The 185711-nt window shown below is 56.3% G+C and carries 158 protein-coding genes and 2 tRNA genes; 58 read left to right on the forward strand and 102 right to left on the reverse strand.

Annotation, left to right across the window (positions count from 1 at the left end):
• The 4 genes from G7Y43_RS00910 to G7Y43_RS00925 form a co-directional block, all read left to right on the forward strand.
• Positions 1 to 173: transposase (locus G7Y43_RS00910; protein WP_165043106.1), on the forward strand; the 173-nt coding region annotated here is incomplete at its 5' end.
• Positions 174 to 362: 189 nt separating this feature from the next.
• Complete coding sequence (locus G7Y43_RS00915) at positions 363 to 599, forward strand: type II toxin-antitoxin system HipA family toxin (protein WP_165043108.1); 237 nt, start codon at positions 363 to 365, stop codon at positions 597 to 599.
• Between the two features lie 126 nt (positions 600 to 725).
• A tRNA-Val gene (locus tag G7Y43_RS00920) sits at positions 726 to 800 on the forward strand.
• A gap of 425 nt (positions 801 to 1225) precedes the next feature.
• Positions 1226 to 1894, forward strand: coding sequence for a vancomycin high temperature exclusion protein (locus tag G7Y43_RS00925; protein WP_165043111.1), 669 nt, complete (start codon positions 1226 to 1228; stop codon positions 1892 to 1894).
• A 153-nt stretch (positions 1895 to 2047) separates the two neighbouring features.
• On the opposite strand, the gene G7Y43_RS00930 is transcribed toward G7Y43_RS00925, so the two are convergent.
• The 4 genes from G7Y43_RS00930 to G7Y43_RS00945 all read right to left on the reverse strand — a co-directional run bounded on the left by G7Y43_RS00930 (position 2048) and on the right by G7Y43_RS00945 (position 4581).
• Positions 2048 to 3298, reverse strand: coding sequence for an MFS transporter (locus G7Y43_RS00930; RefSeq protein WP_165043113.1), 1251 nt, complete (start codon positions 3296 to 3298; stop codon positions 2048 to 2050).
• Between the two features lie 178 nt (positions 3299 to 3476).
• A complete protein-coding gene (locus G7Y43_RS00935; protein ID WP_165043116.1) occupies positions 3477 to 3842 on the reverse strand; it encodes a hypothetical protein in 366 nt (121 codons plus the stop codon).
• A gap of 87 nt (positions 3843 to 3929) precedes the next feature.
• Positions 3930 to 4373: a MarR family transcriptional regulator gene (locus G7Y43_RS00940; RefSeq protein WP_165043118.1), complete on the reverse strand. Its 444-nt coding sequence runs from the start codon at positions 4371 to 4373 to the stop codon at positions 3930 to 3932.
• Between the two features lie 31 nt (positions 4374 to 4404).
• A complete protein-coding gene (locus G7Y43_RS00945; protein ID WP_165043121.1) occupies positions 4405 to 4581 on the reverse strand; it encodes a type II toxin-antitoxin system HicA family toxin in 177 nt (58 codons plus the stop codon).
• Positions 4582 to 4934: 353 nt separating this feature from the next.
• Here G7Y43_RS00945 and cimA point away from each other — a divergent pair, with 353 nt between their 5' ends.
• The 3 genes from cimA (at position 4935) to G7Y43_RS00960 (ending at position 8190) form a co-directional block, all read left to right on the forward strand.
• Positions 4935 to 6284 carry a citramalate synthase gene (gene cimA / locus G7Y43_RS00950; protein ID WP_165043123.1) on the forward strand — a complete coding sequence of 450 codons (1350 nt, stop codon included), beginning with the start codon at positions 4935 to 4937 and terminating at the stop codon, positions 6282 to 6284.
• Positions 6285 to 6376: 92 nt separating this feature from the next.
• The gene (locus G7Y43_RS00955; protein WP_165043126.1) at positions 6377 to 7150 is read left to right on the forward strand and encodes an N-6 DNA methylase; all 774 of its coding nucleotides are present in this window, start codon (positions 6377 to 6379) and stop codon (positions 7148 to 7150) included.
• Complete coding sequence (locus tag G7Y43_RS00960; RefSeq protein WP_165043128.1) at positions 7147 to 8190, forward strand: hypothetical protein; 1044 nt, start codon at positions 7147 to 7149, stop codon at positions 8188 to 8190. The genes G7Y43_RS00955 and G7Y43_RS00960 overlap by 4 nt, the downstream gene beginning before the upstream one ends.
• On the opposite strand, the gene G7Y43_RS00965 is transcribed toward G7Y43_RS00960, so the two are convergent.
• The gene (locus G7Y43_RS00965) at positions 8187 to 10898 is read right to left on the reverse strand and encodes a LuxR C-terminal-related transcriptional regulator (protein ID WP_165043131.1); all 2712 of its coding nucleotides are present in this window, start codon (positions 10896 to 10898) and stop codon (positions 8187 to 8189) included. The two genes, G7Y43_RS00960 and G7Y43_RS00965, sit on opposite strands and share 4 nt — an antisense overlap.
• 183 nt (positions 10899 to 11081) lie before the next feature.
• Between G7Y43_RS00965 and G7Y43_RS00970 the strand changes: the two genes are divergently transcribed.
• Both G7Y43_RS00970 and G7Y43_RS00975 read left to right on the forward strand, forming a co-directional pair.
• Entirely contained in the window at positions 11082 to 12911 is a 1830-nt protein-coding gene (locus G7Y43_RS00970; RefSeq protein ID WP_165043133.1) for an FAD-binding protein, read from the forward strand.
• A gap of 6 nt (positions 12912 to 12917) precedes the next feature.
• Positions 12918 to 13445 carry a hypothetical protein gene (locus tag G7Y43_RS00975; RefSeq protein WP_165043135.1) on the forward strand — a complete coding sequence of 176 codons (528 nt, stop codon included), beginning with the start codon at positions 12918 to 12920 and terminating at the stop codon, positions 13443 to 13445.
• 94 nt (positions 13446 to 13539) lie between these two features.
• Here G7Y43_RS00975 and G7Y43_RS00980 read toward each other — a convergent pair whose 3' ends face one another.
• Positions 13540 to 14085 (reverse strand): CapA family protein, encoded by a 546-nt coding sequence (locus tag G7Y43_RS00980; RefSeq protein WP_165043137.1) that lies wholly within the window; start codon positions 14083 to 14085, stop codon positions 13540 to 13542.
• A gap of 191 nt (positions 14086 to 14276) precedes the next feature.
• On the opposite strand from G7Y43_RS00980, the gene G7Y43_RS00985 reads away from it, so the two are divergent.
• On the forward strand, positions 14277 to 15266 hold the full coding sequence (locus G7Y43_RS00985; RefSeq protein ID WP_165043140.1) for a zinc dependent phospholipase C family protein: 990 nt from the start codon (positions 14277 to 14279) through the stop codon (positions 15264 to 15266).
• Positions 15254 to 16222: a trimeric intracellular cation channel family protein gene (locus G7Y43_RS00990; protein ID WP_165043142.1), complete on the forward strand. Its 969-nt coding sequence runs from the start codon at positions 15254 to 15256 to the stop codon at positions 16220 to 16222. The genes G7Y43_RS00985 and G7Y43_RS00990 overlap by 13 nt, the downstream gene beginning before the upstream one ends.
• Before the next feature lie 134 nt (positions 16223 to 16356).
• Here the strand turns inward: G7Y43_RS00990 and G7Y43_RS00995 are convergent, their stop codons facing one another.
• The 4 genes from G7Y43_RS00995 to recJ form a co-directional block, all read right to left on the reverse strand.
• Positions 16357 to 16986 (reverse strand): DUF47 domain-containing protein, encoded by a 630-nt coding sequence (locus tag G7Y43_RS00995; RefSeq protein WP_165043144.1) that lies wholly within the window; start codon positions 16984 to 16986, stop codon positions 16357 to 16359.
• A 100-nt stretch (positions 16987 to 17086) separates the two neighbouring features.
• A complete protein-coding gene (locus G7Y43_RS01000; RefSeq protein WP_165043147.1) occupies positions 17087 to 17755 on the reverse strand; it encodes an MBL fold metallo-hydrolase in 669 nt (222 codons plus the stop codon).
• Positions 17756 to 17805: 50 nt separating this feature from the next.
• Entirely contained in the window at positions 17806 to 20214 is a 2409-nt protein-coding gene (locus G7Y43_RS01005; RefSeq protein WP_165043149.1) for a bifunctional (p)ppGpp synthetase/guanosine-3',5'-bis(diphosphate) 3'-pyrophosphohydrolase, read from the reverse strand.
• 23 nt (positions 20215 to 20237) lie between these two features.
• Positions 20238 to 23627 (reverse strand): single-stranded-DNA-specific exonuclease RecJ, encoded by a 3390-nt coding sequence (gene recJ / locus G7Y43_RS01010; RefSeq protein WP_165043151.1) that lies wholly within the window; start codon positions 23625 to 23627, stop codon positions 20238 to 20240.
• 169 nt (positions 23628 to 23796) lie between these two features.
• On the opposite strand from recJ, the gene G7Y43_RS01015 reads away from it, so the two are divergent.
• Positions 23797 to 25014 (forward strand): diphosphate--fructose-6-phosphate 1-phosphotransferase, encoded by a 1218-nt coding sequence (locus G7Y43_RS01015; RefSeq protein WP_165043153.1) that lies wholly within the window; start codon positions 23797 to 23799, stop codon positions 25012 to 25014.
• A 163-nt stretch (positions 25015 to 25177) separates the two neighbouring features.
• Here the strand turns inward: G7Y43_RS01015 and leuS are convergent, their stop codons facing one another.
• The 7 genes from leuS to G7Y43_RS01050 all read right to left on the reverse strand — a co-directional run bounded on the left by leuS (position 25178) and on the right by G7Y43_RS01050 (position 33671).
• Positions 25178 to 27928, reverse strand: coding sequence for a leucine--tRNA ligase (leuS, locus tag G7Y43_RS01020; protein ID WP_241158089.1), 2751 nt, complete (start codon positions 27926 to 27928; stop codon positions 25178 to 25180).
• A gap of 89 nt (positions 27929 to 28017) precedes the next feature.
• Entirely contained in the window at positions 28018 to 28956 is a 939-nt protein-coding gene (locus tag G7Y43_RS01025) for a thiamine pyrophosphate-dependent enzyme (RefSeq protein ID WP_165043155.1), read from the reverse strand.
• Positions 28956 to 30299, reverse strand: coding sequence for a pyruvate ferredoxin oxidoreductase (gene porA / locus G7Y43_RS01030; RefSeq protein WP_241158090.1), 1344 nt, complete (start codon positions 30297 to 30299; stop codon positions 28956 to 28958). The genes G7Y43_RS01025 and porA overlap by 1 nt, the downstream gene beginning before the upstream one ends.
• Positions 30300 to 30869 carry a 4Fe-4S binding protein gene (locus G7Y43_RS01035; RefSeq protein ID WP_165043158.1) on the reverse strand — a complete coding sequence of 190 codons (570 nt, stop codon included), beginning with the start codon at positions 30867 to 30869 and terminating at the stop codon, positions 30300 to 30302.
• The gene (locus G7Y43_RS01040; RefSeq protein ID WP_165043160.1) at positions 30866 to 31450 is read right to left on the reverse strand and encodes a 2-oxoacid:acceptor oxidoreductase family protein; all 585 of its coding nucleotides are present in this window, start codon (positions 31448 to 31450) and stop codon (positions 30866 to 30868) included. The genes G7Y43_RS01035 and G7Y43_RS01040 overlap by 4 nt, the downstream gene beginning before the upstream one ends.
• Before the next feature lie 230 nt (positions 31451 to 31680).
• Positions 31681 to 32334, reverse strand: coding sequence for a LysR substrate-binding domain-containing protein (locus G7Y43_RS01045; RefSeq protein WP_165043163.1), 654 nt, complete (start codon positions 32332 to 32334; stop codon positions 31681 to 31683).
• Positions 32334 to 33671, reverse strand: a complete 1338-nt coding sequence (locus G7Y43_RS01050; RefSeq protein ID WP_165043165.1) for a phenylacetate--CoA ligase family protein — start codon at positions 33669 to 33671, stop codon at positions 32334 to 32336. Before G7Y43_RS01050 ends, G7Y43_RS01045 begins: the two co-directional genes overlap by 1 nt.
• Before the next feature lie 389 nt (positions 33672 to 34060).
• On the opposite strand from G7Y43_RS01050, the gene G7Y43_RS01055 reads away from it, so the two are divergent.
• Positions 34061 to 34987, forward strand: coding sequence for a LysR family transcriptional regulator (locus G7Y43_RS01055; RefSeq protein ID WP_165043168.1), 927 nt, complete (start codon positions 34061 to 34063; stop codon positions 34985 to 34987).
• 132 nt (positions 34988 to 35119) lie between these two features.
• On the opposite strand, the gene G7Y43_RS01060 is transcribed toward G7Y43_RS01055, so the two are convergent.
• The 3 genes from G7Y43_RS01060 to G7Y43_RS01070 form a co-directional block, all read right to left on the reverse strand.
• Positions 35120 to 36640: an IMP dehydrogenase gene (locus G7Y43_RS01060; protein ID WP_165043170.1), complete on the reverse strand. Its 1521-nt coding sequence runs from the start codon at positions 36638 to 36640 to the stop codon at positions 35120 to 35122.
• A gap of 164 nt (positions 36641 to 36804) precedes the next feature.
• On the reverse strand, positions 36805 to 37416 hold the full coding sequence (locus tag G7Y43_RS01065; RefSeq protein ID WP_241158091.1) for a rubrerythrin family protein: 612 nt from the start codon (positions 37414 to 37416) through the stop codon (positions 36805 to 36807).
• Positions 37417 to 37564: 148 nt separating this feature from the next.
• Positions 37565 to 39340, reverse strand: coding sequence for an AAA family ATPase (locus G7Y43_RS01070; RefSeq protein WP_165043172.1), 1776 nt, complete (start codon positions 39338 to 39340; stop codon positions 37565 to 37567).
• Between the two features lie 345 nt (positions 39341 to 39685).
• On the opposite strand from G7Y43_RS01070, the gene G7Y43_RS01075 reads away from it, so the two are divergent.
• Together G7Y43_RS01075 and G7Y43_RS01080 are read left to right on the forward strand one after the other, a co-directional pair.
• On the forward strand, positions 39686 to 41176 hold the full coding sequence (locus G7Y43_RS01075; RefSeq protein ID WP_165043174.1) for an aminopeptidase: 1491 nt from the start codon (positions 39686 to 39688) through the stop codon (positions 41174 to 41176).
• 409 nt (positions 41177 to 41585) lie between these two features.
• A complete protein-coding gene (locus tag G7Y43_RS01080; RefSeq protein WP_165043403.1) occupies positions 41586 to 42038 on the forward strand; it encodes an Hsp20/alpha crystallin family protein in 453 nt (150 codons plus the stop codon).
• A 238-nt stretch (positions 42039 to 42276) separates the two neighbouring features.
• On the opposite strand, the gene G7Y43_RS01085 is transcribed toward G7Y43_RS01080, so the two are convergent.
• Positions 42277 to 43245 carry a helix-turn-helix transcriptional regulator gene (locus G7Y43_RS01085; RefSeq protein WP_165043177.1) on the reverse strand — a complete coding sequence of 323 codons (969 nt, stop codon included), beginning with the start codon at positions 43243 to 43245 and terminating at the stop codon, positions 42277 to 42279.
• A gap of 569 nt (positions 43246 to 43814) precedes the next feature.
• Here G7Y43_RS01085 and G7Y43_RS01090 point away from each other — a divergent pair.
• A complete protein-coding gene (locus tag G7Y43_RS01090; RefSeq protein WP_165043179.1) occupies positions 43815 to 45410 on the forward strand; it encodes a YfcC family protein in 1596 nt (531 codons plus the stop codon).
• Positions 45411 to 45602: 192 nt separating this feature from the next.
• Here G7Y43_RS01090 and G7Y43_RS01095 read toward each other — a convergent pair whose 3' ends face one another.
• The 7 genes from G7Y43_RS01095 to G7Y43_RS01125 all read right to left on the reverse strand — a co-directional run bounded on the left by G7Y43_RS01095 (position 45603) and on the right by G7Y43_RS01125 (position 51649).
• On the reverse strand, positions 45603 to 45893 hold the full coding sequence (locus G7Y43_RS01095; RefSeq protein ID WP_165043181.1) for a YerC/YecD family TrpR-related protein: 291 nt from the start codon (positions 45891 to 45893) through the stop codon (positions 45603 to 45605).
• Positions 45894 to 45906: 13 nt separating this feature from the next.
• Positions 45907 to 47997: a glutamine synthetase III gene (locus tag G7Y43_RS01100; protein WP_165043184.1), complete on the reverse strand. Its 2091-nt coding sequence runs from the start codon at positions 47995 to 47997 to the stop codon at positions 45907 to 45909.
• Between the two features lie 332 nt (positions 47998 to 48329).
• Entirely contained in the window at positions 48330 to 48722 is a 393-nt protein-coding gene (gene rpsI, locus G7Y43_RS01105) for a 30S ribosomal protein S9 (protein ID WP_165043186.1), read from the reverse strand.
• Positions 48723 to 48725: 3 nt separating this feature from the next.
• A complete protein-coding gene (gene rplM, locus G7Y43_RS01110; RefSeq protein WP_165043188.1) occupies positions 48726 to 49160 on the reverse strand; it encodes a 50S ribosomal protein L13 in 435 nt (144 codons plus the stop codon).
• Between the two features lie 389 nt (positions 49161 to 49549).
• Complete coding sequence (locus G7Y43_RS01115; protein WP_165043191.1) at positions 49550 to 50077, reverse strand: zinc ribbon domain-containing protein; 528 nt, start codon at positions 50075 to 50077, stop codon at positions 49550 to 49552.
• Positions 50078 to 50231: 154 nt separating this feature from the next.
• Positions 50232 to 50714: a universal stress protein gene (locus G7Y43_RS01120; protein WP_165043193.1), complete on the reverse strand. Its 483-nt coding sequence runs from the start codon at positions 50712 to 50714 to the stop codon at positions 50232 to 50234.
• A gap of 209 nt (positions 50715 to 50923) precedes the next feature.
• A complete protein-coding gene (locus G7Y43_RS01125; protein ID WP_165043195.1) occupies positions 50924 to 51649 on the reverse strand; it encodes a sulfite exporter TauE/SafE family protein in 726 nt (241 codons plus the stop codon).
• A 215-nt stretch (positions 51650 to 51864) separates the two neighbouring features.
• On the opposite strand from G7Y43_RS01125, the gene pxpB reads away from it, so the two are divergent.
• The 6 genes from pxpB (at position 51865) to G7Y43_RS01155 (ending at position 58047) form a co-directional block, all read left to right on the forward strand.
• Entirely contained in the window at positions 51865 to 52593 is a 729-nt protein-coding gene (gene pxpB / locus G7Y43_RS01130) for a 5-oxoprolinase subunit PxpB (protein WP_165043198.1), read from the forward strand.
• A 4-nt stretch (positions 52594 to 52597) separates the two neighbouring features.
• Positions 52598 to 53713, forward strand: coding sequence for a biotin-dependent carboxyltransferase family protein (locus G7Y43_RS01135; RefSeq protein WP_165043201.1), 1116 nt, complete (start codon positions 52598 to 52600; stop codon positions 53711 to 53713).
• Positions 53714 to 53799: 86 nt separating this feature from the next.
• Positions 53800 to 54285 (forward strand): acetyl-CoA carboxylase biotin carboxyl carrier protein, encoded by a 486-nt coding sequence (accB, locus tag G7Y43_RS01140; RefSeq protein ID WP_165043203.1) that lies wholly within the window; start codon positions 53800 to 53802, stop codon positions 54283 to 54285.
• Between the two features lie 25 nt (positions 54286 to 54310).
• A complete protein-coding gene (gene accC / locus G7Y43_RS01145; RefSeq protein WP_165043206.1) occupies positions 54311 to 55660 on the forward strand; it encodes an acetyl-CoA carboxylase biotin carboxylase subunit in 1350 nt (449 codons plus the stop codon).
• Positions 55661 to 55740: 80 nt separating this feature from the next.
• A complete protein-coding gene (locus tag G7Y43_RS01150) occupies positions 55741 to 56580 on the forward strand; it encodes a putative hydro-lyase (RefSeq protein ID WP_165043208.1) in 840 nt (279 codons plus the stop codon).
• Between the two features lie 225 nt (positions 56581 to 56805).
• The gene (locus G7Y43_RS01155) at positions 56806 to 58047 is read left to right on the forward strand and encodes an Nramp family divalent metal transporter (RefSeq protein ID WP_241158093.1); all 1242 of its coding nucleotides are present in this window, start codon (positions 56806 to 56808) and stop codon (positions 58045 to 58047) included.
• A gap of 61 nt (positions 58048 to 58108) precedes the next feature.
• On the opposite strand, the gene G7Y43_RS01160 is transcribed toward G7Y43_RS01155, so the two are convergent.
• The 12 genes from G7Y43_RS01160 to G7Y43_RS01215 form a co-directional block, all read right to left on the reverse strand.
• Positions 58109 to 58873: a LamB/YcsF family protein gene (locus tag G7Y43_RS01160; RefSeq protein WP_165043210.1), complete on the reverse strand. Its 765-nt coding sequence runs from the start codon at positions 58871 to 58873 to the stop codon at positions 58109 to 58111.
• Positions 58874 to 58968: 95 nt separating this feature from the next.
• On the reverse strand, positions 58969 to 60243 hold the full coding sequence (locus tag G7Y43_RS01165; RefSeq protein WP_165043213.1) for an SLC13 family permease: 1275 nt from the start codon (positions 60241 to 60243) through the stop codon (positions 58969 to 58971).
• Between the two features lie 194 nt (positions 60244 to 60437).
• The gene (locus tag G7Y43_RS01170; RefSeq protein ID WP_206215067.1) at positions 60438 to 61847 is read right to left on the reverse strand and encodes a hypothetical protein; all 1410 of its coding nucleotides are present in this window, start codon (positions 61845 to 61847) and stop codon (positions 60438 to 60440) included.
• A 333-nt stretch (positions 61848 to 62180) separates the two neighbouring features.
• Positions 62181 to 62774: a TetR/AcrR family transcriptional regulator gene (locus tag G7Y43_RS01175; protein WP_165043215.1), complete on the reverse strand. Its 594-nt coding sequence runs from the start codon at positions 62772 to 62774 to the stop codon at positions 62181 to 62183.
• 321 nt (positions 62775 to 63095) lie between these two features.
• The gene (locus G7Y43_RS01180) at positions 63096 to 64424 is read right to left on the reverse strand and encodes an MFS transporter (protein WP_165043218.1); all 1329 of its coding nucleotides are present in this window, start codon (positions 64422 to 64424) and stop codon (positions 63096 to 63098) included.
• Between the two features lie 233 nt (positions 64425 to 64657).
• Complete coding sequence (locus G7Y43_RS01185) at positions 64658 to 65806, reverse strand: serine/threonine protein kinase (RefSeq protein ID WP_165043407.1); 1149 nt, start codon at positions 65804 to 65806, stop codon at positions 64658 to 64660.
• Between the two features lie 574 nt (positions 65807 to 66380).
• Entirely contained in the window at positions 66381 to 67598 is a 1218-nt protein-coding gene (locus tag G7Y43_RS01190; RefSeq protein ID WP_165043220.1) for a PLP-dependent aspartate aminotransferase family protein, read from the reverse strand.
• A 66-nt stretch (positions 67599 to 67664) separates the two neighbouring features.
• Positions 67665 to 68762, reverse strand: a complete 1098-nt coding sequence (locus G7Y43_RS01195; RefSeq protein WP_165043223.1) for an iron-containing alcohol dehydrogenase family protein — start codon at positions 68760 to 68762, stop codon at positions 67665 to 67667.
• Positions 68763 to 68771: 9 nt separating this feature from the next.
• Positions 68772 to 69533 carry an ABC transporter permease gene (locus G7Y43_RS01200; RefSeq protein WP_165043225.1) on the reverse strand — a complete coding sequence of 254 codons (762 nt, stop codon included), beginning with the start codon at positions 69531 to 69533 and terminating at the stop codon, positions 68772 to 68774.
• A 124-nt stretch (positions 69534 to 69657) separates the two neighbouring features.
• Entirely contained in the window at positions 69658 to 70773 is a 1116-nt protein-coding gene (locus G7Y43_RS01205) for an ABC transporter substrate-binding protein (protein ID WP_165043409.1), read from the reverse strand.
• 53 nt (positions 70774 to 70826) lie between these two features.
• On the reverse strand, positions 70827 to 71615 hold the full coding sequence (locus tag G7Y43_RS01210; protein ID WP_165043227.1) for an ABC transporter ATP-binding protein: 789 nt from the start codon (positions 71613 to 71615) through the stop codon (positions 70827 to 70829).
• Positions 71608 to 73227: a pyridoxal phosphate-dependent aminotransferase gene (locus tag G7Y43_RS01215; protein ID WP_165043229.1), complete on the reverse strand. Its 1620-nt coding sequence runs from the start codon at positions 73225 to 73227 to the stop codon at positions 71608 to 71610. Before G7Y43_RS01215 ends, G7Y43_RS01210 begins: the two co-directional genes overlap by 8 nt.
• Before the next feature lie 196 nt (positions 73228 to 73423).
• On the opposite strand from G7Y43_RS01215, the gene G7Y43_RS01220 reads away from it, so the two are divergent.
• Complete coding sequence (locus G7Y43_RS01220; RefSeq protein WP_165043231.1) at positions 73424 to 74446, forward strand: leucine-rich repeat domain-containing protein; 1023 nt, start codon at positions 73424 to 73426, stop codon at positions 74444 to 74446.
• Positions 74447 to 74508: 62 nt separating this feature from the next.
• Here the strand turns inward: G7Y43_RS01220 and G7Y43_RS01225 are convergent.
• Positions 74509 to 74605: transfer RNA gene (locus G7Y43_RS01225), tRNA-Sec, on the reverse strand.
• 215 nt (positions 74606 to 74820) lie between these two features.
• Between G7Y43_RS01225 and selD the strand changes: the two genes are divergently transcribed.
• Positions 74821 to 75909 (forward strand): selenide, water dikinase SelD, encoded by a 1089-nt coding sequence (selD, locus tag G7Y43_RS01230; RefSeq protein ID WP_165043233.1) that lies wholly within the window; start codon positions 74821 to 74823, stop codon positions 75907 to 75909.
• Here selD and G7Y43_RS01235 read toward each other — a convergent pair.
• The 3 genes from G7Y43_RS01235 to yedE all read right to left on the reverse strand — a co-directional run bounded on the left by G7Y43_RS01235 (position 75906) and on the right by yedE (position 77526).
• Positions 75906 to 76142, reverse strand: coding sequence for a DUF3343 domain-containing protein (locus G7Y43_RS01235; protein WP_165043236.1), 237 nt, complete (start codon positions 76140 to 76142; stop codon positions 75906 to 75908). The genes selD and G7Y43_RS01235 overlap by 4 nt on opposite strands.
• Before the next feature lie 104 nt (positions 76143 to 76246).
• Positions 76247 to 76453: a sulfurtransferase TusA family protein gene (locus tag G7Y43_RS01240; RefSeq protein ID WP_165043238.1), complete on the reverse strand. Its 207-nt coding sequence runs from the start codon at positions 76451 to 76453 to the stop codon at positions 76247 to 76249.
• Positions 76454 to 76464: 11 nt separating this feature from the next.
• On the reverse strand, positions 76465 to 77526 hold the full coding sequence (gene yedE, locus G7Y43_RS01245; protein ID WP_165043241.1) for a YedE family putative selenium transporter: 1062 nt from the start codon (positions 77524 to 77526) through the stop codon (positions 76465 to 76467).
• Positions 77527 to 78068: 542 nt separating this feature from the next.
• Here yedE and G7Y43_RS01250 point away from each other — a divergent pair.
• Positions 78069 to 78581 (forward strand): hypothetical protein, encoded by a 513-nt coding sequence (locus G7Y43_RS01250; protein ID WP_165043243.1) that lies wholly within the window; start codon positions 78069 to 78071, stop codon positions 78579 to 78581.
• A 126-nt stretch (positions 78582 to 78707) separates the two neighbouring features.
• On the opposite strand, the gene G7Y43_RS01255 is transcribed toward G7Y43_RS01250, so the two are convergent.
• The 5 genes from G7Y43_RS01255 to G7Y43_RS01275 form a co-directional block, all read right to left on the reverse strand.
• A complete protein-coding gene (locus G7Y43_RS01255; protein WP_165043246.1) occupies positions 78708 to 79256 on the reverse strand; it encodes a rhodanese-like domain-containing protein in 549 nt (182 codons plus the stop codon).
• A 381-nt stretch (positions 79257 to 79637) separates the two neighbouring features.
• The gene (locus G7Y43_RS01260; RefSeq protein ID WP_241158094.1) at positions 79638 to 80351 is read right to left on the reverse strand and encodes a molecular chaperone; all 714 of its coding nucleotides are present in this window, start codon (positions 80349 to 80351) and stop codon (positions 79638 to 79640) included.
• Positions 80352 to 80423: 72 nt separating this feature from the next.
• Positions 80424 to 81377, reverse strand: a complete 954-nt coding sequence (gene nrfD / locus G7Y43_RS01265; RefSeq protein WP_165043248.1) for an NrfD/PsrC family molybdoenzyme membrane anchor subunit — start codon at positions 81375 to 81377, stop codon at positions 80424 to 80426.
• Positions 81378 to 81392: 15 nt separating this feature from the next.
• Complete coding sequence (locus G7Y43_RS01270) at positions 81393 to 82019, reverse strand: 4Fe-4S dicluster domain-containing protein (RefSeq protein WP_165043251.1); 627 nt, start codon at positions 82017 to 82019, stop codon at positions 81393 to 81395.
• Positions 82020 to 82021: 2 nt separating this feature from the next.
• On the reverse strand, positions 82022 to 84424 hold the full coding sequence (locus tag G7Y43_RS01275) for a molybdopterin-dependent oxidoreductase (RefSeq protein WP_165043253.1): 2403 nt from the start codon (positions 84422 to 84424) through the stop codon (positions 82022 to 82024).
• Positions 84425 to 85472: 1048 nt separating this feature from the next.
• On the opposite strand from G7Y43_RS01275, the gene nrfD (G7Y43_RS01280) reads away from it, so the two are divergent.
• The 6 genes from nrfD (G7Y43_RS01280) to G7Y43_RS01305 all read left to right on the forward strand — a co-directional run bounded on the left by nrfD (G7Y43_RS01280) (position 85473) and on the right by G7Y43_RS01305 (position 92024).
• Complete coding sequence (gene nrfD, locus G7Y43_RS01280) at positions 85473 to 86405, forward strand: NrfD/PsrC family molybdoenzyme membrane anchor subunit (protein WP_165043255.1); 933 nt, start codon at positions 85473 to 85475, stop codon at positions 86403 to 86405.
• Positions 86406 to 86433: 28 nt separating this feature from the next.
• On the forward strand, positions 86434 to 86847 hold the full coding sequence (locus G7Y43_RS01285; RefSeq protein WP_165043258.1) for a GntR family transcriptional regulator: 414 nt from the start codon (positions 86434 to 86436) through the stop codon (positions 86845 to 86847).
• Positions 86844 to 87776, forward strand: coding sequence for a slipin family protein (locus tag G7Y43_RS01290; protein ID WP_165043260.1), 933 nt, complete (start codon positions 86844 to 86846; stop codon positions 87774 to 87776). The genes G7Y43_RS01285 and G7Y43_RS01290 overlap by 4 nt, the downstream gene beginning before the upstream one ends.
• Positions 87777 to 88048: 272 nt before the next feature.
• The gene (locus tag G7Y43_RS01295) at positions 88049 to 90496 is read left to right on the forward strand and encodes a molybdopterin-dependent oxidoreductase (protein ID WP_165043263.1); all 2448 of its coding nucleotides are present in this window, start codon (positions 88049 to 88051) and stop codon (positions 90494 to 90496) included.
• Between the two features lie 10 nt (positions 90497 to 90506).
• Positions 90507 to 91124 (forward strand): 4Fe-4S dicluster domain-containing protein, encoded by a 618-nt coding sequence (locus G7Y43_RS01300; protein ID WP_165043265.1) that lies wholly within the window; start codon positions 90507 to 90509, stop codon positions 91122 to 91124.
• A gap of 165 nt (positions 91125 to 91289) precedes the next feature.
• Complete coding sequence (locus G7Y43_RS01305; protein WP_165043267.1) at positions 91290 to 92024, forward strand: molecular chaperone; 735 nt, start codon at positions 91290 to 91292, stop codon at positions 92022 to 92024.
• Positions 92025 to 92155: 131 nt separating this feature from the next.
• Here G7Y43_RS01305 and G7Y43_RS01310 read toward each other — a convergent pair whose 3' ends face one another.
• Both G7Y43_RS01310 and G7Y43_RS01315 read right to left on the reverse strand, forming a co-directional pair.
• The gene (locus G7Y43_RS01310; protein ID WP_165043269.1) at positions 92156 to 92431 is read right to left on the reverse strand and encodes a hypothetical protein; all 276 of its coding nucleotides are present in this window, start codon (positions 92429 to 92431) and stop codon (positions 92156 to 92158) included.
• Positions 92432 to 92699: 268 nt separating this feature from the next.
• The gene (locus G7Y43_RS01315; protein ID WP_165043271.1) at positions 92700 to 93587 is read right to left on the reverse strand and encodes a selenium metabolism-associated LysR family transcriptional regulator; all 888 of its coding nucleotides are present in this window, start codon (positions 93585 to 93587) and stop codon (positions 92700 to 92702) included.
• 303 nt (positions 93588 to 93890) lie between these two features.
• Between G7Y43_RS01315 and G7Y43_RS01320 the strand changes: the two genes are divergently transcribed.
• The 11 genes from G7Y43_RS01320 to G7Y43_RS01370 all read left to right on the forward strand — a co-directional run bounded on the left by G7Y43_RS01320 (position 93891) and on the right by G7Y43_RS01370 (position 105219).
• Entirely contained in the window at positions 93891 to 94640 is a 750-nt protein-coding gene (locus G7Y43_RS01320; RefSeq protein ID WP_165043273.1) for a YdjY domain-containing protein, read from the forward strand.
• 40 nt (positions 94641 to 94680) lie between these two features.
• Positions 94681 to 95856 carry a TVP38/TMEM64 family protein gene (locus G7Y43_RS01325; RefSeq protein WP_206215068.1) on the forward strand — a complete coding sequence of 392 codons (1176 nt, stop codon included), beginning with the start codon at positions 94681 to 94683 and terminating at the stop codon, positions 95854 to 95856.
• 86 nt (positions 95857 to 95942) lie between these two features.
• Complete coding sequence (locus G7Y43_RS01330) at positions 95943 to 96611, forward strand: TVP38/TMEM64 family protein (RefSeq protein WP_165043276.1); 669 nt, start codon at positions 95943 to 95945, stop codon at positions 96609 to 96611.
• Entirely contained in the window at positions 96608 to 97387 is a 780-nt protein-coding gene (locus G7Y43_RS01335) for a heterodisulfide reductase-related iron-sulfur binding cluster (protein WP_165043278.1), read from the forward strand. The genes G7Y43_RS01330 and G7Y43_RS01335 overlap by 4 nt, the downstream gene beginning before the upstream one ends.
• Before the next feature lie 5 nt (positions 97388 to 97392).
• On the forward strand, positions 97393 to 99066 hold the full coding sequence (locus G7Y43_RS01340) for a TIGR04283 family arsenosugar biosynthesis glycosyltransferase (protein ID WP_165043281.1): 1674 nt from the start codon (positions 97393 to 97395) through the stop codon (positions 99064 to 99066).
• A complete protein-coding gene (locus G7Y43_RS01345) occupies positions 99027 to 100340 on the forward strand; it encodes an ABC transporter substrate-binding protein (protein WP_165043415.1) in 1314 nt (437 codons plus the stop codon). The genes G7Y43_RS01340 and G7Y43_RS01345 overlap by 40 nt, the downstream gene beginning before the upstream one ends.
• The gene (locus G7Y43_RS01350) at positions 100333 to 101277 is read left to right on the forward strand and encodes an ABC transporter permease (RefSeq protein ID WP_165043283.1); all 945 of its coding nucleotides are present in this window, start codon (positions 100333 to 100335) and stop codon (positions 101275 to 101277) included. Before G7Y43_RS01345 ends, G7Y43_RS01350 begins: the two co-directional genes overlap by 8 nt.
• The gene (locus tag G7Y43_RS01355) at positions 101274 to 102107 is read left to right on the forward strand and encodes an ABC transporter permease (RefSeq protein ID WP_165043285.1); all 834 of its coding nucleotides are present in this window, start codon (positions 101274 to 101276) and stop codon (positions 102105 to 102107) included. Before G7Y43_RS01350 ends, G7Y43_RS01355 begins: the two co-directional genes overlap by 4 nt.
• Positions 102108 to 102137: 30 nt before the next feature.
• Positions 102138 to 103061 carry an ABC transporter ATP-binding protein gene (locus G7Y43_RS01360; protein ID WP_165043287.1) on the forward strand — a complete coding sequence of 308 codons (924 nt, stop codon included), beginning with the start codon at positions 102138 to 102140 and terminating at the stop codon, positions 103059 to 103061.
• 4 nt (positions 103062 to 103065) lie between these two features.
• Positions 103066 to 104121 carry a phosphotransferase family protein gene (locus tag G7Y43_RS01365; RefSeq protein WP_165043289.1) on the forward strand — a complete coding sequence of 352 codons (1056 nt, stop codon included), beginning with the start codon at positions 103066 to 103068 and terminating at the stop codon, positions 104119 to 104121.
• 45 nt (positions 104122 to 104166) lie between these two features.
• Positions 104167 to 105219 carry a nucleoside hydrolase gene (locus G7Y43_RS01370; RefSeq protein ID WP_165043291.1) on the forward strand — a complete coding sequence of 351 codons (1053 nt, stop codon included), beginning with the start codon at positions 104167 to 104169 and terminating at the stop codon, positions 105217 to 105219.
• Positions 105220 to 105486: 267 nt separating this feature from the next.
• On the opposite strand, the gene fdhD is transcribed toward G7Y43_RS01370, so the two are convergent.
• A complete protein-coding gene (fdhD, locus tag G7Y43_RS01375; protein WP_241158095.1) occupies positions 105487 to 106404 on the reverse strand; it encodes a formate dehydrogenase accessory sulfurtransferase FdhD in 918 nt (305 codons plus the stop codon).
• Between the two features lie 215 nt (positions 106405 to 106619).
• Between fdhD and selA the strand changes: the two genes are divergently transcribed.
• Positions 106620 to 108113, forward strand: a complete 1494-nt coding sequence (gene selA / locus G7Y43_RS01380) for an L-seryl-tRNA(Sec) selenium transferase (RefSeq protein WP_165043294.1) — start codon at positions 106620 to 106622, stop codon at positions 108111 to 108113.
• Positions 108114 to 108147: 34 nt separating this feature from the next.
• On the opposite strand, the gene G7Y43_RS01385 is transcribed toward selA, so the two are convergent.
• The 5 genes from G7Y43_RS01385 to G7Y43_RS01405 all read right to left on the reverse strand — a co-directional run bounded on the left by G7Y43_RS01385 (position 108148) and on the right by G7Y43_RS01405 (position 113949).
• Positions 108148 to 109566, reverse strand: a complete 1419-nt coding sequence (locus G7Y43_RS01385) for an ATP-binding protein (RefSeq protein WP_165043295.1) — start codon at positions 109564 to 109566, stop codon at positions 108148 to 108150.
• Between the two features lie 176 nt (positions 109567 to 109742).
• Entirely contained in the window at positions 109743 to 110621 is an 879-nt protein-coding gene (locus tag G7Y43_RS01390; RefSeq protein ID WP_165043297.1) for a DUF4097 family beta strand repeat-containing protein, read from the reverse strand.
• A 12-nt stretch (positions 110622 to 110633) separates the two neighbouring features.
• Positions 110634 to 111314 (reverse strand): helix-turn-helix domain-containing protein, encoded by a 681-nt coding sequence (locus G7Y43_RS01395; protein WP_241158096.1) that lies wholly within the window; start codon positions 111312 to 111314, stop codon positions 110634 to 110636.
• 296 nt (positions 111315 to 111610) lie between these two features.
• Positions 111611 to 112816 (reverse strand): acetate/propionate family kinase, encoded by a 1206-nt coding sequence (locus G7Y43_RS01400; protein ID WP_165043421.1) that lies wholly within the window; start codon positions 112814 to 112816, stop codon positions 111611 to 111613.
• A gap of 215 nt (positions 112817 to 113031) precedes the next feature.
• Complete coding sequence (locus G7Y43_RS01405; protein ID WP_206215069.1) at positions 113032 to 113949, reverse strand: nitroreductase family protein; 918 nt, start codon at positions 113947 to 113949, stop codon at positions 113032 to 113034.
• Positions 113950 to 114132: 183 nt separating this feature from the next.
• On the opposite strand from G7Y43_RS01405, the gene G7Y43_RS01410 reads away from it, so the two are divergent.
• Positions 114133 to 114516 carry a RidA family protein gene (locus tag G7Y43_RS01410; RefSeq protein WP_165043299.1) on the forward strand — a complete coding sequence of 128 codons (384 nt, stop codon included), beginning with the start codon at positions 114133 to 114135 and terminating at the stop codon, positions 114514 to 114516.
• Between the two features lie 129 nt (positions 114517 to 114645).
• Here the strand turns inward: G7Y43_RS01410 and G7Y43_RS01415 are convergent, their stop codons facing one another.
• The 4 genes from G7Y43_RS01415 to G7Y43_RS01430 form a co-directional block, all read right to left on the reverse strand.
• Positions 114646 to 115944 carry a glycine/betaine/sarcosine/D-proline family reductase selenoprotein B gene (locus G7Y43_RS01415; RefSeq protein WP_165043301.1) on the reverse strand — a complete coding sequence of 433 codons (1299 nt, stop codon included), beginning with the start codon at positions 115942 to 115944 and terminating at the stop codon, positions 114646 to 114648.
• Positions 115945 to 115954: 10 nt separating this feature from the next.
• On the reverse strand, positions 115955 to 117238 hold the full coding sequence (locus G7Y43_RS01420) for a glycine/sarcosine/betaine reductase component B subunit (protein ID WP_165043303.1): 1284 nt from the start codon (positions 117236 to 117238) through the stop codon (positions 115955 to 115957).
• Positions 117239 to 117268: 30 nt separating this feature from the next.
• The gene (locus tag G7Y43_RS01425) at positions 117269 to 117619 is read right to left on the reverse strand and encodes a GrdX family protein (protein ID WP_165043305.1); all 351 of its coding nucleotides are present in this window, start codon (positions 117617 to 117619) and stop codon (positions 117269 to 117271) included.
• A 630-nt stretch (positions 117620 to 118249) separates the two neighbouring features.
• Positions 118250 to 119068, reverse strand: a complete 819-nt coding sequence (locus tag G7Y43_RS01430; RefSeq protein WP_165043307.1) for a DUF3841 domain-containing protein — start codon at positions 119066 to 119068, stop codon at positions 118250 to 118252.
• A 45-nt stretch (positions 119069 to 119113) separates the two neighbouring features.
• Between G7Y43_RS01430 and selB the strand changes: the two genes are divergently transcribed.
• The 3 genes from selB (at position 119114) to G7Y43_RS01445 (ending at position 122858) form a co-directional block, all read left to right on the forward strand.
• Positions 119114 to 121036 (forward strand): selenocysteine-specific translation elongation factor, encoded by a 1923-nt coding sequence (gene selB, locus G7Y43_RS01435; protein ID WP_165043309.1) that lies wholly within the window; start codon positions 119114 to 119116, stop codon positions 121034 to 121036.
• 121 nt (positions 121037 to 121157) lie between these two features.
• Positions 121158 to 122012, forward strand: a complete 855-nt coding sequence (locus G7Y43_RS01440) for a radical SAM protein (RefSeq protein ID WP_165043311.1) — start codon at positions 121158 to 121160, stop codon at positions 122010 to 122012.
• 165 nt (positions 122013 to 122177) lie between these two features.
• Positions 122178 to 122858 (forward strand): TetR/AcrR family transcriptional regulator, encoded by a 681-nt coding sequence (locus G7Y43_RS01445; protein WP_165043313.1) that lies wholly within the window; start codon positions 122178 to 122180, stop codon positions 122856 to 122858.
• Positions 122859 to 122981: 123 nt separating this feature from the next.
• Here G7Y43_RS01445 and grdD read toward each other — a convergent pair whose 3' ends face one another.
• From grdD to mazG, 6 genes are all read right to left on the reverse strand, one after another.
• Complete coding sequence (gene grdD / locus G7Y43_RS01450) at positions 122982 to 124127, reverse strand: glycine/sarcosine/betaine reductase complex component C subunit alpha (protein WP_165043315.1); 1146 nt, start codon at positions 124125 to 124127, stop codon at positions 122982 to 122984.
• A gap of 12 nt (positions 124128 to 124139) precedes the next feature.
• Positions 124140 to 125678 (reverse strand): glycine/sarcosine/betaine reductase complex component C subunit beta, encoded by a 1539-nt coding sequence (gene grdC / locus G7Y43_RS01455; protein ID WP_165043317.1) that lies wholly within the window; start codon positions 125676 to 125678, stop codon positions 124140 to 124142.
• Positions 125679 to 125832: 154 nt separating this feature from the next.
• Positions 125833 to 126303 (reverse strand): glycine/sarcosine/betaine reductase complex selenoprotein A, encoded by a 471-nt coding sequence (grdA, locus tag G7Y43_RS01460; RefSeq protein ID WP_165043319.1) that lies wholly within the window; start codon positions 126301 to 126303, stop codon positions 125833 to 125835.
• Between the two features lie 120 nt (positions 126304 to 126423).
• Positions 126424 to 126741: a co-chaperone YbbN gene (locus G7Y43_RS01465; RefSeq protein WP_165043320.1), complete on the reverse strand. Its 318-nt coding sequence runs from the start codon at positions 126739 to 126741 to the stop codon at positions 126424 to 126426.
• 60 nt (positions 126742 to 126801) lie between these two features.
• Positions 126802 to 127749: a thioredoxin-disulfide reductase gene (gene trxB / locus G7Y43_RS01470; RefSeq protein WP_165043322.1), complete on the reverse strand. Its 948-nt coding sequence runs from the start codon at positions 127747 to 127749 to the stop codon at positions 126802 to 126804.
• A gap of 278 nt (positions 127750 to 128027) precedes the next feature.
• Complete coding sequence (gene mazG, locus G7Y43_RS01475; RefSeq protein ID WP_370514624.1) at positions 128028 to 129005, reverse strand: nucleoside triphosphate pyrophosphohydrolase; 978 nt, start codon at positions 129003 to 129005, stop codon at positions 128028 to 128030.
• 128 nt (positions 129006 to 129133) lie between these two features.
• Between mazG and G7Y43_RS10625 the strand changes: the two genes are divergently transcribed.
• Positions 129134 to 130126 carry an RNA methyltransferase gene (locus G7Y43_RS10625; RefSeq protein ID WP_241158097.1) on the forward strand — a complete coding sequence of 331 codons (993 nt, stop codon included), beginning with the start codon at positions 129134 to 129136 and terminating at the stop codon, positions 130124 to 130126.
• Between the two features lie 152 nt (positions 130127 to 130278).
• On the opposite strand, the gene htpG is transcribed toward G7Y43_RS10625, so the two are convergent.
• The 7 genes from htpG to G7Y43_RS01515 all read right to left on the reverse strand — a co-directional run bounded on the left by htpG (position 130279) and on the right by G7Y43_RS01515 (position 141303).
• Positions 130279 to 132225: a molecular chaperone HtpG gene (htpG, locus tag G7Y43_RS01485; RefSeq protein WP_165043324.1), complete on the reverse strand. Its 1947-nt coding sequence runs from the start codon at positions 132223 to 132225 to the stop codon at positions 130279 to 130281.
• A gap of 217 nt (positions 132226 to 132442) precedes the next feature.
• Positions 132443 to 133957, reverse strand: a complete 1515-nt coding sequence (locus G7Y43_RS01490) for a zinc-ribbon domain-containing protein (RefSeq protein ID WP_165043325.1) — start codon at positions 133955 to 133957, stop codon at positions 132443 to 132445.
• Between the two features lie 685 nt (positions 133958 to 134642).
• Entirely contained in the window at positions 134643 to 136391 is a 1749-nt protein-coding gene (locus G7Y43_RS01495) for an FAD-binding protein (RefSeq protein ID WP_165043327.1), read from the reverse strand.
• 230 nt (positions 136392 to 136621) lie between these two features.
• Positions 136622 to 138076 carry a helix-turn-helix transcriptional regulator gene (locus G7Y43_RS01500; protein ID WP_165043329.1) on the reverse strand — a complete coding sequence of 485 codons (1455 nt, stop codon included), beginning with the start codon at positions 138074 to 138076 and terminating at the stop codon, positions 136622 to 136624.
• Between the two features lie 546 nt (positions 138077 to 138622).
• Positions 138623 to 139069, reverse strand: coding sequence for a hypothetical protein (locus G7Y43_RS01505; RefSeq protein WP_165043331.1), 447 nt, complete (start codon positions 139067 to 139069; stop codon positions 138623 to 138625).
• A gap of 249 nt (positions 139070 to 139318) precedes the next feature.
• On the reverse strand, positions 139319 to 139969 hold the full coding sequence (locus G7Y43_RS01510; RefSeq protein ID WP_165043333.1) for a hypothetical protein: 651 nt from the start codon (positions 139967 to 139969) through the stop codon (positions 139319 to 139321).
• Positions 139969 to 141303 (reverse strand): AAA family ATPase, encoded by a 1335-nt coding sequence (locus G7Y43_RS01515; protein ID WP_165043335.1) that lies wholly within the window; start codon positions 141301 to 141303, stop codon positions 139969 to 139971. Before G7Y43_RS01515 ends, G7Y43_RS01510 begins: the two co-directional genes overlap by 1 nt.
• A 446-nt stretch (positions 141304 to 141749) precedes the next feature.
• Between G7Y43_RS01515 and lysA the strand changes: the two genes are divergently transcribed.
• The 5 genes from lysA (at position 141750) to feoB (ending at position 149528) form a co-directional block, all read left to right on the forward strand.
• Positions 141750 to 143105, forward strand: a complete 1356-nt coding sequence (gene lysA / locus G7Y43_RS01520; RefSeq protein ID WP_165043337.1) for a diaminopimelate decarboxylase — start codon at positions 141750 to 141752, stop codon at positions 143103 to 143105.
• 280 nt (positions 143106 to 143385) lie between these two features.
• Positions 143386 to 144705, forward strand: coding sequence for a homoserine dehydrogenase (locus tag G7Y43_RS01525; RefSeq protein ID WP_165043339.1), 1320 nt, complete (start codon positions 143386 to 143388; stop codon positions 144703 to 144705).
• Between the two features lie 34 nt (positions 144706 to 144739).
• Positions 144740 to 145420, forward strand: a complete 681-nt coding sequence (gene pyrE, locus G7Y43_RS01530; protein WP_165043341.1) for an orotate phosphoribosyltransferase — start codon at positions 144740 to 144742, stop codon at positions 145418 to 145420.
• 146 nt (positions 145421 to 145566) lie between these two features.
• Positions 145567 to 146235 (forward strand): HAD family phosphatase, encoded by a 669-nt coding sequence (locus G7Y43_RS01535; RefSeq protein WP_165043343.1) that lies wholly within the window; start codon positions 145567 to 145569, stop codon positions 146233 to 146235.
• An 881-nt stretch (positions 146236 to 147116) separates the two neighbouring features.
• Complete coding sequence (gene feoB, locus G7Y43_RS01540; protein ID WP_241158098.1) at positions 147117 to 149528, forward strand: ferrous iron transport protein B; 2412 nt, start codon at positions 147117 to 147119, stop codon at positions 149526 to 149528.
• Positions 149529 to 149782: 254 nt separating this feature from the next.
• On the opposite strand, the gene G7Y43_RS01545 is transcribed toward feoB, so the two are convergent.
• The 6 genes from G7Y43_RS01545 to G7Y43_RS01570 form a co-directional block, all read right to left on the reverse strand.
• Positions 149783 to 153535 (reverse strand): phosphoribosylformylglycinamidine synthase, encoded by a 3753-nt coding sequence (locus tag G7Y43_RS01545; RefSeq protein WP_165043345.1) that lies wholly within the window; start codon positions 153533 to 153535, stop codon positions 149783 to 149785.
• A gap of 42 nt (positions 153536 to 153577) precedes the next feature.
• Positions 153578 to 154375, reverse strand: a complete 798-nt coding sequence (locus G7Y43_RS01550) for a hypothetical protein (RefSeq protein WP_165043347.1) — start codon at positions 154373 to 154375, stop codon at positions 153578 to 153580.
• Positions 154376 to 154405: 30 nt separating this feature from the next.
• Positions 154406 to 155284 (reverse strand): phosphoribosylaminoimidazolesuccinocarboxamide synthase, encoded by an 879-nt coding sequence (locus tag G7Y43_RS01555; RefSeq protein ID WP_165043349.1) that lies wholly within the window; start codon positions 155282 to 155284, stop codon positions 154406 to 154408.
• An 81-nt stretch (positions 155285 to 155365) separates the two neighbouring features.
• Positions 155366 to 157066, reverse strand: coding sequence for a HAMP domain-containing sensor histidine kinase (locus tag G7Y43_RS01560; protein WP_241158099.1), 1701 nt, complete (start codon positions 157064 to 157066; stop codon positions 155366 to 155368).
• Positions 157067 to 157069: 3 nt separating this feature from the next.
• Entirely contained in the window at positions 157070 to 157780 is a 711-nt protein-coding gene (locus G7Y43_RS01565) for a response regulator transcription factor (protein WP_165043351.1), read from the reverse strand.
• Between the two features lie 35 nt (positions 157781 to 157815).
• The gene (locus tag G7Y43_RS01570) at positions 157816 to 158226 is read right to left on the reverse strand and encodes a hypothetical protein (RefSeq protein WP_165043353.1); all 411 of its coding nucleotides are present in this window, start codon (positions 158224 to 158226) and stop codon (positions 157816 to 157818) included.
• A gap of 94 nt (positions 158227 to 158320) precedes the next feature.
• Here G7Y43_RS01570 and G7Y43_RS01575 point away from each other — a divergent pair, with 94 nt between their 5' ends.
• On the forward strand, positions 158321 to 159613 hold the full coding sequence (locus tag G7Y43_RS01575) for a Tat pathway signal protein (protein WP_165043355.1): 1293 nt from the start codon (positions 158321 to 158323) through the stop codon (positions 159611 to 159613).
• 95 nt (positions 159614 to 159708) lie between these two features.
• Here G7Y43_RS01575 and G7Y43_RS01580 read toward each other — a convergent pair whose 3' ends face one another.
• The gene (locus G7Y43_RS01580; protein ID WP_165043357.1) at positions 159709 to 160017 is read right to left on the reverse strand and encodes a hypothetical protein; all 309 of its coding nucleotides are present in this window, start codon (positions 160015 to 160017) and stop codon (positions 159709 to 159711) included.
• A gap of 326 nt (positions 160018 to 160343) precedes the next feature.
• On the opposite strand from G7Y43_RS01580, the gene bilQ reads away from it, so the two are divergent.
• Positions 160344 to 160820 (forward strand): bilirubin utilization transcriptional regulator BilQ, encoded by a 477-nt coding sequence (gene bilQ / locus G7Y43_RS01585; RefSeq protein ID WP_206214380.1) that lies wholly within the window; start codon positions 160344 to 160346, stop codon positions 160818 to 160820.
• The gene (locus G7Y43_RS01590; protein ID WP_165043359.1) at positions 160780 to 161331 is read left to right on the forward strand and encodes a hypothetical protein; all 552 of its coding nucleotides are present in this window, start codon (positions 160780 to 160782) and stop codon (positions 161329 to 161331) included. The genes bilQ and G7Y43_RS01590 overlap by 41 nt, the downstream gene beginning before the upstream one ends.
• A gap of 273 nt (positions 161332 to 161604) precedes the next feature.
• On the opposite strand, the gene G7Y43_RS01595 is transcribed toward G7Y43_RS01590, so the two are convergent.
• The 3 genes from G7Y43_RS01595 to G7Y43_RS01605 all read right to left on the reverse strand — a co-directional run bounded on the left by G7Y43_RS01595 (position 161605) and on the right by G7Y43_RS01605 (position 164416).
• A complete protein-coding gene (locus G7Y43_RS01595) occupies positions 161605 to 162066 on the reverse strand; it encodes a GNAT family N-acetyltransferase (RefSeq protein ID WP_165043361.1) in 462 nt (153 codons plus the stop codon).
• A 66-nt stretch (positions 162067 to 162132) separates the two neighbouring features.
• A complete protein-coding gene (locus G7Y43_RS01600) occupies positions 162133 to 162456 on the reverse strand; it encodes a hypothetical protein (RefSeq protein WP_165043363.1) in 324 nt (107 codons plus the stop codon).
• Between the two features lie 181 nt (positions 162457 to 162637).
• Entirely contained in the window at positions 162638 to 164416 is a 1779-nt protein-coding gene (locus tag G7Y43_RS01605; RefSeq protein ID WP_165043365.1) for an AAA family ATPase, read from the reverse strand.
• 288 nt (positions 164417 to 164704) lie between these two features.
• On the opposite strand from G7Y43_RS01605, the gene G7Y43_RS01610 reads away from it, so the two are divergent.
• Positions 164705 to 164992, forward strand: a complete 288-nt coding sequence (locus G7Y43_RS01610; protein WP_165043367.1) for a hypothetical protein — start codon at positions 164705 to 164707, stop codon at positions 164990 to 164992.
• Between the two features lie 247 nt (positions 164993 to 165239).
• On the opposite strand, the gene G7Y43_RS01615 is transcribed toward G7Y43_RS01610, so the two are convergent.
• Entirely contained in the window at positions 165240 to 165500 is a 261-nt protein-coding gene (locus tag G7Y43_RS01615; RefSeq protein ID WP_165043369.1) for a helix-turn-helix domain-containing protein, read from the reverse strand.
• 453 nt (positions 165501 to 165953) lie between these two features.
• On the opposite strand from G7Y43_RS01615, the gene G7Y43_RS01620 reads away from it, so the two are divergent.
• Positions 165954 to 167282, forward strand: coding sequence for a Fic family protein (locus G7Y43_RS01620; protein ID WP_165043371.1), 1329 nt, complete (start codon positions 165954 to 165956; stop codon positions 167280 to 167282).
• Between the two features lie 154 nt (positions 167283 to 167436).
• Here the strand turns inward: G7Y43_RS01620 and G7Y43_RS01625 are convergent, their stop codons facing one another.
• The 17 genes from G7Y43_RS01625 to infA all read right to left on the reverse strand — a co-directional run bounded on the left by G7Y43_RS01625 (position 167437) and on the right by infA (position 185270).
• Positions 167437 to 168204 carry a molecular chaperone gene (locus G7Y43_RS01625; protein WP_165043373.1) on the reverse strand — a complete coding sequence of 256 codons (768 nt, stop codon included), beginning with the start codon at positions 168202 to 168204 and terminating at the stop codon, positions 167437 to 167439.
• Between the two features lie 95 nt (positions 168205 to 168299).
• The gene (locus G7Y43_RS01630) at positions 168300 to 168881 is read right to left on the reverse strand and encodes a 4Fe-4S dicluster domain-containing protein (protein ID WP_165043375.1); all 582 of its coding nucleotides are present in this window, start codon (positions 168879 to 168881) and stop codon (positions 168300 to 168302) included.
• Positions 168882 to 168893: 12 nt separating this feature from the next.
• Complete coding sequence (locus G7Y43_RS01635) at positions 168894 to 171482, reverse strand: molybdopterin-dependent oxidoreductase (protein WP_241158100.1); 2589 nt, start codon at positions 171480 to 171482, stop codon at positions 168894 to 168896.
• Positions 171483 to 171868: 386 nt separating this feature from the next.
• A complete protein-coding gene (locus G7Y43_RS01640; protein WP_165043377.1) occupies positions 171869 to 173827 on the reverse strand; it encodes a fructose-1,6-bisphosphatase in 1959 nt (652 codons plus the stop codon).
• 241 nt (positions 173828 to 174068) lie between these two features.
• The gene (locus G7Y43_RS01645; RefSeq protein WP_165043379.1) at positions 174069 to 175490 is read right to left on the reverse strand and encodes a folylpolyglutamate synthase/dihydrofolate synthase family protein; all 1422 of its coding nucleotides are present in this window, start codon (positions 175488 to 175490) and stop codon (positions 174069 to 174071) included.
• Positions 175491 to 175493: 3 nt separating this feature from the next.
• Positions 175494 to 176261: a uracil-DNA glycosylase gene (locus G7Y43_RS01650; RefSeq protein ID WP_241158101.1), complete on the reverse strand. Its 768-nt coding sequence runs from the start codon at positions 176259 to 176261 to the stop codon at positions 175494 to 175496.
• Between the two features lie 17 nt (positions 176262 to 176278).
• Complete coding sequence (gene alr / locus G7Y43_RS01655) at positions 176279 to 177670, reverse strand: alanine racemase (RefSeq protein WP_165043381.1); 1392 nt, start codon at positions 177668 to 177670, stop codon at positions 176279 to 176281.
• Between the two features lie 66 nt (positions 177671 to 177736).
• Positions 177737 to 178975, reverse strand: a complete 1239-nt coding sequence (locus G7Y43_RS01660) for a 4Fe-4S binding protein (protein ID WP_165043383.1) — start codon at positions 178973 to 178975, stop codon at positions 177737 to 177739.
• A gap of 245 nt (positions 178976 to 179220) precedes the next feature.
• A complete protein-coding gene (eno, locus tag G7Y43_RS01665) occupies positions 179221 to 180513 on the reverse strand; it encodes a phosphopyruvate hydratase (protein ID WP_165043385.1) in 1293 nt (430 codons plus the stop codon).
• A gap of 254 nt (positions 180514 to 180767) precedes the next feature.
• Positions 180768 to 181658 (reverse strand): energy-coupling factor transporter transmembrane protein EcfT, encoded by an 891-nt coding sequence (locus G7Y43_RS01670; RefSeq protein WP_241158102.1) that lies wholly within the window; start codon positions 181656 to 181658, stop codon positions 180768 to 180770.
• Positions 181659 to 181751: 93 nt separating this feature from the next.
• Complete coding sequence (gene rplQ / locus G7Y43_RS01675; RefSeq protein ID WP_165043387.1) at positions 181752 to 182354, reverse strand: 50S ribosomal protein L17; 603 nt, start codon at positions 182352 to 182354, stop codon at positions 181752 to 181754.
• A gap of 13 nt (positions 182355 to 182367) precedes the next feature.
• Entirely contained in the window at positions 182368 to 183318 is a 951-nt protein-coding gene (locus G7Y43_RS01680) for a DNA-directed RNA polymerase subunit alpha (RefSeq protein WP_165043389.1), read from the reverse strand.
• A gap of 29 nt (positions 183319 to 183347) precedes the next feature.
• On the reverse strand, positions 183348 to 183944 hold the full coding sequence (gene rpsD / locus G7Y43_RS01685; RefSeq protein ID WP_165043391.1) for a 30S ribosomal protein S4: 597 nt from the start codon (positions 183942 to 183944) through the stop codon (positions 183348 to 183350).
• A gap of 16 nt (positions 183945 to 183960) precedes the next feature.
• A complete protein-coding gene (gene rpsK / locus G7Y43_RS01690) occupies positions 183961 to 184359 on the reverse strand; it encodes a 30S ribosomal protein S11 (protein ID WP_165043393.1) in 399 nt (132 codons plus the stop codon).
• A gap of 10 nt (positions 184360 to 184369) precedes the next feature.
• Complete coding sequence (gene rpsM, locus G7Y43_RS01695) at positions 184370 to 184738, reverse strand: 30S ribosomal protein S13 (protein WP_165043395.1); 369 nt, start codon at positions 184736 to 184738, stop codon at positions 184370 to 184372.
• Positions 184739 to 184758: 20 nt separating this feature from the next.
• A complete protein-coding gene (gene rpmJ / locus G7Y43_RS01700) occupies positions 184759 to 184872 on the reverse strand; it encodes a 50S ribosomal protein L36 (protein ID WP_006363204.1) in 114 nt (37 codons plus the stop codon).
• 179 nt (positions 184873 to 185051) lie between these two features.
• The gene (gene infA / locus G7Y43_RS01705; protein WP_165043397.1) at positions 185052 to 185270 is read right to left on the reverse strand and encodes a translation initiation factor IF-1; all 219 of its coding nucleotides are present in this window, start codon (positions 185268 to 185270) and stop codon (positions 185052 to 185054) included.
• Positions 185271 to 185711 lie beyond the last annotated feature (441 nt).

Here is a 185711-nt window from a genome sequence, read left to right on the forward strand (position 1 = left end):
ACTACTTCGACCACAGGCTAACCAATGCCGTGTTAGAGGGTATGAACTCAATCATCCAATCGGCCAAAAGACAGGCCCGCGGGTTCAGCAACCTGGAGTACTTCAAGACCATCATCTACCTGAACCTGGGAAAACTACACTTCCCACAGCTGGCACCCTGTGCTACCCACTAAAAACCGCGAAGGGCCAAAAACTTTAACCGAGAATCCCTATGTCACCTTTTATTTCTACGGTTTATTCACCCACACAAACTCCCGAAGAGCCCCTTGTTGAGAGATTCGACGTGGCGGGAGCTGCGTCTTGCGCCTGCATATGATCTTATTTGCACGTCGCGCTATAGCGGTTTGTCTAGACGGATGGCTATGTCTATTGATGGAACCTATGCGCTTGAAGATGTTACTGCAGGGTCATTCGAGAATATGGCAAAGTCGATGAAACTTCCCTGTGGTCGTGCTATGACGAGGCTCGAAGAACTTGCGGGATCTGTTGAAGGTGCAATAGAGCAATCGCTTACCCAATTGGAGGACGGCGGAGTGAACTGCGCTGAGCTTGGTGAAATGATTCTTGATGAAGTGCGCAACAATATCGCCAGGCTGTAAAAGTTAGCATCGAGTTTTGGAAGTCACACAACAAGCAGTTTGCACAAGATTACCAATTTGCACTGTTGCGCGATGCGGCTCGATGTGGCACAATGTGCAACTGTTGCTTCGGCAATGAACGAAACCGGTCGCTTGGCGCAGCGGGAGCGCAACTGCCTTACAAGCAGTGGGTCGCAGGTTCAAATCCTGCAGCGACCACCATGAACAATGTGCGGCCCCTTGGATGTTCACCCAACGGGCCGCTTGCGTTCGTCCTTTAAAAGAAATACGCTGCCTTTGTCCTGTCCCAAAATACGAACGTTCTCCTACAGCCGAAGTAAAAATCAGACCTGTAATCAACCGTAGTCCCCTCGCCGCAAACGAAAGCAATGCTGAAGTTCTCGCTTCCGTTACAGACGTCCAAAAATGTAGAAGCTTTGTTGCCGAATGAGTTTTCTGTCTTCGATTGAAGACTCGTGCTACTATCCGTATCGAAGCACGGCGGAGGCTCTCCCTCCCTCCCCATTCGCCTCCGTATCGTGCAATAAGGCCAAGCGATTCATCCCCGCTTGGCCTTATTTTTCTCACCAGATAAAGCAGAAACAATACGCAGCGCGCTCGACAATAACCACGGAAAGGACCAGCCCATGAAACGACTGTCCCATATCGCCCTGGCATGCGTCATCGCCTGCGCCATCGTCGTTGGCGGATCGAACGCCTGGGTTATCGGATCCACGAAATCGAGTATCCTCACCCACGAGGAGGCTATTGCCCGCGTACAATCGGAAAACGCCGCCGACGCCATCGTGGTGCTTGGCGCAGGACTGCGCGCCGACGCAACGCCTTCGAGTATCTTGCGCGACCGCCTTGACGACGGTATCGCACTGTATTTTGCCGGCCTTGCGCCGAAGCTTATCATGAGTGGTGACAACGCAACCGTCTCGCACAACGAAGTTGCCGCAATGAAAGCATACGCTATCGAGAAAGGCGTGCCATCCGAGGACATATTCTGCGACCACGCAGGCTTTTCCACCTACGACAGCATGTATCGCGCACAAAACATCTTCGGCGCGAGCAGCATCGTAGTTGCCACACAGTCATACCACCTACCCCGCGCGCTCGCCGTGGCACAAACCCTCGGAATGGAAGCTGTGGGTGTACCAAGCGACTACGAAAACTACGGTGCGCAACTCTGGTATGACGTGCGCGAAATTCCAGCACGAACGAAAGACCTGTTCAAAGCCATTATGAGGACACCTTCGACCGTAGGCGGCGAAATGATCAGTCTAAATCAGTCGGGCAATGTTACCAACTAACTGAAACACAGGGGGCAAACACTGAGTAATTGCAGCTTCGTTAGCACAGCGACCTTCCGGTGAAGCGCACCGAAGTGGCGGGAAGCACTAATTAACTCCGGCCTCGCCAGCACAGAACAAGACCTCCAACAGTCAGTGCTTCGCTCGTTGCTGTTAGTTGCCGCCCGCAACATCACCGTTTTCTGAAGTGTCCGGCATCCGCCAGAGCAGCACGAAGCCCAAGATGAACAGGATCACCAACGACAGCACGCCTGCGCTCGAATTGCCCGTGATCTGCGTAAACACGCTTACTAAGAACGTCCCCATAACAGCTGCATACTTGCCGAAAATATCGAAGAAGCCGTAGTACTCATTGGCGTGCTCCTTCGGAATAAGCTTGCCGAATTCGCTGCGGGAAAGCGCCTGGACGCCGCCTTGGAACATGCCCACACAAAACGCCAGCACCCAAAACTCGACGGCAGTACGCAGGAAGAACGCCGCGAATAGTGTGATACCCGCATACGCCGCAACCGCCACCATCAGCATGCGACGACACCCGAAACGCTTCGACAAGCGCCCGTATGCGATAGCCGAGGGAAACGCGACGAATTGCGTCATCAGCAGCGCCAGCACCAGCTGCGTCGAATCGATGCCCAAATCGGTACCGTAGCTCGTAGACATCTTAATGATGGTGTGCACGCCGTCGATGTAGAAGAAAAACGCGAGCATGAACAGGCGCAACTTTCGGTCGCGCGCAATGTTTCGACACGTACGCAACAGACCAGAGAACGTGTCGCGCACCAGGTTTGGCGTGCGCTCTTTGTAGTGGGTCTGATGCACGTTGCGGCACAGCGGAATACTAAACGCAACCCACCACGCAGCCGTCAGTACAAAAGCAATCTTCATGCCCAACGCGGTGTCGATACCAATCGCGCCACCACCGAGCACAATAGCCAAGCTAGCGATGAACGGAATGCACGAACCAATGTAGCCCCACGCATAGCCATGCGATGACACCTCGTCGAAGCGATCTTCGGTGGTAGCGTCAACCAGAAACGCATCGTAGAACACCATTGATCCATTCAGCATAACCGATGACACTACGTACACGATCAGAAACGGCAACGCCGCCTGCGGCAACCCCAACGCCGCACAGGCAACTGCACCCGTTCCGATGGTTCCCACTAAAAACTTCTTCTTGTTGCCGCGCAGGTCGGCCAAACTTCCCAGAATCGGCATGAGGAGCGCCAAAATAAGCGAGGCCACCGTTTCGGCATAGCCCCACGCCACCACCACCGACGAGCCCTCTTCTGCAAGCGATGCAAAGTAGATGGGAATGAGCGCCGTCGACAACATAACAAACGCCGAATTTCCCACGTCATAGAGGATCCAGCTTTTCTCCTGTTTGGTTAGCTTTCCCTTCACGGAACGTCCTTCCAGACAATCATGTGAAACGTACGTAGCAAAATTATGTGCTCTGGTTTCGCATTGTATAGTATGCGGAACAGTGCGACAGGTTAATTGTTAGTTAACTTCACGTAATATCATCACTATTCTGACCAGGTGTTTTATAGTTCATGAATGTAAAATATCCTAACTTATCCTAAGTTGCTTGAACTTTGCGAGGGAAGCCTGATTTTGCGTACGCCTTCGCGAGGGCTTCGGCGAGCTTTTCTGGCGATGGTTTTAAGTAGTGTGTGCCGGTTACTCCGGGAAGCTTATGACCCATTAAAAGCTCCAAAGTGTCGTAGTCGATACCCCAATCGTATTGCGCGAAAGTTCGCCATGATTTGCGTAGGTTGGCGAAGGGAATGTCGGATGCTAAGGTGCAAGATTCCCACAAGCGATTAAGCGCATGCGTGTTCAGCGGGAGCCCGTCGCCACGGTCGGCAAGCCACTCGCGCCCGTCGGATATAAGGGCGCACGCTATCTCATGAAGCCGTGTGCTTACGGGTCGTTTCACCGCCATACCCGCTTTCGTGGGCAGGGGTGTTTGCTGTTCCTCGCACAGGGTTGCCGCCCATATGCGCGGGGACTCTTTGTATCTGAACCATCTTTAAGCAAGTATCGCTTTCTTGGGGCGTCCCGCCTTAGGGGATTCGGCCTTGCGGGCTTCCACGCTGTGGCGAGTTATCCAGGTGCGGCCTTCATAGTCGAAGGTTTCCAACAATCCTGCCTTCACCATCTGAGATACACGCCCAGGCGTTATACCAAGCTCTCGTGCCGCCGCAGCAGATGTCATGCGTGGTACTGTGTCCTTGCCAGCATTAACGGCTACTACCAGGTTTTGACCGCCGTGTTCCGGCTTGTTTCCGAATGTTGGTTCGGGGAATACTTGGTCATGCATTGCCCGGTGCTCCATTTCTGCTTGGAGCCAGTCGGCAGTCGTCTCACACACTTCGCGAAAGTTTGCACCCTGGGTGCCACCATCCATGTCATAAGGGAAGGCAAGAAACAACCCATCATCTTCAAAGACTTCAAACTCGTATACGTAAAGCATCTCTATGCTCCTTTCATATCGCTGTGAGGGGCTATTTGAGACCTGCTTGCTTCTTCATTTCATCGAAGAGATTATTGCTGATTTCCTTGTGTCTTCCGAGCGTTGTCCATCTTCCATCTGGGTGAACCAGCTTGTCGTGGTTGGTGCCGCCCTCATTGATGAACCCATGCTCTTTAAAGAACAGCTCATCCTGCCTTCTTTTGACCACCTGTTTTCCTCTCATTATATACGTTAATCCTAAACATTTATTTATAATTTATCAAGCTCGCACTAAGCTAATAATTAGCAGTATCGCTTTCTTGGGGCGTCAGAATGTCACTGCTCCAAAACAATAAAGCAATGCGGACACGTCCTCGCTGTGTTTGAGTACCAGTCAGAATGTCACTGCTCCAAAACGCCTGAGCGTAGTTTCCATCAGTCGCCATTGTTTGAGTACCAGTCAGAATGTCACTGCTCCAAAACGCCTGTCCGGTAGATACTGGCAGATTGCGCAGTTTGATTACCAGTCAGAATGTCACTGCTCCAAAACTGTCCAATGACTGTAGTGCTATACGAGGTCTCATGGCTACACGGCGTATCACTACCTTCGATACCACCTTGCGCGATGGCGAGCAGTGTGAGGGGGTCAATTTGTCGCTCGGGGACAAGCTGGCTATTGTGCGACGGCTCGATGAATTCGGCATCGACATTATCGAAGGTGGCTTTCCTGCCTCGAACCCCAAGGATGTGGCGTTCTTTCAGGAAGTGGCTGCTATGGGGCTTACCCATGCGCGTATTGCTGCTTTTGGCTCCACCTGTAAAAAGGGAGTGGCAGCCACTGACGATCTTGAATTGGCCGATTTGCTGGTTTGCGAGGCACCGGTGGTAACTATCGTCGGGAAAACGTGGGATGCTCAGGTGGAGCGCGCTTTGCAGACCACGCTCGATGAGAATCTGCGTATGATTGCCGATTCGGTGGCGTTTCTTGCAGCCGCCGGGCGACAGGTGGTGTTCGATGCTGAACACTTCTTCGACGGTTATCGGGCGAACCCTTCCTATGCCTTGGCTTGCATTGGCGCGGCTGTAAACGCTGGTGCTGCTTCTATCGATCTGCGTGAAACCAACGGCGGGCGCCTTCCTTTTGAGGTTGAGGAAATTACTGCAGCAGTCGTAGCGGCATTTCCCCAGGCCAGCTTTGGTATCCATTGTCATAACGATTCGGGTTGTGCGGTAGCCAACACGCTAGCGGCCGTGCGCGCCGGAGCCACCCAGGTGCAGGGCACAGTGAACGGTATCGGCGAGCGCGTGGGCAACACCGATCTGCTCACGGTTATCGCCGACTTGGAGCTGAAGATGGGCGCGGAATGCGTGGGCGCGCACAACCTCGCGCAGCTCACCAGTGTGGCCCACTACGTGGCGGAGCTCTGCAACCTGTCGATGCCGGCGCATCACCCCTACACGGGCGCGAGCGCCTTCGCCCACAAGGGCGGCTTGCACGCCAGCGCCATCGCGCGGTTCCCCGAGGCTTACGAGCACGTGAGCCCGGCGGCCGTGGGCAACGGCACCCGTATGCTGGTGAGCGAACTGGCCGGCAAGGCATCGCTTCTGCAGAAGGCCGCCAGCCTCGGATTCGACCTGGAGGAGACCGGAGCCGATGTGCAGGCGGTGCTCGACGACATCAAGGCCCGGGAGGCGGCGGGCTTCACCTACGAGGTGCGCCTCCTGGATGAGAGTCAGGGCACCGACGCCATCACTCGCGTCACCATCACCACCACCGACGGCACCCACACTTGGGGTAGCGTCGGCGTTTCCGAAAACGTTATCGAAGCTTCGTGGAACGCGCTCGTGGACGCGCTGGAGTACGGGCTGTATCTGGCTGCGAGGTGGCTTGAGTCCGTCTACCGGCCGTTCAAGCGCGAACAGCGCCTATAAAGTGCCAATTCTGCAACTAAAGTATGAGAAGTTCTCGTGTCAGGCGGGGAAAATGAGCGCGTACCTGCATTGTTCGGGCGAAAGGCGCGCATATGAGCGAGAGCGAGAATGAAAACGGAATAATCATCCCCCCTGCGGTCTCGGGCCTCATCGAGAGCCTGGCGAAGTACCTGGATGGCCGCTCGCACGACGGCGCTACGGTGGTGGGCATTTCCCGCGAGGTGCTGGCCCCGGCCCAGCCCCAGACGGGCACGGCCGGGCGCCCCGAGCCGTTCTCCCTCGTCAAGGGTGCTCTTGAGCGAATGGGTGACGACAGCTTTGCCGTACTGGCCCTTCCTACTTATGCGCTGGTGAGCAGCCACGTCGAGGAGTTCCCCATTCGGCGAGATCTCATCCAGGAAGGTCGGGTGTATGCGGTTATGGCGCTGCCCGGGCGCCTGTTCGACAACACCTCGGCAGTGGCGCATCTTCTTGTCATTGGGCCAGCTAGGCCCAATGACCGCGCGAAGGCGACGTTGTTCGTCGATGCCCAGGAGCTGGGATGCGACGTGAACGGTTCGTTGAAGCGTACGCTCCCAGCGGAGGTGGCGAACCGTATATTTGCCGCATTCAAGCAGTTCATGGAACAAGGGCGCGAGCGCCAGATGCGCTTCAGCCTTACCGCTAACGTCGATGGCATAGAGGACAGGAAGTTCGACCTTCTGCCGTCGCGGTTCGTCTTCGCTCCCGAGAAACTGCGCGAGGCCGATGGCGAGCCTTTGAAGAGGGGAGTCGCCGAGCTGCTCGACGAGCTGCAGCGCCAGACGAAGGCCATCAATGACCACGAGAAGGCGTTGGTGAGCCGCATTCGGGAGGTGCTATCATGAGCACCTCTCAGAGAAAGCTCCTCGATGTCGTGGAGGTGCGTAACGACCGCCGCTATGACCTTCCCCGGGATCGCGCGCAGCTCGGCGCGGGCCGTTACACCTATATCGATCGCGTGCGCGGGGCGGTGCCAGTCGACGACTACAGTTTCTGCGGCGACGCCATCCTTCTCGGCACATCCTATGATGTGAAGAACGACCATGGCGGGTTCAACGCGCGAGCCATATCGGGAAAGATCCTGGTCAGTGAGGATTACTTCCTGATCGTTCCCCGCGATCTTTCGAACTTGTCCTATATCACCTGGGCGCTCAGGTTCCTTGAGGCGGAGGGCTATCTGCTGTTCAACCCCGTTATCGACCTTATCGACGAATCCACGCTGGAGGAAATCGAGCTCCCTTGGCCCTCCGAGACAGTGCGGACGGCATTTTGCGAGGCCTCCGTTGGCCTGGAGCGTCTGACCGAGCTTATCGAGGGGAAAATCGCGCTCCTTTTCGAATTGGGCGATGCGCTGTTCTCTGAAATGACGAGCGGTGGCGTGCTGACGACAACGACCTTGGGCGAGGCGGCGTCCCTTCGCTATGGCGAGCCGATTGGAGTCGTCGAGTCGAATATCGTTGCAGGCTACCCGTTCTTCACAGCCTCGGATGCCGTGGGAAAGGTGGACGGGTACTGCGTTGAGGGACCGGCTCTCATAGTGCGGAAAAAGGGGAGGAACCTGGAGTTCGGCTGGACGAATGCGCCGTCATGGTTGCTTCCTCAACTGGCGGCGGTACTGCCGGGCGGCTCTCTGGGACCCGCTACGCTCTTCTTCGCTTTGCGGCACGGCTCCGTGGGCGCGCGCAGGGATTGGTTCGTTCTCGAAGAAGGCTGCCCGACGCGGCTGCTGGAGGAGGCCGCCGTGACGGTGCCCGATTTTGCGACTGCCAAGGCCTTTGAGAGGATCGGCCAAGATGTGCTCGCAGAGGTGTCGCTGCTCAAGCGTCACCGCGATCGGCTGGCGCTGCTCTACGCTCCGCTGCTCAAAATTGTCGCGGCCGACTAGGGAATGAGCCCCATCTGACGGGCGACGAACACCGCATCGGTGCGGTTCTTCGCCTCCAGTTTCTGGAAGGCGTTGTATAGATGAGACTTGATGGTCAGCTGCGAGAGCCCCAACTCATCGGCGATCTGCTGGTTTGAAAGTCCCGTGGCCACCAGTTTCAGCAACTCGGTTTCCCGCTTCGTGAGGATGCGGAACTTCGGGTCGGAGCGTTTGGCCTGAACGGGCTTGCCGAAGGGGCCGCTCGCGCGGAACGACCGGACGGCGTTTGCGAATTCCTTCGGCGCGCCCGACTCGTCGATGGCCTCCTTGAGGTCAAGCCCCATCGCAACGGGGCTCACCGGTGAGAAGAGGTCGAGACGCCCCACTTTCGATGCCCATTCGACGACGAGGGCGCGATAGGTCGCGGCATCGTCTGAACCTTGGGCCGAGGCGCCCCAGGCGAGCAACAGGGCATAGTCGATGCTCTGGTCGACGAGCCCGCGCGCCCGGCTCGTTTCCAGGGCGCGTTCGAAATAACGGCGCGCCTGCTCGGCGTTATGCGCGTTGAGCGAGTTGAGCCGTCGTGCGGCGCGCATCATCTCGATGAGCTGGGCGGTTGAGGAGGCCAAACTCAAATTGCTCGGCTGGGCCACATCCCAGCAAGGGTCGAAGGCGAGCTCGATATCGGGTGCATCTGCCGGCTCGGCCTCGCCGATGGCATCGGAAAACGCGAGCACTTCCCGAGCAAGATCGCCGAAGGGCGAAATACGACCGAGGGTGCGCACTTCCTCGCGCGCGGCCTCCCTGTCGTCTAGGAGGAAGTACACGCGCAACCGCTCCATGACGGCCAGAAGGCGCCCGTAGGTGCGCGGCCGGATGGTGTCCAGTTGCCCTAAGATATCCCTCGCCTCGGTAAGACGGCCCTCGCGTAGGGCGATGCGCGCTTTCAGCAAGGAGATGACATCGTAGCTCTCATCGCGGATGCCCGCTTCAGCCGATGCCGAATCTCCCAGCACCGTGGCGTCCGCGTAACGTCCCGACTTGATGAGCAAGGTCATTTTCGCTGCGGCGATGGAGTTGTCGATGGTCTTCGACTCGTAGGGCCGCGCCGCCACAGCCGCCGCCTCCAGATATCCGAAGGCTCCGCTCAAATCGTCGTCGCAAAGTCGCAGGTAGGAGAACATTTGAAACAGGCGGCACCGGTAGGGGGTGCCCGCCGGCACGGCCTCGGCGCATTCTCGCAGAAACAGCTTGTCGTCGGCGAGCTTTTTCGCGTGTCCGGTGGCAATATCGTAGGCGAGGGTGATAAGCGCATCGCCCAAGACAAGGCTACCTTCTCGTCCTCTTGATTCCCCGTCTTCGGTGCGCCAAAAGCGCCTGAGCAGCGAATCGACATCATCTCGACGGGAGGGGAGGTCTTCGAGCATGAGGTGGAGGGCATAGCTCTGGTAGATGGAGGGTCGCTTAGCCATGAACGATTCGGGAATGCTGGCGAACCAGCGATCGATATCGAAAGTCTTCTCGTAGGGCAGTCTCGGTGAAAGCGCGATGCACGTTTCCTCAAGGCATTCGGCGGCGAAGGCGTTGTCGCCGGTGAGCAGCGCGTGCTCGATGGCGTGGTGCCAATAGCCGTTGTCGCGCAGCCAGTCCGCCGCCCGCCTCTGCGCCTCGGTGAGCGCCGCTGGAGTAAGATAGCTGCCCTGCATGCGAATGATTTCCTCACGGAACAAGGCATGGAGCCGGTACCAGCGCTCCCCGTCGCCCATGGCGATGGGGCTGATGAACGCATTGGTCTCGACAAGGCGGGCGAGCGCTTCTTCCGTAACACCCAAGGTGAGGTCTTCCGGCGGCGCCGCCGTTGCCACGAGCGAGGCGCAGAACGTCTCGAACAGCGAGGCGTATATCAGAAAGCGCATCGTCCTCTCGTCGAGCGAGGCCAGGTAGGTCTTGAGCAGGTGCCCGATACCGGCGTTGGTCGACGAGCTGCGGACGCCGAGGCGGGCCTCGCCGTCGACCTGCGCGCCGGAAAGCAGCTCGAGGCGGACGGCGATGGGCCAGCCCTCGGTGCGTTGTACCAGGTCGGTAACGCTGTCGCCCGGCGCTTGAAGCGGCTGGCGGGCGAGCATCTCCTCTATCTCGCCATCGCTGAGGCGCAAATCTATTTGATCGACGAGCGCGACGGTCCCGTTGCTTTGAAGTCCGATGTCGAAGATAGGCGGCAGCGTGCGCCCGATGAGCACCAAATGGAAGTTCTCCGGGGCGTTTCGCATGAGAATATCGAGAAGCTCCCAAATACGCGGGTTGTCGATGTGCTGGAAGTCATCGAGGCAGAGGGCGACGGGGCACCCGTAGCGGCGCAGGGCGTCGATGAGCGTGGCCGAGAGGATGCGCGGATCGTCGGGGTCGTAGAGTGCGACGAGATCGACGCCTTTGAGAATACGCTGATCGGCCTGATCGATGGAAGCCTGGAGGTAGGCGAGGAAGGAGCCCGCGTTGTTGTCGTAGGCGTCCAACGACAACCACGGCGTGAGGAAGCGCTTCGAAAGCTTCGACTGAGCCCATTCCGCTACGGCACTGGTCTTGCCGTAGCCAGGGGGCGCCGAGATGACGATTGCGGTTCCGGGATGCATGAGAAATCCGTTGATGCGCGTGATGACCCGCGTGCGGGAAATGAGTCCTGCGATTGCCGTCGGTGGCCTGAGCTTCGAGGCCAAAAGGCCGTTTGCCATTACGATTCTTCCTCCTCCTGATCAACTTTGCCCAGCTTAGCACGAATTGCTACCACCTTTCTGCTACTTAAGTTGCAACCTTCTCCAACTTCTCCTCCGTAGAATCTCCATAGTACGGGTAAAGGCAGAGGAAAACCAGGAGATGATCGCGATGAGCGAGACAAGGAACCAGAAGGAGGAAAGATGAAGTCCAATCATGAAAGCAGCGGGATTTCCCGTCGCACCTTTCTCGGAAGCGCTCTGACGCTTTCCGCCACGGCCGGACTGCTCGGCGCCAATGCGGCGACGGCATTCGCGGCGGACGGAGAAGCCGGAGCCGAAGAAGCCGCGGCTGCCGAGGATACCCGCCGCGCACTGGTGAGCGACCCGCAGTACTCGTTCGAGTACATTCCGGATCCCATCGACGAGAGCCTGATTACCAACACAATCGATTGCGATGTGGTGGTCGTGGGCGCCGGCGTGTCGGGCATGGCAGGTATCATGTACGCCGCCGACCAGGGTCTGAACGTCCAGGTGGTCGAGAAGGGCCCCCATCACGGCGTGAAGCGCATGTGCATTGCCGGCATCAATGCCTCCCAGGCGGCCGAGGACGGCTGCCCGGTGATCGATCCGAAGCAGTTTTCCCGCGAGTTCTTCATGTATGCGGGCGGCTTCCAGAGCAAGCTTCCGCTCGTGTCGCGCTATGCGAAGGACTCGGGCAAGTGGGTCGATTGGGTGCGCGAGAAGATCAAGCCCTACGGCTACACCTTCGTGACCCCCGGCAACGCCCGCTTCGATGACGGCGGCATCTGGCCCCGCTACGACACGGCCTACTACTTTCAGGGCCCCGATGGCAACAGCTACTTCACTGGCGACGCTCCCGACTGGATGGAGCTCTTCTACGAGATTGCCTCTGACGACGGCGCCCAGTTCCACTTCAACGAGCCGGCCGTGCGCCTCGAGCGCGAGGGCGATATGGAAGGCGCCTGCACCTCGGTCATCACCGAGAACCTGGTGACGGGCGAGTACACCCGCTACCGCGCCTCCAAGGGCATCCTGCTGTGCGCCGGCGACTTCTTCAACGACAAGGAGCTTCTGCACAAGTACGCCCGCTATCTGGAGCGCTGCACCTATTCCATCTGCGAGCCGAACAATACGGGCGACATGTGTAAGGCGGCCATGTGGATCGGCGCCGCCATGGACGATGTGAGCGCCGGCGATATCTTCGTGTTCGCGTCCACCGAGTACAAGTACCATGAGGCCCGTCCTGCTCCCGGCGATACCGAGTTCTCCCCGCTGCACAGCAGCACCGCCCGCGCCGGCCATTGGTGCCCGGCCGTGGCCTGCTGGCCCGTGCTGTGGGTCGATGATTCCGGCCAGCGCTTCACTGACGAGTCCATTCGCAACTTCCAGATGTGCGGCGGTCCGACCATCCTCACGACGCCCACCGGCAAGGTCTGGTCCATTTGGGACAGCGCTTGGGAGTCGAAGTTCCCCGAGGGCTGGCAGGATACGCCCGGCCTGAAGTTCCTGTCCGCCGGCAGTCTTTCCACGCCTGCCCAGGTGGAGAAGGAGGTCGAGCTCGGCATCATCAAGAAGTTCGATACCATCGAAGAGCTCGCTGCCGGCTGTGGCTTCGACCCGGAAATAGCGAAAGCCACCATCGAGCGCTACAACCACTTGGCCGAGATGGGCGAGGATCTCGACTGCTTCAAGGATGCCTCGTGGCTGTTCGCCATCGACACGCCGCCGTACTACGCGGCCCAGTGGGGTGCCTCCATCACGTCGACGCGCTGCGGTCTGAAGACCGACGAGCATTCCCGCGTGTACGACACGAACGGCAAGATCATCCCGAACCTGTACGCGGCGGGCAACCAGGGCGGCAACTTCTACGGTCCGTCCTACCCCGGAACGTTCGGCGGCACGGGTATCGGCCACGGCGGTTTCTACTCCTGGACGGCTATCCGCGACATGCTGGGCGAGGACATCATTTACCGCTGGGACGAAGACGCCCGCAACCTTATTGGTCAGTAATAGGAGGTGCAGATAATGATTCGCAACAAGATTCTGACAGCCTGCATTGTCGTTTCGGCATGCGTGACTATGATGGGCCTGGGTGCGTGCAGCACCCCTATGGCCACGACGGGCGAGGGATCCGACGAGGGCGGCGCTGTGGAGCAGGTGGAGTACACCGACGACTCCCTGATAGCGAAGCACATGGCCTTCAATCAAGACCTCACCGCCCTGGTGGAGAAGCCTTCTCCCACGTCCTGCACGCAGGACACCATGTGCCATGGCGGCAGCTGGGACAAGGTGGTCGAGGATACCGAGAACTACTACAACGGCGAGAATTTCAGCGTGGTGGCCAACCCCCATGCGGCCCACGCGACCAACGGCTTCGAATGCGAGGATTGCCACTCGCTGACCGGCACGTCGGTGGCCCGCTGCAATTCCTGTCATGAGTTCAAGGTGCCCGATGGCTGGATCGTGCCCGACTTCGTGACGTCGCTGTGGCTCGATGACGAGCCGCCCTACACGGGCGACGGCGTGCAGCCGCGTGCCGAGTAGAGCCTTACCGCGCGGCCGTCGATCGCATGTCGCCGACGGCCGCGCCCCTTCTTTTTCCCTCCCTCGGATGCCCCGGTTTGCCGGGGCATCTTTGTTACTCGATAGGCAGGTTCGCACCGCGGCTGTTGATGACTTCCTCGGTGTGCTGCCGCATCCATTCAAGGGGGTTTTTCTCTTGGCTGAGGAACGTGTGGCGGGCGGCCAGTTCTTCGGTGTAGTCGTGCAGCGGGTACACCGCATGGGCGCCCTCTTCAATGTGGTTTACGAGGGGAATCCAGCGAACGTTCTCGATGCTCACCGCCGCTTCGGGCGTCTGGCGAACGAAATCGCAGGCGAGCATGCCGGCGAGCTCGCTTTCCAGATGGGGCGTCTCGTGGTTGCTCTTCACGTCGCCTAAGCCGTAGGCCACGAGCGTGCGATGACCATCGACGCCTTCCGCCCATTCGACGGGCTGGATGACGTGCGGGTGCGAACCGAGCACGATGTCGGCGCCCAAATCGGCCAGCAGCTGAGCGTAGGCCAGCTGCTCCTCGTTTGGTTCGTCCACCTTCTCGGTGCCCCAGTGCATGGCGACCACCACGACATCGGCCAGCTCGCGGGCGCGGGGGATATCGGCGCGCAAGCGCTCCTCGCTTTTCATATCCTAACTATATCCTAAGTTAACGCTATTAGCGTGTTTTTCGTAACTCTCGAATATGTAGAGCCAGTTCACGGGCTTGTAAAAAGCATATGGGGCAGTTAGAGTTCACTGTTAGTCAAGAACGAGCGGGGTGGCGAAATTAATCAGCGGTTCCCTCGCTGTTGGAACAAAAACGACAAGGAGGGCATAACATGCCAGCGATCATAACCCACGACTTCTTTGGCCGAGATGTATACGACGACCTGTTCCAACTCATTGGCGGCTCGAAGGACGAAGCGGATGCGTTCCTGCTCGGAAACCAAGGGCCCGACCCACTGTTCTACAGTGTCATCACACCTACAGTCGCGCGCTTCCACACACTGGGCACACGCATGCACCTAGATGCGCCTTCCGAACTCATACATGCCTTGAAGGCGTCCATTTTCGAGCTTGACGAGCACGACCGCGCAATCGGTCGAGCCTACGCCTTAGGGTTTATCTGCCATTACTCACTCGACAGCACGATGCACCCATTCGTTTACGCAAGCCAGTTCGCCCTATGCGATGCCGGCGTACACGGACTTTCGCGCGAAGACGGCTCTGAAGTACATGCCATTATCGAAAGCGAGTTCGACGAAATGGTGCTGTTCACCAAACGAGGGCTTACCATTGCGTCTTTTAATCCCTCACGCGAAATCCTGCAGGCAAGCGAACGCGTACTGCGCATCATAAGTGCCATGTATGCCTTCGTTGCGAGCACCACCTATGGCGTGCGCGTGCCTAAGCACTTGTTCTCTATCGCCGTACACGATTTCCGCATCGCGCAGCGTGCGTTCCGCTCGCCTTCCGGCATCAAGCGCAGCATTGTGGGAGCCGCCGAAGAAATTGTTCGCCCGTACTCGTTCTTCCGCGCCATGAGCCATCGCAACGTTGCGCTTTCGCACAGCGCATTCGACAATCACGACCATGCGCCTTGGACGTGCCCATTCACGGGAAGCACCAGCACCGATGGATTTTGGGAATTGTACGATCAGGCCCTTCATGTGGCGAAGCGCAACATTGTCGCATTCGAAAGCCCCTCTTTCAGCGAAGCCGAAGCCCGTGCGCTCACCGGCGAGTTGAACTTCTCGGGTGAACCCGCAGCCGCCTACATCACCAGCGTCGAACCTATCTCCGCGAAGGAGGATGCATGCTCGAGGTAGTGCTTGCCATCCCCTACTGGCTAGAACTCACCGCAACGGTGTTTTGCGCCATCAGCGGTGCCATGGCGGCGGTACGCGCACATTACGACATTTTCGGCGTCGTGTGTCTCGCTATTGTCACGGGGCTTGCCGGCGGCATGATCCGCGACGTGTTCTTACAAAACTACGGCATTTACGCGTTCCAGCAACCCACACTCATCCTCGCCTGTGTGATTATGGGCTTGGTAGTGTTCTACCTGGGCAGGTTGGTCACGTATTTCAATCCTATCACCGACTTCGTCGAGTGCCTGTCAACTGCCCTGTTCGTGGTACTGGGCACAGGAAAAGCGCTGTCGGCCGGGCAAGAGGTGGTGCCTGCCATCATCCTGGGCATGATAACCGCAATCGGCGGCGGTGTTGTGCGTGACATCTGCATGACACGCCCCCCGTCGACGTTTCAAGCAGGCCCACTGTACTCCGTGGCAGCGCTCGTGGGAGCCACGGTGTTTGCGCTCATGAAGCAGAATCACCTGCTCGAACAATACGCCGCCACCTCATGCGTGATTCTGGTCATTGTGCTGCGCTACGCCGCGCTGTATTTCAATTGGAGCACGCAAACCGCCCGCGACCATTCGGGCATCGTAGTACGTGCCATCACGAAGCCGGTAGTTATCGCCGCGCAGAAGGCACGCCCGCCGAAAGGAAAACTCGCCCGCGAAAAGTCGCTAAGCACCTACGGCAAAATCGCGGCGCGCCTGCAGCAGTGGGTCACGCAGTTCGAGGTAGACGAGGTAACCGTTATCCCTAAGAACGCCGAGGGTGACAGTGCGTCAAACAGCAAGAGCCGCTCGATGTCCTGCCCCGATGAAGAAGAATGTATCGAAAGCGACCTGATAAGCGTCGACCGCGGCGAGCTGCGTAGCTTCCTCGAAGAGCTCTACGAGAAGCATCACCAGGTAAACGCCTCAAAACGCTAGGAAACATTGAGCAAGATGGCCTTGATCAGTGTTTCCTAGCGACCTTGCGCCGCACAGTAAAAGGCGGGCGCTTCCATTTGTGAAGCACCCGCCCTCATGGTAACTATCAAAGAGCTTATGTGAGCCTTGAGAGTTTACACGTTGCGCAACATGACGTCTTCCATGATGTTTGACACGTCTTCGCACGCATCGCAGCAACGCTCCATGCGCTCGAAGATCTGCGACCACACATGCACGCGCATTGGCTCATCACGATCCTCAGTGTGCAAGCTGCGGATGACATCGATATAGAGCTGGTCGCCCTCTTCCTCACAGTCGTTCACCTTGATAATAAGCTTCTTGAAGTGCTTCGACTTCTTGAAGTTGCGGAAGTCACCCATAGCCTCTTCAACCGCTTGGCAGCTCTTCTTGATAAGCTTCGCAAAGTCAATCGCATGTTCGTGCATGAAATGAATGTCGTACATGTAGAAGCGCAGGATAACGTCTTCAATAAGGTCAATAACACCGTCGAGGTTGTGAGCAAGCGCGAGAAGATCTTCGCGATCGAACGGCGTGATGAAGTCATTTGCCACACTTCTGCTAACCGCATGATTAATCTCGTCGCCCTGATGCTCGATTTCATGCGCCTTATCTATCACCGATTGCAACTTGTCGGCAGTGGTGAAGTTCTCGATGGCTTCGAGAAGCACCTCGGCCTCTTGAACTGCGAGCTTCGCCTGATGCTCAAATGCGTCGAAGTAGTCAAACCTGTCTTTCTTAGCCATAGCAGCGCCTTTCTCCTTAAAGCCCGCGTTCAAATAACGCGCAACTCAAGTGTAGCGCACTTTGAAACGTAAGAACCGCGTAAGGTGACAATTTGACACACTACTGGGCAAATGCCGCGAACACGCGCTTTCTTTCCACGCCAATGGTGGTGTAGTAGTTATGCCCAGGAAGCACGATGGTATCATCAGGCAGCGCCGCCAACCGCTTCAGCGATACTCGCATGTCATCCATACTGCTATCGTCGAAATCGGTGCGACCGATGGTTCCGTAAAACAGCGTGTCACCCGACAACAGTACCGGCTTCCCTTGCTTGTGTACTCCGAACTGCGGATCGAGATACAAGCAAATACCGCCTTTCGTGTGACCAGGCGTGGCAATAACCTTCCAGGCCATATTACCAATTTGCACAATGTCGCCATGCTCAACCACATGGTCAACCGGGCACGGCTCGGCCTTCACATGGCCCTCAGGAAGGGCAACGTCCCCTGAAATACGCGGCGCATCAACCGCCGAAGCGATGGTTATAGCCCCGGTCTTCTCGCGAAGTTCGCGCGCGGCACCCACGTGATCAGCGTGCCAGTGAGTGAGCACGATAGCGTCGATGGGCACACCACCCGCTGCTTCAATAATAGCGTCGGCCTGACCACCCGGATCGACCACCATAAGCCCTGCCCCATCGCTTATCTGGTACGTATTTACTTCCAAATAACCCGTGCGCTGATATGCGACGTCAACGCAGGTATTCTCAATCGCGTACTTCCTCGGCATTGCAATCCTTTCCGTTACAAACACTTGGGCGCATCCCGCGCATCGGCGCCTTACTTTGCCTTCTTCGACACACCGGGAACCATGCGGCGTGCGTCAAACACGCCCTCAATCCGGCGCAACTTGTCAAGCACTATCTCGATGCTGTTAATATCCGACACTTGGAACAAAAAGCGCATCTCAACCATGCTGTCGCGATGCGACGTGGTCGAACTCGACAAGACGTTCGCCCCCATGTCGCTGAGTACAACCACCACGTCGCGTAACAGATTCGTGCGATCAAGGCATTCCAAAAACACCTCGACCTTGTACGAGGTATTGCGCGGCAAATCGTTTTCCCACGACACCTCGATGATACGTTCCGGCGAGCGCTTGAGATCAACCGCGTTCGGACAGTCGGCTCGATGCACCGAAACACCGCGACCACGCGTCACGAACCCGAGTATCTCGTCGCCCGGAACAGGATTACAGCACCGACTCAAGCGCACCAGTACGTCATCAACACCACGCACCACAATGCCGTTGTCGGCATGTGTTTCGTGTCGCTTGGGCCGCTTCACGCTAGTGAGCATGGGTGGCATCTTGCCCGTCGACATGGCAGAGTTGGCAATACGTACCTCTTCACCCGACTCTGACCCGCGATCAACCAGAATCTTCAGCAGGCGATTCGCCACAGCCTGAGGGTTCTCACGACCGGTGCCGATGGCTACCAGCATGTCTTCATCGTCTTTGTAGCCCAGCGTATCGGCGACACCTTTAACGGCGCGTGTTGCCTGAGCGTTCGAAATACCCAACCCATGCTTGCGCATTTCACGGACCAGACGGTCGTGTCCTTCCTGCAAATCGTCCGATCGACTCGCTTTACTGAAGAAGGCACGAATCTTATGGCGCGCCGAGGTAGTTTTCACCATATTCAACCAGTTGCGCGATGGAGTGGCGCTTTTCTGCGTGAGAATTTCCACACGATCGCCCAGCTGCAGCTCGTACGACAGCGGCACAATTGAGCCGTTCACCTTCGCACCAACGCAGTGATTTCCCACCTCGGTGTGGATAGCATAGGCGAAATCGATCGGGGTTGACCCCGCGCGCAAGTTCATGACCTCGCCCTTCGGCGTGAACACGAACACTTCGCTCGGTGCCAAGTCGACTTTTAAGTCTTTCAGGAACTCGCGCGAGTCCTGTGTGTCGTCTTGCCAGTCAATCATCTGGCGCAACCACGCAAGCTGCTGATCCATCGCAGCGTCGCGAGAGGCACCCTTTTCCTTGTAGCGCCAGTGAGCCGCCACGCCATACTCGCTGGCGTGATGCATGTCCTCGGTTCTGATCTGCACCTCAAGCGGACGGCCCGCAGGTCCGATAACAGTGGTGTGCAGGCTTTGGTACATATTGAACTTGGGCATAGCAATGTAATCTTTGAAGCGTCCAGGCATGGGATGCCACAGGGTGTGTACCGCGCCGAGCGCCGAATAGCAGTCCTTCACCGTTTTCACGATGATACGCACGGCTATGAGGTCATAGATTTCCGAGAATCCCTTGCCCTTGCGCGTCATCTTCTGGTAGATAGACCACAGATGCTTCGGACGCCCCATAATCTGGGCGTCGATGCTCACCTTGTCCATTTCGCCGCGCAGTACGCCAATAACAAGCGCTAGGTATTCTTCACGCTCGGCACGGCTTTCGGTAACCATGCGCGATATCTGCTTGAACTTGTTGGGCTCAAGGTAGAAAAACGCCAGGTCCTCAAGCTCCCATTTAATGGAGTTGATGCCAAGCCGGTGTGCAATAGGCGCGTAGATTTCCAGCGTCTCGCGGCTCTTGAAGATGCGTCGGTCTTCGCGCAGCGCACCGAGCGTGCGCATGTTGTGCAGACGGTCTGCAAGCTTGATGACGATGACGCGGATGTCTTTGCTCATGGCCACAAACATCTTACGGATGGTCGCCGCCTGCTTATCGGATAGGCTTTCCACCTCAATGCGCGTAATTTTTGTCACGCCGTCAACAAGCTGGGATATCTGGGGGCTGAAGCGCTTCGCTACCAGCTCGCTTGTCACGTCGGTATCTTCAACCGTGTCATGCAGCAGTGCCGCGCACAGCGTTTCGACATCCATGCGCAAATCGGACAAAATGATGGCAACTTCCACCGGATGTGCAATGAAGGGCTCGCCGCTCTTGCGGCATTGACCCTCGTGTGCCTCGGAGGCGAAGCGAAATGCCCGCTCGAGCAGCGCCTCGTCGGCCTCGGACAGATAGATTCTTGTTAAGCGCTGCAATTCGGCGAAACGTTCTTCGGGCGAGCCGTTCGAGGCCAGCCTGGTTTTGACGTCGGTAGCAAACGCCTTTTGCGCAACATGTGCGCGCCCGATCATGTCGTCGTGATGCTCTGCTACGATGCCAGGTGTTGGCTTCACAGCTTGCTTCGCGGCTTCGCCAAGCAGCTCTTCGCGGTCGTTCGATGCGTCCATGCGCGCTCCTTCCTTCGCAGCGCCTATCGTAGCGCACCGGGGGTTTTGCATCCACCCGAATTCTCGTCATCATCGAAGCTGCGTGCATCGTTAGGCATGATCGGTCTCGATATGCGCCCGTGCACGGCATCCCGATCGCTTCTCATAACCCAGTCGCGAAACACATGGAACACTTCGCGCTCATCGAGGCCCTCACGGTAGCGGATGCTGTCAGTGAGCTCGACTTTGTTCTTCGTGTCAATCACGCGGATAGCATGTGCAACGCCGTCAGCGACATGCGTCGTATGGGTTTCAATAAGTCCTAGCTCGCGGAATACCGCAACTCCACACGCCGCCGCAGCCGCACTTACCGGAAATGCGTCGGTACTCGCCGCTGCGGCAAGATCGGCGTTACCCACCGCAAAGGACCCCGCCCCGCACTCGCGCTGCATCGCGCGCAGACGGCGGTACACCTGCGCCATGCAATCGTGATCGGGCGTCATGTCATGTAAGATGCGCTCATTTATGGAGCAGTCCTGCCGGCTAAATAGAAGATGCACGAATGCTGGTTTACCATCGCGACCAGCACGGCCGCTCATCTGATTGAACTCGATCTCGTTGAACGGTAAGTGGTACAGTGCCACGTGCCGAATGTCAGCGATATTCACACCTTCACCAAACGCGCTCGTAGCCACCAGTACCGACAGCGACCCGGTGCGGAACAAATCCTCAATACGCTTGCGCTCAAGGCGCGAGAGCCCCGCGTTGTAGAAACCAATCATCGGTGCCAACTGGGGCACGCGGCGACGAAGAGCGCGCGCCACAGCGACTGAGCGCTCGCGGGAATTTACGAAAATGAGCGTCTTTTGCCCCTGCGCAATGAGGTTCGCTAGGTAGTCGTCGCGGTTTCGGCAGTTGCGCTTGTCGACAACTCGCAGATTCGGGCGATCGGAGAAATCGAACACACGCTCCTTAATGGGAAGCTCACGCATGATAGCGGCCTCTGCCGCATCGTCAGCCGTTGCAGTGAGCGCCAAAACCACGACGTCGCCAAGCTTAGCCACCGACGACCCCAAGTTCGCATACGCACTGCGCTGTCCGGCGCGAGCAAGGGCGATGTGGTGAGCTTCGTCCACTACCACGAAGCGGATGCGACGCGCGGCAGCGAACTCGTCGGCGTGCCAGGCAAGAAACTCCGGTGTAGTCAGCACGACATCGATCGAGCCATCCGCCAGTCCAGCAAAGGAGCGGCGCCGTTCCTCGGGTGTGCTTTCCCCCGTGAGCGTGGCCACGCCAACACCAAACGATTCAAGCGAAGCGCGCAAATGAAATGCCTGATCAGCGATAAGTGCGCGTAGCGGATACACGAACAAACTTGCCTCGCCATCGCGCAATGCACGCGTGGCGGCATGCACCTGGAAGGTGAGCGACTTGCCGCGGCCTGTCGCCATAACAGCAAGCGTAGAGGCATTTTGCCCCAAATGGTCGAGGATGCGCCTTTGTGCGGGATGCAACTTCGCGTCGCCAATAATGGCGTGCACCACGGCGCGCTCCAAACCCTGCGGGTCGGCATCAGCAGTACGCCGCCAAATAGCTCGGCGACGTTCCTGCGCTGATTCGTACGCTTCCACCTCTTCAGGAGTGTGCTGATGATCGGTACACAAGTCGACATCGCTCATGGCGTACAAATCGGCCACGAAATTCAGGTTATCGGGGTCAAGACACGCTTCAAGCGCCACACATGCGCGGGCGGGGGAAAGCGACTGTAGCATGGCCTTCACACTGCGCCGACCACGCCATTCGTCAATTTGCACCTCAAATGCGGCATTCACCACGCTGTCAGTGTGCATAAGCGTGTCGATGTTCGAGCAATGGAACATGATGCCGGAAACCGTTCCTCGACCATCTGACAGCGTACAGGAGAAATGGTTCTTTTCTGCGCCCACGGCCCGACAGTTCGACAGCGTCACGTTACTCGCCAAAAACACCGGCGACTTGCGCTCCTGCCCAAACGGAGCCAGCATGTTCAGCTGCTGTGCACCTTCGAGCGTGAGCTCATCAAGCTCCACGCGAGCATCAATTTCGACAAGTGGGTGGAAATCGTCAGCAGGAAGCGCATCCATGTACGCACACAAGCGCCGCTCAAATTCAGGCAACACGTCGGCTGGCAACGTCACACCCACTGCCGCCTCGTGCCCACCAAAGCGAATACACAGATCAGATACGCTTTCCACTGCCTTGAACAGGTTTACCGTACCCACACTGCGACCGCTGCCACGAGCCTCGCCATCCTCGATCGTAAACAGCAAACACGGCACGCCGTACGCTTTCGACAGGCGACTTGCAACAATGCCCTTAACGCCCTCATGCCAGCCTTCGCCCGCCACCACCAGTGCCCGCTGCCCATGGTAGGTCTTTTCGGCTTCAGCCTTGGCAATTTCCGATAGCTCGGCTTCGATGGCACGGCGCTGATCGTTCACTGCTTCGAGCCGCTCGGCTAAGCGGTGAGCTTCTTCGAAATCATCGGTCATCAGCAGGTCGAGCGCCAATTGCGCGTCGCCCATACGTCCTGCCGCATTCAGGCGCGGCACCACGGAAAAGCTCATGTTGGTTGAGGTTACCTGCTTACCGGCCGCACCGCTCGTTTCCAAAAGCGCCGCGATACATGGGCGCGGATGCGCGTTCATACGAGCCAGACCGTCAGCAACGAGCGCACGGTTCTCGTCACGCATGGGCATGAGATCGGCCACTGTGCCTAACGTGGCGAAGTCGGTAAACTCGCGCCACAGGTGTGGCTGCCCAAAGCGCGCGCCTAACACCTGCACGAGCTTGAGTGCCACGCCAACGCCTGCCAGAATGGCACTGGGGCAATCGTCTCCGATCTTTGGATCGGCAACCGGCACACCAACGGGTACCGACTCGGAGGGTTCGTGGTGGTCGGTAACAGCAAATTTCAAGCCAGCATCCACGATCATGGCGGCTTCCTCCTTGCAGGAGATGCCGCAGTCAACCGTTACAATAAAGTCGGGTCCGAAACTGCACGCGCGCATGATAGACGCTTGCGACAGACCGTAACCCTCTTCGAAACGCCGCGGAATGAACGGCACAGCATCGGCCCCTAAGCAGCGCAGTCCACGCGTAAGTACCGTGGTAGCCGAAATACCGTCAAGGTCGAAATCGCCGAACACCAAAATGCGTTCGCCAGCACGCATGGCGCTCTCAAGCGCGTCGGCAACAGCGGCAAGACCGGGAATACTATACGGATCGAGCCAATCGCGACCGAGCGACGGCGTGAGAAAGCGCTTGGCATCTTCGACGGTGCGAATGCCGCGCGAAGCCATCACACGCGCCACAAACCGGGGAATGCCCAACTCGCGATGAATCAACTGAACGACGGCCGAATCGGCCGACTTAATGCTAAACTGAACCGACATGGTAATCGCGCCTCACATGCTGTAAACGTCATTTGGCCTTATTGTCCCACAACCCTCCCCGCATTTCATCGCGAATTACTCGCCGATTAGGGTACCCTGTAAGCGAACGCGTTTCGCCTTCGCTTTACACCCGCAAAGCAAAGCGAACCTTACGAACAGGAGAATGCCTATGGGAAACTGTCTCGTCGCGCAATCGGGCGGACCAACCGCCGTCATCAATGCCACTTTGGCGGGCGTCATCCGAGCAAACCAGCTCAACCCCATCTACGACCGCGTGTTTGGCGGCATCGGTGGTATCGAAGGCGTGCTGAACGGCGCGCTGTATGACCTGACAAATCTGACCAGCCATGAGCTCGACCTACTCAAACAAACACCCTCATCCACACTGGGAACGTGCCGGTACAAGATGAGACGCGACAACCCTGCCGATTTCGAGCGACTGCTCAATGTCTTAGATGACGCCAACATCGACGCGATGTTCTACATCGGCGGCAACGACTCGATGGACACCGTGGCTGCAATGGCGGAATACTCCATCACCCACGGCTCGGGCAAGCGCTTTATAGGAATACCTAAAACGGTCGACAATGACCTCATGAACGTTGACCACTGCCCCGGATTTGCCAGCGCGGCAAAAGTGGCGAATCAGATCGTGCATGCAACCGCTCTCGATTACGCCGCATATACACGACCTGAAGTGTTCGTACTAGAAACCATGGGACGCGACGCCGGCTGGCTAGCGGCGAGTTGTTGCGTCACTGGCGACGTTGACCTGGTAGTGCTGCCCGAAGTTGATTTCGACCGCGACTCGTTCCTTGACCAGGTAAAAGCATGTATGGAAGCAAAAGGCGAATGCTACATCGTGGTGTCTGAAGGAGCGCATTACGCAGATGGAACGTATGTTTCTGCAGGCAAAAGCGAAGATGACGGCTTCTCGCATGCGGTGCTCGGGGGCGCTGGAGCCGTTATCAAGCAGATGATTATCGACGCGCACATCGCGCCACGCGGCTTGGTTCAGGATCTGTCACGCGCCGCGCGGTCGAGCAACTTCGCACAAAGTTTGGTTGATGTTACCGAAGCGTATGAGCTGGGGCTCAGTGCCCACATGCGCAGTGCACACCCCGACTTCACCGCACAAGTGGTGGGCGTGGCCCCACGCTCAGCCGAAGAGATTGCAGCTGGCGAATACAACGCTCGCTTCTTTGCCAGACCCGCACGCGAGCTCGCCAACTACGTGCGTCACTTCCCTACCGAGTGGATTCTTCCCGACTACCGCGGCGTAACAGACGAGGCACTGTCGTACTTTCGTCCGCTGATCGAAGGAGAACCGAAGCTCATCATGGAAGGCGGCATACCTGCAACGCTGCCGCCATTCAGCCGGAGATAACGCACTCACGACGCATGCCGATCAAAAGAAAATGTGTCAGCGTGTGACAGTGGGTGTCTCTGACACGCTCTGGCACAACGATAGGAACCCGCGCCATTACAGCCGGGTTCCTATCGTTGATATCGTAGAACAGCGCGAACGAGCAGCAGCGTGAACGAGCCGCTTACTTCGCCACGATGTTCACCAGACGACCTGCAATAACGATCACCTTCACGACGTTTTTGCCCTCAAGCGCCCGCGAAACGGCCTCTTGCGCGGCGTCCTTCACCGTATCCTCGGCGGCGTCGGCGGCAACGGTGATCTTGGCCTTCACCTTGCCGTTCACCTGCACAGCAAGCTCCACCTCGTCGGCCTTGGCCTGATCGGGGTCAAACTCGGGCCACGCCTGGGTGTGTACGGAAATCCCTGCGTGCCCCAGCGCTGTCTGCCACAGCTCTTCAGCCCAGTGCGGCGCAATCGGCGCCATAAGCTTCACCAACACCTCGGCCACCTCGCGGCTGAAAGAACCTGCTTTCTCACACCCCAACCGACGCTCGGGCGAAGCTGCACGCAGAAATGCTCCAGCAGCATTCACGAGTTCCATGATCGCCGCGATGGCGGTGTTGAAGTTGTTGCGCTCGAAATCTTCGATAACCTTACCCACCACGCGGTGGCGCTCGCGGCGCAACTCGTCCATGGCCGCATGTGTGGCGTCCTTGTCGGCTTCAGTGCCGCTGAACAGGGTATCGTCGCCTGCCTCGCCCACCAGGTCGCACACCGTGCGCCAGGCGCGGTTCAGGAACTTATACATGCCCGCCAGGCCGTCTTCGTTCCACAGCTTCTCCTTGTCGGGCGGACCCATGAACAGCATGGTAGCACGTACCGCATCGGCACCGTAATTCGCGATCATTTCCTCAGGCGACACCACGTTGCCCTTCGATTTGCTCATAACCTCGCCGTTCGAATCAAGCACCATGCCTTGGCACAGCAGGTTGGTGAACGGTTCATCAAAGGAGAGCATTCCCATATCGCGCAGCACCTTCGTGAAGAAGCGGCTGTACAACAGGTGCAAAATGGCGTGCTCGATACCACCGATATACTGGTCAACCGGCATCCATGCGTTGGTCTTTTCCGGATCGAACGGTGCCTGCGCATTGTGTGGATCGGTGTAACGCATGTAGTACCAGCTTGAACACGTAAACGTATCCATGGTGTCGGTTTCGCGCCGTGCGGCCCCTCCGCAGACAGGGCACGTGCAGGACGCGAAACCCTCGTGTGTAGCAAGCGTTTCGCCAGCGGCCAGATCGATGTCTTCAGGCAGACGCACCGGCAGGTCTTCTTCGGGAACGGGTACCACACCGCACGTGGGGCAATGGATGGCAGGAATAGGGTTGCCCCAATAGCGCTGACGGGAAATAAGCCAGTCGCGCAGACGGAACTCCACCTTGCGACGGCCCGTGCCACTCCGCTCAAGTTCGGCGACTACGGCTTCCTCGGCCGGCGAGTGCTTGCCGCCCACAAGCCCCGTGTAAGGGCCGGACTGCACAAGAATACCCTCGGCTGCATAGGCGCACTCCCAATCAACCGTGGTAACTGCACGGTTTTGCTCGTCTTTGAGCTGGGGATACAGCGGGTCATCCTCACCTAAGATAATCGGAATAATAGGCAAGTCGTACTTGCGAGCGAACTCGAAGTCGCGTTGGTCACCACAGGGAACGGCCATGACTGCACCGGTACCGTAGTCGGCCACCACGTAGTCGGCAACCCACACAGGCACCTTCTCACCGTTGATGGGATTCACCACGTAGCGGCCCGTAAACACGCCGTGCTTCTCGTGGTCGCCCTGAGCGCGCTCCACGGCGCTTACCTTTGCCGCAGCCTCCACGAGCTCCATGACAGGCTTTTCATATTCGGTACCCGCTACCAAGTCGCGCAAGCCTTTGTATTCGGGAGCCAACACGAAAAAGCTGCAGCCGAACAGCGTATCAGCACGCGTGGTGAACACGGTGATGGTTTCCCAGGAGGATTGGTCGTTCTGATCGTTTGGATTGTTTTGGTCGCCCTGGTCGTTCGTAGCATCAGCGAGGCTTTCTGTGGTGCCCGAGATTGACGGGCTGGCGGAGGCGAAGCCTACTTCGGTAGGCGAGCCTTCGTCAGCATGGCAAGATTGGGTGCCACAGAAAGCCGCAGCGTCGGCCTGCTCCGCTTGTCCCGTCAGAGCAAGCGGAACTAATCTGAAATCGACTTCGGCGCCTTCCGAGCGACCGATCCAGTTCGCCTGCTGCTGCTTCACGCGCTCCGGCCAGCCTTCCAGCTGATCGAGATCGTCGAGCAGCTCCTGCGCGTAGTCGGTAATCTTAAAATACCACTGAGTGAGATCGCGCTTCTCAACCTCGGAGTTGCAGCGCCAGCAGCGGCCTTCGGTAACCTGCTCGTTTGCGAGCACCGTAGCGCAGCTTGGGCACCAGTTCACCGGCGAGTTGCGACGCTCAACCAGCCCACGCTTCCAGAACTGCAGGAAGATCCACTGGCCCCAGCGGTAGTACTCGGGGTCGCACGCCACCACGGTGCGGTCCCAGTCATAAGAAAACCCCATGCGCTTAAAGCTTGCCTTTTGCGTGTCGATGTTCGCATATGTCCACTTCGCGGGATGACTCTTGTGCTTGATGGCGGCGTTTTCCGCTGGCAGGCCAAACGCATCCCAACCCATAGGATGCAGCACATTGTACCCGCGCATCCGGGAATACCGCGCAACCACGTCACCATAGGTGTAGTTGCTCACATGTCCCATATGAATGTCGCCCGAGGGATACGGGAACATCTCGAGCACGTACTTTTTCGGCTTCGAAGGATCTTCCGTCACCTTATACAGGTCGGCGTCGGCCCAGACCTGCTGCCAGCGAGGTTCGATCTCGTGCGGATTATAAGCTTTCATGATCGCTCTTCCTTGCGTTGTAACGGGGTAAAATCGCAGGTGCCATTGTAGCAGTCTTGGCAAGGTTGCGTGCTTGATTCCACGTTGTCCTATACCCAATCGCGGCGCATTGCTTCCCATTTCGCATCGCGGCCGGCCACTACACTGGCAACTTCGTCGTCGGTGAGCGCGCGGAAGCGTCCTTGCCGACGCAGGTAATGCTCGACGCTGCCAAACGCCGCTGGATCGGCCTCGAAGCGCTTTGGGTTGCGGCTCAACTTGAAACTGCCACCCGGCACGCCCGACACGTCCGCACCCTCATACTCAGCCAAATACCACAGCCCGCAGTCGACCATTTCCTTCGCGATATCAATGGTGTCGTCCACCGCACAGCCCCAACCCGTCGGACACGGCGCAATCACATGGATGTACTTCGTGCCGCGAATGGAGGCTGCACGCTGCACCTTGCGCATGAAATCGGGCAAATACCCGACAGACGCCGTGGCAGCATACGGAATACCATGCGCGGCCACGATTTCGAACATATTCTTCTTCTGCGTCAGGCACCCGTGCGCGTTTTTCCCCGCAGGCGTCGTCGTGGTCTTCGCGCCGAACGGCGTCAGCGACGACTTCTGGATGCCCGTGTTCATGTACGCCTCGTTGTCGTAGCAGATGTACAGGATGTCGTCGTTGCGGTCGATAGCACCCGACAGCGCCTGGATGCCGATATCAGCCGTGCCTCCGTCGCCAGCAAAGCCCACTACCGTACAATCCTCGAGCTTCTTACCCTGCACGCGCAGCCCTGCCTCGATACCCGACAGCACAGCGGCGGTGGCAGCAAACGGCGTGATGATGGCATTGGTGGAAAAGCACAGCTGTGGAAAGTTGAAACCCACGGCACTCATGCAGCCCGCTGGCAGCGCCACAACGGCATGTGGCCCAAGCACCTTGAGCGCCGCACGTACCGCAAGCGATCCGCCGCAACCCGCGCATGCTTTGTGGCCGAAAAACAGCTCGTCATCGGTGATGTTGCGCGCATTGATGGCCATTACCGCACCTCCGTTTCGCGTACCGAGAAAACCTGCGCTTTGCTGGAGTCGCCGTCGCCATCGCAGCTCGGCGCGGCGCACCCGGCGCCGTTGTCGCGAAGCTCGCCACCAAGCACTCGACCGCAGCCAGGTTCAGGGTCAAGAGAATCGACACCCAAAAACGTTACACGCGGTAGCTCGGTTGCCGCAGCACATCCCTGCTCGCGCACCTGAGCAGCCACGCACTGCAACGCACGGAATATACTCACAACGTGATCTTCCGAAATATTGTCGCCACCCAAGCCACCAATGAAGTTGTACGTAGGAGCGGTTATCCCCGCCTGTTGCAACGCCGAGTTGACATTTGTGAACACCGTGCCCTCCGCACCGAAGGAGATATCTTTTTCCAGCACGGCCACCGCTTCTGCACCGTACAGCGCACGCGCGATCTGACGCGCCGGAAACGGACGCATGTAGCGAATCTTCAGCAAGCCGGCACGCACGCCGCTTGCACGCAAGTGGCTCACAACACCACGGGCGAGCCCGGCAACCGACCCGAGCGTAACTAACACCACTTCGGCGTCATCGCAATCAATCGCCTCTATCATGCCTGGGTACCGCCGTCCGGTAACCTCTTCGAAACGGCGCTCCACAACGGATACCACCTGCGGCACCGCTTCGGCCATATCGCGATGTGCCCAATACTTGTAGTAACGATTGAACTCCGGACCCGCAGAATACCCCATGTTCACCGGATGGTCGAAATCAAAGCAGTTGCCCGCCGCATCGTACGGAGACAGAATCGCGTCAGCTTCGCTGGGTTCGGGAATGTCCACGTTCTCGTACGTATGTGTGAGCGCAAATCCATCAAGGTTTACCATGAACGGTGTACGAACACGCATGTCTTCCGCAACAGCGTAGGCCATGAGCGCCAAATCGAGTGCTTCTTGGTTGTTTTCGGCGTACGCTTGAATCCACCCGTGATCGAGCAGCGCCAATGAATCGCGCTGGTCGCCGTAGATGTTCCAGGGCAGTGCCGTTGCTCGGTTGGCGTTCATCATAACAATGGGAAACCGCCCGCCTGCCGCGTAGGTTAGCACCTCGGCCATGTACAACAGCCCTTGGCTGCTCGTTGCTGTAAACGTTCGGGCACCGGTGGCGGCAGCGCCCATGGCAGCAGACAGAGCCGAATGCTCGGATTCCACATGAATGTACTCGGCGGCAAGCTGGCCCGATTCCACCATTTCGGACAATCGCTCGACCACCACCGTCTGCGGCGTGATGGGATAGGCGGAAATTACCTGCGGGCGAGCCAGACGCACGCCTTCAGCAAACGCCTCATCACCAGAAAGAAAGCGCTTCATCTACTCATTCGCCTCGCTTTCGGGAATCATGCGAAGGGCCCCAAAGCGACACATCCGCACGCAAATGCCGCAGCCCTTACAGAAGTCGTAATCAACAGCAACGCCATCAGCTCCTACCCGCCAGCCCACATCTCCCTGGTCCACATCAGTCAGCGAGGGCGCACAGGGTACGTCAGATTGCGGTGAGAGCCCGAGGAAGCGGCCTTCGGGCCGCGACGAGGAATCGGAGCCGCAAGATGGCGTGGCCTGTGCGGCCGCAGCGTCGGCGAGTTCCGTCGGTCGGCAGACCGACGGAACTCTATAAATAGCGCCATCCGGGCAGTATAAGTAGCACTGCAGGCAGTTTGTACACTTCTCGGCGTCAATGACGGGGCGCATGTTGCGCCACCCGGCGTTTTTTGCCACCAAGTGGCCCGCCGGATAACACGTAGTACGCGCATACACGGCATGATCTAAGCTCGGTGGGCAGGCAAGATGCGAACGCAGCACGGGAATGTGTTCGCAGATGCGCACCACATCGCCAACTGGCACATTCGCCGCCGTACCAATGCGAGAAACGTCGTTGTTCATCGGAGTGTTCCTTCCTCGCCATCGACACTACCCTCTCGCATTACACGGCGCGCCTCGTCAACGATACGCTCGTTCTTCTCGTGCAGTTTCGCTGGCATGTACTGACGAATGGCTTGCTTCACCTCGTCAGCAGAAAGCGTGCTGCCAAGCGCCGAAATGGCTCCTAAGAATACCGTATTGGGAATGGGTCTGCCAAGCAACGCTTCGGATATACCGTTCGCGTCGATGGCGATAATGTGGGCGTCCACCGAGTCTCCGAAGGCGGCAGTCAGATCGGCTGCCGAGCGAGCGCTGTTTACCAGCACGCAACCGCCTGGCTTCACCTCGGCCTGCCATCCACTCGAAAGCAGCGTTTCGTCCAGATATACCACATAATCGGCGCGCGTAACGGCGCTGCGGTCACCAATGGGTGCATCGGACACCTTCGTAAACGCACGCATGGGCGCACCACGCCGCTCCGGTCCAAACGACGGGAACGCTAGCGCATAACGCCCTTCACGCAGCGATGACGCTGCGCCCAACAGGCGCGCCGCCGTGAACGCGCCTTGTCCGCCGCGTCCATGCCACAGTATTTCGATCATGCACGTCCCTCTCTGACGAATAATTCTCATCCAGTTACAGAGAATGCAAGTATACCGCTCCCGCGCTGCTTCAGAAAAAGTCGTCGACGGATGGCTCGCCCTCGCACACCGCCACCCGCAACCGTCCGAACTGCCCGCACTTCTAACAACAACAGCGGCCCGCCCCCTGCGGGGAGACGGGCCGCCACATATCACGCGAGCGCGGTACGCACGAACCTCGAACCTACCGCTTACTCCCGAGCGTAACGCTCCAGGCTCTTCTTCAGGCCACTCACGAAGCGCTCACCGAGTGGGCTTAAGCACGCGCCCTGCTTCGTAACAATACCTAGGTGCAGCTTCACATCGGTGTCAAGCTCAACCGTGGTCAAGCTCGTACCGTCGGCAATGCCCACCAAAATGCCGCTGGTAACCGTGTAGCCGTTCAGCGCCGTGGCCAGCTCACTTAAGGTAGCGCGGTCGGTGCAGATGATCGTCTTGTCGCGCGCCACGTCCGACAGCGCTTCCTCAAAGAACTCCTCTGGCACATCAGCACCCTGATCGAAGCGGATGTAAGGCCAATCCTCCAGATCGTCTAAGGAAAGACGTGACGCATTCGACAGCGGATGGCTTACCGGCAGCGCCACACGCGGCGCGCTTTTCGCCAGTTCGGTGAATTCCAAACCAGCCTCGGCGATAGCCGCGTCGAGCACCGCTTCCGACGTGGTAGTACGCATGATCAGGCCCACTTCGCTCACACCCGAGGAAACATCGTCGAACACGCCTTGCGTAGTGGTGTCGCGTAGCAGATAGCGGTAAGAATCGCCGCCCGCAGCCAAAACGGTATGGGCGAACGTTTGGACACCGAACAGGTAGTGCTGTTGGGAAACGGAGAACGCGATAGACATTAGTTGCCCCTTTCGTCGATGAAGCGGGATGCCTTGTGCTCGGAAGACGTTCCCAGCTTGCCAGCATCGTACACCAAAACCTTGGCCGGACGCACGCCACAATGGGCCTTCAGCGCCGCCTCTACACGGCGAGCCACCTCGTCGAAGGGCTCAGCGCTGCCCTGCGCGCGCTCAACCGACACCTCGTACTTCGTGGTGTAGTTCTGATCGTATACGCGAATTAAGTACTCGCCAGTCAGCCCCTTCTCGGCGCGAACCACGTACTCGACGTCGCTGGGGAATACGTTCACAGCACCCACAATGAACATCTCGTCTTTGCGGCCGGTAATGTGAATGCGCGCCAGCGTGCGACCACATTCGCACTTCTCGGTTGACACGTACCCGATATCACCCGTGCGGAAACGAATCATCGGACGAGCCTTCTTCATGAGCGTGGTGTACACGAGCTCACCGGTCTTGCCGGGTTCAAGTACCTCGCCAGTTGCCGGGTCAACTGTTTCGACCAGAATTTGGTCTTCCACGATATGCAGACCATCGTGTGCTTCACACGCCGCGGCGCACGCGCCGTAGATGTCGGACAGACCGAAGAAGTCAACCACCTTCGCGCCCCACAAATTCTCGATAGCCTCGCGCGTGCTCTTGATGGAACCGCCCGGCTCACCAGCAACGATGATAGTGTGAATGTTGAAGTCGGTGCGCGGGTCGTAGCCCTTTTCCTTGGCCTTTTCGCCCAAAGTCCACGCATAGCTAGGGCTTGTCCAAATGACCGTAGGCTGGTACTGCTTCAGCACGAACAACAACCGGTCGGACGGCACGGCACCCACCCAAATGGCGAGCGCACCCAAACGTTGCGCGCCGATGACGTCGGGGCCGCCCACGTACAGAGCGAAGTTCAGGCCGTGCACGTAGCGGTCATTCGGACGCATGCCCGCCTGCCAGAACAGGCGCGCTTCGGTGTCTTGCCACAGGTCGAAGTCCTCCTGCGTGAACGGCGACACCGTGGGCACGCCGGTTGAGCCCGACGAAGTTGCCATAAAGATGACGTCTTCCTCGGGAACCGTACACAGCTCACCGAAGAAACTGCCCACATGCTGTGTTTCACGCTCGGTCTTCTTATCGATGAAGGGGAACTTTGCGATGTCGGCAAGACACGTAATGTCTTGCGGCGACACACCCGCCTCGTCAAACGAGCGCTTGTAGTACGGCGCATTCTCGTAGGCATAGCTCACCATGGCTTGCAGGCGCTCAAGTTGCAGCGCCTCAAGCTCTTCGCGCGGCATGCACTCGATTTCCGGGTCGTAGTACTTCTGATCGTACGGAATGTCCTTCTTTGCCATGTCGGTCGCTTTCTCTCGTATCCTCTTGAAAACAGCACCGCTTATGAAACCATGGCGACACGTATCGATCAACCCTTGGTGTCATTCGATGTTTTGATGCTTTGTTATCTGTATAATAGATTGCCAGGTGAAATAAAAGACTGAGATGATGTCGCTTCAACTTCTGCCGAAATCCGCCCTTGCAAGAACGGGTCCTCATTTCGCCTTGCGTTCACCCTTTCTTCGACCCCCTCCCCTTTCACATACCGATAACCTATTATCGCTATAATGTATTGCTACGTTTTCGTTATTACCGTTAAGCTATGGAAACACCTCGCGCGTCGCACGCTGCGCAGCGCATTGCCACCGAATCCGATTGTTTACGCCCACCGCTTCAACGGAGGTCCCTCATGACCCTCACCCAGCTTCGATACCTCATTGCCATCGCCGAGTACGGCTCCATTAACGCCGCCGCCCAAAACCTGTACGCATCGCAGTCGAACCTGTCGACTGCGATCAAGGAGCTCGAACGCGAGCTGGGCATTAGCATTTTCACGCGCAGTAACCGCGGCGTCACCCTCACCAACGACGGCACCGAGCTTTTGGGTTACGCCCGCCAGGTCATCGAACAGGCCGACATGTTGGAGGCGCGCTACGCCGGTCAGGACAGCTCGCACGTACGCCTCGCTGTTTCCACACAGCACTATGCGTTCTCGGTGCAGGCGTTTGTGAACGTCATCGAGTCGTGCGAGGGAGAAGACTACGAATTCATCATGCGCGAATGCGCAACGAGCGAGATCATCGATGACGTACGGTCGTTTCGCAGCGAAGTGGGTATCTTATATATGGACAGCTTCAACAAACGCGTCATTCAAAAAGCGCTTGACGATGCCGACGTGGCGTTCTTTCCCCTGTTCGACGCGAAGGTACACGTATTCGTGGGCGAGCGACACCCACTGGCAAACCACACATCGCTAACTCCCGAAGACTTAGAGCCGTACCCGCGCTACTCATTCGAGCAGGGTTCCATGAATTCGTTTTACTACGCAGAAGAGCCACTGTCATACCTGCCGCATTCCCGCAACATCCGCATCTCCGACCGCGGCACCCTTTCACAGCTGCTTTCGAGTCACAACGGATACACGCTGTCAACCGGCGTGCTTTCAGGAGAAATGACATCGGGAATCAGCCGTATTCCGCTTACCTGCGACGAAGTGATGCAGGTCGGCTACATCATGCACAACGAGCGCAAGCCACATGCCCTGCTTCGCAGCTACTTGTCGGAACTACACCGCATCATTGAAGCGAACCCCACTGTCACGCACTATTTGGGGTAAGTTGAAACGCAGCGGCACTCCACAGTTATGGGAAAGCGTTAAAGCGAAGAATAAACCGCCGCATTCTATAGGCTGAAACACAGCGGCACCCCGCAGTTAAGGGGTGCCGCTATACATCGTTATTGTGCGATATTATCGCGCGTTACTCACGTACGGCGCTTTGTCCTTCAGCAGCACGTCATGCGCGCCGCCCTCAACGATAGACGTTGATGACACCAGTGTCAGCTTCGCCTTCTGTTGGAATTCGGGGATAGTAAGCGCACCACAGTTGCACATGGTCGACTTCAGCTTCAACAGTGTGACGTCCATGTTGTCTTTCAGGCTGCCAGCGTAGGGTACGTACGAGTCAACACCCTCTTCGAACGACAGCGCCTTCTTCTTGCCGCCCAAATCGTAACGTCCCCAGTTGCGTGCACGCGCAGAGCCTTCGCCCCAGTATTCCTTCATGTAGGTGCCGTTGACCATCACCTTAGCGGACGGGCTTTCGTCAAAGCGGGCGAAGTAGCGGCCGAGCATCACGAAATCGGCACCCATGGCAAGCGCCAGCGAGATGTGATGGTCATACACGATGCCACCATCGGAGCAGATAGGCACGTACACACCCGTCTCCTTGAAATACGCATCGCGAGCCTTTGCAACCTCAATGGTGGCAGTGGCCTGACCGCGACCGATGCCTTTCGTCTCGCGGGTAATGCAGATGGAACCGCCGCCGATGCCAATCTTCACGAAGTCGGCACCTGCGTCGGCCAAGAAGCGGAAGCCTTCGTCGTCAACGACGTTACCAGCGCCAATCTTCACGGTGTCGCCGTAATTCTCGCGTACCCACTCGATAGTCATCTTCTGCCAGTCGGAATAACCCTCGGAACTGTCGATGCAGATCACGTCGACGCCGGCCTCCACCAGCGCCGGAACTCGCTCGGCATAGTCACGCGAGTTGATACCCGCACCCACCATGTAGCGCTTCTGTGAGTCGAGCATCTCGTTGGGGTTCGACTTGTGTGAATCGTAGTCCTTACGGAACACCATATACTTCAGGCAGTCGTTCTCATCAACCACGGGAAGCGAGTTCAGCTTGTGATCCCAAATGATATCGTTGGCAGCCTTCAGCGTGGTATCGGCCGGTGCCACGATCAGCTTTTCGCGCGGGGTCATGAAGTTGGCAACCTTCTCGTCTAAGCTCATGCGAGAAAGACGATAGTCGCGCTCGGTTACAACACCTAACAGCTTGCCGTTGGGCTTGGCACCCTCGGTTACGGGCATGGTGGAGTGTCCCAGCCTCTCTTTGAGCGCCACAACATCAGCTAAGGTCATGTCGGACGACAGGTTTGCATCGCTTTCCACGAAGCCGGCTTTGTGATCTTTGACGCGCTTCACCATGGCAGCCTCATCCTCAATAGACTGGTTGCCATAGATGAACGACAAGCCGCCTTCGGTCGCCAACGCCACCGCCATGTGATCGTCCGACACGGCAGCCATGATGGCGCTCACCATGGGTGTATTCAGCGACAGCGGGCATTCCTCTTCGGCGGGGCGATACTTCACCAGCGGCGTTTTCAAGCTGACTGCAGTCGGAACGCACGTGGAAGGAGTGTGCCCCGGAACGAGCAGATACTCATTAAATGTACGGGACGGCTCTTCGAAATAGTAGGCCATGAGATCTCCTTCTTCACTCGGCACGATGGATGAACGAATATCGCGCTATTGTACTACGCAAAGCACGGGAATACCTGGCGCAGTCCCGCACACGGCAAAAAAGAACGGGCCCGAATGGACCCGTTCGTCACACGCGATGGTGCTGTTCTGCGATTCCGCACAGCTTAGAAGCGCTGGAACTTGTCGGCGGCGCAACCGCAGATGGGGCACTTCTCGAAGTTGTCACCCTTCTCGATGTAGCCGCAGATGGGGCACAGGAAGTAGTCGTCGTTATCGACGGCATCCAGGTTGTTGTACGCCTCCATATACTTCTCTGCATGCACCGATTCAGCCAGCTTAGCGCGGGTAAACACGCGAACAGCCTTGGCGTTGCCCTCTTCGATAGCCTTGTTGATGAAGGTAGGATACATGTCAGCAGTCTCGTAGATTTCGCCCTGCGCAGCACCAATGAGGTTCAGGTCAGTTGCCTCAACAACAACCTCATCAGCGGTGGGGCGCTCATAGCCTTCCTCCAGCTCGGCAATAAGAGCTGCTTCCATGCCAATGTGAATCTGCTCGGCAGCGGAAGCGGCGCGGAACAGCTTGGCAGCCTGCGCGAATCCTTCCTCGTCAGCCTTAACGGCGCACGCAGCGTACTTGGCGGAAGCTCCTGTTTCGCCGCAAACGGCTGCCTTCAGGTTGTCCAGCGTGGTGCCAGCCGTGGTGGCGGACTCAGTTACCGCATGGAAGTTGGAAGAATTCTCAGGGGTGGGAATAACGTCGCGAACGATCATCATGATCTCCTTTTCGTCTTCGGGATAGTGCTTCAGGATTCCTCTGCAATCCGCCGAAACGTTGGCAGCGCATTTCCTCCCTCAAGCTAGCGCAAGTGTATCTTATTGATACAAAATATCAATAAGCTTCGCAAGGTTTACAAGTTGATACCTAAGCGCATGCAACGACTACGTTTTTCCCACTCGCAGCCACGCCGAAGTACTGTACTCCGGCAGCGCCGTGCGCACTCGCCGCTCCATAAGCACGATCGATTGCTTGTGTAAGCGCAGCAGTGGCAAGAGCGGCCAAGTCGGCTGCGCCAGGTGTATCAGGTGCAGCGTACTTTAACTCGATGACAATAGCAGGATCGCGGTCAGGCTCACAAGGAGTGAGAAGGATATCAAAACGTCCGCGCCCTGCTTCACGATTCGACACCGGATCTGCATAGCCGCGCAAGCCAAACAAGAGACCCAGCATAAGCATGTGGTAGCTGTTTTCGCGCGTTAAATCGAAGAAACTAGCCGAGCTCAGCATAATACGTGTGAGCTCTTCTTGCACAGCCTGCGCCTCACCACAAATCAACGCCCGATGCAAAGCACTCAACCGATCTCGCCCACCAGCTGCTTCGGAAAACCGTTGGAGGATTTCGCTGCGGAATAGTTTCGCCACCTCCAAATTAGGAATACGCAGAAGGCGCATTACATCGGTGTCATTCGGGAATTCCGTGTCGTCGGTCGTCAGATAACCGGCCAGATACAGCATGCTCCATACTGCTTCCTCCCGTACACCCAGATCGGGAAAAACAACGCGCAAATCAAGCGGGGAAGCAATCGTGCCGCCTTGCTCTAACAGGGAAAACAACTCAGCCAGCACATCCTCGCTTGCATTACGCACCACTTCACCGATTACCGAGTTGCTGGAGGTGTTGCCCCAATATACGTCGGTCTGATATCCCTGGCTGAAACAACTCACCACACTCCAAGGGTTGTACACGTCCACTTTGCCAAACCGATAGCCATCGTACCAAGCTTGCACGTCATCCATGCATGATGTCGTTCCGCAGTACTCCGCAAGCGCATCCACCTCATCCTTGGTGAATCCGTAACGCTCATCTGAATCGACATTCAATGATGTGTTTACCACAAGATTATTGAGATCGGAAAAAATTGACTCTCTCGAAATACGCTGCACACCTGTGAGCACAGCGAATGCAAGCGCCTCGTTATCCTTAAGAGCGCCCGTGAGCCAAGCTTTTAAAAAAGCAACAACCTCGTCATAGTAGCCGTAGGAATGCCCGGCCATTACCGGTGCATCGTATTCATCGATCAACACCACAGAACGGCGACCATAATGCCTGGCCAGAAGCGTCGACAGTAGCAACAACGATTGCACGAGAGAGCCTTGGTCTGTCTCGCCTGTGGCAATACGAGCAAAAAGCCCTTGGTCGATATCACTCAAACGATCACTTTCCGCAAGATAACCATGCCGACGGTACTCTGCAGCAATTGAAGCGGCAATGCCACTCAGAAAACCCTCCCAGTCCAGGCTTTTCAAGTTGTTGAACGAAAAACGGATAACGGGATATGCTTGATAGTACTCACGGTAGCGCCCACCCTCTGCATCCCAGATAGCAAGTCCACAAAACAGAGGTTTTGTATCCGCACCAACAAAGTCGTTCGGAGAAGGAATTTCGAAAAACCGCTGCAGCATACTCAAATTGAGCGATTTGCCAAAACGGCGCGGGCGACAGAACAGCATGGCGACCGACCCACTATCGAGTACGTCAGCTATAAGCATGGATTTATCGACAAACACTGCGTTCTCAACAACAGAGGTGAAACTGCTGTTACCAACAGGCAACACCTTGCGGCACGCCAGATCGGATATGCGCACGTTGCCCTTACGAAAGATCCCGTTCTCGTAGATGCCGTGAGTTCCTTTGTCCATGAATGCCGCTTTCTTGCTCGATGTCTCATCTGCGCGGTGAAGTGCGCGCCGCGCGAGCTTTCGGGTAATTATACGCTATATCCAAAGAAGCCGACTCCCGCCCACCTCAGTCAGCCACACTGCCCACCGCCCACAGGCGCAACCCAAAAACGAACAAAAGGCCCTTTCAAATATCAATAAGCTTCGCAAGGTTTCCAAGTTGTCGCTTAGGCGCAGGCCGCATTCGCGGTAGAATCGGTGCGTTCAACAAGTGTCGTCCGCGAACAAGGGGCCACACGGAAGTGCGAGCCCAAGCCAGAGGGCAAAATCCCACGCGGACGGCCCAACGCGAAAGGCAGGTGTGCTATGGAACGCGAAAACGCATGGAAGAACTACGACGAGGAAGCCTTAGCCGAGCTTGAGAAGCTTAGCAAGGGCTACATCGATTTCATATCAGAGAACAAAACCGAGCGCGAAGTGACGGCCGCATCGATCCGCATGGCCGAACAAGCAGGCTACATGCCGCTCGAGCGCGCCGTGAGCGAAGGACGTACGCTTCACACAGGTGACAAGGTGTGGGCGCATATGCAGGGCAAGGCGCTCATGCTCGTGCAGCTAGGAAGCGCCCCACTGCAACAGGGAATAAACATCTTAGGGGCACATGTGGACAGCCCACGTTTAGACATCAAGCAGAACCCGCTGTACGAATCGGGCGACTTCGCGCTGCTGGACACGCATTATTACGGTGGAATTAAGAAGTACCAATGGGTAACGCTTCCTTTGGCACTTCACGGGGTAGTTGCCAAAACCGACGGCACCGTGATCGATATCTGCATCGGCGAAGACGAGGCCGACCCGGTGTTCTGCGTAACCGACATCCTGCCGCACCTGGGTGCGCAACAGATGGAGAAGCCCGCAGCGAAGATCGTCGAAGGCGAAGACCTCGACGTGCTGGTAGGCAGCCGTCCAGCCATGCAGGCTCGTACCGAAGACGCAAAGCATACCGACGCTGCCGCCAACGATCCCACAACGCCCACCGTGGCCACCGATAAAGAGGGGAGCACAAAAGACCCGGTAAAGGCATACGTGCTTTCTCTCTTGCAGCAGAAATACGACATCAGCGAAGAGGACTTCCTGTCCGCCGAGCTTGAGGTGGTGCCCGCCGGACGGGCGCGCGAACTCGGGTTTGACCGCAGCATGGTAATCGGCTACGGACAAGACGACAGCGTATGCGCGTACACCTCGCTGGTAGCGCAGTTAGATGCGCCAGCCGAGCTGAACAAAACGGCGGTGTGTCTCCTAGTCGACAAGGAAGAGATCGGAAGCGTCGGTGCCAGCGGCATGACATCGCACTTCTTTGAGAACACCATGGCCGAAATCTTAGCGTTAGCCGACGAGCAGCTTGCCGGACGGCGCGCCGAAGTTGGCGGCGGCCTTGCACTGCGCCGCTGTTTGGCAGCATCAAGCATGCTGTCATCTGACGTATCGGCCGGATTCGACCCATTGTACGCCGGCGTGTTCGAAACGAAGAACACCGCATATTTAGGCCGTGGCCTGGTATTCAACAAGTACACGGGGGCGCGCGGCAAAAGCGGTAGCAACGACGCTCGTGCCGAATTCGTGGCACGTGTGCGCCGGGTGATGGACGATGCGCACGTAAGCTTCCAAACCGCCGAGTTAGGGCGCGTCGATGCGGGCGGCGGCGGCACTATCGCCTACATTCCCGCTGAATATGGCATGGACGTCATTGACTCGGGTGTGCCGGTGCTGTCAATGCATTCGCCGTGGGAGGTAACCAGCAAGGCCGACATCTTCGAAGCCTACAAAGGCTACGCAGCATTTTTAACGAACGCGTAAGTTAGAAAACAAACCATCCGGCTATCTGCGCATAATCTCACTGGATCAAGCCCTCCATGCGCAGATTGCCACCGTTCACTCACCCCTCCTTATACCCAACCTCCGATATGCAACGTTCATTCACAACGCTTGAGCACCCATTATTACGGAAGCGTAACGACGATGTGACGATTTAGCACTCTCGCTTCACGAGTGCTAATAATCGTGCCATACTCTTTGCGAACCAAAAAACGGTCCGGTTCGAGACCCCCGATGCGAGGATGTAAAGCGCAAGCGATACGGAAGGCATGTAACAGCACCACCCGTACAGGGTACACACATCACCCGCCTGCGCTCATGCATCCACTAACTCGGCGCATCGAAGCCAAACCGGCCACGACGCACAAAGGAGTTGACACTCATGACGAAGATGATGGTAACCACACCGCGCAATGCCCACCGCAGCCTACTCAACGAGCTGATGAGCGATCCGTTCGATGCCTTCTTTAACATGCCGGCCATGCCCGCGCAGAAGATGGCACCCACACTCATGCGCACCGACATCAAGGAAACCCCGACCGCCTTCGAGCTGACTATCGATCTGCCTGGCTTCAAGAAAGAGGACGTAAAGATCGAGCTGAAGGAAGGTAACCTGCACGTATCTGCTGAAACTCGCAGCGAGTCAAGCGACACAGATGAGGCTGGCACCTACGTTCGCAAGGAACGCTTCAGCGGAAAGTGCAGCCGCACCTTCTATGCCGGCGAAGACATCGAAGAGGACGAAATCCGCGCCCGCTTCGAGAACGGTGTCCTCAGCATTACGGTACCGAAGAAGCAGGAGCAGCCCAAGCTGGAAGAGTCGAGAAGCATCGCCATCGACTAAGCTGCCCGGCAAGCGGTAGCCGACAACTGTACCATGCAGCTCACCGGCTACCGAACCAGCCCCCCTTGGGTGAAGCAACCCCTTACCCCATTTCGCTTCACCCCTTCTTTCTCCTTCAGGAAAGCGGCCCACGTGGTCGCTTTCCTGCGTTTGGAAGCAAGCACGCAGCAAATCGCGCTGCAAGCCTTGCCGCATCCGACAGCCGCGCCACCTGCGTCTATCCTGCCACTGCGTTTTCTTACATGCGCTTCCAGAAATCCTGCGAAAGCTCCTTGCGGTTGGCACAACCCGTCTTCTTAAAAATGTTGTGCATGTGCACCTTCACTGTGTTGAGCGCGATGCCCATGCCCGACGCTATGTTTTGATTGTCCTTGCCCGACAGCGCCTGCCCCAACACCTCGCGCTCACGCGCCGACAGCCCATAACGACGCGCATAGGCAAGCAAGTTCTCACGCATCTTCTCGTCATCAGGGCCATCCTTAATGGCAGTTGGCTCGTGAAAACGCATAAGCAGCATGCGTGCTGCGTCACGACAGGCAAAAAAGGCGCAGGCGAGCAGCAGTACATTTTCGGCGTAGTTTCGCTCTGAGCTTATAAGAACTGGTCCAATTTGGAAGTACGGCGTATCGCAAATCAAAAACCCGTAGACATCCTCAATGACAATACAGGCACCCAACACGACCAATGTGGCCGCAATCCAGCGCTTCCGCCACAGACGCGCCCGTTCGAACTCGTCTTTCGTGCGGAGGAAGCGCATAGTTGCCGCGCAGAGCATCCACAGCAAAAACACGCTACGCAACGTATAGAATGCAAAGCGCTGAAACCCGCTATCAGGAAAGCCCACCAGCACGAACTCGCTCAAACCAATGAACACCAGGCCGGGCACGATGCGCATCGCTTCACGTGTGTCTCCCACGTACTCGCAAATGATCAGCCAAAGCGAAACAAGAAAACCCGCACCGGTGAAGATCACCAAAAACGACCGAACGAGCAAGTACGTGCCGTCGTGCACAAATGTCGCATCAATGTGCTCCATGAACACGTCTTGAAACACCAGTACCACGTCGAAAAAGTACGACAGGAAACCCGTGAAGGAATAGAGCATCATTTTACTGCGGCCTACCAAAAACGCCGACAAGCACGCCGCAGCCGCCAAACACGATGCGAGCAGCGTGAGGATCATCTCGTAGAACAGCAGTAGTTCCATGACGCTCGACCTTTCGCTCACATCCACGGGGGATGGCGTCTACATGAATAGTCTTCAGGTGATAATCGGACGCTTGCCAACACCCAAAGCAAAACTCGAAGATTACTTCACTTGAAACTCAAAAGCCGAACTCAAACCATTTGCGCCGCGCGGTGGAATCGGGTGCTTTTTGCTTTCATAAACACGCGCGTTTCGTTCAACAGGATTATCTCAAAAAGGAAGCGCTGCGTAAACGAAAAGACGCGTTTCTGATTTTCGCACATATACTTTCATCAGGCGTTTATTGAGGGATTAGCAAGTTTTACAAACACGTTAATCACAAGATACACCAAGCCGTGCATCCCCGTTAATCCTTCACGGCACGCCAAAACCATGCAATGGTGGCTATGTAGTAACACGGGAGAGGGACACCCAAACAAGACAGAGGCGCAACACCTTCGATTCGCACCCTTGCAGCACGATCGCTGCGCTTTGACGTCCGCCAAAGCTCTGCAGCGTGAAGCATAGATGTACCGTTCGCATCCATTGGGAAGGACCCTTGGAAAACGACCAGAAAAGGAGGGGCTATCATGTCTGACACTGCCAAGAAAAGCAGAAAGAAGCGCTCGATATCTTCATTCACCATTCTTTTGATCATGTTGGTGGTTCTGGCCATTCTTACGCTCATCATGGCGTTTACCGGAACCGAAGGCATTGAGGGGGCAACGCTGTCAGGCGTGCTCACTGCTCCGGTGAAGGGCTTTACGGACGCTTTACCCATCTGTTTGTTTGTTATCATCCTCGGTGGCTTTTTAGGTGTTGTCACCGAAACCGGTGCGCTTGATGCCGGCATCGCGGCGCTGGTGAAAAAGATGCACGGCAACGAGCTTATCCTCATTCCTATCCTCATGTTCATCTTCTCCATTGGCGGCACCACCTACGGCATGCTCGAGGAAACCGTGCCATTCTACCTGCTGCTCGCGGCGACCATGGTGGCCGCCGGCTTCGACAGCATGGTTGGCGCATCCGTGGTGCTGCTGGGCGCTGGCTGCGGTGTGCTGGGTTCCACGGTAAACCCGTTCGCCATCGGCGCTGCGGTCGACTCGCTGTCAGGCACCGGTCTTGAGGTAAACCAAGGCATTATCATCGGCTTGGGTGCTGCACTGTGGCTGATCTCGTTGGCTATTTCAATCGTGTTTGTCATGCGCTACGCAAAGAAGGTTAAAGCTGACAAGGGTTCCACTATTCTGTCGCTGCAAGAACAAGAAGTCATGAATAAGGAATTTGGCGAGGAAGCCAAAGCTGCACAGGAAGCCAAAGCAGACCCAAACGCAAAGCTACTCAGCGGCCGCCAGAAGGCAACGCTTATCGTGTTCGGCCTGACGTTTTTGGTCATGGTTATCAGCTTCATTCCGTGGGAAGACCTTGGCGTAGATATGTTTAACGCCGGCGCTGCTTATGAAGAGGTTGCCACCGATGTGAACGGCGACGAAATTACCGCCGTATACGACGAGGCCACCGACTCTGCCCTAACGCTTAATGGCGAAGCTTCCGGTGTTGCTGTTACCGAAGAGCAAGTGTCGAGCAGTTGGTCATCGTTCTTGACGGGCCTCCCGCTTGGTCAGTGGTACTTTGACGAAGCATCTACGTGGTTCTTGCTGATGGCAATCATCATCGGCCTGATCGGCGGCATTTCCGAAAGCCGCTTCGTGAAGGCGTTCGTTAACGGCTGCGCCAGTATGATGTCGGTCGTGCTCATCATCGCACTCGCCCGCTCCATCACCGTACTCATGGCTGAAACAGGCCTATCGGTTTGGATTCTCGAGAACGCCGCCAACGCACTGGCTGGCATGTCGGCAGTTATCTTCGCCCCACTGTCATACCTGCTCTACATCGTACTGTCGTTCCTGATTCCGTCTTCGTCGGGTATGGCAACGGTGTCCATGCCCATCATGGGCCCCTTGGCAAGCCATCTCGGCTTCTCTGTTGAGACAATGGTGGTCATCTTCAGCGCCGGCAATGGCCTGGTGAACCTGTTCACCCCCACCTGCGGTGCTATCATGGGCGGCTTGGCAATTGCCAAAATCGAGTACTCAACCTGGTTGAAGTTCGGCGCGAAACTATTCATCATCTTGGGTGTGGTCAGCATGCTGGTTCTCACCGCAGCGATGGTTATCTTGCAGTAGCGCATTGCTGGCCTGCAAAGCCGCACAGCCGCGCAAACCGCACGGCTTGCGAAAAGCGAACTTTGCTGCACTACAAACGGGAGACGTCCACTTCGGTGGGCGTCTCCCGTTTTACCATGCATAAATGAGTTCCCTGCTCAGCGGCCGAGGCCTACCGCGCCTATCGCACCTACCACTTGGGCGCTTCACCGTCTAAGATGCCCCGTCTAAGATACCCAGCGCAATCTCGTAGCCACCCGCACCGTAGCTTAAGCACTTCGACACGCGCGCGATGGTAGTGGCCGACGCGCCCGTTTCCTCTTCGATAGCCGCATACGACTTCCCCGCCGACAATAGGCGCGCCACAGTCAGGCGTTGTGAGGTGTCCTTGATCTCGCGGATAGTGAACAGGTCCTCCAGCAACGCGAAGATGGTGTCTTCGTCGTTAAGCTCGGCAAGCACGCGCAGCAGATCATCGACTTCCTTCGTTCTGATTTCGGCCATAGCTGTGCCTTTCTTACGAATAGAACAAGATCTCGTTGTAGGTGGGCACGGGCCACAGCGCGTCGTCAACCAGAATTTCCATGCGATCGACCGCCGCGCGCAGCGCATCCATAATGGGAATGATCTCGTGGGCGTACGTATTGGCTTTCTCCTGCCCGTTCTCAACCTCAAGTACCGCATAGTGCGCCGTGTGCAGCGCCTCCAGATGCTCGTTGATCTCGTCGACACCGCCGAGCAGTTTGTTCAGCAATGTTTCTTGCTGGCGCACCGGCGCGTTCGGAGCAACAGCCTTGATGGCGGCGATGTTGCTGGCGATGCGGCCCGCATATTCGTTGATAGCGGGAAGGAACATGCGGCGCACCATGCGCTTCATCGTGCGCACCTCGATGTTCATAAGCTTGTTGTACTTCTCCAGCTTCACCTCGTAGCGGCTGCGCGCTTCGGTTTCCGACAAGATGCCGAACATCTCGAACAAATCGATACTGCGCTGCTCGATAAAGCACGGCAGCGCTTCGGCTGTGGTCTTGTTATTCGCCAGACCGCGACGTGCGGCTTCTTGTTCCCATTCGGTAGAATAGCCATTGCCGTTGAAGATGATGCGACGATGAACACGCAACGTGTCCTTGATGTAGTTAATGGCAGCCGCCTCGAATTCCTCGCCGCGCTTGCCCTCCATAGCATCGGCAAAATCCTTCAGGCTCTTGGCCATAGCTGCATTCAAAATGGTGTTGCAGTCAGCCAGGTTCACCGCACTGCCCGGCATGCGGAACTCGAATTTGTTGCCTGTAAACGCAAAGGGGCTGGTACGGTTGCGGTCGGTGTTGTCCTTCAGGAAGTTCGGAAGCACATCGACGCCCAAGTCCATGGATACCTTGTGAGCGCTTTCGTACTCGCGGTCACTCACCAACGCTTCCACAATGGCTTCTAGCTCGTCACCCAAGAAGATCGACACGATGGCGGGCGGTGCCTCGTCGGCACCCAAGCGATGATCGTTGCCGCACGACGCCACCGACATGCGCAACAGCTCCTGATAGTCATCGACGGCTTGGATGACGCCTGTCAAAAACACCAGGAATCGCAGGTTCTCCATGGGGTTCTCGCCTGGGTCAAGCAGATTCTTCTTGCCTGCCGAGATAGACCAGTTGTTGTGCTTGCCACTACCGTTTACTCCAGCGAACGGCTTCTCATGCTGCAAACACACCAAGCCATGATGCGAAGCTAAGAGCTTCATCTTCTCCATGGTGAGCAGGTTCTCGTCGATACCACGATTCGTGGTGGTGAAAATAGGTGCCAGTTCGTGCTGGGCGGGTGCCACTTCGTTGTGTTTGGTCTTCGCAGCAATGCCAAGCGCCCACAGCTCGTTGTCGAGCTCTTTCATGAACTCGTTCACCGTGGGGCGAATAGCACCGAAGTAGTGCTCTTCAAGTTCTTGGCCCTTGCACGGGCAGTAGCCAAACATCGTGCGGCCGGTGAGCACCAAATCGAGCCGTTGCTCGTACATTTTCTCAGAAATGAGGAAATACTCCTGCTCAGCGCCGAGTGTGGTGGTCACGCGCTGCTGCCGCTCGCCAAACAGTGCCAGCACGCGGTTAGCCTGCACATCAATTGCTTTCATCGATCGCAGCAGCGGGGTTTTCTTGTCGAGCGCCTCGCCGGTATAGCTGCAAAATGCCGTGGGAATGCACAGTACTTCGTCTTTGATAAAGGCATAGCTGGTGGGGTCCCACGTGGTATACCCGCGCGCTTCGAAGGTGGCACGCAGACCGCCCGACGGGAAGCTCGACGCATCAGGTTCGCCTTGAATAAGCTCCTTACCCGAAAATGTCATGATGGCGCGGCCGTCGGGTTTCGGATCGATGAAGCTGTCATGCTTTTCGGACGTAATACCCGAAAGCGGCTGAAACCAGTGAGTGTAATGTGTGGCGCCCAGTTCGATGGCCCATTCCTTCATGGCATGAGCCACCACGTTGGCAACTTCGGGGTTCAGCGGATCGCCATCCTGTACCGTCTTCATAAGCTGCTTGAACGTTGCGGAAGGCAGGCGCTCCTGCATCGTATGAACATCAAACACCATAGAACCGTAAATTTCGGAAATGTTCGTCATGTGACCCCGTACTCCTTACACCATGTCAGCCGAGAAGGTAACTCTCATACAATAGCACGCCTGCGCAAACAAGCGCAGCGACATTGCACCCTTACCAAAGTAACGTCGCAATGTTTCGCGCCGATTGCCGCAGGTTGCTGCAGGTGAAAAAGCCTCTTGAAGCACCCAGAAACCCATAATACGCGCACACAAGAAATCTCCGATAATCCAAGCAGATCCCTTCGCCCACCACCAAACGCGAACGAACTGTTTTTCATCGACGCTTCTCGCCCAAAAATAAGTTTCGCCGACTTGAAAAGCCGGCGAAACGAAAACTTGCTGCGTGTTTGAGTTTAGCGCTTGCTGAACTGCGGGCGCTTGCGGGCCTTCTTCAGACCGTACTTCTTACGCTCGACCACACGGGCGTCACGCGTCAGGAAGCCAGCCTTCTTCAGCTCGGCGCGATAGTCGCCAGCTGCCAGCAGGGCGCGGGAAATGCCGTGACGCAACGCGCCAGACTGACCCGAAACGCCACCGCCATTGATGCGGGCGATAACGTCAAAATGATCAACGGTGTCGGTCACCTTGAACGGAACGAGCGCGGCATCAAGCAAGGCCTGACGGCCGAAATACTCTTTGCCTTCGCGACCGTTGACGGTCACCTTGCCGGTACCAGGAACAAGACGCACGCGGGCGACAGCATTCTTGCGACGACCGGTGCCGTAGTACAAAGCTTCACCTGCCATGGGTTAGTCCTCCATCTTGATCTCGCGGGGCTTCTGAGCCATATGCGGATGCTCCGCACCGGCGTACACCTTGAGCTTTTTGCCCTGGGCGCGGCCGAGCGTGTTCTTCGGCAGCATGCCCTTCACAGCATGTTCGATAACGCGCTCAGGATGCTTGGCCATAGCCTCGGCGAAGGTTTCGCACTTCAACCCACCCGGATATCCGCTGTGGCGGTAGTACTCTTTGCTGGTTGCCTTCGTGCCAGTCAGACGGATCTTGTCCGCGTTAATGATAATCACGAAGTCACCGGTGTCCACATGCGGCGTGTACTGCGGCTTGTGCTTGCCCTTCAGAATGTGCGCGGCCTTAGTAGCGACGCGACCCAAAACCTGATCCGTAGCGTCGATCAAGACCCATTCGCGCTCAACTTCGTTGGGCTTCGCGTAATACGTCTTCACTCTACATTCCTCCAATAAGCTCTTTCGCCTGTGCGGTTTCCCACCAGGCGGCCATCGCTTGCCGAAACCAGGAGAAGCAGCCTCGTTTCGTTTCTGCAATGAATGTCGTTTGTCAAAAGTGCAGCTCAAACGGATGCTGGTTTCCTACGCCAGCACGCCACCTTCGGGCCTGGACTCCCTAAGGCAACGGCGCTTCCGCCCATTGCTGCATGCACGGGGCTTTTGATAAGCGAACTTTTGCATTGTATCCGCCCTCATCAGGCAAAGTCAACGGAAAAATGAAGGTATATTCGCGATCTGCACATTATCGGAAAATTGGCGGGGTCTTGAAAGAGTATGCCGTAATAGAACCCTCTCAATCCCCCACCGTCTTGCGCGCTCAGCGCATATTATGCGCGCGGATTGTCGACGATGGTGGCTTCAACCTCGATCGGATCCGCTGTGGTTGGCGCATCCGCAGTTGGTGCACCGCCCTCGGGTGCCGAAGCGGCAGGTGTTGGCGCAGGTTCCGCCGCAGCCGCTTGCGCAAACCATGCGGCACGAATGTCGTCGATAGACCGTCCGCATCCGCTGCAGAACAAGTGATCGCCAGCCACGCGCGACCCACAGAATGGACACAGCGGCGACTGCTGCGCCTCGGTCTGCGCCTGCTCGGCGAGATTAGCTATTTGAGCTCTCACCTGTTCGCGCTCAATGTCGAGTGCAGCAATACCGTCGTAAAGCCGCTCACGCCCCGCACGCATGTCTGGGTCATCTTTTGTGTCTTCGTACAGACTTGCGCCTAACTGAGCAGCAAGGCTTTGCCGCTCCCGGGTTATCTCACGCAAGCGCACCTCGTATTTCAGGTTCTTGGCCGCACGGTCAGCCACATTGGTTCCGCGGCTCAAAGCGGCGCTCATCGAGTCGAGCAGATTCATGGGACACCTCTTCCTGACAACATTCCTGTATACATGAAGCAGCGCATAGCGCGCATTGCTTCCTTATAACATGGCGCATCTCGCGGCGCACACTATCGGCGATGACAACCTGCCGCAGCTCATCGCCCACAGCATCGTCGCACAGCGCGTCGCGCTACCGCTTCGGCGTGTTCTTCGGCGCGTTCTTTGCCGCGTTGGCCTCGGTCTTCACTACCAACACGTCGCACGCAACACCGCGCACCAGATTAGTGGACACGCTGCCCACAAACGCATATTTGAAGTTCGACAGACCACGCTCACCGCAAATAACCAGATCAGGGTTGCATGGTTCAATCAGCCGCGCGATCAACGTATCGGCAACACGACCTGCACGAACCTGTAGCTCAACCGACTTGATGCGCGGGTTTTTGCGCGCCAGGTCAAACACCTCGGCCAGATCGGTCCTGATTCGCTGTTCAGCTTCGGCACACAGCTCTTCAAAATCGACACCCGACGCCTCGTATGGAACGGAATCGATCACGTGGCCAAAAATGAGCTCGGCTTCGTTATGGTCGGCAACCTCAATTGCCTTACGGGAAACGAAATCCTGCGTGGATGAGCCATCTAACGCTACGAAGATACGAGAATGCAACGACATCTTAGCCCCTTTCTTCGGAAAACCTCCTGCAGCTTCATTGTAACGCGCCGACAGCAAAGCCCTTCCCAAAACACACAAGCCTTGCTGAACGGTAACGAACGGTAACGAACTCGTAGCATACACGTAACGCGCCCTCGATCGAATCGCGACCTCACTCACATCGCTCTCGTTCGTAGCACCTACCCGGCGCTACACGCCCACACCTGCGCCTACAAAGAGCCCAACGACGTAACCAGCAAAACGCCCCCAATGGCAATAAGTAGCGCATACGTAAGCGTGAGGAAGCGCTGCTGACTGATGCGAGCCTGCAGCTTATTGCCCAGAAACGTCGCGAGGATGGCAAGGGGCACACAGCAAGCAATTACCTGCACCACATCCGACGTGAAATGCCCTTGCTGGAATGCGATAACAGCATAAATAAGATTCAGTATGGCCCACACCATAGACAGCGTGGCCCGAAACTGCTGTTTGTCGCGTATTTTCTGCACGGCATAGATAACCAACAGCGCACCGCCCGACACGAACATACCCTGAATAAGCCCTGCTCCCATCACTACAGCAACAAGCGCCCCTTCGGGTAGGAACCGCTGCTGCTTCTGCATCAGGTTCTTCACGCCCACCGCCACGATGACCACACCGTAAATGATCAGCAGCGCGTCGAGCGGCAGCACGGTGTCAAGCCAAATTCCCAACAACACGAACGGCAGCATAATGCCCACGATCTTACCCAGCTCACGCCAGTTCACGTGTTTGATGTTCATCACGCCCAGCAAACCACACGCAAAAAAGCCCATAGCATTCAGCACACTCACCGATTCATGAAGCCCCAGCGTATGCGTACCCACGGGCATACAGAAGATGTTGCCCGCAAAGCCCGTTATGGCCTGCACCGTGTAACCAAATAGAAACGCAGCAAGAAAAATCACTTTATTCATATGTGGTACAATCCTCGGATACTCAAACTATTTCGCGATAGCGCATTGGAGTGAAGGGGTTCTTAGTATAGTACGAAAGCTCGCGATGCGCCTATCGCGAATCTGTCCTACTTCTTCTGTAATGCGCGAACCGCGAGTCCGTCTCATGCGCGCCGCACCCGTGCAACCCACGCCGCAGCCCGCACGAGTGTTCGCTAATGAGAAACGAGTGCGCCGTGACAGATTTTACTATCACTATTGCGGGCGATTCCGCGTTGAACCTGGAGTTCGCCACCACCATATCAGCTCAAACAAGCGGGCTCATCAGAACAGCTGCTCAAACACTTGAGCAAGACCCTATCGAAGGTGTGCGCGAACTGGTTCCCACCTTCTGCTCGCTCATGGTCATCTACGACCCCTGCGCCATCGGCTTTGATGAGCTGGTAGCAAAAATCCGCGGCAAGCTGCGTAACCTAAACAGCGCCGAGAACGAAATGCGGCGCATCTGCGTCATTCCCGTATGCTATGGTGGAGTGTTTGGCCCCGACATGCAAACGGTGATGGAACATTCCGGTCTTTCCGAGGATGACGTGGTGCGCATCCACACCGGACACGACTACCTTATTGACATGCTGGGCTTTCTACCTGGCTTCGCTTATCTGGGCGGCCTTGACGAGCGGCTCCACACGCCACGCCTGGCCGTTCCCCGCACGAAGATCGAAGCGGGATCAGTGGGAATCGGCGGTGCCCAAACAGGTATCTATCCGCTCGACTCGCCCGGCGGATGGCAGATTATCGGCAGAAGCCCCGTGCGCCCGTACGACCCCACCCGCGAACAACCCATTCTGTACTCGGCGGGAGAATACCTGCGCTTTTCACCCATAACTCCTGAGCAGTATGCGGCCATCGAAACGCAGATCGCCGCCGGCGAATACGAGTACGAGTTCATTGTGGAAGGAGCGTGAAAACATGGGCGTCACCACCATCAAGCCCGGCGTTCTCACCACCGTGCAAGACTGGGGCCGCAGCGGTTACATGGGCAGCGGCTTCTCGCCTTCGGGCGTCATGGATACCCGGGCTTTCCGCATTGCAAACCTGCTGGTCGACAACTCGCAAAACGCCCCTGTTTTGGAATTTTGCCTGGCCGGACCTACGCTGCGATTCACCACGAACACCTTTATTGCCATCACGGGCGGTGATTTTGATCCGAAAGTCGACGGGCACCCCGTGCCCATGTACGCAGCGGTATTCGTGCGCCGCGGCAGCGTGCTGTCGTTCGGCGCACCGCGGCGCGGCATGTACGGATATTTAGCCGTTGCCGGCGAGAGCTTCCGCGTGCCCGAAGTCATGGGAAGTCGCTCAACGAATTTGAAATGCGGCATCGGCGGATGGAAGGGTCGTGCGCTGAACACCGGCGACTACCTTCCTTTCGAAACGAAAGGGCTCGATTTCCTGCCAAACCTCGGCTCGCACGCCCTGAACGGCGACGCGGCATTCTACGGATTCGACGAAACTGAAACTGTGCTACGCGTAGTACCAGGGCCGCAAGATTCCCTGTTCACCGAACGCGGCATGGCAACGTTTTTCGAAGAACCGTTTTCCACCACCACAAAATGTGACCGTATGGGGTTTCGCTTAGACGGCCCAGAAATTGAAACAGTTAATGGCTCGGACATTATATCCGACGGCATTGCCTACGGAGCTGTGCAGATACCCAGCCATGGGCGGCCCATCATCATGTTGGCCGACCGCCAAACCACAGGCGGCTACGCAAAAATAGGCACAGTTGTCTCGGTCGATGTCCCTAAACTGGTGCAATGCGCCCCGGGACGCACTATACGCTTTAAACGCATCAGCGTACAGGAGGCCCAGCAGCTCTTCCGCGAGGAAGCGCGGCACATGAAAGCGTTGGAGAAAATGGTGAGGCGCCCGTGTTCAGGTGGTATATCACCTCGCCGAACTGCACGCCGACTCACCCCCATCCTTGAGGCACAGGCACTCGCCTCCGACGGCGAGAAGCTATGGATCGAGCTGTCGCAGACCGATGCGCATAAACACGCCACTGCACGCAGCGAACAAGGGTAGCTTTGGTAACTCTGGTAACTTTGCGTAGCCGCAGGCTTTTGTGAACGAAACAACTGCGACTGCGCAACCGATAGAAGGAGATACGTATGGAAACGGGCAACATCAAGGAACTGTTGGCCATCATGGACGAAGGCGAGCTGTCCGCGCTGCGATACGACGACGGCGACGTAAAAATCGAGCTCGAGCGCACACCCGGTTCGATATCGGCAACCACCCTGCCGCTCATGGCCGAGCGCGTTGGGCAGCTGTTGAACGCCCGCAACGATCTCAGCGGCATCACCAGCGGCGCAGCGAGCGCCCCCACCCCTGCTGAAGACGACTCGATAACCGCCGTGAAAAGCCCCATGGTAGGAACGTTCTATGTAAGCCCGAGCCCCGACGAGGAACCGTTCGTGAAGATTGGTCAGGAAGTGCTGACTGGCCAAACGCTCGCCATCGTCGAAGCCATGAAGATGATGAATGAGATAACTGCCCCCGTTCCCGGCATCGTGACCGAAGTGCTGGCGGCCAACGGTACGCAGGTCGAATACGACCAGCCTCTGTTCCTCATCGCCACTGAGGCAACCGCATAGCGCACCGACGATCAGGAGACAGACCATGTTCACCAAGGTCCTCATCGCGAACCGCGGAGAAATCGCCGTTCGCATCATCCGCGCCTGCCGGGCAATGGGTATTAAAACGGTTGCGGTGTACTCAACCGCCGACCGTCACGCGCTGCACACCTACCTTGCCGACGAGGCAGTATGCATCGGCCCTGCTCCCGCACGCGATTCGTATCTGAACACCACCGCCATCTTAGCGGCTGCCGAAGGAACCGGTGCCGATGCTATTCACCCTGGTTACGGCTTCCTTTCCGAAAACTCCACGTTCGCAAAGCTCTGCCGCGACAATAACATCGTGTTCATTGGCCCCACCCCCGAGGTCATCGACCGCATGGGCAACAAGAGCCAGGCCCGCAAAACTATGATGGACGCCGGTGTTCCCGTGGTACCCGGCACCAAACGCGGCCTTCACGATGCCGATGAGGCGTTTGCCGAAGCACAAGCCATCGGCTGGCCCATCATGATCAAAGCGTCGTCGGGAGGCGGCGGCAAAGGCATGCGCGTGTCGCTCGACGAAAGCGATTTCGTTGACCAGTTCAACATCGCGCAGCGCGAAAGCGTGAATGCCTTCGGCGACAACACCATGTACCTGGAACGCTGCGTCATGAACCCGCGCCACGTTGAAGTGCAGATTATTGCCGACAACCATGGCAACGTGGTGGCACTCGGCGAACGTGACTGTTCGGTACAGCGCAACCACCAGAAGATGATCGAGGAAAGCCCCTCGCCGCTGCTCGATGAAACGCTGCGCCGCTCTATGATGGACGATGCCGTGAAAGCGGCGCGTGCCGTGGGCTACTCGAGCGCAGGTACTATTGAGTTTCTCATGGACGAGAACCGCAACTACTACTTCATGGAAATGAACACACGTATCCAGGTTGAGCACTGCGTCACCGAAATGGTCACGCACATCGACCTGATGGGCGAGATGATCCGCGTGGCAGCCGGCGACGAGCTGTCGTTTACGCAAGACGACGTGCGCTTACAGGGCCACGCTATCGAATGCCGCATCAATGCCGAAACGCCCGAGAAAAACTTCATGCCTTCGCCGGGCGTCATTTCGCAAATGCATCTACCCGGCGGCAACGGCGTGCGCGTGGATACCGCTGCCTACGACGGCTTCGAGATTTCCCCCTACTACGACTCCATGATCGCAAAAATAATCGTGCTCGGCCGCAATCGTACCGAAGCCATCGCCAAAATGCGCACCGCCCTTGAAGAGATGGTGGTAGTGGGCGTTCACACGAACCTCGACTTCCAGTTCGCCATCATGGAAAACGAAACGTTCAAAGCGGGACTCGCCAATACGAGCTTCATCGAGAAGTTTCTCGCCGGCGAAGTGTAGCGAGCCTGGCGAACACATTTCACAGCAAGCCAACCCCGCCCCCGTTTAACCGCATCCCGTTTCGGAAAGGAAGCAAAACCATGACCGAGAACCACGCGCTCACAAAGCCTGCCGGTGTAGACGACACCGTATGGCAGCAGATGCTTTCCGCTACGCCACAGCAAGCACGCCACCTCATCCGTAGCGGCGCATACGCAGCTCCCACCAGCGGGCTGTGCCCCGGCTACGCCCAGGCAAACCTGATTGTGCTGCCGAAAGAGCAGGCGTTCGATTTCTTGCTGTTCGCGCAACGCAACCCCAAACCCTGTCCGCTGCTCGAAGTAACCGAGGTTGGCAAGCGCGAAGCTACCATTTGCGCCACCGACTGCGACATCGCCACCGACTTCCCCAAATACCGCATCTACGAATATGGCCAGCTGGTCGCCGAAGTTGACAGTGTCGCAGACTATTGGCGCGACGACTTGGTGGCCTTCGTAATAGGTTGCTCGTTTAGCTTCGAAAGTGAGCTTATTGAGGCGGGCATCGAAATGCGTCACAACACCATGGGCTGCAACGTACCCATGTACCTAACCGGCGTTGCATGCACGCCAGCTGGCAGCATGAGCGGCAACATGGTCATGAGCATGCGCCCCATTCCCTACAACCAGGTAGTGAAGGCCACGCAGATATCAGGTGCTATTCCTAAAGTGCACGGCGCACCCATGCATATCGGTGACCCCGCTGCTATCGGCGTGAAAGACATCAACAAACCCGAGTTCGGCGATGCAGTGGAAATCCGTACGGGCGAAGTGCCTGTGTTCTGGGCATGTGGTGTCACGCCGCAATCGGTGGTTATGAGCAGCAAACCGCCGTTTGCCATCACCCATGCACCGGGACACATGCTCATCACCGACACGAAGAATGTCGATTTGAAGGGTTAGAGCGCTCGGGAGCCTTCCTGCATACGCGTCACGGTGGAAAGACGCTTCACTCCACCACAGCAGTACAGCAGCGCACCGGAAAAACCGCACGTAAAGCACTTCGGTTTCGCCTGTTGTAACATAAAACGAGCACGTGTGTGGGTACAATGTTGGTTCAAGCCCGGCCTGCATTGGTTTGCAAGCACGGGAAACCGTAAGCTCGGAAGAGCAGAAAGGAGGGGAATCGTGAACAAGTTCGTCGAAAAGCTGAAGAACATCGGCCCGGGCGCGCTGGTGGCTGCCGGCTTCGTTGGCCCTGGCACCGTCACCACGTGCACCGTTTCCGGCGCAAGCTACGGCTACACCATGCTCTGGTGTCTGCTCTTCGCTACAGTTGCCACGATCATCTTCCAGGAAATGGCAGCCCGCGTGGGCATCATCTCGCAGAAAGGACTCGGCGAAAACATCCGCGACCGTATCCCCAACGCAGTGCTGAAGTGGATCGCCATCATCATCGTCATTGTTGCCATCTTCGTGGGCAACGTTGCCTACGAAACTGGAAACATTACCGGTGGCACCTTGGGCATTCGCGCCATCAATTCCGACCTGCAGTTGATCCCCATCGTCATCGTGCTTGGCTTGGCCGCATTCGCCTGCATGTGGTTCGGTGGTCGCAAGGTCATTGAGAAGGTACTCACCGCTATCGTCGTATTCATGGGCGTGGTGTTCCTCGTAACCGCCCTCGCTTCCAGTCCCGATTGGGGCGCGGTGCTGAAGGGCCTGTTCACTCCTCAGATTCCCGAAGGTGCCGGCATCCTGACTGCCGTAGGCCTCATTGGCACTACCATCGTGCCGTACAACCTGTTCCTCCATGCCTCATCGGCAGCCCAGCGCTGGACCGACCCCGAGCATGTGAGCGACGCGCGTTTCGACACCGCACTGTCCATCGGCTTAGGCGGCATCATTTCCATGGCTATTCTCATTTGCGCGGGTGCAAACATTTTCGGTACCGGCGTTGAGGTCAAAAACGGCGCCGACATGGCCGTGGCACTGTCGCCGGTGCTGGGCGACTGGGCAACGTGGCTGATCGCCCTTGGCCTTCTGGCTGCCGGTTTCTCCAGTGCCATGACTGCACCGTATTCGGCTGCCTACGCCGTAAACGGCGTTTTGGGCTGGAAGAAGTCGACCGATGACATCCAGTTCAAGGCTATATGGGTTGTCGTGCTCCTGTGCGGCTGTGTTATGGCCATCGTGTGGGGCTCCAGTCCTACGCAGCTCATCTTGGTTGCGCAGGCGGCAAACGCCATCATCCTGCCCATCATGGCATTCTTTGTTATGTACTGCGCCAACAGCAAGGATTTGGGCACGTTTAGAAACCATGCGTTCGCAAACGTCTGTGGCGTGCTAATTATCGTTATCACGTTGTTCATGTGCTACCGCAACATGAACGCATTTATCACGTCGCTCTCCGCTCTTATCAGCGGCTAGGCACACTGACTGGCTGCTGGCTCGCTGATGCTCCTTCAGTAAGCCAGCAGCTCACAGATATCTATCGGTGCCGAGGTGCTCTCACGTCAATACCCGCTGAACCAAGCGCTTCACGCACCTGTTGCACAAACTGCAGCGCATGAGCATTGTCGCCATGAACACAGATCGTGTCAGCTTGCACCGTAATGGTTTTTCCGTTCACGCTTTCAATCGTACCATCACGCACCACACGCACCACGCGCTCAACCGCAAACGCCTCGTCGACGATCATAGCGTTTTCCTGCGTTCGCGGCACCAGCACACCTTCATCGGTGTAGTTACGATCAGTGAAGAACTCCTGTGCCGTTTGCATGCCGAGCGTGCGCGCGGCCTCAATCAGCTGACCGTTCGCCAGCCCCACCACCACCAGCTGCGGGTCGGCATCATAGATAGCCTGCGCTACTGCATCAGCAAACGGCCGATCAACAGCGCAACGGTTGTACAACTGCCCATGAGGCTTTACGTGAGCCAACTCAACGCCTACCGCACGGCAAAACGCCTGCATCGCACCAACCTGATAGAGCACGTAAGCATATCCTTCGTCGGGCGACAACTTCATGTCGCGTCGTCCAAAGCCCTGTAAGTCGGGATATCCCGGATGCGCACCGATTGAGGTTCCCGCTGCGGCAGCACGTTGTACCGTGTTTCGCATGACAATTGGATCACCTGCATGCATACCACAAGCAACGTTCACGCTCGAAACCAAGGGAATAACTTGCTCGTCAAGCCCCAGCGTATAACGACCGAAACTTTCACCCAAGTCGGAATTCAAGTCGACGCAATCCATCGCGCACCTCTTCCTAGTTATTTACGCAAAACAGCCTTCCCTATTGTACGACACAAAGAGGGAAGGCTGTTCGAAGCATTGATGCAGGTCTGCCACTACATCGGCGGGTAGCGCAGCACCAGATACACACCAGCAATCAGAACTGTAATCAGCATCATCGGGAAGCCAGTTTTCGTGAACTGCATGAAAGTAATCTCGTGGCCGTTCTTCTTGGCAATATCGGAGAGCACCACATTGGCCGAAGCACCGATAAGGGTACCGTTACCACCCAAGCAGGCACCAAGGGATACCGCCCACCACAAAGGCGTTACATCCATGCCGGTAGATTCCATGGTCAGAAGAATCGGAATCATGGTGGCAACAAACGGGATGTTGTCCAGGAAGCTGGAGATTACAGCCGAGCCCACCAGCAACACGAGCATGGTGACAAACACGTCGCCGCCGGTTGCAGAGATAAGCGCGTTGGCAAGCATCTCGATAACGCCGGTTTCAGCCATGGCGCCCACGATGATGAACAACCCGGCGAAAAACGATAGCGTTGTCCATTCCACCTCATGCAATGCACGCTCAATGCTTTCGCCCGAAATGAGCAACAGCACGCCAGCAGCCGTGAGCGCGATAACGCTCGATTCAACATGAAGCGCACCGTGGGCCATAAAGCCAATGACCACAAACACCATCACCACGACGCTTTGCCTCAGCAGACGCATACTCTTCACATGATCGTACTCATTGAGCTCCATGATGCGATGACGCTTCTCGTCATCAACATGCATCTTCTTGCCGTACATGATGTAGAACATGCCAATAACTACTGCCAAGATAACCACAACCACCGGTGCATCAACCATAATAAAGTCGGCAAACGAGTAGCCCGCAGCCGAACCAATCATGATATTTGGCGGGTCACCGATAAGCGTAGCGGTGCCACCAATATTCGACGCGAGAATCTCGACCATGAAGTACGGAAATGGATTAACCTCGAGCAGCTTACACACCGTCACCGTCATCGGTCCGATGAGTAGCACCGTGGTCACGTTGTCAAGAAAGGCCGATAACACTGCGGTCAACAGCACGAACAGTACCATGATTATCCACGGGTTACCCTTCGCGGCACGGGCACACTTAATGGCCAGAAACTCGAACAGGCCCGACTGCTTCACCACTCCCACGAACAGCATCATGCCGAACAGCACGCCAAGTGTGTTCATGTCCACGTGCTCACATGCTACGTCGAATGGCAAAATGCCGATCAGCATGACAAGCGCCGCGCCGGAGATAGCCGCAAGCGAGCGATGGAGCTTCTCCGACATGATGAAGACCATAACCACCACGAACACCACGATGGAAACGATTTGACTCACATCCAACGGAATTCACCTCTTTAATCGTACAGGGCAGGTCGTAGGCACCACGAGGTTAGCTTACTTCTAAGTATGCCCTTTTCTATGCACAGTCTTTACATTCGGTACATTCTACCGCGTTTGTAATTCGTTTATCCAAAAAACAAGGCCCTTGCAACGTTGTGTCAAGGGCCTTGTGGCTCTACTCGTAGCCTAATTTGTTAGCTTGTCTTCCCCTGGGGCAACTTGGCATTCTCTTTCATTGCCCGCAACTCATACGTCATATCAAACACCAAATCGGGCTCGATGTCGGGATAGTATTCCTTGAATTCCTCCAGCGACTCCATTTGCACGAAATGCTGCTGGAACATGTCGTGATAGCAGATGACAATCTTATTCTTTTCTGCTTCGACAGCGGCTGCCGCTGCAGCCTCAGTATCGTAGCGATGGAAGCCGTCCTCTCTAGCCTTGTCGTACTCGTTAAGCACATACGATGTTGTCGGCTCGGGATCGCCACCAGGGAAGATACTCTTCACCCTCTTTGTTCCCATGCGCGTACGAACATCGTGGATAATCATAAACGCAACAAGTGCAAATCCTACGTAGCCATTTAATCCGTACAAGATGTTTACCAAACCCTGATACGGCAAGAAGCACGCAACAGCACAGCCCAGGCAACCGCCAATAATTACGAACAGGCGATACATTGCCGTACCCTCTTTGGCAATGCGGCCAATGCCGGTCCACAGCAATGGAACCGAGGTGGTATAGATACCACAGAACACAATGAAGGCGTAAATGGTACCGAAAACTGGATTGATCTTGTTCGCCATAACCAGTGCAGGAATGTCGGCAACGCTCGTGTTCGGAATGTCAGCGATGAGCGCCAGCACGCACAGGATGGTAGCAGCAGCGATAAACACCGTCGATAAGATCATACCGATGTTCACCTCGCGCAACCGGTTCTTAGCGCCCATTTCTGCAAGGAACGTGGCAAACCACAAGATAACGAAACCGGCGTATGATGCACCCGACGCAATGGGGTTACCACCACCAACCTGACTTATCACGTCAGAGTATTCACCCGCATCGACTGCTGCCATGTTCTCCGGCAAGTTTTCGATGTTATTACCAAGCGAAATGATGGCCAGCGCGAAGATCATGACAACGATCACCGGGCCAATCTTTCCCAGCGCATTCACGATGCCGTCAAGACCAAACACAACAGTTGCCACTACCGCAACGGTCAGGATAATGGCACCAACACCGTTCGGCAGGCCCCATTGCTGCTGTGCGGTTGAGTTAGCGGCACCGCACATCACAAAGAAACAAACATAACAGAATATGGCTGCGAAGTAATCATAGAACTTACCAATATACTTGCCGCAGTAGTGCCCATAGATGTCGCCACCACGCTCAAGCTTAAGCCGGTTGCCGTTTGTGGCAAACGACAAGTTCGTGTACAAATAGATACCCATGGCCACAATAACGACCACGAAGAACAACGAGCCGTACGACGCATCGTATTGCATGACCTCTTGCATGGTCGCAAAACCGGCACCGATATAGAACGCGATGCACGCCCCACAGAAGCCTATGATAGCCGCAAGGCTTACTTTCCCCTTTCCCATAACGCAATCCTCTCAAAACGTAACGACTTTGAATAGGTTTTACCGTTATTGCCAACATCGTAGGATGCAACGCACCCTACGAAATAGCACACTGCTTTTGCAGATATCATCGTTTACATCATGCAGAATACACAAAACCACGGCCAAGTTACGTACTACTTGGCCGTCGCGATGTGCAGAATGCAGCCGAAAAAGAGGTGCCATTTCATCGCCATGGTTCGCACATGAGCGATCTCATTTGCTAACCATGGTTATACTACCATGGTTAGCATAATTGAAAAGGGGTTTCTTTTATGTTAGCGATAATTAAACTATCATGTTCAGTAAGTGGCATTACGCCATGACAGCATGCGTTTCGATATAGGTGCTCAGCACTTCCGTAGCAAACTCGCGTGCGCTACGCCCTTCCGATATGCCCTGAACGATTGCACCATCTACAAGGATCGACACCATATCAGACGACAAGGCAACGCCACTTCGCGAGACAATTCGCTCGATAGCCTGATTCAGTGATGCCCTCCCTGTGCGATACGCTTCGGTAACACTTGGCGACTCATCTGCCAACAACAACTGCAAATAGTGCGCAGAGAGCTGCGTGTCCTCGTTCGGTAAACACGCCTTCACCAATAAGTCAACCACGTTGGCACGGCATGTCGCACAATCCATAGATTCAGCCTCCGCTGCAACATTATCGGCTCGCTGAATCCACAACTGCATGTTGTAACGGGCAGCTTCCTGAAGCAACTGAGATGTCGATTCGAAGTAATAACCAACGGAAGAAGATGCAGCGCCCGCCCACTTGGCAACCTTACGATACGTAACCGCACCCGGTCCCTCTTCACGAAGCAACGCTGCAGCAGCTAAAACCAAAGAAGTCCTTGTAATTTGCGCTTTCAATGACTTCGGATTCTTCACTGCTTCGTTCATAACGCTCCTTCTGGTTTCAAGTACATTACGGTATCGGCGGAATTGCCGTTGGCAAGTATAGTGCCGCTTTGAAGAAGTCTCGTGAAAAACCCGTCGAATCCGCAAATTGTCGCGAGTTATAAGGGTCACAGAGGATCACAAAAGATAGAACACGATGAAACACGTATAGGAAGACACTGGCTGAAGCTGTCTTGTCATGTGTTAATCAGCAAGGATGGCAACATTAATCAGTGGCCACCTATACGTAATCGCGCCCCGCATACGCGGGGCGCGATTCAAAACTCCTGTGAGTTCCGAGTTAAACTCGTCCGATAGATCGAACTAGTTCTGGCCGTGGATCTCGGTCAGGCTCGTGCCAGAGTGCTCCTTGGAGCAGATGATGGCGATGAGCGCGATGATAGCGATAGCCACGAAGTAGAAGCCAGGAGCCAGCTGGTTGCCGGTGACGTTAACGAGCCACAGGCAGATAGCGGAGCAGGAGCCGCCGAAGATAGCGTTCGCCAGGTTGAACGTGAAGGCGAATCCGGTGTAGCGAACCTCGGTGGGATATTGCTCGTTCAGGTAGCTAGCCAGCGTACCGTCGTTGATGCAGAGCAGCAGCGCCATGAACAGCTCGACAGCCAAGCAGATCGCGAAGTTCAGCGTACCGAGCAGCATGTAAGCGGGCACCGTGAAGATAATGAAGCCAGCAGCAGCGATAAGCAGCATCTTCTTACGTCCGAACGTGTCGGAAATATGACCGGACAGGAAGATCATCGCGATGTAGGCAACCAAAACAATGGTGGTAATCGTACCGGCCTTAGCGGGGTCGTACAGCAAAACAGCCTCAAGGTAGTTCGGCATGAAGGTAAGCACTGCGTAGAAGCCGATGGCGTTCAGCATTGCAGAACCGAAGCAAATAAGGGTGGTGCGAGGATACTTAAAGATAACGTCGCGAACGGGGGTCTTGGCACCCGTGCCGCCCTCGGAGTGAGAAACCATTTCCTCATACACCGGAGAGTCGGTGAGGTGAGTACGGATGTAGTGCGTAATGTAGCCCAGCGGCAGAGCCAGCAGGAACGGGATACGCCAGCCCCAGTTGACTACGAAGTCGGACTCAGCACCAAAGATGCTGAACATACCAGTTGCGAAGAACGAACCAACCAGCAGGCCAGTTGCGGTGGAAGCCGGAACGGCGGACACGTACAGGCCGCGCTTCTCGGTGGGAGCGAACTCAGCGATGAACGTGGAAGCGCCAGCATACTCACCAGAAGCAGAGAAGCTCTGCAGGCAGCGCAGGCACAGCAGCAGCAGTGGAGCGCCAACGCCGATAACGGCATAACCAGGCAGGCAGCCGATCAGGAACGTTGCACCGGACATCAGCAGAATGGAAATGGACAGCGCCCATTTACGGCCCTTCTTGTCACCCATGTTGCCCCAGAACAGAGCACCAATGGGACGAACCAGGAAGGACAGAGCAAAGACGGCAAACGCCGACATGGTGGAAACAAGCTTGTCTTCGCCGGGGAAGAACACGACGGCGATGACAGTTGCCAGATACGAGTAGGAAGCATAGTCGAACCACTCGATAAAGTTACCCAGGAAGGACGAGAAGACGACCTTCTTCAGGGTTGCGTGCTGCTCAGCAGCAGATCCGTGGATTTCTGCCATGGGTATCTCCTTAAAACCTTTGGCAATGAATAATCGAGGGGCACCTGCACCACAGGCATAGATCATGCCGTCTCAAAAACCAGAACTCAAATCCCCTGTCTGATTTTTGGTCTGCATGACCAGCGGATGAATCAACCCCTCATCAAGGGGGGCTTGTTCTCTTTCGAGCAAGCCCCCCTTTGTCTCATGTGAAGCTGTTAGCCTCTCGTTGAGACGAACTTCCGCTCACGCGATTAGTCGTTCCACATCTCCGGGTGGATCAGCGTCGGGTCGGCAACGCGGTTCGGGAAGTAGTCGAGGCACTCGCCCTCGCGGTAAACGTCAGCCGTGGAGCAATGCAGGCCGCCGCCGAAGGCGTAGGCACCGCGCAGGTCAACGGGGATGACGTTCTGACCGAGCTGGTCGGCCTGCTCCTGCTGATACTTCTCGGAAGCCTCGATGATGGTGGTGTCGGGGTCGAGCACCAGCACGTTCATGGACAGCCACACGGAGGAGTAGCACAGCTCGGGCGGCTCGGTGTGAGCCGGCTGAGCAGCGTCGACGATCTGCCAGTCGTTGGCCTCAAAGATTGCCTTCTGCTCATCAGGCAGGTGGCGAACCGGGTTGTTGGTGATCAGGCCCGGCTTGTAAGGCACGAAGGTGGCGTCGATGTGGATCGGATAGGGGTCGCCCGGGAAGTTAACCGCATGGATACGGTACTCGGGGTAGTAGCGCTGGAACCACTCCATAGCGGTGCGGTTGGTGGTCAGGCCATGCTGGATGAAGAAGTCCTTGCCCATACGCATGACGTCAGCAGCGTCCCACATCGGCTCGACCTCAGTGGTCACGAAGTCCTTGTTGGCGGTGCGCTCCAGGCGCTCTTCCAACGTGATCTTCTCGTCGTAGTAGTTGTGCTTGTAGGACTTGTCGGTCAGGCGCGGACGCGGTGCCTGGGTCCACTTGAACTCGGGGTCCTCGTCGAAGTACTGCTTCATGAGCGGCCAGTAGGCCAGATACTCGAAGTAGCGGCAACGGAAGGAGTTCGCCGAAGCCATGATCTCGTTGCCAACCGTGAGCAGGATGTCGCGCGGGGGCATGCAGGTCATCATGGAATCGTTGGTGAAGTCAGGCGTGCCGATCTTCTGGTTCCACTGCAGAGGCGTCGGGCGGTCAACAACCACGCCGCGCTCTTCGAGAGCAGAAACCAGGTTCTCGAGGCAGGCGTTGCCAACCTCAACGGTGCGCAGCGGGCGCAGGCCCCACATGCCGCGCATGTCGGAGTCCACAGGAACCTTCTCAGAGGTTGCGGGCTCCTCGGGAGGAATGACGGAGTTGTCGCAGCGGCCAACGATGACGCGCTTCAACGGATCCCAGTCATTCCAAGACTTGACTATCTTCGCCATGACAGTCTCCTTTCTTTGGCAGAGGTCTTCTCTGCCTATACTGGCTATGCAGCTATCTCGCAGCCGATACGTTAGAAGAAGATTAAGGAGACTGGTGCCTTGAGTGCTCCTGAATCCTTTCCGTCGCACGTCTACCAGAATTGCCGATGTATCCATTAAAACACTCTTTTTGTTCACCTGCAACAGGCAAATTTGAGTGCCATTTAGACCCACATTCGATAAATTAATTGTGCAGTTGCACAATTTCTTGAACCCTTTATCTTTGACTCATACATGTTAATAATCATTCATTGGATATTATCGCGTTCACAAATTTCTTTGCGCATATTCAGCTCGCAATTTGTCCCAATTCATGCATAACTTTTCGCTCTGAAGAATACGAGAAATGGAGACACTCTGCACAAAATGTCTCTAGCGTGAACCCTTTTTCGCATTTTCTTTTCGTGCTTTCGCTCAGAAAAAAACATGTCTCCCAAAGCGAGAAGTGCTTTGGGAGACATGGGCACCACAATACTGTCCATCGATATACGTTTGGACTCTCATCGCAGCCGCGACAGAAGCACGAACACATACGCTACAACGTGGCGAGCGCCTGCTTCAAGTCGGTGATGATGTCGTCTGTATCCTCAAGGCCCACCGAGTAGCGAATGATGCCATCGGTAATACCCATGCTGGCTTTCACCTCGTTGCTCACGTTGTGATGCGTCATGCTGGCCGGGTGCTGTACAAGCGATGCCGGATCGCCCAAGCTCACCGCAACGTGTGCGAGCTTCATGGCGTTGACCACCTGCTTGCCCGCCTCAAATCGGCTGCGTCCGCCGAGGCCGTCCTTCAGCTCAAACGACAGGATACCCGTGTACAAGCCGTTCATCTGCTTCTTGGCAATCGCATGGTCGGGGAAGCTCTCCAAACCCGGGTATAAAACACGCTCAATGGCAGGTGAACTTTCCAGGAAGCGCGCAACAGCCAGCGCGCTTTCGCAGTGACGGCGCACACGCAGCTCAAGCGTCTGTAAGCCACGAATGATCAAAAACGCATCGAACGGCGAGCAGAAGCATCCGCCTGTTTTGGTAACGCCGATGTTCTTAATTTGCGCGATATCATCAGCTGAACCCACAATGACACCCGCAATAACATCGCCGTGACCGTTCAGATACTTCGTCACGCTATGCAGCACGATGTCGGCACCGCAAGCGAGCGGATACTGCACTGGCGGCGGAGCGAACGTGTTATCAACGACAACCTTAATGTCGCGCTCGCCCACTACCTGCGCAACACCGGCGATGTCGGTGAGACGCATCATGGGGTTCGTGGGCGTTTCAAAGTAGATCATCTTCGTGTTGGGCTTGATAGCTGCAGCAACCGCGTCGAGGTCGCCTGTATTGACCGGCGTGACCTCAATGCCGAACTTCGGCAGCACGTCGCGAATGACCACATTCGAGCAGCCATACACGCAGTCGCCCACGATTACGTGGTCGCCTGCCTGCAATAGCCCGATCATCACCGAACCCACAGCTCCCATGCCCGAGCCGGTGGCAACACAGTCCTCGCCGCCTTCAATGGCAGCCATCTTCAGCTCGAGCGCACGCACGGTAGGGTTGCCGCCACGCGAATACACGTAACCAGGTATCGTGCCCTCGAATTTCGCGATACCATCTTCCATGCTGTCGAAACAAAACGTCGACGTTTGGTAAATGGGAGTCGCCAGCGCACCGTAGGCTGGGTCAGGCTCCTGTCCAGCATGAATGGCGCGCGTAGTAAAGCCCGCGTTCGACAGATCAAGTTCCTCCACGGATTATTCCTCCTTTGCTTTTGCTAACGCTCGCCAGCGTGCGAGCACTTCGTGTTTTGTTTCTTGTCAGATCGGCTCGACAACGCCTGCAAACGCACGATCGAACAGGTCAGTCGACGCTTCATCCTGCTGCACAAACTCCGGCGTACCCACATATTCGTGCAATACAGCAAGACGGGGGTCATCAGCGCGTATGCCCAGATCCGCAAGCGTGCAGGGCATGTCCATGGCACGCATGATGCGCGTCAACCGACTGACCTCGTCGGGTGTATTGTTGTACACCACCTGAATGAGCAAACCGATGGCAACCAGCTCACCATGCAAGTATGGCGCAGCCTCTTTCGTGAAATATGTGCGCATGCCGTCGTAGAATTTGTGCGCAAGTGCGGTCTGATGAAAGCCTCGCGTAAGCGAGCTCACGATGCCCGTAAGCGCCAGGTTCACAAACGTCACCCGCTCCACGGCGTCGGTCAAGCGGCGCTGCTGCACGTCGGCATATGCCTTTGGCCCGTATTCGAGCAGCAACTTGCAATTAAGCCGCGCATGCTCATAGGCGCAGAAGCGCTGTACGTTTTCGCTCGTCGCATCAAACGTGGGCGACCCATTGGTTATCTCGTACAGCTTTGCCATGGAATCCATCATGCCGGCGGCGACGAGCCGCGCAGGCTGACAGGCCATAACCTGGGTGTCAACAAGCACAGCATTAATCTCGTGCTCATAACGCCACGTGCCGCCAAACTCGCCGCGCTCGGTATACAGAATACTCAACGGGCTGAATGCCGCACAGGTGGCAATACTCGTAGGCGCTTCGATGATGGGTACGCCTGCGTATTCCGCAATGGCCTTCGCGAAGTCCATGATGCGCCCGCCGCCCATACCAACCACCACGTCGCAACCAGCCTCACGCGCTTCCGCAGCGAACTGCTTCGCCGCCGCATGGGACGCATATCCTGCGTACATGTGGTCAACGAATTCCATGCGCGCTTTCCGAAGCGACGCGACCGCCACGTCACGGGCGGCCGCAAACGCATGCTCTCCTCCAATAAGGAAGGGCTTGGTGCCAAACCGGCGCACCTCTTTTGCCAGCCGACTAAGCGCTCCGGGCTCTTGGATGTAACGCCCTGCACCAGTTTTATACGCGATGTCAATGAACTCTTCGGTCATGAATATCCCTTAGTCCATCGTCCATTTCAGCATGTGATCCTTCACCTTTTCGAAGATCTGCATGACGATCACCAGTACAACAATCATGAACAAAAAGCCCGCCCACGTGTTGGCGTACAGACCGAAGTCGCCGTTCTTCTTGACGAAGTAGCCCATGCCGAACTGAGCGCTGTACATTTCAGCGAACACCAAGATGATGAACGAGCTACGAAGCGATGTAACCAAACCTGCCATGATGGAGGGCATGGCTGCGGGAAGCACCACCTTCGTGAGTTTTTTCATGCCGGTCAAACACAATGTGGCCGCGTTGTCGAGATAGCGCTTATCGATGGTCACGATGCCGGTGACGGTAGCGAACAGCGTCGCCCAAATGGTGTTGTACACGATCATGCAAATGGATGCCGACGCGAATGACGGAGCCAGATGCAGGATGAACGGCGACAGCAAGATGGCCGGAATCACACTGACAGCATAGATGATAGGGTAAATGCTCTCACGCAGGCGCTTGTTTAAGCCCATGAGAATACCAAGGGCAAGCGCAATCACCGTGCCGATGATGAGCGACGGAATAAGCAGCCGCATGGACGCCATAAAGTTCATAGGCATGACGTCGGCGTTGTCCTTGAATGCGTTGGCGATCTTGTCCACCGTAGGGAACAACACCGGATCGAGTATCGCCCGATCGGTGACGAACTTGTACAGCAAGAAGATACCCACCAACAACACCGCAGTGATCCAGTACTTCTTTACGAATTTCACGATATGGTCCATGCGCGTCCCTTGTCCGTCTGTTTGCCTGTGCACGGCCGGCGGCCCGAGTTGACTCGAGCGTGACCGGCCGCCTGTTTGCGGGCCACACATGCGCGACCCGCACTCCTACCTTGCGTTTTGAGTACTACGCGTTGTACTCTTCGAAAATCTCGTTGCGCTTGTCGTAGAAAGCCTTGCTTTCCGCACCATACTTCTCAGTGCATTCGTCGAGCGCAGCCTTGTACAGCGAGGTGTCGATATGATCCTCGATGTTGATGTCCTCTGCTCCCTCGGGGAACAGACCCATCTCCATCATCCAGTCCCATGCACGGATGACCGAGCTCTTGTACGGGTCGAGGTCGAGGTCGTAGTGCTCGTTGTCCATGTAGGCCTTCACGTAATCGACCGTAGAGCCGGTCTGCTCGACAACGATCTCAGCAGTTTCGTCGCGATGCTGCTCGTACCAATCCTGCGCGCGCATCCATGCGACGAGCATGGCGGTTACCGCTTCGGGGTTCTCATCGAGGAACGCCTGACGGGAGTCAACACGGCAGCACGAGTAGTTCGGCGTGATGTCGCTGCAGTAGGCCATAACGTCGATCTCGTCAGCCAGCTGCTGAATGGTGTAGTTCTGGCTGGTGCCGCAAATGGCGTAGTCGGCCTTACCGGTGCGCACAGCCTCTACACGGTCAGCGTGGTTGGAAAGCACGATCGTCTCAACCTCATCCATGGTATGACCAGCATCGTAGAACGGGCCAAACACGGCGAACTCGTTGCCCGAGCAAGCAATTGTCTTGCCAACCAGGTCCTCAACGCCATTCCACTTAGTACCCTTCTTGGCGATGATGGGCATGCAACCATTGATCATGTAGCCAGCATAGATGGTGAGGTCCTGGCCGGAGGCAACATGCGTGAGCGGCAGGTTGGTGCCGTTGTTGGACAGCACGTCAACCTTGTCGGAGAACAGAGCAGCGAACGCATCGTCGGACGAGTTGAACACCGACACCTCAACGTTCACGCCAGCATCCTCCAGGTAGCCATTCTTCTCGGCAATAGCGTTGAAGATGTGACCGTCGTTGGTGGTGCCCAAGCGGATGGTCTTCTTCTCGGCCGGCTTCTCTTCAGTGGCCGGTGCCTCTTCAGCAGCAGGCTCGGTGGTGCTTGCAGGTTCCTCGCTCGAGCAGCCGGAAAGTGCAACTGCCGCCGCGGCAGCCGCAGTTGCCGAAAGCCCGACGAACTTGCGACGCGAGATGTTTTCCATGGTTCGTTTCCTTTCCTTCTATCGCACGAGGCCCTCCCTCGCGCTTCCCTCTTTTATTCCTCAACGTGACTGAGCACGTCTTGGTTGATATATTGCACGAGCTCGTTTCGCAGCTCGATAATCTGTTCGCTTTCGTACATACCCTTGCGGTCGGGCTTTGTTTCGGCAGGCAGCTCCTTCTCGAAGATGATCTGGCTGGGCGACTGCCCGAACACGTAGATACGCGTGGCCAGAAGCAATGCTTCCTCCACATCGTGCGTGACGAAAAACACGGTTTTCTTCTGCTCTTCATGCGACCACAGATCGAGCACCATGTCCTGCAGGCGCGCGCGAGTAACGGCGTCAAGTGCGCCGAACGGCTCGTCCATGAGCAGGATGGGCGGATTCATGCTGAACGAACGCGCGATAGCGCAGCGCTGTTTCATGCCGCCAGAAAGCTCTTTGGGGAACTTGTCGTACACGTCGGCAGAAAGGCCCACCGACTGAATAGCCGCAAGCGCCATGTCGCGACATTCGCGCTTCGACTTCTCCGGATAACGCTGTCGCAGTGCCAACACAATGTTTTCGCCCGACGACATCCAGGGGAACAGACCGTAGTCTTGAAACACGACACTGCGCGTGAGACTGGTTCCCCTCACCTGCTGCCCGCCGACTGAAATGCTGCCACTCGTCGGCTTCTCCAAACCAGCAAGCAGGCGCAGAAACGTGCTCTTGCCGCAGCCCGACTGCCCCAGCAGACACACGAAGTCGCCTGCGTTCACCTTCATATGAACGTTGTTCAGGATGAGGCGATCGGTTTCCGGATACGCGAACGAGAGGTTGTCAACGACGATGTCATTCATGGTGGGTGGTCTCCTTTTGCGGACAGATACAGGGGGCAGCAGTAGCTACAGGAACTGCGGAGGCAACAGGCGCGGTCGGCATCGAAGCTTCCGGGGCCGAAGGAGTAGCCGAGGCTTCCAAGGCTGAAGACGTTTCCAAGGCTGAAGACGATTCCGAAGTGGCATTTAAGCCGTATGAGTGTGCTACGCAGGCAAAATGCGGGATAGCCGCATCGATGGTTTTCGCCGACACGCAAAACGACAAGCGCACGTAGCCAGGGCAGCCGAACTCGCCACCGCCAACAACCACGATGTTCTCGGCAAGCAAGCGATCAACAAAAGCCTGTTCGTTGCCATCGGGCGCGGGCAGTAGCATGTAAAACGCACCGTTGGGCTTTACCGGGGAAAACCCCACCGAGCAAAGCGCCTCGTACAACGCGATGCGGTTGCGGTCATACTGGGCGAGGTCGGCGAAGCTATCTACGCAGTGCTTCGCCATACGCTGGGCTGTAGCGGGAGCGTTCACGAAACCCAAATCACCCAACGACCGGCACAAGCCTTGTCTAATGATTTGCTTGTCGTTCAGACCAGGTGCCATAGCCACGTAGCCAATGCGTTCGCCGGAAATGGATGCCGATTTACTGAACGAGTACACCGTAAACGTGTTGTTATACAGCAACGGCCACTGCGGATTTTGCGCGCTATCGAACAGAAGCTCGCGATAGGGCTCGTCGGATACCACATAGATGTCGTGACTAAACGCCTGCTGCGCGCGCTCGGCAGCGTGCGCAATCGCTTCGGCCACCGCATGCGGATACACCAAACCCGACGGGTTGTTCGGCGTGTTGACAAGCACTATTTTCGTGCGCGGCGAGAACGCTTCATCAAGACGGCTCACATCGGGCAGCATCGTTTCCCTACAATAAGGAACCTTCACCACACGGGCATCCCAGTTTAAAGCGAACGCTTCGTACGCTGGATAGTACGGGCGGAACACGATGATCTCGTCACCCGGATCGAGCAGCGTTTGCATGACGATGTTTAAGGCGCACGCGGCACCTGTGGTCATGACAATATCTTCCGTTGTGTAATCAATGCCGAACCTCGCTTTGAGCGAAGCCGCCATCGCGTCGCGAACGTCAGAGTAGCCGGCGCTATCCATGTACCCATGCATGTTCGGCTCGTCGGGTAGGGCGGCCGTTTCCTTTAGCGCCGCCGCAACCCCCGCCGGACAAGGGGCTGTAGGGTTTCCGATGCTTAAGTCGAACACGTTGTCCGCGCCATGTGTGCGCGCAAGCACGCCGGCGCGTTCAAATGCCTCGCGGATAGCAGACCGCCTGCTCAGGCGTACGCGCATACGCTCTGAAACCACTGTGGCCTCTTCCTGTAAGGTTGCTACATGCTGCTGCATGCCGCTATGCAGAATGTCATTTGTGCAGAATCGTGCAAAGCCGCTGTGTTCTTCCCCGCCGTTTCCCGTCAAGGCAAACAGCAGAAGAATGCGGCTTTTAAAATGCACCTTCCCTCGACCGATCGTAGGCCCATTAAGAAGATGCTTGCAGAACTGTATGCGTACCGAGACGCTTGCAGCAACCGTTGGCAGAATCGGTTGCTGGTCGCGATTATAATACATTTGTGCATTTGTGTTGAAATAATTTAGTTGCAACAGTTAATTTGTTCGCTGCCTTTGTTCACCATTATTCGTCGCCGCGCTTCCGCGTTTGCATCTTGTGTGTTGTATCTTGCATGTTTGCGCGCCTGTGCTCCCTTATAATCGGCGCAACGACAACTATCACAGCAAGTACGGAAATGAAAGGGGCGAAACCACCATGGGCGAAACTGCAAAGGGCGAAAACGAGAACCTCGAAGGCAGTAACATACCCGACCCCTGCTTCGATTTAACGCTCGAACGTTACCGTGGCGAAGGACGCGCCGTGGTCGAGGTGCCCGAAGGGGTGACCCGCCTAGCCGATGGCGCGTTTGAAGATTGCACGGATGTTGAATGCGTGGTGTTGCCCTCCACGCTCGAACGCGTGGGCAACCGGGCGTTCAAGGGATGCACGAGTCTGACCAGCATTAAGCTGCCGGAATCTGTGCACGTTGTGGGCAAAGATGCGTTTTTGGGGTGCTCGTCGCTCACACGGGCCACCCTGCCCTCTTCGCTTACTGCCATTCCCGCCACGATGTTTTCCCGCTGCTTGAAGCTCGAGCATGTTGATGGAGCCGAAAATGCAACAAGCATCGGACTCGGTGCGTTTCGTTCGTGCGCGAAAATTCGCAGCATCGACATGTTCGCCTGCGTGACCACTATTGGAAAAGATGCGTTTTGCGGATGCACTGGCCTTGCCGAGCTAACGCTTCCCGAAACACTGACCAACATTGGTGACGAGGTGTTTCGCGGCTGCAACGGTCTGCGCGCCGTCACGTTGCCGGACGGGCTCAAACACTTGGGAAAAAACCTGTTCAGGGATTGCTATGAACTTACTACCATAGCGGGTGCCGATCAGTATCTTGACAAGTATGCCGACGCCTTTCCCCGCGAGTTCGTCGAAGCCACCGGCCGTATTCGCCCGCAAGACAAGTGGCTCAAAACCAAGGAATTTAGGCAAGCCCACGAAGAATACGTCGAGCAGCTGCGCGAGGACGTGCGCTACTACCGCGAAGAGCTGGCTAATCTAGGGCAACTTCAGCGAGACGCCACAACGAAGGAGGGAAAACGGCAAAGCGAAGAACAGGCGACGCAGATTCGCGAACTACTGAACGAAGCGAATGGTCTCCTGAAAGAAGTCGAGCATCCCAGCATGGACGTGCTCGTAGAGTTCTTTTTGGCCGAGAAGGAAGCACAATCCTAGGAAACAGTGAGCAAGGGCCGTTTTGTTCTGGGGTGTTTGAGATAAGTACCCCAGCGAAGAAGTGGCGGAGATGCGTGCGAATCGAACACACCCAAGACGTTCTGCGCGCCTCGCAACGGCTTTGAAGGCCGCGGGAGCCACCAGGCCCCATCCATCTCCATAATCGCGATCAGAGTTCGCTGTATTATAGCCCACAGGCCGTGCTATACTCGCGAAGTCATTGATAATTCTCGAAATTTTCGAGCACGAATATGGGTCATCTCGTCCTCAACATGCGGTGTTTTAGCCTTGCGCCGCATCGTGTTTCGGCCGGAAGAACGAACACACAACCGGCCCGCTATAATCGACGAGCCCACAACCGAAAGGAACGCTTTATGTCATGCGGAAACTCGCGCCTTGACCAGGCGTATGACGAAAACGGGCGCATCCACCTAACGCGCCTGACCGATAAAGGCGGTTGAGCCGCGAAATGGGGTCCGGGCGACCTGAAGGATATCCTAGAAACAATAGCGCCGCCGCCGAACGCCGAGCTTTTGCAGGGATTCGAAACTGCCGATGACGCAGCGGTGTACCGCATTAACGATAATCAGGCAGCGGTGCTGACACTCGACTTTTTCACCCCGGTAGTAGATGACCCATACGAGTTTGGCTGCGCGGCAGCTGCCAACGCGCTGTCCGATGTGTTTGCCATGGGAGCCGTACCCGTAGCGGCCATGAACATCCTCGCCTTCCCCGCCGAGCTGGGAACGTCGGTTGTGGGCGAAGTTATCCGTGGCGGTTCCGACAAGGTTGCAGAAGCGGGCGCGGTTACGGTGGGTGGCCATACCATTGACGACGACGAGCCCAAATATGGTTTGTCGGTGTTTGGCATGGTGCATCCCAACCGCATCATACGCAACACGGGCGTTCAGCCGGGCGATCTACTGTACTACACCAAGCGTGTGGGAACAGGGCTTATGAACTCGGCATTACGCGCGGGCCTTGAAACCGAAGAGAGCATGCGCCCAGTCATCGAGCAGATGATGGAGCTGAATAAGGCCGGTGGCGATGCCATGCTGGAGGTGCGCCCGCATGCGGCCACCGACGTGACCGGATTTGGCCTGGTGGGACACTTGCACGAAATGCTGGAATCGAGCGGCTGCGGGGCGAAGCTGCGCTGGGACAGCATTCCCTTATTCGAGCGCGCCTACGACCACTCTTGCGCCTATTGCCGCCCGGGAAAAACATTCGACTTGATCGACTGGGCCGAAGACTTCACGTCTGCACGAGGTTTAACCGACGACGAGTTCGACAACCGCATGGGCGTGCTCTGCGACCCGCAAACGAGCGGTGGCCTCCTGGTTGCCATCGCGCCGGAAAACGCGCGCGCGTGGGAAGAAGCGTTTGAGCGCCATGCCGGCCGCGCACCTTGGCGCATCGGGCACGCAACGACGGCAGCCGCCGGAACCATCGAAATCGTCTAGCGTTCTATCTCGGCCATATCCTCGTACTCGAGATGCTGCTCAGTACACATCGCCACAATGCGGTCGCACGACTCGGGCTCGGCGTACCACGCCATACCACACCCGGCTGACATCTGGCGCGGCACCGTTCCTAAGCGCCCCGACACGCCGGCCTGCTTGCATGCAGCTTCAAACGCAAACGCGTCGGCTGTCGTATAGAACGAAACAACCAGCTTTATCTTCCTGCTGCGCATCGGCGCTCCTTCCCAACATCAAAACAGGCGGGCACTCACACCGAGGGCCCGCCTGCCGTTTCGCATACCCGCTCTTCTCGTTCGGGAAATGCGATTACAGTGCGCTATTCGATGGTAATGCGGAAGATGTCGTCAACTTCCTCCACACTCGCCTGGCGCTTCTTGCGAGCGGCAAGACGCAGGATATTATCGCGCGGCGTAGCGGTGTCCACCTCAACGACGATAGTCTCACCAGGATTGCCAGCCATGGCGTCGTTCACCATCATTAACGGCTGGGGGCACGACAGCCCTTTAGCATCGAGTTCGATCATGATTCGCTCCTTTACGCGTTGCGCTTCTTCAGGTTAACCGCCGCAATGGCGAACAGGGCCACGATACACACGATGGTTACGATCTGACCGCCCATCGTGGCGCCATCGGTGCTGGAAGCGAGGTTGAAATTATGTGCGCACGCAGCGCCCACCAGCATGCCGAGGAACGTGACCGCCGAGTCGCCCGAGCCGGAGCCGGCAAGTGCCAGCTGGCGAAGCGGGCAGCCACCCAGCAACACTGCGGCGAAGCCAACTACGTACAGACCGAGGATGTTCCACAGCGCCTGGGAATGAGCGATGGGCTGATCGGCCATGCTCAGCTTGAACCCACCAGTCACCAGGTTGTACACGAGTACGATACCGAACAGCAAGCCGATGGTGATAAGCCCGCTGAAGTCGCGCACCAGGAAGGTGTCGCGCAAGCCACCCGCAAAGCACATGCGGGACTTCTGCGCAACCGCACCGAACACGAGACCACCGAGCGTGGACACGAGCACGACGGCGTGCATGCTACCCGGGCCCTCCGTAGAAGCTTTAAACAGGGCCGTGGTAAGGCTTAACACCAGCACAACAACCAGCACGACAGGAAGGATGATGCCCTCCGCCTTGCCAACCTTCACTGCACGCCCTAGCGAGAAGCCCTTCTTCAGGAAGAACACACCGGTGACGATACCGGCGGCAAAGCCAACCAGACCGATCCATGCGTTCAGGTCGCCAGCAGCCATGCGCAGCACCATGCGAAGCGGGCATCCCAAGAACACCAAGGCACCGATGACCATCATAAAGCCCAAGAAGAAGCGAGTCAGCGGTGAAGAACCAGCGGTCGCTTTGTACTCCTTGCCGACGATAGCCATGATAAGCGCACCGACGACGATACCAATGATCTCGGGGCGGATGTACTGGACTTTAGCGGCAGAGTGCAACCCAAGTCCACCAGCGATGTCGCGAATAAAGCACGCGACGCAGATTGCCATGTTCTTCGGGTTGCCGCCAATGGCCAGCACAACTGCCACGGCACCGGCGAGCAAACCACAAACGACAAGCGTCGTAATCTCTTTCTTACGAGTATCCATAAGCAGTTTTCCTTTTTCGTTGCATTCAGATAGGTACGACAAGGTCAGAACGTGCCGGGTGGGGCGCGCCTGTGCAGAAAGCCCTATCGATAAGTCAAACTTCGATCGGCGCTCGCAGAACAACCCCTGACGAAATTACGGAAACCGTAATAGCGCACGTACTTGCAGACTAAGTAGCAAGGGTTATCGTCAATCGAAAGAGAGCAAGCCGGCAATCCCCTTACGCAGAATCGAAGACCCCCAGCTCCTCTCGGAATTCGTAATTGTAGCAGCTTAGTGCGAATTGTCCACCGGCGACACAACGTCGGGAGTAGCCTTTTACGTGCCTTTTACGCCTTGATGCGGCCCGAAACGCGATAGCGTCTTCATGCCTGCGTATCCGCCTCCCGAAGCGGCGACCGACGCTGGCAACATAACTTCCACAGTAATAGTCGAGACGCTGGCAACAATCGGGAAACTACTGCGTTGCAAAAGGGCAACGGACAAGGTGTAACGCATATCATTATCATAGGAAACGCAAACCAGCGAGAAAGCGAGGGATCATGGGAAACCGCATGCAAACGAACGACGCAGCGCAAGCGCTAAAGAGCATCGCGAGCAGCACAGCAAAACTCGCTTCGAATGCAGTGACGACAACCATCGTTCCAAAAGCTGCCGAAGCTGGCATGAAGGTGACCGCATTTGGTATCGAAGCGGCATCGACAGGAGCGAAAGCAGCCGTGACAAGCGCCAAAGCAGCCGCTCCTGTGGTTAAAGACGCCGCAAAGAATGCGGGGCAAACCGCAGCGAACGCCGCACGCGCTATGGATTCCTCTGACAGCCGCGCGGCAGGCATTGCTCAAACTGTCGCGGGCAGCGCGATTGCAGTCGCAGGCGTTCCCTTGCTCGTACTGCCCGGCCCCGGAATCGCCGCCATCGCAGGCGGCGCAGCGCTTGCCGCACGCGGCGTTGGCAAACTACGGAAGCAGAAGACGAACGGCACACCAGCGCGCGAGGGCAGCGCACCATTCAGTGTAGATGACACTGATAACAGTGATGGCGCAAACAACCTGTAATCGTTTTCCAATGAAATCACGAACAGGCAAGCATAAAAAAACCGGGCCCGGGTTGGGGGTCCCGGGTCCGGTCCCTCCCCGGACGAACCGGGGAGGCAAGAGATGAGGAGGGGTCAAAAGAGAAGCTTATGCCTCAGTTGCACCAGTCCAGGCCTTCATGCCACCCTCGAGGGTGAACACGTTGTCCATGTTGGCACCAAGGGCGTTCAGCACATCGGTGCCAGCCTGAGCGTACTTCTTGCCGCTGTAGCAAACAAGAACGATCTTCTTGTCGCCACCGTTTTCGCTGCCCGTGGCGTCCTTCATTGCAGCGCTCATGGTTTCAACGCCTGCAGCATAGTCGCCATTTACGGCAGCATCCTGGTCGGCGCTGATGGCACCCGGAATATGGCCAGCGTCGTAGTCAGCAACTTTACGCAGGTCAACGAACACGTACTCTTCGTTGTCCAGGTTAGCCTCAGCATCGGCTGGAGCCATCTGCTGCATGGCAACACCAGTCTCGGTGACCTCTACGGTACCAGCGTCGGCAGCATCGTCAGCCTCGTCAGTTGTAGCTTCGGTGCTTTCGGTGGTGGTGGGTTCGGTGGTTTCTTCTGCGGGCTCGCTGGAGCTGCAGCCGGCAAGCAGGCCACAAGACAGCGCGAACGCGCATACGGCAATTGCGATTTTCTTCATAACTAATTTCCCTTCCCTTTTGTCTAGCTCGGCCGTCTCACTATTGTACGGTCCGAATAACAATGCCGGCACGCATGAGCGAAGCCGACGCAAAAGCTCAACAGCATACGTGTGATTCTTGTGGGCGCATTAAGGCAGCTATGTGAGCCACCTTAATGCCGCACGAAATCGCACGACAGCTCGCCAAGCGAATTGCAGAATTAAAAACAACAAAAGTGGGCAAAGTATGCCCTTGTGCAGAAGTGACGCAGGTAGCAGAAAGATCTGCGTCGGTTGCTGTGAGACTATTGTATCTTCCAGCCACCCGAATGGCAACCATTTTTCTGATCGTGGTCATGCTAATACGATCAACACACGCAACCTTAACGCACGCAATGCACGTTAGCAGGCAGCGTGCTGGCTCGCTGGTGGTAACCCAAACTCTTCCCGCTCGAATTCCAGAAACTGCGACAGCGTTTCGGCAAGGCCACGATACAGGTTGCTGCGCGCTTTTGAAGCCAGGTCGGCGGCCAAGATAGGTGCCCAGCGTAGCAGATGATCGGTCAGAAAGGCCTTCTGCACGGCGCGGCTGTGGCCCGCCCCAGCGGCATCGAGGGTGCTCATGCACGCTTCTTCGCGTTCACACAGAAGTGCCATAAACTCCAGTTCAAAGCTGATGTGATCTTCGGGTAGGTTTTGGCTCTTTCCTACGACGAAGCCCTCAGCGCGGTATGCAGCCAGCACCTCGTCGCGAGCCTCCTGCATCATCAGGTGTTCGGGACTGGTGTACACCGACTCATACACTGCCACCGGATCGGGCGACATGTTCAGTAGAAGGGCGGCGAATTCAGCTGCGGCGTCGATACGCGCTTGCTCGATGTTGGCAGTGGAAAGCGATGCGAAATAGGCGCCCAGCGTCCCATCGGTAACTGGTGGCTGAGTAGCCGCTGCTTTCAGGAAATCGCTGGTTACTTCGTTCAGGAGCAGCGCTGATAGAAAGCGGTACGTTGCTGCACGGCTTTCTGCCGCCGTCGGCATTGCTTCCGCAAGGACTTCGGTGGCAGAGGCATCAGCGCTGGATTCCCTCGTTGAAGAGCCTGGATGGCGTTCATTCATTCTTGCAACCTTTCTTGCAGCCTTTTTTGCAGTGGCCAGTCCGATTGTACGGACCGGCCACTGCTGGTAGATTTAGAGCATAAGCTGGATACCCAGCATTGCCTCGAAGGCAAGCGGGGCAATGATTGCTGCGTGCGTGCCTGCAGCCAGCACGACGTAGCGCAGAGCCAAGCCGCCCACGAGTGAGCAAGCACCACCCGCAACGGATGCGGCGACGGGCAACTTCGTGTCCTTGCCGCTTGTTGCTGCGGCGATGGCGGAAATGACCAGGGGAATAGCCAGGCCAATGATCACAACGCCTGCCCAGAACGGCACACTCATAGCACCGCTCGTCAGAATGCTTGCGGAGTATGCGGAAGTGACATCGCTCGACAGAGATGTCAATACGAACGCCGCCAGTACTAGAGCTTCTACTACAACAGCTACGCAGATGGCGCGCTCGAACAGTGCGACCACCTTGGGGTTGTCGGTCTTGTCCTTGTCGAACAGCAGCACCATAAGCGTTAGTGCGAGACCTGTATCAACCGCCGATGCTAAGAACAGCAGCGGCAGCGTCCATGTTTGCCACAGTGGCACGGAGGGTGCAGCTCCCAGCAGCACTGCCGAGTACAGCGCTACGCATACAGCCGCAACAGCACCGATGATGGCAACCACCTTGCCCGCTGTCTTTGCACTTGTGCCCGCATTCTGAACGAGGCGGGGTGTAACCAGTATTGCGTTGACCAAGAACAGCACAGAGGCCACAAGCAGCAACCATGCACCGATGGTCATCCACGACGAGAAATTCACAAAACTCGTGAACATAATCAGCGCCTGAAACGGCTTCTCCGTTTCAGCGAGCAACGCGAGCAGACCTACAGCCAAAAACGCGAGCGCTGCCCATGATCCGTACGTGACCGTGCGGTTAAAGCGATCAGGTACAGCAAATCGCAGCACGGTTACGGCAAGAAACGTCCCAGCGCTGAGGCCTGCTAAGAAGAGGTATATGGCCGGCAGCCAGCCCCATACCGTTTGCAACTCAGCCATTAGAAACCTCCTTGTTTAGCAGCCATTGCTGTTGACTGCGGCCACTTTCTCGCCGCCATCATCAATTGCCAGCTCGTCGGGGGTCATCACAACCGTAGCCGCGGTTACCGTTGGTCCTGCTGTGGCGTTTGCGGAGGCCAGTGGAGTACCCACAATTTCTGCTGCAGTCATCTGCGACACAGCGTCACCCAGTTCAGCAAGCTCGCCAAACTGCAACGCCTGAGTGGGACACGACATCACGCAGTGGGGGGTGTCTCCCGGGGTGACGCCATTGCCGATACAGCAGTCGCATTTCTCCATACCTTCGTCGGTATACTGAGGCACGCCGAAGGGGCAAGCCATGAAGCAGTAATGGCATCCGATGCACTTGTTCTTGTCAACAACGACAATGCCGTCTTCCGAACGCTTCGTGATGGCGCCGGCCGGGCACACGCTGGCGCAGGCCGGGTTTGCGCAATGCATGCAGGAAAGCGAAATGAACTTGCGGGTGACGTTGGGGAACGTGCCAGTGGTCACTTCGTGCACCTTGCGGCGCGCCACCGTGCCTGCTTGAATGCCGTTCCACTGCTTGCAGGCGATTTCGCACGCCCAGCATTTGATGCACTTGTCGGTATCGACGTAAAATCCGTATTGCTTGGACATGGTTATTCCTCCCCTTCCTCGGTCTTGCTGATCTTAACCAGCGTCTGCTTCGCCATGGAGGAATGGAACGGGTCGAACTTCTCGATATCTGTGTTGTACAAAACGGTGGTGTCGGCGCCGCCGTCAAGACTGCCGTATCCGGGCAGGCCTAGTTCCTCGCACGATTGCCACCAGCCGCGACGGGCCATGAGCACTTCGGGAGATATGCCCTCGAAATACTGGGCTTGCAATTTGCACCAGCCGTAGGGCGATTCGATCTTCACCCAGTCGCCGTCGGCAATACCGTACTTCTTTGCCGTTGCGGGATTGATGCGTACCCACGGGTAGGGCTGCAGTTCGCGCAGGTAGGGGATGCTGACGTAGTAGCTGTGTTCGCACAGACGATATGCATGAACGTCGCTGATGATGAGCGGATACTCTTCCACCAGATCGGGGGTTTCGGCAATACCCTCGGGCGGGCCGGAGTACTCAGGCAAAAAGCCCAGTTCACCGGTTTCCATGCAATTCGGCTTGCCGCCAATCCATTCGTTGTAGCACTGCACTTTACCGTTCGGAAGCATGGCAAACAGCTCGCCGTAGTTCTGGTACACCGGATCGGTTGGCTTGGCACCGTCGGTGCGCTCGACAAAGATGCCGCCGTTGGCTTCGCGCAGCTGCTCGAGCGTGATACCGCTGCCGGCAAGCTGCTCGCGCAAGCATTCGTCCATGTCGCCGCCCCAGAAGTCATCGCCATATCCCATGGCTACGGCCAGATCGAGCAAGAAGTCCCAGTCGGAGCGGGATTCTCCCATGGGTTCTTGGATCTGCTGGTTCATGCCGATGAAGGTGCCAGCGGGCGAGTTCTTCGTGGCGAATTGCTGTCCCGCCTCATAGTGCGAACAGGCAGGCAGCACGTAGTCGGCGTAGTCACATGACGAGTTCCAGTGGGTATCTACTACTATGTAGAACTCCAGCTTCTTCAGCGCTTCGGCGACGTTTTTCGGCTGACGCGTGGCTCCGAAGGGGTTCGACCCCTGGCCGAGCACGGCACGCAGCGGGTAAGGCTCTTCGGACAAAATGCTCATCAGGCCTTTGTAGTATGCGGTTGACCCGCCCGATTCCCAGGTCTTAGGCCCTTGGTACCAACGCGGGAACTCGGGTGCAACCAAGTTGCCTACGCCGGGCGCGAAGCCGTTTTCCTTGTCGATGTCACTTTCGGGCATGCGGTCGGTCAGGATGTCGATAGCGCTTGTCTTAACCAACGGCGGGGGCGCAACCTTGCCTGCACCGCCGCCACCAGGAACATCCAAGTTGCCGGTAATGGCTTCGATCAGGCAGATGGAAACGCATTCCCAGTTGCCGTCGTTTTGCTGGTCGCCGATACCGTTGCCGTACAGAATGCCCATGGGCTTGGTGGTGCCCATGATGCGGCCGACGGTGCGAATCTGCTCGGCGTCAAGGCCGGTCTTCTCGGCGGCCCATTCGGGGCTGAACTGTTTCACGTGCTCAGCCAGCTTGTCAAAGCCGTTGCACCAGTTCTCCGCGAAATCGTGATCGTAGAGGTCTTCCCCGATGATAACGTTTAGGAAGGCAAGCGCCAGTGCGCCATCGGTGCCGGGGCGGATGGGCAGCCAGATGTCGGCCTTGGAGGTAAGCTGGTCCATCATCGGTCGGATGTCGATGAGCTTCATGCCGCGAGCCTTCTGCTTTACGATATTAGCGGGCTGGCCTTGGTTCACGGCTGAGTTCTCGGGGTTCGCGCCCCATATAACCAAAAGCTCGGTCTTGTCCATTTGTTTCGGCGCGCAATCGGCCTTCGGGCCAATGGAGATGCGCTTGGAAGCTGCGCGCTGCGAGGCACAGATAGCACTGTGCATGTAATTGGGTGTGCCATACACGTTCATAAAACGACGGCCCATTTGGGCGAGCACGGGCCAGAACTGCGGCGACAGCATTCCGAGAGCCTGGGGCATGCCGTCATCGGCAAGTTCTTTCAGTTTGTCGGCGAATGCCTGGATGCCTTCGTCCCAGGTGCAGCGCTCGAACTTACCTTCACCCTTTTCGCCAACGCGCTTCATGGGGTACAACAGGCGCGTCGGATCATAGATGGTCTGCATGGCTGCTTGGCCCTTAGCGCACAGCGAGCGCGATCCGCGGCCCCAGTTGTTGCCGGCGGCGGGGTTGCCCTCCACGTTGACCCAGCGGCCGTCTTTGATGTAGCACAGCGTGGAGCAGCTGGTACGCGCGGGGCCGCACATCTGACACCACGCGTGACGAACTTCAACTTCGCCTCCGTCGATTGCTTCCTGGTTGACCGGGGCCTCTTCCAAAGATGACGAGGTGCACCCCGTAAGTGCAGCCAACGCGCCCAGCGCAGCGGTTCCCTGAAGGAAGGTGCGCCTCGTCAGGCTTTTCTTCTCTGTCATAGTTTCCTCGAATCGTGTTTCGCAATGCGCAACCTAGTGCAGGCAACGTCGTTATCCAAGTCAGACAGGCGCAAGCGGGCAGCGTCTCGTTTCGATGGAGTCGCAGAAACTCGCGTCTCGCGTGGCGAGGTTGCGGTTCATTGCTTTGGTTGTCTCGTCGGTTTCGCCTTTGTCGCGCAGAACGATCGCGCGCGGCCTTGCATTGCGCGCTGCAAAAGCACGGAAGGAAGGATTGAGCAGAAGAAGACGTGTGGCAGAAGTGCGTCCTTGTTGTTATGTCCCCCCTTGACGCCTATTATAGGAGCGAGAATAAAATAATCAAGATCAGTAATTATCCTTCTTTTGACATAATGATTCGATCGGGAAGCGAAAAGAAAAGGATTATGGCTCGTGGTCGCGGACGTCGCGGCTCCGCACGGAGCGTAGGGATTTCGGTTGGTGTATACCGAATTGGAGTGCGGGGCGCGGAGATAAAGGAAGTACGGGGAATGGGGAAGCACTAAAGTACAGGCAATTCGTCGGCTGTCGACCACGCCAGTGCCCAACGACGCTGACTCCCGCCTGTATAAGCGGCCACTTTTTTCATGAAATGCGTGATTGTGTAGAATAAAGCTTGTCGCCCGCCACTTTTTCTACGAAATGTACGATTTAAAACGGGAAAAATGAGCGTTACTCCCGTTTCTCTGAAAACGCCGCCATATTTCCCCTGGTCAGAGAGAAGCGTTGTCTTCTTTGTAGCTTCAGCAGGCTTTATTTGCTACGTCACATCGTACATTTCGTAGAAAAAGTTCCCAAAACTACGGCTAACTTTGCACAATCGTATGTTTGGAATCCCTTCTGCGGAAAAACCCGCAGCCAATACGTCTGCCGCAGCTGACGCAACTAGAAAAAGAAGAGACAGGAAAGCGCCCGCGAGGGGCGCTCGGTGACACGCAGACTCGTAAGAACCACATGCGTGGTGGTAGCTTAGAGTCGAACTCGGGCGAGCCATTCTCACTATGATACAATTTGTCCTGTTTTCTCTATATCTACTATGACAGGATGCCACTTGTTTGGCGAATTAGTTACATGGTATCTGTTCTTTGGCGGCCTTGCCGGTGGTTCCTGCTTGGTGTGCTTGGGTGTTCGTTGGTATATCGACGTTGCATCATCTTCGGGCGAGGAAGAGAAGAATCGTTCCGAACTGGTTTTATGGCAGTGGGTGAGGTTACATTGTCGAACATATAAGGCAATGCTTATCATCGTCCTGCTTGCCGCCATTATGGGATGCATTTGTTTGCTAGGTGATCTTACTCGTCCACAGCAGGCCCATCTGCTATTCATTCAGCCAACTTTGTCGGTGCTCAATTTGGGCGCCATTGTTCTTGTGGCATTTGTCGTGTGTGTCGGCGTTCTTTTAGCGCTTAGTCTGCTGCCGGTTCGCTCGAGATGTCAGGCTTGCAGAGTTGTCGAGATCTTTACAGGGATACTGGCTGCAATCGTGATTGTTTATACGGGTGTCTATCTCAATAGCATGTGGACAGTAACTCCATGGTCATCACCTTTCCTGATTGCGTTGTTCTTGTTCTCCTCCTTGTCGACAGGCATTGCCACCATGCTTGTTGTTATAGGGTTATCGGATGTTTCTTATTTGAGTGTGGTCAAACCCCTCGAACGCTTGCTTGGAGTCGATGTCGCGTGCATCGTGTGCGAAAGTGTCGCATTGGGTGCGATGTGGTTGCAACTTGGAGATTTCGGTGAGTCATCTCTGTTCAAGTTACTTTTCATTGATGGCGCTCCTCTGCAATTCTGGGTGGGGCTTATCGTTTGCGGCCTTCTGGTACCGTTGGCTATAGAAGTCGCATTCGCGCGTCGAAAACGCATGAGGGCTTGGTTTTTGATAATTCTGGGCGTATTGGTGCTTGTGGGTGGTTTCTTTCTGCGTTTTTGCGTAATGAATGCCGCCGTAGAATACAAAGCACTCATGTTGATGGTTGCTTGATCGAGAAGATGACTAGATTGGCGAGGTAGTGGAAGAGCTAGAAATAGACGAACGTAGCAGCGTTCCCATTTGGCTGCAGTTGCGCAATAGGTTGATATATCTGATATCGTCGGGATACTACAAGCCAGATGATCGGCTTCCTACCGTACGCGAGTTGGCAATAGCCTTGAAAATCAACTATAACACCGTAAATAAGGTATACCTCAGCTTAATTCACGATGGCTATATCGTATCTCGTCGTGGACGTGGCACGTTTGTCAACGATATAGCCAAACCACGTAATGACAGTCAGGATTCACCAGCTGACAGCGTTATCGATTTGATGATTGATCGCTGTTTGGAGATTGGTGTTCCGTTGGACGACATTGCTAATCAGGTTATGAAGCGGGTCTCGCGCTATCGGGATGCGCAGGCGGATGCGATTGAGGGGGATGCGCAATGACAAAGAAAAAGAATCGTGTAACACCGGTAGACGATCGGAAAGCTGTTCGCTATGTAGATATCGAACAGGAGAGCACGACGACACAGTACGGATCGATGTTGTTTGCAGCCATTATGTTCGCGGTGCCGGTAGCTTTGGTATTGTGGCTGTTCTGGGATTTTATCAGCATTGGTGTCATTATAGGTTCGTTTGCGGTCGGCCTTGTATGTGCCAGTGCAGTACGGATTGCTTTTCAATGGGAAAAGGTGGCCATTGCTCGTTTCGGCAGACTCGATCGTGTTGTGGGACCGGGTATCTATTTCGTCATTCCCATCGTCGAATCTGAAGCTGCTAAGATAGATCAGCGTATTCGTACGACGTCCTTCGGGGCAGAAGAAACGCTTTCGAGTGATCTCGTGCCAGTTGATGTGGATGCAGTGTTGTTCTGGGTTGTATGGGATGCTGAGAAGGCTTGCACGGAGGTGCGTAATTACGAAGAGGCCATATCGCTATGTGCGCAGACCGCCATGCGCGATGTCATTGGTCAAATCAGTCTTTCGGAGATAGCGGTACGCCGTAGCTATCTCGATGAGGAGCTACAACGCATCATCTCTCTGAAAGTTGAAGACTGGGGGCTATCAGTTGTTTCTGTCGAGATTCGAGACATCGTTATTCCCAAGGAACTGCAGGATGCTATGTCAAGACAGGCTCAGGCCGAACGTGAACGCGACGCGCGTGTAATTCTAGCGGAAGTCGAACGTGACATTTCGGAGATGTATGTGGAGGCAGCCAATGCGTATGGTTGTCCTGAAAAGGCTATTCAATTACGCACGATGAATCTGATCCATGACAGCGTGAAGCATAGTGGTGGCATGGTGGTGGTTCCCAGCGCTTACAGTGAAGGTTTCAACGATATAAGCGTCGATGTTGCTCGGGATCTGATGAGGTAGCTTATCGCCAATTGACAACCCTCGTACAAACGCAGCCCTATGGAGCGTATTTCAATGACGTTTCATGGGGCTATATTATCCTTAAAAATACATACTTGTCATATGTTTAGTAGGATAATAAGATACATTCATCGAAGGACTTCGATGAAGGAGGGGCCTGCCTAAGGTGCATATACTGTAAGGATCAAGGCTCCCAAGACAGGATTGCAGACTTGACGGATATGCCGGTGAATTGTTCGGGTTTGCAAGGTAGTATCGAAGGGGGTTTATCAATGGACGAGACTACGCGGATTTTCGATCGGAATTTTGGTCGTCGCACGTTCCTCAGAGGCTCCGCTGCGGCATTGGGTTTGGCTGCCGTGACCGGCGCGGGCTGCGCACCGAAAGATGAGTTGGAAACATCGCCGGAAGCCGGAAAGCCTGCAGATGAGAAGGTATGCTCTGGCGTTTGTCGTGGAAATTGCTTCGGTGGATGCGCACTTGACATCAAGGTTCGCGATGGCAAGGTTGTTGCGACAACCGCTGCTAAATTGCCTGATGAGCAGTATCGTAGAATTTGTCAGCGCGGTCATTCGCATCTGCAGCGCATCTACGATCCGGATCGTCTTAAAGCACCTGTTCGTCGTGTTGGTGAGCGTGGATCAGGCGAGTGGGAACAGATCACCTGGGAAGAGGCTATTGACGAAATCGCTTCAAAATGGAAGCAATATCAAGAGGAATCGGGCAAGGAAAGCGTTGCTTTCATGGCTGGATCCGGTAACTTCGGTGTTGCCGCCGCCAATTATGCTGGTCGCCTACGCGATCGCATGGGCGCCACCACTGTTCAATTCTGCTACGACAACTGCTATTTCCACGCGGGCATTCATGCAGAGGGCGTTGGCGATGGATTCAACTCAAACGAGATCGCCGATATCGTAAATGCGAAGTGCATCATCTTGTGGGGCTCGAATCCTGCTGTGGCCCAGCCGCAGAACTGGCATTTCATTATGGACGCTCAGCGTGCGGGCGCCAAGATTATCGTGATTGATCCGAACTTCACTGTTTCTGCTTCGCATGCTGATATGTTCATCCCCATCCGTCCTGGCACAGACAACGCCCTTTTGATGGCTATGGTCAATTATGTGCATGAAAACGGCTTAGCCGATGTTGATTACATCAAGAAGGCAACAGTGGGTCCTTTCCTGGTTAAGGAAAGCGACGGTAAGTTTTTGCGTCAAAGCGATCTTGGTGTCGAAATCGCAAAAGATGCAGTTGACGCTCCAATAGTGTGCGACGCAAATGGCAATCATGGTACTTCTGAAGAGGTGTCCGATCCTGTCATCGAGGGCACATTTGAGATTGAGGGAATAAAGGTTACATGCGCTTATACCTTGCTGGTCGAAAGCTGTAAGGAATGGAGTCTTGCTCGCGCCGCTGAATTGTGCGACATTTCAGAGGAGACGATCGGGGAACTGATAAAGCTGTACGTCGAAGGTCCTTCGACGATCTACCAGGGGTTCGGCCCTGACCATTACGTGAATGGCGAGCGTGTGTACTTTACCCAAATCGCCCTTGCTGCCATAACCGGAAACATTGGCAAGCCTGGTGCTACATGCGGATATGAATGGACATATGCAGGGCTTTTAAAGTATGTGAAGCCGGCATTGCTCACGCCCAAGGATGCCACGCCGGGTATGACGGTGGTTTCACCGAATCTACTTGATAACGTTAAGGCTAAAGAAGTGGAAGGCAAGCCTTTCGATCTACGTAGCCTGTATATTTGGGTCAGCAATCCCCTTGGCAACCAGACGGATCGGAATTCGTGGATTGAGTTGTTTAACATGCTCGATCTGGTGGTAGTAGTTGACATGCGGCTGGGCGATACAGCTAACTATGCAGACATTGTTCTCCCGTGTGTGCATTGGTTTGAGGCAGAAGAAATCATGCCTCAAACGTCGCCATACCTACTGCTACAGGAAAAGGCCGTCGACCCCCTCTACGAGAGCAAGACCGATGTCGATATTGTTAACATGCTGGCAAAAGCTATGGGCTTCGAGGACGATTTTTCCATGTCGTTAGAGGAATACCTCGCGGCGACACTTGAAAATGACGGCGCCAAAACTGATGGAATAACATGGGATCGTCTTAAAGATGAGAAGTATATCGATATTATGGGGGGCGATCCGTATTACATCCATGGAGGTACAGGTGTTTTCAGAACCGCGACCACTCGCCTGAACTTCTATTACGAGAAGCCCGCTCCCTATATTAACTACGGGCAGTCCTTTGACGTGGAAAAGGCACGTTTGCCTTATTGGGAACCGCCTGCGGAGGCGTGGCCCCAAACGGTTGCTGAATTCGAGGCGAATCCGCTGGCAGAGAAGTACCCGCTGATCTTTACGACCGAACGCAACAGGATGAAATGTCATACGCAATGGGGGCATGCTCCGTGGTTGTTGGAGATCTACAGCGAGCCGACCATCCGTATTAATCCAGATGACGCTCAGGCTAGGGGTATTAGCGACGGTGATCATGTACGCGCGTTTAACGACCGAGGTGAAGCGGTGTTTATGGCTGAGATCCATGCAGGATGTCGGCCAGGAGTGGTTGTCGCGCCTAAGGGTTGGGAAGAAGACCAGTTCATTAAAGGTCATTATTCCAATTTGACGTCAAGGACCTTCAATCCCTTCACTCCAAACAACTGTTTCTTCGACGCGCTGATCGAGATCGAGAAAGCCTAAGGGGGATGTTATGAGATTTGGAATGGCCATCGACACATCTCGTTGCATTGGGTGTCACACATGTGCCGTTGCGTGCAAGATGAGCAACAATCTTCCAAATGACATTTGGTGGAATCACATTAAAACCGATGGCGGGGATTCGATAGACACAGCTCGAGGCACGTATCCGGATAACCTGTATCAGGTGTATTATCCTATCAATTGCCAGCATTGCAGTAAGCCGGTTTGTGTTTCCGTATGTCCAACAGGTGCGTCGATTCAGCGTGACGACGGTATCGTCGTCGTTGATCCCGAAAAATGCATCGGATGCAGTTCGTGCGTTACTGCTTGTCCTTATGATGTTCGCGTTCTGTATGAAGAAGAGCTGAACTACAGCGTCGATTTCGCTGTTGGAGACAGCGATGCTCCAAAGCATGTGCCTGGGGTCATGGGCAAGTGTAACGGTTGTGCGCATCGCATTGATCGTGGTGAAGCACCTGCATGTATGGAACTTTGTCCTGCGAGGGCTCGATATTGGGGCGATCTGGATGATCCGGAAAGCGATATTAGCAAATACATCAAGGAAAAGAAGACCGAGCGGCTTTTCGAAAGCGAAGGAACTGAACCCAACGTTTTCTATGTTTTGTAATACACAACAAAGGATAGCAAGTCGCAGATGAATATCCTGTGTCTTGCTATTGAAAGCGCAGGCAGCTCTTGGCGGAGTGGGCGGCTTCGGTTGGCTCTGTCTTCCGTTGAGAGCTGCTCGCGTTTTGTGCTTGTTAGAGCAAGCGGATTATGTGAAGGGATTATCATGACACCAATAGGGCTGTCGAATTTGTGTAGCGAACGTCGGATCATTGTGAAACACACAGCAATGGCCGATCTCTGCAACATACTCTCGTTTCTTCTTCAAGTGCCCACGATCGAAAGTGCCAGTGCTATTTGCACTGAATCGATGTCACACGATTTTCGAGCTATCACATCTGAGCTGGGAATAGACCATGATGTAAGTTCGATCGAGAGGGGTCTTGATGATGTCCACAATCGTCTTTCCGGAACTGATGATGCTTTGAATCTGTTGCGGCGAGAGTATACGCGGTTATTCAATCACCCCAAACATCCCTTGATCCAGCTTTACGAAGGCGTGTTTATAGACTCGGAACTTGTATCCCAGGGAAAGGAAAGCGCCCATGCCTGCCTTTTCATCAATCCTGCCGCTGTGGATGCTGAGCGCTATTATGCCCGCGTGGGATTCGTTTGCAGTTCGGGGATGCGAGTTCCGCCCGACTGTATAACCACTCAGCTCCAGTTTCTAGGTATTCTTCATTCGCTTATCGCCGTACGTGCACAGAGTGGTGAAGAGGAATCGTGCAGGCAAGTATGTAGTCTACTTTGTGAGTTTTGGGACGATCATCCATCGAACTGGTTCGATAGTTTTTTCAATAAGTGCTCCCTGTTGAGCAACGAGCCGCTTTACCGTCTCGTTGGGAACATGGGTCACGAGCTCGTTTCCTTGGAAATTCGTTGCGTTGAAACACTCTTATGATTGAACAGGACTGATAGCCAAGTTCCAGGGTGGACGGAATATGCGTTCTGTTCTCGATCGATAGAAGTATTGCCGAACACCCTGGCTAGCTGTTAGGCGGCGGTTATATCGTTGCCATTCTTCTTGGCAACCTAGATTGCTTCGTTTTCCCAGGTGCGCTCTTCTTGGCGTTCGAAGCGCTCTTCTGCGCGGGCGCGGCGCTCGTTAGCCTTCGCTTCAGCCTTGCGAATCTTTTCTTCGGCCTTCGCTTCGGCGATGCGCTCTTTCGCGTCGATCTTCGCATCGACGGTTTTCAGCTTCGCATCGGCCTTCGCGTCCTTCGCGGCGTTTTTTGCGTCGTGTGCCATGCCTTCCATGGCCAACTTCGCGTCGTGGGCAGTTTCTTTGATGGAATCCATTAGTGTCATGGCGGTTCCTTTCGCTCGTGCGGCGCGATGGCCGCGGGTAACAGGTGTCGCACGCGGCTTGCAGCAGCACGGTGCGACAATGCAACTGTACGGGCTGATGATGGAGTGGAAAAGACCGCCTGAAAACCTGCAACCGAGCGGATGAGCGTTCGTATCCCGCTCGTAGCGAACGGGATACGAACTCAGCACATAGGCAAGAAGTAAAACTGGCGGAAAGCATATGGTTTTGGACAATCGAAAGGTTCATTCCAAAGCTGTTAGACCTCTTTTATTCGGAAGACTGTTCACATATCAACTCAACCAAGCGCTTTAGAACGGAAGGTTGATAGCGCGACCCCAGATAGGCAAGATAGAGCCTTCTGCAAAGCGGCTTGTCTCTAAATGAACGTACGATGAAGCTTCCTTGACAAGAAAGCCCTTCCAGTGCAAGTTTCGACACCACCGCCATACCGACGCCAGCGCTCACGCAACGGCATATCATTTCCGTATCGTCCATTTCAGCAACAACGTTTAAATCGAGCAAGGAAACTCCGAATCGTTCAAGAAACATCTGAAGCTCAATGCGTGTTCCCGAGCTTCTCCCCCGAACAACGAACGGCAACGTAAGCAATTCATTATCAGCGCCCTCATCAAGCAGCTTCTGATACTGCGGTGTGTCTGGCGCAATAATTACCAGTTCGTCCGAACACAGTGGCAAGTAGGAAACCCGACCTGTTTTCTTTGTTCCTACCAGTCCAATATCGTACGACCCGTCAGCTACGCCATTGATCACATCTAAGCTGCTCGCTAGGGAAATACGGCATCTCGCATGAGGATACTCGCTGCGAAAACGGGAAAGCGCCCCTGGCAGCAAGATGCGCCCAGGAACCGACGAAGCCCCCATTGTCACCTCTAAGCCTAATTGCTCGGAAGCAACATGAGAGGCGCTGCGCTCCAGATCGAGCATGCGCTGTGCATATTCGTAAAACCGCCAGCCTGCAGGCGTCACCTCGAACCGCTTAGTTGTACGTACAATCAACGCCGCATCGCATGCCTTCTCAAGCGCACTTACATGGGCACTAATGGTAGGTTGCGACACGTGCAGAGTCCGCGCGGCTTCTGAAAAACTCTGTTCGTCCACCACGCAGACAAACGAGCGCATCTGATTCAGCTCCACCTTGTTTTCCCTTCCACATACAACACGTTCACCACCTTCGTTTCCATGGGATACATCACACAACAACGAGGCATCACATGTAAACCGCGCTTACTACAAAGCGCATTCAAAGAAACCAGACTATATATTATCAATACTGATATATGCGAATAATTATAAATAATCACGATTTGCAATCAGCCCCCATAACGCCATAATTATTCGTACACGTGCATAAGCACGCGTATCGGAGAGGCGGCCGTATTCACCAACATCGTGAATACAACAGACGAGCACTGCCTCGAGATAGCAAAGGAGATCGACATGAAAACCACTTCCACGCAAACCGACGTTCTGAGCCGCCGCTCGTTCGTCAAGGGGCTGGGCGTCATCGGTGCCGCAGCGGCCGTATCGGCGCTGCCTCTGTCCGGTTGTGCCTCGAGCGAAGAAACGGCCGAACCCGCTGACGACGGAGCTGCTGAGCCCGCGCCGGCTACCGGCATCGCCGACCCTACGGAAGACACACCCATCACTGTCGACCCTGAAAACAAGGAAGTTCGCTATCTGGCCGAGGTAAATGCCGTCTACTTCACCGAGCTTACACGTCACGGCATCGTGTACGCAGAGGGTTCCAACGGCGAGAAGGCTGTCCTGCGCGGCCTGGGCGACGAAAAGGAATTCTACCAAGCACTTATGGACTGCGGCTTTGAGGCTGGCAACAACCTGACTGCCGAGGACATGAAAGCAGCCAAGGGAGAAGGCAAGAGCATCGAAGGAGATCCTCTCAAGGTCACCATCAAATGGGACGGTCAGGAAGATATTCCCTTTATCGACATCATCAACTGCACGGCGGGCGACTACACCCCCGACTTCCGCTTCGGTGGCAACCTGGAAAGCGCGAAGAAGAACAACACCGGCTGCGTGCTTTGCCTGGACAGCTGTGCCACGGGCATCGTGAGCGACGCTTACTGGCCGACCGGAACCTCGCAGCATGAGGTTGCTTTGTTCAGCGGCAAGGAAGACGTGCTTCCGGCAGACGGAACTCGAGTCATTGTCACGTTCACTGCAGCCTAATCGCCACTCTATCTAGCACTAACAAGGAGAACGAACATCCATGAAGCACGTGAGTCATTTTTATAACGCGTTTCTCTGGGCGCTTACTGCGGGCATGATTGCCTATAGCAGCTGGATGCTACAGATGGCGTTCAACACTGGCTATATTTTTTACGGCGTACTCATCGTCGCTTTCGCTCTGCTGTGCGTTTTTCGGCGCAAGCAGGAGCGAGGAATTGGACTCGCTGGCACAACGGCTAGTTTGATGACCATGATCATGTGCGCACTTATTTGGATTGGCCCCTCGCGGTCGCTCCTTCGTGCACCCGCCGCATTTGCTCGGGAGGGTCTGCATCTCAATCGATTCCCGCTCGACGTCATGTCGTTCATTCTCCTTGCAATTGTTATCGTGGGGTTCGTAGCCATTGTTGTATACGAGGTGAAGAACCCCGCTCCAAAAAAGGAGCTTACAGAAGACGAAGCGAAGCTTCAGCGCACCAACCGAATTGCCCGCTGGGCGACATTCGTCGCACTGTTCGTCGTAGTAGCCATATGCTCATGCGTGCCTGCTATTCGCGAAGAGATGGGCACCATTTTCAAGCTGTTGTCGTCGGGTGACATTAGTGCCGTTGCCGACCTCATTGCCTCGTATGGCCCTTGGGCTGCCGGCGTTTCATTCTGTCTGATGGTTCTGCAGAGCATGGCAGCTCCTATTCCTGCATTCCTGATCACGTTCTCAAATGCAGCTGTATTCGGCTGGTGGCAGGGAGCTATCTTGTCGTGGTCGAGCGCCATGGCCGGTGCTGCGGTGTGCTTCTTCATCGCGCGCATTCTGGGCCGCGATGCCGTTGCGAATTTCGTGTCGCATGGTGCGCTTGCTAGCGTTGACAAGTTCTTTGAACGTTATGGTAAAAACGCTATTCTTATCTGCCGCTTGCTTCCCTTCATGTCCTTTGACTACGTGAGCTACGCGGCAGGCCTGACAGGCATGGGGTTCCTCGACTTCTTCATCGCGACGGGCATCGGTCAGTTGCCAGCGACCCTCGTGTACTCCTACGTGGGCGGCATGCTCACCGGTAGCGCTCAGCTGGTTATGACAGCACTGCTCATCACCTTTGCATTGTTTGCGCTGATATTCCTGGTGCGTCAGGTGTTCAAGGCGCGTCACGCCGACCTTATGGACGAATCGGACAACACCGCAGACACATCCGAAGTTGTGCAGGCCGAGGCAAAGTAGTACCATCTCGCACCGGCGCGTCGTACTATAACGTGCCGGTGCGTCTTTTTTTGTATAACCTACCGTAACCGCAAAGGAGGTACCCTATGAAGAAGAACGTAAAGCTCTGGGTCTTCGTTGGTATCGTTGCCATTGTGGTTGCGCTGAACTTTGTGTTTGGCTGGTCCGACTTACTTGTGAGTGGACAGGCGACTGCCTGGCTGCAAACTACGCTTGCCGAGCATCCCGTCGAAGCTGCCTTGGTGTTCGTAGCGCTGTCCATTGTCGGCTGCATCGTACTGGCGCTGCCCGGCGTGCTGTTCGCTATAGCCGCCGGCACGCTGTTCGGTGCCGTGTGGGGCACGTTTTTGTGCTGGATATCAGTGACCATTGGTGCCTGCTTGGCATTCATTGCTGGTCGCTACTTCCTTAAAGACGCCATCAAGCCGAAACTCGCGAAAAACAAGCAGCTCAACGACTTGTTTTTTGACGGAGCTCGTAAAAGCGACGTCTATCTTCTGGCTATCACGCGGTTGATTCCCGTGTTTCCTTACAACCTGCAGAACTTCGCGTACGGAGTCACCGACATCAGCTTCTTTTCGTACACACTGTATTCGGCGCTGTTCATGATTCCCGGCACGGCCGTGTACACCGTGGCCGCTGCGGGCATCATCGACGGCGAGAACCGCATCGCCTGCTTCGCATTCGCCGCCGTGCTGCTGGTAGTAACACTTGCTGTAGCGTACGTGCTGAAGAAGAAAGCGAACATCGAATGAATACCGCGAAGCTGATCACCTGTTCAGAAAAGAGTCACTACCCTTTCAAGCGTTACCCCAGCGAATCCTGCGACACTGTTCTGTTCCCTGGATGCGCTTTTCCTTCGCAGTTTCCCCGCACCATGGATGCGTTGGCCGAGCTGTGTCGCACGCACGGCATCGGCATCGCGTACGACTGCTGCGGGCACCCGCTCGACGGCTTCGGCGTGCAGGGCGGCACCGATCGGGTACTTTCGGGCATTGCGCGCCGTCTGAAGAAACGCGGATGCACGCGCGTGGTTGCGGTGTGTCCGAACTGCCTGAACTTGCTTCAAGAGCGTCTGGGTATTCCCACGATATCGGTGTTCGAGCTGTTCGAAGAGCTTGGCGTACGTCCGAAGGGTACGTTTGAACCCGGCGTGCTGTTTACGCCTTGCCCTGACCTGCGACACCACGAGATGCGCGACGCGCTGCGCCGGAGCTGCGATCTGTCGGCTGTCGACGACCTGAAGAAGGTCGGCTGCTGCGGGCTGTTGCCGAAGCTTGCCGCGCAAGGGCCTGATGTTGTTCGCCGACACACGCAACGCGTGTTTGACGCGGCAGACGGCAGGCGCATCTACACGTACTGCGCATCGTGCTTGGGACAGTTTGCGCGCCTAGGCAACAGCAATTGCCAACACGCCGTGTCGGTGTTCTTAGGCGTCGAGGAAGCTCCCGACGCCAAGCGTGCGTTCTGGAATCGCGCCAAACGGAAGTTCGACGCAAACGTGAACCCTTATCCTGCCATGAAGGCGTAGTGTCTATGCTGTCAATAGTCGTTCCTGTATACAATGAAGAGACAGCGCTGCCTGCATTCTTGCACATGGTTGATTCATGGAACTACCCATGCGAGATTATCTTCAGCGATGGCGGCAGCACCGATGACACCATGTCATTGCTCGAAGGGCGCACGGTGGTACACGGCGCAAAGGGACGCGGCGGGCAATGTCGGCGTGGCGTTGAGGCCTCACATGGCGAGCATATCTTGTTCTTACATATTGACACCACCATTAACGAAACAGCGCTGAAGCACATTCAGGAAACGCTTGATTCGGGCGTTTCCTGGGGGTGCCTCACTGTAGATTTCACTTCGCATCGACCGGAGTACCGCTTCGGCATCCGCAAATCGAACCTGCGCGCTCGCGTGGGAGGAATTCCCTTCGGTGACCAGGGCATGTTCATGACGCGCGCTGCACTTGATCGCGTGGGTGGCGTGCCTGACATCTGTATCATGGAAGACTACGAACTGTCGCGTCGACTGCGCAAAGCGTTTGGTTGGCCACGACAGCTTTCCGATCGCATAACGACGTCGGTGCGCCGCTTCGAAGCAGGCAACCATACGCTCATCGGGTTTCAGATGGCCTGGCTGCGCTTCCGTTACCGCAGAGGTACGTCACCTGAACGCATTCAGCAGCTCTACGGCGACGTGCGGGAAAAAGCAAAGCGGAATGCGGTGGCTCCTAAAGAGACCGTTGCTGCGGCAGCACCCGCAGCTGTAGTGTCCGCAACCACCGCACAACCTACACCCGAGCGCGCTGCAGTAAAGCGCGCCGCGCAGCTTGTGCCCGAGTTATCCTCAGCCGCGCGCGAACCCTCTGCGCTTACACAACCCGAAAGCCGCATTACAGGCGAAGCGCTTGTCCTGTTCACCCGCGTGCCCGTTGCTGGCAAAGCGAAAACGCGCCTTGCGCCCACGCTTTCACCCGAACAATGCGCCGATGTGCAGCGGGCGCTTATTGCCGATACCGTAAGCATGCTCTCGCAGCTTGACCGCGACATCGTGGTTTGCTATGCGCCTGATTACGACGACCAGCCCAACGGCGAAGCTATCTTCGCCACCTTCAAACACTCGCTGCAGTGCTGCTATACCCATCCCACACGCCAGTTGCATTTCATCGAACAGCGGGGACGCACATTGGGTGCCCGCATGGACGCCGCATTCGAGGACGCGTTTAGTATGGGCGCAACGTCGTGTCTGCTCATGGGGAGCGACATTCCCAACGTGCGCGTAGCAGAGCTAAACCGCGCATTCGAAAAACTCACACGGCGCGACGTCGTGTTGGCCCCCAGCCAAGACGGAGGCTATTGGCTCGTGGGGCTACGTGAGCGCTTCCCCGAACTGTTCGCCGACAAGCGTTACGGCACCGACAGCGTATTCGAGGACGCGAAACGCGCCTGCGCCGAACAGGGCCGCACCGTTGCGTTCGGACCGCAAAAGCTCGACATCGATACGCCAAGCGAGCTCGAATGGTACAGCCTCCGTATCAAACAAGGCGACACTGCATGCCGGCATATGGCCGCCATGCTTCGCACGCTCGACCCGCTGCTGCACCGCGAAACCGTTGCTGCAGCAGCATCGAGCACACGACCAACGAACCATCAGGGAAAGGAAAATGTATGGAACGCATCATTAACACAGGCAAATCAGGCCCCGTAAGCAGGAGAACTTTCCTGAAGCTGTCGGGCGCTGCGGGAATCACCCTTGCGGTCGCAGGCCTGGCAGGCTGCTCGTCGGGGTCATCCGATAGCGGATCGGGTGAAGGCACCTCGGCAGCGCAAGCCGACGTCGACTTCTCCAACTGGGACGCCGTACTCGAAGCAGCACGCGGCCAAGAGGTGTCGTGGTACGGTTGGGGCGGCGACGATATGCGCAACGCCTGGATCGAAGGTACGCTGGCACCCCAGCTCAAAGAGAAATACGACGTGACACTCAACCTTGTGGGAATGGACATCAACGACATTCTCACACAGCTTTCCGGCGAAATGCAGGCCAACCCCGAGGCCAATGGAACCATCGACTTCGTATGGATCAACGGCGAGAACTTCGCCTCCGTCAAAAAGAACGGCTACGTTTGGGGCCCGTTCGTCGACTACCTTCCCAACTATAACGACTACGTGGACGGAACGTCCACCGACATCACCATCGACTTTGGCAATCCCACCGAAGGCTTCGAAGCACCCTACGGCAAGGCTCAAATGGTGTTCTGGGTTGACGGGGCTACCGTCAAGGACGTGCCGAAGAACCCCGACGAGTTCTTGGAGTTCTGCAAGGCGCACCCCGGCCAGGTGAGCTATCCCGAGCCGGGCGACTTCACCGGCACCGCGTTCATCAGCTGCCTTATCGCTGGTGTCATTGGTAAGCAGAAGTTCGAGAAACTCGCATCTATGAACGACGCAACCAAAGACGAAGTGAAAGCCATCATCGAACCGGGCCTTGCCTACCTGCGCGACCTGGCACCCTACCTGTGGAAAGAAGGCTCCACCTATCCGGCCGACTCCACCACCTGCTCGCAGATGTATGCCGACGGCGAACTCATTTTCAACATGGGTTATGGCGACCCGCAAACCGACGTTGATCAGGGTATCCTTCCTGAAACAACAAAAGCGTTCGTGTTTGAATCGGGTACCGTAGGTAACACCAACTTCATGGCCATCCCCGCAAACGCTCCCCACAAGGCCGCCGCACTCGTAGCTATCAACGAAGTAATCAGCCCCGAGCTGCAACTCGACCAATACGTTCAGCTACGCCAGATGAGCGTACTGGACATGGACAAGCTGCCCGACGATGTGAAAGCAGGTTTTGATGCCGTTGAACTGGGAGGCTCCGAAGTGCCCTTAGCCGAGAAGCTTGACGTGCGCGTTGCCGAGGCATGCGGTCAGGTGATCCCACTGATCGAAGACTTGTGGCACGAAGAGGTTGCCGGTGCGTAACACCACCCGAACTCCTTTGTCTGACCGTGGCGTGCGTATGCATGCCACGGCGCGGCCACTAGCCCTTCGTCGCCTGACGGAGGGCTTAGCCCCCTATGCGCTGGCGTTGCCGGCGCTTGCTCTCATGGCCCTATTCGTATACGGCGTGGGCATTGGCGTTTTGCAAGGGTTCGGCATAGCCCCGTTTCTCGACCGATTCGACTTCACCCTCGAGTATTTCCGGGAAGCCTTCACGCGCAGCGATTTCACCTCGTCGTTGTGCTTTTCGCTGTTCGTGTCGCTGATGTCTTCGCTTATTGCGCTTGGCGGTGGCATCCTGCTTTCAGCCGCGCTGGTAAAAGCGAAAAGTGGCAGCTTCACGCAGCTACTGGGTCTTCAAATTCCTATCATGAGCATGCACGCACTGGTGGCGTTGGGGTTTATTTTTCTGCTTTCTGGGTCGGGACTGCTCGCGCGCGCATTGTACGTGGTGGGCATTGTCGGATCGCCGAACGACTTGCCTTCCATCGTGGGCGCTCCAAGCGGTTGGGGCATTATTTTGGTGTACGCCTGGAAGGAGATTCCCTACGTAGCGTTTTGCACCATCGCCATTATGTCACACGTGTCCGATTCGCTGGGAGAAGCGGCGGCAACCTGCGGGGCTGCCCCCGTGCGATCGTTTTTCAGCGTTACACTGCCGTTGAGCCTCACCGCATCGCTAAAGGCGTTTCTGGTGGTGTTCGCGTTCTCGTTTGGGGCGTATGAGATCCCCTTCCTACTAGGTCCGACCGCGCCAAAAGCACTGCCTATCCTTGCATACCTGGAATTCCAAGATCCCGATATCTTGAACCGCTTCTACGCCATGGCAATCAACGGCATCGTTACGTTGGTCTGCGCGCTCGCAGCGTTGGTGTACTTCCTTGTTTTGAAACATGAGCGGAAGGAGGGCGGCCGATGAGCACTCGGAAAAACAGTGGCGCGCGCTGGGCTCGTGTACTCGTAGTGCTACAAATCGCCTGCGTTGCGCTGCCGCTGTCCATTATCGCGGTATGGGCGTTCACCGATTCGTGGCCATGGCCCAACTTGCTGCCCGAATCGTTCTCACTGCGCGGCATGCAAACCATCGCGCGTGGGGGCGACGCCACCGGCCTTGGCTGCCTGCTGCTGTCTGTGGAGATATCGGTAGCATGCGCCGTGCTTACGACAGCTGTTGCTGTCTTAGCGGCACGCGCCATCTGCTTTCACCGTTGGGTGGGAAGAACAGCGTTCGAATACCTAACCATGCTGCCGTTCCTGATTCCCACCACCGTGTTTGCTATGGGCGTGCAAGTCGCCTTCATTAGGCTGCACCTTGCCTACACCGCGTTCGGCGTGGTGCTCGCGCATGCCATTGTGGCACTGCCATACGCAGTGGCCATCATGACGGAGACGACGCGCGGTGCCGGACAGGCACGCGAACAAGCTGCACGCACTTTGGGCGCGAGCGGACTGCGCGCGTTTTGGCACGTGTCGCTGCCAACAATTACCCCGGGTATCTTGTCATCACTGTGCATGAGCTTCATCATATCGTTTTCGCAGTACTTCCTTACCCTACTCATTGGCGGCGGCAAAGTACGTACGTTCGCGCTCATTCTGTTCCCCTACCTTTCCGGGGGCGACCGCACTATTGCTGGTGCCTACGCGCTGGTGTTTTTAGCAACCACGCTGCTGGTATTCGTGGCGTTTCGTGTGATTCTGCGAAAAACGGGCGGGAGCACTGAGGAAACGGCGCTGTACGGCGAAGCGTAAGATGAAAGACGAAAGAGATGAGGCCCTTCCATGGAAATCAGCCTGCGCAACATAAACCTCACGCTGCGCAAGAATCCTATTCTGCAAGATGTTTCAATGTGCGTGCCCTCGGGTGAATTCGTGTCGATTCTTGGAAAATCGGGGGCGGGAAAGTCAACGTTGCTGTCAGTTATCAGCGGGCTTCTGCTACAGGACTCTGGAGAAGTGTATTTCGATGGGGAATGCGTCGATGCCGTACCAACGCACAAACGCGACGTATCGGTGGTGTTTCAGGATGCGCGGCTGTTTCCCAACATGAATGTGCTTGACAATGTGGCTTTTCCGTTGAAGATGCGCGGCGTACGCACGCTCGAACGGCGCGAACGGGCACGTGCAATGCTGGCTGAAGTGCAGCTTCAGGGCCTTGAGCAGCGTCGCACGCACGAGTTGTCGGGCGGGCAGCGGCAGCGTGTGGCACTTGCGCGGGCGCTGGTGTGTCGCCCGCACGCCGTGTTGCTCGATGAGCCGTTCAGCGGGCTTGACGAAGAGGTGCGCGACAACATGCGCGACCTGGTGTTAAAGCTTCACGAGCGACACGACACCACCATCGTCATGGTCACACACGACGGGTTCGAGGCGCTGCGGATGAGCGACCAAATAGCCTATTTGTCAGGCGGGCGTATTATTCAGGTGGGCAAGCCGGCCGACTTGCTAATACATCCGGCAACCCCTGAGGTGGTCGCAAGCTTCGGGCAAACGAAGGCGCTTGAAGGTGTTGTATGTGATGGCGAGTTCACCTACGGCAAGTTGCACATCGCTGCACCCGGTGTCGAAGGGCCAGCCATTCTGATTCATACGGAATCGGGCGCAACCGAGGTGCTGCCACTTGACGGCGCATCGGCGGCGCACGCGACAGGAAGCGAGTCGACGCAAGCGGCAGCAGACAACGTGGCACAAGCCAACGCGAAGGAGTAGCTTCATGAAGCCAACAGACGCATGCGACATCACCATTTTACAGCGCTACGTAAATAACAACGCCGCGTTGCATACAGCCATCGGCGAACCGGAAAGCACCCCACTTACGCTGTCGCCATTCGCTCAAGGCGAGTACAACGTCAACTATCTGTTCGAGCGACCCAGCGACGGCAAGCGTTTTCTGCTGCGCGTAAACCTGGGATCACAAATGCACCTCAAGCAGCAGATCACCTACGAAATGAACGCGCTTGGCGCGCTTCGAGAATCGGGACGTGCACCGCGCGCATACTACGTTGATGACACGAAGCAGCGCATTCCTGCAGGTATCGGTGTCGAAGAATGGCTGCCAGGGCGTCCTCTGCGCTACGAAACCGACCTCGCGGTAGCTGCACGCATTTTGGCCGACATTCACGCAACCCCTACCGACAAAGCCCGCACCTGCTTGATCGCTCCCCCGCACCCGCTTAGTGCCATCGTTGCAGAATGCGAGCAGATGTTTTGCACGTACCGCGCGTGGAGCAACGCCGACGAGCACGTGGTGCAAAAGGTTGACCGCATGTTCGAAACCGCACGCGAGTGCGCCTGCATAGAAGTCGAGCGTGAATGTGAACGCGGCGACAACTTCCCCCGATGCATCGTAAACACCGAGGTGAACTCAGGGAACTTTCTCATCAACGACGACGGGACAAGTTACCTGATCGACTGGGAGAAACCGCTGCTTTCCGACCCTGCACAGGACTTAGGCCATTTTCTCGTTCCCACTACAACCTATTGGAAGACCGATACCTGGCTTGACGATGCTGCCATCAGCCGCTTCTTAGACGAGTACCTACTTGCCGTAGGCGGCCGCTTCGACACGCGCGGCCTGCGCGAGCGCCTGAACGACTACCTCACTGTCACCTGCCTGCGGGGCATTACTTGGTGTGCGATGGCATACACTGAATACGCCGAGGACGATCGCGCTCTCAGTAACGCCGACACTTTCGAGAAGATACAAGAGTACGTATCGATCCCCTTCATCGACCGCATCTGCAAGCAGTTCTACGATACACGGAGCTAAACTTCATCGCGACACGCGGGTGACGACAGAGAACAGGAGTAGCTGATGAACCGGCACATCATTGTCGTTTGCGACAACACCATGGGCATCCCTGGCAAGGAGATCGACGACGGCCTTGCGCTACTGTATCTGCTTGGCAGAAAGCTCCTGATGGCAGAAGCGAGCGAAGGAAACGGAAAAAGCTCTGGCAACACCGCAAGCACCACGGAAGCCCGCGGAAGCAGTCTTGAAATCGACGCCATTTGCACCACACATGGCAATAGCTCGACGGAAGAAACCACCTATGCCACGAAATTACTCTGTGATGACCTAGGCTTGAGCATTCCCATTGTGCGCGGTGCCGACGCCGGCGGGTATCACGCAGAAGGCAGCTCGCATGCGAGCGAAGCGGCGAACCTCCTTATAGAAGCTGCGCGCGCAGCACGCCCCGACAACACTGAGCTCGCCGTGCTCTCACTGGGGGCAGTCACCGATCTGGCTCTAGCCGAACAGCTACAACCCGGCACGTTGGCGCGCTTCGACCGCATTGCGCTCATGGGAGGTCTCACCGAAGAGCTGCGCGTAGGCGGTAACGTGATGGACGAACTCAACTTCGCCTCCGATGCGCCAGCGGCGCTTGCCACCTTTGCCGCGTCTGCCACCTGGCGCACACCTGCACTCATTGCCGATGCTATTAACTGCCTGCCTCTCACCTTCTCTGCCGATGAATTTATCGCCCGGCTTGCCACAGACGACACACCCACTTCACAGCTCATTAAGCGCACTTGCGTTCCATGGTTCGAGCGAGCGCGTCGTGAATGGAACACCCATGGGTTCGTTGGATGGGACGTGCTTGCTGCCGTCGCGCTGGCCGCACCGAACATGGTGTACCTGCAACCCTACCGCATGAATTTGAGCTTGCCGCACCTCGAGCACGGATGGCTAGCGCCTGCAAGCAACGACGTGAGCGAGATCGCGGAAGCCCCCAGCAGCAACGCGAGCGAGTTTGCAGACGTCAATCTCATCACAATTCCCGACCCTCACGGACTGAAAGAGCACGTGTTTAAAGCTTGGGAAGCAGCACTTCGCTGTACGCTTCGTCTGTCTGGATGTATGTGACGTTCGTAACACACCAAACATGACACATAAACACAAGATACAGCCGCGCTCATTCCAAATGCAAAGAATTCGACATTACGGATAGCGAGCCATACAGAAGAAGCTCTAGTAGTTCCAATGCGCTTTTGCAATTCTTGCGTACGCAAGAATTTCTGAAATATTCTACACTTTTAAGGCGTACGCAGAAAAAGGAGCGCTGGGGAGAAACTATAGCAACATTTGTCAAATCACGATTTGACATTCGCTGTTGACACGCGAGACGCGTATCTACTTTGCCGATGGATCATGACATACGCGCATGCTGTCGGGCCGCGCGGAGCAGATGAGCGTAAGGTTGTAGGCTCGCGCGAGCTCGATGGTGGCGTCAGTGGGCACCGCCTTCGTGACAAGCATTGGCACACCCGCGCGAATGGCCTTCATCACCATGTCTACGGGAATGCGCCCGCTTGAGAATATCATCGCCTGTCGCAAATCAACCCCTGCGCGCAAAGCCGCGCCGAGCGCCTTGTCAAATGCGTTATGGCGACCTAAGTCTTCACGGCAGCACGTAATGCTGCCACCTATCAGCACATAGCAGCTATGCGTACCAAACGTGCGCTTGTGCAGCGGCGAATCTTGTGCGAACGCGCGCGCAGCCGCAAACACCCACGAACGTTCCCACGCGATGGGAACCACCTTTTTGGGCGCATTATCGGCATCGAAGTAGTGGTTGTACGACTTGTTGCCCGTACAACACGAGGGCACCGTGTTCACGCCGGTCTTCGAGAAGTCAGCTACTCGATCACGTAAGATCACACGCGCTCGCGTTCCGTGTTCGCACAGATATACCGATTCAACGTCACCTACGCCCGCAATGACCCCTTCGGAGAACAAGCGTCCAATCACCAAATCAACCAGATGGTTGGGCGTACATACGATACGCATGGATAGAATTTCGTTCACAAATACGTCGAGATTGTGCTCAACGAGCACCGTGGCATCTTCGGGCACTTCTGCCCCATCCGCGCTCACGCAACGCACCTCATACGATGCGGTGACCTCTTCTTCAATATGCCGGTCTATGACATCCATTGGTTCTGCACCGATCCTTCCTCCCTCGGGGTTCACATGGTACACGAACCAGCACGCAAGCTCTTTCGCAAACAGCCAACCGGCACCGTCTCGCAACGCAATGCTTCGTGCCACCCGCTTCGTGTCTCCACGTGCTAATCACGCACATACGACGCCGAAGCGAACGACTTCCATACGGAAAGCGGAAGGTGATGGTAGGTGATTTGTCCTCAATTTCGGCAACACTGGCATTGCGCCCCGAACATTGCTACACTTTGCCGTACGTATTTATCGCGATAAGTTATCCGTTCCGTTACCGCTCGCACACCCGCGCCATAAGAGAGGCCACTATGAACGCACGCACTGCCGAACTGCTAAGATCGCTACCCCCTGTTGAGGAAGTTCTGAAGAACTCGCAGGTCGACGCTTTGTCAGCCCTCATGCCCCATGACATCTTGGTCGACTGCGTGCGAAGCGCCATTGACGGCGTGCGCCACAGCATTCTGGAAGGCACGCAAACATCTGTAGACGCGCAGGCTATCGCCTATGCTGCCTGCAGCCGCGCGCTCGACAACCTGCGCCCGTCGCTGCGCCACGTGATCAACGCAACCGGCGTCATTGTGCACACCAACTTAGGCCGCAGCGTGCTTGCCAAAGAAGCGGTCGATGCGGTGGTTGAGGCCGCCCAGGGTTATTCCACGCTGGAGTACAACACTAAAACCATGTCGCGCGGCAGTCGCCACAACCATGTGGAACACCTCATCTGTTCGCTCACGGGAGCCGAAGCTGCGCTGGCGGTAAATAACAACGCAGCGGCAGTAATGATGGTGCTCGCCGAGTTCGCTGCCGGGCACGAGGCCATCGTGTCGCGTGGCGAGCTGGTGGAAATTGGTGGATCGTTCCGCGTACCCGACATTATGGCGCTCTCCAACGCACATATGGTCGAAGTTGGCACCACAAACAAAACCCATCTGAGCGATTACGAACGCGCTTTCAGCAACGACACCGCCATGCTGCTGAAAGTACATCCCTCCAACTACCGCATGGTGGGCTTCACGGAAAGCGTGGACATCCGACAGCTGAGATCCCTTGCCGACAAGGAAAACGCGCGTCGCCATGCGCAAAGCGACAACGGCGCTGCAGCGTCTGTAACCACCCCTTCATTCGCCAAGACTATCTCCACACCTGACGTGCTCGTGTACGAAGACCAAGGGTCGGGCGTATTCCTGCATCTCGACTGCTTCAGCGAATGCGCCGAGCATACGGTTGCCGAATCGCTCCAAGCCGGATGCGACCTGGTGTCATTCTCGGGTGACAAACTGCTCGGCGGCCCACAAGCCGGCATTATCGTGGGTTCGAAGGAGCTTATCGCACGCCTAAAAGCAAACCCACTCGCCCGCGCCCTGCGCCTTGACAAGATGACACTCGCAGCGCTTGAGGCGACGCTGCGCCTGTATCTGAATCCTCAGCAAGCGATGCGCAGTATTCCCACGTTGCGCATGCTCACCGAATCTGCCAACACAGTGAAAGAACGCGCGCAAGCGCTGTGTGACGCGCTTGCAGGCGCTGTAGCGAACGAGAACGCCACGTTCGACATTGTGCCCGAAATCGCGCGAGCTGGCGGCGGGTCGCTTCCCATGTATGACATCGACACGTTCGCCGTGCGCATGTCGTTTGTCCGCGGTTGCGCCCAAAGCTGCGAAGAGTACCTCATCTCAAAGCATACCGTGCCCATTATCGGACGTATTAAGAAGGAATCGGTGCTGTTCGACGCGCGCACGATTATCGAAAGCGACATCCCCGAAATCGCCTGCGCCTGCGCTGCATACTTCGATACGCTGTAGGAACACCGAGCAACACACGTTGATATCACCCAGGTCAGTCTTCGTACAGCTCTTCGATCGATACAAGATGAAGGGTTGCTTTTTGAGTGGCGTGCGCTTTGAGGGAAGGAGAAAAACCTGCACGAGAGAACAGGTAGTAATCGACGTTCTGCAATCCGATCGTACACGCTTTCTCGTCGAGATCATCGAGCACGTCTGTTCCCACCAGACTCTTCCCGAACTTGCACTCGCCCACAAGAGCACTGGCTCCAATAGGCCTATCACCACTCGCTTTCGACAGACCCAGCGCGTCTATCTCAAGTTGCTTATTCCAAAAGCGCCCAATTTCCCCAAACCGACAACTCAGTTTTCGCTGACAGTTCCGCTCGCGTAGCCATGCTCGACAGATATCTTCAAAATTCAACGAGGAAAATTGCGCCAACCGTGGCTCAATGTCAAACTGATACACTCCGTCGACATCCATCATGTCCAAATCGGATTTGTTTGGGAACACGAAAGCATACCAAAAGCGGAAGAACTCATCCGCAATGCGATAGAGTCCTCGCGCACCCTTGGATTGCTCCTTAAGACTCGAACCGACGGGAAACTCCCTCATCATCAACCCAAGCTCCATCAGATTCTTAAGGTACACACTTGCTTTTTGGGAATCGATCATGGCCCGTGATGCTATCTCGCCAAGCGTTGTGGCTCCCATAGCCACCGCCTGTATGATGCCGTTGTATACTGCAGTTTCGCGCAATTCCTGATGAAGCAAGAATTCGACTTCGCTGTACAAAGCGCATCCGCGTGTGAGAATGTGTTGCTTGATATTCTCTTCGATCGTGAGATCATCGTCGAACTGAGCAAGATAGTGAGGAACTCCACCAAGAATGGAAAAAGCAAGCGCTTTGTTAACTGCCGAAAAAGAGGGAAAAAACTCCGCCGCGGTTCGATAATCCATCGGTTCCATTTTAAGAATACCCGTTGCACGACCGTAGAGAGGATTCTTCTCAGCAAGAAGTTCATGCTCAATGTAGCTCATGGAGCTCCCACACAGTACGATCATAAGATTCTCCGACTTTAGCTGGCCATCCCATAGGTTCTGCAAAATGGAGGGGAGCGACGGATCGGCCTTTACTAGATAAGGGAACTCGTCGATGATGACAAGTTTACGCCCTTGGTCAGGAAGGTCAGCGATACTCAGAAAGGCGTCATGCCAAGTTTCGAACCGAGAAAGATAGCGTCCTGCGGGAGAACCGGCCTCGAAGAGTTTTCGCGAAAACAAAGCGAGCTGCTCTTCGCGCGTAGCCTCTGGGGCAGCAAAAAAGACGTGGTTTTTGCTGCGAGCAAACTCAAAAAGCGTCTCGGTTTTTCCCACGCGTCTCCGGCCATACAAAAAAACAAGCTGAGGTTTGGTCGACTCGTAGCATCGATTCAAGAACGAAAGCTCATTGTGTCTCCCGATAAACCGCATAATGAACCTCCCTCGCGAAAAGCATGGCAAGATACGCCAAATTATTCTATTCAAATCTAGTTTTGTCAAATCACGATTTGATAGGTGACTTCCACACGGTGGTATCTTCTTGCTATAGTTACTAAACTTACTATAGTTGCGATAGTTGCTAAAACCACTAAATCAATTTAATCACTCTAGTCGACGCCCATTACGTTCAGCGTACCGCTTACCAAGTTGACGTTCAGCTTCGTATAGCCATCTCCCGCACGGCGCGCGTTGTCGGAAGTGCTTTCCAGTGGCATGTTGCAGTTGAACGAGCCTGTTGTCTTGTCCATTATCAACTCGAATCCTCGCGCGCGGTTAAGTTCGAGCGCAACGACACCCGACGTCACATCAAGGATTGCAATGCGCGGCTGATCGCCCGCACAGCTCACCGAAACATCGCCCGATGCCTGGTCTATCTCCAACTCGCCACCTATTGCCCCGTCAAGCGTCACTTTCCCACTCGAAATATCCAGACCCGCATCGGTACAGGAAAACCCCGACGCCGACAGCTCACCCGAGGCCATCGACAACCCCAGTTCCCGGCAGCCCACTTGGTCAAGTGAATATGTTCCTGAAGCGACATCAACACTCAGTCTTTCCAGACGATCGCTCAACGATACAGGAAGAAGCACTGTCACATCCTTTGCGTCGAAAGCAGCACGTACGCATCCTCCCACGCCGCCGAAAGGCGTGCGGCTGTAACCGATCTCAAGCAGACCGTCTGTAAACGACCAACCGAGTTCGGGTGCAAAGCCTTTGCGAGTTTCGCTCACCTGAATCATACCCGCCGTCTGATTGTCGGGCACCACACGAATCGTTGCATTTCCCGCAAGCCACGAGAAGTCAATACGGCTGACCGTGGTTGCGTCGACCTCAAAACTGCCACTGTGATCGTAACTACGGAATGCCGCAGAAGCGCCCGATAGAGGTATGAACCTCCCACACAGAACCAGTCCACCACAGAGCATCAAGCACAACAACACAATGAGCACGATTTTGATATGCGTATTACGCGTAAGTTTAGCCATTGTTATTCCCCTCTATGCGTGCGGTCTAAAACCAGCATCACCGCTGTTTTCCCGGGACTCATTACTGTGATCGGCCTGCCATTGCTGATCGCGCTCGATCACGCTTACAATCCAATAGTAGAAAGGAATAGTGAGAAAAATGATCCATCCTGGATGCCACCAACCGAAGCAAAACCCCATAATCAAGTACACAACAACGCACACCAACGGGTAGGGAAACGTACGGAGCGGACTTTTTGGTGGCTTCACCTGGACACCTGCGGGATAGGCCACTGACGCAGCAGCTGTCTTTGGGACGCTCGTCGCGGTTGGCGTCTCGGGAACACTTGCCGCAGCCTGTGAGCACTCGGCTACTTCGCGCGACTTGTTTTCGGCAGTCTCGGCAGCATTTTTCGTTTGTTCTTCGGTCGACTTGACACACTCCTGTAACTCGTAACGCACGTTCTCTTCCACCTCGGGACTCACGCGCAAAAGTTCATCAATGGTCACTTCGTACAAGTCAGCCAAGGCGATAAGGTTTCCCATATCAGGAGCCGACTCGGCGCGCTCCCACTTGGAAACAGCTTGGCGCGACAACCCCAGCTTGTTTGCTAAGTCTTCTTGGGAAAGCCCTTGTGCGCGGCGCAGTTCGGCAAGCCGCTGGGCGATCTCGACGTTCATCATAGTTCCCTTTCGCGTCCGTTTGTTCGTCACGTCTCGCCTTTCACCCTACGGTTTCCCCGTTCTCCACTCCACCACCTTATGTGGTCATTTTCCCATAGAACCAAAGATAATCTCTGGCAACCGGCAGTTGCCCCACGCCTGATCTGGTATAACTCAATCTCCCAACAGATATTCCAAAAGTTGCGGACTTCCGGTTTACCGTCGTACTTCTAGCTTACCGTCACAGCAAAGCCCCCCGAACCTGACATGTGTTCGGGGGGCTTATCCAGATAACGCGTCATGCGTTTTGCTCGCCGAGCACCGGCGAGCCTCGCTAGAACCAAAGCTTACAGCGCGGCTACCAGTTCCTCTGTTTCGCGGGCGATGCACATTTCCTCGTCGGCGGAAATAACCAGCGCCTTCACCGGCGAATCGTCAGTGGAGATCACGCGATCGATACCACGACCCTTGTTCTTTTCCGCATCGATCTTCACGCCCAAATGAGCGATAGCTTCGCAGATGTCGCGGCGCATTTCCTCGCTGTTCTCGCCAATGCCGGCGGTGAACACGATAGCATCGGTACCCGGAAGCACTGCCATGAACTGGCCGATGGCCTTCTGTACCGTGTATACGTACATTTCCAACGCCAGCTTCGCATTCTCGTTGCCTTCAGCCGCAGCCTGTTCAAGCTCACGGCAGTCGTTGGAGAAGCCCGACACGCCCAACATGCCCGACTTCTTGTTCATGAGTGCGTCCATGTCATCAGGCGTGGCATCCTCACGACGCATGATGTAGGTGACAATAGACGGATCCATCGAACCGGTGCGGGTACCCATCATGATGCCCTCAAGCGGCGTGAGACCCATGGTGGTGTCGACACAGCGGCCACCCTGCACAGCGCTGACCGAGCCGCCCGAGCCCAGGTGACACGTGATGATGTTCAAATCGGCAACGTCGCGGCCCAGCAGTGCAGCGGCGGTTTCTGCAGCATACTTGTGCGAAGTACCATGAGCGCCGTAGCGGCGAATCTTGTACTCGGTGTAGTACTTCTCGGGCAGTGCGTAGCGATACGCCTTCGGCGGAATGCCCGCAATGTGGAACGCAGTGTCAAACACAACAACCTGCGGGGTATCGGGTGCAGCCTTCATCAGGTACTCGATACACGAAGCCGCCGGCGGATTGTGCAGCGGGGCCAACTCGCCGCAGATCTTCACCTTCTCCAGCACGTCGGCGTCAACCACGGCGGAGCGGTCGAAGAACTCGCCGCCCGACACGATGCGGTTGCCCACGGCATCGATGTCGGCCAGAGAATGTACCGGCGATTCTTCTGCCGAGAAGATAACTTCAAGCAGCTTGTCCAGGCAATCGGCGTGCGAGGCGCCTTCCATGTCGAAATGATGCTTCTCGCTCGACGGCGGGAAACTGACGTTCATGAACGTGCCCGGAGTCGTAATCTTCTCCGCGTTCGACTTCATCAGGCACGCCTTGGTTTCGGTGTCGACAAGCTGGCTTTTCAGCGTCGAGCTTCCCGCATTCACCACGAGTACGATCATTGGTTTCACCTCAATCTTTCCGCGCAAGCAAACGGTGGCCCCATGCCGCCGATGCTCGTCTGCAGTGCGCTAGCTTGCTCATTATAGAAGCTTCACAATACCCCTGTCTAGGGAAACACACGTAAACAACCTGCGGTTTTGTCAGAATCAATGCAAGTCAGCACAAGTCAACGTAAGCAATGGATTTCCTTGACCTTTTCCCCGGCCAAAGATCCTTAAAAGCTATCCCGGTGCACCTTTGCAGCAAGCATCTCATCGACAACGCGCGGCTCAGGATGCTCGGCGCATACGCCAAGCGACAGAATGGCTTCGATCTCATAGCCGTCGGGAATGTCGAGCGAGGCGGCCACATAATCGCGTGTGCTGCGCCCATCAGCCGCCTCACGGCCGCGCCCCTGAATCCAGCAGCTGCCAAGCCCCAATGCGTCGGCGGCTAAGTGCATGTTTGCCATGACAATTGAGCAGTCCTCCACCCACGTGTCAGCTGCGGCAACGTTGGCCACCACAACAATGGCCGCATCGGCTTCGGTAAGCATCTGCGCTCCGGCAGTGCGGCAACTGGCAAGCGATTCAAGCATGCTGCGATCGCGAACTACCACCAACTCCCAAGGACGAATACCCCGTCCGGCTGCCGACAGCAGCCCCGCTTCGATCACACGCTCGATCTTCTCATTGGGAATACGCTCGCCTGCATATGAGCGAACGCTGCGACGGTTGCGCATTGCGGCTAAAACATCGGCACCCGCCTGCGCAGCGTTGCCAGCACGATCGAGCGGAACGATCTCGATCCAACATCCATCGGGGTCTTCAATAAAATAAATGCCCATACGCTCGTTCACAAAGCAGACGCAGCCCATGCGCTCGTGCAGAGCGCGCGCTTCGTCCATGTTGTCAACTGCGAAGGCAAGATGCGTATCACGTCCCCCGTTCACGTAAGGCTCGGTACGTCCACGGTTCCAGGTGAGTTCTACCTGAAAACCCGAATCGTCATTCGCAACGAACACGTTTTCCCATGACCCATCGTCGGGCCCCATACGCCGAACCACCTTCATTCCGAGCGCTTGTTCGTAGAAGGCGAGCGATTTCTCAAGATCGAGTACGTGAATGCAACGGTGAACAGCTCGTGCCTGCATGGGATCCTCCGTTTCGTCCGAGTTGGCATGGTAAGGCAACGCCTTGCGATCATGATACCAGCATAACGACGGTTACCTCGGTTGAGCAATCCGAAGCGTAATGTAAAGGTGTATCATCTGTCTGGCGGCTCGCACTCACGCGCCGCATCTATCGCATGCACCATCGCTCAAGGAGGCACCACCATGAACAACACCGCAATCGCCACTACGAACGCACCGAGCGCCATCGGCCCCTATTCTCAGGCTATCAAAGCAGAAGGCGTGTCCATCAACGTGTCAGGGCAGATTCCGATCGACCCTGCAACCGGTGAGTTCGCAGGCAGCGACATCAAAACGCAGACAGCCCAGTGCTTGAAAAACATCCAGGCCATTCTCACCGAAGCCGGAACCGACATGTCCGCCGTTGTGGAAACAACAGTCATGCTCACCGACATCGCCGACTTTGCCGACATGAACGAGGTGTACGCCACCTTCTTCAATGAGCCTTACCCCGCACGCGCCGCCTTCCAAGTTGCCGCGTTGCCAAAGGGCGCAAGTGTCGAAATCAAGTGCGTCGCTCGCGTGTAAGCGCGCACAACGCACCCTGAAAAAAGGACCCGCGCCGAAACGCGGGTCCTTTTCAATTATCACCTGAAAGGCTTCGCCTTATCCACGTCCCCCCACAGACGGGCTTGGCAGCGCCTTTGCAAGCCTCCCTTATTCGAACTGGGTCGACTCGGTGATCTCGGTGGCCAGGCCGTTCACGGCACGCTCCACCATTTCGCGACGCATCGCATGCTCGTCCTCAGCGGACAGCGTCGGGTTGCCAACCGGATACGGAATAGCAACCGTCGGGACGATACGGTTCGCACCTACAGACTGAGAAATCGTGGTGATGGTAGCCATGTGAACGATGGGGGTACCATAGCGCTCGATTTCCTTAACGATCGTTGCACCGCAACGAGTACACGTGCCTCAAGTGGAGGTGAGCAAGACACCGTCGACGCCTGCGTCGGCCAGCTCCTTGCCAATCTCGATGCCGAACTTCTCGGAGTTGGCAACAGCGGTACCAGTACCGGTGGTGGTGTAGAAGATCTCGTGGACCTTACCGATCTTGCCTTCCTTCTCCAGCTCGCGCAGGATGTCCAGCGGCACAACACGGTCGGCCTTCTCGTTGCAGTACACGGGGTCGAAGCCACCATGAACGGTGAAGTACTCGCCCTTGAGCTCGTCCAGCGCGGAGATGTCGTACTTGTTCCACTGCTGAGCGGAAGCGGACTGCAGACGGTCGGGATTGCCGTTCGGCACAACGCCGCCAGTGGTAACCAAGGCGATGGTGGCCTTGGACAGGTCCTTGATAGCGGCAGCCGGCTCAACCTCGTCAAAGGTGGGCATGGGCAGCTCGGTCTCGAAAGGCTCGTCGTTCAGGCGAGCGAGCAGCATGTTGACGGCACGGGTCGAACCAAGCTCGTCAACCAGGATGCACTCGCGGCGACCCTGTGCATGATACTTGTCGCCCTCGGGGGTGACTTCCTCGCCCAAAGCAAGCTTGTTCACCAAGTTCGCCATGATGGGCAGTGCCTTGCGCATCTTCGCAGCAGCGTCAGCGGTTTCGGCAACCCAAGAGAAGGAGCGGCAGTGCTCCAGGCCCGGGTTCTCAACATACATGCCGGAAACAGGAATGACGCCCAGCTCGTGCGCAACCTGGCAAGCGCCAGCGCACGCGAAGCCATAACGGCCAGCGTTGAAAGCGGGGCCGGCAACCAGGATGTCAGGCTTGTTAGCCTTGATGGTTTCGGCGATGAAGGCCTTAGCCTCTTCCTCGTTCTGACCGAAGAAGTTGTCACCGCAGATAATGGTGCCGATAATCTCGGCGTTGTCAGCGGTGGCAGCAGCAACACCCACGCCGGGGCCGACAACCTCTTCGCGGTACTCGGGAGCGTAGTCAGCCTTGTCCTCGCCACCGATGCCGCCGAAGAACTGGTTCAGATAGAAAATTACACGCTTCTTAGCCATTTACAACCTCCTAGTACAACTTGACCGATGCGTTATGGAAGCCGATCTCGGAGGTAGCGCCGATGACAGCGTTCAGCTCAACCTTCACGCTGCCGTCTTCAGCCACGCAGCCATCCCAGCCGCCAGCCAGAGTCTGAGCGGACTTCAGGTTGCCGATAACCTTGTCGGCGGGCTCGAGCTCGATAACCTTGGAAACGTTGCCAGAGGAAACGACGGCCACGGCCTCAGCGGCGGTGTCGGTCAGCGGCTGGCTGGTGCCATCCCAACCGGAGCACTCGTCAGTGACCAGAGCGGTCTTGATGCCGCGCTTCTCCAGGCGCTTGCAGATCATAACCAGGTCGGAGTCGGGGTTGCCGTAGCCCTCTTCGGACACGATAACGCCGTCGGCGCCCAGCTGGTGGCACAGCTTCGCGGTGTAGTCGCAGTTGCGGAACTTACCGTCGAGCGTGGTCAGCTCAGGCGAGAAGATGTTGCCAATGTAGTTGATGGTCTTGCCATGCTGTGCGTACAGGTCGTGAATCAGCGCGTTGTTCTGATGCTGATACGTGGTGATCTTGTCGCAGGCAGCAACGCAGTTGCCGCTGATTACAGCGTTGTCGATTTCCTCATTGGGATGGAACCAGGTGGGCACAATCTCCTTGAGGTCAACACCATACAAGAAGCCGTCATGCAGCAGGCCCTGGGAGATGGTCATCTCAACGTAGGCAACCTTCGGCAGATCCGGGTACTTAGCAACTTCCTCGGCCATGGTGCCGATTTCGTACACATTGGTTTCGTCGATCGCGGCATCCTTGGCGGCCATACCCACAAACGTGGAAGCACGCAGACCAGCAAGGCGCACAACGCGCTCGTGCGTATGCGGGTCAAGACCGTCAACCGGGGTGATGTCAACCACGATGTTCAGGGTCTTGGAGAACGGGGTCCAACCAGCACCCTCGCCCCACATGTCGATGACGCCTTCCTGGAAGCCGACCATGTCGCCGATGGTGACAATAGCTGCGCCCTTCAGGATGTTGGTAACGCCGTTGCCGCACTCTTCGTACTTGGTGGTAACACCCGGGAAACCGTTCTGGCGGTCAACCCGGTAGCGGGGCTCGATGACGTCCTTAACGGGAACGATACGAGTGCGATCGCCGGGCTTGGCGAAATCGATCTCGACGCTCTTGATCTTGTCGTCCTCGAGAACGCACTGCTTCAGGCCCTCGATGTCGACGGTCAGCACGCCATTTTCAATGCCCATGGCGTCGCCGGCCACCACGTCTTTAACGTGGATCAGATTTTGTTCTAGCCTCAAATCAGAACACCTCCATTCATCTTCTGACTTTTAAAACCGAGACTCATACTCCTCCAATGCGGACAAGTACAGGCTCCTATCTACCCAAGCATAGTCGTCATCATGCTCTGGTTGACGACGACGTCTTGCTGTGGCCGTATCGTATGACAGAATCGAGTCTTCCACGATCTGGCATGCCTCTTGCGAGATTCTGTCCTCTCTCTCCCCGATGATCACCGTGCGAAAGGGCGAGAACATCATTCTGCTGCTGGCAAACAGCGGGTGGCTGATAAGCTCATAGCCTGAATACACCTTGTCACGCACCGTGACGAGCACATCTCTGAACGTGCCCTCTACGAAAAGCACGTCTTCCTCTTCTCGCAAGAGAGGATTGTTCGTCACTATCGTAACAGCTTTCACCTCCTTACTCGATCGGGGTAATACGCTCTATCACACCGTGGCGACCTTGCTCAAAACCAGGAACAAAGCCGCACGCCAACGCAGGCGCAAACGCGCGCTGCACAAGCGGGAACGATAGCGTGGAAAACGGGTTATGCAACGGATTCGATGCATGTCGATTCATCTGAGTAAGAATCGCATCGAAACGGAACTGCGAGCGACCGTCAGCACGTGACGGGCTCACCGAGGTTCAGGGCCGGTGTTTCAAGCCTCGACATGCGAGGTACAAGTGCTCTTCACAGCCTTGCGCTAATGACAGCAAGGCAGGAAGAAACGGAAAAAATCGCTTAGTAGGCAATCTTGCTCCTCGCTGTTTCGAACCCTCGGCACTTCATACCACAGAGAGTGTACCACCTACCGAACACAAGTTACAAGGGTTGACGGACATATTTCTTTAACGCGATAAGTTAAACACCACCGCGCCCACAAACCAACCACGAACCCAAGAGCCCCCGTGCCCGCCGTCAAAACCAAGCGCCCACGAGCACCAACACACCCGACAGCAGAGCCAGAGCCATGCCAGCCGACGCAGCCCCTCTGGCGCAACGGCACGAACGCAAGCCGGCACACACGCTATTTGATAACAAGACGCTCGCGGAACTGACCGACCGACACCATGCTCCCCCGCGTACCTGCCACGCCCGAGGCGTGCGGCGCACCCGCCTTTTCCGCAGAAGCGGCGTTCAATACGTCGTCAAGGGGAAGCGGCTGGTAGTCACTTGGCCAGGTGTCATAAAGCACCACGCCCTCGCTGCACACCTCCAGTGCGGGAACATCAACCTCTTCTCCAAACCGGATAATGTCTGTCACCCACTCCTGCCTGATCTCCCAAATGTTCGCGCACACATTCCAGATGTTCCACTCTTCCAGTTCGAAAATACGGATCCAACTTTCCTCAATGCGGCGAATTTCGTCGGGAAACAAATTGCGATAGCGGTCTTTCGAGAAGTCGAAGCGGCTTTTCACACCAATGCTCTCAAGATGGCGCTTATAATCTTGAGCGTCTTGCTCGTCTTTGGGAAGATACAGCTGATTTAACACGTAATCCCATTTGAAGTTGTCGAAGAAAATAATCTTGTCCCTCGGCACCTCAAGGCAGTACACAAGCGAGCCTTCCTCAGGGCGCATGCAGCTGCGTGGGCTGACGGCGCACCAAATGGGGGCGCGCACGTCGTCGGGCTTGGGTAGCCATCGGGCCGCCTGCCGGGTAAGCCAATCGTATTTCGTCACGAAATACGGAGCGATGTCACCTAAGTGCAGCTCCACGTATGTGCGGTTGTTAACGAACCGGCCGTTTCGCTCAAGCTGGGACAACGTCTTTTCGTTCTGCTTTGTGAAGAGTTTCACTTTTTCCATTTCGTCTCCATCCCAATCGACTTTGTCATCTAGCATGGGGCGAAGCCACAATCGGCTTATCCAGACAGGAGGATCGACCCTATGAGCACGAACGACGCACCCAACCTGATACTTGGAACCGCCGGGCATATCGACCACGGCAAATCTTCGCTCATTCTAGCACTCACCGGCGTTGATCCCGACCGCCTTGCGGAGGAAAAGAAGCGCGGCATTACCATCGAACTCGGATTCGCGCAACTGACACTGCCCGACGGCCGCACCATGGGCGTCATCGACGTGCCGGGACACGAGAAGTTTGTGCGTCAGATGATAGCGGGCGCAACCGGTATCGACGTTGCGCTGTTGGTAATAGCCGCCGACGATGGCATTATGCCGCAGACTACCGAACACATTGCGGTACTGCAAACGCTCGGCGTGCGTTCGTGCGTAGTGGCGCTGACGAAAATCGACATGGTCGAAGAGGAATGGCTCGAGCTGATGACCGAAGACGTACGTGCGTTTTTGGCTGCAACCCCTTATGCCAATGCCCCCATCGTTCCTGTTTCGAGCCGTACCAAACAGGGCCTTGAAGACGTTCGGGAGGCCATAGCGGCCGCATGCACGGAAACGCAGGCACTGCACACGGGCGAGAGCATGCGCCAACCTGTCGATCGCGTGTTTACCATCAAAGGATCGGGAACCGTGATTACCGGAACGCTGTGGAGCGGAACTGTTCGCCCCGACGATGTGGTGGAAATACTGCCCTCAGGAAAGCGCTGCCGCATTAAGTCAGTGCAGATGCACGGGTCTGACGCCCCACTCGCACAGGCAGGCAATCGCGTGGCGCTTAACCTCAACGACGTGAAGACCACCGAAATCCGACCGGGCGATTTCCTGGCAACGCCGGGACTTATCGAGCCGACAACTCGCTTCGACGCCCAGTTCACCTATCTGGACACCGCCAAAACAGGACGCCCGCTGGAAAGCGGCGCACGAATGCACATCGCACATGGCACGAAAGAGGTTATCGGGCGCGTGCTTTTGGCAGATGGACTCAAGCAACTTGCCGCTGGTATGACAAGCTACGCGCAGATTCGCCTGGAAGAACCGCTGCCGGTATCGATGGGTGATCGCTTTATCGTGCGCACGTACTCCCCCGTGCACGTTGCGGGCGGCGGGCAGGTGCTGCTGGCACACCCGCGTCACCGCACAAACCTGCATGGCGAGCAGCTTGTACTGGATGCCCTAACCGACGACAATGTGCAGGCGGCCGTGGAAAACGCACTCGGCCTGCAACCGCAGCCCGTGACCACGCACGACCTCGCGCGCTTCTTCGGTATGGACAGCAACCTCATGGGCGCGTATCTGAGCGCCGCTGTCGAATCGAAGCGCGCGGTTGCGCTTGGAGACACAAGCGAGTACTTCACCTCCCCCGCTACCAAAAAACGTGCGATGGGGCAGATCGAGCGCACACTCATCGAGTTCCACAGCGCTAACCCAGCAGAACCGGGCATGACGAAAGAGGCCCTCAGACAGCAGTGCTTCCCGCGCATGGACGCTGCCTGTTTCGGCTTTCTGCTCGACGAAGCCACCGCTGCAAACATCGCAGTTGCACAAGGCGGACTGATCGGCCACCCGAGCGCCCAGGGAGCACAACAGAAAATCGAAAAACAAGCAGCGGAAAAGCTGCTCACCTGTTTGCGCGAACATGCCGCCACACCGCCCACTTTGAGCGAACTGGCACACGAAGTAAGCGTTGAGCTGCCGCTTGCTCGGCGAGCGATGGCGCGTCTTGCGCAAGAGGGCGCAGCATATCGCGTGTCGAGCGAGCTCTTCTACGATGGCGCGTTCGTTGACGCCTGCAAGCAGCGCATGGCCGCTCACTTCCGAAACGGCGGCGACGGCTCGGTCGGATCACTCAAGGATATTGTCGGCGCAAGTCGCAAATTCGCCGTGCCTCTGCTGGAAGCGTTCGACGCCGAAGGCTTCACGGTGCGCGATGGCGATGCGAGGCGACTGAAGTAACTATGGGTCTATAATGCAGTAAAACGCCGTCGGAAAGCAGGAGGGAAAGCGGAATACCTCCTGCGGTTCTGGGAGTATAATGCGGGAAAACGGAACCAGGGAAACGGGGGCGAGTCGCACCATGGATTATGAGGGACGTATTTGCAATACCCCAGCGGAGAAGGCTTCATTCAAGCTACCGGTTTCTGTGGGCTGTTCCTACAACGCCTGCATGTTCTGTGGCCTGTTCAAGCATCTGCGTTTCCGCGAGCTACCTCTTTCCCAGATTGAAGACGAACTCCTTCGCGTGAAGTCCGTTGGCGGCAAGCCAAAGCGCGTTATGCTCGGCGACGGTAATGCTTTCGACTTGCCTTTTGAGCGCCTGCAAGCTATTTTTGATCTTATTCACCAGCACCTTCCCTCATGCGAGAGTATCTGTGCCGACGCAACGGTGACGGCCATCCTCCGCAAAACCGACGAGCAATTGACACGCCTTGCAAACGACGGGCTAACTATGCTCTACATCGGTGTGGAATCCGGGCTTGATGACGTGCTATCCTTCATGCGGAAAGATCATAACAACACCGAATGTCGCGAGGCCACTGAAAAGTTACATCGCACCGGTATCGACTTCGGAGCTCATATTATGACTGGCGTTGCGGGGGCCGGCCGAGGCATCGAGAACGCTGAAGCGACTGCCCACCTGCTGAACGAAACCCGACCCACCTACATTTGCAACTTCTCGATGATGGTCGGCTTCGAACGCACGCCGCTTGACATGGCAGTACAACACGGTGAATTCATCCCCGCAAGCGAGCTTGAATCACTCGCCGAAGAGCGACACCTCATCAGCAAGCTGAGTATTCCCGTTCGCTACGACGGCTTTCACGACAACATTGCAGTGCGTGTGCGCGGAACACTACCAGATGACCACGATCGCATTTTGTGCGATCTTGATCACCGCATAACGGAAGAAACTGCGCGCCTCGGTCACTGAGCGACTTGTGAGCCAACGCGTCCAGTAAAGCAGCCTATCAGCTCTGATCATACGCATAAAGACGTTTGCTACAGAATGTCACTCTGTTATAATTCGACTATTATACATTTTCTTTAACATTGCTCAGTCATAGGCTGAGCGTGTTTACAAGGGCGGTGGGCATACATGGGGAGGGTTAAATATTCACCTGAAGCGCGAAAGAAAATCGTCGCGTCGTTCGTGGAGGCAACAGCACACATCATCGAGAATGAAGGTCTTGATGCCGTGTCTATCCGCAAAGTCGCTTCGCAAGCAGGCTACAGTAGCGCAACCATGTATTTGTATTTCAGGGATCTTGACGAACTGATAACCATGTCGTCGATCAGCTATCTGCGCGATTATCTGAGTGAGCTTGCCGCCGATGCCGAAACCATGCAAACCGCCGAAGCTGAGTACTTGCACACATGGGAGCTCTTCTGCAAGTACTCGTTCGCAAACGCGCCCATTTTCTTGCACCTATATTTCAAGGATCACAACGACTCTTTGGGCGACATCATCAAGGAATACTATTCGGTGTTCCCCAACGAGCTTGATAAAATCAGCGGAGCTGTACTATCGATGCTACTTTCGGGCGATCTGTACGAACGTACCATCAAAGTGCTCGAACCATACGCCGCCGAACTGGGGTTTTCAGCCGACGAAGCAGCTTTGATCAACGAAATAACCATTGGCTACTATCGCACACTACTGGAAAGCTTCCTTTCACGAGAGGCGACGCCCGAAAATATCGAGAGCACCACCGAACGTTTCATTAGCGCAACTCGCTTCATTCTAGAAAACGGACGCCACAGCGAAGAAGAGGCGTAACGGCCCCTAGGAAACCAGTAGAAAAGTGCATGTCGCACGCACGTGCACTCAAAAAAGGAGGTCGGCTCGTGCCCGACCTCCTTTTTAATTCAAGCAATGTCGCCTGACTGGCTGTGCGACTGCTTAGCCGACGTAACCGGCAGCCTTCAGAATTTCAACCGCCTTCTCGTAGTTGGCGTCACTCATCATAACGAGCGGACCGGTGCAGCCCATGCCCGACTCAGCGTAGATGCCAGCCTTCCACAACTCCTGCACGGCGTCTTCAAGGTCCATGACCTCAATGCCGGGAATGCTCGAGGTGCAGGGCTCCGCAGGCGGTGCCTTAACCTCTTCAGCGGCGGCCTTCGGCTGCGGCTTGCGTTTGGCGATAGCCTCGGCAAGACCAGCCTTCTCGGCAGCGGCAAACTCGGCTTTTGCGATGGCGAACACGCCGTTGCGCACCAGCTCGCCTGCGAACTGCAAAGCGTTGGCCAGAACCGGGGCGCCCGAAGCGCGGGACACAATGAGCACCAGCTTCTCGTAGCCTTTGCCAATGCCCGGGCCATACCCGAAGCCGGTTGCCTCGAAAGAACCGCCCGTATTGAACGACGACAGCATCTTGGTGAGCACGTTGCCCGTCAGCGAGTCGGTAACCAGCACGTCCGGCGTGCCCTGCAGCACGTCGTTACCGCGCAGCACGCAACCGCCATCAGCGCGCGTGGACTCGGCGAAGGTGATGTCGTAACCGTTGTCGGCTAGTTCCTTCAGCGCCATCTCGGTTTGGCGAGCGCCATCGACGTTCAGGATGCCAACCGTGGGATGTGCGATGCCGCACGACTTCGCAACGATAATGCCGTAGATGGCGTTTAAGATCATGCCCTCGATGCGCTCGGCGCTCGACGTGCCCGTGGTGTTGGCGATGAACATTTCCTTGCCGCGAGCCGGCGTGATAGCACGGCCAACGGTGCTCACACCGATAGGGAACGGGTAGTGCATCGTAACAGCACCATCGATCTCGCCGCTCTCGAGCAGCTCGTCCATCTTGGCATGACCCTCTTCGTCATCGGCCACATGAATGGTGGTGACCGACGGATCCTCGAACGAGCCGATATACTGCACGTCGACACCCTTGGCGGCAGCGATGGTGGCCGCAAGCATCGAGTTTTCCTCGCCGTGCTCGCTACCCATGCCCGTCAGTGCAATCTTGGGACGCTTGCCGAAGTTGCCGCTCTCAATGCCGTCGGCCATCTCCAAGAAGATGTCCGCGACTTTCTTTTCCAGTGAGCTCATACTCGGCCCCCTTTATTCGGCGTCGGCGAGCATGCTCTGGGCGAACTCGCGCATCGCACGTGCAACCATGCCGCGGATCTCATCCTCGTTCACCGCCGTGGCTTCCTGCTCGCCGCTATTCTTCTGGATGACGAACGAAGTGCCGTCGAACAAGTTGGTCAAACGACCCAGGAACAGCGAGCCCTTGCCGATGATCATGGCACGCTGGATGTCGCCGTCGAGGATCATGTCGCGGATAAAGCCGATGGAGGGCACGCCCGAGGGGATGTGGCCCTGCGTGGGAGCAAAGCCGGTGATGCCGCGCTCCTTGGCGAAGTTGGCCATATCAGCCTTCTCGATAGCGCCCTTCTTCACGCCCAGAGCGGCGATCATCTTGTAGTTGGCGGCAGGAACGTCACCAGCGCCAGCGGGCTTGGTGATGTCGGGGTTCTGCATCTCGGGAGAGAAGCGGTCAATATCGGTGATGGCCAAGCCGTTCTTCTCCAACGGATCATACACGAGACTCTGGATAACAGCCTGCGGTGCGGAACCGGTGCCTACGGAATGGCGACCGATGATGTCGAGATTGATCTCGGGGTTCACGCCATCGTTAGCGGTGAGCACAACGGCGAAGCCACCCAGCATGTCCTCGAGGATGGGCAGACCCTTCTTCACATGGTCCTTGCCGTTCATGCCCAACTTAGCGGTGCAGCCACCAGCGGTGACAGCAACGCACTTGTACGCACCGGACTGAACGAGGGCAGCGGCCTCAATGAGTGCGTGCGAGGGGCCGGCGCAGAAGCCACGGGAGTCGGAACCAGAGGCGCTTGCCAGGCCGGCGATCTCAGCAGCAGCCTTGGCGAAGTTGCCGCCGCCACGCTGATTCATGTCGCCGCATGCCTCTTCGCAGCAGTCGATAACATACTCGATGTCGGCCTTCTCGATACCAGCGGTTTCAACAACCGTCAGCAGCGCCAGCACGGAGGACGCCTTGGCAACCAGGTTCTCAAGCATGGTGTGAGCGTTCAGGTTGACGTCGATGTCATGGGCGCGCTTCACGCAACCGATCAGCTTGCCATCAAACGACAGCGGCTCGGCATGCTCGTTCTCAACGAGGTCGGCAACAACGCTGGCCTCAACGCCGTCCTTCACGCGAGCGACGATGGTCTCATCGATGACCTTGTTGGCGGCGAACGCTTCTTTCGCACCGGCAACGAACTCGGCATCGAGTTCCACCAGGTCGAACACGTCGCAGGCCTGCAGCAGCAGGTAGAATTCATCTTCGGGCATCATCTGGCCGAATTTGCCGTAACGGTCAGCCACGTCGCAGGTTTCGTTGCACCACGGCTCCGCAACGTCACGCAGCTCATCGGGAGTCTTGTTGCCAATGTAGACCTGGTTCGGCCAGTACGACAGCACCTGATCGAAGGTGCGCAGATGGCTCGGCAGCTCCTTCAGATACTCGCTGTCGGGATTGACCACGCGCTCGGTGGTCTGCGTGGTGCCGTTTTCGATCACCATGTCGGGCGTGTGAACCAGCACGTAGCCGGTTCCCTTAATTACACATTTCATTTCTACCTCCACGAAACGAGGATCGATGACAAAGTCGAAAAGGTAGACCCGAAATATGCCCCGGGCTTCCATAGACTGCCACCGGCCCGCAACTACATCCAATCAAGCTGAAGCGACGACTTGCGCCGCCGCTTCAGCCCTTTACGCATCCGTCTTAGTACTTGCAGAACTCAGAGCGGATGTCGGTCATCTCGGAGACGATATCGTCAACATCGAGAACCATTTCCATCATACCAACCTGATCTTCGTAGACGTCAGCGTCGACTTCTTCCTTGATCTCAGGCTCGCAGATGTGATAGCAGGCGAGTCCCAACTGGACTCCCGTCAACGGACCAGCGAACGTCGGGTCGCCCGCCTCCACTGTCTCAGCAGCGAGGCCGGCAGCTTCTCCCTCAGCCGCGCCCACGATAACAACAACGTTTTCGGGGCCGAACTGCTCGGAGAATTCCTTAACCCTCTTCTGGTTCTCCAGGTCCATTGCACCGGCTGCCGTTCAGACAAAGCACTCCGTTGAGGAGAATACAACCTCGCCACCGGCAGTCTCGACGCAGGCAGAAATCGCCTCGCCGGGTACGCCGTCGCGATCGCCGATAACGACAACCTTCTTATTGGCCAAAATGCTCATTTTCCCTCCTCTCTCTACTACTCGTGTCTTATGGTTCTTTATGCTTCAGACGCTGACAATCAGCGACCGAATCACCGCTGTAACGCGAATGCGCTCAACTGTAACACGTAAACGCAACGCTTAGATATGACGCTTAATCATTTCCTCAACGTTCTCAGGGGTGGCGTCATCCTTGACGAGCTCTTCGATCTTCTGGCCGTTCTCGTAAATGGCGATAGTGGGAAGGCCCAGCACCTGCTGGCCGATAGCCACGCGGCGAGCCTTCGAGGTGTTCATGGAAGTGAACTTCATCTTGTCGCCATACTTCTCGGCAAAGCCGTGTACGTGCGGCATCAGCGCAGCGCAGGGCACGCAGCCGTCGCCGTAGAAGTCAACCAGAACCTTGCCCTCAGCCTGCAGAACCTCGGGCTCAAACGTCTTCTTATCCACATCAAGCATGTTCGTCTCCTTCTTCTTGATCTGTGGTTACTCACAAGCGCTTCGCTTGCTTATCCCGTCTTACTCTTGCTCGTTGATGTACTTCTCGGCCTGCATGGCGGCGATAGCACCGTCAGCAGCGGCCGTAACAACCTGGCGCAGCGTCTTCTTGCGCAGGTCGCCGGCGGCGAACACGCCGGGGATGTTGGTGTGCATGTTGTCGTCGGTAACCACGTAACCGCGCTCCATGTCGATGATGCCCTCGTACAGATCGGTGCCGGGGATCATGCCCACGAAGCCGAACAGACCGAAGATGCCGTCATCTTCGTCAGCCTCGATGGTGGTCAGCTCGTCGGTCTTGGTATTGCGCACGACCATCTTGGCCAGAACGCCTTCGTCGCCGCCAACCTCGTCAACCACGGTGTTCCACATGAAGTCGAGACCCTCGCACTTGAATGCCTTCTCCTGGATGGACTTGGCAGCGCGCAGCTCGTCGCGGCGATGGATGAGGGTAACTTTGCGGGCGAACTTGGTGAGATACATTGCCTCTTCAACCGCAGCGTCGCCGCCGCCGACAACGTACACCTCAAGATCCTCGAAGAAGTTAGCGTCGCAAGTGGCGCAGAAGGAAATGCCCTTGCCCACGAACTGCGCCTCGTTCTTGCAGCCGATGGGGCGGGGATGAGCACCCGTTGCCAGAATGACGGTCTTGGCGCAGTACTCGCCCTTCACGCAGGTAACGCGCTTGACGTCGCCCTCAAGGTCAACGGCAGTGATGGTATCGCTCACGCGCTCGCAGCCGAACTTAGCGGCCTGCTCGGTCATGCGGGCAACCAAGGAAGCGCCGGACTCGTCAATGTCGACGCGCTGGCCGGGATAGTTCTCGATCTCGTCGGTAATGGCGATCTGGCCACCGTCCTGAGACTTCTCGATAATGAGCGTGGAGAGCCTGCTGCGGCCCGCATAAAGGCCGGCCGTCAGACCCGCCGGGCCCGCGCCCAAGACAATGACATCGTAAACGTTTTCCATACCCTACCTCATCTCTCTGTTCAAGGTTTCGAGCTAACCGGTATTCGTAGTATGGGAGTCGAAGCTCACACGCACGACACCGGCCTCATGATAGCGCACTCGCGAACGCACTTCAAGAACGGCGCCGCGCGCACTGATCGCGGTTATTGTATCACCCTCGACACAACTTCACACGCGTAACCGTGATTTTTCGCTATTTCGGGCAGTTGAAGCCCCTGAAATCCCCGAAATAGCACAACTTGAACTGATCGCGGTAATCTTGAGAAGCAACATAATGCCTATGACAGGAGCTTCGAGGTGTCCCACAGCTCATCGAGCTTGTCGAACGAAAGGTCCTGCACGCGTGTGCCTTCTGCCGCCGCCGCACCTTCCATAAACTCCCATCGGCTGCGGAATTTGCGACAGGTAGCGCGCAGCGCCGATTCAGCATCGATGCCCATTTTGTTCGCCACACGGATGAGACTGAACAGTACGTCGCCGAACTCGACCTCGGCGGCCGCCACGCGATCGGCAGCGTCGGGTGCAGCGCAGGCGGACGCATCCATCTTGCCGTTGCCAGCCTTGGGAGCGGCAGCGTACGCCTCGTTAAGCTCGCCAATTTCTTCATACACCTTGTCCCACGTTTCGGCAACATCGCCCCATTCAAACCCGGCCGATGCCGCCTTACGCGCGATCTTTTGCGCCTGCATGAGCGCGGGAAAGCTTGCCGGAACGCTGGCGAGCAGACTTTCCGGAACACGGGCCTCCCCTGTCTGCGACCCGGCACCTGCGGCCTTCTCTGACAGCTTCACCTGATCCCACAGATCGAGCACCTCTGCAGCGCTGCCGGCGTTCACGTCGCCGAACACATGCGGGTGCCGGCGAATAAGCTTGTCATTTACGTCGGCGCACACGTCGTCGATAGTAAACTCACCCGCGTCGGCGGCTATCTGGCTGTGCAGTACCACCTGAAGCATCACATCGCCAAGTTCTTCGCGCAGATGGGAAACGTCTTTCGACTCAATGGTGTCAACGGCCTCATAGGCTTCTTCGATCATGTTGTGTGCAATGCTGGCGTGGGTTTGCTCGCGATCCCACGGGCACCCGTCAGGCGCACGCAGCGCCGAAACCGTAGCGACGAACTGGTTGAACGCCGGATGATTCACCGGATTCTGCACGCGCTCCATCGCGCTTTGCAACTGCTCGCCTTGCTCGTCGCCTCGCTGGTCGTGCGCATCCCCCATGCCGTTTTCCACCTTGTCAGTTTGCCCATTCATGCCGTGCCCCTTTCCCACCGTGCGCTTCATTGCCGTATCGGCCGCCATTATAATGGAATCACCCGACGTACGGCAGGTCGTTGACGAACGCTGGGCGGCACCGCAGCAACGAACCGCAAAGGAGAACCATGCCCGTACTCCACGTAAGCACACTTGATGACCCCCGTCTCGATGCGTATACACGCCTGACCGAAGCGCAACTACGCAACAAGCTGGAACCCGAAAAGGGCCTGTTCATCGCTGAATCGGGCAAGGTGATTGAGCGGGCGTTTTCAGGTGGGGCGCAACCGCTGTCGCTTTTGATGGAGGAAAAGTGGCTCAAATCCCTCGAGTCACTGATCACACGCATGGAAGCCCACTACCCCACCATGCCCGTGTTCGTAGCACCGCACGATGCGCTACAAGAGCTGACCGGTTTCGAGCTGACCCGCGGGGCCTTAGGCGCATTCCGACGGCCCGCATTGCCCAACGTTGAAACGGTGGTGGAAGGCGCACGGCTTATCGCGGTGCTAGAAAACGTAACGAACCACACCAACGTAGGGGCCATCTTCCGGTCGGCCGCAGCGCTCGGCGTTGACGCCGTGCTCGTAACGCCTGAATGCTACGACCCGCTGTACCGACGCGCCGCGCGCGTGAGCATGGGTACCGTATTCCAAGTGCCCTGGACGCGCATCGGTTGCACCGGCCATGTGCAGCATTGCGAAACGAGTGCACCGCAGACAAAACACCACGCCGACGGCACTGTCAACGACGCTGATGCTGCAAGCCAACTTCCTGCGCTAGCGACAGCCCACGCGAGGAAGCGCTCTCCCCTCTCAAATAAAGACGCCCATACACTGGGAAAAAGCGCCTGGGCAACCAGTGGGATTCCTCAACTGAAGCAGCTTGGTTTCACCACAGTAGCGCTCGCGCTTTCCGACAATTCGGTGAGTTTGGATGACGCGCGCCTTGCCGCCTGCGAGAAAATAGCCCTGGTGCTGGGAACCGAAGGTGACGGCCTCGCGCCCGAAACCATCGCCCAATGCGACTTCACTGTGCGTATTCCCATGGCGCATGGGGTCGATTCCTTAAATGTGGCCGCCGCCAGCGCCGTTGCCTTCTGGGAGCTCCGAAAGCGATAGAAGCCACCCACACGTAAGCTACCCACACGTAAGCTACCCACACGTAAGCAAGCAAAACAAACGCAAGGGCTGCGAAAACCCGGTTCGCAGCCCCTCCATGCATCCTACTATTTGGCCTGATAGTTGGGAAGATCGTAAACCATTCGAGCCGTTTAGATCATCAGCTCCGATACCGCTTGCGAGAACGCCAGCGGGTCGTCAACTGGGAGTCCTGCCATCAGCAACGCCTGGCCGTACAGCAGATCGGTGTAGGCACGTACCTTGTCGACGTCCCCCGAATCCTGTGCGGTCTTCAGCGCTTCAAACACTGCGTGCTTGGGGTTTACCTCCAGCACACGCTGCGACTTCATGCCTTCAGCGTCGGGCGTGCCGGCAAGCGTCTTCTCCATTTCGATGGAGATGGGGCCTTCCGACACCAGACACACCGGCTCGTCGGTCAGACGAGCTGACACGGCCACCTTTTCCACCTTGCCGTCAAGGGCACTGGTCATAGCCTCGAAGAGGTCTTTATTGTCTTCAGTGATAGCTTTTGCCGCTTCCTTTTCCTCTTCGGTGGAAATGTCAAGGTCGGCATCGGCTACACTCTTAAACGGCAGCGGTGCCGCGGGCTCAGCATCGTCGGCGTCGTCGGTCTTCGGCGCTTCGTAGCCGTACATCATCTGGAACGTAAACTCGTCGACATCCTGCGTGCACAGCAACACATCATAACCCTTCGACAGTACCGTTTTCACCGCCGGCATGTTCTGCAGGTGCTCCACCGAGTCGCCCGCAGCGTAGTAGATGGCATCCTGTCCCTCAGGCATGGCGGCGGCATACTCGGCCAGTGTGACCTGCTTCTGCTGTTTGGCAGAATGGAACAGCAGCAGATCGGCCAGCGGATCGCGCGCCTGACCATAGGTGGCATAGATGCCGTACTTCAGGCCGCGGCCGAAGTTCTCGAAGAACTTCTCATAAGCTTCACGGTCGTTGTCGCGCATATTCTGCAACTCGGAAGTAACCTTTTTCTCAACACGTTTGGCGATAGCGCGCAACTGGCTGTTCTGTTGCAACGTTTCGCGCGAAATGTTCAGCGTAAGGTCTTGGCTGTCAACTACGCCACGCACGAAGTTGTAATAGTCGGGCAGCAGGTCTTCACACTTTTCCATGATAAGCACGTTGGAACTGTACAGCGCCAAGCCCTTCTGGTAGTCCTTGCTGTAGAGGTCCCACGGAGCCTTGCTCGGCACGAACAGCAACGCGTCGTAAGACAGAGCGCCTTCGGCGTGGATGGTAGTCACGCGAGCAGGATCGGCGAAGTCGTGGAACTCGGATTTGTAGAACTCGTTGTACTCTTCGTCGGTAACGTCGGACTTGCGGCGCTTCCAGATGGGAATCATGGAGTTGATGGTTTCAAGCTCGGTGTAGCTTTCGCGCTGCGGCACGTAGTCGTCACCAGCGTCGTCGGGCTTGGGTAGCTCGCGACTCTTCGTCACGTTCATCTGCACAGGATAACGCACGTAGTTGCTATAGCGCTTGATGAGACTCTTCAGGCCGTATTCCGACAAGAACGTGTCGAAGCTCTCGTCGTCGGTGTCGTCCTTCAGCGTGAGAATGACGTCAGTGCCGTGCGTATCGCGCTCGGCAGAGGTGATGGTGTAGCCCTCGATGCCGTCGCTTTCCCACGCCCATGCTTCGTCGGTGCCAAAGGCGCGTGACACCACGCGCACATGCTTGGCCACCATGAACGACGAGTAGAAACCTACGCCGAACTGGCCGATGATGTCGACGTCGCCGCCCTGCGCCTCGTCGTTTTCGGCCTTGAACGCCATGCTGTCGGAATGCGCGATGGTACCTAGGTTCACATCGAGGTCGTCCTTACCCATGCCGATGCCGTTGTCGGACACGGTGACAGTGCGCGCATCCTTGTCAAACGACACACGAATGGCCAGGCTATCCTTGTCAAGCTGCACGGTGTCGTCCGTAAGACTGCGGAAGTACAGCTTGTCAACCGCGTCGGAAGCGTTTGATACGAGCTCGCGCAGGAAAATCTCGCGATTCGTGTAGATGGAGTTGATCATGAGGTCGAGCAGCTTCTTGCTCTCGGTTTTAAACTTGCGCATGAACGCCTTCCTTTCAGTATGTTTAGCACTCACAGCCTTCGAGTGCTAATCGAGAAGGATTGTACCGCACGCGCATCATGCGTCAAGTTTGTCGAGCGGCGCGTTCATGGAAGGTTCATAGCACCGGGTCCCCTTCTTCGAAGAGGACCCATGGCGATAGTTGTTTTGTGATGAAGCGTGCAGTGCAGCGGGTGAAGTTTACCGCTTAAACTGGCGATTAGAAGATGTCATACACGCTGTATACGTACTCTGCTTCTTCCAGGAAGGATTCTTCCTCAACCACCCAGGAATCGCCCTTCTTATCAAGCTCGAAGCACAGGAAGTACTCCTCTGGGGTCGCCTGCGTCTTGGCGTTTTCCAGGAACTCGGCAAGCTTTGCCTTCGCTTCCTCGTCACTGGCCACGCCGCCTTCGCTCTGATTGAACGCGTCAACCTGCTCACCCACTGAATCTATGAGCGCATTGATCGTGATGCATGATGTGTCAGCAAACGCCTCGGCATCAGCGCCGTCCACATATACACCATCGGTATCGAGTTCGCACTGAAGCGTACCAACGCTCCACTTCACCAGCTCGGTCGGATCGACGCCGATGTCGGTGAGACTGTAGTCGAACCAGCTCTTGAACTCGGCATCGGCCTCGGCTGCCATAGCCTGGATCATAGTGTCATCGGGATTCTTCAGGCGATCGAGCCCTGCCTGTGCGGCTTCGGTTGCTGCTTCGGTTTCAGCGTCGACCGTACCGGATTCGAACGAGGTCACAGGCGCAGCGGTGTCCTCAACGTTGATATCGCTTATGTCGGCTGCAGTGCAGGAGATAACAAGTATGAAAACTATAAGGATCGCCGAAATGACAGATCCGATGATGCCGCAGATCTTGCCTGCTTTCGCCCTGCCATCGGGACCGAACTTCTTCGTGTACTGCGACGACAGCACGATGGCGATAATACCGAACAGCAAACTGCCTAACACGATAGAAATGATGCCGAGCACCAGCGACGCCGTCGCCTTGCCGCGACCCTTGCCGTCGTTGTTCATCTGCGCGTAAGGAATGGGCTGCTGAGGCATGCCGCCATACGGGGGCATGCCGGACGGCCCAGGCGCAGCGCCGTACGGAGGCATGCCATCCGGTTGCTGGGGTACACCACCTGGTTGTTGAGGTGCTCCGTAGGGAGGTTGACCAGCGGGCATTCCCTGCGTCGGCTGCGGGAGCGCGTAAGGGCCACCCACCGGCGCGCCATAGGGGTTCGTGGGTTGCTGCGGTTGCTGGAGTTGCGGGATCGGAGGCTGTTGCGGTTGCGGGACCGGAGGCTGTTGCGGCTGCGGGGCCGGAGGCTGTTGCGGCTGCTGCGGAGCCGGAGGCGCGCCGTAGGGGCTCGCAGGGAAGGCGCCGCCCTGACCAGGCTGGGCAGGATAGCCACTCGGCGCGACGGGAACACCGTACGGAGAAGACACCGGAGCAGCAGGCTCAACGGGAAACACGGGAGCCGCAGGAGCTGCGTCGTCGACGGGAGCCGCGGGTTCGACGGATTCCGCCGACACAACCGGCTCGACAGACTCGATGGACTCCGTCGGCAGAGCCGGCTCGACGGGAGCCACGGGTTCTGGTATGACAGAATCGCTTTCGGGCACCTGACCTGCAGCATCACGAGCAACGGGTGTTCCACAAATCGGACAGAACGCCGCATCATCGGTAAGTGTGCGCCCGCAGTGGGAACAATTGATGTATCCCATGATTTCTCCTAACTTAGAAGTGCCGGAATATCGGTTCTTTCAGTATAGCAACCATTCAAGCGCTCCAACCAAGCAAAAGACGTACGAGACGTTTTTCTGCATAGCGACACGGCACGCAACAAACGCGTCGCAGGTTGCGTTATTCAGAAAAGTGCAGGGCGTTGATATCCATACCAAGTGTCAAACCCTACCCTTACGGAAGTGAAATCAATTTCACTTCCGTAAACGCTATACTACAGGAAGTGAAGGGATCAACAGAAAAGACTTCCATGACAGAGTGATCCTGTTGATGTTTCTTCCCTGTGTCGAGTTCATAATGTGCTCAGGGTTGATACGGAAGAGACCAAAGGACTTGCGATTACGAACAGAGCTGCTCGCAGTCTTGTCGAGGCCGCTTGTGAGCGGGGTATCTTATCGAAGATAGGCAATGCCAAAAAGAGTGCTTTCTACCAAGTAACCGACCTCATCGTGATACTCGAAGAAACATCGAGCATTCAAAGCATTCACAGAATGTCGGCAGGTAGGTAGAACGATACAGCTGAATTATACGGAAGGATGGTCGGAAGAGTTGATGAGCGGAGTCGCTTAACGCGATCCCGCTCATCAACGACGCTGTGGTAACTATCTATACGCCCGCCTTCATTTTGCGATTCAAAGACCGTTGTTTCAACAGCGATCAAAATGACTATCCCAGCGGATTGCCGTTAGCGTAGTCTTCGCCTAAGATCGACGTCATTGTTACGTCGCCCATCCAATCATCGGCAACTGCGCCGTCAAGGTGGTTTTCCACGATATGCAGTGCCGCTGCGCAGGAGCACCACAACGCAACCGGCTGGTTGGTACCGCCGCCATACACTTGGCTATCCCAACCCGCAGTAGCGATGCCTGAAGCATACAGGCCCGAAATAGCCTTTCCATTGGGATCAACCACCTGAGCGTGCGTGTTGATGTGAATGCCACCGTTGGTGTTGTATGCGTTAACACCTGCCTTGGCTGCATAGAATGGGGCTGAATCCAGCTTCCAGATGAACTGCTGCGGCTTACCGTATTCGTCTTGTGCACCATCGGCGGCAGCGTTGTAAGCCTCAATGGTGGCAACAAACGCGTCAACATCGAAGCTTTCCACATCAGCCGCGATCGCCTTACCTAACTCTTCAATTGTATCGCCCTGGTAGAACCAGTCTTTCGACTTCATCTTCTCGAGATCTTCGCGTACTTCAAGCGGCTGACCTTGCTTAGTGGCGCTATCGAAGCCATTATGTCCATTCTGCCACTGACCGGCTTCCCATTTCTGAACATACGATTCATCGAAGACCGAAAACGCCTGACTTTGTGATAGGACGACTTGAGGAATACAGGTGAAGAACAACTGCGATCCGGTGTTGAAGGCGAAAGATTCATCATAGAAACGCTTACCGTATTGGTTAACAAAGACGGATGAGAACTGGAAACCCGCCGCCGTGTTTAGATCGGAATCGAACCCGCAAGGATCGTCGGCTGTACCGATACCAGCAAAGAACCCATCAATAGTTTGCAGACCCGTACGACCATGCGCCGTCTGCTCCACCATTAGGTGTCCATCACCGTCTTGACCGACTCCCAGTGGCATGATCTTACCCAGATCAACATTTGAATAGTACTTCAGCAAATCGGGGTTACTGTTCATGCCGCCCGATGCGATAACAACCGCTTTAGCATTGAGCTGGATGGTTTTGCCGTCTGCATCACGATACTGCACGCCCGTAACGGTGTAGTCATCTTCTAGGACAAGCGCAAAAGCACGGGAATCCGTACGAATGTCAACACCCAGTTCTTCGGCTTGCGGGGTCAGTGTGGCGATCATCGACGCGCCCGAACCACCCTCGTAGAGGGGCTGACCGCTGCCATAATCTTTGACCTTGACACCATGCTTACCAAATAGCCAATCAGCACAATCGCCCTGTTGGGTGCGCAGCGCATAGAAGAGGGATGGATCAACGACGAAATTGCGCTGTATCATATCTGCTTGCACCGATTTGCGAGCTTCTTCGGGCGTCATATTCAAGAACCCGCCACCACCTTCAGCGAAATTCGTGTTACCACCCAAGCTGTCCTGCTTCTCAAGCATCACCACGTTAGAATCGGTCGCTTGCTCCTTCACCAGCATCGCTGCAGTGAAGCCACCTATGCCAGACCCAATCACAACTACGTCGACAGCTTCAGTCATATCTGGAGCGACAGGGATACCGATCTTGTCAGGATTGGCGTATCCTCCACCAACCTGATTTGACTCGTCAACAGATGCCGGTGTAGTGTCGTCCGTAACACTGTCTGCACTACCCTGACTAGCGGGCGAGCATGACGCCAGTACCGAAGTTGTGGCGGCCATGGCACCCAGCGCGATACCACCCTTCAAAAAGCTGCGACGATCAATTCCTACCTTTGTCTCTTTCATAGTAAACCCTCCTGTCTGTTTCACGGTACCCCGGCTACCCGCCTTGACGATGCTGTGAACCCATCTAGGTTTTATAAGCGGTTGGCTGCCTTCAGAGCATCGCCCTTGGTCGTATGCCAAGGTGACTAGAGGGATTGTAGGAAGGACTGAGGGTTCACATCAATCGCGAATAAAGTATGATTAATAAACGTGTCGATGACCTGGAAAAACCTACCTGGTCAAAACCACTTTCACCCATTTTTCGCGATGTCGCGCAGCTTTTCGAGCAACTCTTCACGAGATGACACGTCCGTTTTCCGGTAGATATTGCGAACGTGAGTTTTTACGGTGTTCTCTGACACGAACAACTGAGCGCTGATCTGCTTGTAAGGCGTCCTCTTCATGAGCAGCATCGCCACTTCGGCCTCGCGAGGACTGAGGTCGAAGTGTTGCTCCCAAGCATGCATTTCATTAGATTTCTGATCCGCGCTATCAAGCGTGCTTGCATCGGACACAATCATAGTTTGGCTAACAGGCCGGGGCGCTTTCGTTCTGATATACATTAGCAGGATCGATGCCAGTAAGAACAGGTAGATCAACCCACCAGATACAGCGCTCGAGAACCGAATGGGGACCATGGCTCCAACTAACTGTGCCATCTGACACACAAGAAACAGCAATGCCATCAGAAACGTGACGTGATACTGTGTGTTTGTTTCCAATATCGTAGCAAAATACCAGATGAGATTGAAAAAGCATGCAAATCCGACCGTATTGATAGCCGCCGGCACCACAACGCTCACGTCTTGCAGCGAAACCAGCAACATTCCCGTCGCAAGCAGAGGAACCACAAACAGCAGGCATTGCTCAAAAAGCGACTGCCGTTTTTGTAAACAGAAGACAACAATCAAAAGCAATGCGCTCAATAGCGACCCGAGACATTCTGATTCCATACCAATATGAATACCCATGTCATTCGGAGTGCCAATGGCGAATGTGCGCACCAGTCCATAGGTAAAACCCGCAAGCGTTGCGAGAACGGCAAATTGTCCTACGGTCATGTCTATTCTAATGGCTGGATTATCTAAATCAGTACAGCCATCTTTAGAGGCTCGTGCATACGTAACTAAGATAATCGCTGAAATCAGGGCAAACACAGCGATGGCAGCAATCTGTACGACATGCGGCGTCTGTGACAGCAATACGAATATAGCAACGCCTGATGCCACCTCGATCGCAAAGATGATCGGTAGAAAACGGTAACCCAAGCGCGCATGAAGCTCACCATAGACTATTAACATGAAAGCATTACCAAGGCCCGACAGAAGCGCCCCGGCCATTCCGACATAAGACCCAATTCCAATATAGATCGGTGCTGCCATCAAACATACTGCAAGAACCGTAAGAACCGCAAAAGCTATATATGGGTACAGGTGGTCAGCGAATTCGAGATCGGAACTACGCCTGGCAACAAACATCATTACAGCAAGACTGATCACTGTACCCAAGATCGTCAGCATGAACCTGATGTCAAACCCACCAGAAAACGAATACGCGGCGGTAATCTGCGGATTCCAAAGAAGCGAGTAATGGCTAGTCCACCATGCAATACTTCCCACAATGAGCATCGCATTGGCCCGCAGCATCTTAGAGAGGTGCATGCTCAGGTCAAAGATCACACCTTGCTGCTCCTTCGTTGTGGACACGCGCGACCCTCCGTCCCCTATCCTCTCTTAAAGCTGGTGCTATGCATCATACACCCGCTAATGTCATCTATTGCTAGACAACGATACTCGTCGGCTGCCATTATTGGAGAAAACGCTTGCTGTTTGAAGACTTCATCTTGATTCTCTTCAAGAACCCGCAGGACAAACTAATGTAGAAGAAACCAACCTTTACATTACTGAACAAGCGTGTGCCCTTCGTATATTGTTAGATACCAGATGGAAACTAATGTAATAACACATGAAAACGCTCTGTTACTCGGCCAGTTTACATTAGTTTGCACACAGCTTTGAAGCCGTGCCTTTCTTATTCAACTCCCGAGTTCGAGCCTTGGCCGTTTCCTCGTCCTTGCCGATATTAACGTCGGACATAACTGATCGGCAAAGCTGGGGGCTTTCGTTTGATGCTTCGAGTTTATGGGGAGGGGAGTTATCCATCTTTGCAACCAGCTGTTTTCCTCTGTAAGGAAGTTACAGAGATATTTCGAATCCTGTGCTTCTCCACTTAAAATACCCCTTCGTGCAAAGTTAGCCGCCTCGTCTGCCACTTTTTCTACGAAATGCGCGATCGTTCGAAAAATACCTCGCACGCTGCCACTTTTTTCCCAATGTATAGTGTGGTGGAGCCAGTAAAGCGCGTCGAAGCTTCAGGAAAAAACAACGGTCGCCGCTGATCAGAGAAAACGTAAGAGCAGTCTCAAGAAATGAAGAGTGATGCTCGCTTCTTGCTTGTTTCCCGCTTGTTTTCCGCTTCAAATCGCGCATCTGGGGAAAAAGTGGCAGAAATCGGAAGCCATATTGTATGTAAGCGTGTATTTGCGAAAAAAGTGGCGTCTTCAGGTTCTTCTCAGGTGTGCTTAAGGTTGACGCCAGTTTTCCTAAGCTCTCTTCAGGTTTCCTCCCTTGCGCTTTTATCGAGCTTGCAAAGCGGTTCGACGCGTACAAAAGATGAACCCATGCACGTTCCGTATCCACGGGAATCCTCGCTTGTGATGGAGGACCAATAGTCTCCGTTGTCCTTTACGGGACTGTTGACTGGACGGTTTAACGACTTGCGTGTTTTCATTGGCAAGAAGAAGGCACTCACCCAACAGCCTGAACTTTAGCTTCATATTCAAAAGTACAGGGTTCGTTCTAATGGATGCCATTTACGCAGATAAATTAGGCTATGTTTTGCAAAGCTTCGTACTTTTTTGGCCTCAAAATTACAGGGCTTGCACAAAGCTAATCAGCTCCGAATGCGGCTTGCCGCAAGGCTTTGATACCTATAGGGGCTCTTTCTTCAATGACATCAAACGACAAACTGTGGATCAGATTACGGGCTCTTTCTCCGGATTTGTAAGGTCGAGTCACGTCAACTGCCTTATATAAACTCTTAAGCTTAGCTTTTCCCTTCCTGCCACGCGGTTCAACGTCGGGGCCTAGTCCGAGAAACCTCCTGACTCCTTCGATATCGACGAGCATGACGTCTTCGATGTCCGCATCGGCGGCAAGATCAATTACGGGAAGTCCCATCTTGGTAAGATCCTGTCTGAAGCGCCTCCATGCTCTTGTGTCTAGGTTGAGAGATGTATCCCCATCGGTATCGTAGCAAAGCACCACGGTCCATGGTGTGTCCGTTGAGAGGCACGTGTTCCTGACCCAGTTCAGCGCATTTGGCACCGAGCTGACGGACCCTTTGACGTTGAACCTGATGAGAATATCACCGTCTTTAACCCTGATGACGAAATCCTTATTGGGGAGTTGCTCTATCGCGGTACCCGGCTTATTGCTGCAGCACCATTGAAGATATTCGTGATAGAAAACTCTTTCGGTTGATCCCTCGACCACGAAAGCAAGGCCCTTGGTGTAGTCGTTATCGCCTTGTTTAGCCATCAGCTCACCTCAAGGAAGCTCTTGAGAATATCCTCTTCGTCCTCTCCAGAGGACATAAGTGCAAAGATGTACTCTCCGGCAGACATGCCACGGTCGTATGCTGCGTCAGACAATCCGTTAACGCTATCAACCTTGAACGTCGCGAACGAAGCCACTCCGTTATCGTTTGGTATCCCCACGTAAATGCTGTTAAATGGCAGGCATTGAATGAGATGGGGCGAATGGCTTGTGAGGATAATCTTGGTCTCTCCGAGTACTTCTCGGACAGATTCTAGGAGGTCTTGCATCATTCTGGGGTGAATGCCAGTCTCGATCTCTTCGACGCCGAGACATCCAACGCCAGCTATGTCAGCCATCACAGACCTTGCCACAAGCCAGATGACTCGCTTAGTTCCGTCTGACATGCGAGTCACGCTAACTGGTTGATTTAGATGGCTGCTGGTGACGAATATCCTATATACCTCGTCGCGTATACGGTAGGGAATCAGGGTATCGGAATCTGACGACACCGTTTCTTGGAACTGCTGTGTCTGATCCGCGATTTGTTGTTTTTGCTCGGGCTGTAACTGCGATGATACGACGTCGATGTTGACGATTTCCGGGAAAAGCTCGCAGACGATGCTTTGAAACTCATCATATTTGCTGGGGTATTTCTTCTTCAACTCAAACAAAGAATGCGGGAGATCTCGCTCTGCGAGTGAGAAGACACCGCTTTCCTGGCCCGCAAGCTCGAGGGGGTAGTCATCCATGATGCCGTCTGTACTAAGGGGGTAGCATGCTCCATACTTGAGGTCGCGAATCGCACGGATCGCGGGGTTGATATCAATGCTGTCAATAGCGGTGAGAACATCAATTGCAAGCTGGTTCAAGTCAAGGTTGATTTTTCGTGTGCACCTTTGAGTTGAATGCCCGGGACGATATTTCCCGATGTTCCGTTTCAGATATGAGGACCAGTTTCCGCCACGCTTCGAGTTGAGCTCAATTGTCTCACCGGTTATGCGCTCTCCGCTTCCGTCATCACGGCGCCACGCGAATGAGAACCCGTAACGCACGAACTGGTACTCGCCTAGTTCGTGCGAGTGAAATTCGACTTCGAACGTGAAGTCGTTCATGTCGAGTTCCGACACGAGAGGCATGCAGCTCTCGTCCCCCATCATTCTCACACGTGCCTGCGGGGTCGAGTTCATAAACTGAACCCCGAACGCCACGGCGTCGAGGAAATTCGATTTTCCGTAGTTGTTGGTGGAAACGAGTGACGTAATGCTCTTGTTGAGAACGATCCTTGTTGTTTTAAGATTACGAAAGCCACCTACCGTTATGCTCAGAAACTCCATGTCAGCCTCCTTGATGCGAGCCCGGGATGATTCTAGATGCGCAATCCAAGAGTATACTATCCTTGTACTTAAATGTACATGACTATATCACTATTCCAGTATATAGCCAGTTCAAGATCTATCGTTTGATTTTGCCTTGTACTATTTACAGCATAATGGAAGCAGAGCTGCTAGTTGAATTACTAAGCGCAATGCAAGAGGGATGCCACTTTCCGCGCTCCAAATCTCGCCTCTCGTGAAAAAAAGTGGCGCCTTCAAGTTCTTCTCAGGTGTGCTTAAGGTTGACGCCAGTTTTCCTAAGCCTCTTCAGGTTTCCTCCCTCGCGCTTTTAACGCGCTTGCAAAGCGGTGCGACGCTTGTGATGGTACACTGTGCGCGATCAATGAGTGCATGCGTTCGCATGCTTGAATGGGCGCGCAGGGTCGCGTCGATGAAAGGACCACGTTATGTCTCTACCGGCACCTGATTTGAGTAAGAAGGCGGACAACCGCACCACTATGGATTTAGGAGCTGCACTTCCCTTAACGGCCGAGGTGCGCGACGGTCACCTGTTCGTGGGCGGTGTCGACATGGTTGAACTGGCCCGCACGGAGGGTACAGCGCTCTACGTGATGGACGAGACTGACATGCGAAGCCGCATGCGTCGCTACCGTGAGTCGTTTGCCGCGAATTACCCGTCCAGCAGCATTATCTATGCCAGCAAGGCGTTTCTGAATAAGGAAGCCGCGCGCATCGCTGCGCAGGAGGGCATGTGGCTCGATGTGTCGGGTGGTGGCGAACTCGCGTGTGCACTGTCGGTAGGGTTTCCTGCCGAGCGTGTGGTCATGCACGGCAACAACAAAACGCCGCTTGAACTTCGCGAGGCCATTTCTGCAGGTGTTGGCCGCATTGTGCTCGACAGTCCCTACGAACTTGAGCGCATTTCCCAGATAGCAGGCGAACTCGGTGTTGAACAGCAGGTGTACATGCGTGTAACGCCTGGTGTCGAGGCCGACACGCACGAGTACATTCGCACAGGCTGCGAGGACAGCAAGTTCGGTTTCACCATGCGCGATGATTTTGCGTACAACAGCGTGCGCGCGGTTCTCGACGCGCCGAACGTAAAGCTGGTTGGCCTGCATTGCCATATTGGGTCACAGATTTTCGCGCTGCATTCGTTCCGCGAGGCAGTTGACGTGATGGTCGAGCTCATGGCGCGCATCGAGCAGGGTTACGGCTGCAAGCTTTCTGAACTCGACATGGGAGGCGGCTTGGGTGTTGCCTATAACGCTGACGATACGCCGTCTACCATCGAGCAGTTTGCCGAGCTCACTACGGGTGCAGTGAAGGAAAGCTGCGAGAAGTATCACGTTGCGCTGCCGCATCTGTCGGTGGAGCCCGGACGCAGCTTGGTGGCCACGGCGGGGCTGACGTTGTACACGGTGGGTGTGCTGAAAACGCTGCCGGGTATTCGCAACATCGTAGCCATCGACGGTGGCATGTCCGACAACGTGCGCACCGCTCTGTACCACGCGAACTACGAACCCACGGTGGCGAACAAGGCTGATCAGCCGCGCACGCAGATCGTCACGCTGGTGGGCAAGCACTGCGAGAGTGGCGATGCGGTGGTAACCGACATGCCGCTGCAGCAGGTCGAGGTGGGCGACATCGTTGCTGTGTTCGGCACGGGCGCGTACTGCTACACCATGTCGTCGAACTACAACGGTCAACCGAAGCCTGGTATCGCGTTCGTGAAGGACGGAAGCTACCGCGTTGTCACACGTCGCGAAACCTACGACGACATTTACGGCCGCGACATTTAGGAAAGCGTAGGCCATCGAAAGGCGTACACTAGTAAAAACGTACAGGGCGGGCGCACTCCGAAAGGGGCGCGCTCGTCCTGTGCTTTCCAGGAGTGTGCTCGACGCGCCCATCGTGCGTTTTCTTGGCGTGCGATCCGCGCCCGTGCAAGAGTCGTGCAAGAGTCGTCGCTTCGATCGAGTGTTCGTGGTAGGTTGTTTCCCCGCGCGATGGTCGCATGCGTTTTTTTCCACTACAATGACTAGCCATACGCAGCATTTCCCGAAAAGCAAGGAGGCGCGCATGCGCACGATCAACGTAGGAATCATCGGCTTGGGCACCGTAGGCGGCGGAGTTGCGAGGCTCATTAACGAACATCACGACGACTACCTGGCCAATTACGGCATCGATCTCAGCATCAAACGCGCGTGCGCGCGCGAGGACTCGCGTCTGGATGAGCTGGGCATTTCGGCCGAGCAGTTCACGTTCGACTGGCATGATGTGGTGGCCGACCCCGATATCGACATCGTGGTTGAAGTGATCGGCGGCGAACATCCCGCAACCGAAATCTTCGAAGAATCCTTCACGTCGGGCAAGCACGTGGTGTCTGCCAATAAGGCACTGCTTGGCCGTCATGTGGAGCATCTGGCAGCTCTTGCCGCTGAAAACGGTGTGCAACTGCGCTGCGAGGCTGCGGCGGCAGGTGGCATTCCCGTGGTGCATGCGCTCGAGCATGATCTGTCGGGCAACGGTATCCTTACCATCGCTGGCATTATGAATGGCACGACGAACTACATCCTTTCGCGCATGGCAAACGAGGGCTTGGGGTTCGACGAGGTACTGGCGGCGGCTCAAGCGGCCGGTTATGCAGAAGCCGACCCCACCGCCGACGTCGATGGCTTCGACGCCGCGTCCAAAATCGCCATCCTGTCATCCATTGGCTTCCGTACGCGCGTGGTCACCGACGACGTGTACATGCAGGGAATTCGCAATGTGTCGGCCGAAGATATGGCGCAGGCAGCCGATTTCGGTTACGCCATCAAGCTGCTTGCCATCGCGCGCAACACTCCCACTGGGGTTGATGTTCGCGTGCACCCTGCCATGATTCCGGTAAACCACCAGCTAGCCAGCGTGAACGGTGCTATGAACGCCGTGTTTGTGGTTGGTGATGCGGTAGGCGAAACCATGTTCTACGGCGCCGGTGCTGGCGCGTTCCCCACGGCAAGCGCGGTGGTGGGTGACATCCTAGCGCTGGCCGATCCGCTGTCTCATGGTATAGCTCCCGTGCCTGAAGCCGAACCCTTCGACGCCAACTTGCCGGTGCGCGACATGCTCGACTTGCACACACGTTATTACATCCGCATGACGGTTGACAACACAAGCGGCGTGTTGGCGCAGACCACACGCGTGTTCGCCGATAACGACATCTCCATTTCCAACATGAGTCAGCACGACGGAGCCGACGGAAGCGCCACTATTGTGTACGTGACGCATATCGCGCAGGAGCGCAATCTGCAGGCGGCCATTGCTGATCTCGAAGCACTCGATGTGGTGCGCGAAGTGGCCAGCGTCATCCGCGTGGAGGACATTGACGCGTGGAGCCGCGGTGTAATGGACAACTAGGAAGATAGTAACAACGCGTTCAAGAGGGGTTTTCATGGAACAGTACAAGCAGGAATTCATCGAGTTCATGGTCGAAAGCAACGTGCTGAAGTTCGGCGAGTTTACGCTGAAGAGTGGCCGCAAGAGCCCGTTTTTCATGAACGCCGGCGCATACGTGACCGGCGACCAGCTGCATCGTTTGGGCCGGTATTACGCGCGCGCTATCCACGAGAATTTCGGCGACGATTTCGACGTGGTGTTCGGTCCTGCCTACAAGGGCATTCCGCTAAGCGTTGTCACCGCCATGGCGTATCACGAGCTGTACGGCAAGGAAGTGAAGTACTGCTCCAATCGCAAGGAGGCGAAGGATCACGGCGAGGGCGGTAACCTACTGGGATACGTTTTGCAGGATGGTGACCGCGTGGTTATGGTCGAGGATGTAACCACGTCGGGCAAGTCTATTGATGAGACGCACCCCATTATTACCGGTGCCGCAAACATCGAGATCAAGGGGCTCATGGTGTCGCTCAACCGCATGGAAGTGGGCAAAGGTGGTGTGAAGTGTGCGTGTGACGAGGTGTCGGAAAAATACGGCTTCCCGTGCGCGTCCATCGTGAACATGGCTGAGGTTACCGAGTACTTGCACAATCGCGAGGTGCAGGGTCGCGTGGTTATCGACGACGCTACAAAAGCCGCCATCGACGCCTACTACGAGCAGTACGGAGCGAAAGAATAGCGGTTACGTGACCGAGAGGTTGTGGCGTGTCGCAAGGGTTGCTTGACGAGTCCTTGCGGCACGCCTTTGTGTGTCGGCTGACTTGATGATTTGAGTGCGCTGCATCAGGTGGGCTTTATTAAGCGCGCTGTAGAAAGGATATCCCCATGCCCGAAACTCCTGCCGAATTCGGCTGCGTCTTCGATTGCGATGGAACGCTTATCGACTCCATGGTTGCATGGCGCGAGGTCGAAGATGAGCTGGCACGCCTTGCGGGCGTTAAGCTAACGAAGGAGCAGACCGATCTCATAACAACGCTCACGTTGCCCGAGGTGGGGGATTTCTTTCACGACCAGCTTGGGGTAGGCAACTCACCGCAGGATGTGCTCGATCTTGTTGATGAGTTTATGGCCGATTTCTACAGCAACCGCGCGAAGCCGCGCCCCGGGGCGCTCGAATTCGTGCAAGTGCTCGCCGCGCGCGGGGTACCCATGGCGGTTGCCTCGTCCACGCCGAGTGCACTTCTGCGCGCGGGCATTGAGCATGCCGGTTTCGCACCATACATGCGGGCGGTAGTGTCGGTTGACGACGTGGGACATTCGAAGCGCGAGCCGCACGTGTACGATTGCGCGCGGGAATCGCTGGGCACGCCGCGCCATTGTACGTTCGGCTTCGAGGATGCCGCCTACGCGCTCGACACGCTGCGCACGGCCGGGTACCGCACGGTAGGCGTGTACGACTGTGACTTGTCGGGAACCTATGAGCAGTTGCTTAGCGCCGCCGACCGCACCGTGCGCAGCTTCCACGAACTAAACAGCGAACGCTTCCCCGAATAACGTAGCCAACGACGCGTTCAAAACAGCCAGAGCACGAAAAAACCCAAGTCGCCAGCAAGCAGAGCAGAAAAAGTTACGAAATGCGTGATTTCGTAGAATTATCGTCGCCTGCCGCCACTTTTTTCGCGAAATGCACGCTTATATACAATATGGCTTCCGATTTCTGCCACTTTTTTCACGAGATGCGCGATTAGGCACGACGAAGCCTGTTTTTACGCCACTTTTTTCACGAGATGCGCGATTAGGCACGACGAAGCCTGCTTTTACGCCACTTTTTTTACGAAATGCGCGATTTGAGACAGAGAAAATGACCCTTGCTACCGTCTCTTGAAAAATGCCTTTGTGTTTACCCCGATCAGAAGCAATCATTCTTTTCTCGAAAACGCCCGTCTACCTTACCGGCTGCGTTACGCCGTACATTTCGTAAAAAAAGTGGCAGCGAGCGAGGTATTTTTCGAACGATCGCACATTTCGTAGAAAAAGTGGCCGAAGAGGCGGCTAACTTTGTACGAAGAGGCATTTCAAGCGGAGAAGCACAGGGTTCGGAGTATCTCTGTAGCTTCCTTACAGAGGAAAACAGCTGCTTGCAAAGATGGATAGTGCCCCCGAATGCCCTGACCCCTATTGTCACACAATTGGCTAGCCCGTGGGCAGTAGCTACCGATTTGCAAGTGCGCAAAAGTTAGATGTAGAAAACTTGGGTTCAACGCCATTTTGAGCACGAAGCAAAGGTGCTTTGCGTAGAATATCGCAGGAACAATACGAGCGAGCGACAACGGGCAACAACAGGCGACCACAAACCACAACGGACGACAACAGAAGACCGCAGACAACAACGGGCGCCAACGAGTGCTTGTTTCTGACGACGAAAGATAACCACTGTGACCGACGTATCAGCACCTCAAACGACGCTGCGCGACCTACCCTTGGGAAGCAGCGCCATTATCACAAGCGTAGGCGGCGAAGGCAGTCTGCGGCAGCATTTCCTGGACATGGGGCTTATTCCCCAAACCTGCGTGACCGCCGTAAAGCGCGCACCTATGGGCGACCCGCTGCAGGTTCGCCTGCATAGCTACGAGCTGACACTGCGTCTGGCCGACGCCGAAAAGATAATCGTCGAGACGCTTCCCTGCCCCCAAACAACCCCTCCTGCCGCGACTCAAATCGCAGCTGCTGGCGGCATGTACCCAGGCGGACACCCGCACGAGCGAGAACACCCAGGCTTTGGCGAAGGCGGACGGTTTCACGACAAAGCCGCCGAACATCCGCTTCCCGATGACGCCGTGCTCACCTTCGCATTGGCCGGCAACCAGAACTGCGGCAAAACAACCTTGTTTAACCTGCTCACCGGATCGACTCAGCACGTGGGCAACTTCCCCGGCGTCACCGTCGACCGCAAAGACGGCCGCATCGGGCAACACGAAAACACGCTGGTCACCGACTTGCCTGGCATCTATTCTATGAGCCCCTATTCGAGCGAGGAACTGGTAACGCGCGAGTTTTTGCTGGGCGAGCGCCCGCGCGGCATCATAAACATTGTCGACGCCACCAACATCGAACGCAACTTGTATTTGACCATGCAGTTGCTCGAGTTGGACACGCCTATGGTGCTGGCCTTAAACATGATGGATGAAGTGCGCGCAAACGGTGGATCGGTGCTCGTCAACGAGCTGGAGAATCAGCTGGGTATACCAGTCGTGCCCATTAGCGCCGCGAAGAGTGAAGGCACCGAAGAGCTGGTGGCCCATGCGCTTCACGTGGCGCGCTACCAAGAGCGCCCCGAACGACAGGATTTCTGCGAAGTTGGCGAACATGGCGGAGCTGTGCACCGGTGCCTGCACAGCATTATGCACCTTATCGAAGACCATGCCGAGCGCGCAGGCATTCCCGTGCGCTTCGCCGCGTCGAAACTGGCCGAGGGCGACACACTGGTCGCCGACAAGCTGCAACTCGATCAGAACGAGCGCGAAGCGGTGGAACACGTAATAACCCAGATGGAAGCCGAGCGCGGGCTCGATCGCGCCGCAGCTATTGCCGACATGCGCTTCAGCTTCATCAACCGCGTGTGCGCCGCCACTGTGGTAAAACCGACAGAAAGCCGTGAGCATGCGCGTAGCGCGCGCATCGACTGCGTGCTCACGGGCCGTTTTACCGCTATTCCCGCTTTCGTGGGCATTATGCTCGCAGTGTTCTGGCTGACCTTCAACGTAATTGGCGCATTCTTTCAAAACGTGCTGGATGTAGCCATAACTGCGCTCGGAAGCTTTGTGGCGGGCCTGATGCAAGCGGCAGACGTAAACGGTACGCTGCAGTCGCTTGTGACCGATGGCGTGTTCGGCGGCGTAGGCAGCGTTCTGTCGTTTCTTCCCATTATCGTCACGCTATTCTTTTTCTTGTCGCTTCTGGAAGACAGCGGCTACATGGCGCGCGTAGCATTTGTTATGGACAAGCTACTACGCAAAATCGGTTTGTCGGGACGCAGCATCGTGCCCATGCTCATTGGCTTCGGATGCAGCGTGCCCGCCGTTATGGCCAGCCGCACGCTGCCAAGCGAGCGCGACCGCAAACTGACCATTCTACTGACGCCATTCATGAGCTGCTCGGCAAAGCTTCCCATTTATGCGTTTCTAACGGCGGCATTCTTCCCCGAACACGGAGCGCTGATTATGGGTGGGCTGTACTTTCTGGGAATTGCCGTTGGTGTGCTGTGTGCGCTTGTGCTGAAGGGCACGTTGTTTAAGGGCGAGGCAGTGCCGTTTGTTATGGAGTTGCCGAACTATCGCATGCCCGGGGCAAAAAACGTGCGCCACCTGTTGTGGGACAAGGCGAAGGACTTCCTACAGCGAGCCTTCACCATTATCTTTCTGGCGACCATCATCATTTGGTTTTTGCAGACGTTCGGCGCAAACCTGAACGTGGTCGCCGACTCGTCGCAGAGTATCTTGGCGAACCTCGCCGGCGTTATTTCGCCGTTGTTCGCGCCGATGGGTCTAGACGACTGGCGTATTTCGACCGCGCTACTGTCAGGCTTCATGGCGAAGGAAAGCGTCGTGTCAACCATATCGGTGCTGTTTGGCAGCACCGACACGCTAGTTGCTTCTCTCTCGGCGCTGTCGGCTTTAGCTCTGCTGGTGTTCTGCCTGCTGTACACACCCTGCGTGGCTGCCATCGCCTCGGTGAAACGCGAGCTGGGTGGCGCATGGGCTGCTTGCATGGTGGTGGCGCAATGCGTGGTGGCATGGGTATGTGCGTACGGCATATACCTTGCCGGCGCGGCGCTCGGCTTCGCGTAGGAGCGTCGCATAGAGTATGTCCCCTTGCGCCTAATTCGCAAAGTGCCAAAACACAAGGGTTGACAGCGGCATTTTCCTTGAAATCCGCCGTCAACCCTTGTGTTTTGGCCACTTTTAGACACTAAATCGCCGTCAACTCCCCTTTTCTGACCACTTTGCTTGAAAGGTGGACAAAGCAGGGAAGTTGACGGCATGGGTATTCATATACAACACGTACCTTATGAGACAACTGCGCCCGATGCAGCTGCTGAGCTTTACGCGAAGTAGTCGACGCCTCCCTCAAACAGCGGCTGATACAAATTGCCCGAAACGTTCTTATACAGGCCATAGCCGCTGCGTTCCGTGTGGCCCATCTTGCCAAGCACGCGCCCGTCAGGGCTGGTGATGCCTTCGATAGCCATCACGCTACCGTTCGGATTCACGGAAAGATCCATTGACGGCTCACCTGCCTGGTCAACGTACTGCGTGGCAATTTGCCCCTTAGCCGCCAGCTCAGCGACCAACTCGGGCGACGCGACGAAGCGCCCTTCGCCATGGCTGATGGCAACGGTGTGAATATCCCCCACCTCGCAGCGCGAAAGCCACGGACTGAGCGTCGTTGCTACACGCGTACGCACAAGACGGCTCTGGTGGCGGCCGATGTTGTTGAACGTCAGCGTAGCGCACTCATCGGTCATGGGAACGATGTCGCCATACGGCACCAATCCCAGCTTTACCAGCGCCTGGAAGCCGTTACATATGCCGAGCATCAAACCGTCGCGGTTCTGCAGCAAGTCGCGCACCGCCTCGGTCACCTCGGGTGCACGGAAGAACGCCGTGATGAACTTCGCCGACCCGTCGGGCTCGTCACCACCGGAAAAACCACCCGGCAGCATGATGATCTGGCTGTTTCCTACTAACTTCACGAATTCCTTCACGCTGTCGGCAACGGCATCGGGCGTGAGGTTGTTGATCACAAACGTTTCGGCTACCGCGCCGGCACGCTCAAAAGCGCGAGCGGTATCGTACTCGCAGTTGGTTCCCGGAAACACCGGAATAACCACACGCGGACGCGCGATCGTACCACCGTAGGTAAGCGGAACAGCGTCGGTAAACGACACTTTCTCAACCGCAGGGGTAGCAGGAGTTTCGTCTGTATCCTTGGTGCGATACGGGAACACACTCTCGATGCCGCTTTCCCATACTTCCTGTAGCCGGACAAGATCGAGCGTCTCAGTTCCAATGGCGAACTCGTATGCCTCGGTGGTTTCACCCACCACGCCGACCGCCACATCGCAGCCAACTTCCGGCACTTCCGCGCCGTCGGCGAGCTCCACCACAAAGCTGCCATAGCTCGGCCCGAACAGCGCGCCACCAAGCGACCCGTATAGCTTCACGCCAAGTCCGTTGCCCACGCACATCTTAAACAGCGCTTCCGCCATGCCGCCGTAACCCGGTGTGGCAACCGCAAGGGCTGCACCGTCACCAATGAGCCCCTCAACGCAATCGAGCACCGCCAGAAGCGAGTCGGTGCGCGGCGTAATGCCGTCGTCCTCGTAGCGCGGTACCACTGCAAGCACGCGCGAACCCGCGCGCTTGAACTCGGGACTCGTCACGCGATCGACCGAACCCACCGCGGTAGCGAAGCTGACAAGCGTTGGCGGCACGTCGAGCTCTTCGAAACTGCCCGACATACTGTCCTTACCACCAATAGCACCCACGCCCAGGTCAACCTGGGCCATGAGCGCGCCCAACACCGCTGCGGCAGGCTTGCCCCACCGGTCGGGGTCGGTGCGCAGCTTCTCGAAGTATTCTTGGAACGTGAGGTAGGCGTCGGCGCGCGCAAATCCGGCGGCAACCAGCTTACACACGCTTTCCAGTACCGCAACGTAGGATCCCACGAATTGGTTCGCCTCGGTGAGGTAGGGATTGAATCCCCACGCCATACCACTGCACGTGGTAGTTTCGCCGAAGACGGGCATCTTGGCTACCATGGCCATGCTTGGCGTAAGCTGGCGAGTGCCACCAAACGGCATGAGTACCGTCGCTGCACCAATGGTCGAGTCGAAACGCTCCACCAGACCCTTGTTCGAGCACACGTTTAGATCGGAGAGCAGCGCTTCCATACGCTCTTGCAACGTGTCGCTTTCCCATGTATGACAATACGAGCCACCTGCTGGCACATGCACAGCCTGATGCTTCGGTGCGCCGTTGCTGGCCAAAAACTCGCGACTGACATCTACAATCACGTCATCATTCCACGTCATGCGCACACGAGGTTCTTCTGTCACGCGCGCGACTACCGTCGCCTCAAGGTTTTCCTCGCGAGCAAAGCCCATGAACGTCTCAACGTCTTCGGGCGCAAGGGCTACTGCCATGCGTTCTTGGCTCTCGGAGATGGCCAGCTCGGTGCCGTCGAGACCGTCGTATTTCTTCGGCACGGCATTTAAGTCGATAAGCAGACCATCGGCCAACTCGCCAATGGCTACCGACACGCCGCCTGCGCCGAAATCGTTGCAACGCTTGATGAGCTCGCAGGCATCCTTGCGACGGAATAGGCGCTGAATCTTGCGCTCAACCGGCGCGTTACCCTTCTGCACTTCGGCACCGCAGGTTTCAAGCGAGCTTGCGCTGTGCGCCTTCGACGAACCAGTGGCACCGCCGATACCGTCGCGTCCCGTGCGTCCGCCCAAAAGCACCACCACATCGCCCGGTGCAGGCGTCTCGCGGCGAACATGATCGGCGGGCGTAGCGCCCACCACTGCGCCGATCTCCATGCGCTTGGCAGCATAGCCCGGGTGGTACAGCTCGTTCACCTGGCCGGTTGCAAGACCTATCTGATTGCCGTAACTGGAATAGCCAGCCGCCGCCGTGGTCACCAGCTTGCGCTGCGGCAGCTTGCCGGGAATCGTCTCGCTTATGGGAGCCAGCGGATTCGCCGCGCCCGTAACACGCATAGCTTGATACACGTAGCTGCGTCCGGAAAGCGGGTCGCGAATGGCACCGCCCACACAGGTGGCTGCGCCACCGAACGGCTCAATCTCGGTGGGATGGTTATGCGTCTCGTTCTTGAATAAGTACAGCCAGTCTTGGTCTTGCCCATCGACATCGACCGTACACTTCACCGTGCAGGCGTTGATTTCTTCCGACTCATCAAGACCGGTCAGGATGCCCTTGGCCTTCAGGTACTTCGCGCCAATGGTTCCCATATCCATAAGACAAATGGGCTTTTCGTCGCGCCCCAGCTCGTGGCGCATGTCCAAATAGCGGTCAAACGCCTGCTGCACCTGGGTATCGTCAATCTGCACATCATCGAGCACCGTACCAAACGTGGTATGACGGCAATGATCCGACCAGTAGGTGTCGATCATCTTGATCTCAGTAATGGTAGGCACGCGTCCCTCGTCAGCAAAGTATTGCTGACAAAACGCGATATCGGCCACATCCATAGCAAGACCGCGCTCGGCAACGAAACGGGCAAGGCCCGCCTCGTCAAGCTCGAGGAACCCTTCGATGCGCTCCACCGGCGCGGGCACGGGCTGAGCAATGCGCAGCGTGTCGGGTTTGTTAAACGACGCCTCGCGCGCTTCGACCGGATTAATCACGTAGTGCTTAATGGCAGCTTTCTCAGTCTCGCAAAGCGGGCCTGCCGACGTAAACCGGTACACCTTGGCACTGCGTACCTCGGGGCGAGCGCCCTGCGTAATGAGCTGAATACACTCGCTGGCCGAGTCGGCTCGTTGATCGAACTGGCCCGGCAGATACTCAACCGCAAACATGACACCGTCAAAAGGTTCGTCAGCGCAGGGGAGTTCGTCGTATACGTTGTCGGATTGAGGCTCGCTGAACACCGTGGGGATACATTGCCTGAACACCTCGTCGGTAATACCCTCGACATCGTAGCGGTTGAACAGGCGCACGTCGACAAGCCGCGACGGATCGTCTAAGATGTCGCGCACCTCAGCGAGCAATTGCCTCGCCTCAACGTCGAACCCGGGCTTTTTCTCAACGAACACTCGAGAAACCATCGGTTCTCCCTTTCCCTTACATAGGCGTATCCGCGCAGGCAACTACTTGTCTGCGGCGTCGTTCTTGTTGTCATCAGGCGTTTCGGAAGTAGAAGCGGCGTGCTTCGTATCCTTTGCCTGTTTTGTATCTTCGGCGCGTTTCGCACTCTCGGCGCGTTTGGCCTCTTCGGCTTCCTTTGCCTCTTGGGCCTGCTGGGCATCCTTGTCAGGAACGTCCTCGCGGTTCTTGCCGAAAAGCCCTTTGCGCTTAGGCAGTTCGGGAACAGCAATGGATTGAGCGAGGAACTGGCTGCGCTCGATCTTCTCGCCGCGAGCCTCAGCAGCGTCGGCTTCCTTCTGCGCCTTTTCCAGTATGCGACGGTCTTTCGCAATCGCGCCCGACATCTGCTGCAGGTAGGCGTTGCGCATTTTGCGGATCTTGGTGAAGTCGAGCACCAGCGCGCCGATAATGCCCGCATACGCAGCAAACAGCAGCGAGTACAGCGCCGGCGTGGGCAGTTTCCCCTGACCAACCCAGGTGCCAATCGTGCAGATGATGGCAACGATAAGCAAGCACCACCATGCGCGGCGGGCTTGTTTGAACTCGTTGGTAGGAGGCGTGTAGTACTTTCGCTCTAGAATGCCCTCGATTTCGCGCACCCGAGCTTTGGTCTGTTTCTCTTCGGCCTTCTGCTTCGGCGTGGCAGCCTTGCCGCCCTTTTTCTTTTTGGAAGTTGATTCAATGCGCACCGAAGAGGCAGCCTTGGTTGTGGGCTTGGCAGACGCTGCGCTCTTGCGCGTTGTTCCCTTGCGCTTGCCCTCGACGGTGTAACGTTCGTTCATGGGGTTTCGCTGTGTCATGGCTCTCCTTGAGTCTGCGAGCGGGTGTGTCTACCGGACGAACTTGCGCCCGGTAATGGTTTCGTAGGCTTGGATGTACTTCTGACTGGTGCGGTCGATAACGTCCTGCGGAAGCCGCGGCGGCTTGGTACCCGACGTCTTATCCCAGTTGGCCGTAAGCCAATCGCGCACGAACTGCTTGTCGAAGCTCGCCTGGCTGCGTCCTTCTTGATAATCGTCGCCCGGCCAGAAGCGAGAAGAATCGGGCGTGAGCACCTCGTCAGCCAAGATGATCTTGCCGTCGATCACGCCGAACTCGAACTTGGTGTCGGCAATGATGATGCCACGCTCGGCGGCATGATCGGCCGCCTTGGAATAAACACCGATGGCCAGATCGCGTAAGCTCGCGGCCGCTTCGTCGCCAATAAGCTGGGCGCAGCGCTCGAAGCTGATATTCTCGTCGTGGTCGCCGATTTCGGCCTTCGTGGACGGCGTAAAAATGGGTTCGGGCAACTTCGACGAGTTCACCAGGCCCTCGGCCAGCTGAATGCCACATACGGTTCCCTGGCGTTCGTATTCCGCCAAACCGCTGCCGGCAAGGTAGCCGCGCACAATACATTCGACGGGGAACATGTCGGCCTTCCTTACCAACATGAAGCGCCCGTCGAGGTACTCGGCGTAGGGCGCAAATTTGCTGGGCAGGTCGGCAACGTCAGCCGAGATGAGGTGATTGTCAACCACACCCGCGAGCAGCTCAAACCAGAAACACGACAGCTGCGTAAGCACCTGACCCTTATAGGGGATCTCGTCTTCTAAAATGTAGTCGAACGCCGAAATGCGATCGGTCGCAACCAGCAACAGCGAATCACCTAAGTCATACAGATCGCGAACCTTGCCCTGCGCATCGGGCTTGATGTCGATTCCCGTCATGTAAGATTCCTTCCTCTTCTCCTCTGTCGGCACGCACCCACATGCAAGCCGCGCCGCTTTTTCGCATCGTAATATTATCTGCTATTTTCCGCCCGTCCACGACGGGGCAATTGGGTTTTTCTGACGCAGCCCCTTCCGCTTGTCCTCACCCTGATAGAGCGGAATATGAATGATAAACGTGGCACCTACGCCCTTCTGTCCTTTCACCTGCACCCAGCCGTTGTGGCGATCGACGATTTCCTTCACCACCGACAACCCGATGCCCAGGCCGCCGCTTTCACGCTGACGGCCCGCATCGGCGCGCCAGAAGCGCGAGAACACCATTTTTGTCTCTTCTGGGGAAAGCCCGATGCCGGTGTCAGCCACAACAATACTGGCCATGAGGTCACCTTTGGAAACCTTTACCGTAATGCAACCACCCTCCGGCGTGTAGCGCACCGCATTTGATATGAGGTTTGCCGTTGCCTGACGAATCATGTCGGCGTCGCCCAGCACGTAAACGCCCTGCTCCAAGTCGGATTCGAAGCGCAGGCCCGAATCGATAACGAATGCCTCGTGCGTGGCGACGATGCCATCTACCAACTCGCCCACGTCAACGACTTCTTTCTTCATGGGCGTCGAGCGGTTCTCCAAGCGAGAGAGCTTCAGAATGGCATCGACCAAGCGGCTTAACCGCTGAACTTCGGAATTCACGGTTTCGAGACGTTCCTCGTCGGCTTCAAATACACCATCGACCATGGCCTCAACTGTCGATTGGATAGCCATGAGCGGTGTGCGCAGCTCGTGAGCAACGTCGGTTGTCAGGCGCCGCTCGAGTTCACGATCTTTCTCCACTGCTTCGGCCATGGCGTCAAACGTTTCGCCGAGGCGGGCTATCTCGTCATCACCATGCAAGCCGGTTCGCGCCGACAAATCACCTTCCTTGATCTCGCGCGCCGTTCGGGCAACCGTATTCACCGGCGACACCAAGTTGCGGGCGAACAGCCATCCGATGCATGTTGCCAAAGCAACAGACAGCAGCGAGGCAAACACCATAGCGCGGTATGAACTGTCGCGGAATTGCTGGTCGGTTTGGCGGATGAGCGTTTCGGAGCCGTACACCCACACGCGCACCGAGCCGATGGCCACACCGTCGACCGTAATGGGAGCGCTGGCGAACTGGCTGCCATGCTGAGACAGACCTAACGGAGCGTCACTGGGAAATGGGTTTACACCCTCGCCTGCCCCGGGGCCTTCTGCTCCGTTGTCCTCGTTCGCGAGAACATCGGAAGAGTCGTACACCACGTTGCCGCCGCGGTTGTCGACAATAGCCACGCCCACGCCACTGTTCAGGCTTTCGGAATAGCGGGCCATGGCGAACACCTGCGGCGAATACAGCGTGCCCGTTTCCTTGTAGACGGCTTCAATGTTGTCGGCCGTTTGGTCGGCGAGCGCCTGCATGTTGTCCTGCGTGTAGGAACGGAAATGCTGGTCCCACACGAAAGACAGCACCCCAATGGCAACCAGCGCCGTCATGACCGCGATAAGCGCGAAGCTTAAAGTTACACGATGCATGTAGGGCAGGTTACTCCACGTACCCCGACGGCGATGCCTGCGGCCCTGCGAAGTGTCGTTGTCTTCGTCTTCAGAATACGAGATGGGCGCCCCTTCGTCGGCACCCATCTCGATAACGATCCGTTCGGTTTCGCCGGTGTCGGCACTGTCTTGCTCGACAGGCTTTTCACCAGATTCTTTGTTGCAATCGGCGCTTTGCTCGCCGCCGCGGTACCGCAACGTGCCCATACGCTACTGCGCGGCCTTCGTGGGGTCTTCGAAGCGATAACCCACGCCATGAACCGTGTGTAGCCATTTGGGGCTACGCGGGTTGTCGCCAATCTTTGCGCGCAGGTTCTTCACGTGGCTGTCGATCGTACGCTCGTAGCCCTCAAAGTCGTAACCGAGCACCTTCTCCACCAACTCCATGCGCGAGTACACGCGACCCGGATAGCGAGACAACGTGGTGAGCAGCTTGAACTCGCTAGCAGTGAGGTCGATTTCGTTGCCGGCGACGAGTACCTTGTGCCCAGACACGTCGATGGTCAGCTCGCCGAATTCCAGCACCTCGCGCTGCGGTTCGGAATCAACATGCACGCGACGCAGCAGCGCGCGGCTGCGAGCCACCAGCTCGCGAGGGCTGAAGGGCTTCACCAGGTAGTCATCGGCACCCAGCTCCAAGCCAATAATGCGGTCTTCAACTTCGCCCTTCGCGGTAAGCATGATGATAGGCACATCGGAATTATCGCGGATGGCGCGGCAAACACGCTCGCCAGGCACACGTGGAAGCATGAGATCGAGAATAACCAGGTCGAAATGGTGCTTCGAGAACTCCTCCAGGGCATCTTGGCCATCGCCGACCGCCGTTACCCAGTAGTTCTCGCGCTCCAGATACGCCGTAACGGCGTCGCGGATGGTCTTCTCGTCTTCAACAAGCAAGATGCGTCGAGTTTCATTTCCCATGAGTTTGCTCCTTAACAGTGCTTTTCGGAACCTTCCTACGCGAAGCGCGCAAGAACCTGATACGCCTTAGTCGTGTTTGCGTTTATTGTAGCAATTGACCACAAGGCGGCTTCCTCCTGCAGGCGAAATGACACAATAAACACCATGGTTACCCGCAGAACGACACACACAACGAACCACCGAGCGCGCGCGGCGAAATCGCGGGGGACGGCAAGCAGGCCCACCGCATCGCGCAGCACGGGAGCCACCCGCCGTTCGGGGGCTGCCTCGCACGTTCCGCATGTGTCGAACATCCCCCATGCGTCGCACGCTTCTCGCGCTGCCCACGAGTCGCACGCGTCACATGCATCGCATTCTCCGAATTTCGCTTCGTCGCGCACGTTCGCGTCGCACCGGAGCCCAACGCAAGCCTCTGCTCCGGCAAAACCGAGCGCACGGGCACCCAAAGCACGCGTTCCTCAAGGTGCGAGCGCTGGGGCGGAGCTTCTAATTACCAGGCGTAACCTGCTTTTGGGAGCGCTGGGTGCAGGAAGCGCCGCTTTGTTGGGCGGTGGCGCCTACTTGGCAGCGAATGCCGGCAAAGACAACGACGAGATGTCGGTGCTCGAAGTTTCCACCGACGCGGTAACTACCACCGATAGCTTTGAGCAGGCGGAATGGGGCGAGCGCATGTCGCTCGCGCACGAGATTGAACTCGATTACGGAACGATGCTCTGGTGCAACGATCCGTCCGTAGCCGTTTGCCTGCTGCCCACCGACAAAGCGCGCCCCCTTGTAAAGATAGGCATTCTGACCTTGGGAAACGGTACGTGCAGCACCGTGCTCGAGCAGGCCGTTGGATCAGATGAGGGCTTCGAAGTATACGACGTTCGCGGAAATTCGAACGGACTGGCATGGGTGGAAGAGAATATCCTCGACAACGTGTGGCGCGTATACACAGCCACACTCGGCGGTTCAATGACGCTCGGTGAACCAACGCTTGCGGCCGAAGGTGGCTCGGATTGGGAAATACCCAGCTTGGCAGCTGTCGGTAACCGCGCGTTTTGGCAAGTGCTTCCCAAGGTTAATGGAGCCATGAGCACGTCTGACTCTACACTGACAAGCGCCCCGTTCGGATCGACGGACACCACGGTTGTCTATACCTCGCACGGACGTATGGCAACGCCACCCTACGCGCTGCAGGACTCACTCGTTATCACGCCGCGAGCCAACGTGTCGTCGATCTACTACCAGCTAACACACATCGACGGAGAAAGCGGTCAGGTACTCGACGCCATGACACTGCCCGGATCGATGAAGCCGCTCGAAGCGGGCTATGGGCAGACAGGCTTCATGTTCACGTTCGACGCCATTTACAACTACGGCGACGGCATTGCGAATTTAGGCACGTACGTGCCGACTGTTTCTGTAGAGCCTCAGCCGGCGGAAGTCGGTAACGAGGACGAGGACAAAGGCGGCAAAAGCAACGGGAACAACGGGGGAAGTGGTGGGAAAGACGCCGATGACACCTCGGAGCCAACCGTCCGAAACAACGATAGCTACAGCGACGTTCCCTGGTTCTGCTTCAACCGCACCCCCACTGCCGCGCCTGCCTGGTGCGGGGGCTACTTCATGGTGAAGTCGACGTCGGCCGTGGTAGGAGTCGACCTTGATGCGAATTGCTACTTCTCGTCAGATGTGGCCAACGGCGCCGACGACTACGGCGAGTACCTTGCTTCAACAGGTGTGCAGCAATCGGTGGTCACGTACACGAACATCGACTACACCCCCATCAGCGGCGACGCACAAAAGCTCTGCCGCGTACGAATATGGAAGCCGCTCGAGAACAGCTGATACGCTACTAAAACAGAGCCTTCCGCCGCTATTGGCCAGCTTCTGTCACACTCATCAAGCATTTATCTCCACGTCAGTCCATTGCTCACAAACTGTCAGAAAATTCGAGAAATGCGCGATTGAGCAAAGTTAGCCGCAGCTTCGGGAACTTTTTTTACGAAATGCGCGATTTGAAGCGCTAAAAAGGGGTAGGAAACGAGCATTACTCTTCTCTTCTTGAGACTGCTCTTACGTTTTCCCTGATCAGAGATGACCGCTTTTGTTTCTGACGATTCGGCGAGCTTTACCGACTCCGCCACATCGTACATTTCGTAAAATAAGTTCCCGAAGCTGCGGCTAACTTTGCTCAATCGCGCATTTCTCGAAAAAAGTTGCAGAAGGCGAGGTTTTCTTTGCCTGAACATACCTGCCCAAACCTTTCGCGGTCAGACACCCAACCAGGCAGCACGGCGTTCGGCATGCTTAACCATTCCTGACTATGGCTTTCGCGGTTCCTTGTGCGAGCAATCCTACATTTCTTGGAATAAGAGATCACTAAGCTTGAACGTAGCAGTGCAGCGTAGTGCACAAAACGGGCGCTCATGTTACCTCGCTGCTCCCCTGTCACTAGCTGACCCGTGGACCAATATAGTGCCAATTGAGTGAACCCTTTGGCACTCGTAACTTGACAATGTCAAATGTAGGTCATAATTGACATTGTCAAATACGAGCGTAGGAAGGGGGTGATCGCGTGGAACATACATCGTTTGCTTTTTATATCGCACTACTGCGAAAACACTTTGTGTCGTATTGCACCGAAAGAATGCGCGACCTTGGAATAACGTACGGTCAGCTGTTCGTCCTGATTTATATAAGCAAGAATAACAACTGCTCTTCCACAGAAATTGCAGAGTACCTTACATTAGACGCAGGACAACTACACCGTATTATGGCGAAGCTCATAGACAAGGAACTCGTTACCCAAAGGAAGAACAGCGACGACAGAAGATTCAACGTTTTAAGCTTGACCAAAAGAGGTATGAACGTAGTTGAGGAGAGTCGTGATCTCTTTCATTCGTGGGATGAACTGGTGTTATCCGATATAGATGATGACAGCCGCCGGGAATTGTTAGACCTCATGAAGAATCTGGTTCTCAAAACCAATAAAAAACAGGGAGGAAAGCAACATGGGCAAATTGAACGAGTTTATGGTTCTGTTGACGGGTAACTTCAACAACGTTGAGCAGTTTGAGAGAATGAAGCAAACTCATGCCGATTTCCCTTTCGCAGAGCATGTCAATACGATCTGCAACGAAAAGATCACGAATATGCCGAAGGACTTCAAGGGTCTTTTCATGGTTGAGGAAAGCTACTATACGGCGAACGGAAATACGCACGCCTCACCTCATTTGTTTTTGTTTACCGAAGAAGAGGCTGGAATACAACTGACATCTTACGAACTGCCTGATGGCTATAAGAAAAGTACGTTTACGTATGAAGCACTCACATCGGTTGATTATCACGACTTGAATATATCCGAAAAATTCACGCCGGCGTTGTTTGTTGAAAGCAACGGAGTATGGGAGGGCGGCAGTACAAGCATGTTTTCCCCTACGCTAAAGTTCACTCTGTTTGAACGATTCTCCAAAGATTACTTAGAGGTCAGCGAGAGTATGGAGGTCAAAGGAAAAAAGACTTTCGGATACGACGAACCCATTCTGTATAAGAGAGTTGTTTAAATCCATCGGGCAAACGTGAAGGTAGCACTCCAAAACCCGCCCATGGCAGCCGCCTTTAGACATGCTACACTTCGCAAGAGAAGGCGCCCCGCGCTACCGGGCGACTCCTTCGTTTAGATTTACCCCGCGTGCAGTGCAAATGCCAGCGGGGTTTTCTTTACTCAGAAACCAATCACCCCACCATCTGATAGAAAACCCTGCATGTTTTGCCATGGAGAAGCACTCTAAAAGAGGCCCGTGGCAAATCAGCTTTCTGGAGCGCTTAAAATTGCATCATTTCAATTGTCTCTCCATCTTCTCGTAAACCAGCTTCACGCCGCCTTCGAGATCGATGACGCCATGACCGACGGTCCTGTAGCCCCTGTGCTCGTAGAGACATACTGCCGGAAGCGATGCTTCCAGACACACCGTATCGTGATTAGCTTCGATGAGCTTCTCCAATTGCTCGATTATCTGCGTGCCGCATCCACGCCCTTGCCATGCCGGCAACACGTAGACGCCCGTAATGTGATTTCCGTCGTAGCACCCCGTTCCCACTACTTCACCATTGCCGCCGAGCAGAACACCCATGTGCCCAGATGCGACACCTTCCCGCACGTGTTCAATACAGTGCAAGCTGCAGAAGAATTCGACAACCTCGGCCGGGTAGTACTTCGGATACACGCTTCGGATGGTCGTCTGTAGCACATAGTGGATCGCTTCCGTATGATCGCTCTTGGCAACGATGTATCTCATGAGGTTTCCCTATCCTGTAACGCCAGCAGCTCTGCATGTTGTCCCGAAATCAGAACTTCAAGCGCCCTACTTTCCATTGGTGCCCACACCTTCCCAGCTGCTTACCGCATATTGCAGGAGTCTTTCGTACTCGTCGTTTTCCGCACTCGTATCCTCCGATGCGGCCGCATGGTACACATCGCCCTCCAAAGCCAGCTCGAGCCCTAGTGGAGAGAGCACCATCGCGAGCTTTTCAATGCCTACACCAGGAGCTTGACCGGCCTCAATCAGACGAACGAGCCGCTCGGAAACCCCTGCCATACTCGCCAACTGCTTCTGCGTGAGAGCCAGTGTGTGTCTACGCTCCCTGACGGCAGCAGCAACAGTGTTTATGAAGGTTGTTGCGTTCATGGTTGATCCTCGTGTCCTTCGGATAGAAAACGCTGAGGTAGTATTGTGCCGATTTCAGTTCGGTAAAATAGTGCCTCTACTATAGCGGCATAATTATTCCTATGCAAGTCCTCGATTGACCCCAGAGTAGAATGCGGCTGCTTCCCGTGAGCGTGACTGACAAATCTGAAGACAACAAAGGTTAGCAGATGCGATCCCCTGCCACAGCGACAGCCTTGTCACTGAAGGCGATACCATAACGGAGATTGCCCACACTGTTGACCGCCCACCCGTCGTAGGCACGGTCGGCAACCTGGGCCAAAGCTTCCTTAGCAAGTTCACGCAAGCCCTCTTCGGACAGCGTTTCGGGCCTCGCGTATTTAATCTCGATGGTGATGAGGGGCGCACGCTTAGGATTATCTGGCACAATCTGGATATCAAAACGGCCGCGGCCCGCCTCGCGATTCGACTGCGGCCGTCCATAGTATGGTATCCCAAACAACAACCCTAACACGAGCATGTGGTAGCTGTTTTCATTCACCAGATCGAAGAAACTAGCGGAATCCAGCAAGATGCGCTCGAGCTCTTCTTCCACAAGAGCTTCCTCGCCGCGCATCAGAGCGGCATGAAGGTCGTCCAATCGGTCGCGGCCGCCAGCCATCTCAGCGAAACGCTCGATGACCTCGCCTTGAAACAGCAGGCCAATTTCGCGATTAGGAATACGCAAGGCTCGCAGGATATCTGTGCGATTAGGCGATCCGGTGTCATCGGTGGTTACGTAACCGGCCAAATACAGCATACTCCACAGGGCCCCTTTGCGCAGGCCAACATCGGGAAACACGATACCCAAATCCAGCGGCTCGCGCACAGTGCCACCGGGCTCTAAAAGGCCGTAGAGTTTTCCCAGCAGGCGGTCGTCGGCACTACGAACCATGTCGCCTAAAACCGCATTGCTCGAGGTGTTACCCCAATACACATCGGCTTTACCCCCGCTTCGGAAGTAGTTGAGCGTGCTCCAGGGATTGTACACGTCCGTGTTGCCAAAGCGATAACCATCGTACCAATACCCGGCCTCAGTTACGCAATTCTTGCACCCCAAATACTCGGCCAGGGCATCCACTTCTGCTTGAGTAAAACCGTAGCGCTCATCGGAGGCCGTATCGAGAGCGGTGTTCACCGTCATGTTATTCAAATCTGAAAAGATAGACTCCTTCGTGATGCGCTGCACCCCGGTGAGTACCGCGAATGCTAACGCGTCGTTATCCTTCAGCGCACCGGTGAGCCATCCTTTAAGGAAGCCAACCACTTCTGCATAGTAACCGTAGGTATAACCCGCCATGACGGGCGCGTCATATTCGTCGATGAGCACCACGACACGCCTACCGTGATGCTTAAAGAGCATCTGTGAAAGCGTAGCAAGAGACTTCTGCACTTCCGCATCCTCGCCCTCTCCAGAGGCAAGACGCAAGACCAACTCTTTTTCCACCGCACTCAAACGATCGCTTTCACCCAAGTACTCGTGACGCCGATACTCTGCTGCAATGTTAGCGGCTATCGCCTCTCGTGCATTACTCCATACCTGCTGCTTCACATCGTTAAACGAATAGCGAATGACCGGATAAGCCCCGGCATGAATTTGGTAGCGACCGCTGTCAGCATCCCAAATGGCCAGGTTGCCGAACAATGCCGGAATATCTACGGGCAGCGGATAACCCGGCACCTCAGCTTCAAAGAAGCGTTGCAACATATTCAGGTTCAACGACTTGCCAAAGCGGCGCGGCCGGCAGAACAACGTGACCGACGAACCACTGTCGAGCACATCGGCAATAAGCATCGACTTATCGATAAACACCGAGTTTTCTACCACCGTGGCGAAGTTGCTGTTCCCAATGGGCAACATCTTGCGGCCCGCAAGATCAGAGATACGCACCTTCCCCTTGCGAAATATGCCATCTTTGTATAACCCGCTCGACTCGCCCATGGTTCTACCGCTTTCACCGCATTATCCGTTGATTAAGGCTATTATAGCCGACGACCCATACTGCGCTCTGCGGCGGATTTCGAGACTCGGCCACAACTCGCATCCGGCCAAAGAGGGTTTCGCTGACCACGGGACAACGTGGATAATGGGAACACTATCCGAATTTGCTTCAAAGGGCGGAACCAACGGGGACAATTCGGGACAATGACCTTGTGTCCCCGGTGTCCCGATTCGCCTGTAACCGACAATCGAACTGGAAAACGAGTGCTTAACTAACCACTAGGCTTTATGCATTACACGAACGTCGCGGGTATCCAGAAGCGCGACGGTGTAGACTGCTATCCCGTCAATGTGCACTGCGCCATGATCGTGTGGGACACTATGTGTTCCGTGATGTGCTGGGTGCTTATGATTGAGTACGATTTCTTCTGGTTGTTTACCCTGTTCGGAGTTCTCGAGCCCATTTGGGTCATTAGCGAAGTTATGGCCATTAAGACGGTAGTAAAAACACTTGACGCGAATCGCTTCGGCTTTGAACCAATCGAGTTGTATAGCCCTGGGTTTCTCCAAAGCTGAGACCGTTGGCAAACGTGGATCACTAAAGTGTGGTCTACGTTTGCTTATCAGGCATTACATAGACAGGGAATGGCTCTCAACGTTTATCCACTGAGCAGTTTCTCGGATTCCCACAATAAGCAGTTGGAAGCACTCCAAACCATGCCGGCAGCACGTAGACGCCCGTGAGGTGGTTTCCGTCATAGCACCCATACCCACTACTTCACCATTGTCGCCGTGCAGAACACGCACTAAGCAGCTTCGTACACTACATGACCGAACGTCGCAGGACTCGATAGGTGTTGCCTATTTGAGCTCCACTTTCATCAAAGCAGGCGGACGCTTCGACAAACCCTTCCCTGCGCAAGCGCACGAGCGCACGGTCGGCGGTTTTATCACTACAACCAATGGCTTGGGCGATATCGCGCTTCGTGCACCGCGCCACGCCGTCGGTTGCCGTTAGATTAACAAGATAGTTAAGAATCTGTTGCTGGGAGCGCGTCAGATGCCAAGCTCGTTCCCTTTTCATGTTAGAGTTACGCCCCCTACATTCACACACATTTCAAAACGGTAAATGTCGTATCCCGCTCTGATTCTCGCAAACTAACATTGACGGTTTACGCTTATCGTATAGTTTTTCGCAAACCTTTTGCATATTACAGCTAAGTTCCGCATATGTCTTCTTTTTTCTGCGCGAAGGGGTATTTTTGCGCTACAAATGGGGCTTTCGCGACACGTTTTCTTTCCTCGGGACTTTTTGGCTTCCTTGGTCAGTACCGCTCTGCTTTGTCCCCCCTCCCCTAAATGAAAGTTCAGGAAGAGTGTTTCGGCAACCTGACACATCCATTGCGCATACGCTGCGCCAATCTGACACTTCCACCTTTGGCCGTTGCGCATTCATCCTTGTCAATTCGCCCTTGTCACCTACGCACCCATTGCAGAAAATCAAAGAAACCGCAATGGCGGCCAGCGATGCCGGGCGATGGCGTACAATGAAGGAAAGTACAGACGGCTCATGGAGGACCGCGGATCATGGGAGGTCACCGTGTTTGCTCCAGTTCCCCTGTCCCACCAGCAGTTCTTTCTTTCTGGCAGAACCTCTGCGGAGGCATTTCGCGCCGAAATGGCACTTGTGCGGCTTGAAGATCATCTAGCGTCGTCGTTGTTCGGACGATCCCTCATGCAAACTATCGCACGCATTGAGGCGTATTCGACCGTGCGCGTAGACGGCCTGCAGCCGAGCATGCGCGACTTGGCAGTGTACGACGCCACCGCTAAAAGCCAGCCGCCAAACGCCGCCGTACCTTCTCATGCGACAGCTCAACCCGATGCTTCGGCCTCCATGCAAGCCGAAGCATCGCAAGAGGCGTACCGCTACTTGCAAACGCTGCGTTGGATATCACACACAGTGGAGCCTGGGTTTACGTTCACGCCCGACTTTATTCTCGACGTGCATTCTCGCTGCGTACACGGAAAGCCTGCCGTCGAAACTGGAACACATTTTCGAGGCAACCCCTGTTTGGAGGGCACCCCCGAACGAGCACCCGAAGACGAATGCGAGAGCGACGCCGGAAGTGGCCCTGCATGTTTTCAACCCTCGCTACCTGAAGAAATTACCCCGCTTGTTAACGATCTTTGCGACTTCGTGAACAGCGGCTGCTTCTCCCCCATTGCTCAGGCGAGCTTCATGCATTTTCAATTTGAGGAAATTCGACCGTTCAAAACAGGTCTCGATAGAACGGGCCGCGCGCTTTCGCATGCGCTTTTCTACGCGCGTGGCCTGGTGAAAAGCATCATTGCACCCATCGCCTTGCTGCCTGCCATCAATACTCCTTGTCACGCGAAGCTGCTTTTGCCATACCGTTTCGGCAATTCGATGGACGACCGCGATCGCGCCCTGGCGTTGGACAACTGGGCGCGGTTCTGCGCCGATAGCACCGGTGCCGCCGCAGCGGTTACCGAAAGCTGTATTGCCCATTTCGAGAAATTGAAGGCGGAATGGAGTCGAAAGCTGGGGAAATCGAGTAAGGGATCGGCCGCCGATGCCATCTTGCAACTGCTTGCCGGCTATCCGCTGATCACGGTAGAGTGCGCGTGCAAGCTTACCGGCAAGAGCTTTTCGGCATGCAACGATGCACTCAACAGAATGCATCGTAGCGGCATTGTACAAACGTGCGACGACGCGCGTTCCCCCAGCAGAATCTTCGAAGCGAGCGGCGCTTTCGCCCTCATCGACGGAGCAACAACATCGCTGCTGTCGGCTCATCCTGTTTCGCGCGAACTGTTCGCCGGCAACCAGCCTCGAAACTGACCGGTAAGCGCGATGTTGGCAGCATCAGCAACGCCGCCAACGCCAGTTCTTTACCCTACCTGGCTAAGCGGCGTTGCCTGCAACACCGCGCTTTTGGCTTACTCCGAGCTAAGCGGCGTTATTGGCAGTGCCAGCAACGCCGCCCTCTGCTGCCCTAAGCCAGGCGCTTTGCCAGTGTGGCGATGGCGGGATATAACGCACGGCGCGATCCTGCGGCCACGGCAGCAGCAAACGGGCCCACCCAGCAGGCAAGATGATCGCAACAGAAATCGTCAATTGCACGCTGCTTGAATAAAGCTATATCTTCGTTGCCATCGCACCAGGCGCGCGCTTCCTCGTTTGCCAACATCGCAATGAATTCGAGTTCGATGGCAATATGGTCAGGAAAGTCAATGAACAACTCGGGCATGGCATAGCCGAACTTTGCATAACATGCACGCACCGCACGTTCGGACGGACCACGAAGACGACCTCGCCCGCCTTCCTCATGTGCAGTAAGGAAGAACGACTCGTACGGAGGCGCGAGCACCTTGCCTGGCCCCACGAACAGCCGATTGTACTCGACCTCAAGCGCAAGCCGCGCCTGAGTCAATTCCATGTGCGCAAGCGCGAGCTCTTCGCTCTTGACGGCGGCAAGCGCCTGCACGAGCTCTTCGTCATCACCCGTGTTAATCAGGCTTTCTAACTGATCCGACAGCGCGCCCGACTGCAACTCGCCTGCCAAGCCTTCGGTGGGACGCAACAGGCAGCGCGAAAGCGTTTCAGCAAGCAGCGCAAACGCCTGCGCAGCTTGCGCCTGCGTCTGGTTCTCGTTCGGCGCAACCTGCGGTGGCGTCTGCGTTAACACCTGCGGCGGTACAGCCTGCGGTGGTACCTGTTTCGACACAACCTGCGGTGGTACCTGCGCGCACCGTTCGCTCATGACAATCAACCTTCCTTTCGGCGCCGCACCGCGACGCAACCGACGTAGTCGGCACGACCGATGCGGCGCCATACGTGCGACACCCTTTGCGTGCGCTACGCCTTCTTCACCGACCACCAGTAGTACACGTTCGGTTGTGTTCCCGCTTCTTCGTCGTAGCGTTCGACGTCGTTTTCCGCAATAATCTTCGAAATGGCCGATTCCGGATCGTCTAAGTCGCCCACGGTGATTGCGCGGTTGGGACAGCACAACTCACACATGGTTTTTTCCTCGCCGTTCGACAGGCGGCGAATACACAAATCGCACTTGTCAACCACACCCGCCGTTTCGTCTAAGAAGCGAGCGTCGTAGGGGCACATCTTAATGCACGAGTCGCACCCGATGCAGAGCTCCTTGTCAACGACGACTACGCCGTCATCGCGCTTCCATGTGGCCTCAACCGGACAGGGGTCGATACACGGCGGCTCATCGCAATGCTGGCAGGGCACGGGTCGCCACAGAAACGACACGTTCGGGTAAACGCCCGCGGGCGCATCAAGCGTGGTTTCGCTGGCGTCGTTCAGCACGCGAATGCGCTGCAGGCCATCGGCAACCGCGTTTTCCATCTTGCAACTGACTGTGCAGGTACGACACCCAACGCAACGGTGAAGGTTGATAGCAAAGGCATATTTCGTCATGGCTTATCTCCTTTACGCCTTCTCGATCTCAACAAGATTGTCGTACGGCGCGAAGTTCGTTTCGAAGATCGCGTCCTGAGCTGGGTTGAGCTTCATGTGGAGCAGATCGCGGTAATGACTGTTCTCGGGGAAGTGCTTCGGCCACCAGCCTTGCCGCTGGTTCACGCAGCCTGGCTTCAGCTCTTCGGTCACCAGCGCCTTCACCCGGTACTCGCCGCGATCGTTGAACACTCGCACCACATCGCCAGTCGCGATGCCACGATCCTGCGCGTCGGCGGTAGATATCTCAATCCACGGCTCGGGAATGAGCTCGCCAATCCACGGCAGGTTGACGTGCTGGCTGTGCGTGGTGTACACCGTTCTGGCATTCATGAACGTAAGCGGGAACTTGGCCGCCAATTCCTGACGGTTGCTCTCGGCCGGCTCATAGAACGCGGCCACTTCCTCGCCGAAATCGACCAGGCTGTCGGTGTAGATTTCCAGCTTGCCCGACGGCGTGGCGAAACGCTGCGATTCGAACGGAATATACGGGCTGGGGAAATCGGCTCGTACGACCTGCTTTTCCACAAGCTCATCGAAGTCAATGGCGCGGAATTCCGGCGCGGCGTTCCCTTCGATAACGTACTTGCGCGCCCATTCCTTCGCTTCGTGTTTCCACGACGTGTCGTCTTTGATACCGAAACGCTCGGCTACCATCTGGCCAATCTCGTAATCGCTTTTCGCCTCATACATTGGCGGAATCACCTGCTCGCGCGCCTGTACGTAGAAGTTCGACCAAGCGGTAACTACCTCAAACGGCTCTTCGTAGTACGATGTGGCGGGCAGCACGAGATCGGACATTTCGGCACCAGCGTTTAGGATGTTATCCGTGGTGATAATGAAATCGAGCTGAGGCAAAACCTCTTCGACAAGCTTTCTGCCTTCGGGGCCTTGCGTTCCCCATCCATAGTTGTTGAACCAGATGAGCTTAATGGGATGCGGCTGCTGGCTGGCAACAAGATCCATCCACTGCGTGCCTGGCAGCGCTGTGGCCGCATGGCCTTCGCGTGGCGCCATACCTTCAGGGTTCACGCTGAACAAAACACGCATGAGACCGCCACCCGCCCAGTTGACGCCGGCATATTGCTTGCCCACGTTGCCGGTAATGGCCGCCATCTGAATGGCCGCCCTCGTGGGAAGATGCCCATTCCAGTAGCGGTTGGTTCCCTGGCTGATCTGGATCTTCGCCGGCGTATCCTCGGCGTATGCGCGCGCAAGTTCAACAATGTCGTCAACCGACACTTCACAGATGGCGCTGGCCACTTCGGGCGTGTAGGCGGCAACAGAGTCAACAATCGCCTGGAACGCAGGGCTAGCCGTAAGTTTTTCGCCGCCAACCTCAATTTCGTACGTTCCGGTTATCGCAGCGGTATCGGGAACGTCGCACGCATCGGGCACCTCGCCTTGCACCTGCACCGACGGGTACGCCGGCTTCAAGTCATCAGAGAGGGGAGACACTTTCGCCACGGCGTTTTCCTGCTCGTCCCATACCAGGTAGTCATCGCCGTCTTTCACAAGCTTTCGTGTGGCCGCGTCAACAAGGAACGCACCGTTTGTGTTCGATCGAATGTAATCGGCGTCTATCTTGTTGTCAGCGATAAGGCAGTTCATCATTCCCATCATGAGCGCTGCGTCGGTTCCCGGGCGAATAGGAATCCACACATCAGCTTTCGCCGCCGTGCGCGAGTAACGAGGATCGACCACAATCACACGGGATCCTGCTTCCTGCGCGTCGAAGAGGAAGTGCATTTCTTGTTTGTTGGTTTCTGCGTAGTTGCAGCCGAACATGATGATGGTCTTCGACCCCAACATGTCTTCCCAGTCGGCAGCGTCTTGCTGAACGCCCGTTGTGGGAATCCAGCCCATGTTGCACCCCAAGTCGCCCATGATGCCGAAGTTCGTCCACTGCGTGCCGTCATACGTGCTGGCCATCATTCCCGAGAAGCACTGCGGGACGATGCCGTAATTGCCCGTCATCCCCAGCCATGAGTTAGCGGTAGGTCCGTAGTTCTCGATGTTGTACGTCATCTTTTCGCAGATGAGATCGATGGCCTCTTCCCAGCTGATGCGCTCCCATTCGCCTGAGCCCCGCTCGCCAACGCGTTTCATGGGGTACTTTATGCGATCGGGAGAATACACGCGCTGGAGCGCGTTCGAAATGCCGCACAGGCAAATGCGGTTGTAGTTTTCATCGGGAAAGTCGGCAGGTTCAACCTTTACGATAGTGTCGTCTTTCACGAAAGCGTTAATGCCGCAGCTTCCCACGCAATTCGGCGCACAGGTACACCGACCAACACGATCGTAATCGGGCTGCGCCGTGCCCACCGGCCCCGATTTCCCTAAAGGCGCACCGCCATCTGTGGCTTTCTCTTGCGTAGAACACGCCGTTAGAACCTGCGGCGTAATGGCGGCAACCGCTCCGACGCCCGCAAGTTTCAGAAACGAGCGACGGCTTGTTGAAGGCAGCATGCTTGCCCCTTCGTCGCCCCTACCTGATTCATTTCGCACGTGCGTTTCGCTCCACGGGCGCACCTCGCCTTTTGCTGTAAGACCTCTCGTCATGAAGCTCGCCTCCTTGATCGACTGCCAGCGTTACACAAGGGGCCAGGTTGCAGATATACGCATTCAAGGGAAGCGATTTCCCTGTACAGTAGTAGCGTGATCTGCGATTTGATTGAATTGAACGTCTCCCCTTGCCACGTACAGTATCTAGGCCGGAAAGGCTAACCTCAACAGGTTTTGGGAAATTGGGAAAACCAGCAATGACGGGGGTGCAGCAGGGCGCAGCACCCGTGTCATTGCGCGACGCAAACACCCCCGCATTCAATGCGGGGGCGTGCAGGGGCGTGGGTGTACAGAAGGTATAGGGGTGCAGGAGGCGCGGAAGAGCTCGGAAGAGCGCAGGGGGCGTAGAGCGCGGCAGGGCGCGGCATTTGCCCCCCTGCGATTTATTCTCGCTCGGCTATTTCGCCACGACGGTATGCTTCGAGCAGGCGTTCCAAGTCGGCGATTTGCTGCTTTAACACTGTCCCCGTGTCCGTGTCAGCCACCAGCGTTCGCGCACGCACGCTTTCCACCACACGCCGGGACGAATGGATGTCGAGCATCTTCTCCACCGCCGCTTGCCTCGATTCCAGTGGCTCATGGGCAGCCAGCACGAAACCGTACGAGTTGCTGATCAGCGTGTATCCCGCAATGCCGGTAGTAGGCTGGTAGGCTTTCGAGAAACCGCCATCGATGGTAAGCACACGCCCGCCGCACTTCACCGGGTCTTCGCCGTCCTTCACCTTCACCGGCACGTGTCCGCACACGATACGCGATTGGTCAGGATCAAGCCCGAAGTCTTCAAAGATACCCGCCAGTGCCGACTCGTCTTCCAACAGCGTGTAGAACGGGTTCTTCACTTCCTTGCGCGCCGCCTTATCGGCGATAAGGTACAGCTCAAACGTGGCCATTTTGCTCTTCGCGAACAGGGGCGAGCCCTCCCCCAGCCACAGGTACCACATCAGGTCGCGGCCGCACTTACGCAGTCGCGCGTCGTCGCTGTAGAAACCGATGCGCACCCAGTTCTCCATGGTGTCGTACAGCTCGCGACCTTTCAGTATCTCGCCGAACACGTTTACTTCTTTGAGCGTTCCGTCGGCATTCAGCGGCACGCAGGCGTGGAGCATAAGCGTGTTGTTCTGCACCTTGTACAAGCTGCCAACTTCTAGGAAGAAGCGCATGTGGCGCTGTAGCTTTTCGCAACTTGTAAACGCCTGCTCCAGGCGCTGCATCACGTCTTCTTCTTCGGGGGTGAGCTGATAGGGATTTTCCGGGTCGATTGTGGGGAACACCTTGTCGGTAAGCTCGTGTTCCACGCCGTCAAGAAGCACGGTGCCGCGCTCGTAGTCGATAAGGTGCAGCAGCTTGCGATCTTGCAGCCCAAAGCTTGGATTCTCGTCGATGAGCTGACCTTCCACCTTAAATTGGATAATGGCCATGGCCTTCTGTATTTTGATGTTCAGTTCAAGGTCTTGCGGGCTTAAATCGGGATTGCCCTTTAGGCCGAACGCCACGCACTGGTCGTCGGCGTAGGCGCGCTGCGCGAACTGCGCGAGCGGTAAGATGTTGATGCCGTAGGCGTCTTCCAGAATGGACAGATTGCCGTAGCGCGCGCAGTTGCGCACCACATGCGCGATGCAGCCGCGTTGCCCCAGCGACGCGCCCATCCACACGATGTCGTGATTTCCCCACTGAATGTCGAGCGCATGGTAGCCATAGCCCATCAGCGCGTCCATGATGACGTGCGGAGCCGGCCCGCGGTCGTAGATGTCGCCCACAATGTGCAGGTGGTCGATGGCCAGCTTTTGTATGAGGTTACACAGCGCCTCGATGAGAGCACGCCCGCTATTCGTACGGATGACGGCGCTGATGATGGCTTCGTAGTAGGCTTGCTTGTCGACGCCGTAACGATCTTCGGTCAACAGCTCTTCGATAATGTAGGCGAACTCCGGCGGCAGCGCCTTGCGCACGCGGCTGCGCGTATACTTGCTCGCGGCGCGCCGACACACCTCAACCAAACGGGGAAGCACGACCGAGTACCATCCCTGTATGTCGCTTACCTGGGAAAGCACCAGATCCATGCGCTCGTGCGGATAGTAGATAAGCGAAGCGAGCGATCGCTTTTCCGCTTCGTCAAGCGTGTCGCCGAACACGTCGTCTATCTTCATGCGGATAGACCCCGAACCGTTACGCAAGATATGGGAGAACGCCTCGTATTCGCCATGGATGTCGGAAGCGAAAAATTCGGTTTCCTTAGGCAAGTTCAAAATGGCGCTTAAGTTGATGATTTCCGCCGACGCTTTCGCGGCGGAAGGGAACGACCGGGAAAGAAGCTTAAGGTAGCGCTGTTCCGTTACGTCCATGTTCGTTCTCCTTGAAACGTAGTCGACATGATGTATGTTTGCGCAACACCAATGGGTACCGCCGTGTGGCTTGAGCTGGCGGAATTGATCGGTGCTTGCACTATGGTACCGTTTACGGCACGGCACGGCGAGCAGGGAAACGAAAGTGGCACAATTCGAGCTCCGTAGAGCTCAGGCAAGCTCCGTCATACTTCGTCGTGCTCAAGCGTATTCAGGCGAGCTCCGTTGATTTTCGTCGTGCTCAGGCGAGCGACGCCTTCAGCTCAGCAATGGAGTACAAGCTGCCAAACGCGCAGATGAGCCCGCCGGGCGCGGCAAGTTCGCGCGCACGAGCAAGAGCGCTTGCCATCGTCGGCGCGGTTTCCACCACGGCGGAAACACCTGCTTGTTGCAGCTCGGTGCGCACCGCGCGCGCCAAGTCATCTGCGGGAAGCGCACGAGGGTTGGGCGGGGCGGCACACACGAACGCGTTTGCCAACGGCGCCACCGCGGCAACCATTGCGCGGTAGTCTTTGTCGGCCAGAACACCGCATGCGAACGTCACCTTCCTGCCCGGAAACGCATCCCGCAGCGAATCGGCTAGCACGAAAGCCCCCTGCGGGTTGTGTCCACCGTCGATGACCAGGGTTTGTCCGGCGGGTGCGGTGGCGGGCGAGTCAACGAGCGGCCCGGCGGGCGCGACAACAGACGCAGCAACGGCGAGCGCAGCGGGCGCGTCACCACTCATGTCGGCGGGCGCAACGCCCAACGTTATCACCTCAAAGCGCCCTGGCCATTGCGCAGAAGCGATGCCTACACACAGCGCTTCATCGGAAACGTTCCACCCCCGAGCGCGTAGCGCGGCAACAATTTCGATAACAAGCGCGGCATTTTCCGGCTGATAGCTTCCCAGAAGCTGCGTTGTATACGTGCTACCTTTGTAGCGAAACGCCCGGCGCGCGCCGCAAACAGGTTCAACTTCTAGCTGTGAGAAATCGGGGATACGCACCATGCATCCGCAGCTCGCCGCAACGTGATTGATAACGTCCGCAGCTTCAGGTTCCTGAGGATACGACACTACCGTCGCACCCGACTTCACAATACCCGCCTTCTCACCTGCGATGGCTGCCACCGTGTCGCCCAATAGTGCCGTGTGGTCAAGCCCAATGCGAGCAATCGCGCACACCTCGGGCTGCTCGATCACGTTCGTAGAGTCCAAACGACCGCCAAGCCCCACTTCTACAACGGCAATGTCGCATCCACTGCGCGCAAAATACTCGAACGCCACGGCGGTCATCAACTCGAATTCGGTTGGGTGGTCGCCCGTTTCCGCAGCCATCGCCTCGGCATGGCTGCGCACGAATAGCGTTACCGCACGAAGATTGGCCTCGGATATGCTTTTGCCATTAACGCGGATGCGCTCTTCAAAGCGAATAATATAGGGGCTCGTAAAAAGTCCTGTTCGGAATCCCGCTGCCTGCAACACGCTGGCAAGGTAAGCACAGACCGAGCCTTTTCCGTTCGTGCCCGCAACGTGTACGAACCGCAGGTGCCGCTGCGGATTTCCCATGCGATCCAGCAAGCCGCGAATGCGATCAAGCCCGAGCCTGGACGCCTGCCATCGCGGCTCGTTGATGTACGCAACCGCATCAAAGCCTGCGTTAGGGTTCTCTTCAGCGGGCATTTCTCACGCTCCTGCGGAGAAGTCGAGTGAAGCTTGTGCGGCAGGCTGCTCTTTAGCAGGCTGATCGTCAGCGGACTGTTCGTTAGCGGACTGCTCATCGGTAGGCTGATCAGCTGATTTGCCAGCAGGTTGTCCACCAGCTTCCTGTACCACGCTTTCCGGCGCGCAGCGTGCAGCTTCTTGCGCTTGCTGAAGTGCATGTGCCTCGTCTGACTGGCGAATCAGTTCGCCGAGCGTATGGAAGTCGTCTTCAAGGGCAACGCGTTTGCTACCATCGTACAGCGCCGCCGCCGGATGGAAGATGGGAAAAACCTTGAAACGCCCCGCACGCTGCATGCTGCCGTGCAACCGCGTGATGCCGACTTCGGTTTTCAGGATGAACTTCGTCGCAAAATTTCCCAGCGTTACAATAAACTCCGGATTGATAGAGCGCGTCTGTTCACGCAGGAAGTCGGCGCACAATTGTATTTCCTCGGGGCGAGGGTCGCGGTTTCCCGGGGGCCTGCACTTCAATACGTTCGCGATGAACACGTCTTCGCGGCGCAGCCCCGCAATGGCCAGCAATTCGTTCAGGTACTTTCCCGCAGCGCCCACGAACGGTTCGCCCTGAAGGTCCTCGTTTTTTCCCGGTGCCTCACCAACGATGAGCACACGGGCGTGAGGGTCGCCCGCTCCGAACACCGTCTGCGTGCGGCCGTCGGCCAAGGGGCACCTTCGGCACGCTTCAACCTGCGCGCGGATGCTCTCAAGTGGCAAAGCGGGTTTCGACATGGTGAAACCTCCCCTTATCAGCGCCAGATGCGGGGCAGACGCGAGCAGCCGAAGCCGATGGCCACCTCGTGCGGAATGGTTCCCAAAAGCGTTGCCATCTCGTCGATGGTCACGCAAGCGTCGCCTTGCGAGCCGACGAGCACCACCTCGTCGCCAATCTGCGGGTCGAGCCGCGGCCGCAGTGCCGACGACCTCATGTCCACCTCGAACATACACTGATCCATGCAGATGTTTCCCGCCTGACGGCACAGCCGACCCTCGTACACCACACTCACGCGACTAGAAAGTCCGCGACAGTACCCGTCGGCATATCCGATGGGCAGCGTGCAAATCTTCACGCTGCCGGGACTGCGGTAGTTCAACCCGTAGCTTACGCCTTCACTCATGGGAACCGTACGCACATCGGTAATACGCGCATGCACGCTCATAGCGGGAACAAGATCGACCATCGACCGAGTTTCCCGGCATGAATGGAACCCGTACAGCGAAATACCCAGACGAATCATGTCGAAGAACGAATCAGGGTAGCGCATGCCCGCCGCCGAGTTCGCGCTATGCACGATGCCAGGGTCAATGCCGGCCGCGCGAAGCGCCCCCACCGCTTCGATAAAGCGCTTCAGCTGGATTTGGAAATCGAGCGTTTCTGCATGGTCGGCGGTTGCGAAGTGCGTAAACGTGCCCACCAGGTCGAGCGCGCGATGAAAGCCAACCTGCATCATGAACTCAACCACTTCGTCGTAGCGCACGCCAATGCGGTTCATGCCCGTGTTCACCGCCAGATGAAACGGTGCTCGCAGACCCATGGCATCGGCAGCTTCGGCATACGCGATAGCGAATTCGGGCGTGTACACCGATGGCATAACCTTGTAGCCTAAAAGCAGCGGGATAGCCGTTATCGGAGGCTCCGCCAATACCAGAATCGGCGCGTTCACCAGCGCTTCGCGCAGCTCAATTGCTTCCTGCACCGTAGCCACGCCCAAGTACTCAGCACCGGAATTCAGCGCCGTGCGCGCACAACGAACCGCGCCATGACCGTAGGCGTCGGCCTTCACCACTGCCATCAGCCTGCGACCTGCACCAATGCGCTGCTTGTATGCCATCGCATTGTGGCGAATAGCATTTAAGTCGATTTCAACCCACGACCAGCGCCGGTCGAGCGCAGGGATAGCGCGCAGCTCGTCGGGATCAAACGTCGCCGGCGCCTGGTCGGCATCGGGACGCGCATGATCACGTGCGTACTGAAAGGCGTTGTTCGCCCCCCACGAAGACGCCTCGCCGAACGTGCTCATAGCCGTCTTGTACGCGTCTGGACCTGCGGTGCGATGCATCGAACTTGCCGCCGACTCGAATCCGGCCGGCTTCCTGTTGGCGAATCCTGTGAACCCATTGGGCAAATCGTCTTGTGCCATGGTTGAACCTTCCTTACACATTTTTTGCTCGCGTGTTCGCGCGTTGACGCACTCGCACTCGTTTCGTTACTGCTTCACCGGTCGCCGCGATGACGGTTTCGGAGTACGGAACGCCGCCCCGATACCCTTGTTCTTTGGCTTGTCGGGTAGATGAATGAGCCGCGGCTCGAAATCGAACAGCTCGTCAACCGACACCACCGGATGCACCGTCAAGCATTTGTTCAGACAGGCGTCAGCACACAGGTTGCATTGCACGCAGTCTGACGCCGAGAATTCAAGGTAGCTTCCCACCCCGTCTTCGGGTGCGATGGTGCTTTTCGTCAGCGCACCCGTAGGGCAAAACACTGTGCACATAGTGCAAGCTCGGCACTTTTCTTCGTCGATCTCAACCGAGCCGAACAGCCTCGTTTCGAGCCGGGCTGGTTCGATAGCTTCGGCTGGTTCGATAGCTTCGGTAGTTTCGGTTGCCTCGTGCGCCGCCGCTTCCCCAATGGCATACATGGAATCGAGCAAGCGTCCGCGCCGTTCGGGTGAGAATTGCGGAAGCGAGCCACTTTCGGTTATTTGAAGAAAATCGCGCAGCTTTTCCTGCACCTGGTTCTCGGGGTTCTTCCCCACCAGGTATTTCACTGTTTCAGTGGCCGCATCGGCCGCACGCGTGCCCATGGACGTGAAGAAGCCGCGACGCGATTCGCTGAGCAGTTCCCATTTGTTGTCCACCAGCGCGCAATCGGGAAACTCCGACGTCCGCGAAATGCGAGCCAGACCACCCTGCACGGAAATGAGTTTTGTTGCGGTGCGCACCACTTCGTCGAAGCGCGGCACGCACGAGCGATACTTGCACGTCTTACACACGCCGTCAACCAACACGATATCGCGAACGCCTTCTGAGGCGAGCTCAACCAGCAGGCTTTCTTCGATACGCGCCATACACGGCACTTCGGCATACTTCGCCGGATCACCCACGCCTTTCGACGCAATGCGCGCACAAGCGAACACCGCCACGCCGCCCGTTTCCTCAACTACGATACGCGCGGCGCGCCCCAGCGTCTCATCGTCGGGGAGCAGCGGCACCAATGCCTCAACCGGGCATGCAGTCGTGCATGCTCCACACGACATGCAAGCCGCTGCATCGAATTCGAGCTTGTTTTTTTCGGCGTACACCGCACCTGCCGGACACGCTTCGCTGCATTTATGGCACGAGGAATGACGGTTGCGCACGGCAATGCAGCGGTCTTTCACCGGAAAAACCGCCTTGGTTCCCAGCACCTCTGCAATTTCGACGACATCCGCTAAGGTTGGCATGATGCATTCCCCCGTACCTGCTTGACCGTGGTTTTCGTCTCGCACCGCGCGGAATAAACGCGCGTGCACAGTGTATCGCAAGGGCGGCACGCGTGCGCTGCAACAGGGGCAAACTGCACGCAAGCGCCAGCTCTAGGGTAATACTCAGCGCACCAGAAAAAGCGGCACCCGTTTTGGATGCCGCCTCTTCCCCTTTGGTTCCCGTTCGCTTTACGCAGCGGCAGGGCTTCCGCACTGGTTTTGAGTTAGCGCTTGATGTTGTAGAACGCATCCATGCCAGCATAGCGGGCCGCAGCATCGAGCTCTTCCTCGATGCGCAGCAGCTGATTGTACTTCGCAACGCGGTCGCTTCGGCACGGGGCACCGGTCTTGATCTGGCCGGTGTTGCACGCAACGGACAAGTCGGCAATGGTGGTGTCCTCAGTTTCGCCAGAACGATGGCTCATCACGCACGCGTAACCCGCCTGTTTGGCCATCTCAATAGCTTCCATGGTTTCAGTCAGGCTGCCAATCTGGTTCACCTTAATGAGAATGGCGTTCGCGCAACCCAGCTCGATGCCCTTAGCAAGGCGCTTGCTGTTCGTAACGAACAGGTCGTCGCCTACCAGCTGCACCCTGTCGCCAATGCGGTCGGTCAAAGCCTTCCAGCCATCCCAGTCTTCCTCAGCCATGCCGTCTTCGATTGAGATAATGGGGAACTCGTTCACCAGCGCCTCCCAGTAATCCACCATTTCCTCGCTCGTGAGCTCGCGGCCTTCGCCTGCCAGCACATACTTGCCAGTTTCGGCGTTGTAGAACTCAGTGGAAGCGGGATCCATAGCGAACATGATATCGCTACCCGGCTTGTAGCCTGCGGCCTCGCATGCGCGCACAATGTACTCGAGCGGCTCTTTGTTCGTGGTGAAGTTCGGCGCGAAGCCACCTTCATCGCCCACGCCGCCGCCCAGGCCGGCGTCATGCAGCACCTTCTTCAGCGTGTGGTAGATTTCGGCGCACCAGCGCAGTGCCTCGGCGAAGGTGGGGGCGCCCACCGGCATGATCATGAATTCCTGGAAGTCCACGTTGTTATCGGCATGCACGCCGCCGTTTAAGATGTTCATCATGGGCGTCGGCAGAAGATGCGCCCCAACGCCACCAACATACTTGTACAGCGGCAACGCAGCGGACTCGGCCGATGCACGAGCCACGGCTAACGACGCACCCAGAATGGCATTTGCGCCCAGCGCACCCTTGTTGTCGGTCCCGTCAAGTTCGAGCATGATCGCATCGATGCGACGCTGATCGTCGGCCTCTTCGCCAATGAGCGCATCGGCAATTTCGTTATTCACATGCCCAACGGCATCCAGCGTGCCTTTGCCAAGATAGCGGCTCTTGTCGCAATCGCGCAGCTCAACGGCCTCAAACGCGCCGGTCGATGCGCCAGAGGGAACAGCAGCGCGACCAAACGCGCCATCCTCCAAAACAACCTCCACTTCGACGGTCGGGTTGCCGCGCGAGTCGAGAACCTCGCGACCGTACACATCGATAATGACGCTCATGAGTGCCTCCTAAAGAGAACGTTCGGAATAAACAACTGGAAGAATCATAGCACGACGCAGCCCGAAGCGCCGGAGCACACAGCGTTTTGTACAACTCCGAGCCTTCAAACAGCCGAATGCCCACGGTTCCACGGTTGGACGCGTACTTTCTCAAACATCCGCACCCGGACAATGGGGGTCAGACGTGACAGTAGGGTCAGGGCGGAGTTTTTTGTCACATCTGGCCCCCATTGTCGCGCCCGCGCTCCCCCTCCTTAGAACACCAGCGCAAGCACGATACACGTAAGCAGCCCCGCAATGAGCGCGGCTACGTGGGCGAGCGGAATTGATGAATCGTGAAGGCTTGTGCGCGCAACACCGGGCATGCCATAGCAGCGAGCTTCCATGGCGTGTGCCAGAGAATCGGCACGGCGAAACATACCAACAAACAAAGGGATGAGCACCGTCTGCCACGCACGCAGCTTCTCTTGCAGAGCACCCACATCGAATTTTGCCCCACGTGACAACTGCGCCACACGCACACGCTCAAACTCTTCCGCAGTCACAGGAATGAACCGCAGCGCCAGGCTGAAGATCATCGCCGCATCGTCTATTGGAACACCGAATGATCGAAGTGGCTTCAAAAACGAGTTCAGCGCGTCGGTAAGCTTTGTTGACGTGGTAGTGAAGCACAGCACCAAACTCGCCGCCACCAACAGCACAATGCGCACCGCGTAAAAACAACCACGAGCGAAACCCGCCGGATACCAGCCGAAGTTCCCTACAAGCACAACGGGCTGCCAGTCGGCCAGCACACCCGCAGACACGCCCGCCAGCCCCGATGCGACAACCCGGTCGGTTGCTGCGGATACGTCGAGCGCAAACCCATTGAACAGTACAGTGAACAACACAATTACATACACCGGTACAAGCATGCCCGCGATGCGGCTCACGGGCAACTTTGCCAAAGCGATCGCGCCTGCGAGCAGGAAAAACGCGCACAGCAAGCCTAGCCATGTTTGTATCAGAAACAGCGCAACAGAATAGGCAGCAAGCAGCACCAGCTTCACCCGCGCGTCGAGGGCATGCATCGGTGTTGAACCCGGAATGTATGTCTGCACGCTCAAGCCCATTACAACCTCGCCCGTACGCCTTTGAACCGTCATCCGCCCTTTTCAACGAAGGCAGATTCTAACAGAAAGGGTCCGCCGAAGCGGACCCTTTCTTGTGTTACTTGTGACAGAAACGCCAGAAGCAGCTTACTCGGCCTTCTTTTCCTCGACGGAAGCCTCTTCTGCTTCCTCAGCAGCCTCTTCGGCCTCGGCCGGAGCAGCCTCGGCTTCGACAGCTTCCGCAGCGGCTTCCTCAGCTGGAGCTTCGGTGGCCTCAGCAACCTCGGTGGCTTCCTCGGCAGCAGCCTCTTCGGCCTTATCCTCGGCAGGAGCAACCTTCTTCGGCGTAACTTTCTTAGGAGCAGCCTTCTTGTCGTCCTTCTTCGCAACGGGCTCAGTGCAGAACTCCATGATAACCATGGGAGCATTGTCGCCCTTGCGGTTGCCGAGCTTCATGATGCGGGTGTAGCCGCCATTGCGATCGGCGAACAGACCCTGCTCCACCTTCTCGAAGATCTCGCGCACAAGCTCCTTGTCGCCCATCTTCGCGATAGCCTGACGGCGAGCATGCAGGTCGCCACGCTTGGCAAGCGTGATGATGTGGTCAACGTCGCCGCGGATCTCCTTGGCGCGCGACTCGATCGTCTTAATACGGTCGTTCTTGAACAGCGCGCAAACCAAGCTCTTCTTCATAGCCTTGGTGTGGCTGAAGTCGGTGCCCAGCTTGCGGCCCTTGTAATTGTGCCTCATGATCCTTTATCTCCTAAAGCTTCAAATTGAGGTCCATGGAAATGAGCTTGTCCTTCACTTCCTCAATGGACTTCGCACCAAAGTTGCGTATGTTCAGCAAGTCGTTTTCGGAGAACTCAACGAGCTGGCGCACGGAATGGATGCCGGCGCGCTTCAGGCAGTTGTACGAGCGAACCGACAGATCGAGGTCTTCGATCTGCTTGTCCAGCTCGGCGTTCGACTCCTGGCCTTCGGGAGCGAAGATGGAGGGAATCTCGCCCTCTTCCTCGTCCATCATGTCGGACAGGCTTAGGAACGCGCCCATGTACTGGTTGATGATGTTGGCCGCACGGCACACCGCATCCTTCGGAGACAGCGAACCGTCGGTTTCAACCTCGAGCACCAGCTTGTCGTAGTCGGTGCGCTGACCAACACGCGTGTCGGCAACGTTGAGCGTGCAACGGCGAACCGGCGAGAACAACGAATCCACATGGATGACACCAATGGGATCCTCTGTACGCTTGTTGCGCTCGGCGGAAACGTACCCGCGACCCACACCAATGCGAATGGTCATGTCAAGCTGACCGCCGTCGGCAACCGTAGCGATAACATGGTCGGGGTTCACCAGCGTAAATTCCGTCGGCACCTCAAGGTCAGCGCCAGTAACAACGCAGGGACCTTCGATGGACACATGCGCGGTGGCCTCTTCGATGTCGTCGTTGAGCGCCGAGAATACCAGGCCCTTCACATTCAGCACGATGTCGGTGATGTCTTCGATGACACCTTCGGCCGTGGTGAACTCATGCTGCACGCCAGTGATCTGAATGGCGGTTGCTTTCGCTCCATCCAACGACGACAGCAGCACACGACGCATGCAGTTACCCAGCGTATAACCATAACCGCGCTCGAGTGGCTCGACAATGAAACGAGCTACCGTATCGTTGACTTCTTCCGTTTCTACAGTAGGCCTCATGAACTCTGTCATGCTTTATTAGCCTCCTTACTATGCTGCGATTATTTCGAGTAAAGCTCGACGATAAGCTGTTCGCGAATCTCCAAATCGATCTGATCGCGAGTCGGAAGAGACAGAACGCTGCCCTGCAGCTTTTCGATGTCAACCTCGAGCCAAGCCGGAACCTGGAAACGCTCGTTGGAAACCAAAGCGCTCTTGATGACCAGCAGATCCTTCGACTTCGGCGCAACAGCCACCAAATCGCCAGCCTTCACGCGGAAGGAAGGCACGTCGACACGACGGCCGTTCACGGTAATATGACCGTGAGTGACGATCTGACGAGCTTCCTTACGAGTGCGGGCAAAGCCCAGGCGGAAGATAACGCTGTCAAGACGCGACTCCAGGATAATCATCAGGTTGTCACCCGTGATGCCCGGCATGCGCTTGGCCTTCTCGTAGTAGCCGCGGAACTGCTTCTCGAGCACGCCGTAGATGAACTTCACCTTCTGCTTCTCGCGAAGCTGCATGCCATACTCGGATTCCTTGCGACGCCTTTTCGGCTCGCGCTTGGAGGTTTTATTGCTGCTGTAGCCGAGCACAACCGGATCGAGGCCGAGCTGACGGCAGCGCTTCAGAACCGGAGTTCTATTGATTGCCATGGTTATCGGATCCCTTCTAGTTGCGGCGACGCTTCTTGGGGCGGCAGCCGTTATGCGGAATAGGAGTGCAGTCCTGGATGCTGGCGATCTCGAGGCCAGCAGCCTGAAGCGAGCGAATAGCCGTCTCGCGACCCGAACCGGGGCCCTTCACGTAAACGGCAACCTTCTTCAGACCGTGCTCCATCGCCGTCTTGGCGGCGTTCTCAGCGGCGAGCTGAGCCGCGAACGGCGTGCCCTTACGGGAACCCTTGAAGCCCACCGTGCCGGCGGACTGCCACGTGATCACGTTGCCCTGAGGATCGGTGATGCTCACGATGGTGTTGTTGAACGTAGACTTGATATGCGCAGCGCCAACAGCGATGTTCTTACGCTCGGAGCGCTTGATGCGCGTGCGCACGTTTTTCTTTGCTGCCACTTAAGCTACCTCACTTCTTCTTTCCGCCGATTTGCTTACGGGGACCCTTGCGGGTGCGAGCATTCGTATGGGTGCGCTGGCCGCGAACGGGCAGACCGCGACGATGACGCAGGCCGCGATAGCAACCGATCTCCATGAGACGCTTCACGTTCTGGCTAACCTCGCGATGCAGGTCGCCTTCGTGCTTCACATGCTCTTGGATATAGTCGCGCAGCTTCTGCAGATCGTCTTCCGTAAGATCGCGGACGCGAGTGTCGGGGTTGACACCGGTTTCGGCGAGGATCTTCTTGGAAGTGGTCAGGCCAATGCCGTAAATGTAGGTCAAGCCGACTTCAATGCGCTTGTCGCGAGGAAGGTCGACACCAACAAGACGTGCCATAGGTTATCTCCTCTTTCTTCCTAGCCCTGACGCTGCTTATGACGCGGATTCTCGCAGATGACGAGAACCTTGCCATGGCGTCGGATGATTTTGCACTTGTCGCACATTTTCTTGACCGAAGGGCGTACCTTCATTTTTTCATCCTTTCGGTTATGCGTTTTCCGTCTATCTAAACGCCCAGCCGCTGGCGGTTGTTTTCCTTCATTTCCGCTGCTCCCCACGACTTCACGGCTACAAGCCTGCATCGGGGCGCAGAAAAGACGCTTCGCCCTTGCGGGATCGAAAGCGTCTTCGTGCGCGTGAAACGCGCGTGCTACTTGAACCGGTAGGTGATGCGCCCGCGATTCAAATCGTAAACAGACAACTCTACGGTCACCTTGTCGCCCGGCAGGATCTTAATGTAGTGCATGCGCATCTTGCCGGAAATGTGGGCCAAAATCTTGTGCCCATTCTCAAGTTCGACGTTGAACATCGCGTTCGGCAGCGCTTCAAGCACCGTGCCTTCGAGCTCAATAACATCTTCTTTAGCCAAGGGATCCCTCTTCTTGCGAGTGGTCAGTAAACAGCAAGAATGCATGTTAGCAAAGGAGATTCAATTATGGAAGAGATTTTCGCAAATAAGTGCACAAAACCAGAGAACCGGCGGTGCTGGTTTCAAAGACCTGCTTGTCAGGCCAGCGGTACTAAGGCCGCGCAACCCTCGCTACGCAAGTGCGCCGAAGCGGGATCGCCAGGTATTTGCGCTTGCGTGCCGAGTTAGAGACACGCAGCACCACCGCCTTGTCGGTGTTGACTGCGATACTGTACCAGAAGCACAAGCAGCATGCAAGCACAAACGAGAGAAGTGGGGGTGTGGACAAAAACTTGGACATCTGAGACAAGGAGATGGCCATGTATCACCATCACACCCAAGAGGAAAAGCAAGCTGCAATTGACCTCTACGTGACCAGTGGGCATTCCCCGATAACGGTCA

Origin of the sequence: Adlercreutzia sp. ZJ138 (genome assembly GCF_011038935.1) — a bacterium.
Lineage (GTDB): Bacteria > Actinomycetota > Coriobacteriia > Coriobacteriales > Eggerthellaceae > ZJ141.

Bases quoted from the DNA above. Each gene is read 5' to 3' on its own strand.
- G7Y43_RS00915 (WP_165043108.1), top strand. From the start codon at position 363: ATGTCTATTGATGGAACCTATGCGCTTGAAGATGTTACTGCAGGGTCA.
- G7Y43_RS00925 (WP_165043111.1), top strand. From the start codon at position 1,226: ATGAAACGACTGTCCCATATCGCCCTGGCATGCGTCATCGCCTGCGCC.
- G7Y43_RS00935 (WP_165043116.1), bottom strand. From the start codon at position 3,842: ATGGCGGTGAAACGACCCGTAAGCACACGGCTTCATGAGATAGCGTGC.
- G7Y43_RS00940 (WP_165043118.1), bottom strand. From the start codon at position 4,373: ATGCTTTACGTATACGAGTTTGAAGTCTTTGAAGATGATGGGTTGTTT.
- cimA (WP_165043123.1), top strand. From the start codon at position 4,935: ATGGCTACACGGCGTATCACTACCTTCGATACCACCTTGCGCGATGGC.
- G7Y43_RS00955 (WP_165043126.1), top strand. From the start codon at position 6,377: ATGAGCGAGAGCGAGAATGAAAACGGAATAATCATCCCCCCTGCGGTC.
- G7Y43_RS00960 (WP_165043128.1), top strand. From the start codon at position 7,147: ATGAGCACCTCTCAGAGAAAGCTCCTCGATGTCGTGGAGGTGCGTAAC.
- G7Y43_RS00965 (WP_165043131.1), bottom strand. From the start codon at position 10,898: ATGGCAAACGGCCTTTTGGCCTCGAAGCTCAGGCCACCGACGGCAATC.
- G7Y43_RS00970 (WP_165043133.1), top strand. From the start codon at position 11,082: ATGAAGTCCAATCATGAAAGCAGCGGGATTTCCCGTCGCACCTTTCTC.
- G7Y43_RS00980 (WP_165043137.1), bottom strand. From the start codon at position 14,085: ATGAAAAGCGAGGAGCGCTTGCGCGCCGATATCCCCCGCGCCCGCGAG.
- G7Y43_RS00985 (WP_165043140.1), top strand. From the start codon at position 14,277: ATGCCAGCGATCATAACCCACGACTTCTTTGGCCGAGATGTATACGAC.
- G7Y43_RS00990 (WP_165043142.1), top strand. From the start codon at position 15,254: ATGCTCGAGGTAGTGCTTGCCATCCCCTACTGGCTAGAACTCACCGCA.
- G7Y43_RS00995 (WP_165043144.1), bottom strand. From the start codon at position 16,986: ATGGCTAAGAAAGACAGGTTTGACTACTTCGACGCATTTGAGCATCAG.
- G7Y43_RS01000 (WP_165043147.1), bottom strand. From the start codon at position 17,755: ATGCCGAGGAAGTACGCGATTGAGAATACCTGCGTTGACGTCGCATAT.
- G7Y43_RS01005 (WP_165043149.1), bottom strand. From the start codon at position 20,214: ATGGACGCATCGAACGACCGCGAAGAGCTGCTTGGCGAAGCCGCGAAG.
- recJ (WP_165043151.1), bottom strand. From the start codon at position 23,627: ATGTCGGTTCAGTTTAGCATTAAGTCGGCCGATTCGGCCGTCGTTCAG.
- G7Y43_RS01015 (WP_165043153.1), top strand. From the start codon at position 23,797: ATGGGAAACTGTCTCGTCGCGCAATCGGGCGGACCAACCGCCGTCATC.
- leuS (WP_241158089.1), bottom strand. From the start codon at position 27,928: ATGAAAGCTTATAATCCGCACGAGATCGAACCTCGCTGGCAGCAGGTC.
- G7Y43_RS01025 (WP_165043155.1), bottom strand. From the start codon at position 28,956: ATGGCCATCAATGCGCGCAACATCACCGATGACGAGCTGTTTTTCGGC.
- porA (WP_241158090.1), bottom strand. From the start codon at position 30,299: ATGAAGCGCTTTCTTTCTGGTGATGAGGCGTTTGCTGAAGGCGTGCGT.
- G7Y43_RS01035 (WP_165043158.1), bottom strand. From the start codon at position 30,869: ATGAACAACGACGTTTCTCGCATTGGTACGGCGGCGAATGTGCCAGTT.
- G7Y43_RS01040 (WP_165043160.1), bottom strand. From the start codon at position 31,450: ATGATCGAAATACTGTGGCATGGACGCGGCGGACAAGGCGCGTTCACG.
- G7Y43_RS01045 (WP_165043163.1), bottom strand. From the start codon at position 32,334: ATGTCTATCGCGTTCTCCGTTTCCCAACAGCACTACCTGTTCGGTGTC.
- G7Y43_RS01050 (WP_165043165.1), bottom strand. From the start codon at position 33,671: ATGGCAAAGAAGGACATTCCGTACGATCAGAAGTACTACGACCCGGAA.
- G7Y43_RS01055 (WP_165043168.1), top strand. From the start codon at position 34,061: ATGACCCTCACCCAGCTTCGATACCTCATTGCCATCGCCGAGTACGGC.
- G7Y43_RS01060 (WP_165043170.1), bottom strand. From the start codon at position 36,640: ATGGCCTACTATTTCGAAGAGCCGTCCCGTACATTTAATGAGTATCTG.
- G7Y43_RS01065 (WP_241158091.1), bottom strand. From the start codon at position 37,416: ATGATGATCGTTCGCGACGTTATTCCCACCCCTGAGAATTCTTCCAAC.
- G7Y43_RS01070 (WP_165043172.1), bottom strand. From the start codon at position 39,340: ATGGACAAAGGAACTCACGGCATCTACGAGAACGGGATCTTTCGTAAG.
- G7Y43_RS01075 (WP_165043174.1), top strand. From the start codon at position 39,686: ATGGAACGCGAAAACGCATGGAAGAACTACGACGAGGAAGCCTTAGCC.
- G7Y43_RS01080 (WP_165043403.1), top strand. From the start codon at position 41,586: ATGATGGTAACCACACCGCGCAATGCCCACCGCAGCCTACTCAACGAG.
- G7Y43_RS01085 (WP_165043177.1), bottom strand. From the start codon at position 43,245: ATGGAACTACTGCTGTTCTACGAGATGATCCTCACGCTGCTCGCATCG.
- G7Y43_RS01090 (WP_165043179.1), top strand. From the start codon at position 43,815: ATGTCTGACACTGCCAAGAAAAGCAGAAAGAAGCGCTCGATATCTTCA.
- G7Y43_RS01095 (WP_165043181.1), bottom strand. From the start codon at position 45,893: ATGGCCGAAATCAGAACGAAGGAAGTCGATGATCTGCTGCGCGTGCTT.
- G7Y43_RS01100 (WP_165043184.1), bottom strand. From the start codon at position 47,997: ATGACGAACATTTCCGAAATTTACGGTTCTATGGTGTTTGATGTTCAT.
- rpsI (WP_165043186.1), bottom strand. From the start codon at position 48,722: ATGGCAGGTGAAGCTTTGTACTACGGCACCGGTCGTCGCAAGAATGCT.
- G7Y43_RS01115 (WP_165043191.1), bottom strand. From the start codon at position 50,077: ATGAATCTGCTCGACTCGATGAGCGCCGCTTTGAGCCGCGGAACCAAT.
- G7Y43_RS01120 (WP_165043193.1), bottom strand. From the start codon at position 50,714: ATGTCGTTGCATTCTCGTATCTTCGTAGCGTTAGATGGCTCATCCACG.
- G7Y43_RS01125 (WP_165043195.1), bottom strand. From the start codon at position 51,649: ATGAATAAAGTGATTTTTCTTGCTGCGTTTCTATTTGGTTACACGGTG.
- G7Y43_RS01135 (WP_165043201.1), top strand. From the start codon at position 52,598: ATGGGCGTCACCACCATCAAGCCCGGCGTTCTCACCACCGTGCAAGAC.
- accB (WP_165043203.1), top strand. From the start codon at position 53,800: ATGGAAACGGGCAACATCAAGGAACTGTTGGCCATCATGGACGAAGGC.
- accC (WP_165043206.1), top strand. From the start codon at position 54,311: ATGTTCACCAAGGTCCTCATCGCGAACCGCGGAGAAATCGCCGTTCGC.
- G7Y43_RS01150 (WP_165043208.1), top strand. From the start codon at position 55,741: ATGACCGAGAACCACGCGCTCACAAAGCCTGCCGGTGTAGACGACACC.
- G7Y43_RS01160 (WP_165043210.1), bottom strand. From the start codon at position 58,873: ATGGATTGCGTCGACTTGAATTCCGACTTGGGTGAAAGTTTCGGTCGT.
- G7Y43_RS01170 (WP_206215067.1), bottom strand. From the start codon at position 61,847: ATGGGAAAGGGGAAAGTAAGCCTTGCGGCTATCATAGGCTTCTGTGGG.
- G7Y43_RS01175 (WP_165043215.1), bottom strand. From the start codon at position 62,774: ATGAACGAAGCAGTGAAGAATCCGAAGTCATTGAAAGCGCAAATTACA.
- G7Y43_RS01180 (WP_165043218.1), bottom strand. From the start codon at position 64,424: ATGGCAGAAATCCACGGATCTGCTGCTGAGCAGCACGCAACCCTGAAG.
- G7Y43_RS01185 (WP_165043407.1), bottom strand. From the start codon at position 65,806: ATGGCGAAGATAGTCAAGTCTTGGAATGACTGGGATCCGTTGAAGCGC.
- G7Y43_RS01195 (WP_165043223.1), bottom strand. From the start codon at position 68,762: ATGACCGAAGAGTTCATTGACATCGCGTATAAAACTGGTGCAGGGCGT.
- G7Y43_RS01200 (WP_165043225.1), bottom strand. From the start codon at position 69,533: ATGGACCATATCGTGAAATTCGTAAAGAAGTACTGGATCACTGCGGTG.
- G7Y43_RS01205 (WP_165043409.1), bottom strand. From the start codon at position 70,773: ATGGAAAACATCTCGCGTCGCAAGTTCGTCGGGCTTTCGGCAACTGCG.
- G7Y43_RS01210 (WP_165043227.1), bottom strand. From the start codon at position 71,615: ATGAATGACATCGTCGTTGACAACCTCTCGTTCGCGTATCCGGAAACC.
- G7Y43_RS01215 (WP_165043229.1), bottom strand. From the start codon at position 73,227: ATGTATTATAATCGCGACCAGCAACCGATTCTGCCAACGGTTGCTGCA.
- G7Y43_RS01220 (WP_165043231.1), top strand. From the start codon at position 73,424: ATGGGCGAAACTGCAAAGGGCGAAAACGAGAACCTCGAAGGCAGTAAC.
- G7Y43_RS01235 (WP_165043236.1), bottom strand. From the start codon at position 76,142: ATGCGCAGCAGGAAGATAAAGCTGGTTGTTTCGTTCTATACGACAGCC.
- G7Y43_RS01240 (WP_165043238.1), bottom strand. From the start codon at position 76,453: ATGATCGAACTCGATGCTAAAGGGCTGTCGTGCCCCCAGCCGTTAATG.
- yedE (WP_165043241.1), bottom strand. From the start codon at position 77,526: ATGGATACTCGTAAGAAAGAGATTACGACGCTTGTCGTTTGTGGTTTG.
- G7Y43_RS01250 (WP_165043243.1), top strand. From the start codon at position 78,069: ATGGGAAACCGCATGCAAACGAACGACGCAGCGCAAGCGCTAAAGAGC.
- G7Y43_RS01255 (WP_165043246.1), bottom strand. From the start codon at position 79,256: ATGAAGAAAATCGCAATTGCCGTATGCGCGTTCGCGCTGTCTTGTGGC.
- G7Y43_RS01260 (WP_241158094.1), bottom strand. From the start codon at position 80,351: ATGAATGAACGCCATCCAGGCTCTTCAACGAGGGAATCCAGCGCTGAT.
- nrfD (WP_165043248.1), bottom strand. From the start codon at position 81,377: ATGGCTGAGTTGCAAACGGTATGGGGCTGGCTGCCGGCCATATACCTC.
- G7Y43_RS01270 (WP_165043251.1), bottom strand. From the start codon at position 82,019: ATGTCCAAGCAATACGGATTTTACGTCGATACCGACAAGTGCATCAAA.
- G7Y43_RS01275 (WP_165043253.1), bottom strand. From the start codon at position 84,424: ATGACAGAGAAGAAAAGCCTGACGAGGCGCACCTTCCTTCAGGGAACC.
- G7Y43_RS01290 (WP_165043260.1), top strand. From the start codon at position 86,844: ATGACAAAGAAAAAGAATCGTGTAACACCGGTAGACGATCGGAAAGCT.
- G7Y43_RS01295 (WP_165043263.1), top strand. From the start codon at position 88,049: ATGGACGAGACTACGCGGATTTTCGATCGGAATTTTGGTCGTCGCACG.
- G7Y43_RS01300 (WP_165043265.1), top strand. From the start codon at position 90,507: ATGAGATTTGGAATGGCCATCGACACATCTCGTTGCATTGGGTGTCAC.
- G7Y43_RS01305 (WP_165043267.1), top strand. From the start codon at position 91,290: ATGACACCAATAGGGCTGTCGAATTTGTGTAGCGAACGTCGGATCATT.
- G7Y43_RS01310 (WP_165043269.1), bottom strand. From the start codon at position 92,431: ATGACACTAATGGATTCCATCAAAGAAACTGCCCACGACGCGAAGTTG.
- G7Y43_RS01320 (WP_165043273.1), top strand. From the start codon at position 93,891: ATGAAAACCACTTCCACGCAAACCGACGTTCTGAGCCGCCGCTCGTTC.
- G7Y43_RS01325 (WP_206215068.1), top strand. From the start codon at position 94,681: ATGAAGCACGTGAGTCATTTTTATAACGCGTTTCTCTGGGCGCTTACT.
- G7Y43_RS01330 (WP_165043276.1), top strand. From the start codon at position 95,943: ATGAAGAAGAACGTAAAGCTCTGGGTCTTCGTTGGTATCGTTGCCATT.
- G7Y43_RS01335 (WP_165043278.1), top strand. From the start codon at position 96,608: ATGAATACCGCGAAGCTGATCACCTGTTCAGAAAAGAGTCACTACCCT.
- G7Y43_RS01340 (WP_165043281.1), top strand. From the start codon at position 97,393: ATGCTGTCAATAGTCGTTCCTGTATACAATGAAGAGACAGCGCTGCCT.
- G7Y43_RS01345 (WP_165043415.1), top strand. From the start codon at position 99,027: ATGGAACGCATCATTAACACAGGCAAATCAGGCCCCGTAAGCAGGAGA.
- G7Y43_RS01355 (WP_165043285.1), top strand. From the start codon at position 101,274: ATGAGCACTCGGAAAAACAGTGGCGCGCGCTGGGCTCGTGTACTCGTA.
- G7Y43_RS01360 (WP_165043287.1), top strand. From the start codon at position 102,138: ATGGAAATCAGCCTGCGCAACATAAACCTCACGCTGCGCAAGAATCCT.
- G7Y43_RS01365 (WP_165043289.1), top strand. From the start codon at position 103,066: ATGAAGCCAACAGACGCATGCGACATCACCATTTTACAGCGCTACGTA.
- G7Y43_RS01370 (WP_165043291.1), top strand. From the start codon at position 104,167: ATGAACCGGCACATCATTGTCGTTTGCGACAACACCATGGGCATCCCT.
- selA (WP_165043294.1), top strand. From the start codon at position 106,620: ATGAACGCACGCACTGCCGAACTGCTAAGATCGCTACCCCCTGTTGAG.
- G7Y43_RS01385 (WP_165043295.1), bottom strand. From the start codon at position 109,566: ATGCGGTTTATCGGGAGACACAATGAGCTTTCGTTCTTGAATCGATGC.
- G7Y43_RS01390 (WP_165043297.1), bottom strand. From the start codon at position 110,621: ATGGCTAAACTTACGCGTAATACGCATATCAAAATCGTGCTCATTGTG.
- G7Y43_RS01400 (WP_165043421.1), bottom strand. From the start codon at position 112,816: ATGATCGTACTCGTGGTGAATGCGGGAAGCTCGACGCTGAAAAGCCAG.
- G7Y43_RS01405 (WP_206215069.1), bottom strand. From the start codon at position 113,949: ATGCAGGCACGAGCTGTTCACCGTTGCATTCACGTACTCGATCTTGAG.
- G7Y43_RS01410 (WP_165043299.1), top strand. From the start codon at position 114,133: ATGAACAACACCGCAATCGCCACTACGAACGCACCGAGCGCCATCGGC.
- G7Y43_RS01430 (WP_165043307.1), bottom strand. From the start codon at position 119,068: ATGCTAGATGACAAAGTCGATTGGGATGGAGACGAAATGGAAAAAGTG.
- selB (WP_165043309.1), top strand. From the start codon at position 119,114: ATGAGCACGAACGACGCACCCAACCTGATACTTGGAACCGCCGGGCAT.
- G7Y43_RS01440 (WP_165043311.1), top strand. From the start codon at position 121,158: ATGGATTATGAGGGACGTATTTGCAATACCCCAGCGGAGAAGGCTTCA.
- G7Y43_RS01445 (WP_165043313.1), top strand. From the start codon at position 122,178: ATGGGGAGGGTTAAATATTCACCTGAAGCGCGAAAGAAAATCGTCGCG.
- grdD (WP_165043315.1), bottom strand. From the start codon at position 124,127: ATGAGCTCACTGGAAAAGAAAGTCGCGGACATCTTCTTGGAGATGGCC.
- grdC (WP_165043317.1), bottom strand. From the start codon at position 125,678: ATGAAATGTGTAATTAAGGGAACCGGCTACGTGCTGGTTCACACGCCC.
- G7Y43_RS01465 (WP_165043320.1), bottom strand. From the start codon at position 126,741: ATGCTTGATGTGGATAAGAAGACGTTTGAGCCCGAGGTTCTGCAGGCT.
- trxB (WP_165043322.1), bottom strand. From the start codon at position 127,749: ATGGAAAACGTTTACGATGTCATTGTCTTGGGCGCGGGCCCGGCGGGT.
- mazG (WP_370514624.1), bottom strand. From the start codon at position 129,005: ATGAATGGGCAAACTGACAAGGTGGAAAACGGCATGGGGGATGCGCAC.
- G7Y43_RS10625 (WP_241158097.1), top strand. From the start codon at position 129,134: ATGCCCGTACTCCACGTAAGCACACTTGATGACCCCCGTCTCGATGCG.
- htpG (WP_165043324.1), bottom strand. From the start codon at position 132,225: ATGCGCAAGTTTAAAACCGAGAGCAAGAAGCTGCTCGACCTCATGATC.
- G7Y43_RS01490 (WP_165043325.1), bottom strand. From the start codon at position 133,957: ATGGGATACATCAATTGTTCCCACTGCGGGCGCACACTTACCGATGAT.
- G7Y43_RS01495 (WP_165043327.1), bottom strand. From the start codon at position 136,391: ATGAAAGAGACAAAGGTAGGAATTGATCGTCGCAGCTTTTTGAAGGGT.
- G7Y43_RS01510 (WP_165043333.1), bottom strand. From the start codon at position 139,969: ATGGCTAAACAAGGCGATAACGACTACACCAAGGGCCTTGCTTTCGTG.
- G7Y43_RS01515 (WP_165043335.1), bottom strand. From the start codon at position 141,303: ATGGAGTTTCTGAGCATAACGGTAGGTGGCTTTCGTAATCTTAAAACA.
- lysA (WP_165043337.1), top strand. From the start codon at position 141,750: ATGTCTCTACCGGCACCTGATTTGAGTAAGAAGGCGGACAACCGCACC.
- G7Y43_RS01525 (WP_165043339.1), top strand. From the start codon at position 143,386: ATGCGCACGATCAACGTAGGAATCATCGGCTTGGGCACCGTAGGCGGC.
- pyrE (WP_165043341.1), top strand. From the start codon at position 144,740: ATGGAACAGTACAAGCAGGAATTCATCGAGTTCATGGTCGAAAGCAAC.
- G7Y43_RS01535 (WP_165043343.1), top strand. From the start codon at position 145,567: ATGCCCGAAACTCCTGCCGAATTCGGCTGCGTCTTCGATTGCGATGGA.
- G7Y43_RS01545 (WP_165043345.1), bottom strand. From the start codon at position 153,535: ATGGTTTCTCGAGTGTTCGTTGAGAAAAAGCCCGGGTTCGACGTTGAG.
- G7Y43_RS01550 (WP_165043347.1), bottom strand. From the start codon at position 154,375: ATGACACAGCGAAACCCCATGAACGAACGTTACACCGTCGAGGGCAAG.
- G7Y43_RS01555 (WP_165043349.1), bottom strand. From the start codon at position 155,284: ATGACGGGAATCGACATCAAGCCCGATGCGCAGGGCAAGGTTCGCGAT.
- G7Y43_RS01560 (WP_241158099.1), bottom strand. From the start codon at position 157,066: ATGGGCACGTTGCGGTACCGCGGCGGCGAGCAAAGCGCCGATTGCAAC.
- G7Y43_RS01565 (WP_165043351.1), bottom strand. From the start codon at position 157,780: ATGGGAAATGAAACTCGACGCATCTTGCTTGTTGAAGACGAGAAGACC.
- G7Y43_RS01580 (WP_165043357.1), bottom strand. From the start codon at position 160,017: ATGTTCAGGCAAAGAAAACCTCGCCTTCTGCAACTTTTTTCGAGAAAT.
- G7Y43_RS01590 (WP_165043359.1), top strand. From the start codon at position 160,780: ATGGGCAAATTGAACGAGTTTATGGTTCTGTTGACGGGTAACTTCAAC.
- G7Y43_RS01595 (WP_165043361.1), bottom strand. From the start codon at position 162,066: ATGAGATACATCGTTGCCAAGAGCGATCATACGGAAGCGATCCACTAT.
- G7Y43_RS01600 (WP_165043363.1), bottom strand. From the start codon at position 162,456: ATGAACGCAACAACCTTCATAAACACTGTTGCTGCTGCCGTCAGGGAG.
- G7Y43_RS01605 (WP_165043365.1), bottom strand. From the start codon at position 164,416: ATGGGCGAGTCGAGCGGGTTATACAAAGATGGCATATTTCGCAAGGGG.
- G7Y43_RS01610 (WP_165043367.1), top strand. From the start codon at position 164,705: ATGCATTACACGAACGTCGCGGGTATCCAGAAGCGCGACGGTGTAGAC.
- G7Y43_RS01615 (WP_165043369.1), bottom strand. From the start codon at position 165,500: ATGAAAAGGGAACGAGCTTGGCATCTGACGCGCTCCCAGCAACAGATT.
- G7Y43_RS01620 (WP_165043371.1), top strand. From the start codon at position 165,954: ATGGCGTACAATGAAGGAAAGTACAGACGGCTCATGGAGGACCGCGGA.
- G7Y43_RS01625 (WP_165043373.1), bottom strand. From the start codon at position 168,204: ATGAGCGAACGGTGCGCGCAGGTACCACCGCAGGTTGTGTCGAAACAG.
- G7Y43_RS01630 (WP_165043375.1), bottom strand. From the start codon at position 168,881: ATGACGAAATATGCCTTTGCTATCAACCTTCACCGTTGCGTTGGGTGT.
- G7Y43_RS01635 (WP_241158100.1), bottom strand. From the start codon at position 171,482: ATGACGAGAGGTCTTACAGCAAAAGGCGAGGTGCGCCCGTGGAGCGAA.
- G7Y43_RS01640 (WP_165043377.1), bottom strand. From the start codon at position 173,827: ATGGACGTAACGGAACAGCGCTACCTTAAGCTTCTTTCCCGGTCGTTC.
- G7Y43_RS01645 (WP_165043379.1), bottom strand. From the start codon at position 175,490: ATGCCCGCTGAAGAGAACCCTAACGCAGGCTTTGATGCGGTTGCGTAC.
- G7Y43_RS01650 (WP_241158101.1), bottom strand. From the start codon at position 176,261: ATGTCGAAACCCGCTTTGCCACTTGAGAGCATCCGCGCGCAGGTTGAA.
- alr (WP_165043381.1), bottom strand. From the start codon at position 177,670: ATGGCACAAGACGATTTGCCCAATGGGTTCACAGGATTCGCCAACAGG.
- G7Y43_RS01660 (WP_165043383.1), bottom strand. From the start codon at position 178,975: ATGCCAACCTTAGCGGATGTCGTCGAAATTGCAGAGGTGCTGGGAACC.
- eno (WP_165043385.1), bottom strand. From the start codon at position 180,513: ATGAGCGTCATTATCGATGTGTACGGTCGCGAGGTTCTCGACTCGCGC.
- G7Y43_RS01670 (WP_241158102.1), bottom strand. From the start codon at position 181,658: ATGACGGTTCAAAGGCGTACGGGCGAGGTTGTAATGGGCTTGAGCGTG.
- rplQ (WP_165043387.1), bottom strand. From the start codon at position 182,354: ATGAGGCACAATTACAAGGGCCGCAAGCTGGGCACCGACTTCAGCCAC.
- G7Y43_RS01680 (WP_165043389.1), bottom strand. From the start codon at position 183,318: ATGACAGAGTTCATGAGGCCTACTGTAGAAACGGAAGAAGTCAACGAT.
- rpsD (WP_165043391.1), bottom strand. From the start codon at position 183,944: ATGGCAATCAATAGAACTCCGGTTCTGAAGCGCTGCCGTCAGCTCGGC.
- rpsM (WP_165043395.1), bottom strand. From the start codon at position 184,738: ATGGCACGTCTTGTTGGTGTCGACCTTCCTCGCGACAAGCGCATTGAA.
- rpmJ (WP_006363204.1), bottom strand. From the start codon at position 184,872: ATGAAGGTACGCCCTTCGGTCAAGAAAATGTGCGACAAGTGCAAAATC.